The 230,686-nt window shown below is 33.0% G+C and carries 199 protein-coding genes and 2 tRNA genes (2 of these 201 only partly in view); 82 read left to right on the top strand and 119 right to left on the bottom strand.

The features are described 5' to 3' along the window. The 3 genes from OS191_RS09525 to OS191_RS09535 form a co-directional block, all read right to left on the bottom strand. On the bottom strand, nt 1-424 hold the 5' end (the start) of the coding sequence (locus OS191_RS09525; protein WP_267155458.1) for a fumarate reductase/succinate dehydrogenase flavoprotein subunit. The gene continues 1,589 nt to the left of window position 1, outside the view; only the first 424 of its 2,013 coding nucleotides appear in the window; the start codon lies at nt 422-424; its stop codon lies beyond the left edge, outside the window. Between the two features lie 15 nt (nt 425-439). Next, nucleotides 440-1,126, bottom strand: coding sequence for a succinate dehydrogenase cytochrome b subunit (locus OS191_RS09530; RefSeq protein ID WP_267155459.1), 687 nt, complete (start codon nt 1,124-1,126; stop codon nt 440-442). 168 nt (nt 1,127-1,294) lie between these two features. Then, complete coding sequence (locus tag OS191_RS09535) at nt 1,295-2,167, bottom strand: hypothetical protein (RefSeq protein ID WP_267155460.1); 873 nt, start codon at nt 2,165-2,167, stop codon at nt 1,295-1,297. 211 nt (nt 2,168-2,378) lie between these two features. On the opposite strand from OS191_RS09535, the gene OS191_RS09540 reads away from it, so the two are divergent. Further along, nucleotides 2,379-3,671 carry an aminopeptidase P family protein gene (locus tag OS191_RS09540; RefSeq protein WP_267155461.1) on the top strand — a complete coding sequence of 431 codons (1,293 nt, stop codon included), beginning with the start codon at nt 2,379-2,381 and terminating at the stop codon, nt 3,669-3,671. Between the two features lie 168 nt (nt 3,672-3,839). Further along, entirely contained in the window at nt 3,840-4,880 is a 1,041-nt protein-coding gene (locus tag OS191_RS09545; RefSeq protein WP_267155462.1) for a DUF481 domain-containing protein, read from the top strand. A 26-nt stretch (nt 4,881-4,906) separates the two neighbouring features. On the opposite strand, the gene brnQ is transcribed toward OS191_RS09545, so the two are convergent. After that, on the bottom strand, nt 4,907-6,178 hold the full coding sequence (brnQ, locus tag OS191_RS09550; protein ID WP_267155463.1) for a branched-chain amino acid transport system II carrier protein: 1,272 nt from the start codon (nt 6,176-6,178) through the stop codon (nt 4,907-4,909). 112 nt (nt 6,179-6,290) lie between these two features. Here brnQ and OS191_RS09555 point away from each other — a divergent pair, with 112 nt between their 5' ends. The 3 genes from OS191_RS09555 to OS191_RS09565 all read left to right on the top strand — a co-directional run bounded on the left by OS191_RS09555 (nt 6,291) and on the right by OS191_RS09565 (nt 7,681). Beyond that, nucleotides 6,291-7,067, top strand: a complete 777-nt coding sequence (locus OS191_RS09555; protein WP_267155464.1) for an alpha/beta fold hydrolase — start codon at nt 6,291-6,293, stop codon at nt 7,065-7,067. Nucleotides 7,068-7,128: 61 nt separating this feature from the next. Next, entirely contained in the window at nt 7,129-7,392 is a 264-nt protein-coding gene (locus OS191_RS15615; RefSeq protein WP_267155465.1) for a DUF1660 family phage protein, read from the top strand. Nucleotides 7,393-7,453: 61 nt separating this feature from the next. Beyond that, entirely contained in the window at nt 7,454-7,681 is a 228-nt protein-coding gene (locus tag OS191_RS09565) for a DUF1660 family phage protein (RefSeq protein ID WP_267155466.1), read from the top strand. On the opposite strand, the gene thiL is transcribed toward OS191_RS09565, so the two are convergent. Then, the gene (gene thiL, locus OS191_RS09570; protein ID WP_267155467.1) at nt 7,668-8,717 is read right to left on the bottom strand and encodes a thiamine-phosphate kinase; all 1,050 of its coding nucleotides are present in this window, start codon (nt 8,715-8,717) and stop codon (nt 7,668-7,670) included. The genes OS191_RS09565 and thiL overlap by 14 nt on opposite strands. A gap of 296 nt (nt 8,718-9,013) precedes the next feature. On the opposite strand from thiL, the gene OS191_RS09575 reads away from it, so the two are divergent. The 13 genes from OS191_RS09575 to OS191_RS09635 all read left to right on the top strand — a co-directional run bounded on the left by OS191_RS09575 (nt 9,014) and on the right by OS191_RS09635 (nt 19,820). Continuing rightward, the gene (locus tag OS191_RS09575; RefSeq protein ID WP_267155468.1) at nt 9,014-9,343 is read left to right on the top strand and encodes a HesB/IscA family protein; all 330 of its coding nucleotides are present in this window, start codon (nt 9,014-9,016) and stop codon (nt 9,341-9,343) included. 18 nt (nt 9,344-9,361) lie between these two features. Then, nucleotides 9,362-9,586, top strand: coding sequence for a four helix bundle protein (locus OS191_RS09580; protein ID WP_267155469.1), 225 nt, complete (start codon nt 9,362-9,364; stop codon nt 9,584-9,586). A 202-nt stretch (nt 9,587-9,788) separates the two neighbouring features. Continuing rightward, on the top strand, nt 9,789-11,237 hold the full coding sequence (gene sufB / locus OS191_RS09585; RefSeq protein ID WP_267155470.1) for a Fe-S cluster assembly protein SufB: 1,449 nt from the start codon (nt 9,789-9,791) through the stop codon (nt 11,235-11,237). 70 nt (nt 11,238-11,307) lie between these two features. After that, nucleotides 11,308-11,709 carry a hypothetical protein gene (locus OS191_RS09590; protein WP_267155471.1) on the top strand — a complete coding sequence of 134 codons (402 nt, stop codon included), beginning with the start codon at nt 11,308-11,310 and terminating at the stop codon, nt 11,707-11,709. 66 nt (nt 11,710-11,775) lie between these two features. Further along, a complete protein-coding gene (gene sufC, locus OS191_RS09595; protein WP_267155472.1) occupies nt 11,776-12,528 on the top strand; it encodes a Fe-S cluster assembly ATPase SufC in 753 nt (250 codons plus the stop codon). A 139-nt stretch (nt 12,529-12,667) separates the two neighbouring features. Then, complete coding sequence (gene sufD / locus OS191_RS09600) at nt 12,668-13,981, top strand: Fe-S cluster assembly protein SufD (protein WP_267155473.1); 1,314 nt, start codon at nt 12,668-12,670, stop codon at nt 13,979-13,981. 152 nt (nt 13,982-14,133) lie between these two features. Further along, nucleotides 14,134-15,360, top strand: a complete 1,227-nt coding sequence (locus OS191_RS09605; protein WP_267155474.1) for an aminotransferase class V-fold PLP-dependent enzyme — start codon at nt 14,134-14,136, stop codon at nt 15,358-15,360. 56 nt (nt 15,361-15,416) lie between these two features. After that, nucleotides 15,417-16,226 carry an META domain-containing protein gene (locus OS191_RS09610; protein WP_267155475.1) on the top strand — a complete coding sequence of 270 codons (810 nt, stop codon included), beginning with the start codon at nt 15,417-15,419 and terminating at the stop codon, nt 16,224-16,226. Nucleotides 16,227-16,265: 39 nt separating this feature from the next. Next, nucleotides 16,266-16,688: a SufE family protein gene (locus tag OS191_RS09615; RefSeq protein ID WP_267155476.1), complete on the top strand. Its 423-nt coding sequence runs from the start codon at nt 16,266-16,268 to the stop codon at nt 16,686-16,688. A gap of 88 nt (nt 16,689-16,776) precedes the next feature. Next, a complete protein-coding gene (locus OS191_RS09620) occupies nt 16,777-17,103 on the top strand; it encodes a DUF59 domain-containing protein (protein ID WP_267155477.1) in 327 nt (108 codons plus the stop codon). Between the two features lie 96 nt (nt 17,104-17,199). Next, complete coding sequence (locus OS191_RS09625; RefSeq protein ID WP_267155478.1) at nt 17,200-17,718, top strand: DUF2480 family protein; 519 nt, start codon at nt 17,200-17,202, stop codon at nt 17,716-17,718. A gap of 119 nt (nt 17,719-17,837) precedes the next feature. Beyond that, on the top strand, nt 17,838-18,779 hold the full coding sequence (locus OS191_RS09630) for a DUF3078 domain-containing protein (RefSeq protein WP_267155479.1): 942 nt from the start codon (nt 17,838-17,840) through the stop codon (nt 18,777-18,779). 120 nt (nt 18,780-18,899) lie between these two features. Continuing rightward, entirely contained in the window at nt 18,900-19,820 is a 921-nt protein-coding gene (locus OS191_RS09635) for a DUF3078 domain-containing protein (protein ID WP_267155480.1), read from the top strand. A 48-nt stretch (nt 19,821-19,868) separates the two neighbouring features. Here the strand turns inward: OS191_RS09635 and hflX are convergent, their stop codons facing one another. Beyond that, nucleotides 19,869-21,080: a GTPase HflX gene (hflX, locus tag OS191_RS09640; protein ID WP_267155481.1), complete on the bottom strand. Its 1,212-nt coding sequence runs from the start codon at nt 21,078-21,080 to the stop codon at nt 19,869-19,871. A gap of 100 nt (nt 21,081-21,180) precedes the next feature. Here hflX and OS191_RS09645 point away from each other — a divergent pair, with 100 nt between their 5' ends. Then, nucleotides 21,181-22,098, top strand: coding sequence for an endonuclease/exonuclease/phosphatase family protein (locus OS191_RS09645; protein WP_267155482.1), 918 nt, complete (start codon nt 21,181-21,183; stop codon nt 22,096-22,098). Here the strand turns inward: OS191_RS09645 and OS191_RS09650 are convergent. The 3 genes from OS191_RS09650 to OS191_RS09660 form a co-directional block, all read right to left on the bottom strand. Continuing rightward, nucleotides 22,095-22,472 carry a hypothetical protein gene (locus OS191_RS09650; protein WP_267155483.1) on the bottom strand — a complete coding sequence of 126 codons (378 nt, stop codon included), beginning with the start codon at nt 22,470-22,472 and terminating at the stop codon, nt 22,095-22,097. The genes OS191_RS09645 and OS191_RS09650 overlap by 4 nt on opposite strands. 81 nt (nt 22,473-22,553) lie before the next feature. Next, a complete protein-coding gene (locus OS191_RS09655) occupies nt 22,554-23,981 on the bottom strand; it encodes a DUF5689 domain-containing protein (protein WP_267155484.1) in 1,428 nt (475 codons plus the stop codon). A 39-nt stretch (nt 23,982-24,020) separates the two neighbouring features. After that, nucleotides 24,021-26,798 carry a carboxypeptidase regulatory-like domain-containing protein gene (locus OS191_RS09660; protein ID WP_267155485.1) on the bottom strand — a complete coding sequence of 926 codons (2,778 nt, stop codon included), beginning with the start codon at nt 26,796-26,798 and terminating at the stop codon, nt 24,021-24,023. A 138-nt stretch (nt 26,799-26,936) separates the two neighbouring features. Here OS191_RS09660 and OS191_RS09665 point away from each other — a divergent pair, with 138 nt between their 5' ends. Beyond that, a complete protein-coding gene (locus tag OS191_RS09665) occupies nt 26,937-27,989 on the top strand; it encodes an endonuclease/exonuclease/phosphatase family protein (RefSeq protein WP_267155486.1) in 1,053 nt (350 codons plus the stop codon). 85 nt (nt 27,990-28,074) lie between these two features. Here the strand turns inward: OS191_RS09665 and OS191_RS09670 are convergent, their stop codons facing one another. From OS191_RS09670 to uvrC, 10 genes are all read right to left on the bottom strand, one after another. Continuing rightward, the gene (locus OS191_RS09670) at nt 28,075-28,515 is read right to left on the bottom strand and encodes a hypothetical protein (protein WP_267155487.1); all 441 of its coding nucleotides are present in this window, start codon (nt 28,513-28,515) and stop codon (nt 28,075-28,077) included. A 106-nt stretch (nt 28,516-28,621) separates the two neighbouring features. After that, entirely contained in the window at nt 28,622-31,183 is a 2,562-nt protein-coding gene (locus OS191_RS09675; RefSeq protein ID WP_267155488.1) for a TonB-dependent receptor, read from the bottom strand. 161 nt (nt 31,184-31,344) lie between these two features. Beyond that, nucleotides 31,345-32,997, bottom strand: coding sequence for a glucose-6-phosphate isomerase (gene pgi, locus OS191_RS09680; RefSeq protein WP_267155489.1), 1,653 nt, complete (start codon nt 32,995-32,997; stop codon nt 31,345-31,347). A gap of 4 nt (nt 32,998-33,001) precedes the next feature. Beyond that, the gene (locus OS191_RS09685; protein WP_267155490.1) at nt 33,002-34,306 is read right to left on the bottom strand and encodes a M23 family metallopeptidase; all 1,305 of its coding nucleotides are present in this window, start codon (nt 34,304-34,306) and stop codon (nt 33,002-33,004) included. Beyond that, nucleotides 34,264-35,187 carry a tryptophan 2,3-dioxygenase family protein gene (locus tag OS191_RS09690; RefSeq protein ID WP_267155491.1) on the bottom strand — a complete coding sequence of 308 codons (924 nt, stop codon included), beginning with the start codon at nt 35,185-35,187 and terminating at the stop codon, nt 34,264-34,266. Before OS191_RS09690 ends, OS191_RS09685 begins: the two co-directional genes overlap by 43 nt. Continuing rightward, nucleotides 35,187-36,011 carry a DUF3108 domain-containing protein gene (locus OS191_RS09695; RefSeq protein ID WP_267155492.1) on the bottom strand — a complete coding sequence of 275 codons (825 nt, stop codon included), beginning with the start codon at nt 36,009-36,011 and terminating at the stop codon, nt 35,187-35,189. The genes OS191_RS09690 and OS191_RS09695 overlap by 1 nt, the downstream gene beginning before the upstream one ends. Nucleotides 36,012-36,145: 134 nt before the next feature. After that, nucleotides 36,146-37,306 carry a 4-hydroxyphenylpyruvate dioxygenase gene (gene hppD, locus OS191_RS09700; protein WP_267155493.1) on the bottom strand — a complete coding sequence of 387 codons (1,161 nt, stop codon included), beginning with the start codon at nt 37,304-37,306 and terminating at the stop codon, nt 36,146-36,148. A 122-nt stretch (nt 37,307-37,428) separates the two neighbouring features. After that, nucleotides 37,429-38,583, bottom strand: a complete 1,155-nt coding sequence (locus tag OS191_RS09705; RefSeq protein ID WP_267155494.1) for a homogentisate 1,2-dioxygenase — start codon at nt 38,581-38,583, stop codon at nt 37,429-37,431. Between the two features lie 215 nt (nt 38,584-38,798). After that, nucleotides 38,799-41,030, bottom strand: a complete 2,232-nt coding sequence (locus OS191_RS09710; protein WP_267155495.1) for a patatin-like phospholipase family protein — start codon at nt 41,028-41,030, stop codon at nt 38,799-38,801. Beyond that, the gene (uvrC, locus tag OS191_RS09715) at nt 41,027-42,820 is read right to left on the bottom strand and encodes an excinuclease ABC subunit UvrC (protein WP_267155496.1); all 1,794 of its coding nucleotides are present in this window, start codon (nt 42,818-42,820) and stop codon (nt 41,027-41,029) included. Before uvrC ends, OS191_RS09710 begins: the two co-directional genes overlap by 4 nt. Nucleotides 42,821-43,022: 202 nt before the next feature. On the opposite strand from uvrC, the gene OS191_RS09720 reads away from it, so the two are divergent. Genes OS191_RS09720 through OS191_RS09735 form a run of 4 tightly spaced genes read left to right on the top strand, consistent with a single transcriptional unit; the run spans nt 43,023 to nt 45,888 of the window. Continuing rightward, nucleotides 43,023-43,451, top strand: coding sequence for an ATP-dependent zinc protease family protein (locus OS191_RS09720; RefSeq protein WP_267155497.1), 429 nt, complete (start codon nt 43,023-43,025; stop codon nt 43,449-43,451). A gap of 19 nt (nt 43,452-43,470) precedes the next feature. After that, the gene (gene rimK / locus OS191_RS09725; RefSeq protein WP_267155788.1) at nt 43,471-44,343 is read left to right on the top strand and encodes a 30S ribosomal protein S6--L-glutamate ligase; all 873 of its coding nucleotides are present in this window, start codon (nt 43,471-43,473) and stop codon (nt 44,341-44,343) included. After that, nucleotides 44,343-45,317: a succinylglutamate desuccinylase/aspartoacylase family protein gene (locus OS191_RS09730; protein WP_267155498.1), complete on the top strand. Its 975-nt coding sequence runs from the start codon at nt 44,343-44,345 to the stop codon at nt 45,315-45,317. Before rimK ends, OS191_RS09730 begins: the two co-directional genes overlap by 1 nt. Before the next feature lie 4 nt (nt 45,318-45,321). Further along, on the top strand, nt 45,322-45,888 hold the full coding sequence (locus OS191_RS09735; RefSeq protein WP_267155499.1) for a 5-formyltetrahydrofolate cyclo-ligase: 567 nt from the start codon (nt 45,322-45,324) through the stop codon (nt 45,886-45,888). Here OS191_RS09735 and OS191_RS09740 read toward each other — a convergent pair. The 9 genes from OS191_RS09740 to panC all read right to left on the bottom strand — a co-directional run bounded on the left by OS191_RS09740 (nt 45,885) and on the right by panC (nt 56,031). Continuing rightward, nucleotides 45,885-46,505, bottom strand: coding sequence for a lipoprotein signal peptidase (locus tag OS191_RS09740; protein WP_267155500.1), 621 nt, complete (start codon nt 46,503-46,505; stop codon nt 45,885-45,887). The two genes, OS191_RS09735 and OS191_RS09740, sit on opposite strands and share 4 nt — an antisense overlap. A gap of 71 nt (nt 46,506-46,576) precedes the next feature. Further along, complete coding sequence (locus OS191_RS09745; protein ID WP_267155501.1) at nt 46,577-47,197, bottom strand: DUF4097 family beta strand repeat-containing protein; 621 nt, start codon at nt 47,195-47,197, stop codon at nt 46,577-46,579. Nucleotides 47,198-47,356: 159 nt separating this feature from the next. Further along, on the bottom strand, nt 47,357-47,740 hold the full coding sequence (locus tag OS191_RS09750; RefSeq protein WP_267155502.1) for a TraR/DksA family transcriptional regulator: 384 nt from the start codon (nt 47,738-47,740) through the stop codon (nt 47,357-47,359). Nucleotides 47,741-47,744: 4 nt separating this feature from the next. Continuing rightward, nucleotides 47,745-51,149 carry an isoleucine--tRNA ligase gene (ileS, locus tag OS191_RS09755; protein ID WP_267155503.1) on the bottom strand — a complete coding sequence of 1,135 codons (3,405 nt, stop codon included), beginning with the start codon at nt 51,147-51,149 and terminating at the stop codon, nt 47,745-47,747. A gap of 70 nt (nt 51,150-51,219) precedes the next feature. Next, nucleotides 51,220-52,578: a DNA repair protein RadA gene (gene radA / locus OS191_RS09760; RefSeq protein WP_267155504.1), complete on the bottom strand. Its 1,359-nt coding sequence runs from the start codon at nt 52,576-52,578 to the stop codon at nt 51,220-51,222. A 33-nt stretch (nt 52,579-52,611) separates the two neighbouring features. Beyond that, nucleotides 52,612-53,763, bottom strand: coding sequence for an alpha/beta hydrolase (locus OS191_RS09765; RefSeq protein ID WP_267155505.1), 1,152 nt, complete (start codon nt 53,761-53,763; stop codon nt 52,612-52,614). Between the two features lie 65 nt (nt 53,764-53,828). Then, the gene (locus OS191_RS09770; RefSeq protein WP_267155506.1) at nt 53,829-54,815 is read right to left on the bottom strand and encodes a lysylphosphatidylglycerol synthase transmembrane domain-containing protein; all 987 of its coding nucleotides are present in this window, start codon (nt 54,813-54,815) and stop codon (nt 53,829-53,831) included. Nucleotides 54,816-54,818: 3 nt separating this feature from the next. Next, nucleotides 54,819-55,169 carry an aspartate 1-decarboxylase gene (gene panD / locus OS191_RS09775; RefSeq protein WP_267155507.1) on the bottom strand — a complete coding sequence of 117 codons (351 nt, stop codon included), beginning with the start codon at nt 55,167-55,169 and terminating at the stop codon, nt 54,819-54,821. 13 nt (nt 55,170-55,182) lie between these two features. Further along, on the bottom strand, nt 55,183-56,031 hold the full coding sequence (gene panC, locus OS191_RS09780) for a pantoate--beta-alanine ligase (protein ID WP_267155508.1): 849 nt from the start codon (nt 56,029-56,031) through the stop codon (nt 55,183-55,185). A 108-nt stretch (nt 56,032-56,139) separates the two neighbouring features. Here panC and OS191_RS09785 point away from each other — a divergent pair, with 108 nt between their 5' ends. The 3 genes from OS191_RS09785 to glmS are packed head-to-tail and all read left to right on the top strand — an operon-like array spanning nt 56,140 to nt 60,432. Beyond that, complete coding sequence (locus OS191_RS09785) at nt 56,140-56,949, top strand: glycogen/starch synthase (protein WP_267155509.1); 810 nt, start codon at nt 56,140-56,142, stop codon at nt 56,947-56,949. Nucleotides 56,950-56,973: 24 nt separating this feature from the next. Continuing rightward, nucleotides 56,974-58,578, top strand: a complete 1,605-nt coding sequence (gene bamH, locus OS191_RS09790; protein WP_267155510.1) for a beta-barrel-assembly machine lipoprotein BamH — start codon at nt 56,974-56,976, stop codon at nt 58,576-58,578. 6 nt (nt 58,579-58,584) lie between these two features. Beyond that, nucleotides 58,585-60,432, top strand: a complete 1,848-nt coding sequence (gene glmS / locus OS191_RS09795) for a glutamine--fructose-6-phosphate transaminase (isomerizing) (protein ID WP_267155511.1) — start codon at nt 58,585-58,587, stop codon at nt 60,430-60,432. 4 nt (nt 60,433-60,436) lie between these two features. Here the strand turns inward: glmS and OS191_RS09800 are convergent, their stop codons facing one another. Genes OS191_RS09800 through OS191_RS09810 form a run of 3 tightly spaced genes read right to left on the bottom strand, consistent with a single transcriptional unit; the run spans nt 60,437 to nt 63,287 of the window. Beyond that, nucleotides 60,437-61,825 (bottom strand): sulfotransferase family protein, encoded by a 1,389-nt coding sequence (locus tag OS191_RS09800; protein ID WP_267155512.1) that lies wholly within the window; start codon nt 61,823-61,825, stop codon nt 60,437-60,439. After that, nucleotides 61,825-61,968, bottom strand: coding sequence for a hypothetical protein (locus OS191_RS09805; protein ID WP_267155513.1), 144 nt, complete (start codon nt 61,966-61,968; stop codon nt 61,825-61,827). The genes OS191_RS09800 and OS191_RS09805 overlap by 1 nt, the downstream gene beginning before the upstream one ends. A gap of 5 nt (nt 61,969-61,973) precedes the next feature. Further along, the gene (locus OS191_RS09810; RefSeq protein WP_267155514.1) at nt 61,974-63,287 is read right to left on the bottom strand and encodes an arylsulfotransferase family protein; all 1,314 of its coding nucleotides are present in this window, start codon (nt 63,285-63,287) and stop codon (nt 61,974-61,976) included. 253 nt (nt 63,288-63,540) lie between these two features. On the opposite strand from OS191_RS09810, the gene OS191_RS09815 reads away from it, so the two are divergent. The 5 genes from OS191_RS09815 to OS191_RS09835 all read left to right on the top strand — a co-directional run bounded on the left by OS191_RS09815 (nt 63,541) and on the right by OS191_RS09835 (nt 73,443). Then, nucleotides 63,541-66,294, top strand: a complete 2,754-nt coding sequence (locus tag OS191_RS09815; RefSeq protein WP_267155515.1) for a TonB-dependent receptor — start codon at nt 63,541-63,543, stop codon at nt 66,292-66,294. Between the two features lie 19 nt (nt 66,295-66,313). After that, a complete protein-coding gene (locus OS191_RS09820) occupies nt 66,314-67,831 on the top strand; it encodes an SGNH/GDSL hydrolase family protein (RefSeq protein ID WP_267155516.1) in 1,518 nt (505 codons plus the stop codon). A 197-nt stretch (nt 67,832-68,028) separates the two neighbouring features. Continuing rightward, on the top strand, nt 68,029-69,537 hold the full coding sequence (atpD, locus tag OS191_RS09825) for a F0F1 ATP synthase subunit beta (protein WP_267155517.1): 1,509 nt from the start codon (nt 68,029-68,031) through the stop codon (nt 69,535-69,537). Between the two features lie 95 nt (nt 69,538-69,632). After that, entirely contained in the window at nt 69,633-69,926 is a 294-nt protein-coding gene (locus OS191_RS09830; RefSeq protein ID WP_267155518.1) for a F0F1 ATP synthase subunit delta/epsilon, read from the top strand. A 103-nt stretch (nt 69,927-70,029) separates the two neighbouring features. Further along, nucleotides 70,030-73,443, top strand: coding sequence for a DUF8694 domain-containing protein (locus OS191_RS09835; protein ID WP_267155519.1), 3,414 nt, complete (start codon nt 70,030-70,032; stop codon nt 73,441-73,443). Between the two features lie 51 nt (nt 73,444-73,494). On the opposite strand, the gene OS191_RS09840 is transcribed toward OS191_RS09835, so the two are convergent. From OS191_RS09840 to OS191_RS09855, 4 genes are all read right to left on the bottom strand, one after another. After that, on the bottom strand, nt 73,495-75,306 hold the full coding sequence (locus OS191_RS09840; RefSeq protein ID WP_267155520.1) for a sodium:solute symporter family protein: 1,812 nt from the start codon (nt 75,304-75,306) through the stop codon (nt 73,495-73,497). Nucleotides 75,307-75,335: 29 nt separating this feature from the next. Beyond that, nucleotides 75,336-75,764 carry a LexA family protein gene (locus OS191_RS09845; RefSeq protein WP_416236421.1) on the bottom strand — a complete coding sequence of 143 codons (429 nt, stop codon included), beginning with the start codon at nt 75,762-75,764 and terminating at the stop codon, nt 75,336-75,338. A 150-nt stretch (nt 75,765-75,914) separates the two neighbouring features. Continuing rightward, nucleotides 75,915-77,171 (bottom strand): Y-family DNA polymerase, encoded by a 1,257-nt coding sequence (locus OS191_RS09850; protein WP_267155522.1) that lies wholly within the window; start codon nt 77,169-77,171, stop codon nt 75,915-75,917. 716 nt (nt 77,172-77,887) lie between these two features. After that, on the bottom strand, nt 77,888-78,358 hold the full coding sequence (locus OS191_RS09855; protein WP_267155523.1) for a regulatory protein RecX: 471 nt from the start codon (nt 78,356-78,358) through the stop codon (nt 77,888-77,890). Nucleotides 78,359-78,475: 117 nt separating this feature from the next. Between OS191_RS09855 and OS191_RS09860 the strand changes: the two genes are divergently transcribed. Further along, the gene (locus tag OS191_RS09860; RefSeq protein ID WP_267155524.1) at nt 78,476-83,584 is read left to right on the top strand and encodes a RemA C-terminal-like gliding motility protein; all 5,109 of its coding nucleotides are present in this window, start codon (nt 78,476-78,478) and stop codon (nt 83,582-83,584) included. Nucleotides 83,585-84,209: 625 nt separating this feature from the next. On the opposite strand, the gene OS191_RS09865 is transcribed toward OS191_RS09860, so the two are convergent. From OS191_RS09865 to porZ, 3 genes are read right to left on the bottom strand one after another with little or no spacing between them, the layout of a single operon-like run. Continuing rightward, nucleotides 84,210-86,624 carry a TonB-dependent receptor gene (locus tag OS191_RS09865; RefSeq protein ID WP_267155525.1) on the bottom strand — a complete coding sequence of 805 codons (2,415 nt, stop codon included), beginning with the start codon at nt 86,622-86,624 and terminating at the stop codon, nt 84,210-84,212. A 16-nt stretch (nt 86,625-86,640) separates the two neighbouring features. Continuing rightward, a complete protein-coding gene (gene recO, locus OS191_RS09870; RefSeq protein WP_267155526.1) occupies nt 86,641-87,363 on the bottom strand; it encodes a DNA repair protein RecO in 723 nt (240 codons plus the stop codon). Further along, complete coding sequence (porZ, locus tag OS191_RS09875; RefSeq protein WP_267155527.1) at nt 87,363-89,714, bottom strand: type IX secretion system anionic LPS delivery protein PorZ; 2,352 nt, start codon at nt 89,712-89,714, stop codon at nt 87,363-87,365. Before porZ ends, recO begins: the two co-directional genes overlap by 1 nt. Nucleotides 89,715-90,045: 331 nt before the next feature. On the opposite strand from porZ, the gene OS191_RS09880 reads away from it, so the two are divergent. Next, nucleotides 90,046-90,846 carry a THC0290_0291 family protein gene (locus OS191_RS09880; RefSeq protein WP_267155528.1) on the top strand — a complete coding sequence of 267 codons (801 nt, stop codon included), beginning with the start codon at nt 90,046-90,048 and terminating at the stop codon, nt 90,844-90,846. Nucleotides 90,847-90,904: 58 nt separating this feature from the next. Here the strand turns inward: OS191_RS09880 and OS191_RS09885 are convergent, their stop codons facing one another. Next, entirely contained in the window at nt 90,905-92,044 is a 1,140-nt protein-coding gene (locus OS191_RS09885; protein WP_267155529.1) for a cystathionine gamma-synthase, read from the bottom strand. 138 nt (nt 92,045-92,182) lie between these two features. On the opposite strand from OS191_RS09885, the gene OS191_RS09890 reads away from it, so the two are divergent. Beyond that, nucleotides 92,183-92,899: a DUF3298 and DUF4163 domain-containing protein gene (locus OS191_RS09890; protein ID WP_267155530.1), complete on the top strand. Its 717-nt coding sequence runs from the start codon at nt 92,183-92,185 to the stop codon at nt 92,897-92,899. Here the strand turns inward: OS191_RS09890 and OS191_RS09895 are convergent. After that, nucleotides 92,894-93,349 (bottom strand): DinB family protein, encoded by a 456-nt coding sequence (locus OS191_RS09895; RefSeq protein WP_267155531.1) that lies wholly within the window; start codon nt 93,347-93,349, stop codon nt 92,894-92,896. The genes OS191_RS09890 and OS191_RS09895 overlap by 6 nt on opposite strands. A 108-nt stretch (nt 93,350-93,457) precedes the next feature. Between OS191_RS09895 and OS191_RS09900 the strand changes: the two genes are divergently transcribed. Both OS191_RS09900 and OS191_RS09905 read left to right on the top strand, forming a co-directional pair. Then, nucleotides 93,458-93,811, top strand: a complete 354-nt coding sequence (locus OS191_RS09900; protein ID WP_267155532.1) for an arsenate reductase family protein — start codon at nt 93,458-93,460, stop codon at nt 93,809-93,811. Beyond that, complete coding sequence (locus tag OS191_RS09905) at nt 93,804-94,700, top strand: DMT family transporter (protein ID WP_267155533.1); 897 nt, start codon at nt 93,804-93,806, stop codon at nt 94,698-94,700. The genes OS191_RS09900 and OS191_RS09905 overlap by 8 nt, the downstream gene beginning before the upstream one ends. Here the strand turns inward: OS191_RS09905 and OS191_RS09910 are convergent. Next, nucleotides 94,689-95,168: an acyl-CoA thioesterase gene (locus tag OS191_RS09910; protein WP_267155534.1), complete on the bottom strand. Its 480-nt coding sequence runs from the start codon at nt 95,166-95,168 to the stop codon at nt 94,689-94,691. The two genes, OS191_RS09905 and OS191_RS09910, sit on opposite strands and share 12 nt — an antisense overlap. Before the next feature lie 116 nt (nt 95,169-95,284). Here OS191_RS09910 and OS191_RS09915 point away from each other — a divergent pair, with 116 nt between their 5' ends. The 4 genes from OS191_RS09915 to OS191_RS09930 all read left to right on the top strand — a co-directional run bounded on the left by OS191_RS09915 (nt 95,285) and on the right by OS191_RS09930 (nt 98,337). Next, nucleotides 95,285-96,142, top strand: coding sequence for a YicC/YloC family endoribonuclease (locus OS191_RS09915; protein ID WP_267155535.1), 858 nt, complete (start codon nt 95,285-95,287; stop codon nt 96,140-96,142). Nucleotides 96,143-96,169: 27 nt separating this feature from the next. Next, nucleotides 96,170-96,763, top strand: coding sequence for a guanylate kinase (gene gmk, locus OS191_RS09920; RefSeq protein WP_267155536.1), 594 nt, complete (start codon nt 96,170-96,172; stop codon nt 96,761-96,763). Nucleotides 96,764-96,766: 3 nt separating this feature from the next. After that, on the top strand, nt 96,767-97,345 hold the full coding sequence (gene nadD, locus OS191_RS09925; protein ID WP_267155537.1) for a nicotinate (nicotinamide) nucleotide adenylyltransferase: 579 nt from the start codon (nt 96,767-96,769) through the stop codon (nt 97,343-97,345). Nucleotides 97,346-97,431: 86 nt separating this feature from the next. Then, nucleotides 97,432-98,337, top strand: coding sequence for a DMT family transporter (locus OS191_RS09930; RefSeq protein ID WP_267155538.1), 906 nt, complete (start codon nt 97,432-97,434; stop codon nt 98,335-98,337). 89 nt (nt 98,338-98,426) lie between these two features. On the opposite strand, the gene OS191_RS09935 is transcribed toward OS191_RS09930, so the two are convergent. The 3 genes from OS191_RS09935 to OS191_RS09945 form a co-directional block, all read right to left on the bottom strand. After that, nucleotides 98,427-99,296 carry a cupin-like domain-containing protein gene (locus tag OS191_RS09935; RefSeq protein ID WP_267155539.1) on the bottom strand — a complete coding sequence of 290 codons (870 nt, stop codon included), beginning with the start codon at nt 99,294-99,296 and terminating at the stop codon, nt 98,427-98,429. Between the two features lie 212 nt (nt 99,297-99,508). Then, entirely contained in the window at nt 99,509-99,922 is a 414-nt protein-coding gene (locus OS191_RS09940) for a putative signal transducing protein (RefSeq protein WP_267155540.1), read from the bottom strand. Beyond that, nucleotides 99,919-101,064 (bottom strand): aminotransferase class I/II-fold pyridoxal phosphate-dependent enzyme, encoded by a 1,146-nt coding sequence (locus tag OS191_RS09945; protein WP_267155541.1) that lies wholly within the window; start codon nt 101,062-101,064, stop codon nt 99,919-99,921. The genes OS191_RS09940 and OS191_RS09945 overlap by 4 nt, the downstream gene beginning before the upstream one ends. Before the next feature lie 84 nt (nt 101,065-101,148). On the opposite strand from OS191_RS09945, the gene OS191_RS09950 reads away from it, so the two are divergent. Then, nucleotides 101,149-102,936 (top strand): M61 family metallopeptidase, encoded by a 1,788-nt coding sequence (locus OS191_RS09950; protein WP_267155542.1) that lies wholly within the window; start codon nt 101,149-101,151, stop codon nt 102,934-102,936. A 91-nt stretch (nt 102,937-103,027) separates the two neighbouring features. Here OS191_RS09950 and OS191_RS09955 read toward each other — a convergent pair whose 3' ends face one another. The 3 genes from OS191_RS09955 to OS191_RS09965 form a co-directional block, all read right to left on the bottom strand. Beyond that, entirely contained in the window at nt 103,028-103,522 is a 495-nt protein-coding gene (locus OS191_RS09955; protein ID WP_267155543.1) for a DUF6646 family protein, read from the bottom strand. Nucleotides 103,523-103,666: 144 nt separating this feature from the next. Then, nucleotides 103,667-104,164, bottom strand: coding sequence for a peptidoglycan-binding protein LysM (gene lysM / locus OS191_RS09960; RefSeq protein ID WP_267155544.1), 498 nt, complete (start codon nt 104,162-104,164; stop codon nt 103,667-103,669). Between the two features lie 168 nt (nt 104,165-104,332). After that, nucleotides 104,333-105,268: a nicotinic acid mononucleotide adenyltransferase gene (locus tag OS191_RS09965; protein ID WP_267155545.1), complete on the bottom strand. Its 936-nt coding sequence runs from the start codon at nt 105,266-105,268 to the stop codon at nt 104,333-104,335. 131 nt (nt 105,269-105,399) lie between these two features. On the opposite strand from OS191_RS09965, the gene OS191_RS09970 reads away from it, so the two are divergent. Beyond that, on the top strand, nt 105,400-106,401 hold the full coding sequence (locus tag OS191_RS09970; protein ID WP_267155546.1) for an NAD(P)H-dependent glycerol-3-phosphate dehydrogenase: 1,002 nt from the start codon (nt 105,400-105,402) through the stop codon (nt 106,399-106,401). A 25-nt stretch (nt 106,402-106,426) separates the two neighbouring features. Here the strand turns inward: OS191_RS09970 and OS191_RS09975 are convergent, their stop codons facing one another. From OS191_RS09975 to OS191_RS10005, 7 genes are all read right to left on the bottom strand, one after another. After that, nucleotides 106,427-106,822, bottom strand: coding sequence for a hypothetical protein (locus OS191_RS09975; protein ID WP_267155547.1), 396 nt, complete (start codon nt 106,820-106,822; stop codon nt 106,427-106,429). Nucleotides 106,823-106,882: 60 nt separating this feature from the next. Next, nucleotides 106,883-108,292 (bottom strand): efflux transporter outer membrane subunit, encoded by a 1,410-nt coding sequence (locus OS191_RS09980; RefSeq protein WP_267155548.1) that lies wholly within the window; start codon nt 108,290-108,292, stop codon nt 106,883-106,885. Nucleotides 108,293-108,297: 5 nt separating this feature from the next. Then, nucleotides 108,298-111,444 carry an efflux RND transporter permease subunit gene (locus tag OS191_RS09985; RefSeq protein ID WP_267155549.1) on the bottom strand — a complete coding sequence of 1,049 codons (3,147 nt, stop codon included), beginning with the start codon at nt 111,442-111,444 and terminating at the stop codon, nt 108,298-108,300. A gap of 8 nt (nt 111,445-111,452) precedes the next feature. Continuing rightward, on the bottom strand, nt 111,453-112,571 hold the full coding sequence (locus OS191_RS09990) for an efflux RND transporter periplasmic adaptor subunit (RefSeq protein WP_267155550.1): 1,119 nt from the start codon (nt 112,569-112,571) through the stop codon (nt 111,453-111,455). 7 nt (nt 112,572-112,578) lie between these two features. Next, entirely contained in the window at nt 112,579-113,082 is a 504-nt protein-coding gene (locus tag OS191_RS09995; RefSeq protein WP_267155551.1) for a GbsR/MarR family transcriptional regulator, read from the bottom strand. 121 nt (nt 113,083-113,203) lie between these two features. Beyond that, the gene (gene pheS / locus OS191_RS10000; RefSeq protein ID WP_267155552.1) at nt 113,204-114,223 is read right to left on the bottom strand and encodes a phenylalanine--tRNA ligase subunit alpha; all 1,020 of its coding nucleotides are present in this window, start codon (nt 114,221-114,223) and stop codon (nt 113,204-113,206) included. 75 nt (nt 114,224-114,298) lie between these two features. Continuing rightward, complete coding sequence (locus OS191_RS10005; protein WP_267155553.1) at nt 114,299-114,655, bottom strand: hypothetical protein; 357 nt, start codon at nt 114,653-114,655, stop codon at nt 114,299-114,301. A 197-nt stretch (nt 114,656-114,852) separates the two neighbouring features. Here OS191_RS10005 and OS191_RS10010 point away from each other — a divergent pair, with 197 nt between their 5' ends. Continuing rightward, complete coding sequence (locus tag OS191_RS10010) at nt 114,853-115,380, top strand: CvpA family protein (RefSeq protein WP_267155554.1); 528 nt, start codon at nt 114,853-114,855, stop codon at nt 115,378-115,380. Here OS191_RS10010 and OS191_RS10015 read toward each other — a convergent pair. The 4 genes from OS191_RS10015 to OS191_RS10030 all read right to left on the bottom strand — a co-directional run bounded on the left by OS191_RS10015 (nt 115,377) and on the right by OS191_RS10030 (nt 120,579). Then, on the bottom strand, nt 115,377-117,569 hold the full coding sequence (locus OS191_RS10015) for a PepSY domain-containing protein (protein WP_267155555.1): 2,193 nt from the start codon (nt 117,567-117,569) through the stop codon (nt 115,377-115,379). The genes OS191_RS10010 and OS191_RS10015 overlap by 4 nt on opposite strands. A gap of 26 nt (nt 117,570-117,595) precedes the next feature. Then, the gene (locus OS191_RS10020; RefSeq protein WP_267146887.1) at nt 117,596-118,078 is read right to left on the bottom strand and encodes a DUF2271 domain-containing protein; all 483 of its coding nucleotides are present in this window, start codon (nt 118,076-118,078) and stop codon (nt 117,596-117,598) included. A gap of 115 nt (nt 118,079-118,193) precedes the next feature. Continuing rightward, entirely contained in the window at nt 118,194-119,666 is a 1,473-nt protein-coding gene (locus tag OS191_RS10025) for an ankyrin repeat domain-containing protein (protein ID WP_267155556.1), read from the bottom strand. 4 nt (nt 119,667-119,670) lie between these two features. Next, on the bottom strand, nt 119,671-120,579 hold the full coding sequence (locus tag OS191_RS10030) for a DUF6607 family protein (protein ID WP_267155557.1): 909 nt from the start codon (nt 120,577-120,579) through the stop codon (nt 119,671-119,673). A gap of 104 nt (nt 120,580-120,683) precedes the next feature. Here OS191_RS10030 and OS191_RS10035 point away from each other — a divergent pair, with 104 nt between their 5' ends. Both OS191_RS10035 and OS191_RS10040 read left to right on the top strand, forming a co-directional pair. Next, nucleotides 120,684-122,819 (top strand): TonB-dependent receptor plug domain-containing protein, encoded by a 2,136-nt coding sequence (locus OS191_RS10035; RefSeq protein ID WP_267155558.1) that lies wholly within the window; start codon nt 120,684-120,686, stop codon nt 122,817-122,819. A gap of 11 nt (nt 122,820-122,830) precedes the next feature. Then, on the top strand, nt 122,831-123,922 hold the full coding sequence (locus OS191_RS10040; protein WP_267155559.1) for an HmuY family protein: 1,092 nt from the start codon (nt 122,831-122,833) through the stop codon (nt 123,920-123,922). Between the two features lie 58 nt (nt 123,923-123,980). On the opposite strand, the gene OS191_RS10045 is transcribed toward OS191_RS10040, so the two are convergent. The 11 genes from OS191_RS10045 to OS191_RS10095 all read right to left on the bottom strand — a co-directional run bounded on the left by OS191_RS10045 (nt 123,981) and on the right by OS191_RS10095 (nt 135,983). Next, on the bottom strand, nt 123,981-124,607 hold the full coding sequence (locus tag OS191_RS10045; protein WP_267155560.1) for a carbonic anhydrase: 627 nt from the start codon (nt 124,605-124,607) through the stop codon (nt 123,981-123,983). 231 nt (nt 124,608-124,838) lie between these two features. Further along, nucleotides 124,839-126,155: a Na+/H+ antiporter NhaA gene (gene nhaA / locus OS191_RS10050; protein ID WP_267155561.1), complete on the bottom strand. Its 1,317-nt coding sequence runs from the start codon at nt 126,153-126,155 to the stop codon at nt 124,839-124,841. Between the two features lie 109 nt (nt 126,156-126,264). Further along, complete coding sequence (locus tag OS191_RS10055; protein ID WP_267155562.1) at nt 126,265-126,564, bottom strand: hypothetical protein; 300 nt, start codon at nt 126,562-126,564, stop codon at nt 126,265-126,267. 64 nt (nt 126,565-126,628) lie between these two features. Beyond that, nucleotides 126,629-127,378: a tetratricopeptide repeat protein gene (locus OS191_RS10060; protein WP_267155563.1), complete on the bottom strand. Its 750-nt coding sequence runs from the start codon at nt 127,376-127,378 to the stop codon at nt 126,629-126,631. After that, complete coding sequence (gene batD, locus OS191_RS10065) at nt 127,375-129,150, bottom strand: aerotolerance protein BatD (RefSeq protein WP_267155564.1); 1,776 nt, start codon at nt 129,148-129,150, stop codon at nt 127,375-127,377. The genes OS191_RS10060 and batD overlap by 4 nt, the downstream gene beginning before the upstream one ends. Nucleotides 129,151-129,221: 71 nt before the next feature. Next, nucleotides 129,222-130,082 (bottom strand): TPR repeat aerotolerance protein BatC, encoded by an 861-nt coding sequence (gene batC, locus OS191_RS10070; RefSeq protein ID WP_267155565.1) that lies wholly within the window; start codon nt 130,080-130,082, stop codon nt 129,222-129,224. A gap of 121 nt (nt 130,083-130,203) precedes the next feature. Then, nucleotides 130,204-131,241, bottom strand: coding sequence for a vWA domain-containing protein (locus tag OS191_RS10075; RefSeq protein ID WP_267155566.1), 1,038 nt, complete (start codon nt 131,239-131,241; stop codon nt 130,204-130,206). A 96-nt stretch (nt 131,242-131,337) separates the two neighbouring features. Next, on the bottom strand, nt 131,338-132,342 hold the full coding sequence (locus OS191_RS10080) for a vWA domain-containing protein (protein ID WP_267155567.1): 1,005 nt from the start codon (nt 132,340-132,342) through the stop codon (nt 131,338-131,340). Continuing rightward, on the bottom strand, nt 132,342-134,003 hold the full coding sequence (locus OS191_RS10085) for a hypothetical protein (RefSeq protein ID WP_416236424.1): 1,662 nt from the start codon (nt 134,001-134,003) through the stop codon (nt 132,342-132,344). Before OS191_RS10085 ends, OS191_RS10080 begins: the two co-directional genes overlap by 1 nt. Before the next feature lie 35 nt (nt 134,004-134,038). Then, on the bottom strand, nt 134,039-134,905 hold the full coding sequence (locus OS191_RS10090) for a DUF58 domain-containing protein (RefSeq protein WP_267155569.1): 867 nt from the start codon (nt 134,903-134,905) through the stop codon (nt 134,039-134,041). A gap of 76 nt (nt 134,906-134,981) precedes the next feature. After that, nucleotides 134,982-135,983 carry an AAA family ATPase gene (locus OS191_RS10095; protein ID WP_323370117.1) on the bottom strand — a complete coding sequence of 334 codons (1,002 nt, stop codon included), beginning with the start codon at nt 135,981-135,983 and terminating at the stop codon, nt 134,982-134,984. Nucleotides 135,984-136,178: 195 nt separating this feature from the next. Here OS191_RS10095 and OS191_RS10100 point away from each other — a divergent pair, with 195 nt between their 5' ends. Together OS191_RS10100 and OS191_RS10105 are read left to right on the top strand one after the other, a co-directional pair. Beyond that, nucleotides 136,179-136,931 (top strand): SDR family NAD(P)-dependent oxidoreductase, encoded by a 753-nt coding sequence (locus tag OS191_RS10100; protein ID WP_267155570.1) that lies wholly within the window; start codon nt 136,179-136,181, stop codon nt 136,929-136,931. 33 nt (nt 136,932-136,964) lie between these two features. Further along, nucleotides 136,965-138,098: an ATP-binding protein gene (locus OS191_RS10105; RefSeq protein WP_267155571.1), complete on the top strand. Its 1,134-nt coding sequence runs from the start codon at nt 136,965-136,967 to the stop codon at nt 138,096-138,098. A gap of 165 nt (nt 138,099-138,263) precedes the next feature. Here the strand turns inward: OS191_RS10105 and OS191_RS10110 are convergent, their stop codons facing one another. From OS191_RS10110 to OS191_RS10145, 8 genes are all read right to left on the bottom strand, one after another. Further along, nucleotides 138,264-139,454, bottom strand: a complete 1,191-nt coding sequence (locus OS191_RS10110) for a DUF1501 domain-containing protein (RefSeq protein WP_267155572.1) — start codon at nt 139,452-139,454, stop codon at nt 138,264-138,266. 2 nt (nt 139,455-139,456) lie between these two features. Further along, on the bottom strand, nt 139,457-140,830 hold the full coding sequence (locus tag OS191_RS10115) for a DUF1800 domain-containing protein (RefSeq protein WP_267155573.1): 1,374 nt from the start codon (nt 140,828-140,830) through the stop codon (nt 139,457-139,459). Between the two features lie 113 nt (nt 140,831-140,943). Next, the gene (locus OS191_RS10120; RefSeq protein WP_267155574.1) at nt 140,944-143,385 is read right to left on the bottom strand and encodes an FG-GAP-like repeat-containing protein; all 2,442 of its coding nucleotides are present in this window, start codon (nt 143,383-143,385) and stop codon (nt 140,944-140,946) included. Between the two features lie 12 nt (nt 143,386-143,397). Then, the gene (locus tag OS191_RS10125; protein ID WP_267155575.1) at nt 143,398-144,492 is read right to left on the bottom strand and encodes a hypothetical protein; all 1,095 of its coding nucleotides are present in this window, start codon (nt 144,490-144,492) and stop codon (nt 143,398-143,400) included. Between the two features lie 112 nt (nt 144,493-144,604). After that, nucleotides 144,605-145,594, bottom strand: a complete 990-nt coding sequence (locus OS191_RS10130; protein WP_267155576.1) for an aspartate-semialdehyde dehydrogenase — start codon at nt 145,592-145,594, stop codon at nt 144,605-144,607. Nucleotides 145,595-145,706: 112 nt separating this feature from the next. Beyond that, entirely contained in the window at nt 145,707-146,111 is a 405-nt protein-coding gene (mscL, locus tag OS191_RS10135) for a large-conductance mechanosensitive channel protein MscL (RefSeq protein WP_267146910.1), read from the bottom strand. Nucleotides 146,112-146,171: 60 nt separating this feature from the next. Beyond that, the gene (gene alr / locus OS191_RS10140; protein ID WP_267155577.1) at nt 146,172-147,278 is read right to left on the bottom strand and encodes an alanine racemase; all 1,107 of its coding nucleotides are present in this window, start codon (nt 147,276-147,278) and stop codon (nt 146,172-146,174) included. 1 nt (nt 147,279) lies between these two features. After that, nucleotides 147,280-147,918 (bottom strand): thymidine kinase, encoded by a 639-nt coding sequence (locus OS191_RS10145; RefSeq protein ID WP_267155578.1) that lies wholly within the window; start codon nt 147,916-147,918, stop codon nt 147,280-147,282. 103 nt (nt 147,919-148,021) lie between these two features. Here OS191_RS10145 and OS191_RS10150 point away from each other — a divergent pair, with 103 nt between their 5' ends. The 6 genes from OS191_RS10150 to OS191_RS10175 all read left to right on the top strand — a co-directional run bounded on the left by OS191_RS10150 (nt 148,022) and on the right by OS191_RS10175 (nt 153,904). Further along, the gene (locus tag OS191_RS10150; RefSeq protein WP_267155579.1) at nt 148,022-148,756 is read left to right on the top strand and encodes a DUF8457 domain-containing protein; all 735 of its coding nucleotides are present in this window, start codon (nt 148,022-148,024) and stop codon (nt 148,754-148,756) included. Further along, a complete protein-coding gene (rsmI, locus tag OS191_RS10155; RefSeq protein ID WP_267155580.1) occupies nt 148,756-149,436 on the top strand; it encodes a 16S rRNA (cytidine(1402)-2'-O)-methyltransferase in 681 nt (226 codons plus the stop codon). Before OS191_RS10150 ends, rsmI begins: the two co-directional genes overlap by 1 nt. 101 nt (nt 149,437-149,537) lie before the next feature. Continuing rightward, on the top strand, nt 149,538-150,110 hold the full coding sequence (locus OS191_RS10160; RefSeq protein ID WP_267155581.1) for a uracil-DNA glycosylase family protein: 573 nt from the start codon (nt 149,538-149,540) through the stop codon (nt 150,108-150,110). A gap of 181 nt (nt 150,111-150,291) precedes the next feature. Continuing rightward, nucleotides 150,292-150,720 carry an OsmC family protein gene (locus tag OS191_RS10165; RefSeq protein ID WP_267155582.1) on the top strand — a complete coding sequence of 143 codons (429 nt, stop codon included), beginning with the start codon at nt 150,292-150,294 and terminating at the stop codon, nt 150,718-150,720. 83 nt (nt 150,721-150,803) lie between these two features. Then, nucleotides 150,804-152,495: a single-stranded-DNA-specific exonuclease RecJ gene (recJ, locus tag OS191_RS10170; protein WP_267155583.1), complete on the top strand. Its 1,692-nt coding sequence runs from the start codon at nt 150,804-150,806 to the stop codon at nt 152,493-152,495. Between the two features lie 131 nt (nt 152,496-152,626). Beyond that, nucleotides 152,627-153,904 (top strand): MFS transporter, encoded by a 1,278-nt coding sequence (locus OS191_RS10175; RefSeq protein ID WP_267155584.1) that lies wholly within the window; start codon nt 152,627-152,629, stop codon nt 153,902-153,904. Here OS191_RS10175 and OS191_RS10180 read toward each other — a convergent pair. Continuing rightward, the gene (locus OS191_RS10180) at nt 153,901-154,653 is read right to left on the bottom strand and encodes a UDP-2,3-diacylglucosamine diphosphatase (protein WP_267155585.1); all 753 of its coding nucleotides are present in this window, start codon (nt 154,651-154,653) and stop codon (nt 153,901-153,903) included. The two genes, OS191_RS10175 and OS191_RS10180, sit on opposite strands and share 4 nt — an antisense overlap. Before the next feature lie 64 nt (nt 154,654-154,717). Further along, nucleotides 154,718-155,167: a 6-pyruvoyl trahydropterin synthase family protein gene (locus OS191_RS10185; protein WP_267155586.1), complete on the bottom strand. Its 450-nt coding sequence runs from the start codon at nt 155,165-155,167 to the stop codon at nt 154,718-154,720. 93 nt (nt 155,168-155,260) lie between these two features. Between OS191_RS10185 and OS191_RS10190 the strand changes: the two genes are divergently transcribed. After that, nucleotides 155,261-155,902: a 2OG-Fe(II) oxygenase gene (locus OS191_RS10190; RefSeq protein WP_267155587.1), complete on the top strand. Its 642-nt coding sequence runs from the start codon at nt 155,261-155,263 to the stop codon at nt 155,900-155,902. Between the two features lie 101 nt (nt 155,903-156,003). On the opposite strand, the gene OS191_RS10195 is transcribed toward OS191_RS10190, so the two are convergent. From OS191_RS10195 to OS191_RS10205, 3 genes are read right to left on the bottom strand one after another with little or no spacing between them, the layout of a single operon-like run. Then, nucleotides 156,004-156,183 (bottom strand): hypothetical protein, encoded by a 180-nt coding sequence (locus tag OS191_RS10195; RefSeq protein ID WP_267155794.1) that lies wholly within the window; start codon nt 156,181-156,183, stop codon nt 156,004-156,006. A gap of 17 nt (nt 156,184-156,200) precedes the next feature. Next, nucleotides 156,201-157,535 carry an MATE family efflux transporter gene (locus OS191_RS10200; protein WP_267155588.1) on the bottom strand — a complete coding sequence of 445 codons (1,335 nt, stop codon included), beginning with the start codon at nt 157,533-157,535 and terminating at the stop codon, nt 156,201-156,203. Next, nucleotides 157,532-158,032 (bottom strand): GNAT family N-acetyltransferase, encoded by a 501-nt coding sequence (locus OS191_RS10205; protein WP_267155589.1) that lies wholly within the window; start codon nt 158,030-158,032, stop codon nt 157,532-157,534. Before OS191_RS10205 ends, OS191_RS10200 begins: the two co-directional genes overlap by 4 nt. A 57-nt stretch (nt 158,033-158,089) precedes the next feature. Between OS191_RS10205 and OS191_RS10210 the strand changes: the two genes are divergently transcribed. Then, a complete protein-coding gene (locus OS191_RS10210; RefSeq protein ID WP_267155590.1) occupies nt 158,090-158,887 on the top strand; it encodes a universal stress protein in 798 nt (265 codons plus the stop codon). Between the two features lie 71 nt (nt 158,888-158,958). Next, nucleotides 158,959-159,032: transfer RNA gene (locus OS191_RS10215), tRNA-Ala, on the top strand. 41 nt (nt 159,033-159,073) lie between these two features. Here OS191_RS10215 and OS191_RS10220 read toward each other — a convergent pair. The 5 genes from OS191_RS10220 to OS191_RS10240 form a co-directional block, all read right to left on the bottom strand. Continuing rightward, entirely contained in the window at nt 159,074-159,913 is an 840-nt protein-coding gene (locus OS191_RS10220; protein WP_267155790.1) for an alpha/beta hydrolase family protein, read from the bottom strand. Then, nucleotides 159,913-162,669, bottom strand: coding sequence for a PD-(D/E)XK nuclease family protein (locus tag OS191_RS10225; RefSeq protein WP_267155591.1), 2,757 nt, complete (start codon nt 162,667-162,669; stop codon nt 159,913-159,915). The genes OS191_RS10220 and OS191_RS10225 overlap by 1 nt, the downstream gene beginning before the upstream one ends. A gap of 67 nt (nt 162,670-162,736) precedes the next feature. Further along, a complete protein-coding gene (locus OS191_RS10230) occupies nt 162,737-164,095 on the bottom strand; it encodes an OmpA family protein (protein WP_267155592.1) in 1,359 nt (452 codons plus the stop codon). 125 nt (nt 164,096-164,220) lie between these two features. Continuing rightward, on the bottom strand, nt 164,221-165,414 hold the full coding sequence (gene kbl / locus OS191_RS10235) for a glycine C-acetyltransferase (protein ID WP_267155593.1): 1,194 nt from the start codon (nt 165,412-165,414) through the stop codon (nt 164,221-164,223). Between the two features lie 21 nt (nt 165,415-165,435). Next, a complete protein-coding gene (locus OS191_RS10240) occupies nt 165,436-168,585 on the bottom strand; it encodes a UvrD-helicase domain-containing protein (RefSeq protein WP_267155594.1) in 3,150 nt (1,049 codons plus the stop codon). Nucleotides 168,586-168,710: 125 nt separating this feature from the next. On the opposite strand from OS191_RS10240, the gene OS191_RS10245 reads away from it, so the two are divergent. Further along, the gene (locus tag OS191_RS10245; protein ID WP_267155595.1) at nt 168,711-169,319 is read left to right on the top strand and encodes a superoxide dismutase; all 609 of its coding nucleotides are present in this window, start codon (nt 168,711-168,713) and stop codon (nt 169,317-169,319) included. Nucleotides 169,320-169,927: 608 nt separating this feature from the next. Here OS191_RS10245 and OS191_RS10250 read toward each other — a convergent pair. The 4 genes from OS191_RS10250 to purN form a co-directional block, all read right to left on the bottom strand. Next, nucleotides 169,928-171,826 carry an amidophosphoribosyltransferase gene (locus OS191_RS10250; protein ID WP_267155596.1) on the bottom strand — a complete coding sequence of 633 codons (1,899 nt, stop codon included), beginning with the start codon at nt 171,824-171,826 and terminating at the stop codon, nt 169,928-169,930. Between the two features lie 61 nt (nt 171,827-171,887). After that, nucleotides 171,888-172,814, bottom strand: coding sequence for a PfkB family carbohydrate kinase (locus OS191_RS10255; protein ID WP_267155597.1), 927 nt, complete (start codon nt 172,812-172,814; stop codon nt 171,888-171,890). A 75-nt stretch (nt 172,815-172,889) separates the two neighbouring features. Beyond that, nucleotides 172,890-173,531: a ribonuclease H1 domain-containing protein gene (locus OS191_RS10260; protein WP_267155598.1), complete on the bottom strand. Its 642-nt coding sequence runs from the start codon at nt 173,529-173,531 to the stop codon at nt 172,890-172,892. Between the two features lie 28 nt (nt 173,532-173,559). Next, nucleotides 173,560-174,123: a phosphoribosylglycinamide formyltransferase gene (gene purN / locus OS191_RS10265; protein WP_267155599.1), complete on the bottom strand. Its 564-nt coding sequence runs from the start codon at nt 174,121-174,123 to the stop codon at nt 173,560-173,562. A gap of 284 nt (nt 174,124-174,407) precedes the next feature. Here purN and OS191_RS10270 point away from each other — a divergent pair, with 284 nt between their 5' ends. The 5 genes from OS191_RS10270 (at nt 174,408) to pyk (ending at nt 178,678) form a co-directional block, all read left to right on the top strand. Beyond that, on the top strand, nt 174,408-174,641 hold the full coding sequence (locus OS191_RS10270) for an acyl carrier protein (protein ID WP_007647141.1): 234 nt from the start codon (nt 174,408-174,410) through the stop codon (nt 174,639-174,641). Between the two features lie 13 nt (nt 174,642-174,654). Then, nucleotides 174,655-175,905, top strand: a complete 1,251-nt coding sequence (gene fabF, locus OS191_RS10275; protein WP_267155600.1) for a beta-ketoacyl-ACP synthase II — start codon at nt 174,655-174,657, stop codon at nt 175,903-175,905. Between the two features lie 8 nt (nt 175,906-175,913). Then, the gene (gene rnc, locus OS191_RS10280; protein WP_267155601.1) at nt 175,914-176,654 is read left to right on the top strand and encodes a ribonuclease III; all 741 of its coding nucleotides are present in this window, start codon (nt 175,914-175,916) and stop codon (nt 176,652-176,654) included. A 96-nt stretch (nt 176,655-176,750) separates the two neighbouring features. Beyond that, entirely contained in the window at nt 176,751-177,236 is a 486-nt protein-coding gene (locus OS191_RS10285) for an IPExxxVDY family protein (RefSeq protein ID WP_267155602.1), read from the top strand. Next, nucleotides 177,236-178,678 carry a pyruvate kinase gene (pyk, locus tag OS191_RS10290; RefSeq protein ID WP_267155603.1) on the top strand — a complete coding sequence of 481 codons (1,443 nt, stop codon included), beginning with the start codon at nt 177,236-177,238 and terminating at the stop codon, nt 178,676-178,678. The genes OS191_RS10285 and pyk overlap by 1 nt, the downstream gene beginning before the upstream one ends. On the opposite strand, the gene dinB is transcribed toward pyk, so the two are convergent. Continuing rightward, on the bottom strand, nt 178,675-179,784 hold the full coding sequence (dinB, locus tag OS191_RS10295) for a DNA polymerase IV (protein ID WP_267155791.1): 1,110 nt from the start codon (nt 179,782-179,784) through the stop codon (nt 178,675-178,677). The two genes, pyk and dinB, sit on opposite strands and share 4 nt — an antisense overlap. 42 nt (nt 179,785-179,826) lie before the next feature. Between dinB and OS191_RS10300 the strand changes: the two genes are divergently transcribed. The 3 genes from OS191_RS10300 to OS191_RS10310 are packed head-to-tail and all read left to right on the top strand — an operon-like array spanning nt 179,827 to nt 181,564. Further along, complete coding sequence (locus OS191_RS10300; RefSeq protein WP_267155604.1) at nt 179,827-180,489, top strand: NAD(P)H-binding protein; 663 nt, start codon at nt 179,827-179,829, stop codon at nt 180,487-180,489. Between the two features lie 26 nt (nt 180,490-180,515). After that, nucleotides 180,516-180,992, top strand: coding sequence for a CYTH domain-containing protein (locus tag OS191_RS10305; protein WP_267155605.1), 477 nt, complete (start codon nt 180,516-180,518; stop codon nt 180,990-180,992). A gap of 11 nt (nt 180,993-181,003) precedes the next feature. Next, nucleotides 181,004-181,564 carry a YciI family protein gene (locus OS191_RS10310; protein ID WP_267155606.1) on the top strand — a complete coding sequence of 187 codons (561 nt, stop codon included), beginning with the start codon at nt 181,004-181,006 and terminating at the stop codon, nt 181,562-181,564. Here the strand turns inward: OS191_RS10310 and OS191_RS10315 are convergent. Together OS191_RS10315 and OS191_RS10320 are read right to left on the bottom strand one after the other, a co-directional pair. Next, entirely contained in the window at nt 181,556-181,891 is a 336-nt protein-coding gene (locus tag OS191_RS10315) for an antibiotic biosynthesis monooxygenase family protein (RefSeq protein WP_267155607.1), read from the bottom strand. The two genes, OS191_RS10310 and OS191_RS10315, sit on opposite strands and share 9 nt — an antisense overlap. Beyond that, entirely contained in the window at nt 181,860-182,954 is a 1,095-nt protein-coding gene (locus tag OS191_RS10320) for an isoaspartyl peptidase/L-asparaginase family protein (protein WP_267155608.1), read from the bottom strand. The genes OS191_RS10315 and OS191_RS10320 overlap by 32 nt, the downstream gene beginning before the upstream one ends. Nucleotides 182,955-183,078: 124 nt before the next feature. On the opposite strand from OS191_RS10320, the gene amaB reads away from it, so the two are divergent. From amaB to OS191_RS10370, 11 genes are all read left to right on the top strand, one after another. Then, nucleotides 183,079-184,632: an L-piperidine-6-carboxylate dehydrogenase gene (gene amaB / locus OS191_RS10325; RefSeq protein ID WP_267146949.1), complete on the top strand. Its 1,554-nt coding sequence runs from the start codon at nt 183,079-183,081 to the stop codon at nt 184,630-184,632. 171 nt (nt 184,633-184,803) lie between these two features. Further along, complete coding sequence (locus OS191_RS10330) at nt 184,804-186,939, top strand: prolyl oligopeptidase family serine peptidase (RefSeq protein WP_267155609.1); 2,136 nt, start codon at nt 184,804-184,806, stop codon at nt 186,937-186,939. A gap of 86 nt (nt 186,940-187,025) precedes the next feature. After that, nucleotides 187,026-187,937: an ABC transporter ATP-binding protein gene (locus tag OS191_RS10335; protein ID WP_267155610.1), complete on the top strand. Its 912-nt coding sequence runs from the start codon at nt 187,026-187,028 to the stop codon at nt 187,935-187,937. A gap of 125 nt (nt 187,938-188,062) precedes the next feature. After that, nucleotides 188,063-190,075 (top strand): tetratricopeptide repeat-containing sensor histidine kinase, encoded by a 2,013-nt coding sequence (locus OS191_RS10340; RefSeq protein ID WP_267155611.1) that lies wholly within the window; start codon nt 188,063-188,065, stop codon nt 190,073-190,075. Nucleotides 190,076-190,125: 50 nt separating this feature from the next. Next, nucleotides 190,126-190,926 (top strand): response regulator transcription factor, encoded by an 801-nt coding sequence (locus OS191_RS10345; protein ID WP_267155612.1) that lies wholly within the window; start codon nt 190,126-190,128, stop codon nt 190,924-190,926. Between the two features lie 201 nt (nt 190,927-191,127). After that, entirely contained in the window at nt 191,128-192,555 is a 1,428-nt protein-coding gene (locus OS191_RS10350) for a T9SS type A sorting domain-containing protein (RefSeq protein ID WP_267155613.1), read from the top strand. A gap of 303 nt (nt 192,556-192,858) precedes the next feature. Next, on the top strand, nt 192,859-193,086 hold the full coding sequence (locus OS191_RS10355) for a hypothetical protein (protein ID WP_267155614.1): 228 nt from the start codon (nt 192,859-192,861) through the stop codon (nt 193,084-193,086). A gap of 1 nt (nt 193,087) precedes the next feature. Next, a complete protein-coding gene (gene yidD / locus OS191_RS15580) occupies nt 193,088-193,381 on the top strand; it encodes a membrane protein insertion efficiency factor YidD (protein WP_416236422.1) in 294 nt (97 codons plus the stop codon). Then, nucleotides 193,359-193,790: a hypothetical protein gene (locus OS191_RS10360; RefSeq protein WP_267155615.1), complete on the top strand. Its 432-nt coding sequence runs from the start codon at nt 193,359-193,361 to the stop codon at nt 193,788-193,790. The genes yidD and OS191_RS10360 overlap by 23 nt, the downstream gene beginning before the upstream one ends. A gap of 325 nt (nt 193,791-194,115) precedes the next feature. Further along, nucleotides 194,116-195,546, top strand: a complete 1,431-nt coding sequence (locus tag OS191_RS10365) for a T9SS type A sorting domain-containing protein (protein ID WP_267155616.1) — start codon at nt 194,116-194,118, stop codon at nt 195,544-195,546. 249 nt (nt 195,547-195,795) lie between these two features. Further along, nucleotides 195,796-196,353 (top strand): hypothetical protein, encoded by a 558-nt coding sequence (locus OS191_RS10370; protein WP_267155617.1) that lies wholly within the window; start codon nt 195,796-195,798, stop codon nt 196,351-196,353. 61 nt (nt 196,354-196,414) lie between these two features. On the opposite strand, the gene OS191_RS10375 is transcribed toward OS191_RS10370, so the two are convergent. The 9 genes from OS191_RS10375 to pdxA form a co-directional block, all read right to left on the bottom strand. Then, nucleotides 196,415-196,876 (bottom strand): GreA/GreB family elongation factor, encoded by a 462-nt coding sequence (locus tag OS191_RS10375; protein ID WP_267155618.1) that lies wholly within the window; start codon nt 196,874-196,876, stop codon nt 196,415-196,417. Beyond that, nucleotides 196,866-197,564 carry a monofunctional biosynthetic peptidoglycan transglycosylase gene (mtgA, locus tag OS191_RS10380; protein WP_267155619.1) on the bottom strand — a complete coding sequence of 233 codons (699 nt, stop codon included), beginning with the start codon at nt 197,562-197,564 and terminating at the stop codon, nt 196,866-196,868. The genes OS191_RS10375 and mtgA overlap by 11 nt, the downstream gene beginning before the upstream one ends. Nucleotide 197,565: 1 nt before the next feature. Beyond that, a complete protein-coding gene (locus OS191_RS10385) occupies nt 197,566-198,681 on the bottom strand; it encodes an NAD(P)/FAD-dependent oxidoreductase (RefSeq protein WP_267155620.1) in 1,116 nt (371 codons plus the stop codon). A gap of 137 nt (nt 198,682-198,818) precedes the next feature. Beyond that, nucleotides 198,819-200,171, bottom strand: coding sequence for an acetyl-CoA carboxylase biotin carboxylase subunit (gene accC, locus OS191_RS10390; protein ID WP_267155621.1), 1,353 nt, complete (start codon nt 200,169-200,171; stop codon nt 198,819-198,821). A gap of 123 nt (nt 200,172-200,294) precedes the next feature. Beyond that, a complete protein-coding gene (gene accB / locus OS191_RS10395) occupies nt 200,295-200,780 on the bottom strand; it encodes an acetyl-CoA carboxylase biotin carboxyl carrier protein (RefSeq protein ID WP_267155622.1) in 486 nt (161 codons plus the stop codon). A gap of 34 nt (nt 200,781-200,814) precedes the next feature. Then, complete coding sequence (locus OS191_RS10400) at nt 200,815-201,810, bottom strand: beta-ketoacyl-ACP synthase III (protein ID WP_267155623.1); 996 nt, start codon at nt 201,808-201,810, stop codon at nt 200,815-200,817. Between the two features lie 181 nt (nt 201,811-201,991). Beyond that, nucleotides 201,992-202,195, bottom strand: coding sequence for a 50S ribosomal protein L32 (gene rpmF / locus OS191_RS10405; RefSeq protein ID WP_007647175.1), 204 nt, complete (start codon nt 202,193-202,195; stop codon nt 201,992-201,994). Between the two features lie 9 nt (nt 202,196-202,204). Next, the gene (locus OS191_RS10410) at nt 202,205-202,744 is read right to left on the bottom strand and encodes a YceD family protein (RefSeq protein ID WP_267155624.1); all 540 of its coding nucleotides are present in this window, start codon (nt 202,742-202,744) and stop codon (nt 202,205-202,207) included. A 74-nt stretch (nt 202,745-202,818) separates the two neighbouring features. After that, nucleotides 202,819-203,865 (bottom strand): 4-hydroxythreonine-4-phosphate dehydrogenase PdxA, encoded by a 1,047-nt coding sequence (gene pdxA, locus OS191_RS10415; protein WP_267155625.1) that lies wholly within the window; start codon nt 203,863-203,865, stop codon nt 202,819-202,821. Between the two features lie 62 nt (nt 203,866-203,927). On the opposite strand from pdxA, the gene OS191_RS10420 reads away from it, so the two are divergent. Further along, nucleotides 203,928-204,515 (top strand): riboflavin synthase, encoded by a 588-nt coding sequence (locus OS191_RS10420; RefSeq protein ID WP_267155626.1) that lies wholly within the window; start codon nt 203,928-203,930, stop codon nt 204,513-204,515. Here OS191_RS10420 and OS191_RS10425 read toward each other — a convergent pair. The 3 genes from OS191_RS10425 to OS191_RS10435 all read right to left on the bottom strand — a co-directional run bounded on the left by OS191_RS10425 (nt 204,512) and on the right by OS191_RS10435 (nt 212,460). Further along, nucleotides 204,512-204,700 (bottom strand): Fjoh_0651 family PID-CTERM protein, encoded by a 189-nt coding sequence (locus OS191_RS10425; RefSeq protein WP_267155627.1) that lies wholly within the window; start codon nt 204,698-204,700, stop codon nt 204,512-204,514. The two genes, OS191_RS10420 and OS191_RS10425, sit on opposite strands and share 4 nt — an antisense overlap. Nucleotides 204,701-204,998: 298 nt before the next feature. Then, nucleotides 204,999-207,278, bottom strand: a complete 2,280-nt coding sequence (tamL, locus tag OS191_RS10430) for a translocation and assembly module lipoprotein TamL (protein ID WP_267155628.1) — start codon at nt 207,276-207,278, stop codon at nt 204,999-205,001. A gap of 67 nt (nt 207,279-207,345) precedes the next feature. After that, nucleotides 207,346-212,460: a translocation/assembly module TamB domain-containing protein gene (locus OS191_RS10435; RefSeq protein WP_267155629.1), complete on the bottom strand. Its 5,115-nt coding sequence runs from the start codon at nt 212,458-212,460 to the stop codon at nt 207,346-207,348. Between the two features lie 194 nt (nt 212,461-212,654). Between OS191_RS10435 and OS191_RS10440 the strand changes: the two genes are divergently transcribed. Next, a complete protein-coding gene (locus tag OS191_RS10440; protein WP_267149219.1) occupies nt 212,655-212,801 on the top strand; it encodes a hypothetical protein in 147 nt (48 codons plus the stop codon). Between the two features lie 24 nt (nt 212,802-212,825). On the opposite strand, the gene OS191_RS10445 is transcribed toward OS191_RS10440, so the two are convergent. The 7 genes from OS191_RS10445 to OS191_RS10475 form a co-directional block, all read right to left on the bottom strand. Then, nucleotides 212,826-213,590, bottom strand: a complete 765-nt coding sequence (locus OS191_RS10445) for a patatin-like phospholipase family protein (protein ID WP_267149218.1) — start codon at nt 213,588-213,590, stop codon at nt 212,826-212,828. A gap of 41 nt (nt 213,591-213,631) precedes the next feature. Continuing rightward, entirely contained in the window at nt 213,632-213,967 is a 336-nt protein-coding gene (locus OS191_RS10450) for a 7(1) septoil knot domain-containing protein (RefSeq protein ID WP_267155630.1), read from the bottom strand. Nucleotides 213,968-214,105: 138 nt separating this feature from the next. Then, a complete protein-coding gene (locus OS191_RS10455) occupies nt 214,106-215,701 on the bottom strand; it encodes a DUF1214 domain-containing protein (RefSeq protein ID WP_267155631.1) in 1,596 nt (531 codons plus the stop codon). A 28-nt stretch (nt 215,702-215,729) separates the two neighbouring features. Further along, nucleotides 215,730-217,256, bottom strand: coding sequence for a DUF1254 domain-containing protein (locus OS191_RS10460; RefSeq protein ID WP_267155632.1), 1,527 nt, complete (start codon nt 217,254-217,256; stop codon nt 215,730-215,732). A gap of 83 nt (nt 217,257-217,339) precedes the next feature. Then, entirely contained in the window at nt 217,340-218,902 is a 1,563-nt protein-coding gene (locus OS191_RS10465) for a DUF1254 domain-containing protein (RefSeq protein WP_267155633.1), read from the bottom strand. Between the two features lie 119 nt (nt 218,903-219,021). Continuing rightward, a complete protein-coding gene (locus tag OS191_RS10470) occupies nt 219,022-219,243 on the bottom strand; it encodes a hypothetical protein (protein ID WP_267155634.1) in 222 nt (73 codons plus the stop codon). A 188-nt stretch (nt 219,244-219,431) separates the two neighbouring features. Continuing rightward, nucleotides 219,432-221,045 carry a tetratricopeptide repeat protein gene (locus OS191_RS10475; RefSeq protein WP_267155635.1) on the bottom strand — a complete coding sequence of 538 codons (1,614 nt, stop codon included), beginning with the start codon at nt 221,043-221,045 and terminating at the stop codon, nt 219,432-219,434. Nucleotides 221,046-221,293: 248 nt separating this feature from the next. Between OS191_RS10475 and OS191_RS10480 the strand changes: the two genes are divergently transcribed. After that, complete coding sequence (locus OS191_RS10480; RefSeq protein WP_267155636.1) at nt 221,294-223,672, top strand: arylsulfatase; 2,379 nt, start codon at nt 221,294-221,296, stop codon at nt 223,670-223,672. A gap of 92 nt (nt 223,673-223,764) precedes the next feature. On the opposite strand, the gene OS191_RS10485 is transcribed toward OS191_RS10480, so the two are convergent. The 4 genes from OS191_RS10485 to mce all read right to left on the bottom strand — a co-directional run bounded on the left by OS191_RS10485 (nt 223,765) and on the right by mce (nt 227,745). Then, nucleotides 223,765-225,561, bottom strand: coding sequence for a ribonucleoside-diphosphate reductase subunit alpha (locus tag OS191_RS10485; RefSeq protein WP_267155637.1), 1,797 nt, complete (start codon nt 225,559-225,561; stop codon nt 223,765-223,767). Between the two features lies 1 nt (nt 225,562). Then, nucleotides 225,563-226,837, bottom strand: a complete 1,275-nt coding sequence (locus OS191_RS10490) for a ribonucleotide-diphosphate reductase subunit beta (protein ID WP_267155638.1) — start codon at nt 226,835-226,837, stop codon at nt 225,563-225,565. Nucleotides 226,838-227,179: 342 nt separating this feature from the next. Then, a tRNA-Ile gene (locus OS191_RS10495) sits at nt 227,180-227,253 on the bottom strand. 87 nt (nt 227,254-227,340) lie between these two features. Next, complete coding sequence (mce, locus tag OS191_RS10500; protein ID WP_267155639.1) at nt 227,341-227,745, bottom strand: methylmalonyl-CoA epimerase; 405 nt, start codon at nt 227,743-227,745, stop codon at nt 227,341-227,343. A gap of 167 nt (nt 227,746-227,912) precedes the next feature. On the opposite strand from mce, the gene rbfA reads away from it, so the two are divergent. Further along, on the top strand, nt 227,913-228,308 hold the full coding sequence (rbfA, locus tag OS191_RS10505; RefSeq protein WP_267155640.1) for a 30S ribosome-binding factor RbfA: 396 nt from the start codon (nt 227,913-227,915) through the stop codon (nt 228,306-228,308). Further along, nucleotides 228,309-229,514, top strand: coding sequence for an ABC transporter permease (locus OS191_RS10510; RefSeq protein WP_267155641.1), 1,206 nt, complete (start codon nt 228,309-228,311; stop codon nt 229,512-229,514). Between the two features lie 49 nt (nt 229,515-229,563). Here OS191_RS10510 and dusB read toward each other — a convergent pair whose 3' ends face one another. Then, entirely contained in the window at nt 229,564-230,556 is a 993-nt protein-coding gene (gene dusB / locus OS191_RS10515; RefSeq protein ID WP_267155642.1) for a tRNA dihydrouridine synthase DusB, read from the bottom strand. A 28-nt stretch (nt 230,557-230,584) separates the two neighbouring features. Then, nucleotides 230,585-230,686, bottom strand: the final stretch of a protein-coding gene (locus OS191_RS10520; RefSeq protein ID WP_267155643.1) for a M28 family peptidase. 1,122 nt of this gene lie beyond the right edge of the window; only the last 102 of its 1,224 coding nucleotides appear in the window; its start codon lies beyond the right edge, outside the window; it ends in the stop codon at nt 230,585-230,587.

Genomic DNA, 230,686 nt, shown 5'->3' on the forward strand with positions numbered 1-230,686 from the left:
AATAACCTCCGTATTCACGAGCAAAAGGAACCCCTTGAGCCACACATTGGTCAATAATATTTGCTGAAACTTCAGCCAAACGATACACGTTTGCTTCACGAGAACGGTAATCGCCTCCTTTTACAGTATCGTAAAATAATCTGTAAGTGGAATCGCCATCACCTTGGTAGTTTTTTGCTGCGTTAATTCCTCCTTGAGCTGCAATAGAGTGGGCACGTCTTGGGGAATCTTGAAAGCAAAATGCTTTTACATTATATCCTAACTCTGCTAAAGTAGCAGCAGCAGAACCTCCTGCTAATCCTGTTCCAACCACAATAACATCTATATTACGTTTGTTTGCTGGATTAACAAGATTGATATTATTTTTATAGTTTGTCCATTTGTCTGCAATTGGACCTTCTGGTATTTTAGAATCTAAAGCCATATTAGATATAATTTTTTATTGATTAAAGTGATGGAATAAGGCAATAATAATAAACCCTAATGGAATTAAAATAGCATAAGCTTTTCCAAAACCTCTTAATCCTTTTGTGTATTTGTTATTTGCTCCAACAGATTGGAAAGCAGAACTAAAACCATGTAATAGGTGAAGTGATAAAAACACAAAACCAATACAATATAAAGCAACACGCCAAACAGGAACAAACTTATGTTGTAACTCTTCATAGTAGCGCAAACCACTTTCTGCATTATTTGGATCGATTAATCCAGACGTATCTCCTTGGATATATTTTATATTAATTTCTGGAAACCAAAAATCTAAAAAATGAATCACTAAGAAGATTAAGATAAATAAACCGCTATAAATCATGTTTCTGCTCATCCAAGTAGAATTCGCATTTCCATTATTTTTTACATAGCTAATTTTTCTAGCACCCTTGTTTTTAATTTCTAGAACAAAACCCATAATAAAATGAAATAACACCCCAATTAATAATATAGGCTGCATAACATATTGGATTAACCAATTGGTTCCCATAAAATGAGAAACCTCATTAAAAGTTTCACTGTTGCATACAGATAATAAGTTTATTGCAAAGTGTTGTACTAAAAATATCATTAGGAAGAATGCCGAAAGTGCCATGGCAAATTTTCTTCCAATCGAAGAATTCAAAATTCCGCTCATTGTTGAAGTTTAATTTTTATCTAACAAAGATACACTTCAAATAAGATTTAGACAAAGTTGTAACAATCTAAAATGAGTATTTAGAATCATTTTAATTAAAACAAGCCTATTAATTACAATATATATGTTTGAGCTAAGAATTCAACCAGCCACATATATCTGGTGAATTTAATTTACCACAGGAATTAATCCTCTAAGTCCCATATCTACAACCTGCTCCCCAGCTTCAGGCTCATATTTTCCATCAGCATTTACTTCGGTCCATTCAAAACTATTGTTTATTGAGAAGGATAACGTTACCTCCACATCTTCGGTTTCATCTCCTGAAATAGTAAATCCGTTTTCAAATTGACCAGTTACTACGCAAGATCCTTGAGGAATTGGAGATGAGCCAAACAATGGGTTTGGAACTGTGGTTGCACCTTCAGGAGCCTGTCCTTGAGACGTGAACCCTTGAGTCTCAAAAGCCCAAAACCCTTGCAGTTTATTAGCATGAATATCAAACATACTTTCATTTAAATTGAAGCTTGAAATATAGCTTTTAAAGCCAACAAAACTGGCTAAAGTTCCAGTGTAATCAATGCCATTTACCAACAAATCAATATTTCCTTCTTGATAAGCTAAAGAGACACGAACCCAATTGTATTCACCTGGAGTTACTTGATCTAAGGGAATCTTCATAAAAACCTCGTTATCTCCAGCAAAAGTGGCTTTTTGAAAGTCGATGGCACGACTTCCACCTGCAGTTGTTTCTTCGCCTTTAAAAATAACTTCTCCGGCACCTAAAGCGGTTAAAGCATGTGGTGCAAATTCTATATAATTAGCACTCATTCTAGAAATTGTTGGCGACTGTGCTGCATTTCCAACAGGAATGTTTGCTGGTTGTCCAAAATTATCTAATCGTTCTTGATTTGGATCGAATTTTAATTTGATAATTAAGTTTTTCTGGACTGGACCACAACAAAGTTCATCAGACTCTTCTTTATCACAAGATAATATGAAGATTAAAAACACTAACAAAAGAGGCTTAAACAGTTTCATAATTTGGGGTTTTTAAGATTTTTAAATATCAAAACAACTATTTTTAATGAAATTATTTATTAATTACTCAAAAAAGGGTGAAATTAGTATGTTTCAGTTAAAATTATTATAAATAGATTGGTCTTTTTTATTGACTAAAAGGAAATCCGTATTTTTGATAATTAGTAATTAATTAAGGTTTCTGAACATCGAAAATAAAAAATAATATTCCATGAAATACCATCCAATTAACAACAAACTCTTTATAAAAAACCGTGAAAATTTTACAGCTAAAATGAACCCAAATAGTTTGGCTGTTTTTAACTCTAATGACATTTATCCTATAGGTGCAGATAGCACCATGCCCTTCGAGCAAAATAGAGATATTTTCTATTTAAGTGGTGTGGATCAGGATGAAAGCATATTAGTTTTATTTCCTGATTGCCCGAAAGAAAATCATAGAGAAATTTTATTCCTTACCGAAACCAACGATCATATTGCGGTTTGGGAAGGCGCTAAACTTGACAAAGAGGCTGCTTTTAAAACATCTGGAATAAAAACTGTTTATTGGCTTCAGGATTTTGAAAAAGTCATGCATGAGCTGATGTCTCAAGCAGATACTGTTTATATTAATACCAACGAACATTACAGAGCCAATGTTGTAACAGAAACTAGAGAAGCTCGTTTTAATAAGTGGTTGAGAGAAAAGTATCCTGCACATGGGGTAGCAAAAAGCAACCCTATTTTACAACGTTTACGTTCAGTTAAAGACCAAATAGAATTAGATTTAATTCAAGAAGCCTGCAATATTACAGAGAAGGGTTTTAGACGCGTTTTAGGTTTTCTAAAACCTGGCGTATGGGAACATGAAATGGAAGCAGAGTTTATTCATGAGTTTATAAGAAACCGTTCAAGACGCTTTGCATACACACCTATAATTGCCTCTGGAAACAACGCCAATGTTTTACATTATATTGAGAACAATCAGCAATGTCAAGCTGGAGACTTAGTATTGTTAGATGTTGGAGCCGAATATGCTAATTACTCGAGCGATATGAGCCGAACAATTCCAGTTTCTGGAAAATTTACTAAAAGACAAAAAGAGGTTTACAACGCTGTAAACCGAGTGAAAAATGAAGCTACTAAATTATTAGTTCCCGGAGCTACTTGGGCAGAATACCATGTAGAAGTTGGAAAAATAATGACTTCAGAGTTATTGGACTTGAAGTTACTTGATAAAACTGATGTGAAAAATGAAAACCCAGAGTGGCCAGCATATAAAAAATATTTTATGCACGGTACGTCTCACCACATGGGATTAGACACTCATGATTACGGTATTTTAACAGAACCTATGCAAGCCAACATGGTATTTACAGTAGAACCTGGTATTTATATCCCAGCAGAAGGCTTCGGAATTAGATTGGAAGACGATGTTGTTATACAAGAAAAAGGGGAACCATATAATTTAATGAAAAACATTCCAATTGAAGCCGATGAAATTGAAGATTTAATGAATAAATAAAAGATTAATTTCCTAATGTCATTTTATTGTAAATAATGCCATCATAAAATAACATACTAAAACCTTATGAGAACAATGCTTATAAGGTTTTTTTATTTTTAAACTATTTTGTAAAAACTTATCAATTAAAGTTTAAATTTACTTTTTTACTTTCGAAATAATAAAAACTTGAATAAATTTAAACCTTATTACTTTCTACTTGTTACGTTTTTAATTATGCCCTTAAATGAGGTTTTATCTCAAAAAAATGATACTATTTATCATGTAAACAAGAATATTCTTACGGGTGAATTAAAAAACTTAGCTTATGGTGTATTCTCATGGAAAATGGATGGCATGGGCACTATCAGTTTAGAAGAAATTAAAGTAAGTACTATTATTTCAAAAAAACAATTCGAAATTAAATTAAAAAATGATGCTGTCTATTTTGGATCCTTGGATGCTTCGGACAATCCTGGAACTGTATTTATAATAACCAAAACTGACAAAATATTAGTTCATTTAAGCGATATTGTAGAAATCTATCCTATAAAAAATAGTTTTTGGTTAAGGATTAGCGGAAATTTTAGCCTAGGATTTAATTACTCTAAAGGTAGTGATATTGGAAGCTTAGCCTTTTCCGGAAATTTAAATTACCGAAAAAAGAAAGCCTATTTTGAGGCAGAATGGGATGAAAACAACACCTATCAAGCAGATACTTTAGGGTCGAGAAAAGCAGATGTAAGCCTCGCATGGCAAAGATTATTAAAGGATGGTTGGTCAACACAATTAGCTTTAGCATTTAGTCAAAACTCCGAATTAGGTATAAAAGAAAGATGGGGAGTTAATTTAATGGGATTAAAAGATTTATCTTATAACAATTGGAATAGGCTGTACGCAGGATCAGGCATCAATCTTACTCACGAAATACCTTATGGGGAAATTTCGGAACAAGATGATATTGCGGCTATTTTTCAGGTAGTTTGGAGGGTTTATAAATATAAAGCCCCTAAATTATGGGTCGATTCGGATATTAGTTATCTCCCCTATTTTACAGATTCAGGCAGACATCGAGCTGTATTTAACTTAAATCCAAAAATCAATCTCTTAAATGATAATTTTAAAGTTGGCTTAAAATTTTATTACACCTACGACAGCAAGCCACCTGCTGACGCAGCATCTACAAATGATTATGGTGTAAATTTTCAACTATCTTACTCTCTTCATTAAGGTAATTCAACTAATTTTTAATGACCTTATTTTAATTTTTTCCTGATAATATTTATTAAAACAAATGTTATAATTGCTGGTAAAACCCATGCTAAACTATATTTAGCCAACGGAATTAAACCTATAAGGTATTCAACATCATCTAAAGGCACTAAATACTTTAAAAAATCTGAAATACTAAACAAAAAGGTTATTAATACAACTGCTCTAAACACTAATATTGAAGCGTATTTTTCAGGCAATACATTTAAAATAATTAGCACAATAGTTATTGGATAAATAAACATTAGTGCTGGCAAAGCAATGTCTATAATAAATCCAACATTATAACTTCCAACAACAACTCCAATAATACAACCTAAAACAGCCGTTAAAAGATAAGCTGTTTGTGAGCCTTTAAATAATCCTTTAATATAATCAGAGGTTCCAGTAACAACCCCTACAGCTGTTGTAAAACAAGCTAAAGCTATTAACACACTTAAAAACACAGAACCAACATGTCCTAGAGTTAAATTGCTTAACCCTATTAAAACATCAGTTCTACTTGTATCAAAAGAAAATTCACTTTGAAACAAAGAACCACTTAAAATTAATCCTGCATAAATAACTATAAGTCCAAAACCTGCCAACCAGCCAGATTTTGTTATTAAATCCTTTTTCTCTTCAAAAGTTTTATTCTTTTTTAAATTAAGTGAAATTACTATAACTGCTCCAACTACAACTGCTCCAATAGCATCAAACGTTTGATAGCCCTCAAGAATCCCTTCAGAAAACGGAGATGTTACAATAGTTTTACTTACTTCAAAAGGAGATGTTACAAGGCCAACACCTATAATACTTAATAAAATAACACCAATTAAAGGAGTCAAAAATTTTCCAATTATATCCAATATCTTACTCCTATTCATTACAAAAACAAATACCAATAGAAAATAAATAGTACTTGTTAATAATGCATTAGAATTAAAAAAAGGTGCGATAGCCATTTCATGTGTTACAGAAGCTGTTCTTGGTCCAGGTAAAGAAATTGCAATTAGGTAAACCACAAAACAATAAATAGAACTAAATAATGGAGATACTTTTTTACCAAAGTCGTACATGGTACCTTGTAATTTGGCATGAGCAAAAACTCCAAGCACTGGAATAAATACAGCAGTGATTGAGAATCCAATGGCTACCAAAATCCAGTATTCTCCAGATTTAAAGCCTAAATAAGGAGGAAGTATTAGGTTTCCCGCACCAAAAAGCAACGAGAAAAGTGCAAATGCTGTTATAAATACTTCTTTTGTTTTACTCATAAATTATTGTTTAGCAGAAGGTTGCATTTACTTATTTGTTTTAACGTAATTAATTGATTATTGCATCTTCAAGCTATTAAGACTTTTTATCTTTGCACAAGATAGTTTAAAAATGATTTTAGAACATAAAGGCATCCTTGTTTTTTATACAGATCAAGGCATTGGCAAACCCATTATTTTATTACATGGCTTCCTTGAAAACAGTAGCATGTGGAACCATTTAATTCCCGAAATCTCAAAGCGCCATAGAGTTATTGCAATAGATTTACTGGGACATGGGCAAACAGGAAGTCTTGGTTACATTCATAGTATGGAACTTATGGCTGAAGCTGTTGAAGCTGTATTAAACACCCTAGAAATTAAAAATCCAATTCTTATAGGTCATTCTATGGGTGGCTATGTAGCTTTAGCATTTGCTGAAAAACATCCATTGGCCATAAATGGACTATGCTTAATGAATTCAACATTTCTTGCAGATGATGAAGAGCGAAAAATATTAAGGACAAGAGCCAATAACATGGCGAAAACTAATTTTGAAAACTTAGTTAGAATGTCTTTTACTAATTTATTTAGTCCGGAGAGCAAGGAGCTATATAAAACTGAATTGGAAGCCGCATTAAAGGATGCGCTAAAAACTTCCATTCAAGGTTATATGGCTGCAAATGAAGGCATGAAAACACGAAAAGACAAAACAGATCTTTTTAAAAACCTTCCTATAAAAAAACTTTTAATCATTGGTAAAAAAGACCCTATTTTAGAAGCAACAACAGTGAAAAAATTATTAGAAAACACAGATGTTGATATTGCAGAATTTTCTGAAGGACATATGAGCCATATTGAAAATAAGAAGGATTTAGCCTACAAGCTATTGCATTTCATCGAAAATTAATTGCTTTTTAGCTGTTATTTTGAATTTTATGTCTAAGTTAGGGTTCCCAATCTAACTAAAAATGAAAAAAACTACATCCTACCTAACGCCACTTAAGATATATTGTGATGTCTTTGGACACAATTATCGAGTTTCAAAAAAAGTAACTTCCCATGTAAAAGAATACACGTGCAAGTGTTGTAAAAAACAATTAACAACAAATAGTAACGGAAACCTAACAGAACTCACTCCTAAGTACAAAGAAATAAATAGTTCGTTAGAAGATTTTTACAATAGACGAATGATGCGCTTAAAGAACAAATCGCTCGTTTCATCGATTTATTGAAATTGATACTTAAAGTCTTCCTTGGATTACTTATATTAATATTTAATTAATAGCAATTTATATGAAAAATCTGATTTGTTCCCTCGTAGGTCATGATTTTAAAGAAACTAAAAAAGTGACCAATCATGTTAGTGAATTTCAATGCATTCATTGTAAAAAACAAATGTCCACTAACGAGAATGGTGATTTAACCCCTTTAACTTCAAAACAAAAAGAAATTAATTCTCTTTTACATTCTATTCATAGAAAAAAGAAAAAGAAAGCTGCTCAAGTATCTACTGATTATTAAACGAAGTCCAGCCTTGTGCTTTTATTGGAATACTTGTTTCTGCTCTTGTAATTAAATGCATACCTGCAGACGCTTCCTTCATAAATCCTATGACGGTAAAATTTGGATTATCTTTAATTTTTGGAAAATCTTCTTGCGAAATAGTAAATAACAATTCGTAATCTTCTCCTCCATTTAAAGCAACTGTCGTACTATCTATATTAAATTCTTCACAAGTTGAAATAACTTGAGGGTCTAATGGAATTTTATTTTCATACAAATCGCAACCCACTTTACTTTGCTTGCACAAGTGCATGATTTCAGAAGATAGGCCATCGCTGATATCAATCATAGAAGTTGGTTTAACATCTAAATCCTTAAGCAGTTTTGCCACATCTTTTCTGGCTTCAGGCTTTAACTGTCTTTCAATAATATAGGTGTAAGCATCAAGTTCCGGTTGGTTATTAGGGTTTACCTTAAACACTTCCTTTTCTCGTTCTAAGACTTGCAACCCCATATATGCAGCTCCTAAGTCGCCAGTTACAACCAATAAGTCGTTTGGTTTTGCACCACTTCTGTAAACTACATTTTCAGAATCGGCCATTCCAATAGCCGTTACAGAGATTATTAATCCTGTTGTTGAAGATGTTGTATCGCCACCAACAACATCAACATTGTAAATTTTAGCAGCCGTTTCAATTCCAGCATAAAGTGCTTCTAATGCTTCTAATGGGAATCTATTAGATACTGCTATAGAAACTGTTACCTGTGTTGCAACAGCATTCATAGCATAGACATCAGACAAATTTACCACAACAGCTTTATAGCCCAAATGTTTTAAAGGAGCGTAACTCAAATCAAAATGCACGCCTTCCACCAACATATCCGTAGTAACAACCACTTGTTTCTTTTTAAAATCTAAAACTGCAGCATCGTCTCCAATGCCTTTTATGGTTGATGTATGTTTTATAATAAAGTTTTTGGTTAAGTGATCTATTAGACCAAATTCACCTAAGCTTCCTAAATCTGTTTTATTCTGGTTTTTATCTTCAATCATAATGCAAAAATAAGAAGCTTCTATTGATAAGCAGATAAAAATAACTATTAAAAACAAATCAACCCGTTGCAATTAAAAAATAGATAATAAAACAAATGTTATTATCTACATTTTTTTAAGCTGACAGCGCTTACATGTTATGGCTTACAGACCCTTTATTTATTAGCCTTTTATACTTTTATACTCGATAGTAAAAACCAATAAGACTATTTGCTAATATAATGTTATGTTCCATGGTAAAATTAGACATATATTGTATCTTTGCGTTTCTATTTAGAATTAATCTATTTTAACTTATGATTAAAGTATCAGAAATTGCAAAAAAGAAAGTAGTAGAACTTATGTCCGATGATGGTTATAATTCAACTACAGATTTTGTGCGTGTTGGTGTTAAAAGTGGTGGATGTTCTGGTTTATCTTACGATTTAAAATTCGACAAAGAAAAACAAGATGAAGATAAAGTTTTTGAAGATAATGGCGTAAGAATTATTGTCGACAAAAAAAGTTTTCTATACTTAATTGGAACAACGCTTGAATATTCGGGTGGCTTAAATGGAGCTGGCTTTGTTTTCAACAATCCAAATGCCAATAGAACTTGTGGTTGTGGTGAATCATTCTCCTTATAAGTTTAAGGTTTTAAAATTATGGCAACGGTAAAACAGTTTGAAGATTTAGAAATTTGGAAATTATCTAGAATTCTTTGCGATTACAACTATACCATAGCTATAAATACAGATTTAAGAAAGGAATACAAGTTCTACAACCAAATAGACGGTTTATCTGGTTCTATTATGGACAATATAGCGAAAAGCTTTGGGCGCAATGTAAATAGAGAATTTATTCAATTCTTATCTTTTTCTAAAGCTTAAGCTGAAGAACAAGATCTTAACTTTATAGAGTTTTAGATCAAAACATATTGAAACAGAGACGTTCAATAAATCAAAAAAATCAAGTCATTCCCTTGAGTAAAATGATTGGTGATTTATGAGCTATCTTAAAAAGAGTGGTTTAAAAGGAGCTAATACAAACTGGATTAGCTCAACTTTAAATTTTGAATTTTAAATTTTAATTATGAACAAGTATACTGAAGACGATTTAAGAGAAGAACTAAAAACCAAAGAATACGAATATGGTTTTTTTACAGATATCGAGTCGGAAACATTCCCTATAGGTTTAAATGAAGACGTAGTGAGAGCTATTTCATTAAAAAAAGAAGAGCCAGAGTGGATGACTGAATGGCGCTTAGAAGCGTTTCGCACTTGGCAAGAAATGATAGAACCAGATTGGGCTAATGTCAATTATGAAAAACCAGACTTCCAATCTATCTCCTACTATTCTGCACCAAGTACAAAACCTAAATACGACAGTTTAGACGAAGTGGATCCGGAGTTATTAGACACCTTTAAAAAACTTGGTATTTCAATAGACGAACAAAAAAAACTTGCAGGAGTAGCCATGGATATTGTTATAGACTCCGTTTCTGTAGCTACATCTTTTAAGAAAACCTTAGGCGAAAAAGGAATTATTTTTTGTCCTATAAGTGAAGCTATTAGAGATTATCCGGATTTAGTTAAAAAATATATAGGAACCGTGGTTCCACAAAAAGATAATTTCTATGCCGCTTTAAATTCTGCAGTATTTAGTGATGGTAGTTTTTGCTACATTCCAAAGGGTGTTCGTTGCCCAATGGAATTATCTACATACTTTAGAATAAACCAAGGAGGAACAGGACAATTTGAACGCACACTTTTAATTGCTGACGAAGATAGTTATGTAAGTTATCTGGAAGGCTGTACAGCTCCAAGTAGAGATGAAAACCAATTGCATGCCGCTGTTGTAGAGCTTATTGCTTTAGATGGTGCAGAAATAAAATATTCTACCGTTCAAAACTGGTATCCTGGAAACGCCGAAGGGAAAGGTGGCGTTTACAATTTTGTAACTAAAAGAGGGATTTGTGAGAAAAACGCAAAAATTTCTTGGACACAAGTAGAAACCGGATCAGCAGTAACCTGGAAATATCCAAGTTGTATATTAAAAGGTGATAATTCTGTAGGTGAGTTTTACTCCATTGCTGTTACTAATAATTTTCAGCAGGCAGATACAGGAACCAAAATGATTCATTTAGGTAAAAACACCAAATCAACTATTATTTCTAAAGGAATTTCTGCAGGAAAATCGCAAAACTCTTATAGAGGTTTGGTTAAAATAGGTCCTAATGCAGATAACGCTCGTAACTTCTCACAATGTGATAGTTTATTAATGGGGAACGAATGTGGCGCACATACCTTCCCTTATATAGAAGCGAAAAACAAATCAGCTCAAATAGAACACGAAGCTACAACTAGTAAAATTGGAGAAGACCAATTATTCTATTGTAACCAACGTGGAATCAATACTGAAAAAGCCATTGCACTTATTGTAAACGGATTTAGTAAGGATGTATTAAACAAGCTTCCAATGGAGTTTGCTATAGAAGCTCAAAAGCTATTGGAAATCTCGTTAGAAGGATCTGTTGGATAAAATTATTAAGAGACTTACCAGTCCTAAATTTATGGGTATAATATTTGAATGATCTAAAAACAATTAATTAATGAAAAAACTATTAATTCTATTCTTAGTAGCAACTAGCTTTTATAGTTGCAAAAACGATTCTAAAAATGAAGCTGTTGAAACTGAAATTGATGCTGTAGAAATAAAAGGACTCACCTTATTAAAAGGAGACTTCGTGTATTATTCAGATGCTGCTGTATTACAAACAACACATGAAGTTTATGGAGTTGTTATCAACAAGAAAATGCATGAATTGGACGAAATGGCAAAACCTTATAAAAAATCGGAAACAGATATGGTTCCTGTTGAAGTAAGAGGAAAAATAATCCAAAAACCTGATGGCGAAGAAGGCTGGCCATTTCGTATTGAAATTAAAGAAATTATAACTATTAGCCAACCAGATCCTAATAAAGAAGATATTATTCTTGGATCTGAAAAATAAACTAAAAACTGAGTATTATTTTAAGCAATAACAAAGCTTGAAATTTAATTTTTTGAATAAATAATTATGTTAAAAATTAAGAATTTACACGCAAGTGTTGAAGATAAAGCCATTTTAAGAGGCATAAATTTAGAAATAAACCCAGGAGAAGTTCATGCTATCATGGGGCCAAACGGTTCTGGAAAAAGCACCTTGGCTTCTGTAATAGCTGGAAAAGAAGAATACGAAGTAACAGATGGAGAAATTCTATTCTTCGATGAGGATATAGACGAATTAGGTCCTGACGAGCGCGCTCATAGAGGGGTTTTCTTATCGTTTCAATATCCTGTAGAAATTCCTGGAGTTTCTGTAACCAACTTTATAAAAACAGCTATTAACGAAACTCGTAAAGCAAAAGGTTTGGAAGATATGCCAGCCAATGAAATGCTAAAACTAATTCGCGAAAAAGCTGAGTTATTAGAAATTGATAGAAAATTCTTATCTCGTTCTTTAAACGAAGGGTTTTCTGGAGGAGAGAAAAAACGTAATGAAATTTTTCAAATGGCTATGTTAAATCCTAAGTTAGCTATTTTGGATGAAACAGATTCTGGTTTAGATATCGACGCCTTAAGAATTGTTGCAAATGGCGTTAACAAACTAAAGAGCAAAGACAATGCTGTTATTGTAATTACGCATTACCAAAGACTTTTAGATTATATAGTTCCAGACTTTGTACATGTTATACACGAAGGTAGAATTGTAAAATCTGGTGGTAAAGAATTAGCATTAGAGTTAGAAGAAAAAGGTTACGATTGGATTAAAGAAAAAGCAAACGCATAAATTATTTACCGTTTTAAGTAAGCTCATGCAAGCTTAAAACTGCAATAGCAAAGCTTTTAAAATGTAAAATAGCAAACAGCATTCTCTAGTAGACTCAAAATTATTGAACTGTACTACAGATGACTGAAAACTTAATTAAATGGAATTAAAAGAAAAACTCATATCCTCCTTTTTAGCATTTGAAAATGAAGTGGATTTAGATTCACGCGTTCACGATGTAAGGAGCGAAGCCATAAAAGTATTTGAAAACGAAGGATTTCCATCTAAAAAAGACGAGGCTTGGAAATATACTTCTTTAAATAGTGTTTTAAAACATGATTATAGCGTGTTTCCAAAACATGAAAAAAACGTTGAATACAACGATGTTAAGAAGTACTTTATTCATGAAATTGATAGTTATAAAATTGTATTTATAGATGGTAAATATTCATCTCACCTCTCGGAAACAACACACGATGGGATTGATGTTTGCTTAATGTCTTCAGCTTTAAACAAACCTAAATATCAGTTAGTAATAGATAACTATTTTAATAAAATAGCTCCTAAAGACAGTTTAACATCTTTAAACACTGCTTTTTCCAGAGAAGGCGCTTATATTCAAATTCCTAAAAATAAAATGGTGGATAAACCCATCCAGATTATCCATTTTTCAACAGGGAATGAAGCTGCATTAATGAATCAACCGAGAAACTTAATAGTAGTAAACGAGAATTCGCATGTACAAATTATAGAACGTCACCAAAGTTTAACAGATAATCCTGTTTTAACAAACTCTGTGACAGAAATTTTTGCAAACAAACGCGCAATTGTAGATTATTATAAAATTCAAAACGATAACGAACATGCATCTTTAATAGATAGCACATATATCAATCAGAAGCAAGAAAGTGTATGTTCCGTTCACACCTTTTCTTTTGGTGGAAAATTAACCAGAAACAACCTAGAATTTTATCAAAATGGGGAACGTATAGACTCTACCATGAAAGGTGTAACAATTATTGGTAACAAACAACATGTAGACCACAACACTTTGGTGCACCATATCGAACCAAATTGCGAAAGTCACCAAGATTATAAAGGAATTTACGACGATAGTTCTACAGGAGTTTTCAACGGAAAAGTACTTGTAAACAAAGAGGCTCAAAAGACGAATGCGTTTCAAGCAAACAACAACATTTTAGTAAGCGATAAAGCATCAATTAATACAAAACCACAATTAGAGATTTTTGCAGACGATGTTAAATGTTCTCATGGTTGTACCATAGGGCAATTGGATGAAAGCGCTTTATTTTACATGCAATCAAGAGGTATTCCCAAGAAGGAAACGAAAGCTTTATTAATGTATGCTTTTAGTAATAATGTATTGAATTCAGTTAAAATTCCAGAAATTAAACAACGAATCACTAAAATTATAGCTAACAAATTAGGTATTAACATTGGGTTTGACCTTTAATTTTTACCAAGAAAGGAACCTAATATTATAATTATTTGGAGCTATTTCCAGCTTTCGGCAGTCGCTTTTTTTTATAGATAGAACTTTTATAAAGTTCTATCTATAAAAAAGAGCTTCAACAAATGCCTCAATCTGGGCTAAAAAATTAGACTATGTTCAACATAGAATCCATAAGAAAAGATTTCCCAATACTTTCAAGAAAAGTACATGGTAAACCATTAGTGTACTTAGATAATGGTGCGACCTCGCAAACCCCTATACAAGTAATAGATACAATTGTAGAATATTATACAAACTACAATGCCAATATACATAGAGGTGTCCATACATTAAGTCAAGAAGCAACAGACAAATACGAAGAAGCCAGACATAAAATTCAACATCATTTTAATGCCAAACATGCCCATGAAATTATTATGACTTCGGGCACTACAGAAAGCATTAATTTAGTAGCACATGGTTTTGCTTCTTTACTAAAAAAGGGAGATGAAGTTCTTGTTTCAGCCCTAGAACATCATAGTAATATTGTGCCTTGGCAAATGTTATGCGAAAAAACTGGAGCTATTCTTAAGGTAATTCCTATGAATGATTCTGGAGAACTAGTCATGGCTGAATACGACAAACTACTTTCAGAAAAAACCAAACTCGTTTTTGTAAATCACATTTCAAATGCCATAGGAACCATTAATCCTATAGAAGAAATCATTAAAAAAGCACATGCAGTCAATGCAGCTGTTTTAATAGATGGCGCGCAAGCTTGTCCTCATGTAAAACCAGATGTGCAAGCACTTGATGTCGACTTTTATGTAGTATCTGCTCATAAAATGTGTGGCCCAACGGGTGTTGGAATGCTTTACGGAAAGGAAGCATGGCTTAACAAATTACCACCTTATCAAGGAGGTGGCGAAATGATTGCTGAAGTGACTTTCGAAAAAACAACCTATGCTGGATTACCACATAAATTTGAAGCAGGAACGCCTAACATTTGCGGAGGCATTGCTTTTGGTGCAGCTATAGATTATTTAAATACCATTGGTTTTGATAATATCGAAACCTATGAACATGAGCTTTTAGAATATGCTACTAAAAAACTCTTGGAAATAGAAGGTTTAAAAATTTATGGCCCGAGCGATTCAGCCTTAAAAAATAAAACGTCGGTTATTTCCTTTAATTTAGAAGGAATTCATCCCTACGATGTGGGAACCATCCTAGATAAGTTAGGAATTGCCGTAAGAACTGGGCACCATTGTGCACAACCTATTATGGCCTATTTTAAAATACCAGGAACGGTTAGAGCGTCGTTTGCATTTTATAACAATAAAGAAGAAGTGGATGCCTTAGTAGAGGGTGTTAAGAAAGCAAAAATGATGTTAGCATAATTACTTTGGCTTCCTTTTTGTATCTTTTATTATTAAAACTTAATAAAAATAATAGAATGAAATATTTAACCATATTACTTAGCGTTTTCACTATCATGTCTTGCGGCAATTCTAAAGATGTAAATGCCATGGATACTAACAAAGAAACAATGGAACAAATTTCCGGAACGTATTATGTAACCAACATCGGAGAAAACAATTTTTCTCAAGAAAAATTAAGCATACAATTTGACGAAAACACGAACACAGTTTCAGGCTTTTCTGGATGTAATAGATTTACAGGAACTTATAAATTGGATGGAGACTCCATCGCATTTGGTCCTTTAGCAACTACTAGAATGCATTGTCAGGATGCAGACAACAAGATGGAGCAGAACATGTTATCTGCTTTAAATAGTGCAAATGTCATCGAGTTTAAAAATCAAGAATTAGCTTTATATAATAAAGACGCTGTTCTTATAAAAGCTTCTAAGAATTCTGATGTAATACTAGCTCAAGAAAACATGTATAGGATTGAATACACCTCTTCAACCAGAGGTTTTTATAATCAGTATATTTTTGAAAACGGAAAACTATCTCTTCAAAAAGATAGAAGCTCTGCTCCTAGTACTAAAACCTGTTCTCAAGAAGAAACGAACAAGCTGTTAAAGGAAGTAAAAACTTTAGATTTAGAAAAATTAAAAACTTTAGAAGCTCCTTCAGAACGTAGATTTGTAGATGCTGCTGCCATTGCAACCTTAAAAATTACGCATCAAGGTAAAACCTACCAAGTGCCAGAATTTGATGCCGGAGAACCAAATAAATACATTGCTCCTTTGGTTTCGGTATTATTGGAATTGACTGAAAATAAACAAAAAATTGATTAGAAATAATACTTATTGTATTTTTGTATAAAATATTAACACGTGAAAATTCAAGACATTCAAAACGATATTATAGACGAATTCTCCATGTTTGAAGATTGGGAAGAGCGTTATCAATATATGATAGATTTAGGTAAAACTTTACCATTAATCGATCCAAAATATAAAACTGATGACTACCTTATTAAAGGTTGTCAGAGTAAAGTTTGGGTTCATGCAAATATGGAAAATAACAAAATTGTTTTTACAGCAGATAGCGATGCTATAATTACAAAGGGGGTGATTGCTATTTTAATTCGTGTATTTTCAAATCAGAATCCAAGTGACATTATTGAAGCCAATACTGATTTTATAGATAATATTGGCTTAAAAGAACATTTATCGCCAACACGTGCAAACGGTTTGGTTAGTATGATCAAGCAAATAAAAATGTATGCTATTGCATACCAAACACAGTTAAATTAGTGAAGTTTTTTGTTGTTTAGGTGTTAAGATGTGGAAACGACTCTCAACTAAGCAACAAACCTGTAACTTAACAAAAAACAATAATAAAATGAGTGAAACAACCATAGACACAAATGCTTTAGGCGAAAAAATAGTAACAGTTATAAAAACCATATACGATCCAGAGATTCCTGTAGACATCTATGAACTAGGTTTAATCTACGATGTTTTTGTTAACGAAGACTATGAAGTAAAGATTCTAATGACCCTTACAACTCCTAATTGCCCAGTTGCAGAAACCTTGCCTTTAGAAGTTGAAGAAAAGGTAAAGTCTATAAACGAAGTAAAATCAGCTGAAGTAGAAATTACTTTCGACCCACCTTGGAACCAAGACTTAATGAGTGAAGAAGCCAAACTAGAGCTTGGAATGCTTTAATAGAGAGTAGTTTCTTTGTGAGGAGTTTTATTACAAGTAATTTTAAGCCTTATCGTTACTTCTCAACAACTTAACATCAAACAATATACAACAGACTTGGAAGAAGAAATAATTAATCGCGTAGCGAATAGCAAATTAGTCGTTTTAGATTTGGAAGATTATTATCCAGAGGGAAAACGTATTGTTTTAGATGTAAAAGATTGGTTATTTGAAGGTTTTGTACTTCGTGAAAAGGAATTTAGAAAATCTTTAAAAGAACACGATTGGACGCATTATCAAGATTGTTTTGTGGCTTTAACCTGCTCTAGTGATGCCATTATTCCTGCTTGGGCTTATATGCTTATTGGATTGGAATTAGAAACGGTTTCAAAAAAAACTATTATTGGCACTTTGGAAGAATTAGAAAGTTCCGTTTATCAAGATATCATCAATGGTTTAAATCTAGAAGAATATATAGGGAAACCAGTTATTATAAAAGGATGTGCCCACAAACCTGTACCTAGAAATGCTTATATCATGATTACAGAAAAGCTAAAACCTTTAGCACTATCAATTATGTATGGAGAAGCTTGTTCATCTGTTCCATTATACAAAAAACCAAAAACAAAGAATTAATCGATTCTTTTAAAATTCACTAAATTTACAATACCCCTTATTTTTCTTGATAAAAAGCTTTATAACTTATATATTTGCAAACTTTTTACAATTAATTTAATCCATTAAAAACTAATAAGATGACTAAAAAATTACTTTCAATTCTTGTTTTAGTATTTACTATTTCGACAGGATTTTCTCAAACAAGAGAAGAACTAAAATCTGAGCAAGCAGCTAAAAAAGATTCTATCAGCGCACTTCAAAGTAGCGTAGACGATTTACAAAAACAAATTGATGAGTTTCCAGGTTGGAAATTTGGAGCGTTTGGTACTATTGGTGCAAGTTTCTCAAATTTTAATAATTGGTACGCACAAGGTTCGCCAAACAATTCTGCTGGGAACATTACCATTACAGCAAACCCTCATGCAAAATTAGATAGAGAAAAATACTTTTGGTATAATACGGCTAACATTAACTTAAGTTGGGTGAAATTTGATGATAAAGACGATCCAACTGATGATGATAGTTTTAGAGAGTCTAGCGATGTTTTTAATGTAACTTCTCTTTTTGGTTATAAAATAACTAAAAATTTAGCAGCATCTACCTTAGGCGAATATAGAACAACGTTAATTAACAACTTTAACAATCCTGGATATTTGGATGTAGGTGTTGGTGTTACTTGGACTCCAATAGAAAATTTAGTTGTTGTGGTACATCCAATAAACTACAACTTTGTATTTGCAGATAATGATGCCATCTTTGAGTCATCTCTTGGTGCCAAAGTAGTAGCTAACTACAACCGTTCTTTTGGAGGTTTAAAATTTAATTCAAATCTTTCAGCTTTTATGAGTTATAAAGATTCGGATTTATCTAACTGGACTTGGATTAACTCTTTAAGCTATACCGTTTGGAAAGGAATAGGGCTTGGATTTGAAATTGGCTTAAGAGACAGTAAACAAGAAGCACTTAACTATGCTTATGGCCAATGGGATCCAACTGGAACGGAGGCTCAACCAGATTTTGAAAATGTAGATAATGCTGTTCAAGTATATACTACGTTTGGTTTAAGTTATAACTTCTAACAAGAATATACCCTACAAAAAGCGCCTTATTAGTTATTATTCTAGCTAATAAGACGCTTTTTGTATTTATAAAAACAGGAAATCATTCCCTTAAAAGAATAACAAATTACATGTTTTATTATGAAAAAAATACTCCTCGTTTTAGCTCTAGTTACTTATGTTAATTTAATTAATGCCCAAGATACTATAAAGCCAACCGATTCATTAGAAGGATGGTCTTCTGACGGGAAAATAACGCTATTAATTAACCAATCGGCGTTTTCTAATTGGCAACCCGGTGGAGACAACAATGCTGCCGCCAATTTAAGCGTCAATTACAACATAGACTATGTTAAAGGACCCTGGTTGTGGGATAATAAGATTCTAGCAAGTTATGGTTTAACTATCAATGATGATGATGGGATGAGAAAAACCGATGACAGATTAGAGCTTAACTCCATTCTTGGTCGTTCTATGAATAAAAAATACTGGAGTTTCTCCTTCTATATGAATTTTAGAACACAGTTTAGTGACGGTTACGATTATAATGGAGACTTTGTTGGAGAAAACGAAGACTTTCCAACTTCAGGATTCTTCAAACCTGCATACTGGAGTTTTGGTCCTGGTTTTTTATGGAAAAAAAGCAAGAACTTAAGTGTGAACATTGCTCCTGTAACCTCTAAATTTACTTTTATTACAAGTGAAATTTATACAATCAACGATGATGATAGCGACAATGTATATTACGAGTCAAGCAACGATATTGAAACCTATGGTGTGGCTCCGGGAAAATCGTTACTATATGAGTTTGGTATGAACATACGTGGTTATTATAAGTTTGATATTATGAAGAATATTTCTATGGAAAATATATTAAGTCTTTATTCTAATTATCTAAACAAACCTAAGAATATGGATTTAGACTATACCATGAATATTGTTATGAAAATAAATGATGTATTCTCAACCAATCTTACCTTTCAAACAGTATATGATGATGACGCTTTCGAAGGGTTTCAAATTCGTGAAGTTTTTGGTTTGGGGTTAAATGTTAATTTTTAAGATATCTCAACAGAAGAATAAAAAAAAAGCGCCAATAGGCGCTTTTTTTTATTCTTCTTCGTTATAATCTGGGTATAAAAAATGATTGTAAGGAAAACGAGTTACATGAATCTCTCTAACCTCATCGTAAACACGTTTTTTAAAATCATCTATATTTTGTTTGTTCAATGCTGAAATAAATAAAGCATTGTTGCCAACCCGATTCATCCATGTTTTTTTCCATTCTTGTAAAGAATAATGAGCTTCTGTTCTTTCTACCTCTAAATCTGTTTCATCAAAAGGTTCTGGTTTATAAGCATCAATTTTATTAAACACCATAATAACAGGTTTGTCTGCACTATCTATTTCACCTAAAATCTTATTTACAGAATCTATGTGGTGATCAAAATTTGGATGCGAAATATCAACCACATGTAAGAGTAAATCGGCTTCACGAACTTCATCTAGTGTGCTTTTAAAACTTTCTACTAATTGTGTTGGCAACTTTCTAATAAACCCAACTGTATCGGATAATAAAAACGGTAAATTTTGAATAACTACTTTTCTAACCGTTGTATCCAAAGTAGCAAACAATTTATTTTCAGCAAAAACCTCACTTTTACTTATCACGTTCATTAAAGTAGATTTCCCTACGTTTGTATAACCCACTAAAGCAACACGCACCATTTTTCCACGATTGCCACGTTGTACTGCCATTTGTTTATCAATGACCTTGATTTTATCCTTTAAAAGTGAAATTTTATCTCTTACAATACGTCTATCCGTTTCAATCTCAGTTTCCCCAGGACCACGCATTCCAATACCACCTTTTTGGCGCTCTAAATGCGTCCACATACCTTTTAATCGTGGTAATAAATATTCGCATTGAGCCAATTCTACTTGTGTTCTGGCATAACTAGTTTGGGCTCTTTGGGCAAAAATATCTAGAATTAAATTGGTTCTGTCTAATACCTTACATTCTAATATTTTACTTATATTTCGTTCTTGAGCTGCAGACAACTCATCATCAAAAATGGCGGTTCCAATGTCGTTTTCACTAATGAATTTTCGTACATCTTCAATTTTACCCGTTCCAATAAATGTTTTTGGATTAGGCATATCCATTTTCTGAGTAAAACGTTTTATAACTTCTCCTCCTGCTGTATAGGTTAAGAACTCTAGCTCGTCTAGATATTCTTTAGACTTTTCTTCATCTTGTTCTTTTGTAACAACGCCTATTAAAACAGCTCTTTCTAATTCAAAATCTTTTTTTTCAATCATATATTAAAATAAAGTACAAAGTTACGTAATTGAAAGCATTTTAATTTTTATATTTTTAAAACCTTAACTATTGCTTTAAAAATAACTATTAAGGAAAATCATGCACACTCTTGCGTTTTACAATACCGAAAACTTTTTTGAAGCTCATAACGATATATCAACTGCTACAGATAAAAAATGGACTGCAAGACGCTATGCTGAAAAATTAGATAATATTAGTTACGTTATTTCTAAAATTGGAGAAGCCGCTACAAATAAACACCCTTCAATAGTTGGTTTGGCTGAAATTGAAAACCAAACTGTATTGCAAAATCTGGTTGATTCTAAACATTTAAAAGGCTGCCAATACAAGTATCTCTATTTTCCTTCTAAAGACGAACGAGGAATAAATATTGCTTTGTTATATGATAGAAGCGTTTTTGAGATTGAAAGCTCAAAACCATACGCTGTTGAGCTAAAAGATAAATTTGGAACTCCTGAATACACTAGAGATATTTTGTTAGTCTCTGGAGTTTTAGAAGGAGTTAAAATACATTTGATAGTGAATCATTGGCCTTCAAAAAGAGAAAATGATATAGGAACTGAATACAAACGTTTAGCAGCATCTGACAAAGTGAGTGAAATAATTTCATCTTTAAAAACTAAAAATCTAAAGGCTAATATTATTGTTATGGGAGATTTTAATGATAACCCTACTAGCAAAAGTGTCAAACGTTTGGTTAATGAATTCAAGTTGCGAAATCCATTTGAAACACTAAGAACATATAGTAGAGGCTCGACCAACAATAATAGACAATGGCATTTGTTTGATCAGGTTATGTTAACAGAGTCGTTTTTTGAACCAAAAAAAAACAGCTTACAATTTAAAATTGCCAATATATTTGATGCAGATTTTTTAAAAAATTCTGAAGGAAAACATAAGGGAATTCCTAATAGAACTTTTAAAGGCACAACCTATCATGGTGGTTATAGCGACCATTTTCCAGTTTATATTGTATTAAAAAAACAGGTTGTCTAAACAGCTTGCATAAGAATTAAAGCCAAGAAAACACATGCAACAGGAAGTAACCAAAGCATGATGATAGAATAATTTGCTGATCTCTTTTTAAGCATTTTTGCATTAAGTACTTTTCGTTTTCTTCCAGCATATTGAATCCAATTTTTAAAGAAAATAAAAACAGATAACAAAACAAACAAGAACCAGGCTTTATCTTGAGACATGGTATCCATATTCATCTGATTAAAAAACCCAGCAAAAAACACTCCTAAAACCAATAAAATAGCACTTTGTAGGACAGAAATATACAAGGTAGCCAATTGGTTTGCCTTTTTACTTTTGGCATCCTTATAATACTTAAATACATTAAAAAAAAGAGAGTCGAAGATGGACATAACGTGTACAATATTATGAATTAAAAAAACCTGCTAATGATTAGCATTAGCAGGTTTTAAGATATTTAGTTACTAGCTAAATTAGTTAGCTAATACTTTATAATTGTCTATTTGGTATGCTCCATCAAGAGTTTCGTCTGTACCAGAACCAGTAACTTTAAAAGCTACGTAAACTGTACCTGAATAAGCAGAGATATCAATTAATCCAGAATCTACCATCTCATACCAAGAATTTGATTGCGTAGGTAAAACTGCAGAAACTGGTTCCCAAGTAGCACCTAAAACGTCTGAACCATCAAAATCTGTAGAAACAAAAATTTCTAAAGTATTATCTGGAGAATCTAAATGGTGTTGTGCCGCTTGAAAGTTAAAGAAAGCATTACCTCCAATTGTTGACATATCAATACCAGGAGTTACTGCCCAAGCAATATTTACATCATCACCAGAACCATAGGTGCTAAACTCAATATATCCATTTCCAGAATACTCTTTTTCACGCCATACGCGAGATCCATCTTCTACGAAATTAGTCCAACCTGGAAAATCGAAATCCGTGTTGTTTACAGCTGTTTCGAAATCTTCATCCACAAGTACTGTAAAATCACTGATGTCTAGAGGAGTACATCTTGTACCATTAAAATCTACATCTTCAGTTTTGTTTATTGCTACAATTAGACTTGAACCGTCGTATGTTTTATTAAGGACGGCTTTAATAGAACCATTACCAGTTGGCAACAATTCATCTCTAAAAGATGCGAAGCTACTAGTTTCTAATTGAATGGTTGAATAAGAAAACCCTTCGCAAGCTTGTATTGTTCTTTTGGTATCAAAATCTTGCATTGGATCAAAATAACGTTTACCAAGTAAATTATCGGCAAATTCTGCGTTATCTATTTGAACAAATGTTCCAATATAATCAGAACTTAATTGTGAAATAGTTAAGTTAAGAGGCACCATTTCTTCAGTTGTAGGTGATCTAAAAATGTGAGAGCTTGTTTGAATTCTACCAAAACTTGTTACTGTTGTCCCATATTGGTCTGTTTCTGTTCCAGCACCTAATGTAATAACTTGATTTCCGATACGTTCTTCACCAACATAAACACCTTTTAAACTAACATATACTTCTCTACCAAAATTGAACTGGTTGTAAGTATCAACTTCATTTAAAATAATTTTAATAGCTATTGTAGGGTTTGAAGGACTGTCTTGAATAAAAAATTCTTTAAAGAAATTTCCTGTTCTATCAGAAGAAGACACATATCCTTTTACATATATGTCTGTTTCAAGAAGCTTAGCTACATTATCTGAAGGGTTTGGTTCTGTAAGATACATTGCTTTAAGTTCTGCCATGCTAATTTCTGTTCCTGTAGCAATTAAATTGTTTAGTTTGGCATTTTCTTCGTCACCTAAACTAGAAGGAACCGTATAATCGTCGTCTTGTACACAGGATGCAACGGTAAAAACTACCATTAAACCAAGTACTACTTTTAAAAATTTATTTGTTTTCATGAGTAATAATTTTTAATTAATTTTTTTCTTTTTCTTTTTTTAGAATCTAAAGTTAACATTTAAAAAATAAGTGGTTCCACGTCCGTACCAATATTTTGAACCGAAAACACGTTTAGGATTATTATTATCTGCTAATAACTCTTCGTAGTTAGCATTTCTTCCTTGCTCAAAACCACCTGTTTTGTAAACTTTATCTAACAAGTTATTTACACTTGCAAAGAAACCAATATAATAATCGCCTATTTTCCAAGATTTTCCACCTGTAAGGTTTACAACCATGTAATCATCAAATTCTTCTTGTTTTAATAATTGATTTGCAACATCCTCATCGTAATTGTTAAATGGCAATCCGTCATTATCTAAATAGAAGTTTTCTGTTCTAGTTAACGGACTCACATCTACATAGGTATTAGAGAAGAAATTTGCAGTTGCACCAAAGAACCAATAGTTTGGATCTCTATATTCAAAACCTACTGAAAACGCTTGTTGTGGTCCACCAGCTACTTTATAATCTTTTAAATTAGATGTAAATGTTTCTGATCTACCAAAACTAGATGCTGTTAAATATAAATTTGGATTGTTTTGGTATGTGTATTGACCTACAGAAGCAGCACCTTTTAATTTAATAGTTGGTGTTACTTGTGCTTCTATACCTAATTCTGCTCCAATATGCTGTTTATCTACTCCTTGTAATACTTCTTGTACAAAAGCTGTTGTTTCGTTAATATTAATTCCGTCTGCATTTTCAACACCAATATTTGTTAAACCATCTGCATAGTAAAATGAGATTTCGTTAGCATCCTCAATTTTAGAGTAAAAACCAGTCAGTTTTGCCTTAATAATTGGAGATCTAAAAATATAGCTAATATCTCCAGAAGTTATTTTTTCTTCTGTAAGTCCTTCAACTGTACTGTTATTTTCTCTTGAGTTTGAATAACTATTTCTAATACTTGGTGCCTTTGTAATATATCCAGCATTCACATCTATTAAGTGCTTACCAGTAATTTTATAGGTTAATCCACCTTTAGCTCCAATTCCAGTGAAAGATAATTTCTCACCTTTCCCAGCAGAATTTCCAATGTACGCTTCATTCTCCCATAAGCCATCTCTTTGGTAAGTTGTATTTGTTACACTTCCAGACACATAAAAATCTACTTTATTATATTTAAATTGTGCTTGAGCATAACCTGAAATCACATCTGAATTAATGTTGTAGTTATATCTAAATTTATCTCCTTCTCCTAAAACTCTGTTTGGGTTTTGGTAATCGTATTGGAAACCATCAAAAGAATCTACGTTAAGGTAACCAGTAGTAGATCCTAATAAATCGATAATTTCACCAAAATTTTCAGATTTTAAATTCTTATAGGTAACAGCCGCATTTATTAAAATGTTTTCGTTAATCTCTGTATTAAAAATAGAATTTACCGTTACTTGCTTATCGTCGCTTCTATCTTCATATAACACATAAGCCCCATAATTATCCTCATTTGTAGGATCGTTATTAGTAATGTTAGCATCGAAAATACGATCCCAATCAATTTGACCATTATTAATAAATTCTTGTTCGTCTATATATGCTTGTGCATAATCCGGACCATCTGGTCTTGCTAAAGAATAACTTGGTAATTGTTGGTAGTAAGCTGGGCTTGGGTTTGCACCTCCACTATAATCTAAACGACTGTTTCCTATTTTACCAAATTGGTAACCTATGTTTGTGTTTAAACTTGTTTTACTATTAATATCCCAATAGTGGTTAAGCATGATTATAGGCTCTTCTACTTCTTTGATACGTGAATTTTTCTTTTCACCATCAAACCATCCCCAATATTCGTTATATCTTGTATCTCTTAAATCGTAAACCTCTTGTGTATTTGGAGAAGATTTCCCTCTACGATTTGGCGTATAGATAGATGTAAAGTTTAAGCTGTGTTTCTCGTTGATAACTTTTTCAACAGAAGCAAAGAACGAGTTAGCATCGTATAAGGTACCATCTTGATATCCTTCATTTCCCCAGCGTCTTCCAGCCATAATAGTATAAGCCCAACCTCCATCTAATAATCCAGAAGAGTAGCTACCCATAATTCTATTAGTATAACTTCTGTTAGAAGAAGAGTAAGTAATACGCCCACCTTCTCTGTATTGAGAAGCTCTAACAATCATGTTTGTAGTTCCTAAAACCCCACCAAAGTTATAACTAGATGGTTGCAAACCTGTTGTAAGCTCTTGGTTTCTTAGAACATCGTTCAATCCACCCCAATCACTCCATTGTGGTCTTCCATCGTACAGTTTGTTCATTTCAATACCGTTAATTAAAACAGAACCGTTTTCAGAATCCAAGCCTCTTACTTTAAAGAAAGAAGAGCTAAACTCATAAGCAGCCGTACGCTGAAATATATCTTTAGACGATTGTAACAATCCAGAAATATTATCCATACCACTATCATCACTATCAAGCTCGTCGTCTGATAAGGTAATGGTAAACATATCGGTATCAGACACATCTTTTGTTAAAGTCATGTCTGTAATATTAACCGTTTGTCCCTGGTTTACTACAATAGGATATCTTTTTGAGATATATCCACTTTTAGAAATATGCAACACTTGTTCTCCAAAAGGAATCTCTTCTAAAAATTGAAACTCACCTTTTGAGTCAGTTTCAACAGATAGCACAGTACCTTCAACAGTTACAGTTACACTTGGAATTGGTTCAAAAGAAATGGCTTCAGTGACACTTCCCTTTACAACAGTTTCTTGAGCGACTGCTGTAACAGCTGAAAAAATTCCGAATAGAAAAATAAATAAACTTTTTTTCATACTTGAATTTATAGTTAATAGTTTCATTTGTCCTAAATAATAATTATTTAAGGCTTGCAAATTTACATTATTTATAATAAATATCTACTTTTGGCAGGAGATTTGTATTAACATAACTATAACATAACATATAATTATATGAAAAATTTGAAATTCAGGCTTACTGCTTTACTTTTAACTGCTTTTTTAGCCGTTAATGCTCAAGAAAAAAAGACCTTTAAAATCCATACGGTTGCGTTTTATAATTTAGAAAATTTATTTGACACTATTGACGATACATCTAAAAATGATGAAGCTAGTCCGATTATGGAGATGAAAGGCGACGTTGAAGCTGTTTATAAAAAGAAAGTTAGCAATATGGCTCGCGTAATTTCTGATATTGGAGCAGATGTAGCCAAAAACTCTCCTGCAATTATTGGGGTTTCTGAAGTAGAAAATAGAAAGGTTATGGAAGATGTTGCTAACGACCCACAATTAATTGACAAAGATTATGGCATTGTACATTACGATTCTCCAGACCGTCGTGGTATTGATGTTGGTTTGTTTTATCAGAAAAAATTATTTACACCCATCCATACAAGTAGTCATGAACTTATAATTTATGACGACAGTTCTAGAGACCGTGTTTATACCAGAGATCAATTATTGGTTAGTGGAAAGCTAGAAGGCGAAATGATTCATCTTATTGTTAATCACTGGCCATCAAGAAGTGGTGGGGAAGCTAGAAGCAGACCTAAACGTGTGGCAGCTGCACAACTTAGTAAAAAAATTATCGACTCTTTACAAACCATAGATCCTTATGCTAAGATATTCCTTATGGGAGATTTAAACGACGACCCAACTAATGCTAGTGTAAAAGATGTTTTAAAAGCAGAAAAAGAGAAAGAAGACGTTGGCCTAAAAGGTATTTACAACCCAATGGAAAGCTTCTTTAAAATGGGATTAGGTTCTAATGCTTATAGAGATAGCTGGAGTTTATTCGATCAAATATTGGTAACACAACCTTTAATAGAAAAAGATTATTCTTCTCTTAGGTTCTATAAAGCTGGTATTTATAATAAAAATTATCTAGTGAATAAAAGAGGTAGATGGAAAGGTTATCCGTTACGTAGTTTTGCAGATGGTGGTTTTACTGATGGGTTTAGTGATCACTTCCCTGTCTATGTTTTTGTTATTAAAGAAGTGGAATAATACACCAATATATTATATAAAAAAACGACTCTTTTAGCTAGGTTTAGCAATAAAAAGAGTCATTTTTTTTTATGTGTAGATTATTCTATCCCAACCAAGTACTCCAAGGAATTCTTGATAAATATAAAACCAAAGCAAGGGTATAAAACACCGATATGGTTTTAAGTTTCCCATTGGAAAGTAATTTCTTTTTATGTTTAGAATAACCAATAGTTATTAAAACAATAGCTATAATGTTTATTAACGGATGTTCTACTAAATACAATCTATCTACTGAATTTTTCATTATCTCTCCCATTCCAGAGTCGCTAAACAAACTAAATCTTGGCGATACAAAATATAGAACCAATCCTATTAGCAGTTGAATATGAGAGACTATTAAGGCGAATAAAGCTATTCTAAAATCTTTCGCTTCATATTCTTTTTTACCCGCTAGTTTAATAATACTATTTAGCACTGCTAACACTAAGATTAAAAGCACTAAATAAGCCCAATAAGAATGAAGTATTTTTACTGTGTTGTACATATTGTTATAAGTTTATGTTGTTAAAAACACAAATGTAATCATTTAAAATCATAAAAAAACCCCTTCAAATTGAAGAGGTTTTTTATAAAATAGAATTTAAATAATACTAGAAGTTAAAACGGATACTTGTATTCCAAGTTCTTCCGTAACCAAAACGACCGTAATTACTTGTATTTACACCTTTGTAGTTTTCTTCAGGATTTGAAGAAGCAGAAGTTGTTCCACTTACAGATTCTAAATACACTTCACTAAAAACGTTATTAACGTTTAAACGGAATTGTAATGAATTTCTATCGTCTTTTCCTACTAACATTTTGTAAGACAACCCAGCATCTACCATGTCGTAAGAAGGCATAGATAAAGTTGGATCTTCTGGATCACCAGTAGAATACATGTCGTTATACCAGTTCCAAGCGCCATCTACGCTTAATCTTGGTAAAAATTCGTAACTGGCATTGATTCCAGCTGTTACTTGAGCAGCACCACCAACATTAAAGCCGTCTATGTTGATTTCTTCATCACTTCCAATTTGAACACCATCTGAATCAAATGTTCTTTTTGTAGCACTATCTTTATATTGCCATTCCCCTAAAGAAAGGAAACCATTAACTCTTAAATTATCCATTGGCTGCGTAAACACTTCCAATTCTGCTCCATAATGTACTTGCTTCACTCCTTGAGTTTGATAAAGTTCATATGCTGGCGTATCTTGATCTTGACCATTAGTTCTCAACAACGTTCTGTTAGCCCAAGTCGTGTGGTATAAGTTTAAGTTGGCTTGAATTTTCTCACCACCAAATTGATATCCAGCTTCCAAACCAGTAATTTCTTGATTTTCAACTTCTGGATCAATTAAGTCATTGGAATTTCTTGTGTTAACAAATAAATCATCGTGAAAAGGTTGACGAGAATAATATCCAGCGTTTACAAATACTTTATGCATGTCTGAAATTTCGTAAGCTGCACCAGCCTTTAAGTTGTATCCAAGATTGTTTACTTTATCTGATTTTTCTGATTGATTTTCATTTTCAGTAAAGAAAAACTCTTCTCTTTGATGGTTTTGATTAGAAATTGCTCCTTGGAAAAAAGCTGAAAATTGATCTTTTGAGTATTCTAATTGTCCAAACACACCATAATACGTAATCATTTCTTCATAATCTCTATCCATTCTTTGGTCATGGTCTGTATTAGGATTGAACACCATTCCCCATGGACTTATACCTCCATAGGTGTTTGTTATATCATAGGTTCCTGAATATCCACTAGTTTCTGTATAAGAAGTTTGACCTCCTACAAATTCACTTATACCTCTAAAGTGTATTCCGTTATAAGATCTAACATCTGCTCCTATATTAAAATTTAAGGTTTCTGATAATTGGTTGTTATAATTGGATACTAACCCATACCAGTTATGATTATTAAAAGAGGTTCTTACAAATCCAACTCCGTCAGAAATTTTATCTGCAGCAAAACCTCCTCTACCCATAGAACCGTAAAGTACGGTAGAAAGTTCAGATTTTTCATTAATCGTCCAATCCCAGCTTAAGTTAGCAACTGGTTTGTGGTAAATATTTCTTCCTCCTGGATACACACCTCCATGTAAGTTATTTGGACTATTTACTCCTGTTTCAATCCAAGAATTATATCTTCTTCCTCTGCCTTCATTAACTTCAGGGTCTAAAAAGTCAGAGATTTTTCCACTTCCTGCAGCTGCATGCCATTGAGGCGCACCTGTTAGCATGAAGTTTAACGCATGATTATCGTTAGGTTGATACCCTACTGAGATATAATAAGTTTGTCCTTGACCTTGTGTATAATCTACATAACCATCACCTTGCCAATGTCCAAATAACACACCTAAAGACCAACCTTTATCATTTACTCCTGTAGAGTAATATGCAGTCGATTTAATAAAGTTGTCGTTTCCAACCATTTGTTGAAAGAAGCCACCTTCTTTTCTGTCAATTGTTTTAGTTACAATGTTAACAGTACCACCAACTGAAGAAATAGCAAGCTTAGAAGCTCCTAGTCCACGTTGTACCTGTACTGCGTTTGCTACATCTAAAACTCCAGACCAGTTAGACCAGTACATTTTTCCATCTTCCATACCATTAATTGGTTGTCCGTTTAATAAGAAAGCTGTGTTTGTTTGGTCGAAACCACGTAAAAACATTTGTCCATCACCAAAACCACCAGCTTGAACACTTTGTACTGAAGGCGTTTGTTTTAATACTTCTGGTAAATCTGAGTTACCAGCTTTTTCTCTAATTTGATTGGCAGTAATTGTAGAAACAGCCACCGGCGTTTTTCTATCTTCTGCTAAATCGATAATACCACTACCAATAATAACCACTTCTTCTAAAGTGTTATCTGGTGTAAGTGTAACATTTCCTAAACTAGTGCTTCCACTAAATTTTACCACTACTTTGGTATAACCTACATAAGAAATAACAATTTCTCCTTCAGTAGATTCGGTTATTAATGAGAATTCTCCATCGAAATTTGAAGATACACCGTTAGATGTTCCTTTTTCAACGATGTTGGCACCAGGAAGTGGTGCAGCCATTTCAGCATCCATAACAGTTCCTGTTACAACTGTTTGAGCCATCGAAAAAGCAGATAACATTAATGCTCCTGCTAAAAATAATAATCTTGTAATTTTTTTCATTGTATTAAAAAGATTTGTTTAAAATTTTTTGCAAAACTACACTTAATTAATTGATAATTATTATCTAATTGTTAAGAAATTTCGTCGCTTGAAGATAAAGAATAAACCTCCTGTTATCGCTTTTTTAATAAAAAAGCTATTAACAAGGTTTTCAACATGTTTTATGTTAAATTCTTATAATAATGTAATAAATTTAAAGTAGAAGCATCATGATTGTTAAAGCTGTTTTTTTTCATTTTTTCCAAAATATTCCCAGCTAATTGTTTTCCTAGCTCCACACCAAATTGATCAAAACTATAAATATTCCAAATAATGCCTTGAACAAAAATCTTATGTTCGTATAAAGCAATGAGTTTCCCTAAGCTTTCTGGCGTTAATTTATTAATGAAAATGGAATTTGTAGGTTTGTTACCATCAAATACTTTATAGGGAAGTATTCTATTAATCTCTTCTGTAGATAGGTTTTGTTTCTGTAACTCTTTTAAAACAACTTCTTTTGTTTTTCCGCTTAAAAGCGCTTCGGTTTGAGCTATAAAATTGGATATCAATTTATCTTGATGCTCTTTATTACCATGTAAGGATTTAGAAAACCCTATAAAATCGGCTGGGATGAGTTTTGTTCCTTGATGGATTAATTGAAAAAAAGCATGTTGAGAATTGGTTCCTGGTTGTCCCCAAATAACGGATCCTGTTTGATATGTAATGGCCTTACCATTTCTATCAACAGATTTCCCATTACTTTCCATACTACTTTGCTGTAAGTAGGCCGAGAATTTATTTAGATACTGAGAATATGGAACAATAACCTCTGTTTCGGTTTTGAAAAAATTATTGTACCAAACACCAATCAGTGCTAAGATTACAGGGAGATTTTTATCAAAGCTTTCTGTTTTAAAATGTGTATCCATTTTATTGGCACCTAAAAGCAGTTTGCTGAAATTTTCGAAACCTATAGAAAGGCTAATAGATAAGCCTACAGCACTCCAGAGAGAGTATCTGCCTCCAACCCAATTCCAAATGGGAAAAATATTGTCCTGATTTATACCAAAATGCTTTGCCTTTTTAATATTTGTGGAAACGGCCACAAAATGCTTAGAAATGTCTTGTTGCTTTGTTCCGAAATTTTTAGACAAAAACCATTCTTTAATAGTCTGAGCATTTGTAAGAGTTTCTTGAGTAGAAAATGTTTTAGAAACTACCACAAACAAAGTAGTTTCTGGATTCAGTTTTTTAATAACTTCATTGACATGATCGCCATCAATATTACTAACAAAATGAGTGTTTAAGTGATTTTTATAAAACTCCAAAGAACTAACAACCATTGAAGGTCCAAGGTCTGAACCTCCAATACCAATATTCACAATATCGGTAAATGGTTTTCCTGTATAACCTTTTCTAGAACCATTTAAAATTTGATTCGTAAAAACTTCTATTTGTTTTTTAACTTCAAAAACTTCTGGAACAACATCTTCGTTATCAACGCTAATAGAATCGTTTTTTTTGGTTCTTAAAGCTGTATGGAGGACGGCTCTGTTTTCTGTTTCATTAATTTTTTCTCCAGAAAAATAACTTTTAATAGCTACTTCTAAGTTGACTTCTTTAGCCAATTGAAATAATAAGGAGAGTGTTTCTTCGGAAAGTCTGTTTTTTGAGAAATCGACATAAAAATCTTCCCATTCCAATGTCAATTTATTAGCTCTATTTGGGTCTTGAGCAAATAAATTTTTCATATGAACCTGCTTCATAGATTGAAAATGCTCCTGAAGTTTTTTCCAGGCATTTGTAGAGGTTGGATCAATCTTTGGTAAGCTCATCGTATTAATTTACCTGAGTAATTAATTTATCAGAAGCTTTATCAGCTTCCACTTCAAGTTTTATTTGGTCTAATTGTACTTTTAAGGGTGCAATATATTCTAAATACTTAGCTTTTAAACTTTCTGAAATAGGTTCGGCTTCTGGTAATTTTTCTTTAAACGGATCCACTTGTTCCCCATTTTTCCAAAAACGATAACATACATGTGGTCCAGAGGTGTTTCCTGTCATACCAACCCATCCAATAACATCGCCTTGTCTTACGTATTGCCCAACCTTTACATTTTGTTTTTTCATGTGAAGATACTGGGTTTCGTAGGTCGAGTTATGCTTGATTTTTACATAATTCCCATTGCCTCTTGTAAAGCTGGATTTGGTAACAGTTCCATTTGCAGTAGCTCTAATTGGAGTTCCAATATTTGCTGAGAAATCTGTACCTTTGTGAGGTCTGATTTTATTTCCGTATAATGCAATACGTCTTCTCAAATTGTACCTTGAAGAAATACGTTTATATTCTACTGGAGCTTTTAAGAATGCACGACGCAAGTTATTTGCTTCCTCGCTAAAATAATCGCTTAATCTTTTTATGCTATCTGTTTCAAACTCGAAAGCATAAAAGGGTTCGTTTTTGTGTTCAAAAACAGCTGCTTTAATATTATCTATTCCAGCATAAATGCTATCATCTATATATTTATCTGTATAAATTACCTTAAAACTATCTCCTTTTTGAAGTCTCGTGAAATCTATAGTCCAAGCATATATATCAGACATTTTATAGGCTAAAATAAAACTAATACCTTGTTGATCTAATGTTTCAGAAATGTTACTAGAAATAACTCCAGATACTTCTTTTTCTACATATTTAATAGGCTTTCTACTAGTGTAAGCGTGAATAGAGTCTTGAAAATTTAAAACAATATATTCTTCTCTATTGGGCTGATAAATAAAGCATTTTGGTTCTTGAAGCGAATCTTTAGAACATAAAATGGTATATGGTTTTCCTATTTGAAGTTTTCTAATATCAAAGCTATCTCGAGCTTTTTCAGCTATTTGAAATATTTTCGGGTACCCAATTTTATTACGTTGCATGATTTCACCAAAGCTATCTCCAGCTCTAACGGTATCTCTTTTAACGTAGTAATCGTTTAGGTTAAAACCAAACTCGTAAATATCATCAATTACTAGTTCTACAATTGCTAATTCTTCTTCAACAACTTGCGGATTTCCGTCTTTGCAACTATTAAAACTTAAAATAATTGCAAAAAGTATTAAACATTTTCCCCCCACTCTTTTAATTCTTTCTCGCTCCATAGTTCTGGAAAAAATATTCGTCTTTGATATTTTGGATGCATGTACTTTACCCATTCACTTCCTCCTGTTGCTTCAGCTGTTTTACCACCAATATTTAAGTAGTGATTTGCTGTGTTATAATGTGCCATAACCCATGTAATATTTACGGTATAATCGTAATGACGCATGGCTTTTACTAATTCTTTATCTTCTCTAACCTCTTGTGGCAGCTCCTTAAACTTGGTCCACAAATTATTGGTATTATAGAATTTGGCAAATCTAATAAATTCCTCTTTGTAACGTTCTTCAAAAACTGTTAATAAATAAGATTTCTTACCAGTTTCATAGTCTTTTCCGGCTGCTTGCCAATATAAATGATTAAAAGCGTGTTCGAAGGAGGTGTTTCTATCGATGGTGGCTCTAAATCTATTGTCTATTAAATTAATAAGTTCTGTAGATGCTAATTCAATTTTTCTGTATTGCGCACTTTGAAAACCACTTGCAGGTGTTAAAGTGTTTCTAAACTTGTTGTATTGCTCTACGTCCATTCCGTCTTTCATAATTTCGAAAGAAGAGGTTAACATATCGAAATATCTACTAACACGCATGAGTTTCTCTATGAAAAAAGATGCTTCAACTACGGCAGACTTTGCAACCTGATCAATTTCCCAAAGAATCATTTTAAACAACAACTCATTAATTTGATGGTACATAATAAAAACCATCTCGTCTGGTAAGACCGTACGTTGTGTTTGAAGATCTAGAAGAGCATCGGTTTGCACGTAATCCCAATAATTTATGGGTTTACTATACAACAAACCTTTTAAATGAACATTTAAATCTTGCCCAATGGCATCGAATTTTTCTTTTAATTGACCGGTTAATTCTTTATCTATTTCCATTAGTTTTTCGCAACTATTTTAAATGGGTGTTTCAATCCTTTAAAAGCATCTAAATCTGCTCTTAAAGAGCCAACAGCTAAATCTGCTTGGATACGTAAAGGTACTTTATTTTTATCATTTGAAACCCATAATGTCAAGCTTTCTTCTTCTTTAAAAACTCTTCCGGCCATAACATAAGGCCTAAATTTTAGAGCCTTAATTTTGCCAAATTGAGTGTCAATTAATTCTTTTCCAAGGTATTTTAATTTAAATCCATAATTTTCATCGTCAAAAAACATATCAACATGCACTTCGTTTCCAACTTTCAAATTATCTACATCTAGATTTTCTCTTAAATAATAAAACGTAGAAATCATGTCTTGAATGTTCGGTTTGGTATCGAAAACTTTTTTTCTATTGTGCTTAATGTTATTAACGTAGGCTTTGTTATTTACCTGATCGAAATTTATTTCTATGTTTTTGGTATGACCACCTTCGTTGATATCTCTAACAAATTTATAAGGCATAATATTTTCTCTATCGAAATAGCTTTCATACCTGTCTTCTACTTTAAAAAACCATTTAATAGCTCCAGTAGTCCAGCCTTTACCTACGACGTGATATACTGGCTTGTTCATATATGTGGCGTTTTTTACTGAAATAGTTGCTTCACCTGCTTTTAAAAACCCACTATAACTCATCTCAAATCGAAACCATTCTCCATGACCAAAAGAACTTTCACTTTGAACATAATCATTAGCGCTGCTAAAAGAAGTACTTGTGCTTTGAGCAAAAAAAGATTGCGTAAAAAAGATTAATAAAATTATTATATGTAACTTTTTCATATTCTTAATATCTGTAAATGTAACTTTTTAGTGTTTAATAGCATAATTACAATTACCATTCCAAATGTATAAAACAAAAAAACTCTATCAGATAAATAGATAGAGTTTTTAGGTGTATTTTAGTTAAATATTTGTTATAATGTGCCTCTTAATTCCTGTTCGCGTTCAATAGACTCGAAAAGCGCTTTAAAGTTTCCAGCTCCAAAACCTTTTGCTCCCATTCTTTGAATGATTTCAAAGAAGAGTGTTGGTCTATCTTCTAAAGGTTTTGTGAAAATTTGTAACAGGTAACCTTCTTCATCTGCATCTATCATGATTCCTAATTTCTTAAGAGTTTCAATATCCTCACGTAATTCATGACTGTAGGTTTCCAGTCTTCCTGGAACTGCTTTATAATATTCTTCTGGCGGTGTTGATAAAAACTCAATCCCTCTAGAGCGTAAATCTGCAACAGTTTTTATAATGTCGTCTGTGGCAACTGCTATATGTTGTACTCCCGGACCTTCATAAAAATCTAAATACTCTTCAATTTGAGATCTCTTTTTCCCTTCGGCTGGTTCATTAATTGGGAATTTAATTCTTCCATTCCCGTTACTCATCACTTTGCTCATTAATGCTGAATATTCTGTATGAATTTGTTTATCGTCGAAAGACAGGAAATTTACAAACCCCATCACGTCTTCATACCATTTTACCCAAGTATTCATTTCTCCCCAACCTACATTTCCTACCATGTGGTCGATATATTTTAAACCTGTTGGTCCTGGGTTGTAATCTGATTTCCATTCTCTAAAGCCCGGCATAAATTTTCCTTTGTAGTTTTTTCGTTCTACAAACATATGAACGGTTTCCCCATAAGTATAAATTCCAGAGCGAACCACTTCTCCATGCTCGTCTGTTTCTACGGTTGGCTCCATATAAGATTTAGCACCACGTTTGGTAGTTTCTTCGTAAGCACTTCTTGCGTCATCCACCCATAAAGCTACAATCTTTACACCATCTCCATGCTTTACAATATGATTGTTTATTGGCGATTTACTATTTAATGGCGTTGTTAAAACCAATCTAATTTTATCTTGTTTTAACACATAACTAACTTCATCTCGAGAGCCTGTTTCTAAGCCTTTATAGGCATAGGATTGAAAACCAAAAGCTGTTTTATAAAAATGTGCGGCTTGTTTTGCATTTCCAACATAAAACTCCACATAATCTGTCCCTAATAGAGGCAGAAAATCTTGTGCGCCTTCAAATATTTTCTCTAATCCGTATTCTACTGATTTAATTTCTTTACTCATAATAAGTCCCCTCTTAATCTTCCTAAATGGAAGAAACTCAAAACAGGAAAATTTTGAATTTTTTAGTTCAACTTTAATTTATTTTTTATAAAACCTATCTATTAAATATGTTTTATTTTAATCTACAGCCAAGATTTAAAATAATCTTCGTCTGCTATTTTTAATGCTTCTTCGGTAATTTTTAATGGCTTAAAAGTGTCTACCATAACAGCCAATTCGTCTGTTTTTACTTTTCCAATACTACGTTCTGCAGCACCTGGATGTGGACCATGAGCGATACCTGCAGGATGCAAAGAAATATGACCAGCATCGACATCGTTTCTGCTCATAAAATCGCCATCCACATAATACAAAACCTCATCGCTATCAATATTACTATGATTGTATGGAGCAGGAATTGACAAGGGGTGATAATCGTACAATCTTGGTACAAAACTACAAATTACCATAGCATCTGTCTCAAAAGTTTGATGCACTGGAGGCGGTTGATGAATACGCCCTGTTATAGGTTCAAAGTCGTGAATTGAAAAGGCATATGGATAACTATAACCATCGTAACCCACTACATCGAACGGGTGTGAAGCATAAACCATTTCGAAGATATCGTCTTGTTTTTTTACTTTCATTAAAAACTCTCCTGACTCATTATAAGTTTCCAATTCTTGTGGCTGACGAAGATCTCTTTCGCAAAATGGCGAATGTTCTAATAATTGTCCAAACCAATTTCTATATCTCTTTGGTGTATAAATAGGTCTTCTAGACTCCACAATAAACAATCTATTGTCTTCTGTATCAAAATCCATTTTATAAATGGTTCCTCTAGGTACAATAAGATAATCGCCGTATTTAAAATCTAAATTCCCCAGATGGGTACGTAATTTTCCGGTTCCTTTATGAACGAAAATAAGCTCGTCGGCATCAGAGTTTTTATAGAAATAATCTGTTGTAGATTGTTTTGGAGCCGCAAGAATAATGCTGCAATCGCTATTTGTAAGCACCGTTTTTCGGCTTTCCAGATAATCGTTTTCTGGTTTCACTTGAAAACCTCTGAAACGATAGGATTGAATGCTGTTTTCTTTTGCAATTTTAGGTGCTACACTGTATTGCTTATTAATAGCTTTAACTTGTGTTGGGCGTTGTTCGTGATAAGAATTTGTGGACATTCCATCAAAACCAATGGTCCCAAAAAGTTGTTCGCTATATAAACTTCCATCAGCTTTTCTAAATTGTATATGTCTTTTAGGTGGTATTTTTCCTAATTTATGATAAAATGGCATTTATTTTAAATTTATGAGTTCAACTTAAATCCTACTTGTATAAATATGTATTTAAAGATACAAAATATGCCTCTTTATTCTGGATTTCTTTTGATAAGAAATTGAAGATGTGATTGTAATTCAGCCCAAAAATGTTTCATAATTTTACAAATATCGGAAATATTTATGACAAATTATTTTAAGAAAATGTTAGAATTATTTCACAAATTAAAACCTTAAAACCAAAACCCTAGATTAAAAAACCAAATACTATCATTGGTTTCTGGGGAATATGTATACTTTAACTCTATTGGTCCAACAATGGTTTCCAATGAATAACCAATGGCATACCCAGAATAATCTGGCGACGTAATCCACTCGCCATCATCAAAAATATCATTAGCAATATTTGAATAGTTGGCTGCAATATTAATGTGGTTTTTTTTAAAAATTTCGTAATCTAAGGAAAGCACGCCTTTTACAAAACTATTTCCCGATATTGAAATAAAATCATAGCCATAAAACGCTTCAAAATTATTTATAAAATCGTTTCCATAACCTCCAAGAGTAAAGTTTAAATAAGGATTATCGTTTTCGCCAATATTAAAACCTCCTTGAGTGGTAATATTTGCAGATAATTTATCTGTAAAACTATACGCATAACCAATGGTAGCTTTTGCTATGGAAAATTCACTAAAATTATTGTTGAAATCTGAAGAATATAGATATAAATGAAAATCTCCATTAAAATAAACACCTTCATTTGGAAAGTATTTATTATCGTAAGAATCATATTTAGCTTTTCCAAACAAACTTAAATAATCGCTGTTTTCAAAAGTAGTTTTCTTTTCGTTATCACCAGTCAAAATCGTCTCGGTTGTAATGTTCAACCTTTTGTGTTCTGCACCAAGCGTTAAAGACATATCTTTAGTAAACAGCGTTTGTAAATAAAACTGGTTGGTTAAATCTTTAATAGCAACATCTAATTTGTTAACATTAATTATTTGTAATTCTTCTTCTGAAAGAAGTGCTGCTGCTGGAATTACTTTTTTAAATTGATTGTAATTAGATTTTAAACCTACACTCCAATAAAACCCTTGATCTACATAGTATTCAAAATTATACCTAATATTATCACCAACAATAAAATCGAATGAAAGCACATCGTTTTTAATTAATAGTTGCTTTTTAGTTAGGTTTAACAAAGCCGCCGTTTTGTATAAATCATCATAATGAACTCCCAACCTAAAGAAAGTAGTTATCGTGCTTTCTTTTAGCGTTACATACATATCATAACCTTCTCCATTATTTGAAGGCATTAATTTATGAACAACACTTTCAAAGTTATTTGTAGCTGCAAGGTTGTTAACACCTTCTACATATCTGCTATATTTTAAATCTACATCTTGTTTAAACTTGAGCTTTCCTAAAACGTAAGCATCTGTATATTTTTCATTTCCTTTAATAAAGATGGCATTGATATGAATGCTATCTACAGGTTTTATAACTAAAGGTTTTTTAGGTGTTTTGGTTTGCATAGATGCCACATGTTTTAAAGCATCCATCTCTTTAGTTGCTGCCTTTTCACCATTATTAATTATTTCTCTTCCGTCACTAAAAGAAACTACCGTAAAATCTGTAATATCTGGTTTTATATAGATATCTGTTTTTTTAGATTTCACTTTCATATCGTTAATAGTTCGATAATTATTAATCTGAAGCAAGATGGCGGGAGCAGATTTTAAATTGTCTCTAGAAGCCAAATCATCCTGTACATCTACGCCAATAATTAAATCCATGCCTTTTGCTCTTAGTTCGTCTATGGGATAATTATTTACAACGCCTCCATCTATTAAAAGTTGGCCGTCTATATTCACGGGTTGAAACAATGAAGGAAATGCACCGCTTGCAGTAATGGCTTGAGGTAAATTGCCTTTATCTAAAACAACCGCCTGACCTGTTTCCACATTGGTTGCAATACAGAAAAAAGGAATTGGCAGCTTGCTAAAATCTTCTACATCGCTTACATGCAAGGTTAATTTAGACAGCAAACTTAAAGTGTTCTGTCCTCTAGACAAAGCTGATGGCAGCTTTAAATTAAAATGCTCGAAAGGTAAAGTTATGGCATACTTTTCTGAATTTTCTCTTTCATAAAACGTTTTTGCAGCTCTTGGCAAATCGTCGTTTATAATTTTATCAAAATTAACATCTTTAAAAATAGAGTCTATTTGTTTTCCAGAATATCCAGAAGCATAAAGAGACCCAACAATAGCTCCCATACTGGTTCCTGCCACGTAATCCACTCTAATCCCTAGGCTATCAATAACTTTTAACACCCCAATATGAGCCAAGCCTTTAGCACCACCTCCACTTAATACCAAACCAATTTTTACATCTTCTTTGGTTTTATTTTGAGAAAATGTAAAACTAGTTAATAATAAAAATAGTGTTATAAAAAAATACTTCATGAATTATGGTAGTAATTATAAATTTTTTGAGCTTTAGAAACCCCTACAACATCTTCCAACTCATCTAATTTAGCATTAGAAATTCGCTTTACAGATTTAAACACTTTTAACAATTCTACGATTGTTTTATCCCCAATACCAGGAATAGTTTCTAACTCTGTATTTAAAGCCGTTTTGCTTCTTTTATTTCTGTGATGCTCAATTCCAAATCTGTGGGCTTCGTTTCTAAGTTGTTGAATAATTTTTAAAGTCTCACTTTTTTTATCTAAATATAAGGGAATTGGATCGTCTGGATAAAATAATTCTTCCAAACGTTTCGCAATTCCGATAACTGTTATTTTTTTACGTAAATTAAGACTATCTATACTTTTTAAGGCAGAAGAAAGCTGACCTTTTCCTCCATCTATTATTACAAGTTGTGGCAAGGGCTTTTCTTCGTCTAACAATCTTTTATAACGCCTGTAAACAACCTCTTCCATAGAAGCAAAGTCGTCTGGACCTTCCACCGTTTTAATATTAAAATGTCTGTAATCCTTTTTGCTAGGCTTCCCATTTTTAAACACAACACAAGCAGCTACTGGATGTGTGCCTTGAATATTGGAATTATCAAAACATTCTATATGTCTTGGCTCTTCTGTTAGGCGTAAATCGGCTTTCATTTGAGCCATAATTCTATTGGCATGCCTATCTGGGTCAACAATTTTTACTTGTTTTAACTGCTCCAAACGATAATATTTGGCATTGCGAATAGATAAATCTAAAATATGCTTTTTATCTCCTAATTGAGGTACAATTACTTTAACATCTTCACCTAAATTTATTTTAAAAGGCACATATATTTCTTTTGATTTTGAATGAAAGCGTTGTCTCAATTCAATAATAGCTAGTTCTAACAATTCTTTATCGGATTCTTGAAGCTTTTTTTTAATTTCTAAAGTATGTGACCGAATGATTGATCCGTAAGATAATTGTAAAAAATTGATATAGCCATATCCTTCATCACTAACAATTGAAAACACATCTACATTACTAATTTTAGGGTTTACAATGGTAGATTTTGCCTGATAGTTTTCTAATACTTCAATTTTCTCTTTAATTACTTGGGCTTCTTCAAACTGCATGGCTTGAGCAAACTTCTTCATTTGCTGTTTAAACTGAGATAAAGAATCTTTGAAATTTCCTTTTAAAATTTCTCTAATGGCCTTTACATCTTCATTATAATCTTCCAAAGTTTGATAGCCTTCACAAGGTCCTTTGCAATTTCCTAGGTGATACTCTAGACAAACTTTGTATTTTCCTGCTTTTATTTTTTCTTCAGATAAATCGTAGTTACAAGTTCTAAGTTTATACAAGCCTCTAATTAAATCTAACAAAGTACTCACGGTTCGCATACTGGTATATGGACCATAATATTCGCTGCCATCTTTAATAACGCGCCTTGTAGAAAACACTCTTGGAAATCGTTCATTTTTAATACAAATCCAGGGATAGGACTTATCGTCTTTTAACAGAACATTGTATCGTGGTTTGTATTTTTTAATTAAATTATTTTCAAGTAAAAGAGCATCTGTTTCCGTATTTACAACAATATGTTTAATACTGTCTATTTTTTTAACAAGTACCTTGGTCTTGCCATAATCGTGCTGTTTTGTGAAGTATGAACTAACCCTTTTTTTTAAATTCTTAGCCTTACCTACATACAAAATAGTTCCATTGGCATCAAAATATTGATACACTCCAGGCTCATTTGGTAAGGTTTGTAATTGTATTTCAAGCGAGGTTTTGCTCATTAACGAAACTAGATCTTTTTATTAGTTCTTTTAGACATCAAAATATAAGTTTAAAAAACTTTTAACAGCATTTATCAAAGGTAATTCTTTTAAATTTTTTAGTTTTAATAAATCTCTTCTAAATTATTTTAAAAAAATTAAAAAATAAATAATAATAAGAGTAGTAATTAAGTAACTTGCTCAACTTTTTTAATCCTTTTAAATGGAAAAACATGTTATTGGGAGAGTTGATAAAATAGACTTTCCGAAATTAAATTTATTTCAAATTGATGCTAAAATTGACACTGGTGCTTATACGTCTGCCATACACTGTTCTAAAATAATTGTTGAAGGCGAAAAATTAAAATGTACTTTTTATAGTAAAGGTCATCCTAATTTTAGTGGAAAGCAGGTTGTTTTTGATAGTTATTCTAAAACTGATGTAAAAAGCAGTAATGGTTTTAAGGAAAATAGATTTAAAATAAAATCTGAAGTTATCTTTTTTGGAAAAACCTATAAAATTAACTTGACCCTAAGCACTAGGGATGATATGAAGTTTCCTGTATTAATAGGAAGACAATTTTTAAGTAAAAAATTCCTTGTAGATGTCGATCAGATCGATGTCTCTTTTAACAAAAAACAATCCATCTAATTTTAACAAAAACAAACAAATGAATATTGTTATTTTATCTAGAAACCCACATTTATATTCAACCCAAAGATTGATTGAAGAAGGTAGGAAGCGAAATCACAAGGTAGAAATTATTGATCCTCTAAAATGCGATATTATTATTGAAAAGGAAAAACCTACTATTTTTTATAAAGATAGATATTTAGATTATGTCGATGCAATTATTCCAAGAATTGGTGCTTCTATTACTTTTTATGGTTGTGCTGTAGTAAGACAGTTTGAAATGATGAATGTCTTTTCCATAGTTTCTTCTGGAGCTATTTTACGTTCCAGAGATAAACTGAAAAGTCTTCAGCTATTAAGCAAAGCTGGAATTGGTATGCCAAAAACAGTTTTTACCAACTACTCAAGAGATGTAGAAGAGGTTATTGACCATGTTGGAGGAGCCCCAGTTATTATAAAATTACTGGAAGGAACACAAGGTCTAGGCGTAGTTCTAGCTGAAACTAAAAATGCAGCTGAATCTGTACTTGAAGCTTTTAACGGTTTGGAAGCTCGTGTGATAGTTCAGGAATTTATAAAAGAAGCTAAAGGTGCAGATTTAAGAGCGCTTATTGTAGATGGGCAAGTGGTTGGAGCTATGAAACGCCAAGGAAAAGAAGGTGAGTTTCGTTCTAATTTACATCGTGGTGGCTCGGCTAATATTATTAAATTGAGTGATGCCGAATTAAAATTAGCAATGAGTGCTGCAAAGGTTTTAAAATTACCTGTTTGTGGTGTCGATATGTTACAATCTGCTCGTGGACCATTACTGTTAGAAATTAACTCTACTCCAGGATTGGAAGGTATTGAAACTGCAACTGGAAGAAATATTGCCAAAGCCATTATTACTTATATTGAAAAAAACAAATAATGGAATACCAGCATAAGGATTATATAACCATTTTAGGTAGAAAAATAAAAGCTGGTGAAAGCTGCGAACTCAATTTTGGAGTTGCTAATCTTCATACAACTTCAAGTATTGATGTGCCTGTTTTTGTGGAACGCTCTAAAAAACCAGGACCTGTGGTTTTATTTACTGCAGGAATTCATGGTGACGAAGTTAATGGTGTTGAAATTGTCCGTCAACTTATTGCTAAAGGGATTAACAAACCAAAAGCTGGAACCATTATATGCATGCCTATTATTAATGTTTTTGGTTTTATTAACTTAAAACGTGAATTTCCTGATGGGCGTGATTTAAACCGGGTTTTTCCTGGTATTAAAAAAGGCTCTCTTGCCAGTCGTGTGGCTTTCGAATTGACAAAAGAAATTGTAGCAGATGTCGATTTTATTTTAGACTTCCATACAGGTGGAGCAGGCAGGTTTAATGCACCTCAAATCAGGATTGCTAAGGGTGTTCCAGAATTAGACAAATTAGCAAATGTTTTTGGTGCGCCTTTCGTCTTGTACTCAAAACATTTAAAAAAGTCGTTTAGAAATACCTGTTTTAAATTAGGAAAAACCATGTTACTATTTGAAGGTGGGAAATCTTTTCACATAGATAATAATGTGACAAATACGGCTGTTAATGGCGCAAAAAGAGTTTTACATCATTTTGGCATGCTACAATCAAAGTTTAAAGTAACACCTCCTAAAAAGGATAGCCTTTTTATAACTGGTGGCAAGTGGCAACGTGCTAATTATTCTGGTATGTTTAAAGCTTCGGCCATTATTAGTACCAAAGTAAATGTTGGAGATATTATTGGAAATATTACAGACCCATACGGACAGTTTAACCATTTTGTAAAAGCAAATCAGACGGGTTACATTATCAACGTCAACGAGTCTCCAATTGTATATCAAGGTGACGCCTTGTTCCATATTACAACTAAAATAAGAAAGTAGTTTGATGACTAAAGCCGAATTGCGAAAAACATACAAGCTAAAACGTCAAGAATTATCTTCAGAAGTTATTGAAGATTTAAGCTTGCAAATAGCTAACAGGCTACTAAGTTTACCTATTTGGGAGTTTTCTTTTTATCATCTTTTTCTTTCTATTGAAGAACACAAAGAAATTAATACCGATTATATTTTAAATATTCTTTCCGGAAAAGATAAAAATATTGTGATTTCTAAAAGTGATTTTACTACTGGAAATTTGACGCATTTTCTTTTAACTGATGGAACGGTTATCAAAAAAAACGCATACAACATTCCTGAACCCATTGATGGTATTGAGGTTTCTAATCAGAAATTAGAAGTTGTTTTTGTGCCTCTTTTAGCATTCGACAAACAAGGACATCGCGTGGGTTATGGCAAAGGCTTTTACGATAGATTTCTAGCTGAATGCAAACCAGAAACGATAAAAATAGGCTTCTCTTTTTTTGAAGCCGAAACAATAATTGAAGATGTTTTTGAAGGTGATATGGCTTTGGATTATTGTGTAACTCCTACACAAGTTTACCATTTTAATTAATTGTTTGAAAACGCTTTTTTATTAAAGAAAATAAGTAAGTAAAACCCTGTACTAATGGCCACATCGGCCACATTAAAAACAGGTTCGAAAAACGTGAAATATTGACCTCCATAGAATGGCAACCATTCTGGTAGGTAGCCTTTCCATAAGGGGAAGTAAAGCATATCGACAACGTTTCCATGAAGTAAACTATCGTACCCTCCTTCTGCTGGTAAAAAGGACGCCACCTGTCCGTAACTATCATTAAACAAAACGCTATAAAAAACGGAGTCTATAATATTACCTAAGGCACCTGAAAAAATGAAGACGATAGCCCAAATTAATACATTAGGACTCTCTTTTTTTACTGCATCATACAACCAATAACCAATTCCAAAAATGGCTACAATTCTAAAAATAGTTAAAGATAATTTGGCTGTTCTATCAGAAATAAAAGAGGTAAAATCGCTAAACTTAGTTCCCCAAGCCATACCGTCGTTCTCAACAAAATAAATTTTAAACCACGAAAATACCTCTAATTCTTCCCCAATAACAAAATGTGTTTTGATATAAATTTTGCTTATTTGGTCTATTAACAAAATAAGGATGATGAAAAGAATGGATTTTTTTATGGTCATAAAAATTAATTAGTGGCTGGTATTGGGAGCAAAAATGCTATCTTCCAAATGGTGTTCCAAAAATAGACATATTATTCAGTTTTAATAACTGTAATATTGCCATTTATTGAATTTAGCACTATTTGTTTATCTCCAAGGGCCAGCATCTCTTGCTCTACAGTTCCATGTTTACTTGAGACCTCAACTTCACTTAAATCAGTTGCAACTTGAATGTCTCCATGAATGGTATTTACCAAAAGGCTTCCTTTATAGTTTTCAGCATTATAAGAGCCATTCATTAACTCTGCAGTTACTTGATTGTAATTACCAATCATAAATATTGATGCAATATTGCTGGTAATAAACACATTTAGTTGTTCTGGAATACGAATTTTAAATTCAATAGAAATGAGTTTATGTGCACTCAATTTATCATTCTCTGCAACAAATAAAGGCTGATAAACACTAGAAATATGTAATTGATGATCTTTAATCTCAGCTAATAAAACGACATGTTCATTATTTTCTCCTTCAACAAAAGACTCTATTGAAATATTATTTGTTTTTACTGTTTCAATATAAATTTTAAAAACAGAATTGCCATCAATAAACAGGGACGAAACCCCTTCAGCAGAAAAAGACTTTTTTGTTGTTTTTTGGGCATTCATTTGAAAAACAAAAAACAGACATCCTATAAGAAATATATGTTTCATTTTAAGAGGATAAATCTTGTTAAAACGTTTAAAAAAGAAACGCTTCCATTTTCTAGAAGCGCTTCTTTTATCAATTATATTTTTAATATATGTTTCTCTTTTATGAGATTTCTGTCTTTCAACTTTGTTCAAGTTACGCTCAACCAAAGAACAAGAATTTTACTGCTGCATGTTTTTGGCTTCAATACTTAAAGTAGCGTGAGGCACTAATTGTAAGCGCTCTTTCTTTATTAGCTTTCCTGTAACTCTACAAACCCCATAGGTTTTATTTTCAATTCTAATAAGGGCATTTTTCAGGTCGCGAATAAATTTTTCTTGTCTAATTGCTAATTGCGAATTCGCTTCTTTACTCATAGTTTCGCTACCTTCTTCAAACGCTTTAAAAGTAGGAGACGTATCGTCTGTACCATTATTTAAATCGTTCATATAAGCACTCTTTATTAAATCTAAATCGTGTTGCGCTTTTACAATTTTATCTTGGATTAATACTTTAAACTCTGCTAAATCCTTGTCTGCATATCTTACGTTTATTTCGTCTGCCATGTTCTTAATGTTTTTGAATAAATAATTTGGTACTAACATCGTCGAATACAATTTCTATACCATTATTTATTTGATCTATAATTTCTAATTTTTCTGTTAAAGTTTCTGCTTTAATATACGGCATATTCGATTGTACAGCATCCACTATTTTTTCATCTTTTTGAAGTTGGACATCTATCTTATCTGTTACTTCAAAGCCTGAATCTTTACGTAAATTTTGAATGCGATTAACGAGCTCACGTGCAATCCCTTCTTTTCGTAATTCTTCAGAAATAGTAACATCTAAGGCAACTGTTAAAGCACCTTCATTAGCTACAAGCCAACCTTCAATGTCTTGCGATGTTATCTCTACATCTGCAAGTCCTAAATTAATACTTTTTCCGTTAATTACAACCTCCATTTCTCCACTTTGCTCGATTTTCTTTATATCGTCTGGTGTGAAACCAACGATAGCGTTGGCAATCAATTTCATATCCTTCCCAAAACGAGGTCCCAGGGTTTTGAAGTTAGGTTTAATTTGTTTTACTAAGATATCTGAAGCATCTTCTAGAAGTTCAATTTCCTTAACGTTTACTTCATGTTTAATTAAATCGGCAACTGCTAAAATTTCCTCCTTTTGTTGTTTAGAATCAATAGGAATCATGATTTTTTGTAGTGGCTGACGCACTTTTATCTTCTCTTTTGCTCTTAACGATAATACTAAAGAAGATATTGTTTGAGCTGCTTCCATTTTACGCTCTAGACTCTTGTCTACAAATGTCTCATTATATATAGGGAAGCTTGCTAAATGTACACTTTCAAAAGCTTCTTTCTTAGTTACAGAGTTTAAATCCAAATACAATCTATCCATAAAGAAAGGAGCTATTGGAGCTCCTAACTTGGCAATGGTTTCCATACAAGTATAAAGCGTTTGGTAAGCAGAAATTTTATCTTGCTGATAATCGCCTTTCCAGAAACGTCTTCTACTTAATCGCACAAACCAGTTACTTACATAGTCTTGTGTGAAGTCTGATATAGCTCTGGCAGCTTTTGTAGGTTCATAATCTGCATAAAATGCATCCACTTTTTGAATTAAGGTATGTAGTTCTGAAAGAATCCATCTGTCTATTTCAGGTCTCTCTTCTAATGGAATATCTGCTTCTGAATACTTAAAATTATCTAAGTTTGAATATAGTGTAAAGAAAGAATATGTGTTATAAAGCGTTCCGAAGAATTTGCGCTTTACTTCTTCTATGCCATCGACATCAAATTTTAAATTATCCCAAGGATTGGCATTGGCAATCATATACCAACGTGTAGCATCTGCCCCATAAGTAGATAAAGTCTCAAATGGATCTGTAGCATTGCCAAGACGTTTAGACATTTTATGTCCGTTTTTGTCTAAAACCAAGCCATTGGAAACAACATTTTTATAAGCAACAGAATCGAAAACCATAGTTCCAATAGCATGAAGCGTATAGAACCAACCACGAGTTTGATCGACACCTTCTGCGATAAAATCGGCTGGGAAAGCCTTTTTTTCATCAATTAATTCTTTGTTTTCAAACGGATAATGCCATTGAGCGTAAGGCATAGAACCAGAATCGAACCAAACGTCAATTAAGTCTGCTTCGCGTTTCATAGGTTGTCCACTCTTTGAAACCAATACAATCTCGTCTACAATGTTTTTATGTAAATCGATTTTCGCATAGTTTTCTTCGGAATTATTTCCAACTTCAAAATCTTCGTAAATTGCTTTTACTAAAACCCCTGCTTCAACAGCTTTAGCCATTTCCGTTTTTAATTCTTCAACAGATCCAATACATATTTCTTCTTTGCCATCTTCTGTTCTCCAAATTGGCAACGGGATTCCCCAGTAACGAGAACGCGATAGATTCCAATCGTTTGCATTAGCCAGCCAATTTCCAAAACGTCCAGTTCCTGTTGATTTTGGTTTCCAGTTGATGGTTTCATTCAATTCGAACATACGTTCTTTGACATCTGTAACTTTAATAAACCAAGAATCTAACGGATAGTACAGAATAGGTTTATCTGTTCTCCAGCAATTTGGATAACTGTGTTTATATTTTTCAACCTTAAAGGCTTTGTTCTCTTCTTTTAATTTAATAGCAAGTTCCACATCAACCGAACGTTCTGGTGCTTCACCATCTGCATAATATTCGTTTTTGACATATTTACCAGCATATTCGGCCATTTCTGGTCTAAATTTTCCTTGTAAATTCACTAATGGAACCAAGTTACCGTTTTCGTCTTTCACCAATAGTGGTGGCACTTCAGGAGTTGCTTGTTTTGCCACCAAAGCATCGTCTGCACCAAAAGTTGGTGCCGTATGTACGATTCCTGTACCGTCTTCGGTAGTCACAAAATCTCCAGAAATTATTCTAAAAGCATTTTCAGGATTGTCGTTTGGCAACGCATAAGGTAACAATTGTTCGTAAGTGATTCCTACTAAATCTTTTCCTTTACACTCTTTTACAACGTAATATGGTATTTTTTTATCTCCTGACCTATATTCTAATAACTCAGGTTTTGTTTCGACTCTTTTAAACTTTCCATCAAACTGGTTGTTTACTAATGGTTTTGCTACAACAACGTTTATAGGTTCAAAAGTATATTGATTGTAGGTTTCAACTAAAACATAATCGATTTTTGGTCCAACCGTTAAGGCTGTATTACTTGGTAAAGTCCAAGGCGTTGTTGTCCAGGCTAAAAAGTAAATAGTTCCTTCATTTTGTAAAAATCCTGGAAGTGAATCTTCATTAGCTTTAAATTGTGCAACAACCGTTGTATCTGTTACGTCTTGATAGGTTCCTGGCTGATTTAACTCGTGAGAGCTCAATCCAGTTCCTGCTTTAGGAGAATACGGCTGAATGGTATAGCCTTTATACATCAAGCTTTTGTTGTAGATTTCCTTTAACAACCACCAAACGGATTCCATATATTTTGGATCGTAAGTTATGTATGGATCGTCCATATCTACCCAATAACCCATTTTTTGAGTTAGGTCGTTCCAAACATCAGTGTAACGCATGACAGCTTTTCTACAAGCAGCATTATAATCTTCTACAGAAATGGTCTTTCCAATATCTTCTTTAGTAATCCCTAATTCTTTTTCAACCCCAAGTTCAATTGGTAAACCATGCGTATCCCAACCAGCTTTACGCTTTACTTGAAACCCTTTCATGGTTTTATATCGAGGAAAAATATCTTTAATAGCACGAGCTAACACATGGTGTACTCCTGGAAGTCCGTTAGCTGAAGGAGGACCCTCAAAAAACACAAACGGTTTATTGCCTTCTCTGGTGGTTACACTCTTTTCGAAGATGTTGCTTTCTTCCCAATATGCGCTTATTTCATTGGCTACATTTGGCAAGTCAAGTCCTTTATATTCAGGGAATTTTGTACTCATGATTTCATTCATTCTTTTCGACTCGCGAAAATAATGATTTTTAGCAAAAAAGGCATTGAATTATAGGTTTTTAAACTATAAAGTTTACCAAATCCTCAATTTTAGAAATCAGTTGAATTTTAATAATCGTGTTTTTTAATGCTATTTTATTGTATTTAGATACAAAAATGGTGGAAAACCCTAATTTTTCGGCTTCCAAAATACGCTGTTCTACTCTTTGTATTGGTCGGATTTCCCCAGACAAGCCAACCTCTGCAGCAAAACAGAAATCTTTTTGCAAAGCAACATCTTCATTAGAAGATAAAATAGCGGCAACTACTGCTAAATCTATCGCTGGATCGTCCACCGTAATCCCTCCAGTTATATTTAAAAATACGTCTTTTGCTCCCAATCTAAATCCGGCACGTTTTTCTAAAACAGCCAAAAGCATGTTTAATCGTTTGGCATTAAATCCTGTGGCTGAACGTTGTGGGGTTCCATAAACAGCCGTACTTACTAAGGCCTGCACTTCTATCATTAATGGCCGCATACCTTCAAGAGTAGCAGCAACGGCATTTCCGGAAAGTTCGTCATCTTTCTTAGAGATTAAAATCTCACTTGGGTTTGACACTTCTCGCAAACCTGAGCCTTGCATTTCATAAATCCCTAATTCATTGGTAGAACCAAAACGGTTTTTGTTGGCACGAAGAATTCTAAACACATGATTTCTATCGCCTTCAAACTGTAAAACCGTATCAACCATATGTTCCAAAATTTTTGGTCCAGCTATGTTGCCATCTTTGGTAATATGACCAATTAAAACTACTGGAGTTGATGTTTCTTTAGCATATTTTATCAATTCTGTGGTACATTCCTTAATTTGAGAAATACTCCCAGAAGAGGATTCTATATAGTCACTATGAAGAGTTTGAATAGAATCTATAACTACAATATCAGGTTCTAAAGCCTCTATTTGTTTAAAAATGTTTTGTGTTTTTGTTTCGGTAAGAATATAACAATTACTACTGTTTGGATTGATGCGCTCGGCACGCATTTTTATTTGCTTCTGACTTTCTTCGCCCGAAACGTATAAGGTTTTATAAGATAATTTTAAGGCTATTTGAAGAAATAAGGTACTTTTTCCAATTCCTGGCTCCCCTCCTAACAATATCATGGAACCAGGAACAATACCACCTCCAAGCACCCGATTAAATTCTTGATCGCTAGTTGCCATTCGCGCATCTTGTGAAGCATCAATTTCGTTTATCAATAAAGGTTTTGACGCACGTTTTGAGGCTGAAGTTGGCATTTTCCAATCGCTTTTTTCTGCTTTTTGAATTACTTCTTCAGCAATGGTATTCCACTCTTTACAAGCCGTACATTGTCCTTGCCATTTGGAATATTGTGTGCCACAATTTTGACAAAAAAATGTTGTTTTTACTTTAGCCATGTTTACTTTCCGAGACTTCGGAAATCTATTTAATTAATATCCGAAATCTGCTTTAATTTCATCTGCTTTTTCCAAAACTAAATCTTTGGTAATACCTCCAATTTCATCTAAAATATAAGCCGATTGGTAGGTTTTCATGGCTTTTTTAGTTTCACCAGTTTCTTCATAAAAACGTGCTAGATAATAACTTCCCAGCATGGTTTTTGGATATTGTTTTCTGGCTATTTTACCTAAACTTTCAAAGTATTCAAACTTCTCTTTTTTTTCAATAGCTGCCTCAATGGCTTTGAAATCGTTTATTAGAATTTGTTTGTCAATTCCGAATAAATCTAGTATGGTTTGATATTTTTCTTCTAAATATACTACTGGAGACGATTCTAGTTTTAGAATGGTGTCTTTATATTCCTGTTTGCTAATGGGTTGATAGACTAAAAATATTTTCTGTAAAGCATCTGGAATTATATAAGCAGGCAAGGAGTAATGAGAAGGTTCTTCAAGCTTCTTAAAACTGTAAAGAATATTCTTATTATCAACTACTCCTGTTATTGCTGTATTTAATGCTTCTGAACTTGTTTTAATAGCTGCTACATCGTTATCTGAAGTTGCCAAGTAATAAAATATTTTCGATTGAAATTTGGCTAATCTTTCTGGGATATATGCAGTCATATCTGGAGCTAAATCTGGACTAATAGCTATGTAAGCTTTAAATAACGGATCGCCTTTTAGCAAATAGTAATTGATAAAATTAGCCGTTTCGCCATGACCTACTGCCACCCTAAAACTCTCAGTTCTGTATGTTTTTTCTATATGAGGAATTAATTCCATTCCTATAAACTCAAAAAAGGCTGCTCCAGTTTCAATTGGCAGTGAGTTTTGTTCAGAATAATACATATCTGCTTGTCTGCTATCTACTTGATTAACGCCTACAACAATAGCATCTGGCATATCGTCCCAATAGGCATAATAATCCACATTTCCCGCAACTGCTTCGAACATATAATCGCCATCAAAAACCATGATGATAGGATACTTTTTATCTGGATTTGCATCGTAACCTCTTGGTAATTGCACTTTAATTTCACGTGTTTCTCCTAATTTTGAAGAATTAAATGGTTCGTAAATTACTTGTGCATTTACAAATTGGAAACTAATAAAAAAGACTAGCAAATAGATGTGTTTTTTCATTTTAACATGGTTAAAGTTGCCATGCAAGGTAAGAAATTACAAATAAGATTTAAAACAATAAGTATTTAAACTTCATCTTTATTATTGCTTATTTTAACATGACTCTTCTTGTTGAAAATAGGCAATAACATTAAAGACAAGCCTCCTCCTAAGACAAGTAGCAATGTTTGAGATGTCCAAGCAATCCATCCAAAAGCAATACTTGGAGATTCTGGTATTGCAAAAAGTGAAAATGCTGCATAGACCGCGATAGGATAAGAACCAATTCCTCCGTTAGTAGCTGCAATACTAAAACTAGCAGAAATAAAACCTATTAAAATGGCTCCAAAAGGGATGTTATTTAACTCGGTTAAGGAAAAAGAAGTAACATAAAACATGACAATATACATGCCCCAAATAAAAAAGGTATGTGCTATAAAAGCCCATTTCTTTTTCATTTTAAAGATGCTTAAAACACCCTCTAAAAGACCTAAAACAAATGTTTTAATTTTTAATGCAAATGCCGACTTACTAGTTTTTATAAGCTTGAAACCTAAAAAAGCTATTACTGACAATACAATCAATCCAATAACAATATGTAAGGGATTTAATTTTTCGATAAAAAACTGATAAATAAAATCGAATTGAATAAAAAGTGTGATGATAATAACTCCAACCATAACCAATAAATCTGCTACACGTTCCGACACGATGGTTCCAAAACCTTTCTCAAAAGGAACCCCTTCATACGTTGTTAAAATAGATGCTCTGGCAACTTCGCCAGCTCTGGGAATGGTATAATTTATTAGATAGGCAGAAAAAACAGCCATAATACTGTTCCCTAATTTCACCTTATACCCTAAAGGCTCTAAAAGAAATTGCCATCTATAAGCTCTAGACAAATGACTTAATAGTCCACAAAACATCCCTAATAGAATCCAGCCGTAATTGGCATTTTTAAAATAATTAAGCAATTCGTTTAAAGGGACTTTCGATAAAGAATACCATATTAAAAAAACTCCCAATAAAATTGGGAGTAGAATTTTAAGATATTTTTTAAGCGATAGATTCAATTTTTATATGAGTCTATTAGTCGCTTCATCAGGAAAGACCAAAGAAGGCTTAAACACTTTAGCTTCTTCAAGATCCATAAATGCATAAGTAATTAAAATAAGTGTATCTCCAATAGACACCTTTCTAGCAGCTGCGCCATTAAGGGTGATTTCTCCACTATTTCTAGGACCAGGAATCACGTATGTTTCCAAACGCTCTCCATTGTCGTTATTTACAATTTGAACTTTTTCACCTTGAATAATATTGGCTGCATCCATTAAATCTTCATCGATAGTAATACTACCAATATAATTAAGGTCTGCACCTGTACATTTTACTCTGTGAATTTTAGATTTTACAACTTGTATTTGCATGTGGCAAAGGTAATTAATTTAGTGCGATATTATCAATTAATCTGATGTCGTCTGCATAAACTGCAATAAACGCACGATATGATTTGTTTTTATGTTTTCTTTTAACAGATTTTAATGTTTCAGCATCGGCAATTATAAAATATTCCAATGTTAATAATTTGTGGTTAGCAAATTCATTTTCAACCCATTCTGTAACTTTATGTGCACTTTTTGTGCCAAACTTTTCCTTGGCAGTTTTTAATGTTTTATATATAAAAGGTGCTGCTTGTTTATAGTCTTCTTTTAGCCGTGCATTCCTAGAACTCATAGCCAAACCATTGGTTTCTCTAAATATGTCGCAACCAATAATATTTACTGGAATCTGGTGTTTTTCAACCAATTTTTTAATAATAGCTAATTGCTGAAAATCCTTCTTTCCAAAATACGCATTATCTGGAGTTACAATTTCAAACAAACGTTTTACTACGGTTCCAACACCATCAAAATGTCCTGTTCTAAATTTACCTTCCATTTCGAACTCTAGCCCGTCAAAAGAAAAATGTTCGGCAATTGCATGTCCTTCGTAAATATCGGATACAGTTGGTGCGTAAACAATTAGTTTATCGCCATAACCTTCAAGTAAAACGGAATCGGCCTCTAGATTTCTTGGGTATTTTTTTAAATCTTCTTTGTTGTCAAATTGAGTCGGATTTACAAAAATGCTAACCACGACCATATCATTTTTAATAAAGGCTTCATCAACCAAAGACAGGTGCCCTTGATGCAATGCTCCCATAGTAGGGACAAAGCCAAGAGACAAATCTTGATCTTTAATTTGCCTAATGAATTTTTGAATTTGAGTTTTTTCAGTAAAAATCTTCACCTTTAATAAAATATTAACGCGTGCAAACTTAATATTTTACAATGAATCTGCATAAATTTTTGTACTTTTGCGTGTTTTTTATTTTGAATTACTAAAAGCAATAAGTTTATGAAAGATAAGAGGATATTATACGTATCATCTGAAGTTGTGCCATATTTACCAGAAACCGAAATTTCTTCTATGTCGTTTGAAACACCTAGAATGGTAAATCAACAAGGAGGGCAAATTAGAATCTTTATGCCTAGATATGGGAATATTAATGAGAGAAGACATCAATTGCATGAGGTAATTAGACTTTCTGGAATTAATCTAGTTATTAACGATTTAGATATGCCTTTAATTATTAAAGTAGCATCTATTCCAAAAGAGCGAATTCAAGTTTACTTTATTGATAACGACGAATACTTTAAAAGAAAAGCCACTTTAACAGATGAAGATGGGAATTTATTTCCTGACAACGACGAACGCGCCATTTTCTTTGCAAAAGGTGTTATTGAAACTGTTAAGAAATTAAACTGGTCTCCAGATATTATTCATGTTCATGGTTGGTTGGCATCGTTATTGCCAATGTATTTAAAACAATTTTATAAAGACGAACCTTTATTTACCGAAAGTAAAATAGTGACCTCTATTTACAATCAAAGTTTCGATGGGACGTTAAATAAAGACATGATTAATAAAGTAAAGTTCGATAATATAGAAGATAGCTTTATTAAAGAGTTGGCAAAACCAACTTACAACAGTTTAATGAAAATTGCAATCGACCATTCTGATGCCTTAATTATAGGCTCGGAAGAGATTCCTGAAGAATTAAACAAACATTTAAAAGACTCAAAGAAACCTGTATTAGATTTTAAATCAAAAGATGAATTTGGAGAAGCTTATGTTGATTTTTACAACACTAAAGTATTAGGCTAAGCCCAAAACCATCAGATCTTATTTATGAAAAAAATCATTAAAGCCTCAAAGTTTATTGGTGTATTATCACTTATAACTCTCACTTTTATAGCATGTGATAACGATTATAACTCGTTAGAAAGTGATATTGAAGGAATTCAGAATTTTGAAACCAATAGCGATAAGTTTGCAGTAGTAGCTTACAACAAAAGAGTGAAACCCGTACAGACTAATAATTTCCCAACAAATTTTATGGGTATTTATTACGATCCTGTCTATGAGCGTACAGCAAACAATATTATTACTCAAGCTGTCCCTAATTCTGCATATTATGATCCAGATTTTGGCATAAATCCAGAATTTACAGCTGCTTATTTAACTGTTCCTTATTTTTCAAAATTAACCGGGGGAACATCTGAAGCTCCTGAATATACTCTAGACTCTTTATATGGAACAGCTCCTATAAAATTATCTATATATAGATCTAACTATTTCTTGAGAGACTATGATCCTTCGGTAGAAGACGCAGATCCACAATTATACTATTCTAATAATAGTGAATTTGGAATTGCTAGTAATTTGGGGGAATTATTGTATTATAATCCAGACTTTATTCCTAGCAATTCTCAGCAAATAATTTATGAAGAAAATGACGATGACGAACAAGAAGAAGTTAGCAAAATTCCACCAAGTTTACACGTGCCACTTTTAAACACAAATGACTTTTGGAAAACTTTATTATTTGATAAGCAAGGCATGCCTGAATTAAGTAACGCCAATAACTTTAAAGATTATTTTAGAGGACTATATTTTAAAGTTGAGCCTGCAGATGGCACTGTAGAAGGTAGCGCCATCATGCTTAATTTTTTAAGTTCAGGTGCTAATTTAACGGTGTATTACAATAATGAAGTTGATGGAGAAATTGTTAAAAACAACAAGTTCATAATGAATTTTAGAGGCAATAGAGCAAGTACCATAACACTTGACCCTATAGCTAATTCGTTATTAAACAATGCTAATGATACTGCGGATACTGTAAATGGAGACCAAACACTTTATTTAAAGGGTGGAGAAGGTTCTATTGCTATTGTTGATTTATTTAAAGACCCAGCTGTTTTAGAAGAGTTTAACCTACTTTACAAAAACAACAATGGAACTCCTAGTCGTTTAATTAACGAAGCCAATTTAATTTTTTATGTAGATCAAACTGCAACTTCTGTAATGGATAAAGATAAAAATCAAGAGCCAAACAGAGTGATATTATACGATATTAAAAACAACAGTCCTATTGTTGATTATTATTTCGATTTAACTACAAATACAACCAATCCTATAGAATCCAAACTAAACTATTCATCTGTTTTAGAAAAAGATTCAAATGGTAAAGGTGTAAAATATAAGATTAGACTTACAGAGCACTTAAACAACATTTTATTAAAAGACTCAACAAATTTCCAATTAGGATTGTATCTTACAACCAATATTAACGAAGTTAGTAATTCTTTTATATTGAATGATGGCGATTTAGACGGTATTCCAGTAGGAACAGGCTTATCTCAAAAAGGGACTGTTTTACATGGGAGTAATTTAAATGTCCCAGAAAATAAAAGAGTTCAATTAGAAATATACTATACGCAACCAGATAATTAACAAACTATGTGTGGAATTGTAGGATACATTGGTCATCGTGATGCCTTCCCTATTATTATTCAAGGGCTTAAAAGATTAGAATATCGCGGTTACGATAGCGCAGGAATTGCTTTATACGACGGAAAAGACCTTAAGGTTTCAAAAACCAAAGGAAAAGTTGCCGATTTAGAAGATAGAGTTAAAAAAGAAATTTCTAACAATGGCACTATTGGAATCGGACATACACGTTGGGCAACCCATGGTGTTCCAAACGATGTAAATGCACATCCACATTATTCAAACTCTGGAGATTTAGTTATTATCCATAATGGGATTATTGAAAATTATGAGTCTCTTAAAAAAGAGCTTATTAAAAGAGGTTACACTTTTAAATCAGATACAGATACAGAAGTGTTAATCAACTTAATTGAAGATGTTAAATCGAAAGAAAACGTCAAATTAGGGAAAGCTGTTCAGGTAGCATTAAACCAGGTAGTTGGAGCATATGCTATTGCCGTATTCGATAAAAACAAACCAGATGAAATTGTTATAGCCAGACTAGGAAGCCCTTTAGCTGTTGGTGTTGGTGAAAATGAATTTTTTATTGCTAGTGATGCATCGCCCTTTTTAGAATATACTAAAAATGCCATCTACCTTGAAGATGAGGAAATGGCTATCATTAAGGCTAATAAAGAAATAAAAATACGCAAAATTAAAGACGATTCGTTAGTAGATCCTTATGTTCAAGAACTACAAATGAATTTAGAGCAAATAGAAAAAGGTGGTTACGATCACTTTATGCTTAAAGAAATATACGAACAGCCAAACGCTATCAAGGACACCTATAGAGGAAGACTTCTAGTGCAAGAAGGTATTATTAGGATGGCTGGAATAGACGATAATATTGAGAAGTTCTTAAACGCAAACAGAATTATTATTGTTGCTTGCGGAACCTCTTGGCATGCTGGTTTAGTTGCAGAATATATCTTTGAAGATATCGCTAGAATCCCTGTAGAAGTAGAATATGCTTCAGAATTTAGATATAGAAATCCAGTTATTACTAATAAAGATGTGGTAATTGCAATTTCTCAATCAGGAGAAACTGCAGATACGCTTGCTGCTATTAAGTTAGCTAAAGCAAATGGCGCTTTTGTTTTTGGTGTTTGTAATGTGGTTGGATCTTCTATTGCTAGAGAAACACATGCAGGAGCTTATACACATGCTGGGCCAGAAATTGGAGTTGCTTCTACTAAAGCATTCACAACACAAATTACTCTTTTAACTTTAATAGCATTAAAACTGGCTAAAGTAAAAGGAGAAATTTCAAATTCTGATTATAGGTATCATTTACAAGAATTAGAATTGATTCCTGAAAAAGTTGAAAAAGCTCTTAAATCTGAAGAGCATATTAAAATGATAGCCGAAAAATATAAGAACGCCCGTAATTTCTTATACTTAGGTAGAGGGTATAATTTCCCTGTAGCTCTAGAAGGCGCTTTAAAACTTAAGGAGATTTCTTATATTCATGCAGAAGGGTATCCTGCAGCAGAAATGAAACATGGTCCAATTGCATTGATTGACGAAAATATGCCAGTTGTTGTAATTGCAACTAAAAAAGGCCACTACGAAAAAGTAGTTAGTAATATTGAAGAAATTAAAGCAAGACAAGGTAAGATTATAGGTGTTGTAACTGAAGGTGATGTTAATGTTAAGAAATTAGCAGATTATGTTATTGAAGTTCCAGAATCTCTAGAGTCCTTATCGCCATTACTTACTACTATTCCACTGCAATTATTATCGTATCACATTGCTGTGATGTTAGATAAAAATGTAGATCAGCCAAGAAATTTAGCGAAGTCGGTAACTGTAGAATAATTCTTTAAAACTTTAGTTTTCTGTCTTTTAACTTTTGATAAATTTCATCTGTTGCTTCTAACAGTTTAGGATTGCAATTAGATGTATCAATTTTTCTAGTATTCGTAAAAGGTTCTATATGCGAATAATCGAAAGACATGTTCATATCGTTTTCAATGTATTGCAATACTTCTTTTGGCTTATTTAGATAATCTTCATATTCAATAAGTAGATAATTATCATTTTCTACAGTCATTAAATAGTCGTAATAATTTAACCAGATATACAACCAATAATCTAAGGTGTTTTTATCGTATGGAATTGAAGGCTCATCGGTATCAAACTTAAACACTTTTTGATTTTTTCCAAATTCATGATGACCCAACCAATTAAGATAGGTTTGTATAAATTCACTTTCATTTTGAAATTCTGAAAAACGTTGATGTTGGTTTAACAAAGAATATGCGTGTTCTTCTGGCTTTCTGAATAAGAAAATAATTTTAAATATTTTGTTGTATTCACGCAACGATTCATATCTTAAAATAATATTGTTATTTTTTGATAGATAGGTAGATGCATTATCCTGACGGATTAATGACTGATATTTAATATAATTTTGGTAAGCGTCTTCGGTTAGATCATGTTTCTCTAAATAGCTTTCAGAAATAAAACTATCATTTAAAAACACTTTAAAGAAATACTCCTCCAAAGCTTCAATGGTATTAAACCCAAACAACATTTTATCACCATGTTTCCGTTCCTTTAATCGCGCTTTTTTAGGATTATACATCTTTTTCCATAGATTTGGCGCTAATAATAAAGGCATATTAGAATAATCTAAAGAACTAAATGCACCAGCTTTAAAAAGTTGGTCTGTCAAACTAGTTGTTCCAGCCCTTGCTAATCCAGAAACAATTAAAAAAGTTTCTTTATCTTGAATTTTCTCTCCTTTTTTAAATCTGCGATCAAAGGAGAATAGCATTTTAGATAAATTATAATTATTTAAAATAAGTTTGTGGAAAAGAATAGATGCTTCTGAATAATCTTCGGTAGGTTTTTTTCGTTTAATTAAAAAAGGAAGAATGGTTCCAACGGAAAAACTTACAATAACCCAAACAGAGCCTAAATCTAAATCTTGAGCAGGTATATTTTTTATCAGCTTAAAAACATATACAGGTAAAGAGGTTAAGGCAATAATTAGAAGTATTATTCCCATACTGACACCTAATGAGGTCAACATCGATTTTAATGCTTGAACAAGTTTTTTATGCTTGACTAATTCGTCTTCGTTAGACAAAACGGCGTTGGACAAGCCCAAAGTAGATTCTAAGGCTGCAAAAAGATGCTTACGAAAATAAATAAGTAAACTAGAAAAAATAATTCCAGAGAAACCTACTATGATGTAATAAATCATTAGTTTTTACTAAATATTTTTCGGAAAAACCGTTTAATTGGAATCCATAAAACCACTCCAAAAGCAAAAAGCACCAATAAAATAATAAAAACAATAATTAAAAGTGTGCCAAGACCTATTCCAGGACCAATGTATAATGTCATAATTTTTAGTTTAAGGATTTCAACTCTTCATCTAAATATGTTGTCGTCCAATTAGGTAAATAATGATAGCCTTCTATATCGCTTTTTAAAGTTGTTTTTAAAACCACACCAAGTTGATTGACAACCCATAAAATTCCAGAACCTTGTTCTTCAAAAAACATGTCTCCATTAGGAAATATGCGATATAAACCTTCTGCGCCAGTAAAAATTTGATGCTCTATAAAAACATCTTCATATACAGAACTATATGTATCTTCCTCAAAGTTATAAATAAGTACATTTGAATGGTTTATTTTTCGATTAACCGGATGATTTGTTGGTTTAAATTCAATCTCATCTGCATTCAATTGAGTTGCAATGGTATTATTGTTTAAAATAGCTATAGAATTTGGTGAAATAATGTCCACATCGTGTTGAAATGTAAAAGGGCCTTCTAAAACCTTTACAACTTTATTGGTTGATGGGCGAAACTGAACAACCAACGAGTTACTTCTAAAACTTAAAAACAAATCTCCTTCTTTAAAATAATTTGAACTTTCTAAAACCGGTTGAATATCGTTTAAATGAAATGGATCGTTAACATATGGGCTTTTGTTTATTAAATGATCTAAATTGTTTTCAAGAAATATATCGGTTAAAGATTTACTGTAAAGGGTTTCTCCTGTTTCTACATCAACTTTTACAATTAAATCGTCTCTATAGTTTTGTGTATGCCCTTCCACTGAAACTTTCATTGGAACAATAATTCCATTATCATGTTTTACAGCCGGAATCCACATATTTCCTATAGAATCTTTATTCATTGCATGATGATAAATAAAATCTTCATTAAACCACTTTTCATTAGATTCAGCATCCATTCTTAAAAGTCCTGGTCTTTCATTACAAGAAACAATAATATCAAATCCTGGTAATAAGGTTGCAGGATACAGACGGTCGTTTCCATCTACGGTATAATGCGTTGATAGTTTACTTACTGGAACTTTCCATTCATGCTTTAGCGTATTATCCTTAAAATTTTTTAATTCAATATTAAAATTATCACCATGTCTATAAGAATATAAACCGTAGAGATTATAATCTAGTTTATTGATATTTAAAGTGTCTTGATCTCTAGTTTCAATATAGTAATCTGGTGCCTTAAATATATATTTATAGGCTTTTTTCATATTAGACACTACTTCAGAGAACCCTTTAATCGGTTCGGTTAAAACACCCAAACTCCGTTCTCCCAAAGTGACATTTCTTACAATGCCACTCCAAACCATTAATAAAAAAACACAGATTATAAGTAATGATACTCTTTTTAAAGTTTTCATAAGTAATTTTCAATTCAAAACATCTATATGTAACAAATATAGAATAAAAATCATACTGAGAATCTTTTTATTAAAAATGAGATTCTCAATAACTTCTATTGTTTTTTATCAATAATACAATAAACACTCTATTTTGTTAAAAATATTATGCACGCATAATTTTTATGAAAAACTTCTTAAAGTTTTCATAATATTATTTATATTGCCTAATAATAATTAACTAAATCAATTAATAATTAACTAAAACTATAAAATGAAATCAATCCTTTCACTTTTATTGTTGTTTTTTTGTGGCTTATCATATTCACAAACAACAATTTCGGGAATAGTAACTGACGAGAACAGTCAGCCAATTCCTGGAGCAAACGTTATTATAGTAGGCACATCGACTGGTACAGTTACAGATTTCGATGGAAACTACTTTTTAACTGTCAGTCAAGAACCTCCATTTACGTTACGAGCGAGTAATATCGGGTTTAGTACAGAAACTCAAGAAATTACAGCAAACAATCAAACCGTAAATTTTATTTTAAAAGAAGGAACATCTTTAGATGAAGTCGTTATTTCTGCGTCTAGAACTCCAGAACGTATTTTCGAATCGCCAGTAACGGTTGAGCGTTTTGGTTTAAAAGAAATTAAAAACACAGCTTCTGCAGATTTCTACAACGGATTAGAAAACTTAAAAGGAGTTGATGTTAATACAAACAGTTTAACCTTTAATTCTATTAACACAAGAGGGTTTGCAACTTTTGCAAATACGCGTTTTATGCAACTTGTAGATGGAATGGACAATTCTACTCCAGCCTTAAACTTCCCAATTGGAAACTTAGTAGGAATGATTGAAACAGATGTACAAAGTGTCGAGTTACTTCCTGGAGCTGCATCTGCATTATATGGTGCAAATGCATTTAACGGAATTCTTTTCATGAGAAGTAAAAGCCCTTTCGATGTTCAAGGAATTAGTGGTTATTACAAACAAGGAATTACTAGTCAAGATGCTGCTGGAGACAACACCTATAGAGATTTAGGAGTTAGAATAGCTCATAAATTCAGTGATAAATTTGCTGCCAAAGTAAATTTTGGATGGCTAAAAGGAACCGATTGGTATGCTACAAACTATCAAGGTAAACCTGGCACTGGAGATACTAGAGCGAGTATTGGTTACGATGGGTATAACATCTACGGAGATGAAGTAGCTACTAACATACGTGCTGCTTCTGGTGGACTTGGAATTATTCCAGATGTTGTTGTAAGTAGAACAGGTTATGAAGAAAGAGATTTGACAGATTATAACGCAGAAAGTGTAAAAGCTGACTGGGGATTATACTATCGTCCTTGGGCAAACGATTTCGAAATTGCTTATGTAGGTAAGGTAGGTACAGGGTCCACCATCTATCAAGGATCTAACCGTTATAGCATTGACAATTTCTTCCAAGAACAACATAAACTTGAATTGAGAAATAACAACTTCTTTTTAAGAGGTTATATGGTTGCTGATAAAGCTGGTGATTCTTATGACATGACTGTAACTGGGATTCAAATTAACAGAGCTTGGAAAAGCGATGAACAATGGTTTAAAGACTATATTACCGCATTTGGTGGAGCTACTACAATAGGTGGAGCTACAGAAGATGAAGCGCATGTAATAGCAAGAGCTGCTGCCGAAGAAGGTAGATTTGAGCCAGGTTCCCCAGGTTTTAAAAATGCTTTTAATAAAAGTATTAACGATCCAAATTTAGTAACTGGTTCTAAATTCCAAGATGAATCTAAATATTATCACGCTGATGCCAATTATAACTTTTCTCATCTTTGGGATGTTGTAGAAGTTCAAGCTGGTGGATCATACAGACGATACGAATTAAATTCGTCTGGAACAATTTACACAGATTATGACGGAACCATTCCTTATTCTGAATTTGGAATCTATACGCAATTACAAAAACAGTTTGATTTAAATGAAAGTTTAGAATTAAAGTTAACAGGTTCTGCACGTTATGATAAATCAGAATTCTTTGATGGTTTTGTATCTCCAAGAGTTTCGGCTGGTTTAACCATTAACAGAAACCATAATGTTAGAGCTTCAGTTCAAACTGGATTTAGAAATCCAACCACTCAGGATTTATTTATAGGACTTGATGCTGGACCTTATGTATTAGTGGGTTCTGCTCCTGATAACTTAGACAGATATTCTAGAGACTATGATATTAGTGCTGCTGGTCAAATAGCATTCGGTCAACCTGCATCTATCAACCAAACGGGTGGAGCTGCTTATAGCAACTCATACTCACGTAAATCTGTTGAGAACTTTGCAGCATCTTCTAACCCTGCCGATTTAGTTATTGGCAATCCAGATATTGTACAACCAGAACAAGTAACGTCTATGGAAGTTGGATATAGAGGAAAATTAAACCTATTAACTGTAGATTTAAGTATGTACTACAACAAGTATAAAGACTTTATTTCTACTGAATATGTAATTTCTCCTTTATATGGAGTAGCTGGAGATAATGGCTTATCTCTTGGTGCTTTAGCTAATGGCGATTACCAAGTTTATCAAGCTTATACGAACTCAGATATAGCTGTACAATCTTATGGTGCTGCTATTGGACTTGGGATGAAAGTCTTTAATGGCTTCGATTTAGATGGTAGTTATACCTTCGCTAAAGAAGATTTTGATCAAGATGCCAATCCTGATTTTAGAACAGGATTTAACACTCCTGAGCATAAAGTAAAACTATCTTTTGGACATACTGAAATAGTTAAAAACCTTGGCTTTAACGTTGCTTGGAAATGGAGTGATAATTACACTTGGCAAGCTTCTTTTGGAGATGGTGAGATTCCTTCTTTTCACTCTATGGATGCACAAATTAACTATACAGTTCCAAAAATTAAATCGGTATTTAAAGTAGGAGCTTCTAATGTTCTAGGGGAAGAGTACTTTACTGCCATAGGTACTGGTAATATAGGTTCTATTTATTACGTATCATGGACACTTAATAACTTATAAAATCATGAAACAACTTATTATGAAAACAAAATATATATGGTTACTTGCTGTTCTCTTAGGTTTTACAGCTTGTAATAGCGATGATGATTCTTCATCATCTATGGACGAAGTCTTACCTCCACTTACTGCTGGAGAAGCAGACTTTTCTAAGTACGTTTCTGTAGGAGCCTCTTTCACAGCTGGATTTTCAGACAATGCACTATTTATAGCCACTCAGGAAAATTCTTTTCCTAATTTATTATCCATGAAATTTGGCATGTTAGGAGGAGGAAGTTTTTCTCAACCACTAATGGCTGATAATATTGGTGGACTTTTATTTAACGGCACGCAAAATCCTGATGGAAGCTTTGCTCAAAGATTATACTTTAATGGTGTAGGGCCAACACCTTTACCTGCTGCACCAACTACTGAAGCTACAACCGTTTTAGGTGGTACGTTTAACAACATAGGTGTTCCAGGTGCTAAAAGTTTCCATTTAGGAATTAATGGTTACGGATTTGCAAACCCTTATTTTGGACGAATGGCATCAAACCCTATGGCTTCTATGGTTGAAGATGCTGTAGCGCAAAATGCTACGTTTTTCACATTATCTGAAATAGGTGGAAACGATGTCTTATCTTATGCTACTTCCGGTGGAACTGGTGTGGACCAAACTGGAAATTATAATCCAGCAACGTATGGAGGAAATGATATAACAGATCCAAATGTTTTTGCTAGTTCTTTTTCTGCTACGGTTGATGCCTTAGTAGCAAATGGTGCTAAAGGTGTAGTTACTAATGTTCCTTACATTACAAGTTTAGCACATTTTACTACAGTACCTCATAACCCAATTCCTTTAGATGCGGGAACTGCAGCAGCTGTAAATGGTGCTTATGCACCTTATAATGCTGGAATCGTTCAAGCATTTGCTTATATAGTTGCAACAACACCTATGACACAAGAGCAAGCTGATGCGGAAATTGCAAAAAGAACTATTATGTTTGAAGCTTCTGAAACAAATGCCGTTGTTATTTTAGATGAAAACTTAACAGATCTAACAGCACTTAACCCACAATTAGTTAATATGAGACAGGCTACTGCAAATGATTTATTTGTTTTGCCTGCATCTAGTTTTATAGGAACAGAAGCTATCCCTGGAAATCCTATGACAGTTAATGGCGTAGCTATTCCATTAGCAGATAAATGGGTGCTAACACCAGAAGAGCAACTAGCAATTAAAAATGCAACGGATGCTTATAATGTAACTATAGAATCTGTAGCTGCATCCAAAGGATTAGCCTTAGTTGATTTTAAAGGTATCTTAATACAAGCCTCTACTATTGGAATTGATTCTGGAAATTTCACTTTAACAACAGATTTAGTTAGAGGTGGATTAATAAGTTTAGATGGGGTTCATTTAACGTCTAGAGGATATTCTGTTATGGCTAATGAAATCATGAGAGCTATTGACGCCACTTATGGTACAAACTTTGAAGCTTCAGGTAATTTTTACGATTGTGGAGATTATCCAACTAACTATAGTAAAGATTTTAGATAATCTATATCTGAAAATATTTATATAAAAAAACGCCTTCAAAAAGAAGGCGTTTTTTTATGCCTTAAAAAGCAATAAATTAGCTGTTATTTTTAAATTAAAAGATATATATTTGCAGCGCGAAAAAACGCTTGTGTTTGAGTTAATAGTATAAGCCGTTTTTATATTAAGTTTTTAGAAAATTAATAAAATTATAAGTAATGTCTAAAGTTACAGGTAAAGTTGCACAAATAGTAGGACCAGTTATCGATGTTGAATTCGGAGCTGGATCTGAACTTCCAAAAATTTACGATTCATTAGAAATTAGAAGACCTGATGGTTCTCTATTAGTCTTAGAGGTACAATCTCACATTGGTGAAGATACTGTTCGTACCATTGCTATGGATTCATCAGATGGTTTAAGTAGAGGAACAGAAGTTCACGCTACTGGAGCACCAATTCAAATGCCAATTGGAGATGATGTGTATGGTCGTTTATTTAATGTAATTGGAGATGCTATTGACGGGCTTGGAGATTTACCAAAGGCTGGTGATGCAGGTTTACCAATTCACAGACAAGCACCTAAGTTTGAAGATTTATCAACGTCTACAGAAGTTTTATTTACTGGTATTAAAGTGATTGATTTAATTGAGCCTTATGCTAAAGGAGGTAAAATTGGATTATTTGGTGGTGCTGGTGTAGGTAAAACAGTATTGATTCAAGAGTTGATTAACAATATTGCAAAAGGACACGGTGGACTTTCTGTTTTCGCAGGAGTAGGTGAAAGAACTCGTGAAGGAAACGATTTACTTCGTGAAATGTTAGAATCTGGAATTATCCGTTATGGTGATGACTTCATGCATTCTATGGAAGATGGTGGATGGGATTTATCTAAAGTTGATAAATCAATTATGAAGGAATCTAAAGCTACTTTCGTATTCGGACAAATGAATGAGCCTCCTGGAGCTCGTGCACGTGTTGCCTTATCTGGTTTAACAATTGCTGAGTATTTCCGTGATGGAGCTGGTGAAGGACAAGGAAAAGACGTATTATTCTTCGTTGATAATATCTTCCGTTTTACACAAGCAGGATCTGAGGTATCTGCATTATTAGGTCGTATGCCTTCTGCGGTAGGTTACCAACCAACATTAGCAACTGAGATGGGTGCGATGCAAGAGCGTATTACTTCAACAAAAAGAGGTTCTATTACATCTGTACAAGCGGTTTACGTACCTGCGGATGATTTAACGGATCCAGCTCCAGCAACAACGTTTGCTCACTTAGATGCAACAACAGTATTGTCTCGTAAAATTGCTGAGTTAGGTATTTATCCTGCGGTAGATCCATTAGATTCTACTTCAAGAATTCTTACTGCTGATATTTTAGGTGCTGAGCATTACGAATGTGCACAACGCGTAAAAGAATTATTACAACGTTATAAAGAATTACAAGACATTATTGCCATCTTAGGAATGGAAGAATTATCTGAAGAAGATAAAATGGCTGTAGGTAGAGCAAGACGTGTACAACGTTTCTTATCTCAACCATTCCACGTAGCTGAGCAGTTTACTGGTATCCCAGGTGTTTTAGTAGATATTAAAGAAACTATTAAAGGTTTTAACATGATTATGGCAGGAGAGTTAGATCACTTACCAGAAGCAGCATTTAACCTTAAAGGTTCTATTGAAGAAGCTATCGAGTCTGGAGAGAAAATGTTAGCTGAAGCTTAATCAAGCATTGCTTAACAAATTCCAAAAATATTAAATTCCAAATTCCAAAATAATATCCTTTGGAATTTGGGATTTTAAAATTGAAATTTAAAAATATGTATTTAGAAATTGTATCACCAGAAGCAACCTTATTTAGCAGTGAAGTAGATTCAGTTGTTGTACCTGGAGTTAATGGAGAGTTTGAAATGCTAAAAAATCACGCTCCAATTGTTTCTCTTTTAAAAGAAGGTACTGTAAGAATTCATACACATACTCAAAGTCATTTAGTATTTGATGAATTACATGCAGAAATACACCCACATAAAGACAATGATAAAATCTTACTTTTAAAAATAAAGTCAGGTACTATCGAAATGAAAGACAACAAAGTTATTATATTGGCAGACTAAACAGTCTAACCTTTTATATACTAAACTATTATAAACCTTGCAATTTGCAGGGTTTATTTTTTTATACCATATTTGCTTTTAAACTACACCCAAACAATATACTATGAAATACACATTACTTTTAGCAACCCTACTTGTTACTTTCTTGTCTTTTTCGCAAGACAAATGGCCAAACATGATGTTTGACAGAGATGCCAATTTCTATGACATTCAACAAGATTTTGAAAAATACTACAATGAAAAAACTGGAGCCTCAAACAAAATCTCAAGAGGGACTGGCATAAAGCAGTATAAAAGATGGGAATATTATTGGGAAAGCCGTGTAGATGAAAACGGTAATTTTCCAAGTGAAGGGCATGTCCTAAAAGAAATGATGCGTTATAACACATTGCAAACAAACGCATTAAATAGAGGCTATACTACAAATACAGGAAACTGGGAACTTGTAGGCCCCATTGCCGTACCAGATAATGGAACTGGACAATTAAACGGAAATGGACGTGTAAATTGCATTGCATTCCACCCTACTGACCCAAATACTATTTTTGTTGGTGCGCCTTCAGGAGGTTTTTGGAAATCTACAGATAATGGAAGTACTTGGACAGAATACTCCAATGGACTCGTTAGATTAGGAGTTTCTAGTATTGTTATTCACCCTACCAATCATGACATTCTTTATTTAGGAACAGGAGATAGAGATGCTGCAGATGCACCGGGTTATGGTGTTTATAAAAGTGTCGATGGCGGACTTACCTGGGCAAGCAGTAATGCTGGTATGGGAAATAGAACTGTTTATGAAATCTTAATGGATCCAACCAATTCAGATGTTTTAATAGCTTCAACAAATGGAAATCGTATTTATAAAAGTACAGACGCTGGTTTAAGCTGGTCTTATGCCTCTACTAGTTCTGCCATGAAAGATATTGCATTTAAACCAGGAGATTCTAACACTATTTATGCTTCCGGGACAACCGTTGATGTGTCTACAAATGGAGGAAATAGTTTTACGCAAGTTACCAATGGCGTTCCAAATGGAGGGGTTTATAGAATTGCTTTAGCCGTTTCTGCCGATCAGCCAGACTGGGTTTACTTAGTAGCCGGTGATGGAGGTGGTCTAGAAGGTATTTATAGATCTGAAGATAGTGGCGTTAGTTTTTCAACTAGAACTACCACTCCAAATGTTTTAGGTTATGAAACAAATGGTTCTGATTCCAATAGTCAAGCCTGGTACGATTTAGTTATTGCAGCAGACCCAACAAATGCGAATATTATTTATACTGGAGGTATTAATATATGGAAATCTATTGATGGGGGTGCCACCATGAATATAAATACTTATTGGGTTGGGAGCACTGGAACCATTGATGGCGTCCATGCCGATCAACATGCTTTTGAGTTTTCACCGTTTACAAACGATGTATATAGTGGAAACGATGGTGGCGTTTACTATTCAGCAGATAATGGCGCCAATTGGAACGATATAAGCAGTGGTTTAGCCATTGCGCAAATCTATAAAATTGGGGTGTCGCAAATGTCAGAAAATTTGGTTATAAATGGCTATCAGGACAACGGAACTGCTATTAATAGAAATGCTGTTTTTACTACCGAAATTGGTGGGGATGGTATGGAGTGTATTATTGACCCTACAGACGACTCTTATATGTATGGCGCACTTTATTATGGAGATATTAGACGTTCTACCAATGGTGGTTTTTCATTTTCTACCATTGCAGACAATGGTACCAATGGGATTAATGAAACCGGAGCTTGGGTAACCCCTTATACATTAGATCCAAATACACCTGCTAGAATGTTTGCTGGCTATGATAATGTTTGGAGATCGGACGATGTTAAAACCCCTGGTTCAAATTCAATTGTTTGGACACGAATTTCAAATTTTGGAGGGACTTCAAATATGGTAGATTTAGCCGTAGCTCCTTCAAATAGTAATGTTATGTATGTTTCTAGAAGTGGATCAGGAAGGTTTTATTATTCGAACAATGCCTTATCTGCGTCTCCAACGTGGACAAATTTAACAAGTAGTTTACCTACTTCATCTTCACCAAAAGATATAGAGATAGACCCAACAGACGAGACTCATCTATTTATAGCTTTAGGCAATGATATATATGAATCTACAGACGCAGGAAGTAGCTGGACAAATGTTTCAGGAACTCTTCCTAATATCTCATTAAACACCATTGTTATTGATGCTTCAAGTCCAATAGAAGCTATGTATGTTGGAATGGATGTTGGGGTTTATTACAAAGATAATACGCTTGCAGATTGGGAACCATTTGATACAGGATTAGCAAATTTAGAAATTACGGAATTGGAAATTCATTCTAATACAAGCGATTGTAATAGCAAACTATTTGCTGCTACTTATGGGCAAGGATTATGGATGAGCGATTTAAAAGACCCAGGAAATGTGGCACCGACAGCTTGTTTTAAAGCAGATACAACACAAGGCTGTGTAAATTCCAGTTTTATGCTAACTGATAATTCAGATTATACTCCAACTTCTTGGGCTTGGACCATTACGCCTGGAACATTCACTTATACTAATGGAACGACGGCTAATTCTCAAAACCCTGAAGTTATCTTTACTGATCCAGGAACTTACACTGTAGCCCTAACAGCTACCAATGCCAATGGAAGTAATACAAACACTAAAGTAGATTATATAAATATTGTATCTGGGTCTGCAGCTTCAGATTTTAATACGGATTTTGAAGCAGAAGCTTTATGCGGAACAGCATCTGATTGTGGTGCAACAAGCTGTAATCTCGTATCTGCTTTTTGGACTAACCTAACAAATGGAAGTGAAGACAATATTGATTGGAGAGTAGATGAAGGAGGAACATCTTCTTCAAACACGGGTCCTAATACAGACTATAACCCAGGCACAGCCTCTGGAAATTATATTTATTTAGAATCCTCTTCATGCTATCAACAGATTGCCATTTTAGAAAGTTCTTGCATGGTTATGGATGCTGTTAATACCTACGATTTAAAATTTGCTTACCATATGTTTGGAACAGATATGGGCAGCCTGCATCTTGATATCCTTTTTAATGGCATTTGGCAAGAAAACATGATTCCTGCAATTTCTGGCGATCAAGGCAATGCTTGGCAAACTGCTACTGTGGATCTTTCTGCTTACCTTGGAGAAACTATTAAACTAAGGTTTAGAGGTGTAACGGGACCTGGTTATACATCTGATATGGCTTTAGACGATATTCAATTGGTTAGCAATACTATTTCTACTTCTGAATTTGAATCTGCTTCAAATGACATTACAATAAATGGTACAGAGTATTTAGAAATTGCATCTTCTAAAGAACAAATAAAACAGGTGATGGTTTATGATATTCTAGGACGACAACTATTTAATGACCCTAATATTAATACTCAGACATTTGAAATAAAAGCGATTAAGAAATCGCATACTATTTTATTGCTGAAGATTACTTTGAATAATAATCATGTTGAATATAGAAAGATCTTGTTTTAAGTAACAAGTTAATCTAAACAAAAAGTCCTGCATGTTGCAGGGCTTTTTGTTTTATAAGATGGTCACTTTTATTTTCTTCCAGAGCTTAATAAGAACCCAAGCAAAAATGATAGCTACTCCAATAAGCATTAAAGCATTGGTATAATCGCCATAAATAATATATCCCGTAGCAAACATCACACTATAAATTAAGGCACAACCCACTAACATGGCTAAAATTCCTGAAGGCACGCTCCAACCCTCCTTAGTATCCACCAATTCGATATTTTCTTCTCTAGCTTCCGAAATAATTTTCTCCCAACCTGGACCTCCAGGTTGAATTCTTTTGTAGAAGTTCTGTAAAACGGTTTTACTTTCAGCCTGTGTTAATAAAGTAACAGCCACCCAAACAAGGGTAGTAACCAATACAATCATTGGGAATTTTGCCCAAGCAGGAAAAAGCCCTTCAGTCCCAAAAAAGTAAGCTCCTAAATCTGTAAAATTTAATAGAATGGAAACAATTCCGGAGACAAACATGGCCGAAATTTCACTCCAAGCATTGATACGCCACCAAAACCAACGAAGAATAAAAATCAATCCCGTTCCAGCACCAAACATTAAAATAATATCGAATAATTGCAACGCATTAGTAAGCACTAAAGCCAGTAAAGCACTACAAACCATTAAGATAACGGTTGCAGTTCTTCCCACAGCAACTAACTGTTTTTCAGACGCATCTTTATTAATTTGCTGTTTGTAAAAGTCGTTTACTATATAAGATGCTCCCCAATTTAAATGGGTAGAAATGGTACTCATATAGGCTGCCACTAAAGACGCTAACACCAAACCTAACAACCCACTTGGAAGTTTGGTTAACATGGCCGAATAGGCTAAATCATGTCCTAATTTATCTTCAGCAACTAAAGGAAAAGCGTCATGGATACTCGCAATATCTGGAAACACCACCAAAGAAGCTAAAGCCACAATAATCCATGGCCAAGGACGTAAGGCATAATGCATGATATTAAAAAAGAAGGTGGCGCCAATGGCATGATTTTCATCTTTTGCAGCCAACATACGTTGTGCGATATAACCTCCTCCACCGGGTTCGGCTCCTGGATACCATGAACTCCACCATTGGACTGCCAGAGGAATAATCAATAAGGTAATAAGTGCTTCTGTATTGCTAAAATCTGGTAAGATGTTTAATTTATCGACTACATTTTTATGTTGAAGCATGGCTTCTAATCCACCTACTTCTGGTAAGCCTACCAAATAATATGCAGCACCAACAGCTCCAGCCATGGCTGTAAAGAATAAAATAAAATCTGTGTAAACCACACCTTTAAAACCTCCCAAAGCACTAAAAATAACGGTTATGGTTCCTGCATAAATAACCGTTTCCCAAGGTTGTAAGCCAAGCATGATGGCTCCAATTTTTATGGCTGCCAAGGTTACAGCAGACATGGCAAGAATATTGAATATAATACCTAAATAAATAGCTCGAAAGCCTCGTAAAAACCGTGCAGGAGCGCCTCCATAACGCAACTCGTAAAACTCGATGTCTGTGCTGACTTGCGATTTTCGCCACAACTTCGCATAAACAAAAACTGTAAGAAGTCCCGTTAATAAAAAAGCCCACCAGACCCAGTTTCCCGAAACACCATTGGTTCTTACAATGTCTGTTACTAAATTTGGGGTATCTGTAGAAAAGGTGGTCGCCACCATAGAAACACCTAATAACCACCAAGGCATGTTTCTTCCTGAAAGGAAATATTCGGCTGCACTTTTTCCTGATTGTTTGGAAACGTAAATACCTATAAAGAGAGTGATTACAAAAAATGTCACTATTAAAATAACATCAAGGGACGACAATTCTACCATATGTGCTTGGTTTTCTTTAGCTGTTTAAGTTATACTTTTTTAATCACATTGGTTACAATACCCCAAATAACGAAATCGTTTTCTTCGGTAATTTGTATGGGTTGGTAATTGGCATTTTCTGGTTGCAACCACACCCCATCTTTTTCAACACGCAAACGTTTTACGGTAAATTCGCCATCCAAAAAGCACACCGCTATTCTATTGTCTGCAGGCTCCAGGCTTCTGTCTATTACCAATAAATCGTTATCATCCAAGCCAGCATCAATCATGCTTTGCCCACTAACACGCGCATAAAATGTGGCTAGTTTATTTTTTACTAGCATGTTATCTAAAGACAGTCTTTCTTCTTTAAAATCTTCTGCAGGTGAAGGAAAGCCAGCCGAAATTCCTGTATCGAAAAAAACAGCTCCAGCATGTTCTGAAAAATCTGGAGAGAAAAAAGTGAGAGGTTTTGACATGTGTATTAACATAAAAGGGTTGTTTTTTATTTCAGTTTTGAATTTAGTTTTTATTTTTGAGATTAGCCCCAATGAAGCTTCAATTTCCTGTTTTATTAGTTGTTTATTTTAATGCTATTGAATTCGTGGATCTTCAACTTCACAGATAACTTACTTCACTTTTAAAATATCGTTTATATGGGTTGTATATCTTGGCGACAAACGTTCTTGGCGCATTTTCCAGGTGCGCTTTAAATCTTGGTTTGCCAGTTTCAGTTTATAATCGCCATACTTTATATTTAATTTATCTATAACGCTCATTAAAGGTTTATGCTTTGGATTTTCATGTAAAAACAAATTCAATTGGTGGTTATGTGTTGGCACTAATCCCATGACAACAACTCCTGCCCGCTTATATTTAATGTCTTTTTTAAACATGCTTGCAACAGCTTTTACAGCTTCATTACTTATAATAAGTGACGAATCTGTTGGGTAAGGCAGGTTGATTATTTTACTTATACGGTGCTGTGGCAAGTCCTTTTTATGTCTGTCGCTGCTTAAAGTTACCAAAACCATATAACAACTACTTTGTTGTTTTCGGAGTTTTTCGGCACAACTGGTTGCAAAGGTGGACACCCGTTCTTTGATATTATCTATATCTGAATAGGTGTATTCAAAACTTCTGGTAGTTGCAATGGCTTTTTTGGATGCTACTTCGTCCAATTGCAAAGTTGGAATGCCTTCTAGGTCTTTTTTTAAACGCCATTCCACTATAGAGAAATTTTTTCTCACCCAATCGTCCGAAAGTTGTGTAAACTGATAGGCTGTATGAATTTGTTTTTCTTTCAACCGTTTGTGCAAGGCACGACCTATTCCCCAAACATCTTCTATTTTTAGCCATTTAAGGGCTTTGATGCGTTTTGCTTCTGAATCTATAATATAAACCCCTTTTGTTTCATCTGGAAACTTGCGCGCAATTTTATTAGCGACTTTACTAAGTGCTTTTGTAGGGGCCATTCCCACAGAGGTTGGAAGACCTGTCCATTTTAAAATGCGCTGTCTAATTTGAGTTCCGTAATCTTTTAAGTTATAGGTATCAAACCCTTTAAACTGCAAAAAAGCTTCGTCTATGCTGTATATTTCTACATCTGGAGTAAACTGTTTTAGAATATTCATGACCCGACTACTCATGTCTCCATAAAGAGGATAGTTGGAAGAGAATACCTGAATGTTGTGAGCCTTAAAAAAGACTTCATACTTAAAAGCCGGTGCTCCCATGGGTAGGCCAAGGACTTTGGCTTCGTCACTTCGCGCAATGACGCAGCCATCGTTATTGCTTAAAATAGCGACAGGTTTGTTGCGTAAACTTGGGTTAAAAACCCGTTCGCATGAGGCGTAAAAATTATTACAATCTACAAGGGCGTACATGGCTTAAAGGTATTGAAAAAAGTTGATGTTTGGTGTGAGTTGTATGTTGTTTGGTTGAAAAAATTCAAGTTCCAATAGCTAGATGTTAGGTTCTATTGCTTGTCCAAAGGCCTATATAAGTTTTGACCCATCCTGCTATGGATCTCACTTTAAGAGCAGGTTTTCTTAGGTTGTTTTAGGGTGTGATACGGAGCTTATATTACTTACATACGGAGTAACTAGGGAGTAACTAGGGAGTAACTAGGGAGTAACTACGGGTGAACCCCTAAGGATGCTTTTATTTATAAGGGTTTAGAGCGGTTGAAAACAGGCATAACCTGTATTGATTCAAGGGAGTGGCTTTGAAAAATTAAGATACGCCTTTTTTCTTAAAGTCCAAAAAAACGAGGCTATTATTTAAGCTGTGTATAGAAAAAATGACCCGTCCTAAAATAACTATACAGATTAATAAATAAATCCTGATATCAGGATACAATTCTTTTTCTTAATCCTAAAATGATTGTATAGGTTATTGGTTATATTATGATGTTTTATACCTTTATAATATTAAATAAAAAAACAAACTCCCCGTCCAGACCTATGTTGCACTTGGGTAAATTATATGTCCATGCGCCAACTCGCCCCTTCGCTAAAAAACAAACTCCCCGTCCAGACTGCGTCTGTCCACCCCTCTTCAACTGAAGAGGGGAGCTTGGCTTGGTCCTTTTTTAAAATAGTTAAAACAACTCATTTACTTTATCGTACACCAGGTGGCTTTCCCAACCTCTATAAAATAGGTAGTCTGCTAGTTTTTTCTTTTTCTTTAGTGGGTTTGTTTCTTTAATGGTGGCTGCTTTTTTTTCTGCCAGAGCATGAAAGGTGTTTAAGTAGTCTGCTTCTGAAATTTCCTTAAAGGCTTCTTGAATATTAAACTTGCTAATGTCGCGTTTTTTTAATTCCAGTTCCAGGCGTTTTCGTCCCCATTTTTTAACTCGAAACTTGCCACGAACATAGGCTTTTGAAAATCGGGTTTCGTTTAAAAAATCGTGCTCCAACAAGTGCACGACCACTAGATCTATAGCCTCTGGAATCATGCGCATATCCCGAAGTTTTTGGGCAACTTCTTTATGGCAACGTTCTTGGTAGGCACAGTAGTTTTCAAGGGTTCTTTTGGCTTCTTCAACCGTGTATGTTTTACTGGATTTCATGGCTGCAAGATAATAACAATTTGTTAACAAGTAACCCGTTGTGAGCCATTGATTTATATGATAATTTGTGTTATATTTGTATGCTCCTTTTTTAATGAGCTTAATTAATTTTTCTCTATGATTAAAAAATACTCCCTCGTATTCGCGGCTTTCTTGTGCTTTGTTTTGTCTGGTTTTGGGCAGGTAACAATTTTTGATGCAGATTTCTCAAATAATGGAGATGGGTTTACAGCACATACTAGCAGTTCTCCACCTGCAACAGGACCTGCTTCTGTTGGCCCTTTTGGTACTTCACCAAATTCTTGGAATTTAAGCTATGTATCTACTCCAGCAACTGATGGCTCCGATAACACTTTTGAAGTTATTGATGGTGTATTAGAATCAGATGATTGGGGAGGCCAAGGTATTTTTCAAAGTCAAACCATTGATGTTTCAGCGATGTCATCTGTTAACATTATCGCTAATTCAGTAAATTCTGGAGCAAACGATAATAATTTTATTTATTTTTATATTTTAGATGGAGGAACAAGAGTTGAGACTAGTAATTATAGTACAATTGATGGTGATCCCTTACTTTATTCAATTCTTAATCTGGATGTAAGTTCAGCTTCCACTTTAATTGTTGGATTTGAATTTTCTGAAAACGGAGGAGGTGATGGTTATAATACATTTTCGTATGTGGTTGAAGGTACGCCAGCCTCTGGAAATATCATAACAGTAACCCAAGCCATAGGTGGCACAATCACACCAGGAACGACAAGTGTAACTACTGGTGATGACCAAGCTTTTACTGCTACGCCAGATGCTTGTTATACCTTTACCAATTGGATAGTTGATGGCAGCAATGCAGGAAGTGCCAATCCATATACATTTACCAACGTAACGACAGATCATACCATTACGGCTGTTTTTACTATTGATACTTTCAATATTACGGCTTCTGCCGGAGCAAATGGTTCAATATCACCAGCTGGTGTAACAAATATAAATTGTGGTACAGACCAAACATATACCATTACAGCTGATTCAGGTTATGCCGTAGATGATGTTTTAGTAGATGGTGTTTCAGTAGGCGCAGTAACTTCTTATGATTTTATTAATGTGACAGGAGCTCATACTATAAGTGTGTCTTTTGTGGTTTATACAGGGCCTTGTGCTAGTGAATCTTTTGTTAATGTAAACAACGACACTTCTGGAACTTATTTAACAAAAAACTGGGAAGGTGATAATGGTATATACTGGACTGCTAATGACGCTAGATCAGACGAAGATTTAAACGGAAATGAGGCCATCATGTTAAGAAATGGCTCTCTAACCAACGACACTTCATTCTCAGGTGGTTGTGGTGTAATAACTTTTGATTATGCACGTGTTTTTAGCAACAATTCAACATTACAAGTTTATATTAATGGCATCCAATATGGTGGAGATATTGCTGTTACTTCAACTACGTCTACTACTTTTACGGCAACTATTAATGTTCCAGGACCAATAGACGTAGAATTGAGCAATAGTGGCAACCGTACTTTAATTAATAATTTATCTTGGACTTGTTATACGGGAACTCCAAACCCAGAACTACAACTAGTAGATGATCTAGGTAGCGACCAAAACTGCGGTTACACCATAGACTTTGGAACTCTTGGAAGCAACTTTGGCACTACAGATCTTACTTTTGACATAGAAAACTTTGGTACGGTAGATTTAGATATCAGCTCTTTTGGTATAGCAGGTGCAAATCCTGGAGATTTTTCAATAATTTCTCCTGCCGCACCGTTTACAGTAATACCAGGTGCTAGCCAAACCGTTACCGTACAATTTGCACCTACTGGAAATGGTACTAGAACAGCAGAGCTTACCATAAACAATAATGATGTGGATGAAAGCGCATGTACTGTTAACCTTACAGGTGAAGGTGTTACGCCAACTCCAGAGATTCGCGTTGAAACCAACTCTGGAAATAATATTCCAGATGGTGCAGGAATTGCTCCTGCATATAACAACACCTTTGCTGCCACAATAGAAGGACAAACCTCTGCTTCAAAAACCTACTTAATTGTGAATTTAGGTACTGGAGCTTTAGACTTAAGCAGTATAACTGTATCTACTACAGAGTTTGTAATTACAAGTAATCCAGCTCCAATAAGCTTGGCACCTGGAGATTCTGCACCGGTTTTGATTGCGTTTAGCCCTTCTACTCCTGGCGTAAAAAATGCTACTGTAACTATTAATAATAATGACAGTGATGAAAACCCATTTACCTTTGCGGTTAGAGGAACTGGTATTTGTGGTTCTAGCAGCATGACTTCAACACCAGGTTCTGGACCCGTTGGTACAGTAATTACTTTAACAGATTTAAGTGAAGATATTAGTACTGCAACAGTAACTTTAAATGGCACGCCATTAACTGTAACTGCTATTAGTAATAATGAAATTGAGGTTACTGTGCCTACAGGGGCGCAAACAGGAAATCTTATAGTAACAAATAGTTTTGGTTGTTCTAGCTCGTTTCCTTTTAGTGTTATTGATAGCCAAATTGGTGGCTGTGAAGGCAGCGCAACCTTAGCTGATATATTTATTAGTGAAATTACAGATGCCACTTTAGGGGGCCTCACTTATATAGAACTATATAACGGAACTGGTAGTGCTGTTAATCTTTCAGGATATTCTTTAGGTATTTATAGCAATGGAGAGACAACACCGTCTAATTCGATTAATTTAACTGGTAGTATTGCTCATAATACCACTTTTGTTGCAGCCATAGGAGCTACAACAAACCCACAACCAAATAACAGTTGCCCGAGTAACGGTAATGGTGAATTAGCAGATATTATAAGTTATGTAGGTGGTATTAATAAAAAGAATAATGAACATGATGCTATTCGTTTATTAAAAGCATCTGGAACTGTAGTTGTAGACGAATTTGGTGTGCATGAAAGCAGTAACTGGATGGATAGTTTACATACTACAATATCTGGAGATAGAGGATTTAACTTTAGAAGATTGAATACTGCAAGCCCTTTACCAAATAACAACTTTGATGACAATGATTGGTTAATTATAGATTGGGCAGGTTCTGGAGCTAGTTCTTGTGGCACCAATGATTATTCCGACATTGGAATTTATGATTTTTCCACAGGAGTTCCTCCTTCATTAACCATACAGCCAAGCTTACCATCTAGCAGTTGCGACCTTACAGCAACCATTAGCGTAACGGCTACAGAAGGATTTCCTGGTGGAAATCCATTAGCATACCAATGGTATTATAGTGCTCCTGGAGATACAGGATGGACAGTTGTAACCAATGGTGCAATATATACAGGTGCTACAACAGATACTTTAAACATTTTAGATGCTTTAAACCTAAATGATTTTCAATATTACTGTGAAGTCAGGGAAAATACTGCTACTTGTTATACTGCAAGTAATGCTGTACGCCTTCATACTGCTAGAACTATTTGGGATGGCACAGACTGGACTAATTCTACGCCTCCAGATATTAATACTGTAGCGATTCTAAGGGGTGATTATACCACTGGCTTGGACGGCAGTTTTAGTGCCTGTCAATTAATAATAGATCCTACCTATGAGTTAACTATTTCTAATAATACTTATGTGGAGGTTGAAAACAATATTGATGTTGCAGGTGAAATATACGTAGATGCAAGTGGCTCCCTTGTTCAAATTAATGATTTGGGTACAATAACCCTAGCTAACGCTTCTGCTGTAAACACCTTATCTAAATATACACACCCACTTCAAAACTGGTATGACTACACTTACTGGAGTTCTCCTCTAGAAGATGCTCAAATAGAAAATGCCTTATCTGATTCTAAAAGTAATAGACGTTTTATTTATCGTGCCAATTTATTTAATGATTTATTAATTGAAAATGCTAATGATGGCACTTTTACTACTGGTCAGGATGATATAGACGATGATGGTAATGATTGGTTCAATCAACCTACTGGATCTATGATTCCAGGAGTTGGATATGCTGCAACACATAATAACGTTGGATTTAATTCAGGGCAATCTTATCAATATATATTTGAAGGTAATTTGGCCTCAGGTGGCGCATTTAATAATGGACCTATAAACGTAGATATTTATAACGACCAAGCTGTGCCTTATAAAAACTGGAATTTAATTGGTAACCCATATCCTTCGGCTATTAGCGCACAAGAGTTTTTTACTCATACATCCTCATTTTTAGAAGGGGTTATTTATTTCTGGTCACACTATACCAATCCAGATCCTGATGCTCCTGGTAATCAATACTTAAATTTCTCACAAGACGATTATGCTATGCTTAATTTAGTGGGAGGTGTTGCCACAGGGCATAGCCCAATAAGTGGACCTTCTAGAATTCCAAACGGTTACATTGCTTCTGGACAAAGCTTTTTTGTTATTGCCAACAAATCATATACAGGAAGCTCCGGTTTTACTAGTCAACCAGTTTTTAATAATGCTATGCGTGTTACTGACAATAATGACCAGTTTTTTAGAACTAGTGCTTACGAAAATAAAATATGGGTAAACCTATCTTCAGACAACGGCGCTTTTAATCAAGTGCTTATAGGTTACGTACAAGGAGCTACAGATGGTGTTGACGGTATGCATTTTGATGCTGAAAGAAATTTATCATCTGGTGCAAATGCTGTTTTATATTCATTGATTTTAGATTCTAATAAAAAGTTTGCTATTCAAGCAAAAGAACCTAATAGCTTAACTTTAGAAGAAATTATTCCTTTAGGTTTTTACACATCTATAGATGAAGCAACGCTTTATAAATTATCCGTTCAGCAATTAGAAGGTGACTTCATGACCGAAAATACCGTTTACCTAAAAGATAAATTACTGAATATAATACATGATTTAAGTGCTAACGATTACTCTTTCACTTCAGAAACCGGAGAGTTTAACGACCGTTTTGAAATTGTTTTTAGAGATTCGTTCTTATCTATTCATGACCAAGAACTTTCTGCCAATAACATCACGATTATAGAGCTTCAAAATGGTGATGTACAATTTAAAGTACCTAATGCCTACGAGATAAGGTCTGTTGACATTATCGATCTTTTAGGACGAACTATATATAGATTAAAAGGAAATAGTTCTACTGAAACTTACAACCTTTCTAACTTAAGTCAAGCTACTTATATTGCTAAGATTAGCTTATCTAACGGACAAGTGATAAGTAAAAAGGCTGTGAAACGGAAATAGGGTTTGTTGTTTAGTTCTCTGAAACTACAGATGAACAAGTGTTGCATGAATGCGATTAGCTAAATGAGGTTTCGATAGTCTATTCTTTATGAAATAATAGAGTATACGATGTTGATTTAGGCACTTCGACAAGCTCAGTGTGACACATATTAGAAAAGCTCCGTGTGACAAATTAAGGCTGACGGCCTAGTGATAAATAAATGCAGGCAAGATTTTGTGACATATCACGTTTTAAACTAATAAAAAAGCCTCTATAATAATATGGTAGAGACTTTTTTATTAGTTTAATTAGATATCTATAAACAGGCCTGTACTAAATAATCTTTTTATACATTCAAAAAATTACTGGTCTTTTCTTTTTTGCATTGCCCAAAAAAGAAACAAACCTGCCGGCAGGCAGGAAAGTCTAGGCTTACGAACACTTATCTAAATTTATCATTCAACGTCTAAATTTTAGAAACTCGCTTGACAAATATTGCTTGATTCAAAATTTGGCTTGCTCAAACAGACTAAAATTTCACGACGTTTTCATGTCAAATTTTACGCTAAATCTTCGATAGGCCAATAATGAGAATGCTTATAAACAACTCATATAAAATAAAAAATCCTTTAGGATGCTTCTGATCTATAAATTATAGATTAAAGACACTATTAAATTTCTTCCCGGAGAAGCAATTCCAGACGAATAGGTTTTATAACGTTGGTCTGTAATATTCTCTAAACTAGCTACTATAGTTGCCGACTTGGTAATTTGATATTGAGTTCTTAAATTTAAGGTGGACCAAGATGGCGAATATGGATTTCCATTATCGTCTAAGGCATACATATAGTCTTTATCCTGCTCTGAAGGTGCTAATTGATAAAAAGACATTTCACTATTGTATTCGGCAAAGGCATCTACAAGAAACTTATTTTTTTCCCAAATTAAATGGGTGTTCCCAAAGTTAGGAGCGACATGTCTGATAGGAATTTCTTCTCCATTTTCATCTTCTTTTCCTCCAGTAACACTATATTGAGATACTAATTTTAATTGCTTAGAAAGGTTTAAACGCACTCCAGCTTCAAAACCATAAATCTTAGCATCTGAGGCATTTTGAATGGCTTGCACGTTGCTTAATTCGCCATCGTACATAATTTCTGTTTCTCCATTAAGACTGTAATCTTGTCTTACTAAAGCATCATCTAAATAGGTATAATAAGTTGCTAAATCGACAATGACCACATTATCAAAATTTAGAGTTAAACCTAACTCTCCTCCATAGGCATATTCTGATTTTAAATCTGGATTAGGAACAACCACCGAACCTGGCTCGGAATCGAACACCTTACCAATATCGTCTATATTTGGCGCTCTAAATGCTGTGGATACATTAAATCGCCATTGAATAACGTCATTAGGCAACCAACTAATTCCTGCAGAACCTGTTAAGGCTCCAAAATTTAAATTGGTTTCAGCAAAAGGTAAGTTAAGATATTGATTGTTTTCAGTAAAGTCTGCATGCATTAAAATATAATTGTAACGCAAACCAGATTGTAATACAAATGTCTCACTAGGCTTAAATTTGACATTTGTGTAAGCAGCCATAGATTGCCAAGTAGAACCATTTGGATATCTTGAAACGGTTGGTTCCGTATTATTTGTTTCTGTGTTTAAGGCTTCCCCTGTAGATTTTACTTTATTATAGACATATTCTACTCCATAAAATAAGTCTGTTTTTGGAGATAATAATTTTTCAAAATCGGCATTAAAAGAATAAGCATCCACGGCTTCTTCTCTAATATCTTTAATCACTTTTTGGTAGTCTCTATCGTTTCTACTTTCTTTAAAGTTTTGATATGCCAAGGTGGTTTGTACTTTGTCGTACAAATTTGAACTGCTACTTACTTTTGTCATTTGTAGATTTCCCATAAACCACTCTTGTGGTCCATAATACCATTCGGCAGAGCGTAACTCATCTCCACGATATCTTATAAGTCTGTCGTATCTCGAGTAATCTGATGTTGTAGAATAAACCAAGCCTAAGTCAAAACTTAAATTGTCCTGTGGTTCAAACCGTACTTTTTGCATGAAGTTTACTTGGTTGTAACCAGTAGGTACCTGTATTTTAGGATTATCGTTTATAACGGTTTGGTCTACCCCGCTTTCAGTAATAACATATTCTGGTCTTAAATAATCATCAGGACCACGACTTCCCATTCGCAGATTATCGAAATCTGAATAGGTAAAACTGGTTAAAAACGCCCATTTTTTCAATCCGAAATTTAAATCTAAATGCCCCGTTTTTTCTTCATTTGCAGTCGCATATCTCGCTACGGCATTGGCTTTGAAATACATAGTATCTGAATAGGATAATTGGGCTTTTTTGGTATAAAAACTCATCACGCCACCAATAGCATCACTTCCGTAAACTACAGAACCTGCACCTAAAGTTATTTCGGTGTTTTGTATGGTAAAAGGATCGATAGAGATAACATTTTGAAGGTTTCCACTTCTGAAAATAGCGTTATTCATTCTTACTCCATCGACTGTAAGTAATAACCTGTTGGTTGAGAATCCTCTAATCATAGGACTTCCTCCACCAAGTTGGCTTTTTTGAATAAACACATTTCCAGAGCTCTCTAGTAAATCGGCACTAGTTTGTGGGTTTGAGATTTGAATTTCTCTGGCATCGATACCAATAATTTTTTGAGGAATATCTCTTTTGCTTTGCTCGAATTTTGAAGCTGAAATAACCACTTCATCTAAACCTTCAATTTTTGGTTCTAATAAAACGGTATGATTGTTAGCTATAATGGCAGATTTGGTTGTGGTTAATTTAACATGTAGAAAATCTTCGAAATAGATTTTTTCGGAATCTGAAAAAGAGCTTAAAGAGGCCATCCCATCAAAATTGGTAATAACTATGATGGTCTTTGCCTGGTTATAAATACTAACTCCTGGGATAGGAAGTCTAGACTCGCTTTCTAGCACTCTAATTTCCTGGGCTTGAATGGACATAGCAAAGCAAAGCCATAGGCCTAAGGTGAAAAATAATCTCATGTTGGTTAATTAAAAATTATGAATTAAATACTTGATTAAAAATTTGCAAAGATTGAGGTTTTTTAAACCCTTCCAAATGCAATTCAAAATATAAAAGCATCATTTTTAAAAATGATTGCCTTTGATTTGAGTTGATTTTAATAGCGTTTAACTCATCAAAATTTGTGCCTAACAGGTCTTTTAGAAGAATTATATTTTCACCTGTAATAGTATAGATATTTGTTTTATTCTTTTCGAACCTGCCTTCCTGTAAATTAAACCAGGTTTCGTTATTCTTAGCCTGTTCTGGAAAGAACCCTAAATGTTTGGTCAGTTTTAGTAAAAAGAGCAAGTGAAAGTTAGCATATTCATTGTTGGTATCTAACCATTGGAGTGTGGTTTCCAAATAACTGAACAGAGTGTCGTTTCGCTCTTCTTCTTTTAAAGTACCTGCAAGTGTTTCGGCTAAAAAAAAAGCAATAGATCCTTTAATAACATGGGTTTGCAAACTAGCATACATATAATGTATTTTTACTTCTTTTACCTCCTGTAAAGATCTATTGTTTTTATGCAGTGTCACTAACTGCAATTGTGATAGTAATTGAAAATATGCTGTCTTCGAGTGTCCTTTTTTAGAACTTGAAACGTTTCTTAAAATATAACTTACAATACCAAACTTTTGAGTGTAACATGTAACAATTAAATCGTTATCTCTATACTTTATTTTAGATAAAACAATGGCATTAGTAGTTATTAGCATTATCTCACCACCATTAATTTTATAACTTTAGTTTCGAAAGATTCTAAATCGGATAACATTACTAGATAAACACCGGAAGCCACCGTGTTATTCCCTAAGTTTTTTCCATTCCAATAAGCAGTTCCTCCATCAATTTCTAAATTATATCCTTTATAACGCGAATTTGTATTAGATTGGGCTTCGGCTACCAAGTTACCTTCTATATCGGTAATTTTGACGTTCATATTTTCAGTGATCCCTCTTATTTTAACTTTTTTATCGGCCATATTAAAATCTGGTCGAACCGGATTTGGAAAGATAAAAGCATTCTCTAGAGTAGTTTCTGTTTGAGACCCTCCAGAACCAAAGGATACTAATCCTTTATCTGTAGCTATATATACGATTCCATTAGCTTGGTCAATAGCAACATCTACAACATCGTTAGTTGGCAAGGGCGAATTATCTTTCGTAAAATGATAAATGGTTTCTTGTCCATCTGAAGAAAAATAATATAATCCTGCACCTATAGTTGCTATCCATTTGTTGTTTGAACCATCTACCTCAATATCTGAAACATAGGTTTGAAACAAAAGTTCTTGTGGAAGACCATCGTCTAAAATAATAATGGATTGTGCCTCTATTGCTGGATCTGAAAAAAAACCTGCTGTATTATACAAGACTCTTAATCCACTGATAGTTCCTATCCAAATTTGATTTCTTTTATCTATGGCTAAAGCTGAAACAAATGCTGTAGGCATATTTTGTTCTTCGGTGTATAAGCTTCGTAAGCTAACGCCACTCCTATTATTAAAACCTATAAGACCATTTTTATATCCACCAATCCATTTGGTGCCATTCTCATCAATTTCAATATCGCTGTAACCCCATTCTCCTTCTAAGGCGTCGGGGATTAAATCGGTAAAATCAAAGCTATTCCACTGACCAGAATTTGGATCATAAGACACTAAAGGTTTTGCTACTCTTGCTGTCATGCTCCACAAAACACCGCTTTCATCAAAAGTAGAAGCACTAACTCTAATATTTTTATAATTAGGTGCCCCTGGAATTACTAATGATCTTAATGCACTATTACTTTCATCGTATAAAACAGTAGGAGAATCATTATTAACTTCAATTATCCCAGCAATGAACGAACTTATAAATACTTGCTGATTATTAAATGGGTTTACTGAAATTTTATTTAAATTTTTAGCTCCTAAAACACTATCGTATGGAACATTCACCCAAGCTTCATCAATAAGATGACTAAACCCACGTTCTCTATTAGGTGCTGGATTATACGTTAAGTTATAATCCCCGAAAGTTACCCAGAGATTGTTTGGAGTTGTTTGTACTGCAAATGAATAATTTAATAAGGGACCATCTGGGTGAAGTTCTAAAAATTCAACTGGGTTTATATACTCTGTTTTTAGAAGACCATAATCTACAGTCCCTATATAAATATAATTATCTTTCTTGGTAGCAACTGTAAATTCAGTATTATACTCTTCAGGAATAGGGATCTCTAACTCTTCTTCAAAATCACTATTATAAATATATAAAACACTATTTGTGGTTACAAAAATTTTATTTTCTATAATTCTATAATCTAAAACAGGCGAAGGAATAATTGTTACTAATTCAACTCCAGTATCGTTTACCTTAAAAACTCTCCTATCACCTCTCATAGCATAAACATAACCTTCATCTGTAGATTGAATCCCAAGGTAGTTACGATTAGACACGACATACTCCCATTCTTGAAAATCAATAAGATTTGGATTATCTATTAAGGCTCTTTTAAATCCCATGCCACTATAACAAGCTGTGTAAATATATCCATCTACTATTGTTGTTTGTTTTACTTTAACTTGTGTACCACCATCCCCGATATAATACGTATCTCCAAATTCAAGTCTGGACATATCGTAAACTGAAATACCATAATCAGTAGAGATATAAACAAACTCATTATATTCTTCAAAATAATTAATCATTTTATTACTTGGAGGAATTGTTGGTTTATCTAATATATCAACAACAGTTAAAATGTTATCATCATTATCTAATGCAATTTCAATAAGTCCATTTGAATAACCTATAATTAGCATTTCATAAGCTTCACTATAATATATAGCGGAAATTTCATCACCTGAAAGTCCATTAATAGTAGAAAGAGATTCTATTTCGTAAGAATTTATATCATAAGAAAAAACGGCATTTTCTGCAGCTACATAAATTTTTCCGTTACCTTGGCTAACATCTTTTACATTTAAATAAGAAAAATGTCCTTTCCAAAGTGCTGAATAATCTTGCGCTATTAGAACTATTGGACATAATAAAACAAATATTAAGAAGATTCTTTTATTCATACTTACCTTTAAACTTTTCAAATATATCTATATATAACGAGTTTTAGAATAAAAACATATAAATAGAATAAAAAAACATCTATTTTATTTTTCATTTAGATAAATTAAATCGTCTTGAATTATTTTGTTAATTAATCTAACAAATATAAGTTATCTTTAAAATTAAAATATTTTTTTGTTTTTTCGCAATGCATATTGAAGAATAAATTATTAGATTTAGCTTAATAAAGTTAAAAACCATCTTAATCTTGCATTTTGTCTGATTTATTTGGTGGTTTATCGAGTTTTTATATATTTGTTTATTATTATGCTCTAATTATCGAATGCTTATATGCACTATTTGAAACAGTTATCCGTATTCTTTTTCCTGCTTATTGGAATTCAGACAAGTTTTTCTCAGTTAGGATTTTCACATGAAATTGGAGCCATTGTTGGTCCAGTTCAGTTTAGATCTGATTTTGGAGTACGTAATGATGAAGGTACCAATTATGGAAACTCTGGTTTTGGAATTGGAATTATTCATTATATCAATTTTGCTTATCGAGCAGACTGTAACTGCTATTCCACAGATACTTATTTTAACGATCACTTTAAATTAAGAAGTGAAATTTCTTATAATAAAACTAAACTTGATCATCACGGAAAATGGGCCGAAGGCACCAAAGTTGATGCAGCAAGATTAAGAGGGCACACTGGAGAGGCTAATAATTTTGACATAGGGATGCAATTAGAGTACTTTCCCTTAAGCATTAGAGATTTTCAAGGTTTTTCGTACCGTTTTGCTCCATTTATAAGTTTTGGAATTCATTATACCTCATATAATCCAAAAGCCTATACTAACTTTATGGACCCAAGTACTGGAATTGTTGATGGAAACATTAATAATGCTAGTAACTTTTGGAGTGCATGGGAGCCTGGCTCTATTGATCCAGCCCCAGGTAGTACTTGGTCCTTGGTTTCAAGTGTTGGTGTAAGATATAAATTAACTAAGCTTTCTGATTTAATGTTAGATTTAAGGTTGCAATATTATGGAAGCGATTGGATAGATGGCTTAAATCATCAATTAGAATCTAACAAATATAACGATTGGCTTATTTGGTTAAATTTTGGTTATATCTATTATTTAGATTAGATTCAAAACATATAAAATATATAAACCCCAAGAAAATTCTTGGGTTTTTTTATTCTTTTTAATTGATAGCTTGGTTTAAATCTGCTATTAAGTCGTCTATATCTTCTATCCCAACACTCAATCTAATTAAAGAATCTAAAACACCTATTTTTTCACGATCTTCTTTTGGAATACTCGCATGTGTCATACTTGCTGGGTGTCCAGCTAAAGATTCTACTCCTCCTAAAGATTCAGCCAAAGTAAAAACGTTTAAATTTTCAACTATTTTAATTGCTTCTTCAAAATTATTCCCTTTAGTACTAAATGAAATCATGCCTCCATAATCTTTCATTTGTGCTTTTGCAACTGAATGATTTGGATGATTTTCAAACCCAGGCCAATATACCTTTTCGATCTTAGGGTGATTTGCTAAATATTCTGCAACAGCTCTTCCGTTTTCACAATGACGTTGCATTCTAACATGAAGTGTTTTAATACCTCTTAATACTAAAAAACTATCTTGAGGTCCACAAATAGCTCCACTAGCATTTTGAATAAAGTATAATTTATCTGCTAATTCTTTGTCTTTAACAACTAAAGCTCCTAGAACCACATCACTATGTCCACCTAAATATTTGGTAGCTGAATGCATAACAATATCTGCTCCTAAATCTAGGGGCTGTTGTAAATATGGTGTAGCAAAGGTGTTATCTACAGCTAAAAGCAAGTTGTGCTTTTTTGCAAGAAATCCACAAGCCTTAATATCTATAATATTCATCATGGGATTTGTTGGCGTTTCAACCCAAATTAGCTTGGTTTTTTTATTAATATAAGCTTCAATATTCTCAGAATCTTGCATACCTATAAAGTGAAATTTAATACCAAATTTCTTATAAATTGAAGTGAATAATCTATAAGAACCACCATATAAATCACTAGTCGAGATTACTTCATCTCCTGGTTGTAATAGTTTTAAAATAGCATCAATTGCAGCCAAGCCAGAACCAAATGCCAAACCAAAATGTCCGTTTTCTATACTTGCAATAGAGTTCTCCAAAGCATGTCTTGTAGGGTTGTGAGATCTTGAATACGCATATCCTTTATGTTCTCCAGGAGTTGTTTGTGCGTAAGTTGATGTTTGATAAATGGGAGGCATTACGGAACCGTAGGCTAAATCAGGTTCTTGACCTCCATGTATTGCTTTAGTGTTGAATTTCATGTGTTAGAATTTATAAAAAACCATTAGAATTTTTCTGTTTCAGAATTACCTTCAAGAATGTTTTAACAAAATTACAGTTTAATTCGGTCTATTCAAATGCAATAACTACCTTTAACATCATCTAAATTCTTTTGTGCTATGCGCTATAAAATATTTATTTATGCCATTATTATTTCTTTAATTTCACAAACTTGTAAAGAGGAAAAAACGGTAGAATTTAAAGAAATTTCCAAAACAACAAATACCAATACTCTAGTTGAAATTAACATCCCTGAGGCCTCAGGAAATGATGATATTTCTAAAGCGATTAATCACTCTATTGAGCAACATATTATTGCGTCTTTAAATGTTAAAGATGCTAATAACCATTTGCCAAAAACCATTGAAGAAAGCATTGATGTCTTTAATAACGAATACACAACGTTTAAAAATGACTTTTCTGATAGTGTTCTTTCTTGGGAAGCCCAAATTGATGGCGAAGTGATGTATCAATCGCCTGATATTATTTCCATGGCAATTACAACTTATCTTAATACTGGCGGAGCTCATGGTAATTTAAGCATCTCGTTTTTAAATTTTAATGCCCAAACAGGAAAGCAACTAAAAAATGAAGATTTACTAGAGGATCATCTAGCTTTTATAGAGATAGCTAAAACTTATTTTGACGAAGAAATAGCCGACAAAAAAGAACTATACTTTGAACCTGAAAACTTTAAACTACCTGAGAACATAGGCTTTAGTGAGGAAGGTGTTATCTTACTTTACAATACCTACGAAATAGCTCCTTACTCCTCTGGAATTACCGAAATACAGATTCCTTGGCAAGATTTACAAACTTCTTTAAATTATTTATAAAGATTTTTTTAAAGCCAAAATATACCCTAAATGAATGCCTTCATGAAAGTTATTGAAATCGATGGCTTTTTCCACATTAGTTAAAACACTTTTAGTGGTAACCGTATATTCCTTGTAATCTTTAAATAGTTTGTTATTATAATCTTCTTTTGTTTTTTCAATGGTAGAAAACAACAAGTCCTTTATAATATCTACTTCGGCTTGGGTAACATCTCTCTCCACTTTAGTTCCTTTTCGATACATTTCAACTAAATCATCCGATAAAAGCATTGGCAATCCAGACATATTATAAACCAATAATTGTTGTGTAACAATGGTGTGAGCCACATTCCAGATGATATTATTACTAAAACCTTTAGGCACTTTATTAAGTTGTTCTAAACTAAAAGTTTCTAGAAAATTTTTAAAAATGACTCTATTTTTTAATGTAATATCGAAAGCCCATTCCATATTTATAAGTTTTGCTTAAAAATAATTATTTTTCATTAAAAATGGACGTTATTTGTAGGTAGAAATTTTTTGTTTAATGTATTAAATACTCACTGTAGTGAGCATCTTATGAAAAAAATTTACTACTTAAAAACTTGTAGTACTTGTTCACGAATATTAAAAGAATGGGATTTACCTTCAGACTTTATATTACAAGACATAAAAAATGAAGAAATTACTGTAAAACAACTAGAAGAAATGAAATCTCTTGCAGGTTCTTACGAAGCTCTTTTTAGTAAACGCGCCAAGCTTTACAAAGAGATGGATTTAAAAAATCAAGTTTTAAAAGAAGCAGATTACAAGCAATATTTATTAGAACATTATACCTTTTTAAGTCGTCCCGTACTCCTATTAAACAATCAAATATTTATTGGTAATTCTAAAAAAGTAACGCAACAAGCCAAAGAAGCCATACATGGATAAAACCAGGGTTCTAGCTCTTTTTGCTGTAATTATGGTCCATGTTATTTATGGACTCACCTTTACATTTGCTAACGATGTTTTAGCAGAAGGTTATGTAAAACCTTATGGATTTCTAGTAATTCGTGTGGTAGGAGCTGCTATTTTATTTTGGATTTTTAGTTTGTTTACTCCCAAACAACACATTGAACCTAAAGATTATCTCACCATCTTTTTTGCATCGGTTTTTGGGCTTGCCTTAAACTTCTTAACCTTTTTTAAAGGTTTAGAATTTACAACTCCTATTCATGCTTCGGTAATTATGACTGTGGTTCCTATTGTAGTTCTTGTCTTGTCTGCATTCTACTTAAAAGAAAAAATATCTGGTCTAAAAATTATTGGTGTTTTACTTGGTTTTTCTGGAGCTATTGTTCTCTCAGTTTATGGAAAATCGTCACATCCAACAGATCATATTCTTTTTGGAAATCTTTTAATTTTTATAAATGCCGTGTCTTACAGTATTTATCTAATCATTATTAAAAAATTAACCAATAAATACCATCCATTTACTTTTATAAGATGGTTATTTTTATTTGGTTCAATTTTAGTTTTACCTTTTGGTTTTAGCGAATTTTCACAGGTAGAATGGACATCCTTTACCCCATATATTATGTTTTCAGTTTTGTTTGTGGTAGTTGGAGCCACCTTTGGAACCTATCTTTTAAACCCTATAGCTTTAAGGCATTTAAAAGCTTCTACTGTAAGTACTTTTTTATACATCCAACCTGTTATAGCTAGTGTTTTTGCACTATTTATGGGAAGTGACTCCATAGATTTGGTTAAGGTAATTGCAGCCATTTTAATTTTTTCTGGCGTATATTTGGTCACTAAAAAACCGAAACTATACAGTTAAATGCACAGGTTTTCTTCCAGAGGTTCTTGTATCCTCCTTAGTTAATGTTTTGTAATCTTTCGTTTTTGGAAATGTCTTTTCTTTTTCTAATAAAACTTCTGGAAGATCCGTTAATTTTCTTGTAGACAGATCAATCCAGGCACCAAACATATCGCAACTAGCTATATTTTCACCTTTATGGTTATAAAAATTGTGTTCGAATTTAAAAAACATGCCATCTTCACTTAAACCAGAAACCTCTAAACTTACTGTTATAGGCTGTCCCATAAAAGCTTCTTTAAAGTAATACATGTGCTCGTAAAAAACTACAGGTCCTAAATTATATTCTGAAAGCGTTTTCATATTAAACCCATTTTCAATTAAAAAAGCCATTCTGGTATGACTCATGAAATTGGTGTAGGCACTATTTGCCAAGTGTCTGTTAGCATCCACATCGCTCCATCTAATTTCAAACTGTTTTGTATACATCTTATATTCAATTTTAAAAAAACAAACTTACAGATTTTTATTATGCATGCATAATAAAATTACTGTTTTCTAAGCCCTTAGTTTTCCCTACCTTTGTGCAACTTTATAAAAGAGATATGATACACTCCATGACAGGTTATGGCAAATCCGTTTTGCAATTACCTAATAAAAAAATAACGATTGAAATAAAATCGCTTAATAGCAAAAACTTAGATTTAAATGCCAGAATGCCTTCTATTTATAGAGAAAAAGAGCTGTCTCTAAGAAAACTTATTGCTAACGAATTGGAGCGTGGGAAAATAGACTTTTCTATTTATGTTGAAATTACAGGAGAAGAAACCACTACTCAGTTAAACAAGACCGTTATAAACCAATACATAAAACAGCTTAAAGACATTGTAGATGGAGATGAAACCGAGCTTTTAAAAATGGCTGTTCGTTTTCCTGATGCTTTAAATACAGAGCGCGATGATATTGATGAAGATGAATGGAAAACCATTTTAAAAGAAATAAAAGTCGCTTTAAAAAACATCGTTACCTATAGGTTGGACGAAGGAAAAGTACTTGAAGTAGATTTTAAAGTTCGATTAGAAAATATTGAAACCTTATTAGATCAAGTTATTACTATGGACCCTGAGCGAATTGAAGGCGTTCGTGAACGTTTACGCAAAGGTGTTGAGGATTTAAAAGAGAAAGTAGATGAGAATAGATTTGAACAGGAATTGGTTTTTTATATAGAAAAATTCGATATCACTGAAGAAAAAGTTCGCTTGAAAAACCATTTAGACTATTTCAATTCGGCTTTAGAATCAGACGATTCTAACGGAAAAAAATTAGGATTTATTGGACAGGAAATTGGTAGAGAAATAAACACTATTGGATCTAAAAGCAATTATGCTCCTATGCAAAAACTAGTGGTTCAAATGAAAGACGAACTTGAGAAAATTAAAGAACAACTTTTAAATGTGCTTTAATTAGCGATTTATAAAAATTAAATATTTGTGACCAACAACAATCCAAACAAAGGTAAACTCATTGTCTTTTCTGCCCCTTCAGGTTCTGGAAAAACAACCATAGTAAGACACCTTTTAAAACAAGATCGTTTAAATTTAGAGTTTTCAATTTCTGCTACTTCCAGAGAAAAAAGAGGTGAAGAAATTCATGCAAAAGACTATTATTTTTTATCTGCTTCAGAGTTTAAGAGCAAAATAAAGAACGATGAGTTCTTGGAATGGGAAGAAGTTTATCGCGATAATTTTTATGGTACCTTAAAAACCGAAGTAGAACGCATTTGGGCAGAAGGAAAACACGTTATTTTCGATATTGATGTCTCTGGAGGTTTAAGAATTAAACGAAAATTTCCTAAAGAAACTTTAGCTGTTTTTGTAAAGCCTCCGAGTATTGATGAGCTTAAAATAAGATTAAAAAAACGTAAAACAGAAAGTGCCGATAAAATCAATATGCGGATTGCCAAAGCATCTGCCGAACTTGCAACAGCTCCTCTATTCGATGTGATTATTGAAAATGATAATTTAGAAAAAGCCTTAAATGAAGCTGAATCTTTAGTAGGTAACTTTATAAAAAACACGCTTTAAAAGATGAAAATAGGACTATTTTTTGGTTCTTTTAATCCCATTCATATTGGGCATTTAATTATTGCCAATCATTTAGTGGAACACAGCAATTTAGATAAAATCTGGTTTGTGGTAACGCCTCATAGTCCGTTTAAAAAGAAGAGTTCTTTACTTGATAATTATCAACGTTTGGAAATGGTTTATAGAGCCACAAAAGATTATGATAAATTGAGTCCAAGCGATATTGAATTCAAATTACCTCAACCTAATTACACCATAAACACTTTGGTGTACTTAGAAGAAAAATATCCAACTTACGAGTTTAGTTTAATTATGGGGGAAGACAATCTTAAAAGTTTTCACAAGTGGAAAAATTACGAGCTTATTTTGGAAAATCATGATATTTACACCTATCCACGTATCTCTAAAGGCAGCATTGAAACACGATTTGATGGTCACAAAAGAATACATCATGTCCAGGCACCAATCATGGAGATTTCATCTACATTTATCAGAAAATCTATAAAAGCCGATAAAAACGTGAGGCCTATGTTAACTGAAGCCGTTTGGAAATATATAGATGAAATGAGCTTTTATAGGTAATTTCACCTTAACATAACAATAGAATACCTACTCTTATCTATCTAAAAACAAGATAGCTTAATTATTCCCTATCTCATTATATACAGATGAAGCAAATCTTGCACAATAAATATATTCTTCTCCTTATAATCTCTCTTACCTGGGGCTCGTCTTTTATACTTATTAAAAAGACATTACCAGTTTTCGACCCTTATCAAATTGGGGCATTTCGAGCGGGACTTTCAGGAGTTTTTTTAGCTTTTATCGGTTTTTCTGCCATGCGTAAAATGACAAAGAAAGATATTTTTTGGATTGCTTTATCTGGATTTTTTGGAAATTTTTTAGTTGTTTTTATTTTTCCATTTGCTCAACTTGAAGTAAGTAGCTCTTTGGCAGGGATCATCAATGCATTAGACCCTATTTTCACCTTAATTTTAGGCGTGTTTCTTTTTGGAATTAGGAGTAAGTCCATTCAGTACTTTGGTGCTGTAATTGGTTTTATAGGAGCTCTAATTCTGATTTATTCCTCAGGTACAGAGAGCGGTGAGAGTCATTACTTTTATATATTATTATTAGTCATTGGATCTGCCCTTTACGCAGTTTCCGCACTCATTGTCGAAAAGAAATTGAAGCATATAAAAACAACAGAATTAACGAGTTCTATTTATACTATCTGGATGATTCCTTCACTTATAATATTAGGATTTTCTGGTTTCTTTACAAAAATTGATTACTCTCAATCAGCAACTATGGAGGCTCTAGGATCTCTAGTTTTCTTAACCGTTGTTAGTACAACTTTGGTTATGTTTCTGTTTTTTAAACTTGTCCAAGATACTTCGGCTGTTTTTGTTAGTACCGTTTCGCTTTTAATTCCAGTTATTGCAGTTTTTTGGGGGATTTTAGACGATGAAAAATTTACTTTTTGGTATGCTTTAGGGGGAACTTTAGTTCTAATAGGCGTCTATTTTATCCGTGATAAGAAAACAAAGAAACCCTTAGTGGAAACTAAATAATATATTAGTATTGAGAAAATACAAAACTCATATTAATTCATCATATTTTGAGGAATTCTAATTGAAATAGGATTTTATTGAGCTAGATTTTATTGAAAATTATTTTGTTTCGAAGTTCTTAAAACAGCCTGTTCATTTTTCCAGTCAATCCATTTTTGCCCTCTTATTCGTCTCATAATATTATCAAAATACCTCATGATAAAAATATTATAGACTGCTTTCCCTAAATTAGTAGGATTTCTTGGAATAGCTCTTAAACTCATGGAGAAACCCGTAGTTTTATATTTCATATAATGCCAATAACCTTCTGGCATATATAAAATCTCACCATGTTTTAATAATGTTTTAAACCCTTTGGCATTTTTTAAAGCTGGCCACTTTTCTAAGTCTGGATTAGAAAAATCAATATCTTCCCTAGTAATTAAAGAGTGTGGAACTTTATATAAGTATTTGTTTTGTTTTTGATCGAAGAGAATAATCTCTTTTTTACCTTGAAAATGAATATGAAAAATATTGGCTAAATCAATATCATAATGCATAAAAGTGTGAGAATTCTTTCCTCCAAAAAATAACATAGGAAGCTTTTTTAAGAGTTTTAAACCAACATTGGGGTATTTAAAATCCTGTTGAAGTTCTGGGACTTCCTTTAAAATATTCCAAAGAAAAATACGGTATTTTGTAGGTTCGCCTTTAAGTAAATCAATATACTCTCCCAAGGTCATTTTAGCGTGGGGCTGGTTAAACTCATCATCACAAGATACTGGTCTATCGTCGTAAAGCGATACCATTTTATCTCCTGCAAGCTCCTTAAAATAGTCTAAATTCCATTTATTAAATGCTGGCCAATCTGTAATATAATCTTCTATAACCACAGGTTTTTGTGGTTTAAAATAGTGTTTTATAAAATCTTCTTTAGTAATAGATTTAACACGAGGAATGTCTTGTAAATTTAATATCAATATCTAGAATTTAAGAGGTTAAAAAAGTAGCTTCTAAAGCTATCTTGAGGCTTTGGCTTCTTCTTTAGCTACTTTGTTACGTTCGTTTTTAGACTCTAGTCTTAATCAAAAATAACTTAATTTATATTTAAAAAGGTCTCAAAAAGTTTATAAAATTTCTGATGTGTTGGTTTTTTCAACTTCTTTGTAAAATCCAATAACATCATAGATTGTTATTTTAAATCGAATTCGGTTTGGCAGCTTTCACATCTATATTTATGTCTGGTATAAAAAGGAAGCGAGGAAAATAAGACTCCAAAAACAAACCATATTAACGATTTGGTATCTTTTATGGTCGAAAAAAGTTCAATTTTATCACTTTTACAGGAAGGGCAGGTTATTGAGTTTCCTTCGTCGTCTAAAGAGTATTTATTAATGGAATTTAAAATTTCTATAGCTTCTTCACTTTGACTAGAAAGTACTTTTAACTTAACCCCTCCAATGGCATTACTTATTAGTGGATCTGTATCTATAGTTAAATTATCTGAAAGAAAAACTTCTATTCCGTCTGCTTCCAAACGACCTTTTATAATCTGAGCTTCGGAAGAATACTGAAATTTAGCAATGGTTTTAAAAGTATCTTTCATATATCTATAAGGGTCGCCAATAATTGAACAACATCTTTTATTTCAGTTTCCGAATTAAAACTGTGTAAGCAAAAACGCAGACGTTCTTGACCTTCAGTAACAGTAGGAGAAAAAATAGGATTTACATTATAGCCTTTTTTTAAAAGCTGATTGGAAACACCTTTTACATTTTCATTTCCAAGAACAAGACAGGATTGAATGGCTGAATCGCTTTCAATAAAATAGGGTTTTAGCTTGTTTTTAAAGACCTCTTTTTTAAATAAAGCGATGTTTTCATGTAATTTTGAAATTTCATGTGTTTTGGGTAATTCAATATACACAGACTTTAAAGTCATTAAAGTATGCGGTGGAAGTGCTGTTGTATAAATAAATGATCGTGCAAAATTAATTAAATATTGGCTTAGCTCGTTGCTTCCTAAAATAGCTGAACCATGACTTCCTAAAGCTTTTCCAAAGGTGATTATTCTTGCAAAAACCTTGTTTTCCAATTCGAGTTCCTGGAGCAAACCAACTCCGCTATTTCCATAAACTCCAATAGCATGAGCCTCGTCCACAATTAAATAAAAATGATACTTGTTGCTAAGAGCAACTAATTGTTTTAAATCCGGGGAATTTCCGTCCATAGAAAACACAGATTCAGTAACCACATATATCTCTGAGTTGGGGAAGTTTTTATTATATCTCTCCAGCTTATTTTTTAAATCGTCTAAATTATTATGTCCAAATTTATAAGCTTTTGCATGGCTCATAATAATACCATCTCTTATGGAAGCGTGAATATACTCGTCGAACAAAATAATGTCTCCCCGCTGAGGCACAGAGGAGAACAGGCCTAAATTGGCATCGTAACCCGAATTAAAAATTAGGGCAGATTCCGAATGATGAAACTCGCACAATGTCTCTTCAACTTCTTGATACAACTGATAGTTTCCAGATAACAATCTAGAACCTGTAGCCCCATTTCTAGACAAACTGTAGTTTTCTAAATAATGATGGGTCATATCAAAAATTTCTTTTGACCTTGAAAATCCCAAATAATCGTGAGACGAAAAATCTATCAGATTATGCTCAATGCACAATTCGCGTAAAGTATTTTTAGCTTTTCGCTGATTTATTTTTTCTTGAAGTTTTTTAGGAATCATATAGTCAAATATACAAAAGTGCTATAAGCAGTTCTAGTTTTAGAAGTAAAAAACATTGTATCTTAGAGCCTTAAATTTATTTTCATGCAAAAATTACAATTCGGCTTTTTAGCTTTTATTTTTTCAATGCTTGTAAATGCTCAAGTGTCTTCAAGTTATCTCATTTCATTTGAAAATGCAGTGCATCACGAAGCAAATGTTCAGGCTAGCTTTACAGATTTAAAATCTGAAAATATAGAGATTAGAATAGCCCGATCGTCTCCTGGACGATACGCGCTACACGAGTTTGCTAAAAATGTTTATAACGTTAAAGTAACTGATAGTAAAGGAAATAAATTACAGATAACACGTACAAACCCATATTCCTGGAATGTTTCTGGACATGATGGAACTATAAATGTAAGCTATACGTTGTTTGCAAATCGTGGTGATGGTACGTATGCACAGGTAGATGAAACCCATGCGCATCTAAATATTCCGGCCACTTTTATGTATATCCCTGAATTATCTGAAAATGAAATTAAAGTAACCTTTAATGTTCGTGAAGACCTAAATTGGAAGGTGGCTACGCAATTAAAACATATTGAAGGAAATACATACTATGCTAAAGACTATCAATATTTTATGGATAGTCCAACTGAAATTGCCAATTTTAGAACTCGTTCTTTTGAGCTAGATGGACAAACCATAAAATTAGTGCTTCATGACGATGCTGCTTCAGATATGGATTTAGATAGGTATTTTGAAGATGTTAAGAAAGTTGTGCTTCAGCAAAAAGCTGTTTTTGGCGAATTACCTGCTTTCGATTATAACGAATATACTTTCTTAGCGTGTTATATGCCAAATGCCAGTGGAGATGGCATGGAACACAGGAATTCCACGTATGTAACTAATACTCGAAGTCTGGCAAATGGAGGTATTGATCAAAATATTGGAACAGTTTCTCACGAGTTTTTTCATATTTGGAATGTAGAACGGATTCGTCCAAAAAGCTTAGAACCTTTTAGATTTGAAGAAGCCAATATGAGTGGAGAATTGTGGTTTGCTGAAGGTTTTACAAGTTATTATGACGACTTAACTTTATGTCGAGCTGGAATTATTTCGCAACCAAATTATATTACCGGTTTAACCAGAACCTTTAATTATGTGTGGAATTCACCAGGACGCAATTATTTTAACCCAATAGAAATGAGCTATCAGGCACCTTTTGTGGATGCTGCTAAATCTGTAGATGAAACCAATAGAGAGAACACCTTTATTTCTTATTATTCTTATGGAAGTATGCTAGGTTTGGCTTTAGATTTGTCTTTAAGAGATAAAGGCCTAAATCTAGATGATTTTATGAAATTGGTTTGGAACAAATATGGCAAAACAGAAATTAGTTATACGTTAGAAAACCTAAATGAAACCTTAAATACCTACGCTGGAGAAGAATTTGGGAATAATTTCTTTAACAGTTATATTTATAAAAGTGGCATGCCAGATTTTAAACATTTGTTTGGAACCGTTGGTGTAAATTTGAATCAAGACCCTTCTAATGTAGCGTTAGGAGTTTATGTAAGACATGGAAAATTACTTAGTAATCCCACAAATAATTCGACTGCTTTTAATGCTGAACTTCAAAAAGGAGATACAATTTTAAAAATTGGAACCACTGAACTTAATGATGATTCCGATTTAAATAAAATCCTAAACACCTATAAAGTAAATGATACATTTGAAGTTAGTTTTAAACGTTTTGGGGAAACAAAATCCGCTACTTTAACGCTTCAAACAGACACTACTTATTCAATCTCTTTAATGGAGGTAGATAAAAAACCTTTGAATGAAAATCTAAAAACCCAGAGAGAAAATTGGTTGGGTGAGAAGTAAAAAAAACACCTTATTAAACTTTTTGAAAGTTTAATAAGGTGTTTTTTTATTTACAATCGTTCAAGATATGCTCTTAAAGGAACTTAGTCTTTTAATTCAAATTAAAGACAGCTCCAACATTTACGGTAAACTGATTGTTTATTTTCTCAGCATAAGTAAGGTCGTCGTTATTGTATTTAGCAATTGGAAAAGCTGCTTCTGTAAACAAACCAAACCCTTTAGAGAAGAAATATCTAGCTCCAACATGTCCTCCAAAATTCTTTAAACTAAAGTTAATACCTGGATATAAATCGAAATTTTCGCTAATATTTAAAACGTTTCCAATATTAGCATTGAAGCGCGCTTTAATATCAAATCTGTCGTCAAATTTAGCATCTGTAACACTAGCAACTCCTAAAGCATAAGATGAAGCAACTCCAATAGAAAAATTTTCTCCTAAACCATAGTCGTAACTCATATACAATCCAGTAGCGTGTTCTTGAAAACTAGCACCAATTTGCATTTTATTATCTCCTTTACCTGTAAAAGCTTGTGCATTTACTAGATATCCAGTAAGCAGGCAAGCGATAATCATTACATTTTTCATAATTTCTAAATTAATTTTTTTGTTAATTGAGTTTGCAAAGATAAGATTTACTTTTTAAAGTTATTCTTACAAAGACTACAATTAGTGCATAAAAAAAACGTCAACCTCTTATAGCTGACGTTTTTAATTCTAATCTAGTGTTTTCTATCCTAAAACAGGAATACGTAAAACTTGACCTGGATAAATTAAATCTGGATTTTTAAGCATTGGTTTGTTCGCTTCAAAAATCACAGGATATTTCATAGCATTTCCATAGAATTTTTTAGCTATTTTTCCTAAAGTGTCACCACTAACTACCGTGTGAAACTGAGCTTCAGGCTCTGGATTTTCAACAGTCATTTGGTCGTCTACAGTTGCAATTCCATTAGAATTTCCTACTACTAAAACTACTTTTTCTTTGGTTGCCTGATCGTAAGCCGCCCCAGAAACAGTTGCTTTATCGTCTACAATATGAATGTTTAAATTCTCAACTTTAAGGTCTAAATCGTTAACAGTTTCTGATAAATTGTTTGCAGCAGCAGTTTCTGCATTTAATTTAGCCGCTTTTGCATCTGCAGCTTTTTCTGCTGCCTCTTCTGCTGTTGTTTTTCCAATTCCAAAAACTTTTGCTCCTGCATCTTTAATAAATGAAAATAATCCCATAATTTGTTATTTTTAAGTGTTTTTAATTATTATATAAAGTTCAATAAATTCTTTTAAAATTCCTATTTATTTGGCTATTAAACCAGTAAAAAAAAGAAACTGCTTGATGTTTGTAATTATCAAACAGTTTCTCTACCAACTAACTAACTTAACTAACCAATTCTATATTTATACTCTAGAATTTTCTCTAGGGTTTTCTTTTCTTTCGTTTTTAAACTTACGCATTTTAGGTGTTTCGCTTTGTTTTCCTTCTGTAGTTTTCATGAACTGTATATAACCTCTACCTGTGAATTCGTAAGTGGTTCCTGAAGATGTATGAAATAATCTAATTCTACCATCATTAATTACACTTAGCTCAAAAAACTCACTTCCGTAGTAATCGTAATTCAGAACTAAGGTTTTTAAATACATATTACTTGGAATGTTGTTAACACCATAAATTCCTGTGTAATCCCAGAAAATATTTTCTGGATTTACTATTCCATAATCTTGAGAACTTCTAAATTCTGAGTCGTTTCCACCTGCTAGGAATTGTAAATAATTTTCGTTATCAAATTCGTTAATATCTCCTGTTGGACTAGTATAGGTCTTTTCCCAAGCTTCATATTCTTGTAAGAAATAATGAATATTATCGTAAAACACATAGTCGTAATCAAAATTAGCACGTTGATACCCTTTTAAAAAATACGAAGTATCGCTATAAGGATCGTATAACTCTATGGTATTGGCATTTATTTGATAAACATCAAAAGTTACAAAACCATCTATAACATGATAGACGTCCAGAATTGTATTATAAGCATCATAATCTCCTACTGGAATTCCAAATCCGTTGCCTTGTGTTCCAATACCAACTAAATTATTATTAGCCCATAGGGTACCATTTTTAAACGACATGGTAAATGCCATTTGTAAAAAAGGAACCTGTCCGTAACCTATAGTTTCATTAATATCTACATACCAAAGCTCATAAGAACTCAAAAGCTGATTTAACGAAATAGAAGGCTGAGGATTGTTATTGTTTATATAAACATCGTCTGTATAACAAGATGTAAATAGTGATGCTACAAGAGCAAATCCTAAAAGTAGTTTTAAAGTTTTCATAAGCCTTCATTTTAAAGTTACTATGTTAATGAATTCAAAACACGTGCCAAAAATTAAGAGGCTTTCATTTTAAACCTCTTAAAAGAGTTAATTTTTATGTATTTTTGATTCTTATAATTTTAAGAATAGATATGGAAAAGCCATTAAAATATGCCGTTTTTGGTTCTGGAAGTTGGGCAACAGCTATTGTAAAAATGCTGTGTGAAAATTTAGAAGAAGTAGGTTGGTATATGCGAAGTGCATACACAAAAGAGCACTTAATTAAAGAACAGCACAACCCGAGCTATTTGAGTTCGGTTGAATTTAAAATAGAACAACTTAAATTAAGTAACGATATTAACGACATGGCTAATTATGCCGATGTGTTGATTTTTGTAATTCCATCTGCTTTTATGCATTCTGAATTAGAAAAACTTACGGCAGATGTATCCAATAAAATTATTGTGTCTGCAGTAAAAGGGATTATTCCAGAGTCTGGTTTGCTAGTAGGCGAACATTTCCACGACATCTATAATATTCCTTTTGAAAATATTGCAGTTATTGCTGGGCCTTGTCATGCTGAAGAGGTTGCGCTCGAGCGTTTGTCTTATTTAACCATTTCTTGTGCAGATTCTGAAAAAGCTCAGGAAATTGCTGATAAATTCTCCAGTAATTATATAAAAACTAAAATTAGCGACGATGTTATTGGCACCGAATATGCCGTCATGCTAAAAAATATTTACGCTATTGCTGCAGGAATTGCGCATGGTTTAGGATACGGTGATAATTTCCAAAGTGTGTTGATGAGTAATGCCATTCGAGAAATGAAACGCTTTATAAAAAAGACGCACAAAATGAAGCGAAACATTAATAACTCGGCTTATTTAGGCGATTTACTAGTAACTGGATACTCTCTTTTTTCCAGAAATAGAATGTTTGGAAACATGATTGGAAAAGGCTACACCGTTAAATCTGCCCAAATGGAAATGAGCATGATTGCTGAAGGCTATTATGCAACAAAAAGCGCTTTTTTAATTAATGAAAAAAATAAAAAGAAAACCAAAATCCCTATTATAGACGCTGTTTACGCTGTTTTATATGAAGGGAAAGACCCTAAGAAAACTTTTAAGAAGTTGGCGGATAAGTTGGATTAACCAACCCTGCGAAAGCAGGAATTTGTTACTTCACCAAAACCCCTTTTACATCCATTAAAGGAAGAGGCTGCAAAGCCTTTAAATTAATGGAGTTTTTTCTAAAGAGATATGTTTTATCGTACATGGTGTTTCCTTCAAAGAAAGTAACTTTAAATGTGTTATTTAAAGCAAAAAGATCCTCCTGCAAAAGCTCAATTTTCGCGTAGCTTTTTGCAGGAAGTCTTTCTAATTTTTTTCTAAACACAGCTGTTTTTTTAGCTTCAGAATAACCACTCGACACAATAAGCACCATCTCTAAATCGACATCCTTATCATTAATAATATAGGCATTCCAGTCTTGAGTTTTATAAATGTCGTTGTATTCGTTTACAACTGCTAAATACACATTTTTTACTTCTGGAATTTGAATGTCTTTTTTCATTTTATCATGTTTACTCTTTTACAAACAAAAATTTGAGTTATTTGTATTTATCTATCGAATTTATTGCCATCCTCCACCTAAGGATCTATATAGGCGTACTACTGACAATAGCTGTTCTAGCTTATTATCGATGGTATTAATTTCTGCTCTTAAGACGCTTTCTCTGGCTGTCAACAAATCTAAGTAATTGGCATAACCGTTGTCTAGCAATTCTTCCGAATTAGATTCGGCACGTCTAAGAGCTTCCACTTCTTTTTCACGGTATTGAAACTTATCTACCTCAGCTTGATAAGAGTACAAAGCATCCGAAACTTCTTTTCCAGCTACTAGTAAAGTGTTTTTAAAGTTTAATAAAGCCTGTTCTTGTTGGGCTTGAGAGACTTCGTATTGGGTTCTAACTTTACGTTGATTGAAAATTGGTTGTGTTAAACCACCAACAATATTAGCGAATAATGCGTTTGTACTAAACCAATTCTGAAATTCTAAACTTTGGAAACCTCCTGATGCACTTAATGTTAATGAGGGATAGAAATTTGTTAATGCCACATTAGTTAACTCAAAGGATTGGATGAATTCACTTTCGGCTGCAATAACATCTGGCCTATTTCTTAATAATAAATAAGGCACCCCTAACTTCATTTCTGTAGTAATGTTTTGTTCATCCAAAGTACTTCTTTCAAAATGTTGGGGTTGCGTAGCTAACAAAATACTTAAGGTATTTTCTAATTTAAAAATTTCTGTTTTCACTTCAATTTCAAGTGCTTTCGCATTGTTATATTGAGCCACATTTTGATCAACAGCCACTTGATTTACTTGTCCAGCTTCTTTTAAGGCTTTTATAGTTGTAACACTTTTTTTGCGTGTTTCGGCAGTTTCTGTTAAAACTTTTAACTGTGCATCTAAAGCTACTAACCCATAATAGGTAGAAGCAATATTTTCAATAAGTCTAGTTTTTACAGCTTGATGCGCTGCAATACTTTTTAAATAACCTGCATGAAAAGCGCGTTTATTAGATCTAATTTTCCCCCAAATATCGGCTTCCCAAGATAGGGAAAGTACGGCTTCATAATTATCCATAGAACCTCCTCCTAATTGCCCGTTTTTAGAAAACTCTTGGTGAGCAGCAGAAACATCTCCATTTAAGGTTGGTAAATATCCTGCATTTCCTTGTTTCATATAAGCTTCCCCAGCAATAATTTGTTGAATGGCGATTCTAATATCGATATTATTTTGAAGTCCCTCTTCTATATATTGGGTTAAATATGGATCGGTAAAAACTTCTTTCCAAGATACATCTGCCATAGACAAACTATCTGAAGGAAGGTTATCTGTACGATACAAGTTCTCTGTTTCATCTTCTAATTCCGGTCTTTCGTAATCTTTAGACACCAAACAACCTTGCATGGTTATGGCTAGCAATGCAAAAACCATAACTCTAGAAATTCCTCTCTTATTTATAATTGTTTTCATCCTAATTATTCTTTTATGTCTTGTTTTACTACTTCTGGTACTCCTGTAATTTTTTCTTGCAACCATTGGAAAACTACAAATAAAACTGGAATAACAAATACTCCAATTACAGTTCCAATTAACAAGCCACCTACTGCTCCTGTACCAATAGAATTATTTCCAGCAGCTCCAACTCCTTTTGCAAGTACAAGAGGTGTAATTCCTAGAATAAAGGCAAATGAAGTCATTAAAATTGGACGTAACCTTACTTTGGCTCCATCAATAGCAGCCTCTACAATCGACAAACCATGTTGTCTTCTCTGTACGGCAAACTCTACAATTAAAATGGCATTTTTAGCTAATAAACCAATTAACATGATTAAAGCAATTTGGAAATATATATTATTTTCTAATCCCGTAAAATACGTTGTTAAATAAGCTCCTACTACCCCAATTGGCAATGAAAAAATAATTACTAGTGGCAACAAATAACTTTCATATTGAGCAGACAGTAAGAAATATACAAACAAAATACTAATCAAGAAAATGACTGTTGATTGTCCTGCAGAGGCAATTTCCTCACGCGTAATTCCAGAATATGCAACTTGGTAACCTTCAGGTAAATTAGACTCTGCTAATTGATTAATAGTTTTAATAGCATCACCTGAGCTAAAACCTGGAGTAGCTGAACCGTTAACAGTTACCGAATTAAATAAATTAAATCGATTTACCGTTTGTGGACCATAGACACGTTTAAAAGACACATATTGCGAGATAGGAGTCATTTCTCCACTAGGGGTTTTTACTAGCATGCTATTTAAGCTCGACTCATCTATTCGATCTTCAGGAAGTGCTTGCATAAATACACGGAATTGTTTTCCAAAACGACTAAAATCTGCCACATAATTTCCTCCAATATACCCTTGTAAAGCAGACAAAATAGCGCTGGTTGATACACCCGCTTCTTTTGCACGTTCTATATTAATATCTAGCTCCAATTGTGGGAAGTTGGTACTAAAAGAATTGGATGCATAACCAATTTCAGATTGTTGATTTAACAATCTAACAAAATCGGTTGCTGTATCATCCAGCTCGGTAAGTGGTCTTGCATTTCTATCTAGCAAACGCATTTCAAAACCATCTGCACTACCAAACCCAGGTACACTAGGTGGGGTGAAAAATATAATATTAGCATCTGGAATCATGGCTGCTTTTTGAAATAATTGAGCAATAATGCCATTTACAGAAGTTGTCTCCGTATCACGTTCGTCCCAATTATCAAGAATTATAAAACCCATCGCATTAGAACTTCCTTGTCCAGAGAAAAAGTTTTGTCCACTTATAAACGATGCTCCTTTAATTCCTTCAATATCTTTAATAGCTTTCTCTAAAGTTTCGTTAACTTTAAAAGAACGATCTAAAGATGATCCTGGAGGTAATTCAGCATTCATAAAAACAATCCCTCTATCTTCTGAAGGTACAAAGCCTGTTGGAATAATTTTATTTGCTGTAATAATTCCAAAAACACTTAGACCTAAAATTATTAAAGTAATCCACTTATGTTTTATCAAAAACCCTACAGATTTAACATACTTATCTGTTGTGGCATTAAAACCTGCATTAAAAGCATCGTAAAAACGCTGTATTAATGATCTCTTTTTATCTCCATGTTCTTCCTGATGTGGTTTTAAGAAAATAGCACATAAAGCTGGTGTTAAAGTCAGTGCATTTAGTGCCGAAATAAAAATAGCAACCATTAAGGTTACCCCAAACTGTTCGTAAAACACTCCAGATGGACCTTGTATAAAAGTAATAGGAATAAAAACGGCCATCATTACTAAGGTAATAGAAACAATAGCTCCGCTAATTTCACTCATAGCAGATATAGAGGCTTTTTTAGCGTTTTTATAACCACCCTCCAGCTTAGCATGAACAGCCTCTACTACTACAATGGCATCATCCACTACAATACCAATAGCCAGAATTAACGCAAATAAGGTTAAAAGATTTATAGAGTATCCTAAAACATTTAAGAAAAAGAAAGTACCAATAATAGATACAGGAACGGCTATAGCTGGAATTAAAGTGGACTTAAAGTCTTGTAAAAAGATAAATACTACAACAAAAACCAGTAAAAATGCTTCTATTAAAGTATGAATTACTTTATCTATAGAAGCCGTTAAAAATTTATTAGTATCATAATTTACTATATAATCGACACCTTCCGGAAAATCTTTCTTTAGCTCATCTAATTTGTTATAAATGTTTTCAATTATTTCTTGTGCATTTGAACCAGGGGTTTGAAAAACCCCAAAGTTTACTGCTGCATTTCCATTGGTTCTAGAAATTGAAGAGTAAGAAAAAGCGTCCAACTCTACTTTGGCAACGTCTTTAACTCTTAAAAACTGACCATTACCCATAGCTTTTATAACAATATTCTCATATTCATTAGCCTCTTTATAACGCCCTTTATATTTTATAACATATTCAAAAGATTCACCTGCATTCTGCCCAAAAGATCCGGCTGCAGCCTCCAAACTCTGTTCATTTATAGCTTGAGTAACATCTTTAGGTTCAATTTTATATGCAGCCATTTTATCCGGATCTAACCAGACACGCATAGAGTAATCTTTACCTCCAAAAACATTTACAGCTCCTACTCCGTTAACACGTTGTATTTCTGGTTTAATGTTTATATTTAAATAGTTTTGAATGTACGTGTCGTTATATTCAGGATTTGTAGAATAAATAGCAGCATACAATAAGGCTGAGTTTTGCTGTTTTTGTGTAATAACTCCCGCTCGAATAACTTCTGCAGGCAAAAGAGCATTTGCTCTTGCTACTCTATTCTGAACGTTTACTGCTGCAATATCTGCATCGTACCCTTGCTCAAAAAACACTTGAATTGAGGCAGTTCCAGAGTTACTAGCTGTAGAAGTTATATAGGTCATTCCTTCCACTCCATTAATTTGTTCTTCAATAGGAACCACAACACTTTCAAGGATTGTTTCGGCGTTGGCACCTGGATAACTAGCCGTAACTTGAACTGTTGGCGGAGCAATATCTGGATATTGTGTAACTGGCAATTGTGTGAGACCTAAAACACCTAAAATAACAATAATTATAGATATTACTGTAGATAATACAGGTCTTTCAATAAATTTCTGTAACATAATAAATCTTATTTAAAAACAGTTTCGAAAGAGTTAATAATACTATCTAAAGGTTTTAGAATTGGTTTTATCTTTGCTCCAGGACTTACTTTATTTATTCCTTTTGCTAAAATAGTTTGTCCCACTTCAATCCCATTATTAATGATGTATAAACGATTAGCACTTTTCAAAATAGAAATAGGCTTATCAACTAAAGAATCGTTAACAACAGTGTAGACAAAACTTTTTCCTTGTCTTTCAAAAGTTGACTCTGATGGAATAACTATAACATCTTTAAAGTATCTAGGAATTAAAATAGTTCCACTGCTACCATTTCTAAGAAGCCCTTGTTTATTATCAAATCTGGCTCTAAACGTTATAGTTCCTGTTTGCGTATTAATATCTCCTGTAATGGTTTCTATTTTTCCAGATTTATCAAATAAGTCTCCATTAGCAAGGCGCAATTTAAGTTCTGGGAATTTTTCTAATTTCTCTTGAGCCGTTTCACCTTCAGCTTCTCCCATAAAAGTTATAAATTCTTTTTCATTCATAGAAAAATACGCATACACCTCTTCTATTGAAGACACATTGGTTAATGGTAATGGATCTTGAGCACTTACTAATGCTCCTTTTCTATAATTAATAGAACCTACAACACCGTCTACAGGACTTTTAACATTGGCATATCCTATATTAGCAGTAATACCATTATAGGCACTTTGAGCCTGTAACAATTGAGCTTTTGCGGTTTCCAATTGTACTGAGCTAATAATATTTTTTTCAACTAAAGGTTTTAGTTTATCAACTTCAACTTGAGCAGCATTCACATTTGCTTTTGCTGCGTTAGCATCTTGACTTAAAGATTCAGTTTCTAGTTTAAATAGTAATTGACCTTGTTTTACAAACTCTCCTTCTTTAACTAATACTTCCTTTATATAACCAGAAACTTTTGGACGTACCTGACTATTCACTTTTCCTTCAATAGTGGCTGGAAAACTTTCGTGAGTTACAACATCTTGTTTCTCTACCTTTGCCACTGGATAAGGCATTATATAAGCGGGCTTTTGTTCTGTTTGCTTATTACCACAGCTATTTAGTAGTACTACTAAAGCACACGGAATGAGGATATTTAATGCGTTTTTTTTCATGTTAAGATTACGTTTTAATGTTGTTAGCAACTATTCTGGTTTTTAATTCTGAAATTGATGTAATTGCTGAATTAAGAAATTCTATGTATTTATAATGAATGGTTAAATCGAATTCAAATTCTTTTACTGTTGATTCTAACTGATTTACTTCTGCTTTATAGTTAGATATTTCTTGATGAAGGTTTTTTTCTGATTGCCAATTGGAAATCATATGATTAATATCCTGTAAAAAATTAGAGGTATTTACAATGAAATACTTTTTTCTGTCTCCCGTTTTAGTAAAATAATTTATTCTATCTAAACTTTGTAAATGAGTTAAATGTGTAGAAATTGTACTTTTACTGGCACATAAATTAGACACTAAATCTTCGAAGGTGGTACCTTTTTTTCCGGTAAGAATAATATAAGCTAAAATACGTGCAGCCACAGGGGCTAGCTGATCCTTGTTCTCAAAATGAACCCCTAGCTTTTCAACTAACTGATATTTTTTTGCTTTTAACTTTGTTTCCATGACAACTATAATCTGCAAAAATATAACTAGTTCGGTTTAATCCGAACTAAACGAAGTTAAAAAATTGTTAAATAAAAAAGTCGATGGAATCATCGACTTAGATAGTGCTTTATATTTATTTTTATAATGCTGATTTAAACTGCTCTAAAAAACGAACATCATTTTCGCTCAACAATCTAATGTCATTTATTTGATGTAGTAGCATGGCTATTCTATCGATTCCTACACCAAATGCAAATCCTGAATATTCTTTTGGATCTATTTTACAGTTTTCCAAAACATTTGGATCTACCATCCCACAACCACCAATTTCTAACCAGCCTGTTCCTTTGGTAATTCTGTAATCGGATTCTGTTTCAAGTCCCCAATACACATCTATTTCGGCGCTTGGTTCTGTAAATGGAAAATAGGAAGGGCGTAATCTAATTTTAGATTTCCCGAACATTTCGGTAGTAAAATATTGAAGAGTTTGTTTAAGATCTGCAAAACTCACATCTTTATCTATATATAAACCTTCTACTTGATGAAAGAAGCAATGCGAACGAGACGAAATGGCTTCGTTTCTATACACTCTTCCCGGAGAAATGGTTCTAATTGGTGGTTTGTTATTTTCCATATAACGCACTTGTACCGAACTGGTATGCGTCCGCAATAAAATATCAGGATTAGTTTGAATGAAAAATGTATCCTGCATATCGCGTGCTGGATGATATTCTGGCAAGTTTAAAGCAGTAAAATTATGCCAATCGTCTTCAATTTCCGGACCTTCGCTAACATTAAAACCAATGCGTGAAAAAATATCTATAATTTGGTTTTTTACAATAGATATTGGGTGACGAGCTCCAATTTCAATAGGCTCTCCAGGACGAGATAAATCGCCATAAATACCTTTCACCTCTTCTTTGCTTTCCAATTCTTCTTTTAAAGAATTAACCTTATCTTCAGCGGTTGTTTTAAGCATGTTAATAACCTGACCAAATTCTTTTTTTTGGTCGTTAGCTACATTCTTAAACTCTTTAAAATAGTCGTTAAGCAGTCCTTTCTTTCCTAAATATTTAATTCGAAAAGCTTCAACCTCTTCTTTAGATTTTGCTTGAAAAGCATCAGCCTCGGCAATTAATTCTTTTATCTTATCTATCATGATATGTTTGAAAATGAGGGCAAATTTAGTAAATTATGATGAAAACTAAATTGTTATTATATATAAAACCTATGATTACTCAATATATTTAGACTCTAAAAAATAACTTACAATAGCCTCTTTCATTAAAACACTTTGCTCCCCTGCTTTTAAGGTTGGTAATTGCTCTTTAGTTGTATAATGTGGCCAACCTTCCTCGTCAAAAAAATCAAATTCATAATAACCATAAGGTTCTAAAAGTCTACAAATAGCTATATGCATAAGGTCCAACTTATGGTCTTTTTTAAATTTCCTATCTAATTGTCCCAGTTCTTGAACGCCAATTAAATAAATAATTGCGTCTAAATCTAAGGTGTCTCCATCAGCAAACTGTTTGGATAGTTTCCCGACAACTAGTTCCCATCGGGTTTTTAATTGTTCATCTCTAGACATATATGTATCCTGAAAAACAGGAGGATTTTTAGTTTAACTAAGAAAATAATTCTGGCAAAGTTAAGTTATATTTACAAAAATAAAGAATTTCGCAAAACGCTAATTTTTTTTATTTTCGTTACTAGAAATCAGTAGAAATACTAATTTCGGATGTTTTCGTTGTTAGTTAAAAAGGAAACATGATTTAAATCTATATTATGGGTGTTATTGATATTATTTTATTAGGCTTTTTGTTACTCGGATTGGTTAGAGGGTTTCTTAAAGGTTTCTTTGTAGAAGTAGCATCTTTAGTCGCTTTAATAGCTGGAATTTATGGCGCCATTCATTTTAGTTTTTATGCTGCTGAAATGTTGACAAATCAAGTTGATTGGGACGAAAAGACCATTAATGTTACAGCTTTTGCCATCACGTTTATTGTGATTGTTCTAGCCATTGCTTTAGCGGGAAAAGCCTTGACTAAACTTGCAGATTTTGCTGCTTTAGGAATTGTAAATAAAATACTAGGGGCTTTCTTTGGAGTTCTAAAAATGACGTTAATTTTAAGCGTTCTAATTAATATCTTCGACAAATTAAACACCACTATTCCTTTTTTGGATGAAGAACATACCGAGAACACCGTGCTATACAAACCAGTAAAATCTGTAGTACCTTTAATATTTCCGTTTGTTATAAAAGCTGAAGAATTAGAATTACACGAACAAAAAGAGGAAAATCAAGACGTTTAATAACAATCCATTTTTAGTTGCTGCCTATTCTGATAATACCCCAAAGGTTTGTTATTATAAGTAGCACAAATTTTCTCTAATACACCTAACACACCTTTTTGCATGGCTAAAGAACCACAGATCATAATAACGCCATTATTTTGAAGCGATTTTGTAATAAATTTAGCATCTTTAAACAAAGCATCTTGAACATAGGTTTTATCTGCTTCTTGAGATAATGCCACTTCCAGTTTCCTTAATTTCTTATCTGAAATAAAATCTTCTACTTGTTTTTGATACAGATTAAAAGACGCCTGAGTTCTTAAACCCAAATACAAATAAGTCTCTATTTGCTTTTTATTTTCGTGAAGCATTCCCAAAAATGGACCAATTCCAGTTCCATTAGCAATCATAACAACTTGAGATGCTTTTTTAGGGAAATAAAACTGACTATTTTTAACAATTCTCGCTTTAAACCTGGTTTTAAGCTCTAAATTATTTAGGTAATTTGACCCTAAACCTCTTTCAAAATGTTTCACACTTAATTGCATATTTCCGTTTACTTTTCCTATAGAGTATAGGCGCTCACGATAATCGTGATTGGGGTATATTGCCAACAAATCGCCAGATTTAAAACGATATGTCTTTTTAGGTTTTAAGGTGATTAGAAATGTCTTGTCCGGGTTTGTTTTTGCTTCGGTTCTTTTTACAACTTTTAGTTTCTTTAAGAGTTTAGGCTTTACTACTAAATCTTGTTTAGATATATTAAATTCTAAACTTTGAGTCTTAGCCCACAATTGTGTCCATTTTTCAAAAGCTTCAACCGATTTATCGTTAATGGTAAATGGTGCTAATTCTTCTTTAAAATAATCGTTAAGCTCAATATTAACATCAAAAGCGTACTTACAGAAATCTGGGTAAGACAGAGAGCCAAATCCAACCACAGAGAATGCTAATTTTTTGTTTTGTTTGGTTGTTTTTAGCAGTTTTAAAAATTTATCAGCATTGGTTGGGGCTTCTCCTTGTCCATAAGTGGCCGTAAGAACAATGAGGTGTTTGGCTTTTTTATAAGTTGTATACTTATTTAATTCTGAAATATAAACCTTCTCTCCTGCTTGCAATAATTGTTTATATAAAGCATTGGCAAACGGTATTGTGCTTCCGTTTTCTGAGCCTACCAAAATAATATACTTTGCCTGATCTTTTTTATATTTATTTTTAAGTTTCGCTTTCCTTCGCTTTAAAGTCATAGCAAATCCAGAATAGATAAAAAATAGGATATTGACACTTGCAATAGCCAGGATTATAGACCAAATAATACTGCCTTTACCCGTATGAAGATTTAAACTTAAGTTAGAGAAAAAGCTAACCAAAGGATATTTCTCTTCACTTAAAATAGTTCCTGTAAACTGATTTACCAAAATTTCTCTGTCTTTTAATTCTATAGTGAAGTAATCTTCTACATCTTCTGAGAAAGGAAACTCAACAGCTTTAACTTGAGACAGTTTTATGTCTTTAAAAACAGGAAACTGGAAGAAGTCCAATTTTGGAGTTTCAGAAATAGCATCAAAATCGATGTTATGAGACGTGGTTACTTTGGGTAAAACATTAAATTTTTCTAAGGATAAATACACCCCAGTAAGGGTGATGATAATAATAGGAATTAAAGACAAACGTCCAAGAACCACATGCCAGTATTGATTGAAATTTTCATTAACAACAGTTGAAAATATCTTTTTGAAACTCCCTTGTCTTTTAACAACCAAAACTAACCCAGAAACAGCTATTAAAAACAAAATAAAAGAGCATAACCCAACAAAAAACCGACCAGTTCCTTTTAAAAACAAAGAACGATGGAAATTAGTCACCCATTGAAAAAACTTAGAAGGTTCTTTTTTATTGGCAAGAAATTGTGCTGTTTCTGGATTAAAGTAACCATTTAAGCTTTTGCCCTCTTTAGTAATAACCGATGCAAAAACAAAGTTGTTAGCATCTACCTGAAGTTCTATAACCTCGGGATAATTATCTTTGAAAACCGTAACTGTTTCAGCTAAACTTAATGTATTAAGATCTGCCACATGATACGGTTGCAGCTTATCTGAAACAGGTTCGAATGCCAGAATTATTCCAGTTACAGATGCTAAGAGAATAAAAACAAAAGAAGATACAGCCAACGCAAGATGGCTATATCTCCAAATGGAAATGGTCATGTTTATTTGTGTTTGTTCAGTAAAAACTAATTAGGCATCATTCTTATATAACGAATAAAACCTGTTCCGTCCTGTTTACTTTTTACATTTTCTGTAGTTAATGGGAACTCCACATCTTTGGTGTAGTACTCTTGATCTTCAACGGCTGTTTCAAAACGAATGCTGTAACCAGCATCAATTTTAGAATCATCAATATCGATTACACTAATGGTTCTAGCGCCTCCGGCAATTGTTGCTCCAGTAATTGCATCTAAATTTGTACGTTTTTTTCCGTAGAAGTTCCACCAATCAGAAATATCGTGATACCACTCGTCGTCGTCTCCTTGAACATAAAGCGTTTTTTCATATTCTCCTTGAGGATTAATCAATGAAATAATTACATAGGCAGCTTCACCTGTATAATTAGTCATTTGGATCATGCATTTGTACTTAGTAGTTTCAGAAAAAGTACTTACAGACAAAAGACCTAATGTGGCAATAGCTATAAGTATAAATTGTTTAATTTTCATTTTAATATTGAGGATTTATTAGATTCATTAAGTAATACCATGACTTCAAATTAAACCCACAAAGCTTTAAATGGCTTAACATTTATGATAGCTGCTTTGCAGGCCTAATAACCAACTAACTACTCAAAAAATCAAAATTTAGTTTTTTCGCTAATAAAATTTCGTTTTCTGAAGCTAAATCGAAGGCTGTTTCTTCAAATTCTGTGAGTTCCTTCTTTTTTGCTCCTTGCTCTATAAGGTATTTTAGAATTTCCATATCTGTAGCACTCATAGCTGCTAAATGAAGCGCTGTATTGCCTTCCTTGTTTTTAGCATTAATATCTACTTTATACTGAGAAACCCATTTTACGAGTTCTAAATTATTTTTAGAAACTGCTAAATGATATAAGGTATTACCATCTTCTTGAACTTTACTAATATCGAATCCCTGTGTTTTTAAAAGTTTTACTTTTTCTTGAAAGTCATCTGAAGGAAAAGCATCTAATAAATAGTATGCTAAATGGTTTCCGTTGGTATCTAAAACCTCTACATTGGCTTTATGTTCCATTAGAAAACTAACCACTTTAGCAGAATTATTAGCAATGGCCAGACTTAAAGCTGACTGTCCTTTATTGTTGACCCAATTAATATCTTTAGTTCCTTTTAATAAAGTTGATATTACCTCTAGGTTGTTTCTACTTGCTGCATGAATTAAAGCTGTATTTCCATTTTTATCGGCTAGATTAATATCTGCACCTTTTTCTATAAAATAGTTTGTTATAGACACATCTTTATTTCTGGCTGCCACAATTTGCAACGGACTAATGCCTTCCTTTGTTCTAGTATTAGGGTTTAGACCTGTACTTTCTAAAAACTTATAAGCCTCTATTCCGTTGGTTTTTCCTCGAGTTCCATAAGCAGCAAAAACAAAAGCCTGATCGTTTCCTTTTATGTTTCTTTCTAACAGTTTATTTAATAAATCTATGTTTCCTGTTTTTGCCACATAATTAAAAACGCCATTTCCTTCGGAGTCTACACTATTTATGCTCAATCCTTTTGAAGTAAAATAATCGATAAGCACAAAATCTGTATCAAAAGGAGCTGCAAGCAATAACGCGTTAGCGCCATTTGGAGTTAGGTCTTTTTCTAGGTTGGCACCATGTGCTAAACAGAGATCGTACACTTGAGTATTTTGTTGCCCTGAGCCAGCTGCAAAATTTAAAATGGTATTGCCTTTATCGTCTGTTACATCTGTTTTAGCTCCTTTTTTTAAGAGATATTCCATAAACGGTACATTCCCCTTATAAGCTGCCCAAAATATATAGGTTCTTCCGTCGTGGGTTAGTTTATTAACATCGTTTCCAGGTTTGGATTGTATATATTCTAAGGTATCATATGAAACATCTTGTAGAATTGCCAATACCACAGCATCAAAATTATTACTATTAGCCTGAGAAATATCATGACCTTTTTTAATATTCTGGTCTATAGTTTCTATACTTGGGTTGGAACTCCAAAACTCACGTTCTAAGAATATATTTTCTTGAGCTATTAATTGTACTCCAAAAATAAATATAAAAACCAGGGTTACTTGTTTGAAATATGTCATGTTATTAAGATTTTACAAAAGCGTCTATAATTGGATTGATTTCTTGAGCAGTTTTATAGTTTTCGTCGTCTAGTATATATTTAAACATCACTTTATTATCAACTTTTTCTTCTAAGATTAAATTAGTGTCTCTAGCAAAAACTTGGTCCCATTTAGCACGAACAACAGCCCATTTTTCTTTATTTTTTTTCCAATAATCTTGGCCTGCTTTGCATCTTTCATCAGCAATCTTAACATAGGTATTATGACCTTTTTCTTGTGCTAGAAGCATGTCTTCTTTTCCTTCTTCACGAATTACTTTGTCGTTGTCTTGATCGTGAATCCATCCATTAGAAACAATTTCATGTCTATTGGTTCTAATTAGCACATTATAATCACTACGTGTTGTGTATTCACGTCTTGCCAAAGGTGCAGCCGTGGTATTTTCCCAATAACTTTTTCCATCTACATGTACCCAAGAGGCAGAACCTTCATAACGAGGACTATCATCTACTTGAAATACTCTTTGTGTCCATTGTCCTTTAACATCTTTTTTTGGAAGCTTAACATATTCCCATTTATTATCATGATCGTAAACATATAAGTCTGTGTTTTCAAATTCCCAATCTTGACGCCAATGTTTAACAATATGTGGACTATCTGGACGACCAACAATTAAAATATGTTGCATGACAATTTTATCTGCATCATTTTGAAGTAATTCTACCCATTCTAATGCTTTATCGTGTTTCGTTTTAGAAGGAATGTAAGTTGAGTCTCCAGAATACTCGAACGTTTCAGTAAAATTAAAGCCCACTTCGTAGCAACCACACATGTCTTTTATGGCTTTTTGATCTTGTTTCTTTTTGTTTTGGGCTTGAGTTTGAAAAATAACTACGACTAATAAAAAAGTGAGGAGTGATAATCGTTTCATTACTAGGGTTTTCTTTTTAAGTGAATTATTTATTTAAAATTTATCTATTCTTATTTAGACTGATTTAAAATAAGATTTTATATTTGCAGCAAATTTAATCAAGAATGAGTCTAAATAAAAATAAAATTCTAATTTATTTTTCACTTTTTTTAAGTCCCATAGTTTTTTCACAAGAGACAGCTGTTGATTCTACCAAGACCGAAGAACTTAATGAAGTTGTAATTACGGGACAATACAATCCACAATCCATCAAGAAATCCGTTCATAATGTGATTGTTATAAATAAAGAACAAATTGAAAATCAAGCCGGAAATAATCTAGCAGATTTGTTGAATTTCAATTTAAATCTAACCATTATTCCAAGTTCTCAAACAGGAAAATCTAGTATCTCATTTTTTGGTTTAGATGCGCAATACTTCAATATTTTAATAGACAATATTCCTTTAGTTAGCGATAATGGCCTTGGAAACAACATAGATTTAACCCAAGTCAACCTAGACGACATAGAACGCATAGAAATAGTTGAAGGTGCTATGGGAGTGGAATATGGAGCGAATGCCGTTTCTGGTGTTATTAATATAATTACCAAAAAATCCATTGATTCTAGTTGGCAAATTCAAGGAGGCATCCAGGAAGAAACTGTTGGAGACGAATACGCATGGTTTGATGCGGGCAGACATATTCAACTTATAAACCTGTCTCATAACTTTAATGAAAAATGGTATGGCCGTTTAGGTTTTAATCGCAATCATTTTGCAGGCTATTTAGATAATAAGCAAGGAAAAGGTTATTATAAAAATGATGGTTTAAGAGGGTACGAATGGCTACCAAAAACACAATTTAATACCAATTCTTTAATTAATTATCATTCGGAGAAGTTTAAATTTAATTATCGTTTTGATTATTTTCATGAAGTTCTTAACTATTATGATGCTACAGTAAGGCCTAACATAGATATTGTTTCGCAAACTTCGAATCCTTCTGCTACCGACAAAATATTTACAACCAACAGGTTTGTAAATAACATAAATATCTCTGGACATTTAAATTCTGGAGCCAACTACAAGGCATCTTTTTCATATCAACAACAACAGCGCGATTTAAATAAGTTCAATTACTATATTTTAAGTCACGAGAAAACCAACGAAACAGATGAAACTTACCAATCTACTAAAATATTTTTCTCTAATGGTACGATAAATAATCTTATTAAAAACGACAAATTCAACTTTGAGTTAGGCTATGAAACGAGATTTATAGATGGGTTCGACACACAAGCAACTGGAGATTATAGCCAATTAGCTAAAAGCCATTCTATTTATAATTTATCCACATATGGTTCTGCAGAATATAGATTTAATCAAAAGCTATCTCTAAGACCAGGATTACGTTACGAATACAATTCTAAATTTCAATCTAAAGTTTTAGGTTCTTTAAGTGCCAGGTATTTAATGAATTATGGTTTTGAACTTCGGGCAAATGTTGGAAGTTCTTATAGAACTCCAAGTTTTGAAGAACTCTATTACTACTTTGTAGACTCTAATCACGATGTACGAGGAAATGAAAACTTAAATCCAGAAAATGGATATACCGCTTTTATTAACTTAAAAAAACGTAGTTGGTTTGATGATATATCTCTTCAAAATGAATTAAAATTTAGTTATATCTCTTTAAAAGATAAAATTGATCTCGCCATTGTAAACACCAGCCCGTTGCAATATCAGTACATAAATATAGATAGCTACAGGCTTTGGGGACTTACTTTAAACAACTCTATAAAATCTAATAACTGGAACTTGAATTTAGGCGCCACTTTGCAAGGGGTTTCAAGAGGATTAGAAAATGAAGTGAATGCTAATGATGATTTTTTATATGCATTTCAAATAAATTCTAGTGCCACTTACCATCTAAAGAAATGGGATACTTTTTTAACCATGCTTTATAAATATAATGGCGCGCAAGAAGATTACGTCGCTTCAGGAACAGATGCCAATGGAAATTCCACCTTTAGCACTGAAACTTTAGATGGTTACACTTGGTTGGATGCTTCTCTTAAAAAGTCTTTTTTCAAAGACGCTTTTCAAGTCACTCTTGGAGCTAGAAACTTATTGAACATAACCTCTGTAGATATTAGAAATTCTAATGCCAGCACAGGATCTCATAACGCCAGTAGCGACAATCTTACTTTGGGCTACGGACGTTCATTTTACTTAAAACTATTATATACATTAAATATTTAAAATCAATTATTATGACAAACAAATTTTCCTCACTCCTTTGTGGAGTATTACTAATTAGCAGCTTTGGTTGCAGTAGTGATGACAACAACGAACCATCTGGACCTATAGATGTAATTATTGAAGGTGCACAAGTAACGCCAGAAGTTGGTGGACCAAACCAACAAAACCAAGTTTATATCGATTTAAGCACAAATACCTCAACAACTGTGCAGCGTGATACTTGGGATTTAGGTTTCTATACTGGATCAGAATTTAGAGTAGCGATAAATGGATCTATTTATATGGCTACGGCAAAATTAACAGAAAACAACATAGATGCCGTAAATTCAAGCAGTCCTGAAGTTCAAGATTTACAGACTAGAGTTGCTGTTGGAACCTTTGCTGCAGAAACTGCCAATTTTATAGATGCGCCTAGTGGAAACATAAATGGAACAGCTATAGAAGCCATTTCTAATACAGATTCTCAAAACAACGTATATCTATTAAATCTAGGTTATAAAGTTGGTACAACCACGCCAGCCAATGGTGCTGTTGCTGTAAACGGTGACCCAAGAGGTTGGATGAAAATACGTGTATTAAAAAACGGAAACGATTATGTACTACAATATGCCGATTTAGATGCCAGCACACATCAAGAAGTAACTATTACTAAGAGTAGCGATTTCAATTTCAACTTTTTTAGTTTTAATACAGAAAGTGAAGTATCTGTGGAGCCAGTAAAGTCTCAATGGGATTTAAACTTTACCGTTTTTACTAATGAAATTGAAGGATATGGAGCTTATGGTTATAGCGATTTTGTAACACATAACACCAAAGGAGGTGCAGCTGTATATAGTTTAAATACTGAAGATACTTCTTATACCTACGAAAACTTCACGCTAGCCGATGTTGATAATTCTAATTTTGTATTTAACGATCAAAGAACCATTGGAGGTACTTGGAGAAATGGTGGGGGACCATCTAGTTTACCATCTTTAAAAGACAATATGTTTTATGTATTACAAGACACAGACGGCAATTTGTACAAACTTCAATTTTTAGCTTTAACTAATGCTGAAGGCGTGCGTGGTTATCCGGAATTTGTTTATAGCTTGTTGGAATAAAAAAAGAAATTTCACAATTATACAAAACAAAAAAGCCACTTTAAAAGTGGCTTTTTTGTTATTCTAAATGATAGATCTCCATAATGTCTTGTAGGTATTTATCAAAGTCAATTTTTAAATCGATAAGTTTTCCTGAATGAACATCAAAAACCCAACCATGTACTTTTAAGCCTCTGTCTCTATTGGCTCTTTGTACGGCTGCCGTTTTAATTAAGTTGACACATTGTTCCTGCACATTAAGTTCCACTAATCTATCGTAGCGTTTAGCATCGCACTCTATATTGCTTAATTCTTCCTTATGAAGTCTATAGACATCCCGAATGTTACGTAGCCACGGATTAAGGATTCCTAAATCGGCAGACTGCATAGCAGCTTTTACACCCCCACAAGCATAGTGTCCACAAACTATTACATGCTTTACTCCAAGATGATCTACTGCGTAATTAACCACAGACATCACATTTAAATCAATACTTATAACCATATTGGCAATGTTTCTGTGTACAAACACGTCGCCAGGACCTAAACCCATTAATTCTTCAGCCGCAACGCGACTATCAGAACATCCAATAAATAATAATTCTGGATTTTGTCCATTACCTAATTCTTCAAAAAATTCGGAGTTAACGGCTAATTTGTCTTTAACCCATTTTTCGTTGTTTTTAAAAACTTTCTCTAATTCCATTAATAGTGTTTTATATATTATTTAAAAATGAAGTTGCGCGCAGCTTCACTTTAAAAAAGTCTTTAAAATTAATTAAAAATGCTCATAAAAAAAGAATTAATTTCAATATGCTGAAAAACAAATGAAATCAATTTAGAATTAAATATAGATGAAAAGCCTAAAAATGAAAAAACATCATAAAGTGAAACCTTCTCTTTCACTATATGATGTTTTAATAATTTCCATTAATTATTACAATCTAGTTACCGTATTTGGTCTATTAGAATTATAGCGTAGGATAAAATATCCAATAATTGCAGAAACCAAAGAGCCTAATAGAATGCCTATTTTAGCTGAATCTACATAAGCAGGTGTCGATCTAAAAGCCAAACTTGCTATAAAAATAGCCATGGTAAAACCTATACCAGCTAGAAAAGCCACGCCCACAATATGTGTTTTATTAATATCTGATGGGATGGTAATCAATTTTATTTTATTGGCTAGTAATACTATGGTAGTTACACCAACACTATTTCCTAAAATTAAACTTAACATAAGTGTAACTACAAGACTCCAATCTATAGCATACGCACTATCAAAAGCAACTCCTGCATTTGCCAAAGCAAAAATTGGAATTATTATAAAGGCGACCCAATCGTGTAATTTATGTTCCAATTGCTGTAATGGCGACTGGTATTTATTGGTCCAATCCTGAAGGTTATCCATTTGAGCAATCTGTTCTGTAGAAAGAATGGGTTTTTGCAAGATAGATGCCTCTTTTAAGTTTTTTGTAATGGTTTCTAAATTATTAACAAAAGACTTTGTGGATATGTTTTGTTGAATTGGTACTGAAAAAGCCAATAAAATCCCGGCCAGGGTTGGATGAATTCCGGACTTTAGGAATAAGATCCAAATAACTACTCCAAAAACAAGGAATAGATATTTTAGATAAAGACCTTTGTAGGAGATAAAGTATAATAAAGCTAACATCCCTAAGGCAATTAGAAGTAAACTTACTTCAATACTACCACTATAAAATATAGCAATTACCAAAACGGCACCAATATCATCCACAATAGCAAATGCCATTAAAAATAGCTTTAAACTTAATGGCACTCTATTTCCAAGTATATTAAGTACAGCTAATGCAAAGGCAATATCTGTAGCCATTGGCACTCCCCACCCATGAGTAGTTTCTGGATTTTGATTGAAAATAAAATAAAACATCACTGGAAAAGCCATCCCTCCAATAGCGCCAACTAATGGAAAGGCGAGTTTTTTAGTAGAATTGAGCTCTCCAATTAAAAATTCTCTTTTAATTTCTAGTCCAATTAAAAAGAAGAAAACAGCCATCAACCCATCGTTAATCCATAGAATTAATGGTTTGTCTATTTCAAAGGTTTCGCTAGTAAAACCTAATTCATATTGCCATAATTCTTGATAGGTATGGCTCCAAGGCGAGTTTGCCCATAATAAAGCTAAAAGTGTTGCCCCTAAAAGCAAAAATCCACTTAAGCTTTCAATCTTAATAAATTTTTGTAATGGGGTTAAAATGGCATTTTTTGTCATCTATTTAAGGTCTTATATTGATTAATTTATAAAAAAAACTGATTACAAACTTATTAGAAAGAGAAATAATCTTTTTTTATTAATATAACATACTGTAAAAATACAAATATTAAGAAGTAGATTCTGGTGGAGGCAATGATGTTTCTAACGAACGCCGAGAGTAATCTATAAAATTAAAATCTAATGGTTTCATTAATTGAAGTTTTATAACAATCATTTCAGAGGAGTAACCATCTAAAAATATCAATTCCTTATGCTTTATTTCATTGTTGGAATAATTTTTACCTTCATTTACACTATAAAACATAGATATATCAACAGATTCATCAATAATAGTTATTATTAAAGGGACCGAAATAAACGAGGTGAAAATAATTGTAAAGCAAAGAGAAATCGTTGTTTTCTTCATCCAATCTTATTAAAAGTGAAGAACAAAGATACAATTCGAGTTTTTTATTTTAGTTAAAGAAAATTTAAAGTGCTTTAATGTCTTGGTTCAAAACCCAACCTGTTTTACCATCTGAAAGCTTAATTTTCTTCCAACTATTAACCGTATCTAATATTTGAACCTTGGTACCTTCATGAAGAATAAAAGCTTCTGTACTACGTAAATTAGGCTCGCTTTTAATCTGGCTTTCCTGAGCAAATATAATAGCTGGCTTGTCTTTTTTATCTAAATTATATTTATGAAATGCAAACATTACAGCCAAACAGGTGACCCCTAAACACAACATACTACTTACAAAAGAGAGACGTTTTTTTGTTGTAGAGTAAGCAAAATAATACGTAAGAAATAAAACTACAAACACACAAACAAAGACCACAGCTGCCTTTGCCCAAATATCAAAACTAAAGGTGTTTGTTAGTTTTTTTATGTAATTAGAGAGTCCAACTTCTGGAACAGTACCAATGGCGTCAATGGTCATGTTTCTTGCAAAAGCTATATTATTCTTAATTTCTTTATCGTTTGGAGCAAGCTTTAATGCTTTTTCATAATAATAAATGCTTGGTGCAATGTGATTTAATTTATAATGCGCGTTGGCTAAATTAAAATACAATTCGGCAGAATGCTCGCCATTTTCTATAATCGCCTCATATTTAAGTATGGCTTGATCAAAATCTCCTTCGTTATAAAGTGCATTCCCTTGTTCAAACAAAGAGGTGTTTTGAGCCAAAGTTGAAACGCTCAATAATATCACAAATATGTAAACTAGATGCTTCATTTAATTTGTTTATCTATTGTTGAAATTGTTTTTGCTGCCTTATCAAAATCTTGTTGCATTTCCACTTGTGTAATGGGCGTATACCGTGCCAATTCGCAATTTTCTAAAATAGACACAAACTCTGTAATTATTTGGTTGTCTACTTGTCTTGTTACTAGTAAATCCTGAATTTTATTCTTAGTAAAATCGCTGGTTTCAATACGTAACTTTGCTTTTAAATAATTGTGTAAGGCTTTTTCTAGAGCCACATAAAAGGCTTCTTTATTTCCAAGAGCTCGTTTAGCTTCACTTAAATAACGTCTTGCCAATTTATCGGCTTTTCTTACTTTATTTCCTGTAATATCAGCATCGCGTTCTTGTTTCTTTTTTCTAACAATTATAGCCAAAGGAATTGCTAAAAGTGGCAGCAATAAGCCTGTCCAGAACCCTGTAGATTTAAAAAAGTGAACTTCTTCTATACTTGTTAATTTGGTACTTGTTTTTACAAATGCAAATTGCTGGTTGGTAACCACAACTGGTTGTTTTGAATTATTAGCAGTAGCAATATTATTGTCTGAATTAGTTGTGTTGGTTGGCCCTTCAAGAACATTAAGAACTATTTCTCCAGAAGAGATACGCTTATAAGATTCTGTTTTTACATCAAAATACGAAAAGCTAATACTTGGAATTGGGTACTTTCCTTTGTATTGTGGCACAATGATATAACTGTCTGAAATACTTCCTTGCATTCCGTTTAGATTGGTTACCACATTTTCAGTGTGTTCTGGCTCATAAACCTCTAAAGAACTTGGTAAATTAAGTTTAGGAAGTTCAAATAATTTTAAGTTTCCATTTCCTTTTACTTCTACTGTAGCCTGTAAAGATTCGGAAGCATTTAATTCCGATTTTGTTGTAATCACATTGAATTCAAAATTTCCAACAGCACCAGTAAAATCTTCTGGTTTTCCTTCTAAAGGTAGAGGCTTCACATTTATACTTCGGCTCCCAGCTGAAATGGTTTTATGAACTTTTGTCATAAGTCGTCCTCCAAAGATATCACGCCTATTCGTTGGCACCTCAATGGTCACATCCAAACTTAAAGGCTCTATTTCCAGTTTCCCAGTTTTTTGAGGATATAATACTGTTTTACGTAATACTACATATCTGTAATTCTCTCCTTTATAAGTTCCGTTTAATACTTTTAAATTTTTAATATCTATATTCTGACTCCAAAACGAATTGTATCTAGGATTATCTATTTCTCTCCAATTGCTTACTCCTGTATCTGGAGATACATAGAGTTTATAAACAACCGTTATAGCTTCGTTTAAATATGGATTCCCATCTGAAACCTCAGCTACCAAATGAATGTTGTTAGATGCAATTGTTTCTGGGTTGTTATCGTCGTTAGGTCTATCCACAGCAGCCGTAACTACAATACTCTGTGGTGTTGTTTTGTAAATTTCACCATCAATTTCTATGGTTGCTTGTTTAATAGTAAATGACCCACGTTTTTTTGGTGACAGAAAATAGCTGTACGTTTTTTTATAAGATCTCTTTCCGTTCATCCAAGACGTGCTAACTGCTTGATTTGGACCACCAACAATTGTAAAGCCTAAAAAATCTGGTGGATTAAAATTATCGCCGTCTTTGTTCATCTCGAAATCGACACGCAATCGTTCATTAATACCAAGTTTTTTCTTGCTTACCTTTGCCTCAAAAGTTACTTGAGCACTAGCTATGCTCGCACTTAATATAATTAGTAATACGGATATGTGTTTTAATAATTTCATTTTCATTAGCCCTTTAAATTTTCGGACATCTTAATCTCAGGTTTTACTTGCATTGTCTAAATCCTGATGGTTTACCAGTCTTTTTCTGTTTGAACCTTTTCACCTTTTTGCTTTTCAGCATTCATTTTTTCTTGAACTTTTTGCTCTTGATTGTTCATGGCTTCTAGCAAGTTCTTAACCTGCTGAGGAGATAATTGTCCAGGCTGTGTCTGTGGCTTTTGTGGTTCTTTTTCCTTATCGTTTCCTTTACCTTGATCTTTATTATCTTCTTTTGGCTTGCCTTGATCGTCTTTCTGGTCATCACCTTCTTTTTTATCTTGATCGCCTTGATCTTTATTGTCCTCTTTATTATCGCCTTCTTCCTTATCTTGGTTATCTTGGTTGTCTTGGTTGTCTTGGTTTTCGTCCTGATTCTGGTCTTGATCTTTGTTTTGATCGTCTTTACTATCGTCCTGCTGTTCGTCTTTTTGGTCTTCTGCACATTTTTTAGCTAAAGCCAAATTATAACGTGTTTCATTATCTGACGGATTGTTTCTTAAGGCATTTTTATAAGCATCAACAGCTTCTTGACATTTATTTTCTTTCATCAAGATGTTGCCAATATTATGAAAAGCTTTATGTTTTTCTTCTTTTGAAGTTGCATTTTTTGTTGCTTGTTGCAAACGAAATAAAGCTTCTGTATTACTTCCTTCTTGAAAATATGAAGTCCCTAAATTATAAGCTCCAGCAACAGATGAAGATTGTTCTGAAAGTGCCTTACGATAAGCCATTTCAGCTGATACAAAATCATCGTTAACTGCTTTTTCATTGCCTTCATACACAAAATTGTTCGCCTTTTTTAAAGCCAACAACTGTTCCTTCTCTTTGTCTTTTTCTTGAGCAAAACTAGAAACTGAAATGATTGCAAGTATGTAAAATAGTAATTGTTTCATTGTAAATTTAATCGTCTTTCATTTTGCATTTTAGCAACCTCTAATATATAAAACTGTTGTATTTCTTATAGTTAAAGGTTTTATAAAGTTTAGCCTCATCTATAAGTGATGTTTTTTACTTTTATAGGTTTTCGTTGAATAAATTCAATTTCTTTAGCCAAGACGTTTTTCGTTCTAATAAAAAGATATCTATAAATAAAAAAGCAATTGCGAAAGCTAAAAACCATTGAAACTGATCTTTAAAATCGGCAAATTGTTTGGCTTCGAATTCTTTTTTATCCATTTTGTTTAAAATATCTCTTATGCTCTCTACAACCTCGTTTGTGTTTCTTCCGTTAATATAAATTCCATTTGCTTCTTTAGCAATGGCTTTAAGTGTGCTTTCGTCTAAACGTGTAATAACTGTTTCGCCATTAGAATCTTTTTTATAATTTAAAACAACGCCATTTCTTTTAATAGGAATGGGACCTCCTTTTGTGTCTCCAACTCCAATAGTGAAAATTTGAATCCCTTCTTCACTAGCTTCATTAGCTACTTTTGTAGTGCCTTCACCATGATCTTCACCATCAGAAATAATTATTAATACACGATTGGTTTGCTCGTCATCATCATAATAGGTTTTTGCTAATTCTATGGCGTCTTTAATTGCAGTTCCTTGTGAGGATAACATATCTGTATTCATGCTCTGGAGGAACATTTTGGCAGAAGCATAATCTGTGGTAATTGGTAATTGAGGAAATGCTTTTCCGGCATAAGCGATAATTCCAACACGATCGCTAGCCAGATTATTGATGATTTGCGTAACCAATTGTTTTGATTTCTCAAGTCTGTTTGGCGCAATATCTTCAGCCAACATGCTTTTAGATACATCAATGGCAAAAACCACATCCACACCTTCACGCTTAATGGTTTCTAATTTTGTACCAATCTTAGGGTTTACTAAAGCTATTGCTAAGGAAGCCATAGCCAAACAGATAACTGTTAACTTTAAAATACTTTTAAAAAGCGATTGATTTGGACTGAGCCTTTTTAAAAGTTGTTTGTTAGCAAATTTCTTTTGAGCATGACGTTTCCAGATTTGAAGCACCAAAAAGAATAGGATTATTACTGGAATAACCGCTAATACCCAAAACCATATTTTTTCTTCTAATTGATACATTTCTCTAAAATTCCAATATTAAAATCCCAAATTCCAAAATCACTTTTTGATTAGGTAGGGTTTATTTTTCTTTGCTCTTTTTTCTCTTATCTTTTGTTAAACGAAGCTCCTAAAAATTGTAAATCTCAATAATAACTCGAAGAGTAATAACATGCCAGCCAATAAGACTAATGGTCTGTACTTTTCTTCGTAGTTGTAATATTTAAACTCTTCGATATCTGTTTTTTCAAGCTTGTTTATTTCCTCATAAATTTCAGCTAGCTTTTTATTGTCGGTTGCTCTAAAATATTTTCCTCCAGTAACATCAGCAATTTCCTGTAAAAGTTTTTCGTCTATTTCTACCTGTGCGCGAACATATTGAAAATCACCATTATCCAAAAGACGCATGGGTGTTAATGCCATGCCATTTGTTCCTATTCCAATGGTGTAGGTTTTTATTCCAAATTCTACAGCCAACTCACTAGCCGTTCTAGGCTCTATAAATCCTGAATTATTAACTCCATCTGTTAGTAGGATAATAATTTTACTTTTAGCCTTACTATCTTTTAACCGGTTTACTGAAGTGGCCAAGCCCATTCCAATGGCAGTTCCTCCTTCAATAATCGTACTATATTTAATACTTTCTAAAGATCGAAGCACAATAGCTTTATCACTAGTTATTGGTGTTTTTGTATAACTTTCTCCAGCATATTCCACCAACCCAATTCTATCGTTTGGTCTTTCTTTTATAAACTCTGCTGCTACTTCTTTTAATGCTTCAAGTCTGTTTGGTTTTAAGTCTTTTGCCAACATACTTGCTGAAACATCAATTGCCATAACAATATCTATGCCTCGAGTGGTTTTGGTTTTTGTAGATACATCGACCGTTCTTGGTCTGGCCATAGCTGTAATTAATAATGCTAATACTAATAAGCGTAGAACAAATAGTAAGTGTTTTAATTTTGGTAAAAAAGAACTTCCTGTTTTAAAACCTTTCAAACTGGACATTTTAAGTTCAGCTGTTTGCTTATTGAACTTAAAAACATACCATAGAATGGCTAATGGAAGTAATAAAAACAACCAGAAAAATTCCTTATTTAAAAATTCAATCCCTTCAAACATTATTGATTTACTTTTTTAAGCTCTATAGAGTTTATAATTCGTTCTGATATTTTTTCGGCATAGCTATCATCTGTAGACCATGTAAGTAAAATTTGCTGTAGCACATCTTTATTATCCGAAGCAAATTGAAGCAAGACATAATTAGCTTCTGTAAAATCTTCAGAATGTAACATAGGTATTTTTAAGGTTCCAAATGTTTTTAGACCTTCGGCTCCATTTGGTGTGGAAAATTTTTCCTGTTTTACAAAAATATCAGTAACACCTTTTTTCTCAAGATCGGTTATACTTTCTGCTGCTACTTTTGCTAGATCCACTTCCTTCTTTTCGGCGTCCTGTCCTTGATTTTGGAAGGTTGTGGTACTCACATTTATATACATGTTATCTTGAAGGATTCCTGATGTAAATGCTGTGGTATTTAATTTGGTTTTAACATCTTCTGGAGCTGAAGGATTGTCTCTTTTTAATACTTGAGGCGTTGAAATATCAATTGGTGGTACGCCATATTCACTTCTAACCCATGAGCCTTCTAACAATTCTTTACTATCGTTTCCAAGAAGTGTATCTGTTACATAACCAAATCCATATTTTATTCCAAAACCTACAAATATGGCAATTACAACTAGAACTGCTGCCACACTTGTTAGGATCACTTTTCTGCGTTTCTTTTTACGTTCTTGTGCTTCTTTATATTGTTGGTTGAGTAGTTTTTCTTCTTCGGTTGGTTCTGGAAGAACTTCTTTTACATGATCTATTTCTAAATCGATGGTATTTCTATCTAATTTTGCTAACTCAACATCTGGTGCAGATTTTGCAAACTTTACTAAATCCGCACGTTTAAAAATGCTTTCTAAATTTTTAAGCGTCTCTTTACTTATATCTATTTTGTTGCCTTCTTTTAGTAGATTCAATCTTGAAATCAACTCATCTGTAGTGCTTTCTAATGCACGATCGTAAACCTTTTCGTCTATATACCTTCTAATAGCGAAAGTTAATTCAGAATAATACTCTTTAATTTCAGAATTCTCTAAATAATGACTCTCATCCAATTTCCTTAAAGCTAACTTGGCACGTTCGTAAGGTGGTAACAAAGCTATTTCTTCGGCTTCAGTTAATGGCTTTTTTCGCCATAAAAACCAATATAACAAACCACCAACAAGAACTATAAATGCAATTATTATTAGGAGTGTTTTCCACCAATTACCTGCACTTTTTTCAACTTCAATTAGGGGTTTAATATTATATAGTCCTTGTTTTGTTGTATCTACTACAATGTTGTTTACAAGCACTTTTAATGAATCTGTAAAAAATGTTTTATCTCCAATTAGAATTTTTTGTCTTGGAATGGTATAATTACCAGAATCGAATTGGGTTAGGCCATATTTTTTAATTAGCTGGAATCTGGCATCTTTTTTAGTAGTATCTACTTTATAAGATTCTATCATTTCAAGTGGCATGAAGGTTTGACCTTCTGGAAACACAACTAAGTCTGTAGAATCTGTTTCAACTTGAATATGAAACGTTATTTGCTCTCCAATTTTAATAGATGTAGAATCTATAGATGATGAGATATCTTGTGAAAAAGAAATATAAGAAAAAAGAAAAAAGAATATAGAAAACAGGCTCCATGCCTTATAATTAAAGCTTGAAGTGAAAAAACTCATAAATCTAAAATCGTTAATCATAAGTCGTTAATCTTTTAGCTTCTTCTTTTAAAATATCCTAATAACTTTTTCACATAACTTTCGTCCACACGACAATCTAAAGAACCTGCTCCAGATTTTGTAAAGCTGTCCTTAAAGTAAAGGACTTTATCGTTGTAAAATTTGCTATAATTCTGTCTTACAGATTTTGAAGATGTATTTATTAATAGATTCTCTCCTGTTTCTGCATCTTGCATCTGTACCATTCCCAAATTTGGAATGGCTTCTTCGCTTTTATCGTACACTCTAATTCCTGTAAGATCGTGTTTTTTAGCAGCTATTTTTAAGGTTTGATTATAATCGTCTGCAATAAAATCGCTTAAAAGAAACACAATGGCTTTTTTCTTCATCACGTTCGATAAAAACTTTAAAGCTTCTGCAATATTGGTTTGTTTACTTTTAGGCTTAAACTCAATTAATTCACGAATAATGCGAAGTACATGCGAACGTCCTTTCTTAGGTGGAATATATAATTCTATAATATCTGAGAATAGAATTAATCCAATTTTATCGTTATTTTGGGTTGCTGAAAAAGCTAAAGTTGCAGCAATTTCAGTAACAATTTCGTTTTTAAATTGTTCTTCTGTTCCAAATAATTCTGAACCCGAAACATCTACCATAAGCATCATAGTGAGTTCGCGTTCTTCCTCAAAAATTTTAATATGTGGTTCGTTGTAACGAGCTGTTACATTCCAATCAATGTTTCTTACATCATCACCATATTGATACTTTCTTACTTCAGAAAAAGTCATACCACGCCCCTTGAAGGTTGAATGATATTCGCCTCCAAAAATATGATCAGACAAACGACGTGTCTTAATCTCAATTTTTCGTACTTTTTTTAGTAATTCTTTAGTATCCATTTTTTAGATTCAAGATTTAATATTTAAAATTCAAAGTCGCATAACTTTGAATTTAGAATTTGAAACTTTGAACTATTTAAGGTACTTCTATTTCGTTTATAATTTTATTGATGATTTCTACAGATGTTATATTTTCGGCTTCGGCTTCATAAGTAATACCTATTCTATGACGAAGCACATCGTAAACTACAGCTCTTACATCTTCTGGAATTACATACCCACGACGCTTAATAAACGCATAACATTTAGCAGCTGTTGCAAGGTTAATACTTCCACGTGGAGACGCTCCAAAAGAAATTAATGGTTTTATATCGGCAAGTTTATATTTTTCTGGATAACGTGTTGCAAACACAATATCTAAGATATATTTTTCAATTTTCTCATCCATGTAAACTTCACGAACGGCTTTTTGTGCATTTAAAATTTGTTGGACAGAAACCACTGGGTTTACTTTTTCGAAGGCACCTTTTAAATTGGCACGAACAATTAGCTGCTCGTCTTCCATTTTAGGATAGTCGATGACTGTTTTTAACATAAAACGATCCACTTGAGCTTCTGGTAATGGATAGGTTCCTTCTTGTTCTACAGGGTTCATGGTAGCCATTACTAAAAATGGTTTGTCCAGAATAAAAGTTTCGTCTCCAATGGTTACTTGTTTTTCCTGCATGGCTTCCAGTAATGCAGATTGCACTTTTGCTGGAGCTCTATTTATCTCATCAGCCAAAACAAAATTTGCAAAGATTGGTCCTTTTTTAATCTTAAAGTCGTTTTCCTTCATATTGTAGATTAAAGTACCCGTTACATCTGCTGGCAATAAATCTGGTGTAAATTGGATTCTACTAAAACTACCATCAACGGCTTGAGCAAGTGTATTAATTGCAAGAGTTTTTGCAAGTCCCGGAACACCTTCCAATAAAATATGTCCTTGGCCAAGTAAACCAATAAGCAACCTTTCCATCATGTGTTTTTGACCTACAATTACTTTGTTCATTTCTAAAGTAAGTAAATCAACAAAAGCACTTTCTCTTTCAATCTTCTCGTTAATCGACTTAATATCAATTGTACTTGTATCTTCCATCATTTTTATTTTTTTAAAGTCTCGAATATAGCATCCTTAATTGAGCCATGCAAATTGTTAATTTTTTTGCTGTTTAGCTGTTAATAATTGGTTAAAAATTAACACGTTTAGATAACTTTAAGACTATTATCTTTTATAATTTTAAAGTTCAAATAAAAGTTTTTCGTAAAAGCAGAAATATAAATAATATCTTCAATGAAAAAAATAGCCTTAATAACAGGAGCTACAAGTGGAATTGGCAGAGCAACAGCTCATGAATTTGCCAACCATGGTATTCATCTAATACTATGTGGACGAAGACAAGAACGCTTGCAAACCATACAAGACGCATTACAAAAACAAACCGAAGTTCACATTCTTAATTTTGATGTAAGCAACAAGATTGAAACCATTAAAGCCATAGAATCTCTTCCAAACGAGTTTAGAAATATCGATATTTTAATCAATAATGCTGGAAATGCACATGGACTAGATCCTATACAGACTGGAAACTTAGACGATTGGGATGCTATGATGGATATAAATGTAAAAGGTTTGCTGTATGTTAGTAAGGCTGTTATTCCACAGATGACAGAACGCAAAACGGGACACATTATTAATATTGGCTCTTCGGCAGGGAAAGAAGTTTATCCTAAAGGAAATGTGTATTGTGCCACCAAACATGCTGTTCTAGCTCTTACTGAGGGTATGCGAATAGATTTAAACGACTTTGGCATAAAAGTAAGCGCTATAAACCCTGGTTTGGTTGAAACAGAATTTTCTCAAGTACGGTTTAAAGGAGACGCTATTGCCAATAATGTTTATAAAGGTTATAAAGCCCTACAACCACAGGATATTGCTGAAATTATATATTTTGCTATTAGCAGACCTGCTCATGTTAATATTGCCGATTTATTAGTATTTCCAACCGCACAAGCTTCGTCGACTATTGTAAAAAAAGAATTTTAATTAAAAAGATTGCCTCTTTCAAGGGTAGTGAACATGATCAACAAGCGCCTACTCATAAAAAACCTATTAGCTCATAACGATGAGAATAGCTTTTACGATAAAAAGCGTATGATTGATATTGGCCAAAAAGAAGGAAAAGCCAAATTTTTAAAGCATGTTTGCGCACTTTCAAATAGTAACCCAAAAAATAACTCCTACATAGTTATTGGGGTTGAGGACGAAGACAACCAAATAATTGGTGTCGATTTTTTTGATGATAGTAAAATTCAAAACCTCATCAATGCCTATCTAACAAATCCTCCAATTGTTCAGTATGAAAACATTCCTTTTCCGCACTTACCAGATGACAAAGTGGTTGGGTTAGTAACTATTAGGTCGATAGACAAACTCACCACGCTTCGTAAAAATATTTGGAAATATTATGGTGGCTCTGTTTTTTTTAGAGATGGAAGTATGAGCATGCCCAAAGTGTTCGACATTGAGATAGAAGATGTAAATTCCAATATTGTAACAGCCATTGAAAACAATTCCCAAAACAATATTGAGCACACACTTGATGGGGTTTTCGATTTTTTAAAAACAAGACAAGATTTTAACCCAAAATATAAAGTGTTTAAAGAGTATTTTGTATTGTGTTGGTCTGGACAAAAAAAAGAAGTTAAAGACGAAGTTTTTTACTCTCGTGTAGATATTAAACTTATAAACGAACAGGTACGTTTGTTCTATTCTACATTAGACGATGTATCTATTTCTTATGATGAAAATTCCTTTAAAATTATTGAATATGTGAGTTTAGGACTGCAAAACTCATACAAATACTATCCTTTAGAAGAAACCGTTATTCAGTTTTCTGATAACGTAAGTTATAATATTGATACCACATTAATTTTTGAAGCACCACAATACGATAAAAAAGCACTTCATCATATTTACAATGCCAACAATGCTATTTTAGAAAAACTTAAGAAAGGGCTTGTTCTTAATAAGAACGAAAAAACCGACTTAAAAAATCTTCCTGCTACTTACCTTATTTGTTATTTGAATTTGTTTCACGAAGCCATAGATAAGCTAAACGAAACCAAACCTTTTTTAAAAGCATATGGAGATGAAACCTACCTACTATATAAAGAAGCTATTCGGATTTTAAGAAAAGTAAAGTATAGTTAAAAGTTAATTATACATAAAAACCTACCATTTATACAGTAGTTACTACCAACTATAATTTAATCTATTATTGAAGCTCTTTTTTTAATACTTTCGTTTTGCTATTAATCAATTACCATAACAACCTTGTTTTACAAACAGTCTTATCTGTTTTTAAGCAAGGTTTTTTTATATAAAATTAAGTTGGTTAAATTTATTAAGCAAGACAGTTTCATGGTTTACATCCAGCCATTTATTTAAAACCGTTGCATAAATATCTCTAAAGTCTATTTCAAATTTAAGATCTCCATTATTATCTAAATCGCTTAAACTGGCTAGATTATTATAGACTCCTGGTTTTTTTAAATTCCCTCCAATTACAAAAAGCGAATTGGCAGAACCATGATCGGTTCCATGTCCTGAATTTTGTTGAACACGTCTTCCAAATTCAGAAAAGGTTAAAATTAAAGTGTCTTTAAACGTATCTTTAGACTGTAGGTCTTTTACAAATGCATCTATTCCTTCAGCATACATTTTTAATAGTCTTTTATGAGTGTTTTCTTGGTACACGTGTGTGTCAAACCCATTTAACGAGCCATAATAAACTCTGGTTTTTAATCCTGAATTAATAAATTGAGCTGTGGTTTTAAGCTGATTTGCAAAAGAATTGTTTGGATAATCTATAGAAGATGAAACGGTTTTACTCGTTTCATATAAATACTTTGCAGAAGACTCTGCATCTATCATAGTTTTGTATAAATAGCCTAAATTATGCTCATTTAAATGCGCTTCTTTATAGTGTTTAGAAACGTTTTTTAAGTATGGATCTTGTGTTGTTTTATAAAAATAGTATGCGTTTTGAACGGCCATTCCATTTTGATTTTCACCTTTTAAAGCTAAAGATAAACTTTGATCTAATTCCATAGCATCGTATGGTTGCTTTCCAAATTGATCCAAATATCTGCCAATCCAACCACTTTGTAAAAATTGATTAGAACGACTTGCTGTTTGCCATATATCTGTAGCTCTAAAATGCGACCTGTTAGGATTTGGATACCCAACATTATTAATAATGGATACAAAACCTTTATCGTATAACCTTTTAAGGGATTGCAGACTGCCATGCATAGCCAAGTCTTTATCTAAATGAATAATATCATCCTTTTTTAAACCAATAGTTGGTCTGGCTCTATGATAATTATCATCTCTAAAAGGTACAATAGTATTTAAGCCATCATTTCCTCCAGTAAGTTGAATAATAACCAACCTTTTATAACCTGTTTCAGTTGATATATGATTGCTAAATGCTTTTACAAAACTTGGCACAAAAAACAAGCCACTTGCCAACGATGAGTTTTTTATAAATTTTCTTCTATCCATAACTAACACATTTGATATTCTGGCAAGGACATTAACTGCACACAATAATCCTGTTTATTATTAATACTCAAAGTTTCTAAATAATCTTGAGTTCCTTTATTTATAGAACATTGTAAAATGTATTGGGGTAACTCTTTGGTTGATACATTCTGATAATTAGACTTAAAAGCCAACCAGTTAGATGACGTTTTAAATTGTGTATTTGTAGCTTTTCCTTTTTTGTAGGCATTAAATGAATCATAAAATTCGCCCTTTTTGTTTGTTGCTATTTTAGCATTGGATAACAATATGGAAGGTAATTTTAAACGTAACATTAAGGTATTACTATCTATCCAATTTTTTCCACCTTTCCAACCTGCAACATTTGGTGGATAAAACAAGATTTGTCCTAACATTCTTTCAATTCTAATTAACTGATCTGTATTTTTAAAACTTAATGGAGTTACTTGCGAGATTCCTGCAATTAATTCAATGGGAGATTTTATTTTATTCCCAATATGTTCTTCTGAATAAAACCAATCTTGAGAAAACATAAAATGTAAAACCGATTCTATATTATAGTTTGGGTAGAATACCTGAGTCATTTCATCAATGTGGCTTTGGTTAATTTGGTTATTAACGAAATAACGATATAATTTTTTACATATAAATTCTGCTGATGTTTTTTGGTCTAAAATAATGTCAATAATATCGTCTCCATCATAACGTCCAGCTTTTCCAAACACATATTTGAATTCGTTATTATGCTGGTTGTCGTTAAATTCAAAACTACCCTCAAAATCGTAATTATAACCTGTAAAAGCTTTGGCAGATTCCTTAATGTCTTTTTCGGTATAATTACCAACTCCAAGTGTAAACAACTCCATTAATTCGCGAGCAAAATTTTCATTTGGAGTGTCTTTCTTGTTTTGTTTTAAATCTAAGTATTCTATCATTGAAGGTTCTCGTGAAATAGCTTTTACAAAGTCCCTAAAATTGCCTAAAGCATGTTCTCGAAGTGTATTATTGTATTTTTGAACATACATAATCATTTTATCCTGACATGCAAAATGATTGGCCCAAAACAAAGTCATTTTTTCTCTTAAAACACTATCAGAATATAAAATAGCATCTACCCATGCATGATTTAATTCCTTAATTTTATCTCTGCTATTTTTAATATAAGCCCTTTGAATTTTTTTACTTTTTGTAAATTGTTCGTAAGTAAGGGTATCGAAATCACTTGTATCTATTAGTAGTGGAGCATATTCTTTAGATTGAAAAAATAAATCAGCGACTACCTCTTTCCTAGTTTTTGAAGATAGAAATTCTAAGTGCTTTGGGTTGATTCCAAATCCAGCTCTCCAATACAAATGTTGAATTTCTTTCTTGTTCATAGGTTAAAATCTAATTGTTCTATCTGTATAATAATATACGCAAAAACCCTTCCAAATAGTTTATAAATAAAAAAACCACTCTTTAGAGTGGCTTTTGTATTGATGTTATAAAATTACTTTTTAATGAATTTCTTATAGACGCTTTTTCCTTTTTCTTCTAATCTTAAAATGTAAAACCCACTTTGAAGATTTGATACATCTAATGAGGTGTTATTCAATTTTGAGCTAAAAATTTTCTTCCCATTTAAATTAAAAATAGTAGCTACTTTATTTGAAATATCAGAAGAAGATGTGAAATTTAAAACATTTTCTGTTGGGTTGGGATACATCACCAAATCTAAAAGAGTTTCGTCTTGAATGCTTAAAGATTGACCTTCAATAACTGTATGCAACATATTTACAGACGGATTAGAAATGTTATCTACCACCCCAGATGGCCAATAAATTACCATATTATTGATAGTTGTTTCTGTGCCTAAACCAAAATGTACATTTAACGAACTCATATATTCGAACCCTTCTCCACTTCTAACATCTCTAATTTGTGTGCCAGAATCTGTATGGATCTCTATTCGTGCTCCAATACCATTATAATTACTTTGAACTCCTTGTGTACGAATCATGATATAATTATTTCCGTTTCCACCATTATTCTTGTATAAACTTCCGTTAAAGACATCTAAGAAACCATCTCCGTCGACATCCCCAATGGCACCACTTGGTGGCATATCTGTTGAAACAACAGTAAAGGAATTATCACCATTATTTAATAATATTCTTCCATTAGATAAAATATCTACATACCCATCATTATTAAAATCTCCAGGCGCATTCTCAATCCCATAAGGAGCACTACTAATATTTGCTGTTGCAGTTGCATCTGTAAATGTTCCATCTCCATTATTAATCATGTATTTGTGTGAGCCATCAGACGATGCACTTGCACCAATATAAGCATCCATATCACCATCATTATCAAAATCTGCCCAAGCCGAAGACCACGTTTGGATTGGATCTGCCATGTTTGTTCCTTGCGCGACTTCTACAAAAACTCCATTTCCATCGTTTCTCCATAATTCGTTTATTTTATGAGTCACGTTTCCTCCACGACATTTAGCAATAAATAAATCTGGGTCTCTATCGTTATCGTAATCTACCCAAACAGTACCATAATTCCCTCCATTAGGGTGTACACCTATTCCATTTGGCAACTCTGAAGAGGGTCCTTGATAAAACGTTAAATCTGCACTTGGAGTGCCATCATTTATAAAATAAACATTTGGTTGTACATCGTGACAAACAAAAGCATCTAAATCGCCATCGTTATCTATATCCACAAAATTAGACCGTTGTGAAAACACATAAGACGACGTATTAAAGGAGTTTGAATACGCTGTACCATCATTATTTGCCTTAAGAAATGAAACCCCATATCCTGATGCGTATAACAGATCGTTAAAACCATTTCCATCTAAATCTCCAGCAGCAATACTCCAACCTGGTCCATAATCTGTTGGAGCTGGATAATTTGTTAAAGCAAAACCACCAGACACTTGATGATTGATATTAATGCTAGATGAGGTGGCTGCAATTAAGTCGTCCAAGCCATCATTGTTCATATCGACTACAGCGTAGCTAGTCCCACTCATAGAAAAAGTATTATCTCTAATAAAAACAAAATCACCTGGATTTGGTGGTGCCTCGTTGGTTGTAAAATTTATAGAAGCCCATTCGCTATAACCATCCGATAGACAATTAGCTCTAACATAAGCCTTATAATTTGTATCGGGAGTTAAACCAGTTACTGGATAAGGATTATTTGTACTAGTTGCAGTTCCTGAAGTTGGAGCAGCAGAACCAGCAAGCTGAACTACTATTTGCCATGCTGTTTCATTGTCTCCTGCTTGCCAACTAATATTTGCTGAGTTATGTGTTATTCCGGCAACACTTATATTTGAAACAACTAAACAAGCTGGAGGAATTGTGGATGTTATGGTAGGTGATGCAAAACACATACCCCAACCATATGAACCATTATCGTTATAATGAATTCTATATCTAAATCCTGATAATTGTGTGCTAGAAAAAGATGCAATATTTAATTCTATACTATTAAAAGCATTGAAGTTTCCAGAGCAGAAATCATATGTAGGAGGACTTATTGTATCATCTTCATAAGGCGAACCCCAATCTACCCAAGCATTTGCATCTGCATCCCAATACTGTAGTGTAATGGATTCATTTTGATAGACGTTTAAGATGTAATTAGAGTTAACTGTTAATACAGTTTCTCCAGCATTATATGCACTTGTTAAATTAATTGTTGGTGATTGTGCGGCCACATTATTTACAGAGGCACTACCACCTTCATCATCATCAAAAGAAAACGTTGAAGAATCTGTAGTTGGATTACCTGTAAAGACTAAGGGGTCTGTTTCAAAAGAACCAGATAGAGTCCAACTTGAATTAGGCCAATTAGCTGGCTGATTTAAAACTTGTGCTATCGAGTAAAAGCTACTAAATAGTAAAGCAAATAATAAAATAATTTTTTTCATGATTTTAGGTGTTTAATTGCATGGAGTTGTTAAGGAGTTTATCCACTCTCGAATGAGTTGAACACCTTCTTCATGTTTTAGTGTTCTTCCTAATAGTGGCATTCTTTCCGATTCTATAACCGAATTCATTCTATAATATAAAACAGATCTATCGTGAGATCCTGGATTAACAATATGCGTTAATCCTGAGTCTGGTATTTCTGTGTCTGGCTCTACACAAATTCCTAAATTAATAGGATTGGAAGAAGATTCAAAATCAAATCTAACAGGTCTATACGCACAATGCGCTTCTTCTGAATGACAATGAGCACAATTAATATCGAAATAGGATCTTGCTCGTAATTCTAAAGACTGTGTGGTATCATCCCAACTTGGTAAAGTTACAATATCACTAGGATAAGAAGCGTCTAAATAACCCATTTCAGCCCATTTCTGTAATTGGTTTTTAGTTTCACCTCCATAATTAAAAAGGGTATTTATATTTCTAGGTTTAGGTCCAATTGGAATGGAAACATCTCCCGACTTATGGCAAGTATGACATTCTGCACCAGAAGGCACTCTAAAATTTACGCTATTAATCGTACTATTTTCATCCCATTGCACAAAAACATCTCTCCCGTTTAAATCGAAATTTGCTTCATTCTGACCTTCATTCCAAATATATTCAGCAAAAATCCAACCTTCAGCTTTTTTAATCATTAATCGGGTTTCTATAATTTTGGTTTTATAATCCGGAAGCACATTTTCGTAATAAAAATTCTTTATTAAAATGGTACCTATAGGGAAGTTAAAAATAGAACTATCATTAACATAACTTGCACTTACATTATCTGGCATCCAAATAAATCGCTTTTTATGTGCATAATCTGAAAAAAGAGGAGAACTAAGCTCAAATGGCAAAACGCCAAAAACAGGCTTTAAGTTTTTGATATCTCCATCAAAAAAATTGTATTCTGAAAGTGTCTGATAAGGAACCTCATCTATATTAAAATTAACTGGAGATATTTGCTCTGGCTCAGGGTTTGAGATATAATCATCATCTGATGCACAAGAAAAAAATCCAAAGCATATTAAAATTAAAAAGTAGGGAAAGTAGATTTTAATCATTTATTATTAAAATAGCTATAAATGTAGTTATTTAATAACTATTTTACAATAAATACCGAATAAGCATAATAAATTACTTAAAAACAAATATTTATCTTAATTAATTATTTAGTTAAGCAAGTTTGTTTTTCACTAAATATTCTGCTATCTGAATGGTGTTTGTAGCGGCTCCTTTTCTTAAATTATCACTCACTATCCACAAATTTAAAGTGTTTGGTTGCGACTCGTCTCTACGGATTCTTCCCACAAATACATCGTCTTTTCCATGTGCATAAATGGGCATTGGATAAGTATTTACCTCCACATTATCTTGCACTGTAATTCCGGGAGTGTTATTTAAAAGAATACGAATATCTGTGACTTCAAAATTATTTTGAAACTGCACATTTACAGCCTCGCTATGTCCTCCAGAAGTTGGAATACGTACAGCAGTTGCTGTAACAGCTATGGTTCTATCGTCAAGAATTTTTTGAGTTTCCTGCACCAATTTCATTTCCTCTTTGGTATATCCATTTTCTAAAAACACATCGCAATGTGGCAAAGCATTTTTATGAATTGGGTACGGATACGCCATTTCTCCTTTTACTCCAGCCAATTCGTTTTCTAATTGCTTAATAGCTTTTACACCAGTTCCAGAAATAGATTGGTAGGTAGAAACTACAATACGTTTAATTTTATACTTTTTATGAAGGGGTGCCAAAGCCATCACCATTTGTATTGTCGAACAGTTTGGACTTGCAATAATTTTATCTTCTTTTGTAAGTACATTGGCATTAATTTCTGGGACAATTAGTTTTTTGCTTAAATCCATTCGCCATGCTGATGAATTATCAATAACAGTTGTACCAACTTCTGCAAATTTTGGAGCCCATTCTAAAGAGGTTTCTCCTCCAGCAGAAAACAACGCTATATCTGGCTGCATTCTTAAAGCTGTATCTAAAGAAACCACAGGGTAATCTATATTTTTAAACGAGATTAATTTCCCAACAGATTTTTCTGAAGCTACTGGAATTAATTGCGTAATGGGAAATCGACGCTCTTCTAGAACTTTTAACATAACCTCTCCAACCATTCCTGTTACCCCTACTATTGCTACTTTCATGACTTAAATAATTTATAGCAAATTTATAAATTAATTTAGGGCATCTTTCAAAAAATAACATAAAAAAACAGCTCCATAAAATGAAGCTGTTCTCAATTAAACTCTAAATAATTTATTGTTTTTTCAAGGCGTCTCTAATTTCTATTAAAAGATCATTGTCTGATGGTCCTTTTGGCGCTTCTGGAGCAGGCTCTTCTTTCTTCTTCATTCTGTTAACAGCTTTTACAACCATAAACATCACAAAGGCTACAATAATAAAATCGATAACATTAGTAAAAAACGTTCCGTATTCTAAATAAACTTCTCCAACCATTTCGCCAGCATCATTTAATGTTCCATCTTGTAATTTATATCGTAAATCTTTGAAATCTGCATTGAATATTAATCCAATTAAAGGAGAAACAATTCCTCCAGTAAAAGCTGTAACCACCTCTTTAAAGGCAGCACCCATTACAAAACCTACGGCAATATCTACCAAATTGCCTTTCATGGCAAATTCCTTAAATTCTTTTAACATAATTAGTGTTTTAATTGTTAGTATAAATACGAATTTAAATAAAAAAACCTAAAGTGGCCATTATTTAATTATTAATCGTTTGATACGCTGTGAAATGGCTGTAATAATTTCGTAAGAAATACTATTTACACGTTCGGCAAATTTAGATGCTGTAGGCTGTTTCCCAAAGATAATTACTTCGTCTCCTTCTTTACATTCAATGTCTGTAACGTCAACCATAATCATATCCATACAGACGTTTCCTACAATATAAGCCGGTTTATTATGGATGGTTACAAAGCCTTTTCCATTTCCGTATTGTCTGCCAATACCATCGGCATGCCCAATTGGAATAGTTGCTGTACGAATTAATTTATCACTTTTAAAAGCTCTATTATATCCTACTGTTTCTCCTTTTTCAATAGTGTGAATTTGAGAAATAACCGATTTTAAAGTAGCAATAGGTGTAAAATGAACATCTTCTTTTGCTGAATTTCCAAAACCATAAAGTCCAATCCCGCTTCTAACCATATCTAAATGAGCTTCAGGATAATTTAATATCCCCGAAGTATTACAAAGGTGAAGCATCGGTTTATAACCAACCACTTTAATAAATTTATTTGAAATAGACTTAAAAGCTTGAATTTGATTTAAGGTGAATTCTTTCTCGTTTAAATCTTCACTAGCGGCTAAATGAGAGAAAATTGATGTAACTTTTACTGAAGAATTTGTTAGCAACCTACCATGTATGTTTTCAATATCTGCTTCATCAAAACCCAATCTATTTAAGCCTGTATTAAACTTAATATGAATGGGATAGTTTTCTTGCTTTTCTTTTTTAGCAACTTCAAGAAAACTATTCAAACTTTTAAAATTATATAAGCTAGGTTCTAGACAGCGCTCTATAATAGTTAAATAATTTACAGGTTGCGGATGCAAAACCAGGATGGGCTTTGTAACTCCAAAATCTCTTAATGCAACACCCTCGTTAGTATAGGCAACGGCAAAATAATCTATCTCTAAACTTTCTAAGTAGGCAGCAACTTCCTGGGACTCGCTCCCATAAGCGTAAGCTTTAACAACGGCCATTAATTTAGCTCCGTTGGTAATTCTAGATTTTAAGTATTTGTAATTGTTTTGAAGTGCTTTTAAATCTATTTCAAGGACTGTTTCTTGCGTATTGGACATGCTATTTATCAGATTTAGGAGAAATTTCTTCAACATCATTCACCTTCATATTCCTCACCTTATCTCGAGTCATAGCTTTAAAATAAGCGGCGCGACTTAAAGGCTCGTATTCGTCTACTTCTCCAAGTAAAACTAAATTATCATTTTTAGATAGTCTATAACTGTATTGAGCTAGATTTCCAGTTCTGGTGCAAATGGCGTGAACTTTAGTAACATATTCTGCTGTTGCCATTAGGTTTGGCATAGGCCCAAAAGGATTTCCTTTAAAATCCATATCCAAGCCAGCTACAATAACACGAACACCTTTGTTTGCCAAATCGTTACATACGCGAACAATTTCATCATCAAAAAACTGGGCTTCGTCAATACCAACCACGTCGCAACCATCTGCCAGGATTGGAATGTTGGCTGCAGCTGGAACCGGAGTGGAACGGATTTCGTTAGCATCGTGAGAGACCACCATGTCTTCGTCGTAACGCACATCGACTGCAGGTTTAAAAATCTCTACTTTTTGTCTGGCAAACTGAGCACGTTTAAGTCTACGAATCAATTCTTCCGTCTTTCCAGAGAACATGGAACCACAGATTACTTCAATCCAACCAAATTGTTCTTTATGATTTACTGTATTTTCGAGAAACATTTTGTAATTTTAACACTAAAACAAAGCGATATTTCGTTTTGTATAAAGGTGGCGTAAATTTATTAAAAATCAAACCCATAAAATAGATTAAATTTTAAAAGTTATGAAGAAGAAACTTGAAGCCGAATTAATGAGCATTGCTCACAGAATTCTGAAGTTAAAAGGCAAGGATAATATTGATAAAATGCACAAAGAAGTGGCAGCACTTTATGAGAAATTAACCGTTTTAAAATTTGCTAAAGAAAATCTTAACAACGATTTACCAACCATAGGAAGTGACTCCTCTTTTTTTGGAATGCTAGATGTTGCATTTAATAATAAAGTGAGTGATAATATAGAGTTTGAAGATAAAACTTATGTCAATTTAGACGAGAGAGACCATGATGATATTATGGAACCTGCCATTGAAAAGATAAAAGATATGGTGGCACAAATGCCTCTAGAAGCAGAACATATAGATGCTATTTTCGAAAAAACATTACCTAAAAAACAATACCATAAAAACGATTTTGAAGAAATAACTGCAGGGTTTGACGAAATTCCTGAATTTGAACCCATCAGTAACAAAAAAGACGACTCTAAAAAATCTTTAAATGATAAACTTAAAAGTGGAGGTTTACATATTGGGTTAAATGATAAATTAGCTTTTATAAAACACCTATTTAATGGTGAAGCATCTGATTATGACAGAGTTCTTTCACAAATTAATACTACAAGCACTTTTGAAGAAGCTGAAAATCTAATTCAAAATGTGGTAAAACCAGATTATAATAACTGGAAAGATAAAGAAGAATTTGAAATGCGTTTTATGGGAATTCTTGAAAGTAAATTTCATTAATGAGTAAGCTTTATATTGTACCAACTCCTATTGGAAACTTGAAAGACATTACTTTTAGAGCTGTTGATGTTTTAAAAGAAGTCGATTTAATTTTAGCCGAAGACACGCGTACTTCAGGAAAACTATTAAAACATTTTGGGATTTCAACCCATTCACAATCGCATCATATGCATAACGAGCATAAAACGGTTGAAGGGTTAATCAATAAATTAAAAAGTGGTGTAAGCATGGCTTTAATTAGTGATGCTGGAACGCCAGCTATTTCGGATCCTGGCTTTTTACTGACTCGTGCTTGTATTGAAAACAATATTGAAGTGGATTGCCTTCCAGGAGCTACTGCTTTTGTTCCAGCATTAGTAAATTCTGGTTTACCAAACGATAAATTTGTGTTCGAAGGCTTTTTGCCAGTTAAAAAAGGGCGTCAAACCAGACTTTTACTTTTAGCTGAAGAAACTAGAACCATTATTTTTTACGAAAGTCCGCATAAGCTGATTAAAACCCTGACCCATTTTTGTGAATACTTTGGAAAAGACAGACCTGTTTCCGTCTCTCGAGAATTAACGAAACTCTACGAAGAGACCGTTCGAGGTACTGCTAAAGAAGTACTTGAGCATTATACTAACAAGCCTCCAAAAGGAGAAATTGTGATTGTTGTTGGAGGAAAGCCTTTAAAAGGCTAATTAATTTTATCTCTCTGAGCGAGTTTGTACTGAATACATTCTAAGTGAAGTATTTTTCCAAAAGATTCTTTATTACGTTTGAAATAACATAATTCGAATTGATGAAAGACCTATTACATAATGTCAGACAATGCACCATTTGCAAAGATTATTTACCTCTTGGTCCACGACCTATAGTCTCCGCTCATGCTGATTCCAAAATCATTATTATTGGTCAAGCTCCAGGGTTAAAGGTTCATAAAACCGGGATTCCTTGGGATGATCCTAGCGGAAAACAGTTAAGAAAATGGCTTAATATAACTGATGAAGTTTTTTACAACGAAAGTAAAATAGCTTTAGTTCCAATGGGATTCTGCTATCCCGGAAAAGGAAAATCTGGCGATCTACCGCCAAGACCAGAATGTGCACCTCAATGGCATAGACAATTATTGGATAAAATGCCAAATGTGGAATTGATTATTTTAATTGGTATGTATGCTCAAAAATATTATTTAAAAGATAAAGCCAAAAGGACCTTAACCGAAACAGTCGCCGAATACAAAACCTATTTACCAACTTATTTGCCTTTACCACATCCTTCTCCACGAAATCGATTTTGGTTGTCTAAAAACCCTTGGTTTGAGAAGGAGGTTATTCCTGTATTACAGAGAAAAGTCTCCATTATTATAGAATAAGTATATTACAAAGAGTTAAAGTTTTTAAATTTTAGCGAGACATTTTTCCAAACTTATTAAAGTAATGATTTAGTCTACATATCCTAAATTAAATCATCTCTTCCTTAAAAGTCTTTTCAATAGTAAAGTCAATTATTTATTGGTATTTTTGAAAGTATAAGTAACTAAAAAAGTATTAAACATGGCAAACACGAATAAAGTAACCACCCATTGGAAAGGCAACATGCAATTTGAATCGGATAATCCAAACGGAAAAACGGTTTTAATGGACACATCTCCAGAAAACGGAGGACATAATTCTGGCTTAAGTCCGAAAGCCATGATGCTTTCAGCTCTAGCAGGTTGCTCTGGATTAGATGTGGTGTCTGTTTTAGATAAAATGAAAGTGAAAATTTCTGATTTCAGAATGGATACCTATGGCGAATTAACCGATGAGCATCCAAAATATTACCACAGCGTTTCGGTAGAATATCACTTTTACGGTGAAGACCTAGATGAAAAAAAAATTAAAAAAGCCGTCGATTTATCCATCGATAAATACTGTGGCGTTATGGAAATGTTTCGCAAGTTTGCAACGGTAAATACGTCGATACATTATCATAATAAATAGTTTCTGTCATGCTGAGCTTGTCGAAGCATCTTATAAAGATTCTTCGCTACGCTCTGAATGACACATATTAATTCCTATAAAATATGCGCTGGACCCTTAAACCAAAACCTGAAACTGAAAAATTAGTTTCCTTGCAAAAAGCACTTCAAGTAGATGAGGTAGTGGCTACTTTGTTATTGCAGCGTGGAATTGAAACTTATGAAGACGCTGAAACATTTTTCAGACCAAGTTTAGATCAGCTACATGATCCATTTTTGATGAAAGATATGGATAAGGCTGTTGAACGCATCGAACTTGCATTGTCCAGAAATGAGAATATTTTGGTTTTTGGGGATTATGATGTGGATGGAACATCTTCAGTCGCTTTAATGTCAAGCTATTTAAAAACAAGATCAGAGCAAATTGCCACCTACATTCCTGATAGATACGACGAAGGTTATGGCGTTTCTATAAAAGGTATCGACTTTGCTCACGACAACGATTTCTCGCTAATTATCGCTTTAGACTGTGGCATTAAAGCTATTGATAAAGTAGCTTATGCCAAAGAAAAAGGTATCGATTTTATTATTTGCGATCATCACAGACCAGGAAATGAGCTTCCAGATGCTGTGGCCGTTTTAGATCCAAAACGAAACGATTGTAACTACCCATTTAAAGAACTTTGTGGTTGTGGTGTTGGGTTTAAACTTATTCAAGCCTTAGCAAGCAGAGAGGGAAAGTCTGTAGTAGAACTTACCGAATATTTAGACTTAGTAGCTACGGCTATTGGAGCAGATATTGTCCCTATTATTGGAGAAAATCGCGTTTTGGCATATTTGGGACTGCAAGTTATTAATAACAATCCAAGACCTGGAATTAAGGCTATTATCAATCAGGTAAATAAAGAAAATTTAACTATTACAGACGTGGTGTTTATTGTGGCTCCAAGAATAAATGCTGCAGGACGTATGAAACATGGCAACTATGCCGTGACTTTATTAAGCGAAACCGATTTTGAATTAGCTGAAACCTATGCAGAAGAAATAGAAGCGTTTAATACAGACAGACGGGAAGCAGATAAAAGCATCACAGAAGAAGCTCTTGAACAAATAATTAAAGATAATGAGCAGGACCGATTTACTACGGTTGTTTATCATGAAACTTGGCATAAAGGTGTGATTGGTATTGTAGCTTCAAGACTTATAGAAACCTATTATAGACCAACCTTGGTATTTACAAAAAGTGGAGACAGACTTGCAGCTTCTGCACGTTCTATTTCAGGTTTTGATGTATATAATGCTTTGGAAGCTTGTTCTGAACATATCGAGCAATTTGGAGGTCATAAATATGCCGCAGGACTCACGCTTAAAGAAGAAAATTACAAAGCTTTTAAACAGGCTTTTGAAGATGAAGTCTCAAGAACAATTGATAAACATTTACTAGTACCTGAAGTTAGAATTGATTTTAATATTAATCTACATCAAATAAATCGGAAACTATGGCGCATTTTATGCCAGTTTGCGCCTTTTGGGCCTGGAAATATGACACCTATTTTCATGACAGAAAATTTAAAAGATACAGGTTATGGCAAATGTGTTGGAGAAGACGATAAACATTTACGCATAACTGTATCACAAGGAGGAGATGAAAAATTGGTCTGCATTGGTTTTAATTTGGGAGACAAGCTACATTTAATTAAAAACAAAAATACGTTTAAAGCTGTTTATACCATAGATGAAAATCATTGGCAAGGCCACACCTCACTTCAATTGAAGTTGAGAGACCTTAGAGACTAAAAATATTCCTATTTTAGATTTTTGTTAAAAACTAAAATAAGACATCTTTCTATGATACATTTGTGCAAAATTATAAAAAGACCTTTTAGGTTTCAATTCCGAAATTTCAAGACTTAAAAAGTCTGGATACTATGAAACATCCCAATAAAAAAGATCCATACGCAGCTTTACGAATAAAAGAATTCAACATTTTTTTATTGTTGCGTTTTGCTTTGGTTTTTGCCTGGTCTATGCAATTTATTGTGATAGAATGGCAAGTATATAGTTTAACTAAAGATCCATTATCACTTGGTATCATTGGGCTTATGGAAATTATTCCAGCTTTATCCATGGCTTTATTTGCAGGACATATAGTAGATCAAAAAGAGAAGCGAAATTTATTGGCTCTTTGTATTGCCTTGTTTTCACTTATAAGTTTAGGGTTGTTTTTATTGACCTGGCCAAGAATAGTTCAAGATTGGTCTACAAACTCCATTCTGTATTGTATTTATGCTTTGGTATTTTTTGGAGGGTTCTTGCGTTCGTTTTTTGGACCAACTATTTTCTCATTAATTGCTTTAATTGTTCCGAAAAAAATATACCCAAATGCTGCAACCTGGAGTAGTTCCACTTGGCAAATGGCATCCGTTCTAGGGCCTGCAACTGCTGGTGTTTTAATTAGCGTTATTGGCGTACATTGGTCGTTATGTATTGTATTTGGTTTGGTTATGTTTTCATTACTTGTTTTAACTCAAATTAAAAAGAAACCTATTTTAAATCCTAAAATTGGAGAACCTGTGATGCAGAGTTTAAAGGAAGGTGTCCGATTTGTATTTAAAACCAAAGCTATTCTAGGAGCCATTACTTTAGATATGGTTGCTGTTCTTTTTGGTGGTGCCGTGGCTCTACTTCCTATTTTTGCTCAAGATATTTTAAAAGTTGGCAGTGAAGGCTTTGGGGTGTTACGTGCAGCACCAGCTGTTGGTGCTTTTTTAACCATGTTGGCAACTGCTTATCTTCCTATTAGCAAAAACGCAGGTATGAAATTACTAGTAGCCATTTTTGGCTTTGGGGTTTGTATTATTGTTTTTGGTTTATCGTCTATTTTCTGGATTTCTGTAGTGGCACTTTTCTTTAGTGGTGTTACAGATGGAGTTTCTATGGTAATTAGACAAACCATTTTACAGATTAAAACGCCAGATCATATGAGAGGACGAGTATCTTCTGTAAACTCTATGTTTGTAGGTTCTTCAAACGAACTTGGTGCTTTTGAAAGTGGGGTAACAGCCAAACTTATGGGAACAGTAACTGCTGTAGTTTTTGGTGGAACCATGACACTGCTAACTGTAATTACTACGGGAATTGTGTCTCCTTCGTTTAGAAAATTAGATTTAAGAAAAGATATTGAGGAACATGAGAGGGATGATTAATATTCTTTCAACTCCAAAACTTCACCATCAAAAACTCCATAGGTATAATATCCAATCCAATCACCAAGATTGATATATTTTGAGGTTTCGCTTATATCGATATTTAAAGGCAAATGTCTGTGACCAAACACATAATAATCTCTATGTTTTTCTTCTTCCTTTTTTTTGCAGTATTGTACGAGCCATTCTTTGTCTTCACCTAAAAACTTGGCATCTTCATCTCCAGAAATCAGTTTGTTTTTAACAGACATATATTGTGCTAATTTCACCCCTAAATCTGGATGTAACCAACGGAATAACCATTTACTAAATGGATTGGTAAACACCTTTTTCATGCGTTTATATCCTTTATCTCCTGGACCTAAACCATCTCCATGACCAATTAAAAAGGTCTTGCTATTAAAAGTGAATTCTTTGGGTTGGTGATAGACAGGAATGTTTAATTCTTCTTCAAAATAACCATTCATCCAAAGATCATGATTTCCAACAAAATAATAAATAGGAATTCCCGAATCGCTAATTTCTGCAAGCTTCCCAAGAGTTCTGGTAAAGCCTTTTGGTACAACAGTTTTGTATTCGAACCAAAAATCAAACAAGTCTCCCATTAAAAAAATAGCTGCAGCATCTTCTTTTATTTCATCTAACCAAGCCACAAATTTTTGTTCACGAGGACGTGATTGTTCTGGGGTTGGTGCTCCAAGATGATTATCAGAAGCGAAATAGATTTTTTTTCCTTTGGGAATATTCATGAAGTAAATATAATTAATTCCTGCCAAGACAGAAATCTTAATGTTTGGGTTTTTCAGCTAAAAACTAATTATCGCTAGCATACCACTCCGCAAAACTAGTATCTGTTTCTTGGAGTCTTAAAGAAAATAAAGAAATATGATTTGGTAATTGTTTTTTAATTTTTTCAGCAAAATCAATCACCATCATTTCACTGGTTGGTTGATAATTTACCAATAGCACGCTATGTCCTCTTATCTCAAGTTCTTTGGCCAATTCCACATGTGGTGTGTTTTTATTAAAAACGGTAGCATGATCAAAGACGTCTACTATTTCACTTTTTACTATTTTTTTAAGGTCGCCAAAGTCAATTACCATTCCATATTTTACATTATCTGTATCCGAAATTGGTGTTCCTATTACTGTTACAGACAGTTTATAACTGTGTCCATGAACATTTTTACATTTTCCATCGTAGCCATAAAGCGCATGTCCTGTTTCAAAAGAAAATTGCTTAGTGATTCTAATTTTACTCATTGAATGTTTTATTATAAATGCAAAGATAGTTGTTTTGTAAAAGCAATTGGTTTTTAGTCTACATTTGCGCACTTTTTAAATTTTTTATAAAGAATGAATCAGCTTTTTGAAGACCGATCTTTTATTGAGAATCCTCAATATGAGTCTATTATTGAAGATATTTTAAAAAAACAATATTCTGTAATTGAAGATTTTTTTACAGCTGAAGATGTTTCGGTTTTACGACAATCCTTAATAGAAAAACATGAAGAAGATGCCTTTAAAAAAGCAGCTATTGGAAATCATTTAAATGAAATAATCATAAAATCGATTCGTGGCGATGTTATTCTATGGATTGATGAGTTAAAGGCCAATGAAGCCGAAAAGATTTTCTTTAATAAGATAAATAATTTGGTGAGCTATCTAAACAAAACCTGTTTCTTAGGAATTCTACATAAAGAATTTCATTATGCCTTATATCCTAAAGGCACATATTATAAAAGACATATAGACACCTTTCAAAATGACGACAGACGAAAACTTTCTATTGTATGTTATTTAAATGAAGATGGTTGGTTACCGGAAAATGGTGGTGAATTGGTATTGTACTTAGATGAAAACGAAAAAGAAACCGAAAAGGTTATTTATCCGTTTCCAGGACGTGTGGTTATTTTTGAAAGCCAGATTATAGAACACGAAGTAAAACCTGTAAACACAGAAAGGATGAGTATTACAGGTTGGTTAAAAACACGTTAGCTTAACGATTTTTTCTACGGTTATACACATAAATTACTACAAGTACAATTGCCAAAATTAGAAACAAACCGTTTCCGCTTAAAAAGTTTAAAAAATCCATATTATTCTTTATTTATTCTGTTTTTATTATATCTATAAATTAAATATGCAATTATAACAAGAGTTACAAAAGGCAATAAGCTTCCAATAAACACGCCAATTTCATAGGAGCCATCGGGGGCTTCTTTTATTTTTTCGTTAATATCAACTTCTTGAATTAAGTTTATAATTGCAAACATCATTTTAATTTTTTATAAAGTTAATCCTTTTGACTAAGTGGTAAAAATTCTCTTCTAAATTTTATAATTAAAGGAAAGCCTCTTGCTATTATCCAACAGGTGAAAGCTGTAAAAATAGCGTATAGTTTAAGGTCCATGCTATCTAGCCAAAATAATATAGGAACAAACACGAGCAACGTTGAAAGCAGTAAAAGGTTTCTTAAATCCTTCATTTTACCTAGACCTTTAAACATACCATCAAAAATAAAAGCAATAGCACATAAAGGTTGCATGGCTAAAACCATCCAGAATATCTTATAAAATTCTTTTAACACTTCTGGTTCTTTAGTAAAAATAGTGCCAATAGAATAATAAAATAGGCCTCCAAGAATAGCTAAAAATAAACCCAAATAAACTCCATATTTAATAAGCTTATTACTTAATTCAATAAGTTTATTGTATTCTTTTCCTCCTAATAGTTTTCCAGACAAAATATTCCCGGCACTTGCATAACCATCTACAATAAAAGCTCCTAAAAACCATAAATTTATGGCAATAGTATAAGCAGCAATGTATTGTTTTCCGTAGCTAGTAGAAAAAGCACTTGCAAAATAAAGCGTGACATTTAACGCTAACGTTCTAACAAATAAATTTAGAATCATAACCGTAAAACGTTTCATTTCTTTATTAAATGGAAGATGTAATTTCAAAGAAATAGGCGTTTTCTTTAATAAGTAATAAGCAGATAAAATAGCCATTAACATTTGGGCCATAACGCTTGCGTAAGCTGCTCCCTGAATGTGCATGGCCGGAACCAAACCTTCTATTCCATACACTAAAATAAAATCTAATACAATATTTGAGGATGCTCCAACAATAGCAATAATCATAGGATAATATGTGTTTTGTAATCCTCTAAAAGTTCCAAATATGGCGATAGTAAATAATGTAAAAGGAAAACCAAACACACGAATTTTATAATAAGCAATACTGTAATCTAAAATAATATTGGAGGCATTATAAAGCTTGAATATTTGCTCTGCAAAAGGGTAAGTCACTAAAATTATTAAAATGCTTAACGAAGTAATAATAAAAATGGCTTGAGCTGGTAAATTTTTAACCTTGTCCAAATTATTTGCTCCTACATATTGTGAAACAATAGATGAAATTGCACTTCTAGTCTGACCAAGAACCCAAATAAGCATGGAAATAAAAGCACCAACAATACCAACAGCTGCTAAAGATTCGGTAGCATTAAAATCTACATTTCCTACAATAGCCGTGTCCGTTAATGATAAAATAGGTTCAGACACTCCAGCAATTAAAGCTGGAATAGCTAATTTATTTATATGTTTTAAACTAATATTTGTGCTCACAGGATTAATTCATAGCAGTAAAAAGGAAACTTACTTTGTTTTGGGAAATAAATTTTTCCCGTTTTTCTATAATTGCGAAGTTCATAAAATTTTTGATTTCGGGTGTTTTGGGAAAAAGTATCTAGTCTAACGGATGTGAAATGGTTTTGCACAGCAAATGTTTCAGCAAAATCCATCAGTTTTTGCGCATAACCTTTTCCTTGTGAGTTTGGATGTACAGCCAATCTATGAATATAAATGTTATTATTATTTGGAGTTAACCATGTAATAGGAACATACTCTTCATCCATAAAAGTTGAAATAACAATACAACCTAAAATTTTAGACTCTTTTTCTAATAGAAATAATTCATCTCTAGATACATCATTTTCAAAAGCCTTTCTACTTGGATAATTTTCATTCCATTGAAAAACAGCATTATTAATCATAAAATCAGCACAAGCCCGAGTTATTTCTAAAATGCTATCAATATCCTTATAAGTAGCTTTCCGAATCAATTTTAATGTTTACTTTTGCACAAATTATCGTGTAAATTTAGTTTTTATTTATTGATTATGAAGAATATATTAGTTCCTGTTGGTTCATCTCCAAATGCTGTAAGTCATTTACAATATGCAGTAGACTTTGCTAGAGCGTTTGACGCAAAATTATTTGTTGTCCAAATTTATAATATTTATTCCAAAGCTGGAACAATGATTAAGGTTGATGAAATTTTAGAACGTGAAAGTTTAAACTTTTTAAAAGCACATATTGCCAAAGTTGATACTAAAGGTGTTGAAATATATATTAAAACCTATAAAGGCAAATTGGTAGAAACTTTAGAAGCAAAATCTAAATCTTTAAACATAGATCTTATTATGTTGGAGCCTAGAACAAATTCTGTGAAAGAAGAGGTTTATTTAGGAAAAACTTCAGGAAGAATTATAAAGCAAACTAATATTCCTGCATTGATAGTTCCTGAAGGCTATATTTACAAACCAATTATTTATATTCTAATGGCTTTAAAATCTGCCATTATTAAAAAAGATGATGCTTTAAAACCATTACTTGATATTAAAAATCAATTTAAGTCTATTGTAAATTTATTATTGGTAAAAACACCTTTTCATAATGATGGTGATTTTGATATAGATGAGGAGTTAAAACCTATTATTACCAATACAACTTACGCCGAAAATGCGACTACTTTTCAAGGAGTTTTAGAACATTATAAAGACAACGATCCAGACTTATTATGTGTTGTAAGACGTAAACGTGGATTTTTCAACAAACTTTGGGAAAAAAATACTATTTTGAAAAAAGATTTTCAAAGTAGCACCTTGCCCGTTTTAGTTTTAAGTGGATTAAAATAAATTAACTTTAATTTGCTTTAAAGTAGTATCTTTAAAACTTGTTCTGGAAGAAAGTGGCAAAAAAATAATTTGGGGGATTAGCTCAGTTGGCTAGAGCGCTACGCTGGCAGCGTAGAAGTCATCGGTTCGAATCCGATATTCTCCACAAATGGTAAAGACGTCTTTATAATTTATAAAGGCGTTTTTTTATTTTATAAAATCAATGCTTTTCTCTACGACTTGTTTCAATTTGTCTGGCATATTTTTATCATCCCATGGATGTTTCGAATCAAACACATGATTGGTGTTATCAATAGAAATCAAAACACTATTAGGGTTCCATGTATGTAATGCTTTTGCTTCATCAAATGAAACTGATGGATCCATATCTCCATGTATAATAAGATGTGGTATTTTTAACTTTTTTGTAGCCAATTCAATATTTAATCGTGAGTTATTTGCTTTAAAATCTTCATAGAACTGATAATTGTGAGGCATTTGCTGCTTAGTTCTTCCATTTAAAACATACTTTACACCATTTTCTTCCCACAGATCCAAATCGCCTATTGTGGCTGTTCTCTTAGCAAAATCACACACACTTGCCCAAGTAATTAAAGATGTTATTCTAGTGTCTTCCGAAGCAAAAATAGTGGCAATTCCTCCACCTCTTGAGTGCCCAATAAGAATTATTTTTTCTTGGTTTATGTCATTGATAAATGGATTGTCTTTAGAAAGCAAGTGGTTTAACATGTCGTTAAGATCATTGAGTTCTTTGGTATAGTTGTTTTCGGCGAAAGCTTCTAAATCTGGAAAATCTATTGGATTCTCTACGGTTCCGCCATTATGAGAAAAGTTGAATTTCACGAAAAATAAGTCTTCATTTTTAAAAGCTTCAGCAACTAAATCCCAGCTTCCCCAATCTTTAAATCCTTTATAACCATGACAAAAAATGACCAAGGGTTTTTGTTTCTTAGTTTTTTTAAAGTAAGCGTCCCAAACAATTGGTTTTTGATTTTCTCTATATAAAACAAGATTTTTTTCCATTATTAGATTTCTTTTTCTACAAAATTCTCTTCCACATTACATATTTCTAAGATGAGTTTTTTTAGTTCTGTTTCAAAAGATTGTATGATGTCTTCAGAGATAACTGTATTTTTATTTCTATCGTACACACTTTCTTTTTTAGAAAACTTTAAAAATCCCGCATTTAAGTTTTTAAATGAAATGACACCTGCTTCAAGTGGCAAATTAACTTTAGCGTCATTAAACATAGCATAGGCATAACACAAAACCTGAAAGGATTTACTGTATTTAGTATAATCTGTTGTTAGTTCTTCCCAATTAATGACCTCAACTTGATTTTGAGCTACTTTTCCAGTTTTATAATCAATAATTCTGGTTGTCCCATTGTATTGATCCACACGATCTACTTTTCCCGTTAAGAAAATTGGAAAATCTAGTTCATCAATTTTTAAAAGAACTTTATTTTCACTTTCAATTGCTAGTATTTTTATTTGATTACCAGCTTTTAGATCTTCAATTTCTAAATTTAAAAAGTTGTTTAAATAGCGTTTTGCAATTTCATAAATAATCAAATTTTTCCCTTTAGTAATGTCTCCTTCTTTATAAAGATCTTTAAAATGGTAGGTCACACTCTTGTCTACTTGAGTTTTCATTTGGCTAAGTATCTCTATTGTTATAAACTCACCTTCAAAAGGTTTATAAAAATCTTCTAAGGTATTATGAATAACATTACCTAAAGTATTAGCCGCTACAGTTTCCTCTACCTCCTCGTATTCTCCAATTTTTAAAATTTTCTGATTGTAAAAATCTATGGGATTTCTAATATAATTGGTTAATGAGGAAGGAGAAAAACCTTTCTCTGCTATTTCCTTAATTCGTTCTAAAACGTTAGTATTTTTCTTAATTTGATTTAATTCTGTTTTTGGTAAGCGAACATTTGGGAGCACCACTTGATGTGATATATTATGGATATCTTCTAGTTCTAATTGGGTGATAAATCTACTTTTTTCGCCACCATTTAGCACATCTGCTTCAGTATTATAAAGAATATAAATGTTTTTTGCACGCTGAATCAGTCGATAAAAATGATAAGAATAAACAGCATCTTTTTCTTTATAAGTTGGGAGATTATATTGCAATTTTACATCGAAAGGAATAAAAGAATTATTACTTTTCCCAGAAGGCAAAATACCCTCATTGACCGAGGAAATAATAACTGTTTCGAAATCTAACACACGTGACTCCAACATTCCCATAACCTGTAAACCTTGCAAAGGTTCCCCTTTAAAGTCTAATGTTTCTGTACTTAATAAATTTTTATAAACTTCAAAAAGGGTGTTGATACTTTTTAAATATGGATATTTTGAATGTAGTCTAGTAAGTTCATTAAACAACTCGTTAAATCTATAGAGGTATTCCAGGTTTAATAAGTTTTGGGCTTTCTCCTTATCTAAATAATTTTTTATGGTAAGTATTAACTTTTGTGTTTGTTTTAAGGCGCTTTCTACTTTGTTTTCCCAGCTAGCAAATAACATGTCTATAATTTCCTCAAAAGGTTCTGAAAGCGCTTTTAATTGATCTAGATTTAAATAAACTAAGTTGTTTTGTTGAATGACATCAACTATTTCAGTTACTTTAGTTCTATTGCTAATTTCAAATAAAGGACTGATGTTTTGATGGGTTAAGAGTCCTATTACATCTTTGTAATAATAGCTTTTACTTGTGTCTTTATGTAAATAAAATAACTTTTCGAACAAAGTGGCTATTGGTACGGAATTTAAAGGCAATCCCATGGTTATATTTAAAGCACTTACAGCATCTGGTAATGAATTTAATACTGGAAGTAATAACGTTTCATCTCCTAAAACGATTGCAGTTTTGCTTAAATCCCCTTGATTATTGTTTATAGTCTGTAATAAGGAGCCTATTTGTTTGGCTTGTCCAATATTTTTTGGAACCCCAAAAACTGAAATATTTTTTTCTTGTCTATAATTATTGGTTATCCAATTAAAAGGATTTGACTTAAAATAAGTCCATGTGTCTTTATATTGTTTAGCAAACAAACCAGCGTCATGTAATGGGTTATCTAAGTATGTTCTTTCTATATCCCAATATATTTCAGCAATGTCATTTTGAAGAAGTTCTTGAATAATGGTTTCTTCGGCTTTATTTAATGCATTAAAACCTAAAAAGATGAGCTTTTTATTGGCATTTGATTGGATATAAGTTTCTATATTGTTTACAGCTTCTCTATAAATTAAACCTTGGTAGCCCATATTGTTTTCAATAAGGTTATCTGTAAATTCGTTATAGTAATCTAATAGCTTATTCCAAAAAGCTAGATACTTTTTTACAAATTCTGTTTTATTCTCTTGAAGTGACCAATGGTTTATGTCTTGTATGGCACTTAAATAATTAAGTATTTCTTTTTGAGGTATGAGATAACGATCAATTTCATTAAAGTCTTGAATAATTAGTTGAGCCCATTTTGAAAAGGACTCAAAAGAATCTTGCTCTGATTGAGGAGTTAGTTTTAGATAAACTGTATAAAACTCAAAAAGCAATTCAATATTAGAGATTGGCTTTAATTGGGATAAATTGCTTGTAAACTCTTCAATGCTTAATATTTCAGGAGAAAAAACAGTTTGCTCCCAAACTTGAGCTATATCGTTTTTAAGAAAGATACCTGCTCTTTTACTAGGTAGAATAAAAGTAAGGTTAGAAATGCTTTCGCCTTTTTCTTTTAGTGTTTTAAGTACTTCATGAATAAATGTTGTCATAGTATAAAAATAAAAAACGCTCCGAAAATTCGGAGCGTTTTTAAAACTATTTTATGTTATAATTAGCTTATTTTACTAAGTTAATTTCAACTCTTCTGTTGTTGGCTCTACCAGCTCTAGTTTTATTAGAGTCAATAGGTCTAGTTTCTCCGTAACCTTCGTGAGAAAGTCTGCTAGAAGCAACTCCGTTTGTGATTAAGTAGTTCATTACAGAACTAGCTCTTTCTTTAGATAACTTCATGTTAAGAGCGTCGCTACCTACACTATCAGTATGACCTTCAATGTTAAATTTAGCGTTTGGATATTCATTTAAGATTCCAACAATGTTTTGTAACACTTCAGCTGATTGTTCTTTGATAGAAGATTTTCCAGTATCAAATAAGATTGTTTTAGCGTAAGCATTTAAAGCTTTCTTAACAGCCTCAGTTACTTCTGGACAACCATTATTAGCAACAGTTCCAGGAGCTTCAGGACATAAATCGTCTTTATCTGCTACACCGTCACCATCTTTATCTGGCCAAGGACATCCATTGTTTGCTGCAGGACCAGCTTCGTTAGGACATTTGTCATCTTTATCAGCTACACCATCTCCGTCAGAATCAGGACAACCGTTTAATTCTTTAGGACCAGCAACTGTAGGACATTCGTCTAAATTATCAGGAATTCCATCTCCGTCAGTATCAGGACAACCGTTAAATTCAGCTAAACCAGCTTCATTTGGACAATCGTCTTTACTGTCTTCAATACCATCTCCGTCAGTATCAGGACAACCGTTAAATTCAGCTAAACCAGCAACTTCTGGACAAGCATCATCATTATCGTAAATGCCATCACCATCAGTATCTTTTCCACCAAATTTAAATGTTAAACCTGCATAATGTTGGAAGTGTGAAGATAAATAATCTTCGAAAGCATGTTTGTATGTACTTTGTAAAGTAAACCCAATGTTTTCAGTAAACCATAAGTTAAGACCTAAAGCTCCGTTAAGAGTTCCAGCTCCAATTTCGTCTACCCATGTGTAACCACCACCTACTCCTAGGTAAGGCTCTACTACTTTAGAGTTGATTAATTTTCCGAAACTATATTTTACAGTTCCATCTACTCCGTAATAAGTTAAATCGCTCACATCAGCATCTCCCCAACTTTCAATTTTATTTACAGATCCAGTTACTCCAAAAGAGAAACCATTACTGAAATACTTTGAAACAGTAAGACTTGATAATGAAGGTAAGATATTCCAGTGATCACGAGCATTAAAGTACTCGTCAAAATAATCACCAAGGGGAGCATCTTCTCCTGTTGGATAGAAATCAACTGCGTTTACTCCTAGACTAATAGCCCACGGATTGTTTTCATCTTGTGCATTAATGTTGCTAAAACTTAACATAAGCAACATTGCGAACAATAATCTGCTAAGATTTTTCATATTCAAAAATTTAATTTTTAAGTGTTAATTGTAAGCAAAAGTAAGTTGTTAAATATTATTAACAAAGACAAATATAGAAAAATATTGAATAATTTACCTAAAATCTGCTTGTTTGTATAAATTTTTTAAATTATTTCTAAGGTTTTCCCCACTTTTATAAAGGCATTTATGGCTTTATCTAAATGCTCTTTATCATGTGCAGCCGATAATTGAACCCTTATTCGGGCTTTTTCTTTTGGAACAACTGGAAAAAAGAATCCTATGACATAAATTCCTTCTTTTAAAAGTAGGTTTGCCATAGTTTGAGCTAATTTTGCATCGTACAACATGACTGGAACTATAGCAGAATCTCCATCTATAATGTCTAATCCAGCTTCTTTCATTCCTTTTTTAAAGTAATTTGTATTCCATTCTAATTTATCTCTTAAAGAAGTATCGTTTTTTAACATATCAAATACCTTAATAGATGCGCCTACAATTGCAGGCGCTAACGAATTTGAAAACAAATAAGGTCTTGAACGCTGACGCAATAAATCTATAATCTCTTTTTTTCCTGTTGTGTATCCTCCCATGGCTCCACCTAAGGCTTTTCCAAGAGTTCCAGTAATAATATCGACTCTTCCTAAAACATTTTTTTCTTCAAGTGTTCCAATTCCTGTTTTTCCTATAAATCCTGTTGCGTGACATTCGTCTACCATCACCAAGGCATCATATTTATCGGCTAGATCACATATCTTGTCTAATGGAGCTACTAAACCGTCCATAGAAAACACTCCATCTGTAACTATAATTTTAAATCGTGCCCCATTTTTATTGGCTTCAATTAATTGAGTTTCCAAATCTGTCATATCGTTGTTTTTGTAACGATATCTTGCTGCTTTACAAAGTCTCACCCCATCTATTATGGATGCATGATTTAAGGAATCTGAAATAATAGCATCTTCAGCCCCAAATAACGGTTCAAAGGCACCTCCATTAGCATCAAAAGCTGCTGCATATAAAATAGTATCTTCTGTATCGTAAAATTCTGCTATTTTAGATTCTAACTTTTTGTGAATATCCTGTGTTCCACAAATAAAACGGACAGACGACAAACCAAAGCCATGCGTATCCATAACGTCTTTAGCAGCCTGAATAACTTGTGGATGAGAGGATAGTCCTAAATAATTATTGGCACAAAAGTTTAGGACTTTTTCGCCTGTATCTAAGGTTATTTCTGCGCCTTGAGCAGATGTAATGATTCGTTCTGTTTTAAACAAACCATTATCCTTTATGTCTTTAATTTCTTTTTCTAAATGTTCTTTAATTTTTCCGTACATATCTTCGTTGTTTTTACAAATTTAAAATTCTTTTACGTCTATACCATCATTTATGTAAACAAGTATTTTTTTGGAGACTGTTAAATTCATCTCTAACAGTATATTTTCGTATGCTTCAAGTTGTTTTAAATGCTTGTTGTCTTCAGTTCCTGTTTTATAATCTATAATTGTTACTTCATTTTCACTGTTTATCACCAATCTATCAGGACGATAAATGTCACCTGATTTTCCTAAAATATCTCTTTCATTATAAATAGAAGCTTCCGTATTAAAGTAAGGCTCTAAATTTTTATGCGAAATAATATTTAAAACAATGCCTTTTAATATTAAAGCCTGATCTGGAGATATGAGATTGCCATTAATAAATTCGTCCATAACAAAATCGACATCTGTATGGGTTTTTATTTTAGACATTAAATGATGAATTAAATTCCCTTTTTCAATGGCTTCTTTTTGTAACGTATCCCATAAATAGCCAGAATTAGTGACAATTTTTATATTATGGCTCTGTTTTGGTGTGGAAATAAACTCTGTTTGTTCTATGGTGTGGTTTGAAATTTTTGTTTTTTCTGAAGTTTTTAAAGGATTTCCAAACCTATATATTAATTGATTGTCGTTCCACAGATTTAAATAACTTAAATAATTGATTAAAAACCCTGAATAGGTTGAATTATTTACCTCTCCTTTTGCTTTGATGTCTTTTTTTGAAATAACGTGAAGTTGTTCTACAGCTCTGGTTAATGCCACATATATTAAATTGATGTTATCTAATTCTAATTCTGAACGATGTTTATTGTAAATCTGACTTCCAATGTTTCCAAAATTTTCAAAATCTTTATTGAAATTCAATAAAGTATAAGAAAATCCATTAAAGATGTCTTTGTTTAAGGGAAACCATTCTTTGGCTTCTATTTCTTTATAAATATCCAAATCTGCGAAAGGAAAAATAACTACAGGAAATTCCAAGCCTTTAGATTTATGAATAGTCATAATTTTAACAGCTTCTTGCCCAGAAGGAGATACAATACTTAAATTATGTTCCTTCTTCTCGAAGTGCTCTATAAAGCCTGATAAGTCTGAAAGTTTCTTTTGCGAATATTCAAAAACAAAATCTAAGAAATATTGCACATAGGCATTAGACTTTTTAACCAAATTAAACGATCTAACTACAGTTTCTGCCAATTCGAACAAAGACAACTGCAACAATTGATTATGATTTAATTGTAGATTATAATCTTCTAGTTGTTTTAATAAATCTGGCAAGTCTAAATGGATAAAAGACTCAAAAAATGTGTGCTTATCATCTACTTTAAAAGCATTCGCTAAATAATTTAAAACCTGAATTTTGAATTCGTTATTTTTTGGTTGCTGAATGAGTCTCAAAAAATTTACAATAAAGGAAACTTCAGGGGAATTTTTCAACAATAAGGTTTCAGATGAAATAAGAGGGATGTGATGTTCGTTTAATAAATCAGCAATTGCAACACCTTCTTTTTTCTTTCTAACCAAAATGCAGATATCACTATAGGTAAATCCGTTTTCTATACAATTTTGGATACTTTCAAGAGTTTTTTCGGTATATAATTGATAAGAATCGTCATCTTTCCCAATATCCAAAAACTCTAAACTAACAAAGCCTTCTTTGTCTTTTGTTGGTTCTTGATAGGATTTTTGATACAACTGTTTATAATTTTCATCTCCAAACATGGTGTTGGATAAAAACTCAAAAAATCCATTATTAAATTTTAAAATCTCCTGAAAACTTCTAAAGTTTTTTGGCAAATTAACCACCTCTTGAGTTATATGAAACGGATTTTCAGACGCATTAAACAAATCAATAAACTGTTCGGCTTTTCCTCCTCTCCATCTATAAATAGCTTGTTTAGCATCTCCAACTAACATGACAGAACCAATTTCGTTATTTGGAGTTTCTTGAGATAAACTATTACCCATTAATGGTTTTAAGTTTTCCCATTGCAAAACAGATGTATCTTGAAACTCATCTATAAAATAATGTTTAAACTTATCCCCCAAGCGTTCGTAAATAAAAGGAGTTGGTTGGTTTTTAATTTCGTTGCTTATTAAGGCATTGAATTCTGAAATAAGCACTTTATTTTGTTCCTCCTTTAGGATGTTTACCTCTTTATTAATAACGTTTAAAACAGATAATGGCGTGATATTTTTATAAAAAGCCTTTAAAAATTTATAATGAAAAAATGCCTTCTTGGTATCGTTAAAAGCTGAAGCTATCTGTGGCTGAATCGATTCAATAATACAAGCAATATCTAGAGAAACACGTTTTGGATAGAGCGTTTTATTTTCCAAATCCTCTTGCCATTTAGCATCAAAACCAACATAGAAATTTTTACTCGCCAATTTTTGAAAATGTTTTGGTAAATAACTGCCAGAAAAATCATCAAATTGCAAACTGCTTTCTTCAATAAGAGTTAAAATACCTGTTGCTTGTTGAACAATCAATTCTTCAGTGGTTTTAATATCATGTCGTAATTGCTTTTTAAGAACTTTAAAATCATCAAGTGTTTTATCTCTTAAAGCATGAATAAAAGGCATATTGTCTTCACTAATCAATAGTTTTGAAATTTTATTAAAATCGAAAGACACGTCCCAACTTTTATCGTCATCGGCTTTTTCAATAGCAAAATCCACTAAAACTTTCGTTAGCTCTTTTTCAGTTCCTGCTTTGGCAATTAATCTGTCTACGGCTTCATTTAATAATGTATCCTGATCTAATTCTACTTCAAAATTTAAGGGTAATTTTAGGTCGTAAGCAAAGGTTCTTATTATTCTATGTGTAAATCCATCGATTGTAGAAATATCGAAAGCTTCATAATTATAGACTATGGTATTTAATAATAATTTTGATTTAAGATGAATTTCCTGAGGGGTCATTTCTAATTCCTCACTAATTATTTGAAACATATCATGAGACTGTCTCAAAATATCTTCAGAAGAAAAAGTCGTTAAGGTTTCAATAATACGCTCCTTCATTTCGCTTGCTGCTTTATTAGTAAACGTAATGGCAAGAATATTTTTAAACGTATCGTTAAAAGGAGACTTTAAAATTATTTTTAAGTACTCTTTTACAAGGGTAAACGTTTTTCCACTTCCTGCAGAAGCATTGTAAACCAAAAAAGAACTCTTTTTTTTCATAAAACAGAAATTTTTACACAAGATAAAAACTATCGATGAGTTGATAGGTATTTATTATTTTTAATTGCTGCTATTTATCCGTAAATTTGAAAGAATTATATATTAACACTTTAAAACAAAATATTATGGCTTTCGAATTACCGAAATTAAAATATGTTTATGATGCTTTAGAGCCTCATATAGATGCACGCACAATGGAAATACACCATACAAAGCACCACCAAGGTTACACAAATAACTTAAATAATGCTATTGAAGGTACAGATTTAGCTGGAAAAACAATAGAAAACATCCTTATTAACCTAGATATGAATAATAAAGCTGTTAGAAATAATGGTGGAGGTTTTTACAACCACTCGTTATTCTGGGAGGTTATGAATCCTGAAGGAAAAGGATATTTATCTGGAGGTTTAAAAGATGCTATTATTGAAGCTTATGGATCTGTTGATGCATTTAAAGATGCTTTTAGTAAAGCTGCTGCTACACAATTTGGATCTGGTTGGGCTTGGTTATGTGTTCATAAAGGTGGAAAGGTAGAAGTTTGTTCTTCACCAAACCAAGATAACCCATTAATGCCAGGAGTTGGTTGTGGTGGTACACCAATTTTAGGATTGGATGTTTGGGAACATGCATATTATTTAAACTACCAAAACAGAAGACCAGATTATATTAATGCATTTTTTAATGTTATTAACTGGAATGAAGTTGAAAGACGTTATGCTGAAGCTAAATAAGTAAAACGCATTTATATTATAATGAAAAGCAAACCCAATGGGTTTGCTTTTTTTTATGACAAAATAAAAATAAACTTGTTTTTTGAACTTAAATGTGAGTTTTGATCATAATTAAAATGCATAAAAATTCCATCTTCATAGGAATAAAAAGAGATGTAAATTCACTCAGGTATAAAAATGAAAAAAGGCGAACGAGAGTTCACCTTTTTTGCCCCAAATCTACCATAAACTTAACCTACTTATGTTATGGTAAGGCCAAATATATAATGCTAAGTACTCTAAAAAAAAATAAATAGATAAACTGCTTATAAATTAGGCTAAAAGAGTAAATACGGTCTTTTTAAGGCTAAATATTACATTTTTGAAAAATTTTTATGATGTTTTTTTGTTTTGGATCTAAATGATTTGCAAACTAAGAAAATAAAAAAAGGCGAACGAAAGTTCACCTTTTTTTGCCCCAAATCTACCATGAACTTAACCTACTTATGTTATGGTACGTCTAATGTAGTTTTATTTTATTTAAGAATTTTAATATTTTAGATGAACTACAAATTTTTCGGGTAAAAGACATTTTTTATTAGACAAACAGTTAAAAATTAATGTTTTAACTAATAAGCACGTTCTTTATTTCCTTCGAAAAAATTAATAAATGCTCTATTTACAACACGATTTCCTCCAGATGTTGGGTAATTTCCTGTAAAATACCAATCTCCTAAGTTTTTAGGACAGGCTTTATGTAAATTTTCCACAGGCTGAAAAATGGCTACCACTTCAGCTTTAACAGAATCGTCTGAAATTAATTCTGCTATTTTATTTGATATGGCTTCATCTGAAAATTCAGAATACAAATCTTTTACAAAGTTTGTTACATCCTTATCTTCTAATTCTACTTGTGCTTTACATTTTTCGTAAACTTCTTGTACTAAATGATATTTGTTATTTTCTTCCAACAATTCTAACATGGCTCTAAAAGCTATTAAATCTTCTAATCTAGCCATATCTATTCCGTAGCAATCTGGATAACGTATTTGTGGGGCAGAGGAAACCACAACTATTTTTTTAGGATGTAATCGATCCATCATTTTAATAATACTCATTTTAAGAGTCGTTCCTCTTACAATACTATCGTCAATTATCACTAAGTTGTCTGTTGGTTTAATAACACCATAAGTAACATCGTAAACGTGTGCTACCAAATCGTTTCGGCTACTATCTTCAGTAATAAAAGTTCTTAGCTTAACATCTTTAATAGCTATTTTTTCAATACGTGGACGTTCAGATAAAATTTGAGTCACCCTTTCAGCAGAAAGTTTTCCGTTTCCATCTAAAATAGCTTGTGTCTTTTTCTTATTAAGATAATCTTCAACAGTTTCAATCATTCCAAAGAAAGAGGTCTCAGCTGTATTAGGAATATAAGAAAATACAGAATTTTTAGTGTCATTATCAATAGCTTCTAAAACTTTAGGCATTAATAACTTTCCTAAAGTTTTACGTTCTTGATAAATTTCAGCATCACTTCCTCTAGAAAAATAAATTCGCTCAAAAGAACAAGCTTTTCGTTCTAATGGTTCAATAATTTTCTTAATTGAAACATCGCCAGATTTTTTAGTAATAATGGCATGTCCTGGTTCTAATTCCATAACGTCTTCAAAAGCCACATTAAAGACTGTTTGAATTACTGGACGCTCTGAAGCTACGACTACAACCTCATCGTCTTTATAATAATATACGGGTCTAATTCCAGCTGGATCACGTAAAACAAAAGAATCTCCATGACCTAAAAGTCCAGCCATAGCATAACCTCCATCCCAGTTTTTTGAAGAGCGTTTCAATATTTTTGCTACATTAAGACGTTCGGCAATTAATGGACTACATTCATTTTTATTATAGCCTTCATTTTTAAGTTGTTTGTATTTTTTGGCTACAGCATCGTCTAAAAAATGACCAATCTTTTCCATAATAGTAACCGTGTCTGCCATTTCTTTTGGATGTTGACCAATTCTAACCAACTCATCAAACAACTCATTAACATTGGTCATATTAAAGTTCCCGGCAAGAATTAAATTTCTGTGCATCCAATTATTCTGTCTTAAAAATGGATGAACATTTTCTACACTATTTTTACCAAAAGTACCATATCTAACATGGCCAAGAAGTACCTCGCCTATGTATGGTAACTCTTTCTTTTGTTTAGCAACATCATCCTTATATTCTGGGTGTTCTTGCATTTCTTTATTGATCCTATCGTTTATCTGTGCAAAAATATCCTGAATAGGCTGTTGTGCTATAGAACGCACACGACTTATATATCTTTCACCCGGTTTGGTATCTAACTTTATACTTGCAAACCCTGCACCATCTTGACCACGATTGTGCTGTTTCTCCATCATGAGATACATTTTATTTACGCCATAAAAAGCAGTTCCGTATTTTTTATGATAAAACTCTAAAGGTTTTAAAAGCCTTATGTGTGCAATTCCACATTCATGTTTTAAAGCGTCACTCATGGTAAAATATGTTGTTGTTTGTTTCTAATCAAAAAACGCGCTCAATTTGGAGCGCGTTTGTTTATGTTAATTCTATATCGAATTGGGTTAAGTTTTTAAATTCTTGTAAACGTTGATGCACATCCTTACTTTTTAGATTGATCATGCGTTCGGTTCCAAATTTTTCCACACAGAAGGATGCCAGTGTAGATCCATATATAACAGCATTTTTCATGTTTTCAAAAGATACATCTTCTGTTTTTGCTAAATATCCCGCAAATCCTCCAGCAAAAGTATCTCCTGCTCCTGTTGGATCAAACACTTCTTCTAATGGTAAAGCTGGTGCATAAAATACATTATCATTATAAAACAATAAAGCGCCATGTTCCCCTTTTTTTATCACCACATATTTTGGTCCCATTTCGTGGATCCTTTGAGCCGCAACAACTAAAGAATATTCTCCGGTTAGTTGTCTAGCTTCTTCATCATTAATGGTAATAACATCAATACGTTTTATAACTTTAAGCAAATCCTCTAAAGCACAATCCATCCAAAAATTCATAGTGTCTAGAATGACTAGTTTGGGTTTGCTTTCCATTTGGTCAAGCACACTCATTTGAACCATAGGGTGTAAGTTACCTAACATTACCACTTCTGCATCTCTATATTCACTTGGTACAACTGGATTAAAATTTTCAAGAACATTAAGCTCTGTAATTAAAGTATCACGGGAATTCATATCGTTATGATATTTTCCACTCCAGAAAAACGTTTTTCCTTCTTTTACTATTTCAACACCAGAGATATCGATGTTTCTATCCGCTAAGAGGTCTAAATATTCTTGAGGAAAATCCCCACCAACAATAGATACCACAGAGGCATCTACGTTAAATTGTGAAGCTGCTAGTCCAATAAAGGTTGCTGCTCCACCAAGGATTTTATCGGTTTTTCCAAAAGGGGTTTCAATAGCATCAAAAGCTACGGTTCCTACTATTACTAATTTGCTCATGTTGAGGTTTGAAAATTTGGTGCAAATATAAGGTATTTAGCTACGAATTTGCGAAAGTTTTTTTTAAATAAATAATCATTTTCTTCCAAAATCTGCAGGAATCTCTCCCCAAGCTTTGGTTTCCCATTTTACAATAGTTGTATTATATGTATTCAAATTAAGCCAGCTTATGGCTCTTTCAACCAATTCAAATAAGGCTTTGTTTTTTTCGTTGCGTTCTAGTTTTGTGTTACAGGTTTTCTTTTTAACCCAACTCATAGCTGTTTTAGAGTCTGTATAAATAATCCGGTCGCTTTGATGCTTTTTTAAATAACTTAACCCATGAACTAAAGCTAAAAATTCTCCAATATTATTGGTGCCTTCTTGAAAAGGTCCTTGGATAAAAAGCTGTTTTTTACTTTTGGTATCTACTCCTCGATATTCCATAACACCTGGATTTCCAGAAGAAGCTGCATCAACAGAAATAGAATGGTAGTTTGGTTGTCCTATTTTTTTTAGTTGTTCTTGAGATAAACCAGACATGAATTTTTTTGAGTTACCAATATAGTCTCTATAATTACCGTTTAGGGCTTTTTTAGCAGCATCAAAAGTCTCAAAAGACTTGTACTGAGCACCTTCAAAATTTTTTATTTGAGCTTTGCAATCGTCCCAAGATTCGAAGATTCCTGTATGATGCCCTTTCCAAACGGTATAATATTTTTTCTTTTTCTTCGACATATTTGTCCTTCTTACAATAGAGAAAATCTTATTTCAAAATTTCTTCAACCACTTTTGGAAAGTGATTCATTTCCAATTCATGGATTTTAGCAGCAACATCTTCGGCAGAATCAGAAGGCAAAACCTTACAGGTAGCCTGAAAAACTATGGCGCCTTCATCGTAATTTTCATTTACATAATGAATGGTAATGCCTGTTTCAATTTCTTTGTTGGCAACAATAGCTTCATGCACATGAGTTCCATACATCCCTTTACCACCATATTTAGGTAAAAGAGCTGGATGAATATTAATTACTTTATTCGGAAATTCTTTCAAAATAGCTTCTGGGAATTTCCACAGAAAGCCTGCCAATACTATTAAATCTGGCTTATTGGCTTTTAAAAGATTTAACACATCGTCTGTTTCTGTAAAAGCTATCTTATTAAAAGACAACGCGCTTACTTTTAGATTTTTAGCGCGATCTAAAACTTTGGCATGAGGATTGTTAGTCAATACCTGAATAACAGAAGCATGGTTTCTGTTTTTAAAATAAGTGATTAAGTTTTCAGCATTCGTTCCACTTCCGGAAGCAAAAATTACAATACGTTTCATCTATTTAAATTAATTAATCCATATATAATGTAATAATGGATTGGTGAAAATAGTGTTCAAATTTAAGAGAATGTTTGCTAATATTGATGATACTTGTTTTAATTACAAATTAAATTGTTTCGTTATTTGAACAAAAAAAGATTAAATACTAACAATTAGCAGGTAAAATTAAAATACTTCAGGGTTATTTAGTAAATTACACACACATTTTTATACTAAAGGTGTGTTTTAAAAATAAAGTTTTTTATTTTTGCCAACTAATTAAAACTTAAAATTAAAAGATTATGTCAGACATTGCATCAAGAGTAAAAGCGATTATCGTAGACAAATTAGGTGTTGATGAAAACGAAGTTGTAACTGAAGCTAGCTTCACAAACGATTTAGGAGCAGATTCATTAGACACTGTAGAATTAATAATGGAATTCGAAAAAGAATTTGATATCCAAATCCCAGACGATCAAGCTGAAAACATTGCAACAGTTGGTCAAGCTATTTCTTATATAGAAGCAGCTAAATAATTCACAAAGACTTATGGAATTAAGGCGAGTTGTAATTACTGGTTTAGGAGCACTAACACCAATAGGCAATACCATTGAAGAATACTGGGAAGCGCTTATAAGTGGAAAAAGTGGTGCTGCGCCTATAACATATTTTGACACTGAAAAGTTCAAGACTAAATTCGCTTGTGAATTAAAAAACTTTAACGCAACCGATTTTCTTGATAGGAAAGAAGCACGTAAAATGGATCGATTTACACAGTATGCTATGGTGGCTTCAGATGAAGCCATTGCAGACTCTAAATTAGATTTAGATGCTATCAATAAATTAAGAGTAGGTGTTATTTGGGGAGCAGGAATTGGTGGCTTAGAAACGTTTCAGGATGAAGTTTTAAACTTCGCAGGAGGAGACGGAACACCAAGATTTAATCCATTCTTTATCCCTAAAATGATTGCAGATATAGCTCCAGGAAACATTTCCATTAAACATGGTTTTATGGGTCCTAACTATACTACTGTATCTGCTTGCGCTTCATCAGCAAATGCTATGATTGATGCTTTAAACTATATACGTTTAGGGCATTGTGATGTGGTAGTAACCGGAGGAAGCGAAGCAGCTGTAACTATTGCCGGAATGGGTGGATTTAATGCCATGCACGCCTTATCAACAAGAAACGAAAGTCCAGAAACAGCCTCAAGACCTTTTGACGCAACCAGAGATGGTTTTGTATTAGGTGAAGGCGCTGGAGCTATTATTCTTGAAGATTATGAGCACGCAAAAGCAAGAGGCGCAAAAATATATGCTGAAGTTCTTGGGGGAGGTTTATCTTCCGACGCTTATCATATGACTGCACCACATCCAGAAGGAATAGGTGTGATTGCTGTAATGAAAAATTGTTTAGAAAATGCTGGAGTAAAACCTGAAGAAGTTGATCATATCAACACACATGGTACCTCAACACCTCTAGGAGATGTTGCAGAATTAAAAGCCATTTCTGAAGTGTTTGGAGACCATGCAAAAAACATTAATATCAACTCAACAAAATCTATGACTGGACATTTGTTAGGAGCTGCTGGAGCCATTGAATCAATAGCTGCCATTTTAGCGATGGAACATGGAATTGTTCCTCCTACAATTAACCATGAGTTTGTTGATGAAAATATTGATCCTAAACTTAATTTAACATTAAACAAAGCACAAAAAAGAAACGTTAAAGTAGCTATGAGTAATACCTTTGGCTTTGGAGGTCATAATGCATGTGTATTATTCAAAAAACTAGATTAGACTAACGAATGAAACACATTCGAAACATATTAAATTCCCGTTCTAAAAATGACGGGAATTTTTTTGTGTTTATTCACAAAACTCTTGGCTTTAAGCCTAAATCTTTAAACTTCTATAAGACGGCCTTTACGCATCGTTCTATGAATATTAAAGACACCCAAGGCAATACCATTAACTACGAACGTTTAGAGTTTTTAGGAGATGCTATGCTTGGAGCCGTTATCGCTTCACATTTATACATTGAAGTTCCAAGTGGAGACGAAGGTTATTTAACAAAAATGCGCTCTAAAATTGTTAGTAGAGAACATTTAAATGAACTAGGCAAAGACCTGAATTTAATTAGTCTTGTTGAAAGTAAAATTCCAAAAGGACAGTTTGGAGATAATATTCATGGCAATTTATTTGAAGCACTTGTAGGAGCTATTTTCCTTGATAAAGGCTATAAATACTGTGAAAAATTCATCTATAAAACAGTTATTATTCCTTATGTAGATATTGAAACGCTGGAAGGTAAAGTAATAAGCTACAAAAGCTTACTTATTGAATGGTGTCAAAAAGAAAAGAAAACTTTCGATTATCATGTATATGAAGATTCAGGTAACGACGATGTAAGACACTTTTCAGTAAAACTATCAATAAACGAGAAAGTAGTTGCAAAAGCAAGAGCTACTTCAAAAAAGAAAGCTGAAGAAAAAGCATCGAAACGCGCCTATTTTGTTTTTCAAAAACAAATATCCAAAGATTTCTAAAATCCTTATTATATCTAGATTTAATAGTGTTAAGATTAATCAAAACTTAACTTTACTAAACAGGATATATCTTATATTTACATGATAATATTTATCATGGCAATAAAAAAACTTAGCTTAGACGATTTTTTTGATGAAGCAGATTTTACGCTCATTGGAATTCATACATCCATAGAAGATTATAGACTTGCCTATTTTTTAAACTCAAAATTGAACATCAATCTTAAACGAAAAAAATTAGATCTAGATTTTAAAAACAATGCCAATTACTCCATTTACGAATGGGAAGATCACAAACAATTAGTCGTTTGGAATTTAGTATCAAACACCTGCAAGGTAGAAACAACAAACCCAATACTAGATAACGACTTATTTACAGGTTCTGGAAAAATTATTGAAACCAATTATTTGCTACCAGAATTGAAAAAAATTAATTTTTTATTAAAAATTAACGACGAACTATTACCCACTAATAAGAGCCTTAAAATAATAAACAAAATTCAAGAAATTCCACATATTATTACGGCCTATCAAATAGAAGTAGAACAACTTAAATCAAAAAACAATTTAATATTTAATTAATGTTAAAAAGAAAAAAAACCAAAATTGTAGCCACATTAGGCCCAGCAACTAGCACCAAAGAAATTTTAAAAGGGATGTTAGATGAAGGTGTTAACGTGTTTAGAATAAACTTTTCTCATGCAGATTATAAAGACGTAGAAGAACGTATTAAGATGATACGTGAACTAAACGACGAATTTGATTATAACGCAGCCATTCTTGCCGATTTGCAAGGCCCAAAACTACGTGTTGGGAACATGAAAGGTGAAGTTTTTGTAAATGAGGGAGATGAAATTGTTTTTGCAACTGGCGAACGTTTTGAAGGCACCAAAGAACGTGTTTATATGACTTACGATAAGTTTCCTCAAGATGCTAATCCTGGAGAAAAAATCTTATTAGACGATGGGAAGTTAATTTTCGAAGTGGTTTCTTCAGATAGAAAAACAGAAGTGGTAGCTCGAGTGATTCAAGGAGGACCTTTACGTTCTAAAAAAGGGGTAAACCTTCCAAATACAAATATTTCGCAACCAGCACTTACCGAAAAAGATATAGAAGATGCCCTTTTTGCAATTGAACAAAAAGTTGATTGGATGGCACTTTCTTTTGTACGTCATGCTGAAGATTTAATGCAATTAGAAGAATTAATAAGCAAACATAGCGATCATAAAATTCCAATTATTGCAAAAATTGAAAAACCTGAAGCTGTTGCGAATATCGATAAAATTGTAGCATATTGCGATGGTTTAATGGTAGCTCGTGGCGATTTAGGTGTTGAAATTCCAGCTGAAGAAGTACCTTTAATTCAAAAACAATTGGTTTTAAGAGCCAAGCAGGCTAGAATTCCAGTAATTATTGCCACACAAATGATGGAAACCATGATTTCTAGTTTAACACCAACAAGAGCTGAAGTAAACGACGTTGCAAACTCTGTTATGGATGGTGCAGATGCTGTTATGCTTTCTGGGGAAACCTCTGTTGGGAGTTACCCTATTCAAGTTATTAAACAAATGTCCAACATTATAAAAAGTGTTGAAGACTCCTCTTTAATTAAGGTGCCACAAGTACCACCACATATTAGAACCAAAAGATATATTACTAAGTCTATTTGCTATCACGCAGCAAATATGGCTAATGAAATTGATGCTAAAGCTATTTCAACACTTACCAATAGTGGATATACAGCCTTTCAAATCTCGGCTTGGAGACCAAGTGCACATATATTAGTTTTCACTTCCAACAAAAGAATTTTAACTCAACTAAATTTACTTTGGGGAGTTAAGGCTTTTTATTACGATAAATTTGTTAGTACAGACGAAACTATAGAAGACGTTAACGCCATTGCATGTAAAAAAGGATATTTAGAGCCTGGAGATATGTTAGTGAGTTTAGCTGCTATGCCAATACAAGCAAAAGGCATGGTTAATACGCTTCGAGTTACTGAGATTACAGATTGTAATTTTTAAAACGCAAACTGCAATTGCACACTTACCGTTTTATATTCGGGTTTGCTTGGTTTTTTATTGCTCTTTTCATTATTTAAATTGGACATTGAAATACCAAGCAATCTTACCGAATTACTTAATTTTTCTTGATATAACAAGTCTTTCGCAACCTCTAAAATCAAATCTTTATCACTCATAAAATATGGCAACGTTTTACTTCTTGTTTGTAAGGTGAAATCGCTGTATTTTATTTTTAAGGTGACTGTTTTTCCAGATACTTTGTTTTTGTTTAAGCGTTTGGAAACCTCTTGAGCTATATGTTCCAATTTTTCAAGCATGAAGATTTCGCTTGATAAATTCTCATTAAAAGTGCGCTCTGCAGCTAAAGACTTTCTAGTTCTATTGGGTTTCACTTCAGAGGTATGAATCCCTCGAACTATGTAATAATAGAAAGCTCCAGACTTTCCAAAGTTAGTATCTAAATATTCTAATGATTTAGATTTTAAATCTTTACCAGTAAAAATACCTAATTGATACATTTTTTCGGCAGTTACCTTGCCAACTCCATAAAATTTTCTAATATCTAGCGCCTCTAAAAAAGGTATAACCTCTTCAGGATTGACTGTTTTTTGACCATTAGGTTTGTTGTAATCACTAGCCACTTTAGCAACAAACTTATTGACAGAAATACCTGCTGAAGCTGTTAAACCAACCTCTTTAAAAATACGATCTCTTATTTCTTTGGCAATTAAACTGGCACTTGGATTTCCTTTTTTATTTTCAGTAACATCGAGATATGCTTCGTCTAAGGATAATGGTTCTACCAAATCTGTATAATCATGGAAAATTTTTCTAATCTGTTTTGAAATTTCATGATATCTGTCAAAACGAGGTTTTATAAATATTAAGTCTGGACAATTCCTTCTGGCTTGTGCGCCACTTATAGCACTTCTAACTCCAAACTTTCTAGCTTCATAACTGGCAGCGCTTACCACACCACGAGTTCCACCACCTCCTACTGCAATGGGTTTACCTTTCAATTCTGGATTGTCCATTTGCTCTACAGATGCATAAAAAGCATCCATATCTACATGAATAATTTTTCGAATGGGTAAATTGTCTGACATCATGTAAATTTATAATATCTTTATCAAAAATGACGTGTCGAAATGGGTAAAACAGCCATCATTTTAGGAGCTACTGGATTAACTGGAGGTTTGTTACTGGAAAAACTACTTTTAGATAGCAGATATAATAAAATTATTTTGTTTTCAAGAACATCTTGTGGTATCAAACATGATAAAATTGAAGAACATCTCGTAGATTTATTAGATCTAACCTCTCATAAAGAGGACTTTAATGCTGATGAAGTTTTTTGCTGCATTGGTACCACAAAAGCGAAAACTCCAAACGAAGAACAGTATCTTCAAATAGACTATGGGATTCCTGTTATGGCAGCACAACTTAGTAAAGAAAATAACATTAAAACATTTATTGTTATTTCTGCATTAGGAGCAGATAAACAATCCAATTTGTTTTATAACCGAACAAAAGGAAGGATGGAAGAAGCTATTTTAATGGAGAAAATTACAAATACTTATATCTTACAGCCTGCATTAATTGGAGGAAATAGAAGCGAAAAGAGATTTGGAGAGTCTGTTGCAAAACTTCTTATGAAATTTGTTAACCCTTTTTTATTGGGTTCTCTTTCAAAATATAAATCCATTCATCCTATAAGTATCGTCAAATGCATGGTTTTTCTCGCAAATAACTCGTATCCTACTATACTAATCCCATCGGATGAAATTAAAAAAATAGCCATTAATAATTAAAGTACCCTTTTTCATAGGCAATAAATATGATAGAAATTGAACGTAAATTTTTAGTTAAAAACAATACTTATAAAAAAGAAGCCTTTAAAGAAATCCATATAAAACAAGGATTTCTAAGCTCGGATAAAAATAAGATTGTTCGGATAAGAATTACTGATAATCAAGGTTTTATAACTGTAAAAGGACCTCCTTCAAATAATGGCATCTCTAGATTTGAATGGGAAAAAGAAATTTCTAAAACAGATGCCGAAGCTCTTTTTAATTTATGTGAAGAAGGCCGGATTGAAAAAACCAGATATTTAATAAACAAGGGAAACCACACTTTTGAAGTAGATGAATTTTATGGTGCAAACGAAGGTTTAATTGTTGCTGAAATAGAATTAAACCATGTTACTGAACTATTTATAAAACCTGCTTGGTTAGACAAAGAAGTTACTGGAGACACCAAATATTATAACTCTCAATTAAGTAAAAGCCCCTATAAATCTTGGACTAAAAAATAACATTTTATATTATGAAAAACCTCATCTTAATAAGCCTTTGTTTTATTGTTTTTTCAGCTTGTAAACAGGATAAACAAGGATCTTCAATAGACAATCTAGAAGACCCTACTTCTATTGAAATTACAGATACCATTGTAAAAATAGATACTATTATTGAAAAAATTAATGTTGTTCCTATTGAAAAAACTGACAAAGAGATTAAAGCAGAATTAAACTCAATGGGTTTTAAAACTTTCAATTACATCAACCCAAAAACTCAAGACACTATTTTAATGCAGCAATATTTTATGGCTTTTTTAAAAAGTGGTCCGATAAGGAATCAAAATGAAGAGGAGGCTGCTATGTTACAAGAAGCACATTTAGAACATTTATCTAAAATGTATCAAGAAGGTTATGCTGATTTAATTGGGCCATTTGGGGACGACGGTGATATTCGTGGCATAACGGTATATAATGTACCTACTTTAAAAATGGCAGATAGTCTTGCCAACTCAGACCCTTTAGTTAAAGCTGGTAGATTGGTTGTTGAAGTACATCCTTGGTGGGCTGCCAAAGGAAATTCGCTACGATAATGAAAAGTCGTATTCTCGTTCTACTTTACAGATTCTAACATGATACCAATGGTACCATTGGCTTCTTCCTTTTTGTTGTGCTAAAAGATGTTCGGAATGTTGTTTCCATGTTTTAATAGCTTCTAAACTTTCCCAATAACTAACAGTAATTCCTATATGATTTCTTGCAGATTCTATTGCTAAAAACCCTTTTTGCTGTTTGGCTAATGATTCCATTTTCTCTGCCATTTCTGGATAACCATTAACATCTTCATTTTGAATTGAAGTAAAAATAACTGCATAATATGGAACTGTTTTAGTCATTATAAATCCCAATATATAATTCATCTTTATCATTTATGGAGGCTCGATACATACCTGCTGTATTAAATTCCATGACCATATTCCCATTTTTATCAACGGCAATAATCCCGCCATCACCCCCAAGATCTGGAATTTTTTCTTGAATAACTACACGAGCAGCTTCTTGAAGCGAAAGTCCTTTATATTCCATTAATGCAGAAATATCGTGAGCTACCATACCGCGAATAAAAAATTCTCCCCAGCCTGTACTAGAAACAGCGCAGGTATTATTATTGGCATAAGTTCCTGCTCCAATTATTGGAGCATCACCTATTCTTCCCCAACGTTTGTTGGTCATACCTCCGGTAGAGGTTCCTGCAGCTAAATTTCCGCTTTTGTCTAAAGCAACACAACCAACCGTTCCAAATTTAGAGTCTTTAATAGTAGCATCATAAAATGCTGTTTTATTAACTTTCTTTTTATTTTCTTCATGACTTTTTACGCGCTTTAGAGAGTTCATTCTACTTTCAGTATAGAAGTAAGTAGAATCTACAATTTCTAAACCTTGTTCCTGTGCAAATATATCTGCTCCATGTCCTGCTAACATAACATGTGGAGAATGCTCCATAACAGTTCTTGCCAAACTTATCGGGTTTTTTACTGTTTTTGTTCCTGCAGAAGCCCCTGCATTTAAGGTTTTTCCATCCATAATGGAAGCATCTAATTCGTTTGTACCAGCATTTGTAAAAACAGCTCCTTTTCCTGCATTAAACAAAGGAGAGTTTTCCATTATACGAATAGTTTGTTCTACGGCATCCAAACTACTTCCCCCATTTTTTAAAATCTCATATCCCACGCGAACAGCTTCTTCTAATTTTAACTTATAAGCTGCTTCGTCATCTTTAGTCATATTTTCTTTTAAAATTGTTCCTGCGCCTCCATGAATAACAATGGCAAATTCATTGATTTTTTTTTCATTTTTATCTTTTGATCGTTCTAAAGTGTCATTTGCTAATTGTCTGCTATTAGAAAAAGCCTTTAGTTCTTCTTCATTCTTACAACTAGAAACAACTAAAAATAAAAGCAAAAAATACAGGTAGGGTCTCATAAATACAAAATTTAAAATACAAGTCTTAAAGTTACGTTATTTCGAAAACCTATCTCCAGAGAAACAACATTTTATTCCTATCTTTGTGATATTAATTAATAATCAGTAAAAAAATTAAGCAAATATGGAAGCAATTGCTACCGATTACGGAATTGAAAAAGCTCTAAAACAACTTGGAGTAAAAGATATAAATGAAGGGACTTCTACAGGCTCTAATAACTTTGCCAATGGCGAGGTTATTGAAAGCTATTCTCCTGTAGACGCGCAATTAATTGGTAAAGTAAAATCGACCACAAAAGAAGATTACGAAAAAGTTATAACAACAGCATCTGCTGCTTTTTTAACTTGGAGAAATATGCCAGCACCTCAACGTGGTGAAATAGTTCGTCAATTTGGAAATAAGTTACGTGAATTAAAAGAACCTTTAGGAAAGTTAGTTTCTTACGAAATGGGAAAATCTCTCCAGGAAGGTTATGGAGAAGTTCAAGAAATGATTGATATCTGCGATTTTGCAGTTGGTTTATCAAGACAATTAAACGGACAAACCATCCCATCGGAACGTCCAGGTCACGTTATGCGTGAGCAATGGCATTCTTTAGGTGTGGTTGGAATTATTTCGGCTTTTAACTTTCCAGTAGCTGTTTGGGCATGGAATACGGCTTTAGCTTGGGTTTGTGGAGATGTATGTATCTGGAAAGCTTCAGAAAAAACACCTTTATGCGCAGTAGCTTGTCAGAATATTATAGCTGGAATTTTAAAAGAAAATAACTTACCAGAAGGTATTTCAAATATTATTACAGGAGATTATACAGTGGGTGAAATGATGACTACCGACACGAGAGTTCCATTAATTTCTGCTACAGGTTCTACAAGAATGGGAAGAATTGTTGGTGTAACAGTTGCAGAACGTTTTGGAAAATCTTTATTAGAATTAGGTGGTAACAATGCCATTATTATTACTCCTACAGCCGATTTAAAAGTGGTTGTGCCAGGTGCTGTATTTGGTGCTGTTGGAACTGCCGGACAACGTTGTACTTCAACTCGACGATTAATTATTCACGAATCTGTTTACGATAAAGTAAGAGATGCTATTGTTGGTGCATACGGACAGTTAACTATTGGAAACCCATTAGACGAGAAAAACCATATTGGACCATTAATTGACAAAGACTCTGTAAACACCTATTTAGCTGCTATTGAAAAAGCAAAAGCTGAAGGTGGAAATGTATTAGTTGAAGGTGGCGTTTTAGAAGGTGAAGGATACGAAAGCGGATGCTACGTAAAACCTGCTATTATTGAAGCTGAAAATCATTACGAAATTGTACAGCACGAAACTTTTGCTCCTGTTTTATACTTAATGAAATACTCTGGAGAGGTTGAAAATGCTATTGAACAACAAAATGGTGTTGCTCAAGGATTATCTTCTGCTATCATGACAAATGAGATGAAAGAAGCTGAAAAGTTCTTATCGTTTGCTGGTTCAGATTGTGGAATTGCCAATGTAAATATTGGAACTTCAGGTGCTGAAATTGGTGGTGCCTTTGGTGGTGAAAAAGAAACAGGTGGAGGCCGTGAGTCTGGATCTGATGCTTGGAAAGTATATATGAGACGTCAAACAAATACAGTAAACTATTCTGATGAGTTACCATTAGCTCAAGGAATTAAGTTCGATTTATAATATTATAATAATTAGTGTTAATTTTAAAAGACCGTTTTCTCTTTCGAAAACGGTCTTTTTGCATTCTATTAATTAACAAAGCCTTTGCATTTATAGTTAAGGCTTTTAGCTATTTTTGAAGTTTATCTTTTTAATCAAGTTTTGTATTAAACCCATCTATATAGAGTTCTCATGAAAAAAATTATTATCTCTTGTTTATGCGCAACTGTTATTTTTAGTTGCGATACAAATACTAAAAAACCAGAAACGTCATTGAAATATCCTAAAACTAAAACCGTAGATACTGTAGACTCTTATTTTGGAACAGAAGTTAAAGATCCCTACAGATGGCTAGAAGACAACAGAAGTCCTGAAACTGCTGCCTGGGTTAAAGAAGAAAATAAGGTAACTCAAGACTATTTAAAAACAATCCCTTATAGAGACAGTTTAAAAGAACGCTTAAAGACACTTTGGAATTTTGAAAAAATTAGCGCTCCTTCAACCGAAGGCGACTATAATTACTATTTTAAAAACGATGGACTTCAAAATCAATCTGTTGTTTATAGAAAGAAAAAAGACGATACAAAAGAAGAAGTTTTTCTGGATCCAAATACCTTTAGTAAAGATGGAACCACGTCTTTAGGAGGCTTATTTTTCTCAAAAAACAGCAAGATGCTTGCTTATGCTATTTCTGAAGGAGGTAGCGATTGGAGAAAAGTCATCCTTATCGATACCGAAACTAAAGATATCCTAGAAGACACTTTGGTAGATATTAAATTTAGTGGTGTTTCTTGGTATAAAAACGAAGGCTTCTACTATTCTAGTTACGACAAACCAGAAGGGAGTGAACTCTCTGCAAAAACAGATCAGCATAAAGTTTTTTATCATAAATTAGGAACTCCACAAAAAGAGGACCTTCTTATTTATGGAGGAACAGATGCAGAAAAACATCGATATATTACTGGAAATGTTAGTGAAGATGATCGATTTTTATTTATAAATCCGAAAGTATCTACGTCTGGAAATAAATTATATGTAAAAGACTTAAATAAGACCAATGCTCCTTTTGTTGAAATTATAGGTAATACAGATAGTGATACAGGACTTATTACAAATAAAGGAGAGACTTTATACTTATTAACCAATCTAAATGCACCCAATAAACGGGTTGTAAAAGTATCGGCATCAAATCCTAATCCAGAAAATTGGGTAGATGTTATTCCAGAATCAGAACATGTGTTGTCGGCTTCAAAAGCAGGTCATTATCTCTTTGCTGTTTATATGGTAGATGCTGTTTCAAAAGTATTTCAATACAATTACGACGGGAAACTAGTTCGCGAAGTAGAACTTCCTGGACTTGGGTCTGCTGGAGGTTTTTCAGCCAAAAAAGATGAAACTGAATTGTATTACTCCTTTACCAATTATATTACTCCTGGAAATATCTACAATTACCAAATAGAATCTGGAGCTTCAAAACTGTATAGCAAACCTGAGATTGATTTTAATCCGAATGAATACGAAAGCAATCAGGTGTTTTTCACATCAAAAGATGGCACAAAAGTACCAATGATTATTACTCATAAAAAAGGGTTAGAATTAAACGGAAACAACCCTACCATCCTTTATGGTTATGGCGGATTTAATATCAGTTTAACGCCTGCATTTAGCATTGCCAATGTGGTTTGGATGGAACAAGGAGGTATTTATGCCGTTCCTAATTTACGTGGAGGTGGTGAGTATGGAAAAAAATGGCATGATGCCGGAACTAAAATGCAAAAGCAAAATGTATTCGACGACTTTATTGCAGCTGCCCAATATTTAATTGATAACAAATACACTGCTTCAAAATATTTAGCTATTAAAGGGGGATCTAACGGTGGACTCTTAGTTGGAGCAACCATGACACAACGTCCAGACTTATTTCAAGTGGCTTTACCAGCTGTGGGTGTTTTAGACATGCTCCGTTACCATACGTTTACTTCGGGAGCTGGCTGGGCATACGACTATGGGACATCCGAAGATAATAAGGAGATGTTTACATATTTAAAGAACTATTCGCCTTTGCATAATATTAAAGAAGGTGTGGAATATCCTGCCACTTTAATAACTACGGGCGATCATGACGACAGAGTCGTGCCAGCACATAGTTTTAAATTTGCTGCCGAATTACAGAGCAAACAAACTGGAGCTCATCCAACCCTAATTCGTATTGAAACAGACGCAGGTCATGGCGCAGGGACTCCAGTAAGTAAAACCATCGAGCAACATGCGGATGTTTTCGGGTTTACGCTTTATAATATGGGTTTTAAAACCTTGCTTAAAAAATAAGTGAAGCTGTAAAAAGCTAAAGTTTATTCAATAAATTTAAAGTCGTTTGAAATTTCAAACGACTTTTTTTATCCTATTTTTGTAACATGCTACAGGTAAAAAACATCTCTTTTAAATATCAAAAAAATCCTATTTTACAAGACATTAGTTTTTCTGTAGAATCTGGAGAATATGTATCTATTATTGGTGAAAGTGGTTCTGGAAAAAGCACCTTATTAAAATTACTCTATGGAGAATTAGATGTAAATGAAGGTCAAATTTTCTGGAAAGACACTGAAATTCTTGGACCAAAACACAACTTAGTTGTAGGTTACGATTTCATGAAATACGTCTCTCAGGAATTCGATTTAATGCCTTTTATTACTGTAGCTGAAAACATTGGAAAACACCTATCTAATTTTTATCCAGAAGAAAAGCAAGCCCGAATAAAAGAACTTTTGGAAATTGTAGAACTCACTCCTTTTGCTGATAAAAAAGTAAAGCTTTTAAGTGGTGGACAAAAACAACGAGTAGCCTTAGCAAGAGCTTTGGCTAATAAACCTGAAATACTTTTATTAGATGAACCTTTCAGTCATATCGATAATTTTAAAAAACAGAACCTAAGACGAAGTTTGTTCAATTATTTAAAAGAGAAAAACATTACCTGTATTGTAGCTTCGCACGATAAGGAAGATATTTTACCATATTCAGACAGAATGATTGTTTTAAACAACCATAAAATATTGGCAAACCATACTCCAGAATATTTATACAACAATCCAAAAACGCCATTAATCGCTTCCTTTTTTGGAGAATTTAATGTGATTGACGGAAATATTATTTACGCGCATCAACTACAGATTGTTGAGACATCAGATTTAAAAGCTACTGTAAAAAAATGCTATTTTAAAGGAACCTATTATTTGATTGAAGCAGAATTAAAAAGAGAGATTGTGTTTTTTGAGAACTCGCAATACATTCTACCAAACTCACAAGTTTTTATTACTATCTTAAATTAAAGTGAAAATCTTCCTTTTTTGAATGAAAATAATATAAAATTGAATGAAAAATTGATTCTATATTTTTGACGAAATTATTGAATGTTAAAATTTTAACATTTATATTTAGGGATAATAAATTATCTATGAGACAACTATATTTAACTACATTTTTTAGTTTTTTTGTTCTTTTAGCTTGGGGACAGAATTCGAAGAAGATTGATGAGTTGAAAAACAGAATTCAAGATGAAGAAAAAGAATTAATAAAAATTGACTTATTAGTAGAATTAGTTGGATTTGAAGATGACGACTATGATATTAAAAATGACATTGATAATGTAAATGAGTTAATTAAGTTATCTGAAAAGAATAATATACCTAAAGGATTAATATCAGGATATAAAGCACTTTCAACAGCTTTAGTTTTTGACGACTTTGAAAAGTCAATAGATTTTATATTAAAAGCAAAAAAAATAAGCGAATCAATTGATGATTATCAACATCAACTGGAATGTATAATCCAAGCTGGTTATATTTATGCTGATTGGCATAAATACGACAACGCTCTTTCAATCTTAAATGAAGGAATTGAAATTATTAAAAATAATTCAACGATTGAAGGGAAATGTAAGTTGTACGTCTGTTTCGGATATGTATACTCATACACTGAGAATGATGAATTATTATTAGATAATTATAAAAAGGCATTAAATTGTAGTGATGGTTTAGTTTGTAATGATTGTTTTGTTGAAATGAGAAGTTATGAGGGATTATGTTGGTCTTTAATAGATAGAAAACAATATGAAAAAGCTGAAGAATATGCGAAATTAGCTTTACTAATTTCAGAAAGAATAAATTCCGATTTCTATAAATCTACCTTCAATCGAATTTTAGGTAGGATATATTCAGATATTAATGAACTTGATTTAGCAGCTATACACTTTAAAATTGCTCTAAAAAACTATAAGAAAGGCAAATATAAAATAATGGTTTTTGACCAACTAAATTATTTGTCATTTTTATATAGTAAGAAAAAGGAATATTATGCTTCTTTGAAATATGCTGATAGTGCAATTATCGTTGCCAAAGAGACTAATGTGCAATCCGCAATTAATTCAGCAATGATGTCAAAAGCTGAAGCATTAATAAATTTAAATGATATTTCAAAAGGAGAATCTTTGTTAAAAGAAGTCAGCAAAGATACTGTCAATAAAGAAAATTGGCAATCCTACCATAAAGAAAATCTACTTTACTTAAAAATTCTGTCCTTTAAAAAAAGAAATAATTTTAAAGAAGCTCTAGCTTTTACAAATAGATTACATAATTATAAAGATTCTTTAAACAAAGTTAGGTTTAATAATACTATTCTGAATTCAGAATCGAAATTAGAGACTGAATTCAAAGAAAAAGAAAACCTCCAACTCAAAGCCGAAAAAGCTGAACAAGCAGAGCTTATAGCTTTAGAAAGCAAACGCAAATGGCAAATGGCTGGTGGTTTGGCTATGGCTTTTGTTGGTTTTGGTGTTTTTGGGTTTTATTACAGACGCAATAAAAAGCAAAAAGAAGCTATAGAAAACCTTCAAAGAGAACTGCATCATCGGGTGAAAAATAACCTATCGATAATTGATACCTTTATTGATGTGGTTAAAGATGAATTTAACGACGACGCTATAAACAACAAACTTTCCGAACTTCAAAATAGAATAGATAGCATTAACGAAGTACATAAACAATTGTATGCAAGTGCCAATGTCACCGACTTAAACCTAAAAAAATACATCGATACCTTAGCTAATAATGTCCAGCAGTCGTTTCCCAATAATAATATTTCCATAGAGCAACATATAGACAATAGCATAAAAATAAGCCCAGAAAAATCATTTCCGTTAGGATTAATCATAAACGAATTTATTACCAATTCCTATAAATATGCTTTTAATGATGCAAATGGGAAAATTGAAATGACATTAAAAGAAATAGATGGTGTTATTAACGTATCACTATCAGATAATGGCAAAGGCTTGCCCAAAGATTTTAATCCTGAAACAAGTCCTTCTTTTGGCTTGCGCATTATCAAACTGTTAAGCCAACAACTTAAAGGAACGTATCATTTAGAATCAAAAAACGGTGTTCACTTAAACATGCAATTTCCAAAATAAATAAACCTGATTAAAGACAGAACCTGCAAGGTTTCAAAAAAATAAAAAACATGAAAGCACACATCTTAATTGTAGAAGACGAAGCCATCCTGTACGAACGTTTACGCGCTAAACTAAGCAAAGCCCTTTACACAGTTGCCGATTATGCACCAAGTGTTACAGAAGCACTAGCTAGCATCCACACAAAACGTCCAGATTTGGTGCTTTTGGACATCAATCTGGAAGGTGAACAAACAGGATTCGATCTAGGCAAACAATTGCACGACGTTTATAACATTCCATTTATTTATGTGACCCAATACGAAGATGATGCCACCTTTTACAAAGGCTTACATACCAACCACGACGACTTTATAGTAAAAACAAAACCTCGTTTAAATATAGACGAACTGCTTAGGAAAATACAAACCGTTCTCCATAGACAACAGCAAAACCAGCCACCAGCAAACCAAAAAGGCGTTATGGGTTTAATTGGCTATCTAGACGAAATAAAAGAACTAGATAAAAGCCAAGTAACCCGAGTGCCAGTTCCATACCATGACATTGTATTTTTTACCGTAAGACCTTATATAAACGAAAATGAAACCGAAGAAAGCCTTCGTGCCAATTATCTATGGTTTCAAACCAAAAACAAGGACTATTATTTTTTAAAAACCTCACTTCGCGATTTACAAAAAACACTGCCTTATAACTTTGTGCGCATCAACGAAAGTTACATTGTAAACATAGCTACTAACGTTATGGATGGCAGAATAAATGGCTCCAGACTCTGTATTAAAAACCAGGAATTTACCATTAATAATACCTATAAAGAAGAAGTTAATAACCGACTGAAGCATTTTTATGGGTAATTGTTTGTCATTGACTGCATCGAATCTTCGATTTCAGAGCGAAGCAAAGAATCTCTTCTTTTTAACTAACAGAATACTCGCATCGTTATAATATCAGTAACTCTATTTTATAGATTTTCACTAGCCACAAATACATTTTCACTAAAAATTTTTTAACTCATTTTAATCATGCATTTTTAATCCTACTAAATCTTACTATTTATGAAAAAACTACTACTTTTTATTGCTATACTCTTTTCCGTTGGCGTTACTGCCCAAATTACTTTTGATGCAACTCAACCTTATATTAATTCAATGTATGGTGCTGGTAAATTTATAACGATTAATTCAGCAACAGGAGAGCGTGCTGTATTGATAGCAGGCAAAAATACGAATGTTAGTGGCGAAAATGGATCTACTAAATTATTTGCGATAGATGGAACAGAATTATTTGATTTTAATTTAGAATCTATAGGCTCAAAAGTTTCTTTTTTTGAAGAAAATAACTATATTTATATCGCTATTATTACCAAGGATTACGGCAAAAAAGTTTTCCGTGCCTTAATGGATGGGAATACAAATTTTACAGAAATTTATTCCGATACCATAAATTATTCAAATCAAACCATTACCAATATTGATATAAATGATGATGGATTTGAAGATTTTTTATTTAGTGGATATAGCTGGTTAATTAATGCTCCAGATGCCAAGGTATTGTTAAACAATGGCGACGGAACAATGACATTGGTTTCAGCTCCGGCAATTATTCCAATAGTAAATAATGGACAGTATAAATCTGCAATGCTAGATAATAGTGGTAAAAAACACTTGGTAGTTATTGATCCTGGTTTTGGTTATATTATTAAAAACCATGGAAATGGAGTTTTTACTCAGGAATTTACGCTAAACGATGCTGGAGGTTATTCGCATATTGCTATTAGTGATATAGATATTGATGGATTGAATGATATTTCTATTTTTTCTGTTGATGGTTCAAATGATGGAACCATGTTGTATAAGAATCTTGGAAATCTTGATTTTGAATCACATGATTCTGTTTTTACCGGCTTACCAAACGTATGGGATGGAGAAATAGAATATGCTGATTTTAATGGCGACCAGTTACCCGATGCAGTTATTGCAGCACAGCGACTAAATGGTTCATTTGTAAATAAGATATATTTACAATCTGACAGTTTCAAATTTACGGGAGGAGAAATAGATTTTACGGTTCAGGATGAATGGGGTAATTCAGATACTTTGTATATTATCCAGGGCTCTGTAGATATTTATGATTACAATAATGATAACAGGCTAGATATTTTGTTTACAGGGAATTCTGGTGTTGGAGCTGGTCCATTTGCTTTACCGCGAACCTGGCTCATGACCAACACTTCAACACTATCTATTGATGAATTTCAACAAGCTAGTTTTACTATGTATCCAAACCCAGCACGAGACATCGTCTCGTTCAAAGGAATAGATACGATTAAATCTGTTGAAGTCTTTAGCCAATTAGGTCAAAAGGTACTTTCAGTACAAGATACACATTCAATAAACATTGAATCATTATCTACAGGAATGTATTTGGTTCAAGTGCAAGATGCCAATCATAGAACGTTTCAAAAAAAGTTAATAAAGAAATAGTAATAATTAATTACTACCTCTAATCTTCGGCTTCTTGTGAAACCGAAGATTTTTTTATTTAATTATTTAGAATCTTCAATTTTTTAGTGAGTCATAATCTTGTCATTCAGAAGGAGGAACGACTTCTGTCATTCAGAGCGAAGCGAAGAATCTCTTCTTTTTAAGTAATAGAATACTCGCATGGTTATAATATTATTAATTCTATTATAAAGATTTTCATTACCTAAAAATACATTTTCACTAGAATTATTTAAGTTTATTTATTTGTGTGATATTTAGTTCAACTTAAAAATTAAATATATTATGAACACAAAAGTAGTCCCATTTAATCCGTTTATAAAAAATAAACAAAACGCAAATAAAGTAGCGCAAGAAATGGAACAATTAATTAACGAACAAGCAGTTGATGGTTGGAAGTTTTATAATTTTTATACTACCGAAACTTTAATAGCTGGCAGCAATGGCTGTTTTGGAATTGGAGCAAAGCCAGACGTTCTAATAAATTTAGGCTTTTTAGTATTTACTAAATAACATGAAATACATTTTATTATTTTCTATAAATTGTTACTGGTTTTTTAAGCCATCATCACTTAAACCAAGATGTATTTATCATGAATCTTGTTCTAATTATGTGTATAGAATTACTAAATATAAAGGTTTTAAATATGGATTAAAAGCGTTTATTAAAAGGTATCATTCTTGCAGATCTGGCTATTTCTTATTTAAGGTTAATAATAAATGGTGTTTAAGGACAGTTAATAGTTATTATATAAACCAAACAGATATAGCTAGACATATATTAATTGAGCAAGAAAGCGATGCGTAACAACAATACCTTTTCTATAATTACCGTAATTGCATTCGTTTTTTTAACTGTAATTGCTGTCATGATGCCTTTTGCCATAATAGCATTGATTGGTTATGGTGTTTACAAATTTATAATTTGGTATAATAGAAAAAAAAGATTGCCAGAAATAAATAAAAGATATTCTTTATTCCTTGATTTAAGAGACAGGTGTAAAAGTAATACAGATTTTTTCATAGACCATGGAACAAGAGAATTCAAGAAAGATTATCAGAAAATATATAACTCTTTAATGTATAATGATAACTATTGGTCAAATCTTATAGAGCAAAAAGAAGGCAAAGAATTTTATGACTTATACAATGGTCTAAATAATGCCATAACTTTTCAATTAGAGCGTTTAAACAATAATTTACTTTTAAAGAGTTAAATAATGCAAAAAAAAGGTAAATGCACCACATGTAATTTCGACTGGTATCTATGTGATAATTGCAGAGCTGCTGGCTGTGGGAATAAAAATTGTAATAATTATCAATTTAATGACGTTTATACAGCCTTCTCATTATCAAAATGTAGAACCTGCAAAACAAAACAATAGCAAAAGTTAGCTATTAATTGAGGGGAAAACCATGTAAGCCTATGTTTACATGGTTTTTAAAAAGATTAAAATTATATTTTATCTATATTTAAATACCATTTAAAACTGTAGCTCCAAACTCTGCAGAAACTTATCTGACTTCTTAAAAAGACAGATTATGAAAGTAATTTTACCAGTATTGATGTTTGTATTAACATCTTTTGGAGTATATGCTCAAATAAATTTTTCAGCAACTTCTTTACCTCCAGCTATGTATGGTTGTGGAGATTGGGTAACTATTGATTCATCAACAAATGAACGAGCTATATTAATTGGTGGAGAGACTGCTAATGGAGCACCAGGAACTAATGGTGCCGTTAAATTAATGAGCCAAGATAGTAATCTAAACTGGATAGAAAAATATAATTTCTATTTACAGGCAGATGAACCTCGCACAGCTTTTTTTTATGAAAATAATTATGTGTATATAGCATTTGTTACCTTATTTCAAGAGCTAAGGATATTTAGAGCTCTTATGGATGGTAGTGCTAATTTCACAGAAGTCTATTCAAGCTATGATATCGGTTATCTCAGAGCAACAATTACAGCTATTGATATAAACGATGATGGATTTGAAGATTTCTTGTTTAGTGGATATGCATATACCGGAAATACTCCAGATGTAGGTTTAATACAGAACAATGGCGATGGTACTTTTTCTTCAGCTTCACCACCAGCAAATATTCCACCAGCAAACGCTGGATATTATGAATCTGGCTTTCTTGATAATAGTGGTAGAAAACATCTCGTGATTATTTCTGCTGAGGTAGATGCGGTTTTTGAAAATCAAGGAAATGGTGTATTTACACAGGTTTTTGTTTTAGAAAATACACCAAGTCGTGTTCATGTAGCTATTATTGATTTAGATAATGATGGATTGAATGATATTTCAGTAACTGGACCAAATGGTACTAGTGATTCTGGAACTATGTTGTTTAAGAACCTTGGAAATCTTGATTTTCAAAATTACAATTCAGCATATACAGGATTACCAAATACCTATTATGGAGAAACAGAATATTCAGATTTGAATAATGATGGTTATATGGACGCAATCATATTAGGAAAACTTTTAGACAATACCCTTATCACAAAAATACTTTTTGGCTCTGATAATTTTAGATTTTTTGGAGATGAATATATTTTTACTGATCAAATGGGAAATCCAATCAATCTCTCAAGTGGTACAGTTGATATTCATGATTATAATAGTGATGGGAAACCAGATGTTCTTCTTACAGGAAGAGCTATTGTTGATAATGATATAGAGCCTCAAACCTGGCTCATGACCAACACCTCAACACTATCTATTGATGAATTTCAACAAGTTAGTTTTACTATGTATCCAAACCCAGCACGAGACATTGTCTCGTTCAAAGGAATAGACGCTATTAAATCTGTTGAAGTGTTTAATCAATTAGGTCAAAAAGTTCTATCTACAAAAGATGCTTATTCAATAAATATTGAATCATTATCTACAGGCATGTATCTGGTTCAAGTACAAGATGCGAATCATAGAACGTTTCAAAAAAAGTTGGTTGTAAAATAGGGTTTTATCATTGACTGCGTCGAAGCTTCAATTTCAGAATGAGGGAACGACTTCTGTCATTGACTGCGTCGAATCTTCGATTTCAGAGCGAAGCGAAGAATCTCTTTCTTAAATCGACCAATTCCTCCTTATTTAATATCGACAGCAACTCTATTCCATATATTTTCACTAAGCATTAACACATTTTCATTAGAAGTTTTATGATATAAAATAATGCTTCATATTCGTGTGAAACCAAAAACGATTCAAATGAAAAAATTAAATCTTATTATTTTATTTCTAGCAACTATTACCTGTTATGGGCAAAAATGTAAAGCACACATTTCCAATAAAGATGAAATGACAGAGGTAACAACAGAACTATGGGGAGGAAAATTAGATTCAAAATCTACCATTGTCAGTGGTAAAGGTTACGACATTAAACTTCTTGTAGCAATGGACAAAGAAGCCAATAAGCCTTATGCCATTTTAAATATTGTCAATAATGTATCTGCTGACGATGCAGATATATTTGATATAAATTTTACAAAAGGAGTTGAATATATTCTTAAAACAGAAGGGAGTTTAATAAAACTTAAAATAGATAAAGTATTTAAAAGTAAAAATCGCTTTATGAGTACATTCTCAATAACTAACCAAATTGTAAGTACTTTAACTGAAACTGATATTAAACTTTTATCAACTGAAAATTTGTCAATGTTTAGAGTTATTACCGAAAGTGGTCAAAAGATAGAAGGAAAGGTAGATAATAAAAACTCTAAAAAACTAAAATCTCAATTTGAATGTTTTACAAAAAACAACTATTAAGCTATCAATCAATTTAAGTTAGTTTGTTTGTTATATCCTCCAATTATTTATTTTTGAGGCTTTACTGGACATTAATAATATCAAAACTAAAATTCCGAAATATAATTGTATCATCAACCTGATTACCAATTAATAATTTCCCAATAGGTGTATTTGGAGAAATGGCATAAAATGCCTGATTATTAAGCTTTAATTCTCCTGCACTAATAGCAATAAAATAATTGGCTTGAGTAGTATAAACAACACTTCCTAAACCTATAACTTTATTAGTTTTAGTAACATCGATTTTAGATAAGGCTTCCTGTAATTTTTGAATTTCAGCCAGTTGATTTCCTGCTTTTTCTCGTTCCAACTGCAACATGGCTCGTCCTGTTTCATGCTTATCTCCTGCAGAACTTTTAGTTTCAGAAGTTAGAGACTCCTGAATTTCTTCAATGGTTTTTTGAATGTTTAAAAGTCGGTTGTTACAAAATTCGACACATTGAAAATATAAGAGTTGCTTTAATTCTAATTTATTTTCCATGTGCTTTTTCGTAATCTAATTTTCCAAAATAACCCATCTGTCTCACAATCCAGATTTTTCTGCGTTCTATGTAATTAGAAGCTGGTTTGGCTTTATATTTCAACGGATTTGGCAAAATGGCGGCAATAGAAGCTGCTTCGTATTGCGATAATTTTGCAGCTGGTTTGTTATACCAATAATAAGCTGCTGCTTCGGCTCCATAGATACCATTTCCCATTTCAATACTATTTAAATACACTTCCATAATGCGTTCTTTAGACCAAATGGTTTCTATTAAAAACGTAAAATATACTTCCAAACCTTTTCTTAACCAACTGCGTTGCGGCCATAAAAATACATTTTTAGCTGTTTGCTGACTTATGGAACTAGCGCCTTTGATGCTTTTTCCTTTTTTATTATTTTCAAAAGCTTTCTCTATAGCTTCGACATCAAAACCATGATGTTTTAAAAAATTTTGATCTTCGCTACAAATAACAGCTAATTGTAAATTTTTTGAAATCTTATTTATAGAAACCCAATCGTGTTTCCAAGCAAAAGGCCTATCGTTTTGAAAGTTTTCAACGCTTCTAATAAACATTAAAGGAGTTGCTGGAACGGGAACCCATTTATACAAAAAAACCATCCCTACAGAGAAGATAATTAAACCAATAATAAGTTTGAAAATAAATTTGAAAAATCTTTTAAGCATCCTATTCTATTAAATCAACTATATCTCTACCAATTAAACTTCCAATAGCAACTCCCATGCCTCCAAGTCTTACACCACAATACACATGATCTGACAGTTGTTTTACAATGGGTTTTTTAGTTGAACCAACGCCCATAATCCCAGACCAACTATAATCTATTTCAAAATCTGTTTTAGGTAAAATAACTGTTTTTAAAAGGTCTTTTAATTTATTTTGAATGCGTTCTGTTTGGGCAAATTCAGTGGTTTCTTCGGCTTTAAAATCTAGATTTCTTCCACCTCCAAACAGGATTCTATCGTCTATATTTCTAAAATAATAATAACCCTTATCTAAATGAAAGGTTCCCTTAATATGAAGATTTTTTATAGGTTTTGTAATTAACACTTGAGCTCTTGCAGGTTTTACTTCTTCAGAAATATGCTGTGAAGCAAACCCATTGGTTGTAAAGATGAGATTTTTAGTTTGAAACTCTAACTTATTAGTTTTTACCTGTACACTTTCTGATTGATCTACATAGCTTTCAACCAAAATATTATTCAAAATTTTGATTCCTTTTGATTGTACCTTTTGAAGTAACCCTTCCATCATTTTCCCTGTATCTATCTGTCCTTCAAAAGGATTAAACACATAGGTTTCTTGAATATTTTTAAAGTTGAATATATTCTCTTTTATCTGAAAAACATCCTCCTTAAATATGGGTTTTAGTAATGTATTTACAGCTTCTCTTTTTGATAAACAAGTGTCAAAAAGCTGTGTATCTTCTTTTGTGAATAATTCGTAACCTCCCAATTGCTGATAATAAATAGCTTGGTCTGATAGCGTTTGTCTTAAAAGCAACAACCCGTCCATGCGTTGTTTTATCAAGGTAATAACATCTGCTTCAGAATGTGTTTTTAGGTCGTCCAAGATTTCACTTAAGCTGCCAAAACAAGCAAAACCTGCATTTTTAGTGCTGGCTCCTTGTGGCAACATGCCTTTTTCTAAAATTAAAATATTAGCTTTTGGAAAACGTTGTTTTAATTGTAAGGCACAATTAAGTCCTACAATTCCACTGCCAACAATGGTATAATCGATATTGGTGAGCCATGATTTTATTTCCCAGTAAGACAGGTTCATTTATTGTTAATTACTTGAAAGTAAAAATAATGATTTTGTGTTAAGGATTAACCTATTGTAGGACCTCATTTATGTTTAAGAAAGGAACTCTCCATTGAAAACAAAAAAACTCCGAACATACATTCGGAGTTTTAGTTTTAATCTTCTGTTGGCTTTTCTATCACAAAATCTTCCATAAACTTCGTGGTGTAGTTTCCAGCAAGATAATCTGGATGATCCATTAATTGTCTGTGGAAAGGAATGGTTGTTTTAATACCTTCAATGACAAATTCGTCTAAAGCACGCTTCATTTTATTGATAGCTTCAATACGCGTTTGAGCCGTTGTAATAAGCTTCGCAATCATAGAATCGTAATGTGGTGGAATTACATATCCAGCATATACATGTGTATCTAAACGCACTCCATGACCTCCCGGGGCATGTAAGGTTGTTATTTTTCCTGGTGATGGACGAAAATCGTTAAAAGGATCTTCGGCATTTATTCTACATTCAATAGAATGTAAATTAGGGGTGTAATTTTTACCTGAAATTGGTACGCCAGCAGCCACAAGAATTTGCTCTCGTATTAAATCGAAATCAATTACTTGTTCTGTAATTGGATGTTCAACCTGAATACGCGTATTCATTTCCATGAAATAGAAATTTCTGTGTTTATCTACAAGAAACTCTACAGTTCCAGCACCTTCGTATTTAATATATTCGGCAGCTTTAACTGCAGCATCACCCATTTTTTTACGCAAAGCGTTAGTCATAAATGGAGATGGAACTTCCTCGGTAAGTTTTTGATGTCTTCTTTGTATAGAGCAATCTCTTTCTGAAAGGTGACAAGCTTTTCCTTTTGAATCTCCAACAATTTGAATTTCAATATGCCTTGGTTCTTCAATAAGTTTTTCCATGTACATATCGTCATTTCCAAAGGCTGCTTTAGATTCCTGTCTTGCCGATTCCCAAGCTTCCTTAAGCTTTTCTGGTTTCCAAACAGCTCTCATACCTTTTCCGCCACCTCCAGCAGTTGCTTTAAGCATGACTGGATAACCGGTTTCTTTAGCTATTTTTTCGCATTCTTCAAAATTTTCAATAATGCCGTCGCTTCCAGGAACACAAGGTACACCAGCTTCTTTCATAGTAGCTTTTGCTGAAGCTTTGTCTCCCATTCGGTTAATCATTTCAGCAGAGGCTCCAATAAATTTTATTTTATGTTCTTCGCAAATTTTAGAAAATTTAGCGTTTTCTGATAAGAATCCGTAACCAGGATGTATGGCATCTGCATTTGTAATTTCTGCAGCTGCAATAACATTCGACATTTTTAAATATGATAGATTACTTGGTGGTGGACCAATACATACAGCTTCATCAGCAAACTTAACATGTAAGCTTTCTGCATCTGCAGTAGAATAGATGGCTACCGTTTTTATGCCCATTTCTTTACAGGTTCTAATAACTCGTAGTGCTATTTCCCCTCTATTGGCAACTAGTATTTTTTTAAACATAACTTTTTAAGTGTTAAAAATTTTATTCCAATGTTAAAGAATCAATTTTAAATGTCACATCATAGAATTTTATTCTAGGTATTATGTTGATGTGAATTGGTTCCAAAATTTCGGATTAAATTGTTATGACGGATCAACTAAAAATAATGGTTGATCGAATTCTACAGGAGAAGAGTCGTCAACTAATACTTTTACTATTTTTCCAGAAACCTCAGATTCTATTTCATTAAATAGTTTCATGGCTTCAATAACACATAATACATCTCCTTCTTTAATAGTTTGACCTACTTCAACAAAAACGGGTTTGTCTGGAGCTGGTTTACGATATAAGGTTCCAATAATAGGAGATTTTATTGTTATGTATTTTGAATCTTCTGCAGTAGTTACTGGAGCAGCAGGAGCTTCGTTAGCCACTGTTGGTGCTACAGGAGCGGCCGCTTGTGCAACTGGTGCAGTTACAGGTATTTGTTGTACATAGGTTGTTGTTTCCTGTTTGTCATCACTTCCTGTTTTAATAGTGATTTTTACATCTTCTGTTTCTAGTTTAACCTCACTTGCTCCAGATTTAGCAACAAATTTAATTAAGTTTTGAATGTCCTTTAAATCCATAGTTTTAGATATTAAATTTTATTTAGTAGTTAGTTTAGGAGTTATAAGCCCATTTTAAATAAATAGAGCCCCAAGTAAATCCTCCTCCAAAAGCAGCAAAAATTAAATTGTCGCCTTTTTTAAGTTTAGATTCGTAATCATTTAATAATAAAGGAAGGGTTGCTGATGTTGTGTTTCCATATTTTTCAATATTCATCATCACTTTTTCTTCTTCTAATTTAATTCTATTAGCTGTGGCGTCAATTATACGTTTGTTTGCTTGATGAGCCACCAACCAAGAAATATCTTTTATAGTTAATTTGTTTCTATCTAATATTTTTACAGCTACATCTGCCATATTAAATACGGCATTTTTAAATACGGTTTTTCCATCTTGAAATACCTGATGTTTATTTTCTTTTATTGCTTCTGGAGTAGATGGATAAGAAGATCCGCCATAAGTGGCTTGTAAAAATTCTCTTCCAGCACCATCACTTCTTAAAAATTCGTCTTGTAAACCTAAGCCTTCTTGATTAGGTTCAAAAAGAACAGCTCCTCCTCCATCTCCAAAGATAATACAGGTTGCCCTATCTTTGTAATTAATCATGGATGAGTTCTTATCTGCACCTATTAATAGTACTTTTTTATACTTTCCAGATTCTATATATCTAGCAGCCACAGACATACCATATAGAAAGCTAGAGCACGCTGCTTCTAAATCGAATGAAAAAGCATTCACTGCACCTATTTGAGTTGCAGTATAAGCCGAAGTTGATGCAGCTTTCATGTCTGGCGTAGCCGTAGCCACAATCACCAACTCTATGTCTTTAGGATCTACTCCACTTTTTTGAATAAGATTTTGCGCAGCCTGAATAGCCAAAAAGGATGTGCCTTTACCATCTTCTTTAAGAATTCTTCTTTCTTTAATTCCTGTTCTTGTGGTAATCCATTCATCATTTGTATCAACCATGTCTTCTAACATTTTATTGGTTAACACATAATCTGGTACATAACCACCTACAGCGGTAATGGCTGCTGAGATTTTACTCATAGTATATCAAGTTAATTTGACTCAAAATTATTGCAAAATCAATCAAATAATCATGAAATGTATAAAAAACAATTCATTTTGGTCTAATTTAATGCAAATTAAGTCGTTTTTGACTTCTATAAAAATTTAAAACAAAAAAAACGCCCACAAGTGAGCGTTTTTTTATATGCATGCATAGTATTTATGCTAAGTTTTCTTCTACTTCAGAGTTATCTATAAGAACTTGTCCTCTATAATATAACTTACCTTCGTGCCAATGAGCTCTGTGGTATAAGTGTGCTTCTCCTGTTGTAGGACACGTAGCAATTTGAGGTGCTGTTGCTTTATAATGTGTTCTTCTTTTGTCTCTTCTTGTTTTAGAGATTTTTCTTTTAGGATGTGCCATTTTCTATGTTTATTTATCCGTTAATAGTTTCTTTAATGTATTCCAACGAGGATCTATTTCCTCTTCAGTTTCTTTTGTTTCTTTAAGCTTTGGGCTTAATTCTTCTAATTTATCGAGTATTTCTGAATCTAAAGTTCCATCTTCAACTCCAGGATGAATCCTTTTTGTTGGAATTGATAAAACAATAAACTCGTAGATATATTGCTGAATATTAAGTTCATATTCGCCATGTGGCAGAATTAATATATCAATTTCATCTTCGTTTAATTCTTCTCCAAATTTAACTACTATGTCAAACTCGTTAGAAATTTCCTGATCGTAAGCTTCATTTGTTATATCACAATTAATATTTACAGTTCCTGAAATTTTGAAGTTTAACTCAAACAAAGTTGTTTTTTTGTTGAATAGAACGTCTACTTTTATAGACGAACTATTAAATTCTTCATACTCAAAATGTTCAAAGAACGCATTATCAATTTGATACTCAAAATGATGCTCTCCTTGCTTTAGTCCTACAAATGGAATTGTAAACTCTTTCAATCGCTTCATTTTCACATCTAATTTGAGCCTGCAAATATAACAAATAATTATTTACACAATGCAACTTATAAACATTTTTTTGTTTATATCTTTTTTTGCCTTGTTTTAAGAACATTTTCTGTTAGATCCTCATATTCTTGTCTATTTTTAAAAATTTGAATAGCAGTAAAAACAGCTTCTTTAAAAGAACTTTCGTCTGCTCCACCTTTGCCTGCGATTTCGTAGGCCGTTCCATGGTCTGGTGAGGTTCTAACTTTGTTTAATCCGGCTGTAAAATTTACGCCTTTTCCAAAAGCAAGTGTCTTAAATGGTATTAATCCTTGATCGTGGTAAGAAGCAATAATGGCATCGAAATTTTTATAATTTTTAGATCCAAAAAAGCTATCTGCTGCATATGGACCATAAACCAATCTGCCTTTATCTCTTATTTCGCTTAAGGTTGGTCTTAAAATTTCGTCGTCTTCTTTTCCAATAACCCCATTATCTCCAGTATGTGGATTGATTCCTAATACGGCTACTTTAGGCTTTCTTATTTTAAAATCTTTTTCAAGAGATTCGTAAATGATATTTAACTTGTCTTTAATTAGTTTTTTTGTGATATGGCTTGAAATATCTTTAACTGGAACATGGTCTGTAAGCAAACCTACTCTTAAATCATTAGATACCATAAACATCAAACTAGTGCCTTCAAGTTCTTTTGCCAAATAATCTGTATGCCCTGGGAATTTAAACTCTTCGGATTGTATGTTGTGTTTGTTTATTGGAGCTGTTACCAATACATCAATATTATTTTCCTTTAAAGCTGTGGTTGCAGCTTGAAGAGATTTTACAGCATATACTCCAATTTCAGGATCTTCTTTACCAAACTCTACATTCACTCTATCATTCCATACATTGAATACATTTAATTTTCCTTGTATAATTTGATTGAAGTTATTAATACCATTAAAATTTAAATTTAAATCGAAATGCTTATTTAAGAAAGTAATATTTTTAACGGATGCAAATATTATAGGTGTGCAAAATTCTAACATTCTGGCATCTTCGAATGTTTTCAAAATTACTTCACCGCCAATACCATTTAAGTCTCCTATAGATATGCCTACAATTATATTTTCTTCGTTCTTCATTTAATAAGATAACTTTTGTTTGTAATTTTACACTTGCAAATTTAACCAAATATTCGACAAATATGTTTACTGGAATCATTGAAAGTGTTGGGGTAGTAAAAGATTTAATAAAAGAGCAGACTAATTTACACATAACCATTAGCTGCAATTTTACAAATGAGCTAAAAATAGACCAAAGTGTAGCTCATAATGGCATTTGTTTAACTGTCGTTAATATTTCTGGAAATGAATATACAGTAACTGCTATTGAAGAAACCCTAAGTAAAACGAATTTAAGTCAGCTAAAGGTAAACGATTATGTCAATCTAGAACGTGCCATGAAACTTGGCGATAGATTAGATGGACATATTGTTCAAGGTCATGTGGACCAAACTGCTGTTTGTACAGAAATTAAAAATGAAAATGGTAGCTGGAAATTCACTTTTCAATATGACTGTAATTTGAATAATATAACCATTGAAAAAGGGTCTATAACTGTAAATGGAGTAAGCTTAACTGTAGTAGATTCTAAAAAAGACTCTTTTAGTGTAGCAATTATTCCTTATACCTTTGAACACACAAATTTTAAAAGTTTTATAAAAGGAACTGAAGTAAACTTAGAATTTGATGTAATTGGAAAATATGTAACTCGCTTAATGAGTTTAAACTAACGCTTTAATAATTTTTTCACCCCTAAAACAATACCAATAAACAAGCCTGCCAAAATACCTCCATCTATTGGAAGTCCTGGTGGCGGAGGTGGTAATGGTGGTGGTGGTGTACTTTGAGCAACACAAACAAAACTTATTAATACAAATAAGATTGAGGCAACCATTTTTTTGTTTTGTATCTTCATTAGGTTGTAAATGTATAAAAAAAAGCGACTTATCAAAATAAAAACGACAAAAAATATCCATGAAACGCAAAATTCTTCGATGAAATGCGATATTCTTGGATTATTTACTTACAATATTATTTATCAAATATATGTTTTTTGTATTATAATCATGCAAAATATCGTTTAATTCTAATAAATAATAGTTATAGTGATTATATAACTTAAAAAAAGACAAATTGTTATATTTATAATATCCTTTTTATTTGTTGTAATGCTAGTTGTTATTTATAAGATTTCATTATCAATAAACTAAAAATTAAAATGGGTATCCAATAGCAAAATTCAAGACAGAGGCATCTACGTCAAATTTATAACGCTCTCCTTTTGGCAAGGATGGATTATGAAAAGGTGCTGCTAAATCAAAACGAATCACAAAACTTTGTATATCGACTCTTAAGCCTACTCCGGCACCCATTCCTAATTCGCTTATAAAATCGCTTGTAAATTTATCCTTCCCATTATAGGTTGGATTTTCTACCGAATTCCAAATATTTCCAGCATCTACAAATAAAGCTCCTTTTAAAAAGGACACAATTGGAAAGCGATATTCTAAGTTTGCTTCTAATCTAATATTTCCAGTTTTATCAAAATAATCACTACTGCTTGTACCATCTATTTCTACATTATAGGTTCCAGGGCCTAAAGAGCGAATATTAAAAGCACGCACGCTATAAGGACCTCCAGAATAATACTGTTTTACAAAAGGAATTACCTCCGAATTTCCATAAGCCATTCCATATCCTCCAAAAAGTCTGGCTGCAATAACTTGTTCTTTAGCAAAATTAAAATGATAATGTAAATCGATATCTGCTTTGGCATATTGAGCATATTCAAAACCAAAAACTGTTTTTGGTTTTTCCGGACCTTGATCCTTACCAAAAAGTCCAATGGTATTCCCAGCAATATCAAAAGTGAAATTAAGATAAAACTGATGTTTTTTTCGTACGTCTACCATTTCATTATAGGTAAATGCATAAGTAAAACCTGCTATAAATTGCTGCTCAAAACTTTGTCTTAAAAAGGGGTCGTTATCTAGTATGTCTTCAAATTCCGGAGTGGTTTTAAGCAATTCCGTATAATTAAAAGAAATTGGATTAATTTCATGTGTAACAAACCGGTTAGCATCCCATACATAACCAAATAAGGTCGTTCCTGAGAGTAAAGTGTATAAATCTGTTCTGTCTAGATAATCAAAGCTTAAAGAGATTTTAGTTTTAGGAATAGAATATTTAAAGAAATTATTATCAATCTTAACAGGAAACAAAACTCTTGGGAAAATAAGTTCGTTTGTTAACCCTAGTTCTAAACTACTATTACCTGCACTTTTATCGCCACCCAATTGTTTTTCGTATCCTATTTTAGGACTAATATTGAATATTTCTCCTCCTCCAAATAAATTTCTATTACTCATAGTTAATTCTAAAGCAGGACCAGCAAAATTGTTGGATTTGGTTACTAATTGAAGCTCGGCTCGAAGCGCACGTTTATTTAATGGCGAAAGAAAAATATCGGCTTCTAAATGCCCTAAGCTATCAGATGCAATAGTATCTATCTCCTTATATTGAATATTTACATACTTATAAGACCCAATGGTGGAAAGTCGTCTAGCCGTATTTCTGGAATCTTCGGGATTGTAATATTGATTATCTTGAATAACAATAAACGGATCTAAATATTTAGGTTTGAAAAACTCCTCCTTTTGAATATAATTCTTTTCGTTGTAGCGAGTTGGTGTTATTTTTGCAGAGTCTGAAACTTCGTAATTTGGATAAACATTAATTTTTGAAATTTTATATGGAATCAAGCTTTTTTTAGGAACTTCATTTTTTAACTTCAGAAATAAATCGAATTTTCTATTATCGTAGCGATTGGTGTCTGCTTCAAAAATTAAAAAATTATTATTAAAATTATAATAACCTCTTTTCTTTAACTCTTTATCTATACGATTTCGTTCCAATTTCATATTATTTAAATCGAAACGCATATCTTCTTTAAAAGGCGATTTTGCAATTATCTGCTTCATGGTTTCTTCAATACTCGCAGGTAAAGAATCCAATTGATAACTGGCCATTCTATATGGTTTTGGTACTTTTACCACATATTTGACTGAGGCTTCTTTATCAGATTCTTCAACGTCTGAAGAGGCGCTGCTATAGAAAAACCCTCTATTTTCTAATCGGTTTAATAATAACTCTTCAACAGCATAAGTTTCAACATCGGATTGATAAACAGGGTCTTGTCCAAATTGTTTATAAAACCAACGATTAATAAATCCTGGTTTTTCCTTTTGATTTTTATAGTAATAATACAGTCCAAGATGCATCCCTAGAAACTTGGAGTTTGGCTCTGGACGCAATACAGTTTCCAAATCTGTTTTTAAACCAGATTCATTTTTTATAACACTATCCGATTCAATAGTAAGCGTAGCTCCAGTATATAAGCGTTCATCTTCGGGTATATATTTGGTAATACCACATGAGTATAAACTTCCAATTAGGAACAAATAGAGACCTATATATTTTAGACTAAATTTCAAATTAACTTATAAATTATATTATCACTCGTTTTTCAGTTTACTCCTGTTTAAACAGAATTGAGCTTAGTTAGTTCTTCTTTTCTTCAATACTTTTTTTAGTACTTTCTTCTTTTTCTTTTTGTTTTTCTTTAGCCGCTTCTTTCTCGGCTTCTTTTTCTTCTTTGATTCTTTTTTCTTCTTCTGTTTGGGCTTTAAATAAGGCATCCCAAAGTTCACTATATTTATTAAATTCTTGTGTGAATATCAAAGCAATTCCACTTACAACAGTTTGGCCATCGATAACATTTTCAAATTCATTTCTACTAAAACCTTTTAAACGATAGCGTCCACTTTCTGTTAATAAGTACTCTATACTAACATTTCCAATAATTGGTGTTTCTTCACCATTGGAACTACTTCCTTCTATATCTACTTCGCTTCCTACTCGAACAATAACCCGATCGTTAAACAATTTTTGTTGGGCTTCTACTTCCAGTTGCGTTCTTTGTTGTGGCGAATTTCCTTGATAATCTGTAAAGCTATTTAAACCAAAGTCCAGCTCGAAGCCTGTATTACCTAATATCTTGTCGGTAAACATATTAAGTTGGTCCGCAACGGCATCGTTTAGATTATCTCTGGCAATAGAAGCTACACCACCTTGACTTCCATCGCTGCCAGCGTCTGGGTAAAATCTATTTAAAACCAATAGAGAAAACACTTGTCTATTTAAGTCGTCTTCCTGATTATTTAATTGTTGTATTCGTCCGTAAACTTGCCCACCAACAGCACCTTGTTCGTCTTCTGGCATATCTAAATTAAAAGATATTTTTGGTTCCATAAGTTCTCCATCTATATTTAGGAACACATAGAAAGGCAATACCTGACGGAATTTTCCTTTAACAGCCGGATCGCTTCCAGAATAGATAGGCGCCATTAGAGAAGATGAAGATGTTTCAACTTCATAAACCGCTTTAACATCTAATTTAGCATCAAATGGATCTCCAGACCAAGTAACCTTACTCCCGGGAACTAAATTAAATTTTCTATTCACTATTTTGTATAAATTAAGCTCGTAATGCCCGGAAGTTACTTCGTACACTCCAGAAAGTCTTAAAACACCATTTGGATTCATGGTAACATTAAAATCTCCTGCTCCAGAGACTTTAAAATTATCTCCTGTCTCTTCGTCTATAATAATAGTAACAGCTGCTTCTTTTCCTATTTTTAAAAGGGCTTTAATATCGAAACCTGTTATTCTAGCCGTTTTTTCTTTAGTTCTTGTTAAAATAGCATCAGGATTTTCTCTATTAACAAAAGTTACAATACCGTCCCGAGCCTCCATATTTACAGTGGCAGATGGTAATATATAAGTAAGATCTGTATCTGAATTCACCCTCATATCCATGTCTATTTTAGGAATTTGCAGATCACCAGTAATTTTTGCAGTGCCATTAAAACTTGCTTTCCCATAAAGAAAATCGTTATCGTCTTTAGTGGCATTTAGCACTTGAAAATTTTGAGCATCTACTTGCAGATCAAATGTTGGATTGATAAAAGATTTGCTTCCTATTTTTCCAGACATGACAAAGGTGTTTAGGTTTTCGTCTCGAATGGTGAAATCTTTCATCGAAATACCAGAATTATCAATGTTTAAGGTTTCATTTTTTAAGGTAAAAGCCGAATTGAACATTGCCACTTTAAAATCTGCATCATTAAACTGTAATTCCCCTTCATATTTAGGTTCTTTCGTGGTTCCATTTAATTTAAATTTCCCTGAAAAGTTTCCAGATGTTTCTGTTATTTCACCTTGAGAAAAACCAGTTAAAGCCGACATATTAAATTTATGAATATTTAAGTTTAGATCGATATTAGCTCCCGTTTCTCTTGCAACATAGTCTCCAATTAAATCTAAATCTACTTCTCCACCAGACAATTGCGCATTAAAATCGTACGTATCTCCTCCTAAAGACTTCGCATTAACATCTAAGGTTCCAAGATTTACTTCCATAACTTCTAATTCGGAAATATCCATTTTAGCTACAATACCTGTATCATTAAAAGGTTCTTCAAGAATAAAATTTCCATTCAGATTTCCTGAAGCTAAACTTTTATCTGGATTTAAATAACTTAAGAATTCATTTAGTTTAAAATTTTTAAAATCTATGGCTATATGCTCTTTTGATATTTCTGGTAATTTATCTGTTACCTCTATAGATTGCTCGTTTTTACTAAAATGAAAATCGTTAAAAACTAATTTCTTATCATAGATAAGAACCTCGTTAGAATCGGGAACATTCCAAGATGTTTTGTTTAAAATCAAATCCTCGGGAAACACGTGAAAACGTAATTCTTCGCTAGTACCAGTAATATTACTAAAAGCTTGAATTAGTTTCTCTTCTTTATGATAAGCCAGTAATTTTAAAGAAAGTTCGTTATCTACCTGATTTCCTTCTATAATGGTTTTTTGAATATGAAAAGGTGCTGCTTTAATTTGATTAAAGCCTAAATTAAAATTAAATTTTTCCTGATCGGTATCCATAGAAAACGCCAAACTATCCACTAATAAGTCGTTATAATTTATATGTGGCGCATTTATTCTGGCAGTTAGTTTGCGTTCTTTTTCATTAAAATCTACGGCAATATTTACAGTATCTAAATCTTTTAGATTTACTAGAAACACATCTTTTAAAATAGAGCTTTCACTTATATTTCCTCTAAATTTTAAGTTAACACCTTGGAATGTGCTATCGTGAGCTGTTTCGTCTCGGTAAAAGTATCTCAAGGCATGATGCCTTAAAGAAGCTGTCCAGGTTTGAGGGTCTGAGTTGGATTGTAAAACCAAATCGAGCATTTTGTTATTAAAGGATACCGAGGTGGTATCTTGTTTAATATGCGCCATAGCGTTTACAGTTCCTAACAAATAAGACTTATTGTCGTACACAAAAATACCATCGTTCACCTTTAGATTAGCATCAAAATTCTGACTGTTTCCTTTAAAGTTAATCGCCATTTTCATGCGTGTTTTAATATCACGTTGCATGAGACCTAGGGCTTGCAAATCGGCACCAATAATATCTAAATCAACAAAAGCTTCTGGAGAAATAGAATCTAAAACCACTTGTGCATCCAGATTCATATTTAAGTTTTTATCTTTATAATTAGAGCTAATGGTTCCTGAGCCATTTTTAATATCTCCAATTAATTTCAGATCGTTTATGTGATAGTTATTGTATTTAAAACTGGAAACAGTTGCATTTAAGGTAGCGTCTAAATTATTAATATGATCGCCTTTTCCCTGAGCATCTAATTTTAAATTTAAAGTGCCTAATTGTTCATTTTTTAGAAGTTCGTTTAGTTTATAATCTTCTACAGCAAGGTCCGCATTAAATTCTAAAGTTTCTGAATTTTTAAAATTCCCTTCAATTGTAGCAAGTCCTTGAGATGTTGTTAGAGTTGCATTGGCTAGAATATTATTGAGATTTCCTGAAGCATTTCCCACCAACTCTACATCTTCCGGCAGACTTACACCAAGCTCTTCTTCCTTTACAAATTGAACCATATCTGAACGTTTTGTAACAGCAGAAAAAGCTTGAATATTAAAGACTAAAGAATCTATTTGGGTTATATTCTGAATGTTTCCATTTGCCGAAATTTTAGTGTCACTCCAATTAATAATCATTTTAGACAGATTAATATCAGACAAATAACCAGTAGCTTTTATATTACCTGTAACACGGTTTTTACTTAAAATATTTAGATATTCGTTCTCCCTTAAATCTGGTTGAAATAAAAATAAATCGTTAAGCGACACCTTAAAAGAAGGCATATTTACAGCTACCTTAGATTGATCTGGAACACTAATTAATTTAGCTAAACTTAGATAATCTAATTGGAAGTTACCTTGTAGCGAATTATTATTTAGAGCTGCTTTTACATTGGAAAGTTTTAGCTGCTTATCTGTTGCGTTTAATTTGAATTTCAGGTTATTTAGGTTGATACCTGAAAATTCTTTTAGGGAAGCATTCTCTAATTGCAACTCGGCTATTTTATCCTTTAGCTTGATATCTTCAGCTTGAAATTGGATGTTGGTTAACTCGATAGCATTGGCATTAAAAGTACCTTTTTTACTTTTTTCATTATTAGCAGAATAACTGAAATTATTATTTTCTAAATCTATTTCGCCTATAACTAATTGGATGGTTGGCCATTCGAAGGTTTGGATATCTTGTTCTATATCTTCTGAAACCTCATCGACTTTCTCAGTAACAACATTTTTTTCTGTTTCTGTTTTAAGAGAAATAGAAGAATTTTTAAGGCTAAATTCATCTACTTCAAAAAGTTGATTGGCTATATCTATATTCGGAATCTCAGCATACAGCTCTTTAATGTCTAATGTTGTAGCAAGTCTATCTGCTTTACTTTGATAATTGGCAAAAACGTTTGTTAGTGTTAATTCTTCAACGCTAAATAGAGGCATGGTACTCTCTTCTGAATCTGGTGTAGGTGGAACAGGGGTTTGTAAAAATTTAATATGGCTTTCTTCTAATTCTAAGCTAGAGGCTTTAAAAGTCATGGTTTCTAAATCGGTTTTATCCATGTTTGCAAGGAGTTTACCAAATTTATAACGACTGTCTATACCTGTAACAGCATCTTTATAAACGACGTCAAAATTTTTGAAATTCAGATTTCCTAAAATAAGGTTTATTGGTGCCGAGGTAGTGTCTACGGCAACAGTTGTTGTGTCTTGGGTGGCAAAAGCATCAATAATAAACTGAAAATTAAAACCTTCTATAGAATCTTTTCGGGTAATATTGGCACGAACACCTTCCCATTCTAGGCCATCAACACCAATGCCATTGCCTTGTATTAAAGCCCACAAAGGGACATTTACTTCCAATTGTTTGGAATAAATTAAGGTATCACCTTTGGTATCTTCCAGATATAAACCGTTTAACTGAATATCTCCATCAAACGTAATAAACAGCTTTTCAACCTCAACTTTAGTCTTGGTTTTATCTGACAAAAAAGAAACTGCTTTAGTGACAATTATATTTTGTCCCCAAGGACTTCTAACAAATAGAATGAGCAAAAATAAAAGTAGGAGGATGCCTAAAATAATTCTTCCAATTATTTTTAAGAATCTAAACCGTTTCTTTTTGGCTAGAACTGGTTGTTCTATGTCTTTATTTTTGATCTCTTCCAAGCAATTTTTTCTGAGTTACAAATTTATTATTTTAATAACTGTATACGTACTTTATAACAGATATTAATAGCTCTAAAACAGAATTGCTACGCTTAAATTTAACTAAATTTCCAATTTTTAACACTATATTGATTTCTTTTGCTTAAAAATTAAGTTTTTTAACTAAAATAGAAGTTGAATAAAAATAAAAACTCATGCCAAAACCTAAAGGTCAGAAAAACACAAAAAACAAGGCGAAACACACAAAGCTTCTTAATAGAAAAATTAATAAGAAAAAAGCAGAAGAAGCTCTGAGAAAGGAGAAACTAAAAGCCATAATTAAAAAGTCGAAAGAGAGTTAATTCTTATTATTTTAGCAACTGATTTTAAAATTCTTCCTTTAGTTTTAACTTAGCTTCTTGATAGCCCATTTCAAAAATTTCTTGGATATGTTTTTTAGAAAATACTTCATAATTTCCTAAATCTTTAGGGGCAATAAATACATGGCAATCTTTAAATTTTCCTTCAGAAGCATTTACCCGAGAAATTCGGTATGCACGTTCTAACACAGATTTGGTGCTTTTTAAACCTTCTGTTGAAGTTTCTACAAGTGAATTTAAATAGACTCCAATTATTTTATCGCAATAAACTTGTAGGGGTTCAATTGGAAAGTTGTTGGTAACCCCGCCATCGCATAGAAAGAGTTCTTTATAAGAAACAGGTGCAAAAACACCAGGTACTGAAGAGGAAGCAATAATAGGTTTTATGATGTTTCCTTTATGAAAAAAATGTGTTTTACCATCCAATAAGTCTGTAGTAGCAATATACATTGGAATTTTTAAGCTCTCAAAACTGTCGGCTTCCAAATATGTTTTTAGCGTATTTTCAAACTTAGTTCCATCAATTAATCCGGGCTTTAATATGGTGTAGTTACTCAGGGAAAAAAGTTCGGTTTTAGTAAAAAAATCGAAAATATCTTGCCATGAATAACCAGCTGCATATAATGATCCTACAATAGCTCCAGCGCTAGTTCCAGAAATATAATTAGGTTTTATCCCTAATTCTTCCATAGCTTTTAAAACACCTATATGAGCGAGGCCTCTATAGCCACCACCCGATAAAACAAGTCCAATAGTATTAGATTTTTCCAAGAGTCTTTTTTTTTATAAAATTTAAATAATGCCTAAATTTCTCAATACATCAAATGCTGTTTTGATTTATTTTTCCAACCAGCTTGATTTTCATATTCGACAAAAAATATTTTTAAATCGGCTTGATTTTGATAATCTACATAATAGATGGTCTTTTTAGCCTGATTCTCATAATCTGTAAAAAACCATTTTCCATCATTTTTTCCAGCTTGATTGGCGTACTTCACTTTATAAACCTTTAAGTCTGCCTGATTCTCATAATCCACAACAAATACTTTTACATCTGCTTGATTGGCATATTGCACTGAGAATACTTTTTGAGCTGAACAATTAAATCCGAAGCATACAACAAAAAATAATGGAATAAGTAATTTCATAAAAGGTCTTTAAAAAAGCTTGTTTAAATATACAAAAATAAGGTTTGATTGCACATTGTTCATTTTTACACACAAAAAAACATCTAGCTAAATTTAAAAGTAGCTAGATGTTTTATAATTTATTTCTATAAATACTTGTTATTTAACCAACTCAAAATCTCCTGGTTGCCAAGTTTTGTCAAACCAAGGCTGGAGCGGCCCGTAAAGTCTAAATACTGCAAAGAATCCTTTTCCTGGAACCGATTGCAACCAATTGGCCTCTTTGCCTTCTGGCGCATTATTTTTGGGACCAATATATAAAGTTACCGACCCATCCTCATTTTTCACCAAGGGTGATCTTTGACTGCTCACACTTGGAAGTGGCTGGCTTGTTTGCAATTCAGAACGTGTTTGCGGATCGTACATTACCACAGACCAAAAATCCTTAGCCGGCGCATCTGCCGGGATGTTGAGCGTGTAATTTTGATCTCCTTTCAGATAGTTTCCTTTTGAATCAACAAAAGCTATTGCGTATTGTGAACCCACACCCACCATTTCCAAGACCATAGCAGGAGTGTTTACGGTTGCTGCATAGAAAAAACGTGTTCTGGCATCTAAATAACGACCTCCTCTTCCTTTGTCTTTAAGCCATTCGTAGCTTCCGCCAATAAATCCGGATTCCCAATGGCCCGTTTCAAAAATGTTAGCCTCTTTTTCTCTTGATCTAAATACAATAGCTCGCGCAGTGGCGTTACCTACCTCAACGGCATCGGTTAAAATAGCCTTCATTCTCTCATCTGGATTAAATTGCTTTCCTTTTTCGATACCAATACTGGCAAATAACCCGAGTAATTCTGGCTCTAAAAAGGTTGAAGGTTCACGTTGAATTACTTCGTTTAATTCTGCATAAAAATCGTAATTATTTGCATGGATAGTATTGAATTTCTTACCTGATCCACTAATAAACTCCATTGCTGGCGGATTGTCTTTATCCTTCAATGGATAAACTTTCAAACCTTCACGAAACATTTTGGCCGATGCATCTGGTTTTCCATCAACTAAAAAGCCTCTTAAAATAAGCCAATTCACATAACTCGTTGATTTCGCAACGAAGTAACCGTCAGGTATATCACCATCATAATCTGGTGGAAGGATAAGATACTTACCCCCCTTACCTTTGTCAGGTCCAGGAAAACCCATATCTACCACAAATCTAAAAAAGGCATCATCTACAGTACCTGGTCCACATCCTGCAGGTATTTCTACAACTGTAGGTCCATCTGCTTGCAGGTCGAGAAAACCGGAAGCATAGACTGTACTGGTATTTCCTGTCAACAATAATGGGTTTGAATCCAATAGTTTATCAAATAGTATAATTTGGTTTGATTTTTTGGCTCCTAATTCCTGAGAACCTAATAGAAAACCTTCTATTGAAGTAGCTGGGATTCCATTTAAGAATGTTTCGACACCTCTCATAAAATCAAGATTATCGTAAACTTTTTGTGTACTTTCTTCCGATGGCATGCCATCATAGAAGTTTAAAGTTCCAATGCGTGTATCTACTACATCAGGCGTTAATATTTTAGCAGGAACATCTGTATTATATTTCGATTTTATATCATCTATAGAATTGGTTTCCATAGCTTTTTCTTCTGTCTGGTTTTCAGCCTTTGCTTCTTCGTTTTTCTGTTGACAGCCTGTTGCCATGAGTAGAATTACGCTAAATGTGATTGGTAATGTGTGTTTTAATTTCATTGATATGTAATTTTAATGTCTATTTCGACTATTCTTTAACTTCCATAACTTCACTTGGCCTCCAAGTTTTGTTAATCCATGGCTCCATTGGTCCATACATTCTTAAAAGCATAAACCAGCTTTTGCCGGGTACCGTTTGCAACCAGTTTCCCTCTTTTCCTTTTGGTGCTTCTGGCGCAAAATAAAGATCGGACGAACCATCTTCGTTTTGCACAAAACCTTTTGTTTGGCTACCTACAGTTGGGAACAATTGACTGGTTTGCAATTGACAACGCGTTTGTGTGTCGTAAAGCGTCACAGCCCAGAAATCTTTAACAGGTACATTTGGTGGCAAATGCAACTTGTAAGTCTTAGATCCGTCAAATACAAGGTCGTTGTTGTCCAACATACTCAATGCATAATCAGAGCCAGCACCAGCGCGTGTTACAGCCATTGCCGGGGTTACGCCACCTGCATTGTAGTAGAAAAATGCACGCGCATCTAAATCCATGATACCGTCTTTTTGGAAAGTAGTGTTTTTGTTTGCATACCCCATTGTCCAATTGAGGCCAGAACCCGGGTAAATCTCCACACCGGGAATACGGGGCGCATAAGAAATGGCACGACCAGCAGCATTTCCTAAAGTTGCGGCCTCGGTTAGTAGCTTTTTCATTCTCGCATCGGGACTGAAAGGCTTTCCTTTTACAATTCCGATTGCAGCCAGTTCGCCACGAACCTCAGCGTTAATGGCTTCAATAGGCTCTCCTTGTACAACGGTGTTTAACATTTCGAAAAACTCCAAATCACTTGGAAAAATAGTCGTGAATGTACGGCCCGACATATTTACAAATTCAGTAGCTGCTGGATTGGCTTTATCCTTTAAAGGATAAATTTTCAATCCTTTTTTGAAGTTATCTGATGCGGCTTCCAATCCATTTTTTATAGATCCCCTTAAGAAAAGGAAATTCCTATTCGTTGGGGGGCTTAGAATAAAATAACCTTCAGGTGTCTCGCCTTCATATCCCGGAGGTATTACAAGATACTTGCCGCCTTTTCCTTCGTCGGGACCGGTAATGCCCATATTGCCTACGAAGCGTTGCCATGCATCATCTAAAAATCCCAACATCCCAGGTGGAATTTCAATAACCGTTGGTCCGTCTTTTGCCAAATCAGTCCATGTATAGGCATACATAGTAGATGTGTTAGAGGTAATAACTGGCGTACGCGAATCCATTAATTGCTCCCAAAGCGCGACTTTGTTTGCGCCATCAGCCCCTTGTTCATTTAAGGCTTCCTGAATGCTGTAAATTGAAACGGGACCAATATTATCGAGGTAAACATCTACGCCACGGGCACGGTCGAGGTAGTCATAAACCAACTCGCTGGTATTCCCAACAGGAACCCCGTCAAAAAATTCCAGATCACCCGCAACAGTTTGCACATTGTCAGCGATTCCTGCTGCTTTAGTTCTCTTCGCTTCTTGTGCCGAAATCTTTCCGGTTTGTGCATAACTTGACATCATTGTGAATGCACCAATAAGTGCTAACGCGAGAATATTAATTGACTTATTTTTCATTTTTTTTGTGTTTATTTAATGGTTTGGGAAATATGATTAAACAGTGCCTTTTAGGGTACTTCTTACTTTATTTTTAAAATGTATTATTTAACTTCAGTCACTTCACTTGGTCTCCAAGATTTATCTAACCATGGCTCAAGAGGGCCATACATTCTCAAAATGGTAAACCAGCTTTTTCCCGGAATGGTTTGTAGCCAGTTGTTTTCAAATCCTTCAGGTGCTTCAGGTGCAAAATATACGGTCATAGACCCATCCGCATTTGCTTTAAAACCTTCGGTTTGACTACCTACACTCGGTTTTGGCTGGTCGGTTTGCAACATAGACCGTGTTTGGGTATCGTAAATAGTAAATGCCCAGAAGTTGTTTACCGGCACATTTGGAGGTAAAGTAACTTTGTAGGTTTTAGACCCATCCATTGGTTTTTTATCTGCATCGACAAAAGACATCGCATAATCCGAACCTTTTCCAGGAATAGAAACTGCCATGGCTGGTGTTACTACGGTATACACGTAGTAGTAGAAATCTCTTGCATCACTATTCATAGTGTGGCCATCTTTGCCATTGAAGAATACATTCTTGTCTAAAAAGGCCATCACCCATGAACTGTTAGAGTCCGGGTAAATTTGAATACCCTCCATGGTGTTTCCGCTACCTTCAACTCTTGGGTACCATACATTTGCCCGAGCTGTAGCATTCCCGATGGCTACCGCATCGGTTAGTATTTTTTTCATTCTCTCGTCAGGTGCGAAGGGTTTTCCTTTTTCGATACCAATAGAAGCAAACAGACCTCTTGTTTCAGGATTCAGCATTTCTAATGGCTCATACTGAATAATTTCATTTATCTCTTCGTAGAAAGAGTAATCGTTGTGATGAACAGTATTAAATGCTTTCTCTGACGAGCTTACAAAATTCATTTCAGGAATATTATCCGCCATTGATAAGGGATATACTTTTACGTTATCTTTTGCCAATTTTGCAGCTTTCTCTAAACCATCGGCAATAGACAGGCGCATAAAATTCCACACTTTATAGGTAGAGGATTTTACAACGAAATAACCCGATGGGATATCTCCTTCATAACCGGGAGGCAGCACTAAAAACTTACCACCTTTACCTTTGTCAGGGCCAAAAACCCCAATGTCGCTGATATACTCAAACCAGGCAGAGTTGAATCCACCCAATAATCCCGGAGGAGCTTCAACAACCATAGGGCCGTGTGCTTTTAAATCTAAAGTAGTAGTAACATACAATGTGGACGTGTTACCGGTAAGGAATATCCCTTTTGAGTCCAGTAATTTGTCCATAATTAATATATCGTTGAATTTTAGATTCGCACCAATTTCTTTTGGCCCATCCATCAAGCCTTTTACAGATGCACCTTGAATACCTTTCAAAAAGGCATCTACTCCACGCGAGCGGTCCAGATTATCATACACCAATTGCACAGTTTCGGGTGTTGGCGTACCATCGAAAAAGTTTAGAGTACCAATTGAAGTTTCTACTACATCAGGAGTAGTTATGCCCTCCGGAATCTTAGTAGTTTGCGAGTATGTTCCTTTTTTTTTGTCGTTATTTTGTGCGTATCCTGCAGTAACTGTTAAAGCACTTATAAGTATAACGGCGAAGAGATTTATTAGTTTTTTCATAATGTTTTTGATATTTACTTGATAAAATCTTAGTTTTTTTTCTTTTTATTAAATTTAATGCAATTTATTTATTTTTATTCAATATAATAGCCTTCTTATAATAGTTGTTTAAATTATTTTTAAGAGTTATTACTATTCTTTAAAATTTCTTTTAAAATTTCGGCTTCCAACTCTCTCAGTAATTCTTTATATTCTAAAATTTGATCTTCTAATACCATAGATGCACATAACATATAATCTGAACATAAATCCCTGAAATTTTCATCAGTTTGAAACAGAAAGTCAATTTTTTCCTCAAAATCTGGAAATAATTGAACAATAGGAATCATTTTTTTGTTCATGAGAAATTAACTTAAATTTTAATAATACTGTAAATATAAATTAGTTAAACATTAATTGTAAGTGTTACACGGTTACTTAACGGTTAAATGTAATTAAGAATAATTACATACCACTATTGTAGTTGAGGTGGTATCTAGTTTAAATACGAGAAGTGATATTTTTTAAAAACGGTTATTTAGGAAAAAGGCTAATCCAAATTAACTCCAGCTTTTTTAGCTCCTTGAATAATATTATTAACCAAAGACTTATCGAGCAGAAAAGCTTCTAAGGTTGGATAAAGATTTTTCATAATTTCTGAAAATTCTTTATTTAATATTTTAACATCCTCTTGAGCTTCCTTAAGCAAACCTAATTGGGCTTTGGCAGATGCTTTTGTCAGAGAGGCAACAAAGACATCTACGGTTTCTATTTTATTAGCATATTCAAGTGCTTTTTGATAATTTCCTTTTTGATAATACACTAAGAAAAAACCAAAATAAAACCACCAAGGGCAATGGGGATTAAGAGATAAAGATTGTGTAAGTAATACTTCAGCACGTCCATACTCCCCTGCACAAGCCAAATTAAACCCAACACCTCCCATTAACGAAACTGAATAAGGATTTAGCGTTAAAGTATATTCTAAGGCTTTAACGGCTTCTTCTTTATTTTGTAAATAAACTTGAAGCCATCCATATTCATGATTGGCATGTTGACATCTAGGATCTATTTTTAATGCTTTTTTGGTGAGCTTAAAAGCTGCTTGCACTGGGTCTTTTACAGTTGGGTAACCTAAAGAATGAGCCAGAACATATAGCTCGGCCAACATAGCTAAACCAGTTGCATAATTTGGGTCGTGACTTATAGCATTTTCTAAAGCCTTTCGAGTTTTTAGATAAGTCTCTTCTGAATAGTTCATGTGGAAGTAGTAATTCCAAAAAGCAGCATCAAAAGAGTTTAAATTAGAAGCAAGTGGCTCAATAAATCTAGAGTTTTCATGAATAATGAATCCATAGTACCCACCCAATACCGAGCAAACATTTTCCACAATCTGATCCTGAATGTTTATTAGGTTATCAATATTTAAAGGATAATTGTATGTTTTGGACCAAACTTGCATGCCATTCATGGTTTTCAAAAGTTCTACATTTACCCAAATTTTATCAGATGAACGTTTAACCGAGCCAGAAATGATATAATGCACACCTAAATCTGAACCAATAATTCGAATATCTTCAGGGTTGGTGGCATACTTTCGGGTAGAATGATGAGCAATTACAGCAATATCTTCAAACCTACTAAAGAGTCTGGTAAGCTCTTCCCCAAAGCCGTCAACAAAGAACTTATAGTCGTTATCGGGACATAAATTTCTAAAAGGAAGAACCGCAAGAGTAAGTTTTGAACGTGAAAATACAGTTGGTGTTTTTACTGACTTTGTTTCTATTTTTGGCTTTTTGATTAAATGCGTTCTAAACACTGGTACATACGTCCCTTTAACTACTTCAATTTTTATAACATCTGCAACCCCAGAAGTGGTATAATATTCGTTTAGTAATCTTCTAAGTCGCCCAGCGTGTATCCTTACAATGGCATCAATTTGTGGATTAAAATCTACCGATTTACCCAAAGCATTCACAGCAATGGTATATTCTTTTAAACCTTCGGTATTGCCTTTTAACGTTTCTTCAACAATAAACTTTAAAAAACTCGATAAAACAGAAGAACGCGAAAATAAATCACTTGATAAAATCGTATCCAATTCCTGCAATATTTCCTTCTTCGAGAATTCTAATTTCGCACTATTGTCTGGCAGTTTGGTCATGATATAAAATTAACAAAAAAAAGTAATGAATGTAATACAATTACATTAAAAAATTAACATGCTTTTTTCGTTAATCAAAAACAGAAAAAAACATTCCCTATTATCTTGTTTTCATCAAAAAAACAAGTTCTTTTATAACCTTATTTTATTTTACCATGTAACCGTTAAGTAACGGTATGTAACTTATATAATATATGGATTCTGCTTATTTTTGGTTTATGATACTAATTTTCTAAAAGGCTAATCCTATGAAAACTCAAATTACACTATTAAAAACTCTAGCAGTAGTAGTTCTATTTATCTACCCCATTTTCATTAATGGACAAGAGGTATTACCATTTCCCCCAACACCTTCAGCAAGTCAAGCTGGGCTTACCATGCAGACCTCCACTTATAATAAACGGGTGGATCCAGACCGTCTAACAAAAGACGCACCAAATATCCTTATAATACTAATTGACGATGCTGGACCTGCCACACCTTCTACTTATGGTGGGGAAATAAACACACCTAATCTAAGCCGAGTAGCCGATATGGGTATTTCATATAATCGTTTTCATTCCACAGCTATGTGTTCTCCAACACGTGCATCCATATTAACAGGACGAAATCATACGGTTGTTGGTAATGGTCAGATAGCAGAACTAGCGAACGATTGGGACGGTTTTAGTGGTACCATTCCAAAAACTTCAGCAACCGTTGCCGAAGTTTTAAAAGCTTATGGTTATAACACCAGTGCATTTGGAAAATGGCATAATACCCCTGCCGAATTAACAACATCTAAAGGACCCTTTGATTACTGGCCAACTGGCTATGGCTTTGAATATTTTTATGGCTTTTTAGCAGGTGAAGCTTCACAATATGAGCCACATATGGTTAGAAACACGACTGTAGTTGAACATCCGCATACCACACAAGGCCACGATTACTATCACCTTACAGAAGATATTACTGAAGATGCCATCAAGTGGTTAAGAGAACAACAAGCTTTTTCTCCAGACAAACCTTTCTTGATGTATTGGGCTCCTGGTGCAGTACATGGACCTCACCATGTTGCCAAAGAATGGGCAGATAAGTATAAGGGTAAATTTGATGATGGCTGGGACGAATACCGAAAGAGAGCCTTTAAAAGACAAAAAGACTTGGGTTGGATTCCACAAGATGCCCAGCTTACAGAACGCAATGAAACCATGAAAGGTTGGAATGAAATACCTGAGTCTGAAAGAGCATTTCAAAGCAGGTTAATGGAGGTATATGCCGGATTTGCGGAGCACACAGATCATAATGTAGGTTTACTTATAGACGAAATTGAAAAACAAGACAAACTAGACAACACCCTTATATTTTACATCTGGGGAGATAATGGTTCTTCAGCCGAAGGGCAAAACGGAAGTATCAGTGAACTCTTGGCACAAAATGGCATTCCAACAACCATACAACAACATATTGATGCTTTAGATGAACTTGGAGGTTTGGATGTATTAGGTTCGCCAAAAACAGACAATATGTACAATGCTGGATGGGCTTGGGCTGGTTCTACACCCTACAAATCCACAAAATTAGTGGCAGCTCATTTTGGAGGCACTAGACAGCCAATGGCAGTTTCTTGGCCTAATAAAATTAAACAAGACAAGACACCAAGACCACAATTCCACCATGTAATCGACATTGTACCTACCATATATGAAGTAGTGGATATTGAAGAACCGATGGTGGTAAACGGTTTCTCTCAAGACCCAATTGATGGCGTTAGCATGGATTACACCTTTGCCGACCCAACAGCTGACGGAACGCGTAAAATACAATTCTTTGATATTATGGGAAGTCGTGGACTTTATTATGACGGTTGGTTTGCTTCTGCCTTCGGATTGAGAAATCCTTGGGTTCCTGGTCTTCCAGAAGGTGCAGCCACTTGGAATCCTGAAGAAGACACATGGGAACTATACAATATTGAAGAAGATTGGAGCCAGGCGAATGATTTAGCAAAAAAGAATCCAGAAAAGTTGGCGGAAATGAAGAATATGTTCTTAGTTGAATCTGCTAAATACAAAAATCTGCCTATTGGTGGAGGTTTATGGTCTGTTATCTATCACCCAGAAGATGCACCCGCAACGCCTTATACAGATTGGACCTTTACAGGACGTATAGAACGCATGCCTGAATTTACAGCCCCTAAATTAGGTAAGTTTGATAATAATGTAAGTATGGAAATAACTGTTCCAGAAAATGCCAACGGAGTTCTATATGCGCTTGGCGGTTTTTCTGGAGGTTTATCTTGTTATGTAAAAGACGGTTATTTATGTTACGAATACAACCTATTCGAAATCAATAGAACGCAAATTAAATCCAAAACAAAATTACCAAAAGGAGACGTTAAAATTGACGTGGTTTCGAGATTGGTTTCTCCAAAACCAGGTTCTCCAATGAATGTGTCTCTTAAAGTAAATGGAAAAGAGGTGGCACAAGGCCAGGTTCCTATTACTGCACCTTTGGTATTTACCGCAAATGACTGTCTCGATTTTGGGAGCGATTTAGGGTCTCCTGTATCCATAGATTATTATGACAAGGCTCCGTTTAAGTATAATGGAACCCTTGGAACTTCAAAGGTTTCCTATCCAAAAAAGTAATATGTAACATTTAATACGGATGATCTGTAAATAAAAACCCATCTTTAAAAAGATGGGTTTTTACTATAGTTTTAAAACGTACTTGTTAGTAATTAAGCTTCACAACTAGTACATTCCTTTTTCTGTTTAAATTTCTGTGCAGCATTCATGCTGTGCTGATAATACAAAGATTTTAAACCTAATTTCCATGCAGTAACATGAATTTTGTTTATCTCTTTAACAGGCATATCTGGATGCACAATAATGTTTACAGATTGACCTTGGTCTATATGATTCTGACGATTTGCAGCTTGATAAATAATATCCATCTGGTCGATTTCAGAATAGGTTTTAAATACGTCTTTTTCTAAATCTGTTAAGAAATCCAGATGTTGAACAGAACCATCAAAATCTCTAATGCTATGCCATACTTCTGGTGTGTTTTGTCCTTTTTCTTCTAATAAATCTTCTAAATATGAGTTTTTTATCGTGGTTTTAATTTTAGCGATATCTTTCACATAAATGTTAGACCAGATTGGCTCAATTCCTTGAGATACTTGCCCAAGAATAAACGCCGAAGAGGTTGTTGGAGCAATAGCATTTAAGGTGGCATTACGTCTGCCATATCCTTTAAGTACTTTTGGCTCTCCAAATACTTCAGCTAATTCCCCTGAAGCTTTATATGACTTTTCTTTAATAAGTTTAAAAATCTCACTGTTTAAATTATAAGCTTCTTGGCTGTTAAATGGTAACATTTTAGATTGTAATAAGGAGTGCCAACCTAAAACACCTAAACCTAAGGCTCTATTTTCTTTTGCAAAATTATAAGCACGTTCCATAAATAAGAAGGTTTGACGGTCTTCTCTATCTTCAGAATCTCTATAAACTTCTAATTTATCGATAAATTCGGTAATAACGGCATCTAGAAAATATACCATAGTTTCTACTGCATCTGTATTTTTCCATTTATCGTAATGCAATACATTTACAGAAGATAGTACGCAAACAAAAGACCAGTCGTCGCTTGATGGTAACATGATTTCCGTACATAAATTGCTGGCATAAATGGTATGCTTTTCATTTCTATATACATCGGCTGCAGCATTGTTAGCATTATCTTTAAAGAAGATATACGGATATCCCATTTCTCCTCTTCTCTGTAAAACTTTTGCCCAAATGGTTCTCTTTTCGTTATCTCCATCAACCATTTCTTGCATCCATTGATTGGTTACTGTAACTCCATGGGTTAATTCTTGAATAGGGTTTCCTTCTGTACCAATTTCTAAGAATTCCATAATGTCTGGATGCTCCACAGGTAAATATGGTGAAAAACGACCACGTCTTACAGAACCTTGGCTTACTACATCTACCATAGATTCGAAAAGTTGCATGATATGAACAGCTCCAGAGGCTTGACCATTATTTTTTACTTCGGCACCACGATGACGAATTTTACCAAAGTATCCAGATGTTCCTCCACCTAATTTAGACATCATTCCAACTTCTGATTGGGTGTATAAAATATTCCCCATATCGTCAGACACATGAGATCCAAAACAGCTAATAGGAAGACCTCTTTTCTTTCCAAAGTTAGACCACACCGGAGATGCTAAAGAATAAAACCCTTCAGACATATAACCATAAAACTTATCAGAATATCCTGGAATTTGAAGTATTTCTTCTGCACGATCCGCAATTTCACGAATGCGTTGTTCGGCAGTCATTCCATTAGAAATATAGCCCATAGACAAAAAATTTCGGCTATGATCTGTTAACCATTCAAAACCTTGATTGGTTTGTTGTTGATTGTTTTTAAGTGCTTCTTTTCTTGATTTTACAAGTAGGTCGTTGACGTTTGAGGTTTTAACTTCTGAATTTTCTGTATTGAGGGTAAGTTTTTCGTTGTTCATATTAAAAAAGGTCATCACTGGTTATACTTTGTGTTCTTTTACTGTAGTTGATTGAGCGTTTTACGAAGAAATCGCCGTGTTTGGTGCCTATAATTTCATCGTCAAACCATTCTGTTTCTGCCAGAAGTTTTTTATCGATGTCAAATATTTTATCAATTCCTATGCTTTCTAGAGAAGCGTTAAATCGGTGTTTTATAAATTCGTTAATCACATTTATTGGTAAGAAATCTAATTCGCCATCTTCAAAAATCCAATCTATAATTTTGCTTTCAGCATCAAAAGCTTCACGACACATGTCTTGAATCATTACTTTGTAATCTTCATCAAACCATTCTGGATTTTCAGCTTTAATAATTTTTATGACATCAATACCAAAATCGCCATGAATTTGCTCTTCTTTAGAAGTTGCTTCCACCACATTGGAAATTCCTTTTAGCATATTTTTATGCTTATTAAATGCCATGATGATTAAAAACTGAGAAAACAGCGACACGTGTTCGATAAAAAGTGAAAAAAGTAAAACAGATTCTGCATATTCTTTGTTGTCTTCACTTTTTGCATTTTTTAAAGCAGTTTCTAAATACTGCACACGCTTCATGATAACAGGTTTCTTTTTAAGATTTTTAAACTCTTCGTTTAATCCTAAAATTTCAAGTAAATGTGAGTAAGCATCATGATGACGCACTTCACTTTCGGCAAATGTAGCACCTACAGAACCTATTTCTGGCTTTGGCATTCTATGGTAAATTTCGCCCCAGAAATTTTTTACTGCTACTTCAATTTGAGAAATAGCAAGCATAGTATTTTTTATAGCCGTGCGTTCTTGACTTGTAAGTAATGTTTTAAAATCCTGAATATCGCTTGTAAAGTTGAACTCGGTATGAATCCAATACGAATGTCTAATGGCTGGCACATATTCGTATAATTCTGGATACTCGTAAGGCTTTAAATTTATACGTTTTTCAAAAATATTGGATTTACGTTTTTTAGACTGTTCATTTCGATATAAAATATATGCTTTAGCAACATCAAAAAAACCAGTTTCCATCAGTTTTGTTTCTACAAAGTCTTGTACTTCTTCGACAGTAGGAATATAATCTGGATCCAGTTTTTTTCGCTCTAACAACGAGTCAAAAACCATGTTAGAAATACGTTCAGCATCTACTAATTCTCCGTGTTGAACGGCTGTCATTGCCTTTAAAATAGCGTTGGTAATCTTGTTTAAGTCAAAGGGTTCCGTTAGGAAGTCTCTTTTTAAAACCGAAATGATTTTCATGTGATTTTTGGTTTGAGGGTTTAGAAATTTCGCGATCATAAAGGTCTACTTTTATTCTTATGTTTATTTGAAATCTCTGTTTGGTTTTCCACATTTTTATCAACATTTATAAATTTTAGGATGAATTATAAATCTTAAAATTTGATCATATTAGAGAATGCCTAGGGTTTACACGAAGCTTGATTTAAAAATATTTTTTATGATATGTTAATATGTCTTATGAAAAATAAAAAATGAATGAGATTTGGACGTTCATTCAGTAAATAATGAAGGAATAGAATTTACGTTAAAAGCCTAGAAATAAAAAAGCCTCTACATTTCTGTAAAGGCTTTTTTTACCTGTGGTCCCACCTGGGCTCGAACCAGGGACTTTCTGATTATGAGTCAGATACTCTAACCAGCTGAGTTATAGGACCCATTAGCATTGAAGCTAACTCGACACTTCTCTTTTTTTATAAAGAGAGTGCAATATTACTACATATTTTAATACTCTCAAAGTATTTTTATTCCTTTATCTCTTGACACAACTCAATTAATACACCGTTTGTGGATTTTGGATGTAAAAATGCCACTAATTTATTGTCTGCTCCTTTTTTTGGAGTTTCATTTAAAACAATAAACCCTTCCCCATTCAATCTAGCTATTTCAGCTTCAATATCAGTCACATCAAACGCAATGTGGTGGATGCCTTCCCCTTTTTTTTCTATAAATTTTGCTATGGGACTATCGGCTTTAGTGGCTTCAAGTAATTCAATTTTATTTTCACCTACTTGGAAAAAAGAGGTGTTTACACCTTCGCTAGCAACTTCTTCAATTTTATAATGGGGTTTTCCAAAAAGTTTTGCAAACAAATTGTTTGATTCGTCTAAGTTTTTAACAGCAATACCAATATGTTCAATCTTATTCATTTTCTAATACTTTTATAGTAAGTTACGAATTTTCACTTCAAAAGTAATATAATCTTTAAATATGGTTATTTTTGCATTATAAAAATCCCTTATGGGCTTTTACAATAAATGTCAAGATTCTTAATTTAAAGAAATTAGAATTTAAATGACTTTAAAAATGTATTATTATGGAAGAGAGTCAAAGACAAAAAAAAATAGGATCGGTTTTACAACGCGATTTGGTAGATGTGCTTCAAAAAGCAGCTACGCAAGGTGGAATGAAAGGTATTTTAATCTCAGTTTCTAAGGTAAAAGTGACTGTAGATTTATCTGTTGCCAAGGTTTATTTAAGTATTTTTCCTAACGATAAAGGCAAAGAACTTATAGAAGGTATTAAGTCTAATGCACCTTTAATTAAGCATGAATTAGCACAACGTACCAAGCACCAATTGAGACGGATGCCTGCACTTCAGTTTTATTTAGACGATTCCTTAGAGTATATCGATAAAATAGACCAATCTTTAAAAGGAGAGGATAATCCAATAAAAAAAGTAGACCTTTTAGATAAACGTAAAAAATCGTAGTTGAATTTTTCGTTATACATAGCCAAACGTTATCTGCTTTCTAAAAGCTCTAACAATGCTATTAATTTTATTACCATTATTGCTGCTATAGGTGTTATTCTAGGTTCGGCATCTCTATTTATTGTGCTTTCTGGTTTTGCCGGTTTAAAAGATTTTACACTTCAATTTACTTCCATAATTGATCCAGATTTAAAAGCTGAAGCTTCGGTTGGAAAATCTTTTTTAATTTCTGAAGATGAATTTTCAAAGTTAAACAACTTAGAAAGTGTCGCATCCTATTCCAAAATAATCGAAGAGCGCGTGTTTGTTACGTTTGAAGATAAAAGCTACCTAAATGCTTATATTAAAGGAGTTGATGAGAATTTTGAAATTGTAAACTCCATCGACTCTGTGGTTGTTTTAGGAAGTTGGCTCAACCAGAAAACCAATCAAATAGTTTCCGGATGGGGAATTGCTAACAGCTTATCCTTTGGAGTTTTAAATTATGGAAAACGTATCAATCTATATGTTCCTAAACCTGGAAAAGGACAAATTACTTCTGTAAACCAAGCTTTCAATACTTTTGATGCTGTAAATGTTGGGGTATTTGATGTGAATGAAAACTTAAACGATAAATATATTTATGCGCCAATTGAAATGGCGAGAGCCCTACTTAACTACAAGGAAAATGAAGTGACTGCTCTTGAATTTAAACTAAAAGATAATGTTACTGAAGAACAAGCCAGAAAAGACATTTCTTTGGTTTTAGGTGATAAAATACGTTTAAAAAATAGCACGCAATTAAACGATGCACTTTATAAAATGCTAAATACAGAAAATTTAGCTGTGTACTTAATTTTTACTCTCGTGCTAATTATTGCACTTTTTAATGTAATTGGCTCCATTATTATGATGATTTTGGATAAAAAGAACACTTTAAAGACTTTATTCAGTTTGGGAGCTACTATTTCAAATATTCGGAATATCTTTTTCCTCCAAGGTAGTTTAATGAGTATTGTTGGAGGATTAATTGGCTTGATTTTAGGCTGCTTGATTGTTTGGCTACAAAAAACTTTTTCACTTATAATGATTACGCAAAGTTTGCCTTATCCAGTGACTTTAAAAGCAGAAAATGTACTGATTGTATTTGTTACTATTTCTGTTTTAGGCGTTATAGCTTCGAAAATAGCATCGGTAAGGATTTCTAAAAATCTGGTTGAAAGTTAAATTAAAATCTGATATGTTATTTTAAAATTTAAAGGAATTAATTTAGAAGTTACACAAATTGGTAGTCCGAAAACACATCTAAAACCTCATCAAAAGCTGCAAACACATCCTTCGATTCGTCGCTAGTAACCATTTTCATTCTATATTCTTTAAAATTTGGAATCCCTTTAAAATAATTGGTGTAATGACGTCTGGTTTCAAAGACTCCAAGAGTTTCACCTTTCCAGTCAATAGCCATTTGTAAGTGTCGTCTAGCAGCTTCTACACGTGCTTCTAAGGTTACCGGACTTAAATGTTCTCCAGTATTAAAAAAGTGTTTTACCTGCTTAAAGAACCAAGGGTTTCCAATGGTGGCACGTCCAATCATGCAACCATCTAAACCGTAAACATCTCGCATTTCCATAGCCCGTTCTGGTGTATCCACATCGCCATTCCCAAATACAGGAATATGCATTCTTGGATTGTTTTTTACCTCTGCAATAGGTCTCCAATCGGCATTGCCTTTATACATTTGGGCTCTTGTTCTACCGTGAATAGCTATGGCTTTACAGCCCACATCCTGAAGTCTTTCGGCAACCTCAACAATTCGAATAGAATCGTGGTCCCATCCTAGTCTGGTTTTTACAGTAATTGGAATGTTGGTGCGTTTTACCATTTCGGCTGTAAGTTGTTCCATGAGGCACACATCTTTTAAAATACCTGCTCCTGCTCCTTTACTAACTACTTTTTTAACAGGACAACCAAAATTAATATCGATAATATCTGGATTTGATTTTTCTACAATATCTATGGTTTGCAACATGCTTTCTAAATTGGCACCAAAAATCTGAATCCCAACAGGGCGTTCCTTTTCATAAATATCTAGTTTCATGACGCTTTTAGCAGCATCACGAATCAAGCCTTCACTAGAAATAAATTCGGTATAAACAACGTCTGCTCCTTGCTCCTTACATAACGCACGAAAGGGAGGATCGCTAACATCTTCCATTGGAGCTAATAGCAAAGGAAAATCTGGAAGTTCTATGTTACCTATTTTTACCACCTGTATTTATTTTATTAGTCTAATTTATTTAAAACTGAATATTTGCTTCTACGTTTTCGCCATTTCTCTTAACAACTACTTGCGTAGAATCTCCAGCTTGAAAAACCGATAAAGCCCTCATATAACTCAT

This window comes from Xanthomarina sp. F2636L (assembly GCF_026410195.1).
In the GTDB taxonomy this organism is placed as follows: domain Bacteria; phylum Bacteroidota; class Bacteroidia; order Flavobacteriales; family Flavobacteriaceae; genus Xanthomarina.

What these genes read in the sequence shown, in the direction of transcription:
- OS191_RS09530 (WP_267155459.1), bottom strand. Translation starts at nt 1,126, where the DNA reads ATGAGCGGAATTTTGAATTCTTCGATTGGAAGAAAATTTGCCATGGCA.
- OS191_RS09535 (WP_267155460.1), bottom strand. Translation starts at nt 2,167, where the DNA reads ATGAAACTGTTTAAGCCTCTTTTGTTAGTGTTTTTAATCTTCATATTA.
- OS191_RS09540 (WP_267155461.1), top strand. Translation starts at nt 2,379, where the DNA reads ATGAAATACCATCCAATTAACAACAAACTCTTTATAAAAAACCGTGAA.
- brnQ (WP_267155463.1), bottom strand. Translation starts at nt 6,178, where the DNA reads ATGAGTAAAACAAAAGAAGTATTTATAACAGCATTTGCACTTTTCTCG.
- OS191_RS09555 (WP_267155464.1), top strand. Translation starts at nt 6,291, where the DNA reads ATGATTTTAGAACATAAAGGCATCCTTGTTTTTTATACAGATCAAGGC.
- OS191_RS15615 (WP_267155465.1), top strand. Translation starts at nt 7,129, where the DNA reads ATGAAAAAAACTACATCCTACCTAACGCCACTTAAGATATATTGTGAT.
- OS191_RS09565 (WP_267155466.1), top strand. Translation starts at nt 7,454, where the DNA reads ATGAAAAATCTGATTTGTTCCCTCGTAGGTCATGATTTTAAAGAAACT.
- thiL (WP_267155467.1), bottom strand. Translation starts at nt 8,717, where the DNA reads ATGATTGAAGATAAAAACCAGAATAAAACAGATTTAGGAAGCTTAGGT.
- OS191_RS09575 (WP_267155468.1), top strand. Translation starts at nt 9,014, where the DNA reads ATGATTAAAGTATCAGAAATTGCAAAAAAGAAAGTAGTAGAACTTATG.
- OS191_RS09580 (WP_267155469.1), top strand. Translation starts at nt 9,362, where the DNA reads ATGGCAACGGTAAAACAGTTTGAAGATTTAGAAATTTGGAAATTATCT.
- sufB (WP_267155470.1), top strand. Translation starts at nt 9,789, where the DNA reads ATGAACAAGTATACTGAAGACGATTTAAGAGAAGAACTAAAAACCAAA.
- OS191_RS09590 (WP_267155471.1), top strand. Translation starts at nt 11,308, where the DNA reads ATGAAAAAACTATTAATTCTATTCTTAGTAGCAACTAGCTTTTATAGT.
- sufC (WP_267155472.1), top strand. Translation starts at nt 11,776, where the DNA reads ATGTTAAAAATTAAGAATTTACACGCAAGTGTTGAAGATAAAGCCATT.
- sufD (WP_267155473.1), top strand. Translation starts at nt 12,668, where the DNA reads ATGGAATTAAAAGAAAAACTCATATCCTCCTTTTTAGCATTTGAAAAT.
- OS191_RS09605 (WP_267155474.1), top strand. Translation starts at nt 14,134, where the DNA reads ATGTTCAACATAGAATCCATAAGAAAAGATTTCCCAATACTTTCAAGA.
- OS191_RS09610 (WP_267155475.1), top strand. Translation starts at nt 15,417, where the DNA reads ATGAAATATTTAACCATATTACTTAGCGTTTTCACTATCATGTCTTGC.
- OS191_RS09620 (WP_267155477.1), top strand. Translation starts at nt 16,777, where the DNA reads ATGAGTGAAACAACCATAGACACAAATGCTTTAGGCGAAAAAATAGTA.
- OS191_RS09630 (WP_267155479.1), top strand. Translation starts at nt 17,838, where the DNA reads ATGACTAAAAAATTACTTTCAATTCTTGTTTTAGTATTTACTATTTCG.
- OS191_RS09635 (WP_267155480.1), top strand. Translation starts at nt 18,900, where the DNA reads ATGAAAAAAATACTCCTCGTTTTAGCTCTAGTTACTTATGTTAATTTA.
- hflX (WP_267155481.1), bottom strand. Translation starts at nt 21,080, where the DNA reads ATGATTGAAAAAAAAGATTTTGAATTAGAAAGAGCTGTTTTAATAGGC.
- OS191_RS09645 (WP_267155482.1), top strand. Translation starts at nt 21,181, where the DNA reads ATGCACACTCTTGCGTTTTACAATACCGAAAACTTTTTTGAAGCTCAT.
- OS191_RS09650 (WP_267155483.1), bottom strand. Translation starts at nt 22,472, where the DNA reads ATGTCCATCTTCGACTCTCTTTTTTTTAATGTATTTAAGTATTATAAG.
- OS191_RS09655 (WP_267155484.1), bottom strand. Translation starts at nt 23,981, where the DNA reads ATGAAAACAAATAAATTTTTAAAAGTAGTACTTGGTTTAATGGTAGTT.
- OS191_RS09660 (WP_267155485.1), bottom strand. Translation starts at nt 26,798, where the DNA reads ATGAAAAAAAGTTTATTTATTTTTCTATTCGGAATTTTTTCAGCTGTT.
- OS191_RS09665 (WP_267155486.1), top strand. Translation starts at nt 26,937, where the DNA reads ATGAAAAATTTGAAATTCAGGCTTACTGCTTTACTTTTAACTGCTTTT.
- OS191_RS09670 (WP_267155487.1), bottom strand. Translation starts at nt 28,515, where the DNA reads ATGTACAACACAGTAAAAATACTTCATTCTTATTGGGCTTATTTAGTG.
- OS191_RS09675 (WP_267155488.1), bottom strand. Translation starts at nt 31,183, where the DNA reads ATGAAAAAAATTACAAGATTATTATTTTTAGCAGGAGCATTAATGTTA.
- pgi (WP_267155489.1), bottom strand. Translation starts at nt 32,997, where the DNA reads ATGAGCTTACCAAAGATTGATCCAACCTCTACAAATGCCTGGAAAAAA.
- OS191_RS09685 (WP_267155490.1), bottom strand. Translation starts at nt 34,306, where the DNA reads ATGGAGCGAGAAAGAATTAAAAGAGTGGGGGGAAAATGTTTAATACTT.
- OS191_RS09690 (WP_267155491.1), bottom strand. Translation starts at nt 35,187, where the DNA reads ATGGAAATAGATAAAGAATTAACCGGTCAATTAAAAGAAAAATTCGAT.
- OS191_RS09695 (WP_267155492.1), bottom strand. Translation starts at nt 36,011, where the DNA reads ATGAAAAAGTTACATATAATAATTTTATTAATCTTTTTTACGCAATCT.
- hppD (WP_267155493.1), bottom strand. Translation starts at nt 37,306, where the DNA reads ATGAGTAAAGAAATTAAATCAGTAGAATACGGATTAGAGAAAATATTT.
- OS191_RS09705 (WP_267155494.1), bottom strand. Translation starts at nt 38,583, where the DNA reads ATGCCATTTTATCATAAATTAGGAAAAATACCACCTAAAAGACATATA.
- OS191_RS09710 (WP_267155495.1), bottom strand. Translation starts at nt 41,030, where the DNA reads ATGAAGTATTTTTTTATAACACTATTTTTATTATTAACTAGTTTTACA.
- uvrC (WP_267155496.1), bottom strand. Translation starts at nt 42,820, where the DNA reads ATGAGCAAAACCTCGCTTGAAATACAATTACAAACCTTACCAAATGAG.
- OS191_RS09720 (WP_267155497.1), top strand. Translation starts at nt 43,023, where the DNA reads ATGGAAAAACATGTTATTGGGAGAGTTGATAAAATAGACTTTCCGAAA.
- rimK (WP_267155788.1), top strand. Translation starts at nt 43,471, where the DNA reads ATGAATATTGTTATTTTATCTAGAAACCCACATTTATATTCAACCCAA.
- OS191_RS09730 (WP_267155498.1), top strand. Translation starts at nt 44,343, where the DNA reads ATGGAATACCAGCATAAGGATTATATAACCATTTTAGGTAGAAAAATA.
- OS191_RS09735 (WP_267155499.1), top strand. Translation starts at nt 45,322, where the DNA reads ATGACTAAAGCCGAATTGCGAAAAACATACAAGCTAAAACGTCAAGAA.
- OS191_RS09740 (WP_267155500.1), bottom strand. Translation starts at nt 46,505, where the DNA reads ATGACCATAAAAAAATCCATTCTTTTCATCATCCTTATTTTGTTAATA.
- OS191_RS09745 (WP_267155501.1), bottom strand. Translation starts at nt 47,197, where the DNA reads ATGAAACATATATTTCTTATAGGATGTCTGTTTTTTGTTTTTCAAATG.
- OS191_RS09750 (WP_267155502.1), bottom strand. Translation starts at nt 47,740, where the DNA reads ATGGCAGACGAAATAAACGTAAGATATGCAGACAAGGATTTAGCAGAG.
- ileS (WP_267155503.1), bottom strand. Translation starts at nt 51,149, where the DNA reads ATGAGTACAAAATTCCCTGAATATAAAGGACTTGACTTGCCAAATGTA.
- radA (WP_267155504.1), bottom strand. Translation starts at nt 52,578, where the DNA reads ATGGCTAAAGTAAAAACAACATTTTTTTGTCAAAATTGTGGCACACAA.
- OS191_RS09765 (WP_267155505.1), bottom strand. Translation starts at nt 53,763, where the DNA reads ATGAAAAAACACATCTATTTGCTAGTCTTTTTTATTAGTTTCCAATTT.
- panD (WP_267155507.1), bottom strand. Translation starts at nt 55,169, where the DNA reads ATGCAAATACAAGTTGTAAAATCTAAAATTCACAGAGTAAAATGTACA.
- OS191_RS09785 (WP_267155509.1), top strand. Translation starts at nt 56,140, where the DNA reads ATGAAAGATAAGAGGATATTATACGTATCATCTGAAGTTGTGCCATAT.
- bamH (WP_267155510.1), top strand. Translation starts at nt 56,974, where the DNA reads ATGAAAAAAATCATTAAAGCCTCAAAGTTTATTGGTGTATTATCACTT.
- glmS (WP_267155511.1), top strand. Translation starts at nt 58,585, where the DNA reads ATGTGTGGAATTGTAGGATACATTGGTCATCGTGATGCCTTCCCTATT.
- OS191_RS09800 (WP_267155512.1), bottom strand. Translation starts at nt 61,825, where the DNA reads ATGATTTATTACATCATAGTAGGTTTCTCTGGAATTATTTTTTCTAGT.
- OS191_RS09805 (WP_267155513.1), bottom strand. Translation starts at nt 61,968, where the DNA reads ATGACATTATACATTGGTCCTGGAATAGGTCTTGGCACACTTTTAATT.
- OS191_RS09810 (WP_267155514.1), bottom strand. Translation starts at nt 63,287, where the DNA reads ATGAAAACTTTAAAAAGAGTATCATTACTTATAATCTGTGTTTTTTTA.
- OS191_RS09815 (WP_267155515.1), top strand. Translation starts at nt 63,541, where the DNA reads ATGAAATCAATCCTTTCACTTTTATTGTTGTTTTTTTGTGGCTTATCA.
- OS191_RS09820 (WP_267155516.1), top strand. Translation starts at nt 66,314, where the DNA reads ATGAAAACAAAATATATATGGTTACTTGCTGTTCTCTTAGGTTTTACA.
- atpD (WP_267155517.1), top strand. Translation starts at nt 68,029, where the DNA reads ATGTCTAAAGTTACAGGTAAAGTTGCACAAATAGTAGGACCAGTTATC.
- OS191_RS09830 (WP_267155518.1), top strand. Translation starts at nt 69,633, where the DNA reads ATGTATTTAGAAATTGTATCACCAGAAGCAACCTTATTTAGCAGTGAA.
- OS191_RS09835 (WP_267155519.1), top strand. Translation starts at nt 70,030, where the DNA reads ATGAAATACACATTACTTTTAGCAACCCTACTTGTTACTTTCTTGTCT.
- OS191_RS09840 (WP_267155520.1), bottom strand. Translation starts at nt 75,306, where the DNA reads ATGGTAGAATTGTCGTCCCTTGATGTTATTTTAATAGTGACATTTTTT.
- OS191_RS09845 (WP_416236421.1), bottom strand. Translation starts at nt 75,764, where the DNA reads ATGTCAAAACCTCTCACTTTTTTCTCTCCAGATTTTTCAGAACATGCT.
- OS191_RS09850 (WP_267155522.1), bottom strand. Translation starts at nt 77,171, where the DNA reads ATGTACGCCCTTGTAGATTGTAATAATTTTTACGCCTCATGCGAACGG.
- OS191_RS09855 (WP_267155523.1), bottom strand. Translation starts at nt 78,358, where the DNA reads ATGAAATCCAGTAAAACATACACGGTTGAAGAAGCCAAAAGAACCCTT.
- OS191_RS09860 (WP_267155524.1), top strand. Translation starts at nt 78,476, where the DNA reads ATGATTAAAAAATACTCCCTCGTATTCGCGGCTTTCTTGTGCTTTGTT.
- OS191_RS09865 (WP_267155525.1), bottom strand. Translation starts at nt 86,624, where the DNA reads ATGAGATTATTTTTCACCTTAGGCCTATGGCTTTGCTTTGCTATGTCC.
- recO (WP_267155526.1), bottom strand. Translation starts at nt 87,363, where the DNA reads ATGCTAATAACTACTAATGCCATTGTTTTATCTAAAATAAAGTATAGA.
- porZ (WP_267155527.1), bottom strand. Translation starts at nt 89,714, where the DNA reads ATGAATAAAAGAATCTTCTTAATATTTGTTTTATTATGTCCAATAGTT.
- OS191_RS09880 (WP_267155528.1), top strand. Translation starts at nt 90,046, where the DNA reads ATGCACTATTTGAAACAGTTATCCGTATTCTTTTTCCTGCTTATTGGA.
- OS191_RS09885 (WP_267155529.1), bottom strand. Translation starts at nt 92,044, where the DNA reads ATGAAATTCAACACTAAAGCAATACATGGAGGTCAAGAACCTGATTTA.
- OS191_RS09890 (WP_267155530.1), top strand. Translation starts at nt 92,183, where the DNA reads ATGCGCTATAAAATATTTATTTATGCCATTATTATTTCTTTAATTTCA.
- OS191_RS09895 (WP_267155531.1), bottom strand. Translation starts at nt 93,349, where the DNA reads ATGGAATGGGCTTTCGATATTACATTAAAAAATAGAGTCATTTTTAAA.
- OS191_RS09900 (WP_267155532.1), top strand. Translation starts at nt 93,458, where the DNA reads ATGAAAAAAATTTACTACTTAAAAACTTGTAGTACTTGTTCACGAATA.
- OS191_RS09905 (WP_267155533.1), top strand. Translation starts at nt 93,804, where the DNA reads ATGGATAAAACCAGGGTTCTAGCTCTTTTTGCTGTAATTATGGTCCAT.
- OS191_RS09910 (WP_267155534.1), bottom strand. Translation starts at nt 95,168, where the DNA reads ATGTATACAAAACAGTTTGAAATTAGATGGAGCGATGTGGATGCTAAC.
- OS191_RS09915 (WP_267155535.1), top strand. Translation starts at nt 95,285, where the DNA reads ATGATACACTCCATGACAGGTTATGGCAAATCCGTTTTGCAATTACCT.
- nadD (WP_267155537.1), top strand. Translation starts at nt 96,767, where the DNA reads ATGAAAATAGGACTATTTTTTGGTTCTTTTAATCCCATTCATATTGGG.
- OS191_RS09930 (WP_267155538.1), top strand. Translation starts at nt 97,432, where the DNA reads ATGAAGCAAATCTTGCACAATAAATATATTCTTCTCCTTATAATCTCT.
- OS191_RS09940 (WP_267155540.1), bottom strand. Translation starts at nt 99,922, where the DNA reads ATGAAAGATACTTTTAAAACCATTGCTAAATTTCAGTATTCTTCCGAA.
- OS191_RS09945 (WP_267155541.1), bottom strand. Translation starts at nt 101,064, where the DNA reads ATGATTCCTAAAAAACTTCAAGAAAAAATAAATCAGCGAAAAGCTAAA.
- OS191_RS09950 (WP_267155542.1), top strand. Translation starts at nt 101,149, where the DNA reads ATGCAAAAATTACAATTCGGCTTTTTAGCTTTTATTTTTTCAATGCTT.
- OS191_RS09955 (WP_267155543.1), bottom strand. Translation starts at nt 103,522, where the DNA reads ATGAAAAATGTAATGATTATCGCTTGCCTGCTTACTGGATATCTAGTA.
- lysM (WP_267155544.1), bottom strand. Translation starts at nt 104,164, where the DNA reads ATGGGATTATTTTCATTTATTAAAGATGCAGGAGCAAAAGTTTTTGGA.
- OS191_RS09965 (WP_267155545.1), bottom strand. Translation starts at nt 105,268, where the DNA reads ATGAAAACTTTAAAACTACTTTTAGGATTTGCTCTTGTAGCATCACTA.
- OS191_RS09970 (WP_267155546.1), top strand. Translation starts at nt 105,400, where the DNA reads ATGGAAAAGCCATTAAAATATGCCGTTTTTGGTTCTGGAAGTTGGGCA.
- OS191_RS09975 (WP_267155547.1), bottom strand. Translation starts at nt 106,822, where the DNA reads ATGAAAAAAGACATTCAAATTCCAGAAGTAAAAAATGTGTATTTAGCA.
- OS191_RS09980 (WP_267155548.1), bottom strand. Translation starts at nt 108,292, where the DNA reads ATGAAAACAATTATAAATAAGAGAGGAATTTCTAGAGTTATGGTTTTT.
- OS191_RS09985 (WP_267155549.1), bottom strand. Translation starts at nt 111,444, where the DNA reads ATGTTACAGAAATTTATTGAAAGACCTGTATTATCTACAGTAATATCT.
- OS191_RS09990 (WP_267155550.1), bottom strand. Translation starts at nt 112,571, where the DNA reads ATGAAAAAAAACGCATTAAATATCCTCATTCCGTGTGCTTTAGTAGTA.
- OS191_RS09995 (WP_267155551.1), bottom strand. Translation starts at nt 113,082, where the DNA reads ATGGAAACAAAGTTAAAAGCAAAAAAATATCAGTTAGTTGAAAAGCTA.
- pheS (WP_267155552.1), bottom strand. Translation starts at nt 114,223, where the DNA reads ATGATAGATAAGATAAAAGAATTAATTGCCGAGGCTGATGCTTTTCAA.
- OS191_RS10005 (WP_267155553.1), bottom strand. Translation starts at nt 114,655, where the DNA reads ATGTCTAGAGATGAACAATTAAAAACCCGATGGGAACTAGTTGTCGGG.
- OS191_RS10010 (WP_267155554.1), top strand. Translation starts at nt 114,853, where the DNA reads ATGGGTGTTATTGATATTATTTTATTAGGCTTTTTGTTACTCGGATTG.
- OS191_RS10015 (WP_267155555.1), bottom strand. Translation starts at nt 117,569, where the DNA reads ATGACCATTTCCATTTGGAGATATAGCCATCTTGCGTTGGCTGTATCT.
- OS191_RS10020 (WP_267146887.1), bottom strand. Translation starts at nt 118,078, where the DNA reads ATGAAAATTAAACAATTTATACTTATAGCTATTGCCACATTAGGTCTT.
- OS191_RS10025 (WP_267155556.1), bottom strand. Translation starts at nt 119,666, where the DNA reads ATGACATATTTCAAACAAGTAACCCTGGTTTTTATATTTATTTTTGGA.
- OS191_RS10030 (WP_267155557.1), bottom strand. Translation starts at nt 120,579, where the DNA reads ATGAAACGATTATCACTCCTCACTTTTTTATTAGTCGTAGTTATTTTT.
- OS191_RS10035 (WP_267155558.1), top strand. Translation starts at nt 120,684, where the DNA reads ATGAGTCTAAATAAAAATAAAATTCTAATTTATTTTTCACTTTTTTTA.
- OS191_RS10040 (WP_267155559.1), top strand. Translation starts at nt 122,831, where the DNA reads ATGACAAACAAATTTTCCTCACTCCTTTGTGGAGTATTACTAATTAGC.
- OS191_RS10045 (WP_267155560.1), bottom strand. Translation starts at nt 124,607, where the DNA reads ATGGAATTAGAGAAAGTTTTTAAAAACAACGAAAAATGGGTTAAAGAC.
- nhaA (WP_267155561.1), bottom strand. Translation starts at nt 126,155, where the DNA reads ATGACAAAAAATGCCATTTTAACCCCATTACAAAAATTTATTAAGATT.
- OS191_RS10055 (WP_267155562.1), bottom strand. Translation starts at nt 126,564, where the DNA reads ATGAAGAAAACAACGATTTCTCTTTGCTTTACAATTATTTTCACCTCG.
- OS191_RS10060 (WP_267155563.1), bottom strand. Translation starts at nt 127,378, where the DNA reads ATGAAGCATCTAGTTTACATATTTGTGATATTATTGAGCGTTTCAACT.
- batD (WP_267155564.1), bottom strand. Translation starts at nt 129,150, where the DNA reads ATGAAATTATTAAAACACATATCCGTATTACTAATTATATTAAGTGCG.
- batC (WP_267155565.1), bottom strand. Translation starts at nt 130,082, where the DNA reads ATGAAACAATTACTATTTTACATACTTGCAATCATTTCAGTTTCTAGT.
- OS191_RS10075 (WP_267155566.1), bottom strand. Translation starts at nt 131,241, where the DNA reads ATGTATCAATTAGAAGAAAAAATATGGTTTTGGGTATTAGCGGTTATT.
- OS191_RS10080 (WP_267155567.1), bottom strand. Translation starts at nt 132,342, where the DNA reads ATGTTTGAAGGGATTGAATTTTTAAATAAGGAATTTTTCTGGTTGTTT.
- OS191_RS10085 (WP_416236424.1), bottom strand. Translation starts at nt 134,003, where the DNA reads ATGAGTTTTTTCACTTCAAGCTTTAATTATAAGGCATGGAGCCTGTTT.
- OS191_RS10090 (WP_267155569.1), bottom strand. Translation starts at nt 134,905, where the DNA reads ATGGATACTAAAGAATTACTAAAAAAAGTACGAAAAATTGAGATTAAG.
- OS191_RS10095 (WP_323370117.1), bottom strand. Translation starts at nt 135,983, where the DNA reads ATGGAAGATACAAGTACAATTGATATTAAGTCGATTAACGAGAAGATT.
- OS191_RS10100 (WP_267155570.1), top strand. Translation starts at nt 136,179, where the DNA reads ATGAAAAAAATAGCCTTAATAACAGGAGCTACAAGTGGAATTGGCAGA.
- OS191_RS10105 (WP_267155571.1), top strand. Translation starts at nt 136,965, where the DNA reads ATGATCAACAAGCGCCTACTCATAAAAAACCTATTAGCTCATAACGAT.
- OS191_RS10110 (WP_267155572.1), bottom strand. Translation starts at nt 139,454, where the DNA reads ATGGATAGAAGAAAATTTATAAAAAACTCATCGTTGGCAAGTGGCTTG.
- OS191_RS10115 (WP_267155573.1), bottom strand. Translation starts at nt 140,830, where the DNA reads ATGAACAAGAAAGAAATTCAACATTTGTATTGGAGAGCTGGATTTGGA.
- OS191_RS10120 (WP_267155574.1), bottom strand. Translation starts at nt 143,385, where the DNA reads ATGAAAAAAATTATTTTATTATTTGCTTTACTATTTAGTAGCTTTTAC.
- OS191_RS10125 (WP_267155575.1), bottom strand. Translation starts at nt 144,492, where the DNA reads ATGATTAAAATCTACTTTCCCTACTTTTTAATTTTAATATGCTTTGGA.
- OS191_RS10130 (WP_267155576.1), bottom strand. Translation starts at nt 145,594, where the DNA reads ATGAAAGTAGCAATAGTAGGGGTAACAGGAATGGTTGGAGAGGTTATG.
- mscL (WP_267146910.1), bottom strand. Translation starts at nt 146,111, where the DNA reads ATGTTAAAAGAATTTAAGGAATTTGCCATGAAAGGCAATTTGGTAGAT.
- alr (WP_267155577.1), bottom strand. Translation starts at nt 147,278, where the DNA reads ATGTCCAATACGCAAGAAACAGTCCTTGAAATAGATTTAAAAGCACTT.
- OS191_RS10145 (WP_267155578.1), bottom strand. Translation starts at nt 147,918, where the DNA reads ATGTTTCTCGAAAATACAGTAAATCATAAAGAACAATTTGGTTGGATT.
- OS191_RS10150 (WP_267155579.1), top strand. Translation starts at nt 148,022, where the DNA reads ATGAAGAAGAAACTTGAAGCCGAATTAATGAGCATTGCTCACAGAATT.
- rsmI (WP_267155580.1), top strand. Translation starts at nt 148,756, where the DNA reads ATGAGTAAGCTTTATATTGTACCAACTCCTATTGGAAACTTGAAAGAC.
- OS191_RS10160 (WP_267155581.1), top strand. Translation starts at nt 149,538, where the DNA reads ATGAAAGACCTATTACATAATGTCAGACAATGCACCATTTGCAAAGAT.
- OS191_RS10165 (WP_267155582.1), top strand. Translation starts at nt 150,292, where the DNA reads ATGGCAAACACGAATAAAGTAACCACCCATTGGAAAGGCAACATGCAA.
- recJ (WP_267155583.1), top strand. Translation starts at nt 150,804, where the DNA reads ATGCGCTGGACCCTTAAACCAAAACCTGAAACTGAAAAATTAGTTTCC.
- OS191_RS10175 (WP_267155584.1), top strand. Translation starts at nt 152,627, where the DNA reads ATGAAACATCCCAATAAAAAAGATCCATACGCAGCTTTACGAATAAAA.
- OS191_RS10180 (WP_267155585.1), bottom strand. Translation starts at nt 154,653, where the DNA reads ATGAATATTCCCAAAGGAAAAAAAATCTATTTCGCTTCTGATAATCAT.
- OS191_RS10185 (WP_267155586.1), bottom strand. Translation starts at nt 155,167, where the DNA reads ATGAGTAAAATTAGAATCACTAAGCAATTTTCTTTTGAAACAGGACAT.
- OS191_RS10190 (WP_267155587.1), top strand. Translation starts at nt 155,261, where the DNA reads ATGAATCAGCTTTTTGAAGACCGATCTTTTATTGAGAATCCTCAATAT.
- OS191_RS10195 (WP_267155794.1), bottom strand. Translation starts at nt 156,183, where the DNA reads ATGATGTTTGCAATTATAAACTTAATTCAAGAAGTTGATATTAACGAA.
- OS191_RS10210 (WP_267155590.1), top strand. Translation starts at nt 158,090, where the DNA reads ATGAAGAATATATTAGTTCCTGTTGGTTCATCTCCAAATGCTGTAAGT.
- OS191_RS10225 (WP_267155591.1), bottom strand. Translation starts at nt 162,669, where the DNA reads ATGACAACATTTATTCATGAAGTACTTAAAACACTAAAAGAAAAAGGC.
- OS191_RS10230 (WP_267155592.1), bottom strand. Translation starts at nt 164,095, where the DNA reads ATGAAAAATCTTAGCAGATTATTGTTCGCAATGTTGCTTATGTTAAGT.
- kbl (WP_267155593.1), bottom strand. Translation starts at nt 165,414, where the DNA reads ATGTACGGAAAAATTAAAGAACATTTAGAAAAAGAAATTAAAGACATA.
- OS191_RS10240 (WP_267155594.1), bottom strand. Translation starts at nt 168,585, where the DNA reads ATGAAAAAAAAGAGTTCTTTTTTGGTTTACAATGCTTCTGCAGGAAGT.
- OS191_RS10245 (WP_267155595.1), top strand. Translation starts at nt 168,711, where the DNA reads ATGGCTTTCGAATTACCGAAATTAAAATATGTTTATGATGCTTTAGAG.
- OS191_RS10250 (WP_267155596.1), bottom strand. Translation starts at nt 171,826, where the DNA reads ATGAGTGACGCTTTAAAACATGAATGTGGAATTGCACACATAAGGCTT.
- OS191_RS10255 (WP_267155597.1), bottom strand. Translation starts at nt 172,814, where the DNA reads ATGAGCAAATTAGTAATAGTAGGAACCGTAGCTTTTGATGCTATTGAA.
- OS191_RS10260 (WP_267155598.1), bottom strand. Translation starts at nt 173,531, where the DNA reads ATGTCGAAGAAAAAGAAAAAATATTATACCGTTTGGAAAGGGCATCAT.
- purN (WP_267155599.1), bottom strand. Translation starts at nt 174,123, where the DNA reads ATGAAACGTATTGTAATTTTTGCTTCCGGAAGTGGAACGAATGCTGAA.
- OS191_RS10270 (WP_007647141.1), top strand. Translation starts at nt 174,408, where the DNA reads ATGTCAGACATTGCATCAAGAGTAAAAGCGATTATCGTAGACAAATTA.
- fabF (WP_267155600.1), top strand. Translation starts at nt 174,655, where the DNA reads ATGGAATTAAGGCGAGTTGTAATTACTGGTTTAGGAGCACTAACACCA.
- rnc (WP_267155601.1), top strand. Translation starts at nt 175,914, where the DNA reads ATGAAACACATTCGAAACATATTAAATTCCCGTTCTAAAAATGACGGG.
- OS191_RS10285 (WP_267155602.1), top strand. Translation starts at nt 176,751, where the DNA reads ATGGCAATAAAAAAACTTAGCTTAGACGATTTTTTTGATGAAGCAGAT.
- pyk (WP_267155603.1), top strand. Translation starts at nt 177,236, where the DNA reads ATGTTAAAAAGAAAAAAAACCAAAATTGTAGCCACATTAGGCCCAGCA.
- dinB (WP_267155791.1), bottom strand. Translation starts at nt 179,784, where the DNA reads ATGTCAGACAATTTACCCATTCGAAAAATTATTCATGTAGATATGGAT.
- OS191_RS10300 (WP_267155604.1), top strand. Translation starts at nt 179,827, where the DNA reads ATGGGTAAAACAGCCATCATTTTAGGAGCTACTGGATTAACTGGAGGT.
- OS191_RS10305 (WP_267155605.1), top strand. Translation starts at nt 180,516, where the DNA reads ATGATAGAAATTGAACGTAAATTTTTAGTTAAAAACAATACTTATAAA.
- OS191_RS10310 (WP_267155606.1), top strand. Translation starts at nt 181,004, where the DNA reads ATGAAAAACCTCATCTTAATAAGCCTTTGTTTTATTGTTTTTTCAGCT.
- OS191_RS10315 (WP_267155607.1), bottom strand. Translation starts at nt 181,891, where the DNA reads ATGAATTATATATTGGGATTTATAATGACTAAAACAGTTCCATATTAT.
- OS191_RS10320 (WP_267155608.1), bottom strand. Translation starts at nt 182,954, where the DNA reads ATGAGACCCTACCTGTATTTTTTGCTTTTATTTTTAGTTGTTTCTAGT.
- amaB (WP_267146949.1), top strand. Translation starts at nt 183,079, where the DNA reads ATGGAAGCAATTGCTACCGATTACGGAATTGAAAAAGCTCTAAAACAA.
- OS191_RS10330 (WP_267155609.1), top strand. Translation starts at nt 184,804, where the DNA reads ATGAAAAAAATTATTATCTCTTGTTTATGCGCAACTGTTATTTTTAGT.
- OS191_RS10335 (WP_267155610.1), top strand. Translation starts at nt 187,026, where the DNA reads ATGCTACAGGTAAAAAACATCTCTTTTAAATATCAAAAAAATCCTATT.
- OS191_RS10340 (WP_267155611.1), top strand. Translation starts at nt 188,063, where the DNA reads ATGAGACAACTATATTTAACTACATTTTTTAGTTTTTTTGTTCTTTTA.
- OS191_RS10345 (WP_267155612.1), top strand. Translation starts at nt 190,126, where the DNA reads ATGAAAGCACACATCTTAATTGTAGAAGACGAAGCCATCCTGTACGAA.
- OS191_RS10350 (WP_267155613.1), top strand. Translation starts at nt 191,128, where the DNA reads ATGAAAAAACTACTACTTTTTATTGCTATACTCTTTTCCGTTGGCGTT.
- OS191_RS10355 (WP_267155614.1), top strand. Translation starts at nt 192,859, where the DNA reads ATGAACACAAAAGTAGTCCCATTTAATCCGTTTATAAAAAATAAACAA.
- yidD (WP_416236422.1), top strand. Translation starts at nt 193,088, where the DNA reads ATGAAATACATTTTATTATTTTCTATAAATTGTTACTGGTTTTTTAAG.
- OS191_RS10365 (WP_267155616.1), top strand. Translation starts at nt 194,116, where the DNA reads ATGAAAGTAATTTTACCAGTATTGATGTTTGTATTAACATCTTTTGGA.
- OS191_RS10370 (WP_267155617.1), top strand. Translation starts at nt 195,796, where the DNA reads ATGAAAAAATTAAATCTTATTATTTTATTTCTAGCAACTATTACCTGT.
- OS191_RS10375 (WP_267155618.1), bottom strand. Translation starts at nt 196,876, where the DNA reads ATGGAAAATAAATTAGAATTAAAGCAACTCTTATATTTTCAATGTGTC.
- mtgA (WP_267155619.1), bottom strand. Translation starts at nt 197,564, where the DNA reads ATGCTTAAAAGATTTTTCAAATTTATTTTCAAACTTATTATTGGTTTA.
- OS191_RS10385 (WP_267155620.1), bottom strand. Translation starts at nt 198,681, where the DNA reads ATGAACCTGTCTTACTGGGAAATAAAATCATGGCTCACCAATATCGAT.
- accC (WP_267155621.1), bottom strand. Translation starts at nt 200,171, where the DNA reads ATGTTTAAAAAAATACTAGTTGCCAATAGAGGGGAAATAGCACTACGA.
- accB (WP_267155622.1), bottom strand. Translation starts at nt 200,780, where the DNA reads ATGGATTTAAAGGACATTCAAAACTTAATTAAATTTGTTGCTAAATCT.
- OS191_RS10400 (WP_267155623.1), bottom strand. Translation starts at nt 201,810, where the DNA reads ATGAGTAAAATCTCAGCAGCCATTACCGCTGTAGGTGGTTATGTACCA.
- rpmF (WP_007647175.1), bottom strand. Translation starts at nt 202,195, where the DNA reads ATGGCACATCCTAAAAGAAAAATCTCTAAAACAAGAAGAGACAAAAGA.
- OS191_RS10410 (WP_267155624.1), bottom strand. Translation starts at nt 202,744, where the DNA reads ATGAAGCGATTGAAAGAGTTTACAATTCCATTTGTAGGACTAAAGCAA.
- pdxA (WP_267155625.1), bottom strand. Translation starts at nt 203,865, where the DNA reads ATGAAGAACGAAGAAAATATAATTGTAGGCATATCTATAGGAGACTTA.
- OS191_RS10420 (WP_267155626.1), top strand. Translation starts at nt 203,928, where the DNA reads ATGTTTACTGGAATCATTGAAAGTGTTGGGGTAGTAAAAGATTTAATA.
- OS191_RS10425 (WP_267155627.1), bottom strand. Translation starts at nt 204,700, where the DNA reads ATGAAGATACAAAACAAAAAAATGGTTGCCTCAATCTTATTTGTATTA.
- OS191_RS10440 (WP_267149219.1), top strand. Translation starts at nt 212,655, where the DNA reads ATGCCAAAACCTAAAGGTCAGAAAAACACAAAAAACAAGGCGAAACAC.
- OS191_RS10450 (WP_267155630.1), bottom strand. Translation starts at nt 213,967, where the DNA reads ATGAAATTACTTATTCCATTATTTTTTGTTGTATGCTTCGGATTTAAT.
- OS191_RS10455 (WP_267155631.1), bottom strand. Translation starts at nt 215,701, where the DNA reads ATGAAATTAAAACACACATTACCAATCACATTTAGCGTAATTCTACTC.
- OS191_RS10460 (WP_267155632.1), bottom strand. Translation starts at nt 217,256, where the DNA reads ATGAAAAATAAGTCAATTAATATTCTCGCGTTAGCACTTATTGGTGCA.
- OS191_RS10465 (WP_267155633.1), bottom strand. Translation starts at nt 218,902, where the DNA reads ATGAAAAAACTAATAAATCTCTTCGCCGTTATACTTATAAGTGCTTTA.
- OS191_RS10470 (WP_267155634.1), bottom strand. Translation starts at nt 219,243, where the DNA reads ATGAACAAAAAAATGATTCCTATTGTTCAATTATTTCCAGATTTTGAG.
- OS191_RS10475 (WP_267155635.1), bottom strand. Translation starts at nt 221,045, where the DNA reads ATGACCAAACTGCCAGACAATAGTGCGAAATTAGAATTCTCGAAGAAG.
- OS191_RS10480 (WP_267155636.1), top strand. Translation starts at nt 221,294, where the DNA reads ATGAAAACTCAAATTACACTATTAAAAACTCTAGCAGTAGTAGTTCTA.
- OS191_RS10485 (WP_267155637.1), bottom strand. Translation starts at nt 225,561, where the DNA reads ATGAACAACGAAAAACTTACCCTCAATACAGAAAATTCAGAAGTTAAA.
- OS191_RS10490 (WP_267155638.1), bottom strand. Translation starts at nt 226,837, where the DNA reads ATGAAAATCATTTCGGTTTTAAAAAGAGACTTCCTAACGGAACCCTTT.
- mce (WP_267155639.1), bottom strand. Translation starts at nt 227,745, where the DNA reads ATGAATAAGATTGAACATATTGGTATTGCTGTTAAAAACTTAGACGAA.
- rbfA (WP_267155640.1), top strand. Translation starts at nt 227,913, where the DNA reads ATGGAAGAGAGTCAAAGACAAAAAAAAATAGGATCGGTTTTACAACGC.